The organism is Alteromonas sp. BMJM2, assembly GCF_027257845.1.
Taxonomy (GTDB): domain Bacteria; phylum Pseudomonadota; class Gammaproteobacteria; order Enterobacterales; family Alteromonadaceae; genus Alteromonas.
In genome coordinates this window covers 115,344-346,029 of the sequence record NZ_JAPVOT010000001.1, presented here as the reverse complement: position 1 = coordinate 346,029, position 230,686 = coordinate 115,344, and the positions used below count along the sequence as shown (strand labels likewise).

At 43.7% G+C, this 230,686-nt stretch carries 207 protein-coding genes, 4 tRNA genes, 1 other RNA gene and 1 pseudogene (2 of these 213 only partly in view); 62 read left to right on the top strand and 151 right to left on the bottom strand.

Annotation, left to right across the window (positions count from 1 at the left end; translation table 11 throughout):
• Both O9X84_RS01535 and O9X84_RS01530 read right to left on the bottom strand, forming a co-directional pair.
• A protein-coding gene (locus tag O9X84_RS01535) for a TonB-dependent receptor domain-containing protein (RefSeq protein WP_269517740.1) crosses the window boundary here: on the bottom strand, nucleotides 1-1,376 show its beginning. It extends 1,891 nt beyond the left edge of the window; only the first 1,376 of its 3,267 coding nucleotides appear in the window; it begins with the start codon at nucleotides 1,374-1,376; the stop codon falls past the left edge of the window.
• Between the two features lie 348 nt (nucleotides 1,377-1,724).
• Nucleotides 1,725-2,816, bottom strand: a complete 1,092-nt coding sequence (locus tag O9X84_RS01530; RefSeq protein WP_269517738.1) for a tryptophan 2,3-dioxygenase family protein — start codon at nucleotides 2,814-2,816, stop codon at nucleotides 1,725-1,727.
• Between the two features lie 237 nt (nucleotides 2,817-3,053).
• Between O9X84_RS01530 and O9X84_RS01525 the strand changes: the two are divergent.
• Nucleotides 3,054-3,323: pseudogene (locus tag O9X84_RS01525) on the top strand (late competence development ComFB family protein); the annotation flags it as partial.
• A gap of 168 nt (nucleotides 3,324-3,491) precedes the next feature.
• On the opposite strand, the gene ffs reads toward O9X84_RS01525, so the two are convergent.
• Nucleotides 3,492-3,588, bottom strand: an RNA gene (gene ffs / locus O9X84_RS01520) — signal recognition particle sRNA small type.
• An 83-nt stretch (nucleotides 3,589-3,671) separates the two neighbouring features.
• The gene (locus tag O9X84_RS01515; protein WP_269517737.1) at nucleotides 3,672-4,730 is read right to left on the bottom strand and encodes a Glu/Leu/Phe/Val dehydrogenase dimerization domain-containing protein; all 1,059 of its coding nucleotides are present in this window, start codon (nucleotides 4,728-4,730) and stop codon (nucleotides 3,672-3,674) included.
• Nucleotides 4,731-4,923: 193 nt separating this feature from the next.
• On the opposite strand from O9X84_RS01515, the gene O9X84_RS01510 reads away from it, so the two are divergent.
• On the top strand, nucleotides 4,924-5,391 hold the full coding sequence (locus O9X84_RS01510) for an Lrp/AsnC family transcriptional regulator (protein WP_032094572.1): 468 nt from the start codon (nucleotides 4,924-4,926) through the stop codon (nucleotides 5,389-5,391).
• 73 nt (nucleotides 5,392-5,464) lie between these two features.
• Here the strand turns inward: O9X84_RS01510 and maiA are convergent, their stop codons facing one another.
• The 7 genes from maiA to pspA all read right to left on the bottom strand — a co-directional run bounded on the left by maiA (nucleotide 5,465) and on the right by pspA (nucleotide 11,668).
• Nucleotides 5,465-6,118, bottom strand: coding sequence for a maleylacetoacetate isomerase (gene maiA, locus O9X84_RS01505; RefSeq protein ID WP_269517735.1), 654 nt, complete (start codon nucleotides 6,116-6,118; stop codon nucleotides 5,465-5,467).
• Nucleotides 6,119-6,162: 44 nt separating this feature from the next.
• Complete coding sequence (locus tag O9X84_RS01500; protein WP_269517734.1) at nucleotides 6,163-7,173, bottom strand: fumarylacetoacetate hydrolase family protein; 1,011 nt, start codon at nucleotides 7,171-7,173, stop codon at nucleotides 6,163-6,165.
• A 293-nt stretch (nucleotides 7,174-7,466) separates the two neighbouring features.
• On the bottom strand, nucleotides 7,467-9,023 hold the full coding sequence (gene tyrR, locus O9X84_RS01495; protein WP_269517733.1) for a transcriptional regulator TyrR: 1,557 nt from the start codon (nucleotides 9,021-9,023) through the stop codon (nucleotides 7,467-7,469).
• A gap of 218 nt (nucleotides 9,024-9,241) precedes the next feature.
• Complete coding sequence (gene phhA, locus O9X84_RS01490; RefSeq protein WP_269517732.1) at nucleotides 9,242-10,042, bottom strand: phenylalanine 4-monooxygenase; 801 nt, start codon at nucleotides 10,040-10,042, stop codon at nucleotides 9,242-9,244.
• Nucleotides 10,043-10,231: 189 nt separating this feature from the next.
• Nucleotides 10,232-10,681 (bottom strand): envelope stress response membrane protein PspC, encoded by a 450-nt coding sequence (gene pspC / locus O9X84_RS01485; RefSeq protein WP_269517731.1) that lies wholly within the window; start codon nucleotides 10,679-10,681, stop codon nucleotides 10,232-10,234.
• Complete coding sequence (gene pspB, locus O9X84_RS01480) at nucleotides 10,678-10,917, bottom strand: envelope stress response membrane protein PspB (RefSeq protein WP_269517730.1); 240 nt, start codon at nucleotides 10,915-10,917, stop codon at nucleotides 10,678-10,680. Before pspB ends, pspC begins: the two co-directional genes overlap by 4 nt.
• A 67-nt stretch (nucleotides 10,918-10,984) precedes the next feature.
• Entirely contained in the window at nucleotides 10,985-11,668 is a 684-nt protein-coding gene (gene pspA / locus O9X84_RS01475; RefSeq protein ID WP_269517729.1) for a phage shock protein PspA, read from the bottom strand.
• 227 nt (nucleotides 11,669-11,895) lie between these two features.
• Between pspA and pspF the strand changes: the two genes are divergently transcribed.
• The 6 genes from pspF to O9X84_RS01445 all read left to right on the top strand — a co-directional run bounded on the left by pspF (nucleotide 11,896) and on the right by O9X84_RS01445 (nucleotide 18,634).
• Entirely contained in the window at nucleotides 11,896-13,059 is a 1,164-nt protein-coding gene (gene pspF, locus O9X84_RS01470) for a phage shock protein operon transcriptional activator (protein WP_269517728.1), read from the top strand.
• 121 nt (nucleotides 13,060-13,180) lie between these two features.
• Entirely contained in the window at nucleotides 13,181-14,926 is a 1,746-nt protein-coding gene (locus O9X84_RS01465; RefSeq protein ID WP_269518001.1) for an ABC transporter substrate-binding protein, read from the top strand.
• Nucleotides 14,923-15,954 carry an ABC transporter permease gene (locus O9X84_RS01460; RefSeq protein WP_269517726.1) on the top strand — a complete coding sequence of 344 codons (1,032 nt, stop codon included), beginning with the start codon at nucleotides 14,923-14,925 and terminating at the stop codon, nucleotides 15,952-15,954. The genes O9X84_RS01465 and O9X84_RS01460 overlap by 4 nt, the downstream gene beginning before the upstream one ends.
• Nucleotides 15,941-16,834 (top strand): ABC transporter permease subunit, encoded by an 894-nt coding sequence (locus O9X84_RS01455; protein ID WP_269517725.1) that lies wholly within the window; start codon nucleotides 15,941-15,943, stop codon nucleotides 16,832-16,834. Before O9X84_RS01460 ends, O9X84_RS01455 begins: the two co-directional genes overlap by 14 nt.
• A 1-nt stretch (nucleotide 16,835) precedes the next feature.
• On the top strand, nucleotides 16,836-17,831 hold the full coding sequence (locus O9X84_RS01450; RefSeq protein WP_269517724.1) for a peptide ABC transporter ATP-binding protein: 996 nt from the start codon (nucleotides 16,836-16,838) through the stop codon (nucleotides 17,829-17,831).
• Nucleotides 17,828-18,634 carry an ATP-binding cassette domain-containing protein gene (locus O9X84_RS01445; protein ID WP_269517723.1) on the top strand — a complete coding sequence of 269 codons (807 nt, stop codon included), beginning with the start codon at nucleotides 17,828-17,830 and terminating at the stop codon, nucleotides 18,632-18,634. The genes O9X84_RS01450 and O9X84_RS01445 overlap by 4 nt, the downstream gene beginning before the upstream one ends.
• 123 nt (nucleotides 18,635-18,757) lie before the next feature.
• Here O9X84_RS01445 and O9X84_RS01440 read toward each other — a convergent pair whose 3' ends face one another.
• The 9 genes from O9X84_RS01440 to O9X84_RS01400 all read right to left on the bottom strand — a co-directional run bounded on the left by O9X84_RS01440 (nucleotide 18,758) and on the right by O9X84_RS01400 (nucleotide 26,646).
• Nucleotides 18,758-19,888 carry a sodium ion-translocating decarboxylase subunit beta gene (locus O9X84_RS01440; protein ID WP_269517722.1) on the bottom strand — a complete coding sequence of 377 codons (1,131 nt, stop codon included), beginning with the start codon at nucleotides 19,886-19,888 and terminating at the stop codon, nucleotides 18,758-18,760.
• Between the two features lie 3 nt (nucleotides 19,889-19,891).
• Entirely contained in the window at nucleotides 19,892-21,775 is a 1,884-nt protein-coding gene (gene oadA / locus O9X84_RS01435) for a sodium-extruding oxaloacetate decarboxylase subunit alpha (protein WP_269517719.1), read from the bottom strand.
• 15 nt (nucleotides 21,776-21,790) lie between these two features.
• The gene (locus tag O9X84_RS01430) at nucleotides 21,791-22,060 is read right to left on the bottom strand and encodes an OadG family protein (protein WP_269517718.1); all 270 of its coding nucleotides are present in this window, start codon (nucleotides 22,058-22,060) and stop codon (nucleotides 21,791-21,793) included.
• Between the two features lie 259 nt (nucleotides 22,061-22,319).
• Nucleotides 22,320-22,396 (bottom strand) — tRNA-Arg (locus O9X84_RS01425).
• Between the two features lie 53 nt (nucleotides 22,397-22,449).
• Nucleotides 22,450-22,526: transfer RNA gene (locus O9X84_RS01420), tRNA-Arg, on the bottom strand.
• 39 nt (nucleotides 22,527-22,565) lie between these two features.
• A tRNA-Ser gene (locus O9X84_RS01415) sits at nucleotides 22,566-22,655 on the bottom strand.
• A 256-nt stretch (nucleotides 22,656-22,911) separates the two neighbouring features.
• Complete coding sequence (gene csrA / locus O9X84_RS01410) at nucleotides 22,912-23,103, bottom strand: carbon storage regulator CsrA (protein WP_269517717.1); 192 nt, start codon at nucleotides 23,101-23,103, stop codon at nucleotides 22,912-22,914.
• 132 nt (nucleotides 23,104-23,235) lie between these two features.
• Nucleotides 23,236-25,833 carry an alanine--tRNA ligase gene (alaS, locus tag O9X84_RS01405; RefSeq protein WP_269517716.1) on the bottom strand — a complete coding sequence of 866 codons (2,598 nt, stop codon included), beginning with the start codon at nucleotides 25,831-25,833 and terminating at the stop codon, nucleotides 23,236-23,238.
• A gap of 363 nt (nucleotides 25,834-26,196) precedes the next feature.
• A complete protein-coding gene (locus tag O9X84_RS01400) occupies nucleotides 26,197-26,646 on the bottom strand; it encodes a regulatory protein RecX (protein WP_269517715.1) in 450 nt (149 codons plus the stop codon).
• A 190-nt stretch (nucleotides 26,647-26,836) separates the two neighbouring features.
• Between O9X84_RS01400 and O9X84_RS01395 the strand changes: the two genes are divergently transcribed.
• Complete coding sequence (locus tag O9X84_RS01395) at nucleotides 26,837-28,045, top strand: GNAT family N-acetyltransferase (RefSeq protein ID WP_269517713.1); 1,209 nt, start codon at nucleotides 26,837-26,839, stop codon at nucleotides 28,043-28,045.
• A gap of 19 nt (nucleotides 28,046-28,064) precedes the next feature.
• Entirely contained in the window at nucleotides 28,065-30,140 is a 2,076-nt protein-coding gene (locus O9X84_RS01390; protein ID WP_269517711.1) for a M13 family metallopeptidase, read from the top strand.
• Nucleotides 30,141-30,568: 428 nt separating this feature from the next.
• On the opposite strand, the gene O9X84_RS01385 is transcribed toward O9X84_RS01390, so the two are convergent.
• Both O9X84_RS01385 and O9X84_RS01380 read right to left on the bottom strand, forming a co-directional pair.
• Entirely contained in the window at nucleotides 30,569-32,206 is a 1,638-nt protein-coding gene (locus tag O9X84_RS01385) for a SulP family inorganic anion transporter (RefSeq protein WP_269517710.1), read from the bottom strand.
• Nucleotides 32,207-32,218: 12 nt separating this feature from the next.
• Nucleotides 32,219-32,881: a carbonic anhydrase gene (locus O9X84_RS01380; RefSeq protein WP_269517709.1), complete on the bottom strand. Its 663-nt coding sequence runs from the start codon at nucleotides 32,879-32,881 to the stop codon at nucleotides 32,219-32,221.
• A 166-nt stretch (nucleotides 32,882-33,047) separates the two neighbouring features.
• Here O9X84_RS01380 and O9X84_RS01375 point away from each other — a divergent pair, with 166 nt between their 5' ends.
• Both O9X84_RS01375 and O9X84_RS01370 read left to right on the top strand, forming a co-directional pair.
• Nucleotides 33,048-33,989: a hydrogen peroxide-inducible genes activator gene (locus tag O9X84_RS01375; RefSeq protein WP_269517708.1), complete on the top strand. Its 942-nt coding sequence runs from the start codon at nucleotides 33,048-33,050 to the stop codon at nucleotides 33,987-33,989.
• Nucleotides 33,990-34,099: 110 nt separating this feature from the next.
• Nucleotides 34,100-35,008, top strand: coding sequence for a LysR family transcriptional regulator (locus tag O9X84_RS01370; protein ID WP_269517707.1), 909 nt, complete (start codon nucleotides 34,100-34,102; stop codon nucleotides 35,006-35,008).
• A 67-nt stretch (nucleotides 35,009-35,075) separates the two neighbouring features.
• Here the strand turns inward: O9X84_RS01370 and ppnP are convergent, their stop codons facing one another.
• From ppnP to O9X84_RS01190, 36 genes are all read right to left on the bottom strand, one after another.
• Nucleotides 35,076-35,360: a pyrimidine/purine nucleoside phosphorylase gene (gene ppnP, locus O9X84_RS01365; protein ID WP_163105300.1), complete on the bottom strand. Its 285-nt coding sequence runs from the start codon at nucleotides 35,358-35,360 to the stop codon at nucleotides 35,076-35,078.
• A gap of 78 nt (nucleotides 35,361-35,438) precedes the next feature.
• Complete coding sequence (locus O9X84_RS01360; RefSeq protein ID WP_269517706.1) at nucleotides 35,439-36,023, bottom strand: DUF938 domain-containing protein; 585 nt, start codon at nucleotides 36,021-36,023, stop codon at nucleotides 35,439-35,441.
• 51 nt (nucleotides 36,024-36,074) lie between these two features.
• Nucleotides 36,075-38,699, bottom strand: coding sequence for a methionine synthase (gene metH, locus O9X84_RS01355; RefSeq protein ID WP_269517705.1), 2,625 nt, complete (start codon nucleotides 38,697-38,699; stop codon nucleotides 36,075-36,077).
• 9 nt (nucleotides 38,700-38,708) lie between these two features.
• Complete coding sequence (locus tag O9X84_RS01350) at nucleotides 38,709-39,776, bottom strand: homocysteine S-methyltransferase family protein (protein WP_269517704.1); 1,068 nt, start codon at nucleotides 39,774-39,776, stop codon at nucleotides 38,709-38,711.
• 3 nt (nucleotides 39,777-39,779) lie between these two features.
• Nucleotides 39,780-40,718 carry a homoserine O-acetyltransferase MetA gene (gene metA, locus O9X84_RS01345; protein WP_032094426.1) on the bottom strand — a complete coding sequence of 313 codons (939 nt, stop codon included), beginning with the start codon at nucleotides 40,716-40,718 and terminating at the stop codon, nucleotides 39,780-39,782.
• Nucleotides 40,719-40,936: 218 nt separating this feature from the next.
• Entirely contained in the window at nucleotides 40,937-41,371 is a 435-nt protein-coding gene (locus O9X84_RS01340; RefSeq protein WP_269517703.1) for a DUF2802 domain-containing protein, read from the bottom strand.
• A gap of 98 nt (nucleotides 41,372-41,469) precedes the next feature.
• Complete coding sequence (locus tag O9X84_RS01335; RefSeq protein WP_269517702.1) at nucleotides 41,470-41,961, bottom strand: chemotaxis protein CheW; 492 nt, start codon at nucleotides 41,959-41,961, stop codon at nucleotides 41,470-41,472.
• 16 nt (nucleotides 41,962-41,977) lie between these two features.
• The gene (locus O9X84_RS01330) at nucleotides 41,978-42,877 is read right to left on the bottom strand and encodes a chemotaxis protein CheW (RefSeq protein ID WP_269517701.1); all 900 of its coding nucleotides are present in this window, start codon (nucleotides 42,875-42,877) and stop codon (nucleotides 41,978-41,980) included.
• 6 nt (nucleotides 42,878-42,883) lie between these two features.
• Nucleotides 42,884-43,648, bottom strand: coding sequence for a ParA family protein (locus O9X84_RS01325; protein WP_269517699.1), 765 nt, complete (start codon nucleotides 43,646-43,648; stop codon nucleotides 42,884-42,886).
• A gap of 29 nt (nucleotides 43,649-43,677) precedes the next feature.
• Nucleotides 43,678-44,808 (bottom strand): protein-glutamate methylesterase/protein-glutamine glutaminase, encoded by a 1,131-nt coding sequence (locus O9X84_RS01320; protein ID WP_269517698.1) that lies wholly within the window; start codon nucleotides 44,806-44,808, stop codon nucleotides 43,678-43,680.
• A gap of 34 nt (nucleotides 44,809-44,842) precedes the next feature.
• Nucleotides 44,843-47,113, bottom strand: coding sequence for a chemotaxis protein CheA (locus tag O9X84_RS01315; RefSeq protein WP_269517697.1), 2,271 nt, complete (start codon nucleotides 47,111-47,113; stop codon nucleotides 44,843-44,845).
• Nucleotides 47,114-47,125: 12 nt separating this feature from the next.
• Nucleotides 47,126-47,881: a protein phosphatase CheZ gene (locus O9X84_RS01310; RefSeq protein ID WP_269517695.1), complete on the bottom strand. Its 756-nt coding sequence runs from the start codon at nucleotides 47,879-47,881 to the stop codon at nucleotides 47,126-47,128.
• Nucleotides 47,882-47,915: 34 nt separating this feature from the next.
• On the bottom strand, nucleotides 47,916-48,299 hold the full coding sequence (gene cheY, locus O9X84_RS01305) for a chemotaxis response regulator CheY (RefSeq protein WP_013785088.1): 384 nt from the start codon (nucleotides 48,297-48,299) through the stop codon (nucleotides 47,916-47,918).
• Nucleotides 48,300-48,334: 35 nt separating this feature from the next.
• Nucleotides 48,335-49,066, bottom strand: coding sequence for an RNA polymerase sigma factor FliA (locus tag O9X84_RS01300; RefSeq protein WP_269517694.1), 732 nt, complete (start codon nucleotides 49,064-49,066; stop codon nucleotides 48,335-48,337).
• Nucleotides 49,063-49,929: a MinD/ParA family protein gene (locus tag O9X84_RS01295; protein WP_269517692.1), complete on the bottom strand. Its 867-nt coding sequence runs from the start codon at nucleotides 49,927-49,929 to the stop codon at nucleotides 49,063-49,065. Before O9X84_RS01295 ends, O9X84_RS01300 begins: the two co-directional genes overlap by 4 nt.
• Nucleotides 49,930-49,934: 5 nt before the next feature.
• Nucleotides 49,935-51,362 carry a flagellar biosynthesis protein FlhF gene (flhF, locus tag O9X84_RS01290; protein ID WP_269517690.1) on the bottom strand — a complete coding sequence of 476 codons (1,428 nt, stop codon included), beginning with the start codon at nucleotides 51,360-51,362 and terminating at the stop codon, nucleotides 49,935-49,937.
• 29 nt (nucleotides 51,363-51,391) lie between these two features.
• Nucleotides 51,392-53,491 (bottom strand): flagellar biosynthesis protein FlhA, encoded by a 2,100-nt coding sequence (gene flhA, locus O9X84_RS01285; protein ID WP_269517689.1) that lies wholly within the window; start codon nucleotides 53,489-53,491, stop codon nucleotides 51,392-51,394.
• A gap of 103 nt (nucleotides 53,492-53,594) precedes the next feature.
• Entirely contained in the window at nucleotides 53,595-54,719 is a 1,125-nt protein-coding gene (gene flhB, locus O9X84_RS01280) for a flagellar biosynthesis protein FlhB (protein ID WP_269517688.1), read from the bottom strand.
• A gap of 35 nt (nucleotides 54,720-54,754) precedes the next feature.
• On the bottom strand, nucleotides 54,755-55,534 hold the full coding sequence (fliR, locus tag O9X84_RS01275) for a flagellar biosynthetic protein FliR (protein ID WP_269517687.1): 780 nt from the start codon (nucleotides 55,532-55,534) through the stop codon (nucleotides 54,755-54,757).
• Between the two features lie 112 nt (nucleotides 55,535-55,646).
• Complete coding sequence (fliQ, locus tag O9X84_RS01270) at nucleotides 55,647-55,916, bottom strand: flagellar biosynthesis protein FliQ (RefSeq protein WP_032094412.1); 270 nt, start codon at nucleotides 55,914-55,916, stop codon at nucleotides 55,647-55,649.
• 8 nt (nucleotides 55,917-55,924) lie between these two features.
• On the bottom strand, nucleotides 55,925-56,683 hold the full coding sequence (fliP, locus tag O9X84_RS01265) for a flagellar type III secretion system pore protein FliP (RefSeq protein WP_269517685.1): 759 nt from the start codon (nucleotides 56,681-56,683) through the stop codon (nucleotides 55,925-55,927).
• A gap of 4 nt (nucleotides 56,684-56,687) precedes the next feature.
• Nucleotides 56,688-57,107 carry a flagellar biosynthetic protein FliO gene (gene fliO, locus O9X84_RS01260; protein ID WP_269517684.1) on the bottom strand — a complete coding sequence of 140 codons (420 nt, stop codon included), beginning with the start codon at nucleotides 57,105-57,107 and terminating at the stop codon, nucleotides 56,688-56,690.
• A 28-nt stretch (nucleotides 57,108-57,135) separates the two neighbouring features.
• Nucleotides 57,136-57,543, bottom strand: a complete 408-nt coding sequence (fliN, locus tag O9X84_RS01255; RefSeq protein ID WP_269517683.1) for a flagellar motor switch protein FliN — start codon at nucleotides 57,541-57,543, stop codon at nucleotides 57,136-57,138.
• Between the two features lie 16 nt (nucleotides 57,544-57,559).
• Entirely contained in the window at nucleotides 57,560-58,621 is a 1,062-nt protein-coding gene (gene fliM, locus O9X84_RS01250) for a flagellar motor switch protein FliM (protein WP_269517682.1), read from the bottom strand.
• A gap of 39 nt (nucleotides 58,622-58,660) precedes the next feature.
• A complete protein-coding gene (gene fliL / locus O9X84_RS01245) occupies nucleotides 58,661-59,197 on the bottom strand; it encodes a flagellar basal body-associated protein FliL (protein WP_269517681.1) in 537 nt (178 codons plus the stop codon).
• A 183-nt stretch (nucleotides 59,198-59,380) separates the two neighbouring features.
• Nucleotides 59,381-61,573, bottom strand: a complete 2,193-nt coding sequence (locus O9X84_RS01240; RefSeq protein WP_269517679.1) for a flagellar hook-length control protein FliK — start codon at nucleotides 61,571-61,573, stop codon at nucleotides 59,381-59,383.
• A 497-nt stretch (nucleotides 61,574-62,070) separates the two neighbouring features.
• A complete protein-coding gene (gene fliJ, locus O9X84_RS01235) occupies nucleotides 62,071-62,517 on the bottom strand; it encodes a flagellar export protein FliJ (protein WP_032094405.1) in 447 nt (148 codons plus the stop codon).
• A complete protein-coding gene (fliI, locus tag O9X84_RS01230; RefSeq protein WP_269517678.1) occupies nucleotides 62,517-63,845 on the bottom strand; it encodes a flagellar protein export ATPase FliI in 1,329 nt (442 codons plus the stop codon). The genes fliJ and fliI overlap by 1 nt, the downstream gene beginning before the upstream one ends.
• The gene (gene fliH / locus O9X84_RS01225) at nucleotides 63,838-64,620 is read right to left on the bottom strand and encodes a flagellar assembly protein FliH (RefSeq protein ID WP_269517677.1); all 783 of its coding nucleotides are present in this window, start codon (nucleotides 64,618-64,620) and stop codon (nucleotides 63,838-63,840) included. The genes fliI and fliH overlap by 8 nt, the downstream gene beginning before the upstream one ends.
• Before the next feature lie 61 nt (nucleotides 64,621-64,681).
• Nucleotides 64,682-65,722 carry a flagellar motor switch protein FliG gene (fliG, locus tag O9X84_RS01220; RefSeq protein ID WP_032094402.1) on the bottom strand — a complete coding sequence of 347 codons (1,041 nt, stop codon included), beginning with the start codon at nucleotides 65,720-65,722 and terminating at the stop codon, nucleotides 64,682-64,684.
• A gap of 12 nt (nucleotides 65,723-65,734) precedes the next feature.
• Nucleotides 65,735-67,432 (bottom strand): flagellar basal-body MS-ring/collar protein FliF, encoded by a 1,698-nt coding sequence (gene fliF / locus O9X84_RS01215; RefSeq protein WP_269517676.1) that lies wholly within the window; start codon nucleotides 67,430-67,432, stop codon nucleotides 65,735-65,737.
• A 12-nt stretch (nucleotides 67,433-67,444) separates the two neighbouring features.
• Nucleotides 67,445-67,792, bottom strand: coding sequence for a flagellar hook-basal body complex protein FliE (fliE, locus tag O9X84_RS01210; RefSeq protein ID WP_269517675.1), 348 nt, complete (start codon nucleotides 67,790-67,792; stop codon nucleotides 67,445-67,447).
• A 269-nt stretch (nucleotides 67,793-68,061) separates the two neighbouring features.
• Nucleotides 68,062-69,405, bottom strand: a complete 1,344-nt coding sequence (locus O9X84_RS01205; protein ID WP_269517674.1) for a sigma-54-dependent transcriptional regulator — start codon at nucleotides 69,403-69,405, stop codon at nucleotides 68,062-68,064.
• A gap of 18 nt (nucleotides 69,406-69,423) precedes the next feature.
• Nucleotides 69,424-70,653, bottom strand: a complete 1,230-nt coding sequence (locus tag O9X84_RS01200) for a sensor histidine kinase (protein ID WP_269517673.1) — start codon at nucleotides 70,651-70,653, stop codon at nucleotides 69,424-69,426.
• A 136-nt stretch (nucleotides 70,654-70,789) separates the two neighbouring features.
• On the bottom strand, nucleotides 70,790-72,253 hold the full coding sequence (locus tag O9X84_RS01195; protein WP_269517671.1) for a sigma-54 dependent transcriptional regulator: 1,464 nt from the start codon (nucleotides 72,251-72,253) through the stop codon (nucleotides 70,790-70,792).
• A 182-nt stretch (nucleotides 72,254-72,435) separates the two neighbouring features.
• Complete coding sequence (locus tag O9X84_RS01190) at nucleotides 72,436-73,233, bottom strand: flagellin (protein ID WP_269517670.1); 798 nt, start codon at nucleotides 73,231-73,233, stop codon at nucleotides 72,436-72,438.
• 236 nt (nucleotides 73,234-73,469) lie between these two features.
• Between O9X84_RS01190 and O9X84_RS01185 the strand changes: the two genes are divergently transcribed.
• Nucleotides 73,470-74,510 (top strand): polysialyltransferase family glycosyltransferase, encoded by a 1,041-nt coding sequence (locus tag O9X84_RS01185; RefSeq protein WP_269517669.1) that lies wholly within the window; start codon nucleotides 73,470-73,472, stop codon nucleotides 74,508-74,510.
• Between the two features lie 49 nt (nucleotides 74,511-74,559).
• Here O9X84_RS01185 and O9X84_RS01180 read toward each other — a convergent pair whose 3' ends face one another.
• The 26 genes from O9X84_RS01180 to O9X84_RS01055 all read right to left on the bottom strand — a co-directional run bounded on the left by O9X84_RS01180 (nucleotide 74,560) and on the right by O9X84_RS01055 (nucleotide 102,372).
• Entirely contained in the window at nucleotides 74,560-75,369 is an 810-nt protein-coding gene (locus O9X84_RS01180; RefSeq protein WP_269517668.1) for a methyltransferase domain-containing protein, read from the bottom strand.
• Nucleotides 75,366-76,289: a hypothetical protein gene (locus O9X84_RS01175; RefSeq protein WP_269517667.1), complete on the bottom strand. Its 924-nt coding sequence runs from the start codon at nucleotides 76,287-76,289 to the stop codon at nucleotides 75,366-75,368. The genes O9X84_RS01180 and O9X84_RS01175 overlap by 4 nt, the downstream gene beginning before the upstream one ends.
• Entirely contained in the window at nucleotides 76,289-77,275 is a 987-nt protein-coding gene (locus O9X84_RS01170; protein WP_269517666.1) for an N-acetylneuraminate synthase family protein, read from the bottom strand. The genes O9X84_RS01175 and O9X84_RS01170 overlap by 1 nt, the downstream gene beginning before the upstream one ends.
• Nucleotides 77,272-78,339 (bottom strand): polysaccharide pyruvyl transferase family protein, encoded by a 1,068-nt coding sequence (locus tag O9X84_RS01165; RefSeq protein WP_269517665.1) that lies wholly within the window; start codon nucleotides 78,337-78,339, stop codon nucleotides 77,272-77,274. Before O9X84_RS01165 ends, O9X84_RS01170 begins: the two co-directional genes overlap by 4 nt.
• Complete coding sequence (locus O9X84_RS01160; RefSeq protein WP_269517664.1) at nucleotides 78,336-79,073, bottom strand: cytidylyltransferase domain-containing protein; 738 nt, start codon at nucleotides 79,071-79,073, stop codon at nucleotides 78,336-78,338. Before O9X84_RS01160 ends, O9X84_RS01165 begins: the two co-directional genes overlap by 4 nt.
• Nucleotides 79,074-79,234: 161 nt before the next feature.
• Nucleotides 79,235-80,140 (bottom strand): nucleoside-diphosphate sugar epimerase/dehydratase, encoded by a 906-nt coding sequence (locus O9X84_RS01155; protein WP_269517663.1) that lies wholly within the window; start codon nucleotides 80,138-80,140, stop codon nucleotides 79,235-79,237.
• A 22-nt stretch (nucleotides 80,141-80,162) separates the two neighbouring features.
• Nucleotides 80,163-81,251 carry an iron-containing alcohol dehydrogenase gene (locus O9X84_RS01150; RefSeq protein ID WP_269517662.1) on the bottom strand — a complete coding sequence of 363 codons (1,089 nt, stop codon included), beginning with the start codon at nucleotides 81,249-81,251 and terminating at the stop codon, nucleotides 80,163-80,165.
• 1 nt (nucleotide 81,252) lies between these two features.
• Nucleotides 81,253-82,404, bottom strand: coding sequence for a phosphonopyruvate decarboxylase (aepY, locus tag O9X84_RS01145; RefSeq protein WP_269517661.1), 1,152 nt, complete (start codon nucleotides 82,402-82,404; stop codon nucleotides 81,253-81,255).
• Between the two features lie 4 nt (nucleotides 82,405-82,408).
• Nucleotides 82,409-83,710 (bottom strand): phosphoenolpyruvate mutase, encoded by a 1,302-nt coding sequence (gene aepX / locus O9X84_RS01140; RefSeq protein ID WP_269517660.1) that lies wholly within the window; start codon nucleotides 83,708-83,710, stop codon nucleotides 82,409-82,411.
• 98 nt (nucleotides 83,711-83,808) lie between these two features.
• Nucleotides 83,809-87,351 carry a 6-hydroxymethylpterin diphosphokinase MptE-like protein gene (locus tag O9X84_RS01135; protein WP_269517659.1) on the bottom strand — a complete coding sequence of 1,181 codons (3,543 nt, stop codon included), beginning with the start codon at nucleotides 87,349-87,351 and terminating at the stop codon, nucleotides 83,809-83,811.
• 56 nt (nucleotides 87,352-87,407) lie between these two features.
• The gene (gene pseH / locus O9X84_RS01130; RefSeq protein ID WP_269517657.1) at nucleotides 87,408-87,941 is read right to left on the bottom strand and encodes a UDP-4-amino-4,6-dideoxy-N-acetyl-beta-L-altrosamine N-acetyltransferase; all 534 of its coding nucleotides are present in this window, start codon (nucleotides 87,939-87,941) and stop codon (nucleotides 87,408-87,410) included.
• Nucleotides 87,942-87,951: 10 nt separating this feature from the next.
• Nucleotides 87,952-89,307, bottom strand: a complete 1,356-nt coding sequence (locus O9X84_RS01125; protein ID WP_269517656.1) for a long-chain fatty acid--CoA ligase — start codon at nucleotides 89,305-89,307, stop codon at nucleotides 87,952-87,954.
• Nucleotides 89,307-90,017, bottom strand: coding sequence for an SDR family NAD(P)-dependent oxidoreductase (locus tag O9X84_RS01120; protein WP_269517655.1), 711 nt, complete (start codon nucleotides 90,015-90,017; stop codon nucleotides 89,307-89,309). Before O9X84_RS01120 ends, O9X84_RS01125 begins: the two co-directional genes overlap by 1 nt.
• Nucleotides 90,017-90,313, bottom strand: a complete 297-nt coding sequence (locus O9X84_RS01115) for a hypothetical protein (RefSeq protein ID WP_269517654.1) — start codon at nucleotides 90,311-90,313, stop codon at nucleotides 90,017-90,019. Before O9X84_RS01115 ends, O9X84_RS01120 begins: the two co-directional genes overlap by 1 nt.
• Nucleotides 90,300-91,364, bottom strand: a complete 1,065-nt coding sequence (pseG, locus tag O9X84_RS01110) for a UDP-2,4-diacetamido-2,4,6-trideoxy-beta-L-altropyranose hydrolase (RefSeq protein ID WP_269517653.1) — start codon at nucleotides 91,362-91,364, stop codon at nucleotides 90,300-90,302. The genes O9X84_RS01115 and pseG overlap by 14 nt, the downstream gene beginning before the upstream one ends.
• Nucleotides 91,364-92,407, bottom strand: coding sequence for a pseudaminic acid synthase (gene pseI / locus O9X84_RS01105; protein WP_269517652.1), 1,044 nt, complete (start codon nucleotides 92,405-92,407; stop codon nucleotides 91,364-91,366). Before pseI ends, pseG begins: the two co-directional genes overlap by 1 nt.
• Nucleotides 92,408-92,470: 63 nt before the next feature.
• The gene (pseF, locus tag O9X84_RS01100) at nucleotides 92,471-93,184 is read right to left on the bottom strand and encodes a pseudaminic acid cytidylyltransferase (protein ID WP_269517651.1); all 714 of its coding nucleotides are present in this window, start codon (nucleotides 93,182-93,184) and stop codon (nucleotides 92,471-92,473) included.
• The gene (pseC, locus tag O9X84_RS01095) at nucleotides 93,181-94,326 is read right to left on the bottom strand and encodes a UDP-4-amino-4,6-dideoxy-N-acetyl-beta-L-altrosamine transaminase (RefSeq protein ID WP_269517650.1); all 1,146 of its coding nucleotides are present in this window, start codon (nucleotides 94,324-94,326) and stop codon (nucleotides 93,181-93,183) included. Before pseC ends, pseF begins: the two co-directional genes overlap by 4 nt.
• Complete coding sequence (gene pseB, locus O9X84_RS01090; protein ID WP_269517649.1) at nucleotides 94,323-95,327, bottom strand: UDP-N-acetylglucosamine 4,6-dehydratase (inverting); 1,005 nt, start codon at nucleotides 95,325-95,327, stop codon at nucleotides 94,323-94,325. The genes pseC and pseB overlap by 4 nt, the downstream gene beginning before the upstream one ends.
• Nucleotides 95,328-95,434: 107 nt before the next feature.
• A complete protein-coding gene (locus O9X84_RS01085) occupies nucleotides 95,435-95,746 on the bottom strand; it encodes a hypothetical protein (protein ID WP_269517648.1) in 312 nt (103 codons plus the stop codon).
• On the bottom strand, nucleotides 95,743-96,171 hold the full coding sequence (gene fliS, locus O9X84_RS01080; protein ID WP_269517647.1) for a flagellar export chaperone FliS: 429 nt from the start codon (nucleotides 96,169-96,171) through the stop codon (nucleotides 95,743-95,745). The genes O9X84_RS01085 and fliS overlap by 4 nt, the downstream gene beginning before the upstream one ends.
• Nucleotides 96,172-96,195: 24 nt before the next feature.
• Nucleotides 96,196-97,626, bottom strand: a complete 1,431-nt coding sequence (fliD, locus tag O9X84_RS01075) for a flagellar filament capping protein FliD (RefSeq protein ID WP_269517646.1) — start codon at nucleotides 97,624-97,626, stop codon at nucleotides 96,196-96,198.
• Between the two features lie 12 nt (nucleotides 97,627-97,638).
• On the bottom strand, nucleotides 97,639-98,118 hold the full coding sequence (locus tag O9X84_RS01070; protein WP_269517645.1) for a flagellar protein FlaG: 480 nt from the start codon (nucleotides 98,116-98,118) through the stop codon (nucleotides 97,639-97,641).
• An 87-nt stretch (nucleotides 98,119-98,205) separates the two neighbouring features.
• Nucleotides 98,206-99,045 (bottom strand): flagellin N-terminal helical domain-containing protein, encoded by an 840-nt coding sequence (locus O9X84_RS01065; protein ID WP_269517644.1) that lies wholly within the window; start codon nucleotides 99,043-99,045, stop codon nucleotides 98,206-98,208.
• Between the two features lie 745 nt (nucleotides 99,046-99,790).
• Nucleotides 99,791-100,636: a flagellin N-terminal helical domain-containing protein gene (locus tag O9X84_RS01060; protein ID WP_269517643.1), complete on the bottom strand. Its 846-nt coding sequence runs from the start codon at nucleotides 100,634-100,636 to the stop codon at nucleotides 99,791-99,793.
• Nucleotides 100,637-101,520: 884 nt separating this feature from the next.
• Nucleotides 101,521-102,372 carry a flagellin N-terminal helical domain-containing protein gene (locus tag O9X84_RS01055; protein ID WP_269517642.1) on the bottom strand — a complete coding sequence of 284 codons (852 nt, stop codon included), beginning with the start codon at nucleotides 102,370-102,372 and terminating at the stop codon, nucleotides 101,521-101,523.
• A gap of 239 nt (nucleotides 102,373-102,611) precedes the next feature.
• On the opposite strand from O9X84_RS01055, the gene O9X84_RS01050 reads away from it, so the two are divergent.
• Nucleotides 102,612-103,571 (top strand): hypothetical protein, encoded by a 960-nt coding sequence (locus tag O9X84_RS01050; protein ID WP_269517640.1) that lies wholly within the window; start codon nucleotides 102,612-102,614, stop codon nucleotides 103,569-103,571.
• A 29-nt stretch (nucleotides 103,572-103,600) separates the two neighbouring features.
• Here the strand turns inward: O9X84_RS01050 and flgL are convergent, their stop codons facing one another.
• From flgL to O9X84_RS00985, 13 genes are all read right to left on the bottom strand, one after another.
• Nucleotides 103,601-104,824 (bottom strand): flagellar hook-associated protein FlgL, encoded by a 1,224-nt coding sequence (gene flgL, locus O9X84_RS01045; protein ID WP_269517639.1) that lies wholly within the window; start codon nucleotides 104,822-104,824, stop codon nucleotides 103,601-103,603.
• Between the two features lie 8 nt (nucleotides 104,825-104,832).
• Entirely contained in the window at nucleotides 104,833-106,920 is a 2,088-nt protein-coding gene (flgK, locus tag O9X84_RS01040) for a flagellar hook-associated protein FlgK (protein ID WP_269517638.1), read from the bottom strand.
• Nucleotides 106,921-106,934: 14 nt separating this feature from the next.
• The gene (flgJ, locus tag O9X84_RS01035; RefSeq protein WP_269517637.1) at nucleotides 106,935-107,891 is read right to left on the bottom strand and encodes a flagellar assembly peptidoglycan hydrolase FlgJ; all 957 of its coding nucleotides are present in this window, start codon (nucleotides 107,889-107,891) and stop codon (nucleotides 106,935-106,937) included.
• A 12-nt stretch (nucleotides 107,892-107,903) separates the two neighbouring features.
• Complete coding sequence (locus tag O9X84_RS01030; protein ID WP_269517636.1) at nucleotides 107,904-109,010, bottom strand: flagellar basal body P-ring protein FlgI; 1,107 nt, start codon at nucleotides 109,008-109,010, stop codon at nucleotides 107,904-107,906.
• A 15-nt stretch (nucleotides 109,011-109,025) separates the two neighbouring features.
• Complete coding sequence (gene flgH, locus O9X84_RS01025) at nucleotides 109,026-109,718, bottom strand: flagellar basal body L-ring protein FlgH (protein WP_269517635.1); 693 nt, start codon at nucleotides 109,716-109,718, stop codon at nucleotides 109,026-109,028.
• An 11-nt stretch (nucleotides 109,719-109,729) separates the two neighbouring features.
• Nucleotides 109,730-110,518, bottom strand: coding sequence for a flagellar basal-body rod protein FlgG (flgG, locus tag O9X84_RS01020; RefSeq protein ID WP_032094378.1), 789 nt, complete (start codon nucleotides 110,516-110,518; stop codon nucleotides 109,730-109,732).
• Nucleotides 110,519-110,617: 99 nt separating this feature from the next.
• Entirely contained in the window at nucleotides 110,618-111,361 is a 744-nt protein-coding gene (flgF, locus tag O9X84_RS01015; RefSeq protein WP_269517633.1) for a flagellar basal-body rod protein FlgF, read from the bottom strand.
• A gap of 195 nt (nucleotides 111,362-111,556) precedes the next feature.
• The gene (gene flgE / locus O9X84_RS01010) at nucleotides 111,557-112,942 is read right to left on the bottom strand and encodes a flagellar hook protein FlgE (RefSeq protein WP_269517632.1); all 1,386 of its coding nucleotides are present in this window, start codon (nucleotides 112,940-112,942) and stop codon (nucleotides 111,557-111,559) included.
• A gap of 14 nt (nucleotides 112,943-112,956) precedes the next feature.
• Complete coding sequence (locus O9X84_RS01005; protein WP_269517631.1) at nucleotides 112,957-113,643, bottom strand: flagellar hook assembly protein FlgD; 687 nt, start codon at nucleotides 113,641-113,643, stop codon at nucleotides 112,957-112,959.
• A gap of 31 nt (nucleotides 113,644-113,674) precedes the next feature.
• Nucleotides 113,675-114,097, bottom strand: a complete 423-nt coding sequence (gene flgC / locus O9X84_RS01000; RefSeq protein ID WP_269517630.1) for a flagellar basal body rod protein FlgC — start codon at nucleotides 114,095-114,097, stop codon at nucleotides 113,675-113,677.
• A 2-nt stretch (nucleotides 114,098-114,099) separates the two neighbouring features.
• A complete protein-coding gene (gene flgB, locus O9X84_RS00995) occupies nucleotides 114,100-114,531 on the bottom strand; it encodes a flagellar basal body rod protein FlgB (RefSeq protein WP_269517629.1) in 432 nt (143 codons plus the stop codon).
• Nucleotides 114,532-114,734: 203 nt separating this feature from the next.
• Nucleotides 114,735-115,565 carry a CheR family methyltransferase gene (locus tag O9X84_RS00990; RefSeq protein WP_269517627.1) on the bottom strand — a complete coding sequence of 277 codons (831 nt, stop codon included), beginning with the start codon at nucleotides 115,563-115,565 and terminating at the stop codon, nucleotides 114,735-114,737.
• A 15-nt stretch (nucleotides 115,566-115,580) separates the two neighbouring features.
• Nucleotides 115,581-116,510: a chemotaxis protein CheV gene (locus tag O9X84_RS00985; RefSeq protein WP_032094371.1), complete on the bottom strand. Its 930-nt coding sequence runs from the start codon at nucleotides 116,508-116,510 to the stop codon at nucleotides 115,581-115,583.
• A gap of 208 nt (nucleotides 116,511-116,718) precedes the next feature.
• On the opposite strand from O9X84_RS00985, the gene flgA reads away from it, so the two are divergent.
• From flgA to flgN, 3 genes are all read left to right on the top strand, one after another.
• Nucleotides 116,719-117,435, top strand: coding sequence for a flagellar basal body P-ring formation chaperone FlgA (gene flgA, locus O9X84_RS00980; RefSeq protein ID WP_269517626.1), 717 nt, complete (start codon nucleotides 116,719-116,721; stop codon nucleotides 117,433-117,435).
• 103 nt (nucleotides 117,436-117,538) lie between these two features.
• On the top strand, nucleotides 117,539-117,868 hold the full coding sequence (gene flgM / locus O9X84_RS00975) for a flagellar biosynthesis anti-sigma factor FlgM (RefSeq protein WP_269517625.1): 330 nt from the start codon (nucleotides 117,539-117,541) through the stop codon (nucleotides 117,866-117,868).
• A gap of 347 nt (nucleotides 117,869-118,215) precedes the next feature.
• Nucleotides 118,216-118,647, top strand: a complete 432-nt coding sequence (gene flgN, locus O9X84_RS00970; RefSeq protein ID WP_269517624.1) for a flagellar export chaperone FlgN — start codon at nucleotides 118,216-118,218, stop codon at nucleotides 118,645-118,647.
• A 100-nt stretch (nucleotides 118,648-118,747) separates the two neighbouring features.
• On the opposite strand, the gene O9X84_RS00965 is transcribed toward flgN, so the two are convergent.
• Nucleotides 118,748-119,182 carry an LPP20 family lipoprotein gene (locus O9X84_RS00965; protein ID WP_269518000.1) on the bottom strand — a complete coding sequence of 145 codons (435 nt, stop codon included), beginning with the start codon at nucleotides 119,180-119,182 and terminating at the stop codon, nucleotides 118,748-118,750.
• A gap of 496 nt (nucleotides 119,183-119,678) precedes the next feature.
• Here O9X84_RS00965 and O9X84_RS00960 point away from each other — a divergent pair, with 496 nt between their 5' ends.
• From O9X84_RS00960 to smrA, 3 genes are all read left to right on the top strand, one after another.
• Nucleotides 119,679-120,860 (top strand): flagellar assembly protein T N-terminal domain-containing protein, encoded by a 1,182-nt coding sequence (locus O9X84_RS00960; protein WP_269517623.1) that lies wholly within the window; start codon nucleotides 119,679-119,681, stop codon nucleotides 120,858-120,860.
• Nucleotides 120,861-120,938: 78 nt separating this feature from the next.
• Nucleotides 120,939-121,014 (top strand) — tRNA-Arg (locus O9X84_RS00955).
• Nucleotides 121,015-121,127: 113 nt separating this feature from the next.
• Nucleotides 121,128-121,715: a DNA endonuclease SmrA gene (smrA, locus tag O9X84_RS00950; RefSeq protein ID WP_269517622.1), complete on the top strand. Its 588-nt coding sequence runs from the start codon at nucleotides 121,128-121,130 to the stop codon at nucleotides 121,713-121,715.
• A 108-nt stretch (nucleotides 121,716-121,823) separates the two neighbouring features.
• Here the strand turns inward: smrA and O9X84_RS00945 are convergent, their stop codons facing one another.
• Nucleotides 121,824-121,964, bottom strand: coding sequence for a hypothetical protein (locus O9X84_RS00945; protein WP_200883139.1), 141 nt, complete (start codon nucleotides 121,962-121,964; stop codon nucleotides 121,824-121,826).
• A gap of 243 nt (nucleotides 121,965-122,207) precedes the next feature.
• Nucleotides 122,208-126,095: a phosphoribosylformylglycinamidine synthase gene (gene purL, locus O9X84_RS00940; RefSeq protein ID WP_269517620.1), complete on the bottom strand. Its 3,888-nt coding sequence runs from the start codon at nucleotides 126,093-126,095 to the stop codon at nucleotides 122,208-122,210.
• Nucleotides 126,096-126,269: 174 nt separating this feature from the next.
• Between purL and mltF the strand changes: the two genes are divergently transcribed.
• Nucleotides 126,270-127,652, top strand: a complete 1,383-nt coding sequence (gene mltF, locus O9X84_RS00935) for a membrane-bound lytic murein transglycosylase MltF (protein ID WP_269517619.1) — start codon at nucleotides 126,270-126,272, stop codon at nucleotides 127,650-127,652.
• A 502-nt stretch (nucleotides 127,653-128,154) separates the two neighbouring features.
• On the opposite strand, the gene tadA is transcribed toward mltF, so the two are convergent.
• Nucleotides 128,155-128,712, bottom strand: coding sequence for a tRNA adenosine(34) deaminase TadA (gene tadA / locus O9X84_RS00930; protein WP_269517618.1), 558 nt, complete (start codon nucleotides 128,710-128,712; stop codon nucleotides 128,155-128,157).
• Between the two features lie 341 nt (nucleotides 128,713-129,053).
• On the opposite strand from tadA, the gene O9X84_RS00925 reads away from it, so the two are divergent.
• Nucleotides 129,054-129,287, top strand: a complete 234-nt coding sequence (locus O9X84_RS00925) for a hypothetical protein (RefSeq protein WP_269517617.1) — start codon at nucleotides 129,054-129,056, stop codon at nucleotides 129,285-129,287.
• Between the two features lie 33 nt (nucleotides 129,288-129,320).
• On the opposite strand, the gene O9X84_RS00920 is transcribed toward O9X84_RS00925, so the two are convergent.
• Nucleotides 129,321-131,285 (bottom strand): cation:proton antiporter domain-containing protein, encoded by a 1,965-nt coding sequence (locus O9X84_RS00920; protein WP_269517616.1) that lies wholly within the window; start codon nucleotides 131,283-131,285, stop codon nucleotides 129,321-129,323.
• Nucleotides 131,286-131,640: 355 nt separating this feature from the next.
• On the opposite strand from O9X84_RS00920, the gene O9X84_RS00915 reads away from it, so the two are divergent.
• Entirely contained in the window at nucleotides 131,641-132,540 is a 900-nt protein-coding gene (locus tag O9X84_RS00915; protein ID WP_269517615.1) for a GGDEF domain-containing protein, read from the top strand.
• 115 nt (nucleotides 132,541-132,655) lie between these two features.
• On the opposite strand, the gene tilS is transcribed toward O9X84_RS00915, so the two are convergent.
• From tilS to rpsB, 17 genes are all read right to left on the bottom strand, one after another.
• The gene (tilS, locus tag O9X84_RS00910) at nucleotides 132,656-133,990 is read right to left on the bottom strand and encodes a tRNA lysidine(34) synthetase TilS (protein WP_269517614.1); all 1,335 of its coding nucleotides are present in this window, start codon (nucleotides 133,988-133,990) and stop codon (nucleotides 132,656-132,658) included.
• Between the two features lie 18 nt (nucleotides 133,991-134,008).
• Nucleotides 134,009-134,965, bottom strand: a complete 957-nt coding sequence (gene accA / locus O9X84_RS00905; protein ID WP_269517613.1) for an acetyl-CoA carboxylase carboxyl transferase subunit alpha — start codon at nucleotides 134,963-134,965, stop codon at nucleotides 134,009-134,011.
• A gap of 68 nt (nucleotides 134,966-135,033) precedes the next feature.
• On the bottom strand, nucleotides 135,034-138,498 hold the full coding sequence (dnaE, locus tag O9X84_RS00900; RefSeq protein ID WP_269517612.1) for a DNA polymerase III subunit alpha: 3,465 nt from the start codon (nucleotides 138,496-138,498) through the stop codon (nucleotides 135,034-135,036).
• Nucleotides 138,499-138,576: 78 nt separating this feature from the next.
• Nucleotides 138,577-139,152 (bottom strand): ribonuclease HII, encoded by a 576-nt coding sequence (gene rnhB / locus O9X84_RS00895; protein WP_269517611.1) that lies wholly within the window; start codon nucleotides 139,150-139,152, stop codon nucleotides 138,577-138,579.
• Nucleotides 139,145-140,293, bottom strand: coding sequence for a lipid-A-disaccharide synthase (gene lpxB, locus O9X84_RS00890; RefSeq protein ID WP_269517610.1), 1,149 nt, complete (start codon nucleotides 140,291-140,293; stop codon nucleotides 139,145-139,147). The genes rnhB and lpxB overlap by 8 nt, the downstream gene beginning before the upstream one ends.
• Nucleotides 140,294-140,295: 2 nt before the next feature.
• Nucleotides 140,296-141,066 carry an acyl-ACP--UDP-N-acetylglucosamine O-acyltransferase gene (gene lpxA / locus O9X84_RS00885; RefSeq protein WP_269517609.1) on the bottom strand — a complete coding sequence of 257 codons (771 nt, stop codon included), beginning with the start codon at nucleotides 141,064-141,066 and terminating at the stop codon, nucleotides 140,296-140,298.
• A 1-nt stretch (nucleotide 141,067) separates the two neighbouring features.
• Nucleotides 141,068-141,517, bottom strand: coding sequence for a 3-hydroxyacyl-ACP dehydratase FabZ (gene fabZ, locus O9X84_RS00880; RefSeq protein ID WP_163105216.1), 450 nt, complete (start codon nucleotides 141,515-141,517; stop codon nucleotides 141,068-141,070).
• Between the two features lie 171 nt (nucleotides 141,518-141,688).
• The gene (locus O9X84_RS00875; RefSeq protein ID WP_269517606.1) at nucleotides 141,689-142,204 is read right to left on the bottom strand and encodes an OmpH family outer membrane protein; all 516 of its coding nucleotides are present in this window, start codon (nucleotides 142,202-142,204) and stop codon (nucleotides 141,689-141,691) included.
• Between the two features lie 72 nt (nucleotides 142,205-142,276).
• Nucleotides 142,277-144,754: an outer membrane protein assembly factor BamA gene (bamA, locus tag O9X84_RS00870; protein ID WP_269517605.1), complete on the bottom strand. Its 2,478-nt coding sequence runs from the start codon at nucleotides 144,752-144,754 to the stop codon at nucleotides 142,277-142,279.
• A 58-nt stretch (nucleotides 144,755-144,812) separates the two neighbouring features.
• Nucleotides 144,813-146,165, bottom strand: a complete 1,353-nt coding sequence (gene rseP, locus O9X84_RS00865; protein ID WP_269517604.1) for a sigma E protease regulator RseP — start codon at nucleotides 146,163-146,165, stop codon at nucleotides 144,813-144,815.
• Entirely contained in the window at nucleotides 146,159-147,346 is a 1,188-nt protein-coding gene (gene ispC, locus O9X84_RS00860; RefSeq protein WP_269517603.1) for a 1-deoxy-D-xylulose-5-phosphate reductoisomerase, read from the bottom strand. Before ispC ends, rseP begins: the two co-directional genes overlap by 7 nt.
• Complete coding sequence (locus O9X84_RS00855) at nucleotides 147,346-148,209, bottom strand: phosphatidate cytidylyltransferase (RefSeq protein WP_269517602.1); 864 nt, start codon at nucleotides 148,207-148,209, stop codon at nucleotides 147,346-147,348. The genes ispC and O9X84_RS00855 overlap by 1 nt, the downstream gene beginning before the upstream one ends.
• Nucleotides 148,210-148,263: 54 nt before the next feature.
• Nucleotides 148,264-149,046, bottom strand: a complete 783-nt coding sequence (uppS, locus tag O9X84_RS00850) for a polyprenyl diphosphate synthase (protein WP_269517601.1) — start codon at nucleotides 149,044-149,046, stop codon at nucleotides 148,264-148,266.
• A 9-nt stretch (nucleotides 149,047-149,055) separates the two neighbouring features.
• Nucleotides 149,056-149,613: a ribosome recycling factor gene (gene frr / locus O9X84_RS00845; RefSeq protein ID WP_032094348.1), complete on the bottom strand. Its 558-nt coding sequence runs from the start codon at nucleotides 149,611-149,613 to the stop codon at nucleotides 149,056-149,058.
• A 21-nt stretch (nucleotides 149,614-149,634) separates the two neighbouring features.
• Nucleotides 149,635-150,375: a UMP kinase gene (gene pyrH / locus O9X84_RS00840; protein WP_269517599.1), complete on the bottom strand. Its 741-nt coding sequence runs from the start codon at nucleotides 150,373-150,375 to the stop codon at nucleotides 149,635-149,637.
• A 303-nt stretch (nucleotides 150,376-150,678) separates the two neighbouring features.
• Nucleotides 150,679-151,551 (bottom strand): translation elongation factor Ts, encoded by an 873-nt coding sequence (tsf, locus tag O9X84_RS00835; RefSeq protein ID WP_269517598.1) that lies wholly within the window; start codon nucleotides 151,549-151,551, stop codon nucleotides 150,679-150,681.
• Between the two features lie 113 nt (nucleotides 151,552-151,664).
• Nucleotides 151,665-152,396, bottom strand: a complete 732-nt coding sequence (gene rpsB / locus O9X84_RS00830; protein WP_032094345.1) for a 30S ribosomal protein S2 — start codon at nucleotides 152,394-152,396, stop codon at nucleotides 151,665-151,667.
• A gap of 366 nt (nucleotides 152,397-152,762) precedes the next feature.
• Between rpsB and map the strand changes: the two genes are divergently transcribed.
• From map to dapD, 3 genes are all read left to right on the top strand, one after another.
• Entirely contained in the window at nucleotides 152,763-153,557 is a 795-nt protein-coding gene (gene map / locus O9X84_RS00825; RefSeq protein ID WP_163105209.1) for a type I methionyl aminopeptidase, read from the top strand.
• Between the two features lie 328 nt (nucleotides 153,558-153,885).
• Nucleotides 153,886-156,537 (top strand): [protein-PII] uridylyltransferase, encoded by a 2,652-nt coding sequence (gene glnD, locus O9X84_RS00820; protein WP_269517596.1) that lies wholly within the window; start codon nucleotides 153,886-153,888, stop codon nucleotides 156,535-156,537.
• Complete coding sequence (gene dapD, locus O9X84_RS00815) at nucleotides 156,534-157,358, top strand: 2,3,4,5-tetrahydropyridine-2,6-dicarboxylate N-succinyltransferase (protein WP_269517595.1); 825 nt, start codon at nucleotides 156,534-156,536, stop codon at nucleotides 157,356-157,358. The genes glnD and dapD overlap by 4 nt, the downstream gene beginning before the upstream one ends.
• Before the next feature lie 154 nt (nucleotides 157,359-157,512).
• Here dapD and O9X84_RS00810 read toward each other — a convergent pair whose 3' ends face one another.
• From O9X84_RS00810 to O9X84_RS00800, 3 genes are all read right to left on the bottom strand, one after another.
• Entirely contained in the window at nucleotides 157,513-157,962 is a 450-nt protein-coding gene (locus tag O9X84_RS00810) for a flavodoxin domain-containing protein (protein ID WP_032094341.1), read from the bottom strand.
• Nucleotides 157,963-158,002: 40 nt separating this feature from the next.
• A complete protein-coding gene (locus tag O9X84_RS00805; protein WP_269517999.1) occupies nucleotides 158,003-158,761 on the bottom strand; it encodes a pseudouridine synthase in 759 nt (252 codons plus the stop codon).
• Nucleotides 158,762-158,866: 105 nt separating this feature from the next.
• Entirely contained in the window at nucleotides 158,867-159,208 is a 342-nt protein-coding gene (locus tag O9X84_RS00800) for a YqcC family protein (protein WP_269517594.1), read from the bottom strand.
• Nucleotides 159,209-159,549: 341 nt separating this feature from the next.
• On the opposite strand from O9X84_RS00800, the gene O9X84_RS00795 reads away from it, so the two are divergent.
• The 4 genes from O9X84_RS00795 (at nucleotide 159,550) to O9X84_RS00780 (ending at nucleotide 162,539) form a co-directional block, all read left to right on the top strand.
• Nucleotides 159,550-160,608 carry a DUF3549 family protein gene (locus tag O9X84_RS00795; RefSeq protein ID WP_269517593.1) on the top strand — a complete coding sequence of 353 codons (1,059 nt, stop codon included), beginning with the start codon at nucleotides 159,550-159,552 and terminating at the stop codon, nucleotides 160,606-160,608.
• 1 nt (nucleotide 160,609) lies between these two features.
• The gene (locus tag O9X84_RS00790) at nucleotides 160,610-160,912 is read left to right on the top strand and encodes a DUF3301 domain-containing protein (RefSeq protein ID WP_032094339.1); all 303 of its coding nucleotides are present in this window, start codon (nucleotides 160,610-160,612) and stop codon (nucleotides 160,910-160,912) included.
• Nucleotides 160,913-161,701: 789 nt separating this feature from the next.
• A complete protein-coding gene (locus O9X84_RS00785) occupies nucleotides 161,702-161,899 on the top strand; it encodes a hypothetical protein (protein ID WP_269517591.1) in 198 nt (65 codons plus the stop codon).
• Nucleotides 161,900-161,981: 82 nt separating this feature from the next.
• Nucleotides 161,982-162,539 (top strand): hypothetical protein, encoded by a 558-nt coding sequence (locus O9X84_RS00780; RefSeq protein WP_269517590.1) that lies wholly within the window; start codon nucleotides 161,982-161,984, stop codon nucleotides 162,537-162,539.
• A gap of 122 nt (nucleotides 162,540-162,661) precedes the next feature.
• On the opposite strand, the gene O9X84_RS00775 is transcribed toward O9X84_RS00780, so the two are convergent.
• Nucleotides 162,662-163,309, bottom strand: coding sequence for a GNAT family N-acetyltransferase (locus O9X84_RS00775; protein ID WP_269517589.1), 648 nt, complete (start codon nucleotides 163,307-163,309; stop codon nucleotides 162,662-162,664).
• A 165-nt stretch (nucleotides 163,310-163,474) separates the two neighbouring features.
• On the bottom strand, nucleotides 163,475-163,840 hold the full coding sequence (locus O9X84_RS00770; protein ID WP_032094329.1) for a DUF3192 domain-containing protein: 366 nt from the start codon (nucleotides 163,838-163,840) through the stop codon (nucleotides 163,475-163,477).
• 378 nt (nucleotides 163,841-164,218) lie between these two features.
• Here O9X84_RS00770 and O9X84_RS00765 point away from each other — a divergent pair, with 378 nt between their 5' ends.
• Nucleotides 164,219-164,512: a hypothetical protein gene (locus tag O9X84_RS00765; RefSeq protein WP_269517588.1), complete on the top strand. Its 294-nt coding sequence runs from the start codon at nucleotides 164,219-164,221 to the stop codon at nucleotides 164,510-164,512.
• Nucleotides 164,513-164,565: 53 nt separating this feature from the next.
• On the opposite strand, the gene syd is transcribed toward O9X84_RS00765, so the two are convergent.
• The gene (gene syd, locus O9X84_RS00760) at nucleotides 164,566-165,117 is read right to left on the bottom strand and encodes a SecY-interacting protein (RefSeq protein ID WP_269517587.1); all 552 of its coding nucleotides are present in this window, start codon (nucleotides 165,115-165,117) and stop codon (nucleotides 164,566-164,568) included.
• 96 nt (nucleotides 165,118-165,213) lie between these two features.
• On the opposite strand from syd, the gene queF reads away from it, so the two are divergent.
• The 7 genes from queF (at nucleotide 165,214) to O9X84_RS00725 (ending at nucleotide 173,342) form a co-directional block, all read left to right on the top strand.
• Nucleotides 165,214-166,095 (top strand): NADPH-dependent 7-cyano-7-deazaguanine reductase QueF, encoded by an 882-nt coding sequence (gene queF, locus O9X84_RS00755; RefSeq protein WP_269517586.1) that lies wholly within the window; start codon nucleotides 165,214-165,216, stop codon nucleotides 166,093-166,095.
• 55 nt (nucleotides 166,096-166,150) lie between these two features.
• The gene (locus O9X84_RS00750) at nucleotides 166,151-167,716 is read left to right on the top strand and encodes a GGDEF domain-containing protein (RefSeq protein ID WP_269517585.1); all 1,566 of its coding nucleotides are present in this window, start codon (nucleotides 166,151-166,153) and stop codon (nucleotides 167,714-167,716) included.
• 11 nt (nucleotides 167,717-167,727) lie between these two features.
• On the top strand, nucleotides 167,728-169,083 hold the full coding sequence (gene ppnN / locus O9X84_RS00745) for a nucleotide 5'-monophosphate nucleosidase PpnN (RefSeq protein WP_269517998.1): 1,356 nt from the start codon (nucleotides 167,728-167,730) through the stop codon (nucleotides 169,081-169,083).
• Nucleotides 169,084-169,439: 356 nt separating this feature from the next.
• The gene (locus O9X84_RS00740; RefSeq protein ID WP_269517584.1) at nucleotides 169,440-169,814 is read left to right on the top strand and encodes a DUF3192 domain-containing protein; all 375 of its coding nucleotides are present in this window, start codon (nucleotides 169,440-169,442) and stop codon (nucleotides 169,812-169,814) included.
• Between the two features lie 6 nt (nucleotides 169,815-169,820).
• Nucleotides 169,821-171,482, top strand: coding sequence for a histidine kinase (locus O9X84_RS00735; RefSeq protein ID WP_269517583.1), 1,662 nt, complete (start codon nucleotides 169,821-169,823; stop codon nucleotides 171,480-171,482).
• A 356-nt stretch (nucleotides 171,483-171,838) separates the two neighbouring features.
• Nucleotides 171,839-172,846, top strand: a complete 1,008-nt coding sequence (locus O9X84_RS00730; protein WP_163105195.1) for an isocitrate dehydrogenase — start codon at nucleotides 171,839-171,841, stop codon at nucleotides 172,844-172,846.
• Nucleotides 172,847-173,027: 181 nt separating this feature from the next.
• Nucleotides 173,028-173,342: a ComEA family DNA-binding protein gene (locus O9X84_RS00725; RefSeq protein ID WP_269517582.1), complete on the top strand. Its 315-nt coding sequence runs from the start codon at nucleotides 173,028-173,030 to the stop codon at nucleotides 173,340-173,342.
• Nucleotides 173,343-173,408: 66 nt separating this feature from the next.
• Here O9X84_RS00725 and galU read toward each other — a convergent pair whose 3' ends face one another.
• The 4 genes from galU to wecA all read right to left on the bottom strand — a co-directional run bounded on the left by galU (nucleotide 173,409) and on the right by wecA (nucleotide 177,538).
• Nucleotides 173,409-174,302, bottom strand: coding sequence for a UTP--glucose-1-phosphate uridylyltransferase GalU (gene galU, locus O9X84_RS00720; protein ID WP_269517580.1), 894 nt, complete (start codon nucleotides 174,300-174,302; stop codon nucleotides 173,409-173,411).
• A gap of 277 nt (nucleotides 174,303-174,579) precedes the next feature.
• On the bottom strand, nucleotides 174,580-175,434 hold the full coding sequence (locus O9X84_RS00715; protein WP_269517579.1) for a glycosyltransferase family 2 protein: 855 nt from the start codon (nucleotides 175,432-175,434) through the stop codon (nucleotides 174,580-174,582).
• The gene (locus O9X84_RS00710; RefSeq protein ID WP_269517577.1) at nucleotides 175,431-176,318 is read right to left on the bottom strand and encodes a glycosyltransferase; all 888 of its coding nucleotides are present in this window, start codon (nucleotides 176,316-176,318) and stop codon (nucleotides 175,431-175,433) included. Before O9X84_RS00710 ends, O9X84_RS00715 begins: the two co-directional genes overlap by 4 nt.
• A 158-nt stretch (nucleotides 176,319-176,476) precedes the next feature.
• Entirely contained in the window at nucleotides 176,477-177,538 is a 1,062-nt protein-coding gene (wecA, locus tag O9X84_RS00705; RefSeq protein ID WP_269517576.1) for a UDP-N-acetylglucosamine--undecaprenyl-phosphate N-acetylglucosaminephosphotransferase, read from the bottom strand.
• Nucleotides 177,539-178,295: 757 nt separating this feature from the next.
• Here wecA and O9X84_RS00700 point away from each other — a divergent pair.
• The 8 genes from O9X84_RS00700 (at nucleotide 178,296) to galE (ending at nucleotide 186,415) form a co-directional block, all read left to right on the top strand.
• On the top strand, nucleotides 178,296-178,700 hold the full coding sequence (locus tag O9X84_RS00700) for a hypothetical protein (RefSeq protein WP_269517575.1): 405 nt from the start codon (nucleotides 178,296-178,298) through the stop codon (nucleotides 178,698-178,700).
• 8 nt (nucleotides 178,701-178,708) lie between these two features.
• Nucleotides 178,709-180,538, top strand: a complete 1,830-nt coding sequence (locus O9X84_RS00695; protein WP_269517997.1) for a polysaccharide biosynthesis/export family protein — start codon at nucleotides 178,709-178,711, stop codon at nucleotides 180,536-180,538.
• Nucleotides 180,539-180,540: 2 nt separating this feature from the next.
• The gene (locus tag O9X84_RS00690) at nucleotides 180,541-181,320 is read left to right on the top strand and encodes an ABC transporter permease (RefSeq protein ID WP_269517574.1); all 780 of its coding nucleotides are present in this window, start codon (nucleotides 180,541-180,543) and stop codon (nucleotides 181,318-181,320) included.
• Nucleotides 181,317-181,991 carry an ABC transporter ATP-binding protein gene (locus tag O9X84_RS00685; protein WP_269517572.1) on the top strand — a complete coding sequence of 225 codons (675 nt, stop codon included), beginning with the start codon at nucleotides 181,317-181,319 and terminating at the stop codon, nucleotides 181,989-181,991. The genes O9X84_RS00690 and O9X84_RS00685 overlap by 4 nt, the downstream gene beginning before the upstream one ends.
• A gap of 10 nt (nucleotides 181,992-182,001) precedes the next feature.
• Complete coding sequence (locus tag O9X84_RS00680) at nucleotides 182,002-183,117, top strand: capsule biosynthesis protein (RefSeq protein ID WP_269517571.1); 1,116 nt, start codon at nucleotides 182,002-182,004, stop codon at nucleotides 183,115-183,117.
• Nucleotides 183,118-183,347: 230 nt separating this feature from the next.
• Nucleotides 183,348-184,868, top strand: coding sequence for a peptide MFS transporter (locus O9X84_RS00675; RefSeq protein WP_269517570.1), 1,521 nt, complete (start codon nucleotides 183,348-183,350; stop codon nucleotides 184,866-184,868).
• Between the two features lie 225 nt (nucleotides 184,869-185,093).
• Complete coding sequence (locus O9X84_RS00670; protein WP_032094319.1) at nucleotides 185,094-185,396, top strand: DUF6170 family protein; 303 nt, start codon at nucleotides 185,094-185,096, stop codon at nucleotides 185,394-185,396.
• Complete coding sequence (galE, locus tag O9X84_RS00665; RefSeq protein ID WP_269517569.1) at nucleotides 185,393-186,415, top strand: UDP-glucose 4-epimerase GalE; 1,023 nt, start codon at nucleotides 185,393-185,395, stop codon at nucleotides 186,413-186,415. Before O9X84_RS00670 ends, galE begins: the two co-directional genes overlap by 4 nt.
• Nucleotides 186,416-186,544: 129 nt before the next feature.
• On the opposite strand, the gene O9X84_RS00660 is transcribed toward galE, so the two are convergent.
• The 10 genes from O9X84_RS00660 to ccmA form a co-directional block, all read right to left on the bottom strand.
• Nucleotides 186,545-187,444, bottom strand: a complete 900-nt coding sequence (locus tag O9X84_RS00660; protein ID WP_269517568.1) for an MlaA family lipoprotein — start codon at nucleotides 187,442-187,444, stop codon at nucleotides 186,545-186,547.
• Nucleotides 187,445-187,446: 2 nt separating this feature from the next.
• Complete coding sequence (ccmI, locus tag O9X84_RS00655) at nucleotides 187,447-188,772, bottom strand: c-type cytochrome biogenesis protein CcmI (protein ID WP_269517567.1); 1,326 nt, start codon at nucleotides 188,770-188,772, stop codon at nucleotides 187,447-187,449.
• The gene (locus O9X84_RS00650; protein ID WP_269517995.1) at nucleotides 188,769-189,197 is read right to left on the bottom strand and encodes a cytochrome c-type biogenesis protein; all 429 of its coding nucleotides are present in this window, start codon (nucleotides 189,195-189,197) and stop codon (nucleotides 188,769-188,771) included. The genes ccmI and O9X84_RS00650 overlap by 4 nt, the downstream gene beginning before the upstream one ends.
• Nucleotides 189,198-189,262: 65 nt before the next feature.
• Nucleotides 189,263-189,925 (bottom strand): redoxin family protein, encoded by a 663-nt coding sequence (locus O9X84_RS00645; RefSeq protein WP_269517566.1) that lies wholly within the window; start codon nucleotides 189,923-189,925, stop codon nucleotides 189,263-189,265.
• The gene (locus O9X84_RS00640) at nucleotides 189,922-191,925 is read right to left on the bottom strand and encodes a heme lyase CcmF/NrfE family subunit (protein WP_269517565.1); all 2,004 of its coding nucleotides are present in this window, start codon (nucleotides 191,923-191,925) and stop codon (nucleotides 189,922-189,924) included. The genes O9X84_RS00645 and O9X84_RS00640 overlap by 4 nt, the downstream gene beginning before the upstream one ends.
• A gap of 3 nt (nucleotides 191,926-191,928) precedes the next feature.
• Nucleotides 191,929-192,531 carry a cytochrome c maturation protein CcmE gene (ccmE, locus tag O9X84_RS00635; protein WP_442864482.1) on the bottom strand — a complete coding sequence of 201 codons (603 nt, stop codon included), beginning with the start codon at nucleotides 192,529-192,531 and terminating at the stop codon, nucleotides 191,929-191,931.
• A 90-nt stretch (nucleotides 192,532-192,621) separates the two neighbouring features.
• On the bottom strand, nucleotides 192,622-192,819 hold the full coding sequence (ccmD, locus tag O9X84_RS00630) for a heme exporter protein CcmD (RefSeq protein WP_269517564.1): 198 nt from the start codon (nucleotides 192,817-192,819) through the stop codon (nucleotides 192,622-192,624).
• 1 nt (nucleotide 192,820) lies between these two features.
• Complete coding sequence (locus O9X84_RS00625) at nucleotides 192,821-193,573, bottom strand: heme ABC transporter permease (protein WP_032094312.1); 753 nt, start codon at nucleotides 193,571-193,573, stop codon at nucleotides 192,821-192,823.
• Nucleotides 193,573-194,238: a heme exporter protein CcmB gene (gene ccmB / locus O9X84_RS00620; RefSeq protein ID WP_269517562.1), complete on the bottom strand. Its 666-nt coding sequence runs from the start codon at nucleotides 194,236-194,238 to the stop codon at nucleotides 193,573-193,575. The genes O9X84_RS00625 and ccmB overlap by 1 nt, the downstream gene beginning before the upstream one ends.
• The gene (gene ccmA / locus O9X84_RS00615) at nucleotides 194,238-194,861 is read right to left on the bottom strand and encodes a cytochrome c biogenesis heme-transporting ATPase CcmA (RefSeq protein ID WP_269517561.1); all 624 of its coding nucleotides are present in this window, start codon (nucleotides 194,859-194,861) and stop codon (nucleotides 194,238-194,240) included. Before ccmA ends, ccmB begins: the two co-directional genes overlap by 1 nt.
• 338 nt (nucleotides 194,862-195,199) lie before the next feature.
• Here ccmA and O9X84_RS00610 point away from each other — a divergent pair, with 338 nt between their 5' ends.
• Both O9X84_RS00610 and O9X84_RS00605 read left to right on the top strand, forming a co-directional pair.
• Nucleotides 195,200-197,866: a flagellar hook-length control protein FliK gene (locus O9X84_RS00610; RefSeq protein ID WP_269517559.1), complete on the top strand. Its 2,667-nt coding sequence runs from the start codon at nucleotides 195,200-195,202 to the stop codon at nucleotides 197,864-197,866.
• A 115-nt stretch (nucleotides 197,867-197,981) separates the two neighbouring features.
• The gene (locus tag O9X84_RS00605) at nucleotides 197,982-198,305 is read left to right on the top strand and encodes an EscU/YscU/HrcU family type III secretion system export apparatus switch protein (RefSeq protein ID WP_269517558.1); all 324 of its coding nucleotides are present in this window, start codon (nucleotides 197,982-197,984) and stop codon (nucleotides 198,303-198,305) included.
• A 136-nt stretch (nucleotides 198,306-198,441) separates the two neighbouring features.
• On the opposite strand, the gene O9X84_RS00600 is transcribed toward O9X84_RS00605, so the two are convergent.
• From O9X84_RS00600 to O9X84_RS00565, 8 genes are all read right to left on the bottom strand, one after another.
• Complete coding sequence (locus tag O9X84_RS00600; protein ID WP_269517557.1) at nucleotides 198,442-199,662, bottom strand: ABC transporter permease; 1,221 nt, start codon at nucleotides 199,660-199,662, stop codon at nucleotides 198,442-198,444.
• Entirely contained in the window at nucleotides 199,646-200,452 is an 807-nt protein-coding gene (locus tag O9X84_RS00595; protein WP_269517556.1) for an ATP-binding cassette domain-containing protein, read from the bottom strand. The genes O9X84_RS00600 and O9X84_RS00595 overlap by 17 nt, the downstream gene beginning before the upstream one ends.
• Nucleotides 200,453-200,876: 424 nt before the next feature.
• Nucleotides 200,877-202,166 carry an HlyD family efflux transporter periplasmic adaptor subunit gene (locus O9X84_RS00590; protein ID WP_269517555.1) on the bottom strand — a complete coding sequence of 430 codons (1,290 nt, stop codon included), beginning with the start codon at nucleotides 202,164-202,166 and terminating at the stop codon, nucleotides 200,877-200,879.
• 1 nt (nucleotide 202,167) lies between these two features.
• Complete coding sequence (locus O9X84_RS00585) at nucleotides 202,168-204,351, bottom strand: peptidase domain-containing ABC transporter (protein WP_269517554.1); 2,184 nt, start codon at nucleotides 204,349-204,351, stop codon at nucleotides 202,168-202,170.
• A 54-nt stretch (nucleotides 204,352-204,405) separates the two neighbouring features.
• The gene (locus O9X84_RS00580) at nucleotides 204,406-205,173 is read right to left on the bottom strand and encodes an ABC transporter permease (RefSeq protein ID WP_269517553.1); all 768 of its coding nucleotides are present in this window, start codon (nucleotides 205,171-205,173) and stop codon (nucleotides 204,406-204,408) included.
• The gene (locus O9X84_RS00575) at nucleotides 205,157-206,104 is read right to left on the bottom strand and encodes an ATP-binding cassette domain-containing protein (RefSeq protein ID WP_269517552.1); all 948 of its coding nucleotides are present in this window, start codon (nucleotides 206,102-206,104) and stop codon (nucleotides 205,157-205,159) included. Before O9X84_RS00575 ends, O9X84_RS00580 begins: the two co-directional genes overlap by 17 nt.
• Nucleotides 206,105-206,147: 43 nt before the next feature.
• A complete protein-coding gene (locus O9X84_RS00570; protein WP_269517551.1) occupies nucleotides 206,148-208,934 on the bottom strand; it encodes a type 2 lanthipeptide synthetase LanM family protein in 2,787 nt (928 codons plus the stop codon).
• A 102-nt stretch (nucleotides 208,935-209,036) separates the two neighbouring features.
• The gene (locus O9X84_RS00565; protein WP_269517550.1) at nucleotides 209,037-209,240 is read right to left on the bottom strand and encodes a hypothetical protein; all 204 of its coding nucleotides are present in this window, start codon (nucleotides 209,238-209,240) and stop codon (nucleotides 209,037-209,039) included.
• Between the two features lie 284 nt (nucleotides 209,241-209,524).
• Between O9X84_RS00565 and O9X84_RS00560 the strand changes: the two genes are divergently transcribed.
• From O9X84_RS00560 to O9X84_RS00505, 12 genes are all read left to right on the top strand, one after another.
• Complete coding sequence (locus tag O9X84_RS00560; protein WP_269517549.1) at nucleotides 209,525-209,800, top strand: hypothetical protein; 276 nt, start codon at nucleotides 209,525-209,527, stop codon at nucleotides 209,798-209,800.
• The gene (locus tag O9X84_RS00555; protein WP_269517548.1) at nucleotides 209,797-211,308 is read left to right on the top strand and encodes a radical SAM family RiPP maturation amino acid epimerase; all 1,512 of its coding nucleotides are present in this window, start codon (nucleotides 209,797-209,799) and stop codon (nucleotides 211,306-211,308) included. Before O9X84_RS00560 ends, O9X84_RS00555 begins: the two co-directional genes overlap by 4 nt.
• A 2-nt stretch (nucleotides 211,309-211,310) precedes the next feature.
• On the top strand, nucleotides 211,311-212,600 hold the full coding sequence (locus O9X84_RS00550; RefSeq protein ID WP_269517547.1) for an MFS transporter: 1,290 nt from the start codon (nucleotides 211,311-211,313) through the stop codon (nucleotides 212,598-212,600).
• A complete protein-coding gene (locus O9X84_RS00545) occupies nucleotides 212,600-214,111 on the top strand; it encodes a hypothetical protein (protein WP_269517546.1) in 1,512 nt (503 codons plus the stop codon). The genes O9X84_RS00550 and O9X84_RS00545 overlap by 1 nt, the downstream gene beginning before the upstream one ends.
• 21 nt (nucleotides 214,112-214,132) lie before the next feature.
• Entirely contained in the window at nucleotides 214,133-214,303 is a 171-nt protein-coding gene (locus O9X84_RS00540) for a hypothetical protein (protein WP_269517545.1), read from the top strand.
• A 62-nt stretch (nucleotides 214,304-214,365) separates the two neighbouring features.
• Entirely contained in the window at nucleotides 214,366-215,160 is a 795-nt protein-coding gene (locus O9X84_RS00535) for a hypothetical protein (RefSeq protein ID WP_269517544.1), read from the top strand.
• A 15-nt stretch (nucleotides 215,161-215,175) separates the two neighbouring features.
• On the top strand, nucleotides 215,176-215,838 hold the full coding sequence (locus O9X84_RS00530; protein ID WP_269517543.1) for a hypothetical protein: 663 nt from the start codon (nucleotides 215,176-215,178) through the stop codon (nucleotides 215,836-215,838).
• Nucleotides 215,838-216,992, top strand: a complete 1,155-nt coding sequence (locus O9X84_RS00525) for an efflux RND transporter periplasmic adaptor subunit (RefSeq protein ID WP_269517542.1) — start codon at nucleotides 215,838-215,840, stop codon at nucleotides 216,990-216,992. The genes O9X84_RS00530 and O9X84_RS00525 overlap by 1 nt, the downstream gene beginning before the upstream one ends.
• Entirely contained in the window at nucleotides 216,985-217,674 is a 690-nt protein-coding gene (locus tag O9X84_RS00520) for an ABC transporter ATP-binding protein (RefSeq protein ID WP_269517540.1), read from the top strand. The genes O9X84_RS00525 and O9X84_RS00520 overlap by 8 nt, the downstream gene beginning before the upstream one ends.
• Nucleotides 217,661-218,857, top strand: a complete 1,197-nt coding sequence (locus tag O9X84_RS00515) for an ABC transporter permease (RefSeq protein ID WP_269517539.1) — start codon at nucleotides 217,661-217,663, stop codon at nucleotides 218,855-218,857. The genes O9X84_RS00520 and O9X84_RS00515 overlap by 14 nt, the downstream gene beginning before the upstream one ends.
• A 14-nt stretch (nucleotides 218,858-218,871) precedes the next feature.
• The gene (locus O9X84_RS00510) at nucleotides 218,872-220,233 is read left to right on the top strand and encodes a TldD/PmbA family protein (RefSeq protein ID WP_269517538.1); all 1,362 of its coding nucleotides are present in this window, start codon (nucleotides 218,872-218,874) and stop codon (nucleotides 220,231-220,233) included.
• On the top strand, nucleotides 220,230-221,549 hold the full coding sequence (locus O9X84_RS00505) for a metallopeptidase TldD-related protein (protein ID WP_269517536.1): 1,320 nt from the start codon (nucleotides 220,230-220,232) through the stop codon (nucleotides 221,547-221,549). Before O9X84_RS00510 ends, O9X84_RS00505 begins: the two co-directional genes overlap by 4 nt.
• Nucleotides 221,550-221,576: 27 nt before the next feature.
• Here the strand turns inward: O9X84_RS00505 and O9X84_RS00500 are convergent, their stop codons facing one another.
• From O9X84_RS00500 to O9X84_RS00485, 4 genes are all read right to left on the bottom strand, one after another.
• On the bottom strand, nucleotides 221,577-223,763 hold the full coding sequence (locus tag O9X84_RS00500) for a winged helix-turn-helix domain-containing protein (protein ID WP_269517534.1): 2,187 nt from the start codon (nucleotides 223,761-223,763) through the stop codon (nucleotides 221,577-221,579).
• A 153-nt stretch (nucleotides 223,764-223,916) separates the two neighbouring features.
• A complete protein-coding gene (locus O9X84_RS00495) occupies nucleotides 223,917-224,159 on the bottom strand; it encodes a hypothetical protein (protein WP_269517531.1) in 243 nt (80 codons plus the stop codon).
• Nucleotides 224,160-224,748: 589 nt separating this feature from the next.
• On the bottom strand, nucleotides 224,749-225,783 hold the full coding sequence (gene recA, locus O9X84_RS00490; RefSeq protein WP_269517530.1) for a recombinase RecA: 1,035 nt from the start codon (nucleotides 225,781-225,783) through the stop codon (nucleotides 224,749-224,751).
• A gap of 436 nt (nucleotides 225,784-226,219) precedes the next feature.
• On the bottom strand, nucleotides 226,220-226,759 hold the full coding sequence (locus tag O9X84_RS00485; protein WP_269517529.1) for a CinA family protein: 540 nt from the start codon (nucleotides 226,757-226,759) through the stop codon (nucleotides 226,220-226,222).
• A gap of 116 nt (nucleotides 226,760-226,875) precedes the next feature.
• Between O9X84_RS00485 and mutS the strand changes: the two genes are divergently transcribed.
• Both mutS and O9X84_RS00475 read left to right on the top strand, forming a co-directional pair.
• Nucleotides 226,876-229,455, top strand: coding sequence for a DNA mismatch repair protein MutS (gene mutS / locus O9X84_RS00480; RefSeq protein WP_269517993.1), 2,580 nt, complete (start codon nucleotides 226,876-226,878; stop codon nucleotides 229,453-229,455).
• A 192-nt stretch (nucleotides 229,456-229,647) separates the two neighbouring features.
• Nucleotides 229,648-230,686 carry the 5' portion of a CTP synthase gene (locus O9X84_RS00475; protein ID WP_269517528.1) on the top strand. The gene runs 593 nt beyond the window's last position, so the window shows 1,039 of its 1,632 coding nt (coding positions 1-1,039); the start codon lies at nucleotides 229,648-229,650; the stop codon falls past the right edge of the window.

Sequence of the window (230,686 nt, the reverse complement as noted above, 5' to 3'; positions counted from 1 at the left end):
CCACCAAGACTTACTAAGTCATTATTGAAGCGATGAACAGAAAAGTTATCAGCTTCATAGCCAGAGTTCAGTATTGTTGAACGTGCTTGCTCTGATAAGAATGGATTGTTGATATTAATGTTGAGCGCAGCAGATGTTCCGCCAAAGAAGCCTGTTTGAAAACCACCTTGGTTTACCAACTCACTTCCTTTTGTATTCGCGTACATGAAATCATTTTTGATTCTTAGATTGTCGGCAAGATCATAGTTAAATGACGCATAAGTATTCATTCGAGAGGTTGGTGAACGGATCTGTGCTACACTGTCAAAGAAATCTAAACCACAAATACCGTCTCCGCCCTGAGTAATTAGGCTTCGAGCCTGTCTTGAACCAGGTTGGCATTGTCTAATATCGCCATTTTGCGCAAACTCATAGAAGCTACCATCAGGCATTGCTCCAGAACCAAATGCAGGTAAAAAACCTGCGCCAGCAGGCGTAATTGAGCCAAACTCAGAGAATAATTGGAGGTTTAGTTCGTTGTATACCAACTGTACAGATCTCGTATCTTCTGCGTCAACTGTACCATCGCCATTGAAATCGTCCGGAAGACCATCTCCGTCAAGATCCAAAAACTCATTTTGTGCATTGTCAAAACCTGGATTGTTGTTACACAAAAAGTCTTGGTCACATAAAAGTAAACCATTGTTACGCGTATATTCAATACCAAAAGTAATGTTACCGCGGCCGTCATCAAAGTTACCGCCCCCTAGAGCGCTTATCTGAAAAGTTCTGGCGTTACCATCTTCATTTCCATCGTACTGTGCGGTAACTTCAAAGCCTTCATAATCGTCTTTTAAAATTACGTTTACCGTACCTGCTATAGCATCGGCACCATATGTAGCAGCACCGGTAAGCGGAACAACTTCAATTCTCTCAATAAGTGCAACAGGTATCGCATTGATATCTACCTGAGAACCACCCTGAGAAGCAGACTGAGAACTTACAAAACGTTTACCATTAACAAGCGTAAGCGTTCGTGAAGTTCCCAAATCGAACAAGTTTGCTTGGTTTTGACCGGCATTTTCTGCGTCCTGTGCACCTGCAGGCGTCAGTGAACCACCAAACAATGGTGATGCATTCAGTAGATCAGCTGCGTTTGTAAAACCGCGGACATCTAAATCTTGTTCACCAAATGAGAAAACTGGCGCACTCTCGCTAAGCTCTACACGGCGTATACGAGAACCCGTGACTGTTATTTTTTCAACTGCTTCGTCAGCTGATGTGTCGCTATTTGTGGCTTCTTGTGCCATGGCAAGATTGCTTGCAGATACTGCGAGTGCAGATCCGAATACGCAAGCTAACTTGACCGATGTAGCCAACTTAGAATTTTTAAACATGTAAGTCTCCCTGGACCTAGTATTTTTATTTGTGTATTTTTTATTTCGTTTTTACGAACTTTTTATGAAAGGGCTTTGCCCTTATTCCTACTTAATACAAAAAAAGGTCGGGGGTCAATACATGCAGTTACAAGTGTATGCTGAAAAGTTCAATTTATTTTTTAACAAAGTCAGAAAACGTAAAGCCTAGAGTGCACAAACGGCAGTCATTACATTTTTTTCAGAGTGCTGTATAGTTTTAATGCAATGCACATTTTTCGCACAGCCAATTTTTAACTTCTCGAACTTTGACGACATGTTTTGTTACATTTGCGTCAATTTCACTTTATTTTGCAGATACTCTTTTATTTACTCACTTAAATAAAAACCGAGTTTACGTTTGATGGCAACAGGTAACTCTGGCAACGCATCTTTAGGCAAAAGAAAGGTCGCCATGTTGAAGAAATCGAGGAAAATGCGATTTGATTCGGTTGTCCGTTTTAGGTAGTGATGTCCCGACGAACCACCTGTTCCAATTTTTGTGCCGAGCATTCGCTGTACCATCATGGCATGACGATAACGCCAGATAGTTAATTGCTCATCAATTTCAGTCAGTGCAGTGATAAGTTGAAATGGAAGATTAAAAACGGGCTCTTCTGAATACTGCTTTATAAATAGTGCAGACAATAACGCCTCGTGACTCAACCTAAACTTATCTTCTTTGCGAAGCGCTTCAAATTTTGTGTGATCAAAAAGCGCATCAAAGTTTTCTTTAGTCGACTGCCAGTCTTTTAACTCTTGGCGCTTATCTGTTGTCGAGAGCGTATCGTTGGTTGATATCGTCTCGTGGTCGTCGCTTAGCATTTCATCTGTGGCTTGTTTGTAATAGTGCCAAAAGTCAAAGTCATCCGTTTTTAGCAGGGGCATTCTCGATAGCCATTTATCTACAAGGTCAAATAAACTTGGCTTCGCTTCTAAGCCTTCTAATAATGCTCTGTCATCGTCGCTTAATCGGCTATAAAAACTTTGCTTATCAAAATCTACCCGAAACTCACGCTTTAACCCCAGCGATATTTCTAAGCGCTTAAATTGGATGCTTTGGAAGCCAGACGCAGGTACAAGATAATCCCTGAATGAAAGAAACTGCTGTGGGGTCATGGTTTCCATTACAGCAATCTGATCATTCATTAATCGCTGTATGGTAATGACCCGCTGAAGGCGGTGGACAACTTGAGTAAGCTGTTGGTCTTTAACTACCTTTTGATTGAAGGTATCTATGGTCGCGTTTAATTCATGCAGTATTTGTTTAAACCACAGTTCGTAAACTTGGTGCACTATAATGAACAGCATCTCTTCATGGGCCGCACCTGAATATTTCGCACTTTGGAGTTTTTGTGCGCCAAGAATTTTATCCAGCTGCAAATAGTCACCGTAGTAGCAGGGTTCGATATTCTTTTTCATCGTGTTCTTCTCTGTCATTGCTTTATTTTAGTTATTTTGCGTGTTTTTGCGTGCTTTTGAGATGGTTAAAGGTTTGAGATTCAGTCTCACCTACTCGACTTATATAGAATACAGGCTATACCTTTATAGTGACAGAGCACTCTCTATTAGTTAGTGTTGTGCGTATAAAATACTGTCCAATATTTAAAAAAAGTATCGCCGTAACCGTCGATACTCAATGTGTTTGAGGTAAGTAAAATGAAACTCGATGATGATATTCATAACTATTACGAGCATTTGGTTTTAGAGCGAATTGCGAAGCTTGGCCTTGATAAGACCAAAACAGCGGATTATTTGGCCGACTTATGCTGCTTAGCGTTAAACCAAGTACCGCCGCGATATATTCGCTTTGAAGTAGACATGGCATTTTATCTACCCCAAAGTGAACGTAGACAAATGGAAATGAACGTAGAATATGCAATCAGCAAGGCGCTGCGTTTCTTGAACGACGCTGAGAAGAATGAAAAGCCACACGCCCCAGAAACTATAGAAACTGAAGCGATGAAAACGGAAATCGACACTACGGGAGACTTAAAAGACGATTGATTTAGTTTTCGAGCAGTAGTCGAAAAAGAGGCGGTCGAGAAACACAAATTAAGACAAAAAATAAGGATATTGGAAGAGACTTGGGTGGCGGGCCTCCAGCCACATCCCGGCACATGAGTCGTCTGCTGCGGCTGCTCCCTTCCAGGCCTGACCGAGTTCACAGAGTATCATTGCGGGAGGACCAAAAGCCCACCATAGAAAAACGCAATTAGTAAGTAGCTTGCGCCCTCCTCATTGCGGGGCGCATTATGACTATTTGATTGCTAAGTTTCAAGCCTTATTAGAAAATCTCTCTTCAGCTATCACATTAGCAACGCGGTTAGTCGCTTTGTTTTCCTTTTCTGCTCGCTCATATATTTCTTTAAGCGTGTCGCCGATTTGCTCAATGTGAGCACGCAGTGCTTCATTTGAGCTCGATGCCATGCGCTGATGGAAGATGTCGATAACGCCACCAGCATTAATAACGTAGTCAGGTGCGTAAAGAATGCCACGCTTGCTGAGCAACTCACCCATTTCTTCTCGAGCAAGCTGGTTATTTGCCGCGCCCGCAATGACTTTTGCTTTTATATCTGGCAGCGTTTGATCGTTAATTGCAGCACCTAAAGCACACGGTGCGAGCACGTCTACGTCTAAACTTAGGATATCTTCTGGCGCTACCACGGTTGCGCCAAATTCTTTTTGTGCTTTTTCTATGCCTTCAGGAAAGATATCTGCAATATAAAGCTTTGCGCCCTGCTCATGTAAATGTTTCGCCAGTCTGTAGCCAACATGACCCATGCCTTGAATAGCAACTGAAACACCATCTAGGCTGCGCTTTAATCCAAACTCAACAGATGCCTTTAAGCCAACGTATACGCCATAGGCTGTAGAAGGGGCTGGGTTGCCGTTTGGTACTTCACCTGCGTAGTGATATTTCGCGCTCACACCAGCTATATAGTCAGACTCTTCAGCCATTGTTTGTAAGTCAGTTACGGCAATACCAGAGTCTTCAGCAGTGAAATACTTACCGCCTAGAGAATCGACAAATCTCCCCATTGCCTTCATCATTTCTGGTGTTTTTGCTTTTCTAGGATCGCCAATAATAACTGACTTGCCGCCGCCTAATTCTAAATTGGCAAGCGCTGCTTTGTATGTCATCCCCTTTGATAATCGAAGCACATCCGTAAGTGCTTCACTACTATTAACGTATGGCCACATGCGGCAACCACCGAGTGCAGGTCCAAGGTTGGTATTGTGTACTGCAATAATGGCACTAAGGCCCGCTTTTTCGTCGTGATAAAAAGCCACGTGCTCGTGATTATCAAATTCTGAATGATCGAAGACTGACATACGTTCCCTATTTTTATTTGCTGTTTAATCCGACTAGTCTAGCTGAATACGCTGAGGACAAGCGTTGCGAGTTTGTCATGTGGTGTTTACAAACCGAAACGGAAAAGAAATGAACACTATTTTACTAGGACAGCTATCCTATAATTTTTTTTACTATATAATGATCATCATAAAAACGATGGACATAACTTTTATGAAATTAGATAAGTTTGACCGTGAAATTTTACGTGTCCTACAGCAAGATGCTACCGTCTCTATGGCTGATTTAAGCCAGCAAGTCGGGCTCTCTCATACCCCCTGCTGGCGACGTGTGAAGCGAATGGAAGCAGACGGCATTATCCTAGGAAAAGTGACTTTGCTAAACAGCAAGAAACTTAACCTTGGTGTATCTGTTTTTATCTATGTCACGCTTAAGAATCACGACGGTGACTCGCTGACCGATTTTGAAACGGCAGTGCAGAACATTGATGAAATCGTGGAGTGTCATACAACGAGTGGCGAGAAGGATTATTTGCTTAAAGTCATTGTAGAAAGTATCGAAGAATATGAGTTTTTATTAAAAACAAAGCTGACACACTTACCGTTAGTTGATCACCTCAGTTCTACATTTGCACTTAAGCAAGTGAAAAACACCACAGAACTTCCTATCAAGCGTCAGTAGATACAAAAAGGGGCAGTAAAAACCGCCCCTTTTTAGCTCTAAATCAAACCCGAAGCTTCTTCTATACTAAACGCTAACTAGCGTCGATTTGATTTTCTGGCTTAGCCTTTTCAAAAGCTTCAAGGGCATTGCAGTTGTCCGCTATTTTGCTTATCAGAGGATATTGGTCCATATCAATATTAAAGCGCTTCGCATTGTAAACTTGAGGCACTAAACATATGTCGGCCATGGTTACGTCAAAATCAAAGCAATACCTACCTGACTGAGTTTGCAGTCGTTTTTCAATAGCATCGAATCCCAATGTTATCCAGTGCGCCGCCCACACAGAAACATCATCTTGGCTGGCATTAAACGTACCTTTTAATGCATTTAACACACGAAGGTTTCCCACAGGCTGAATGTCACAAGCAATATCCTGTGCGAGCGCCCTTACTCGCGCACGCTCTGTTTTATGCTCTGGAATTAAACGAAAGTCGCTCTCATAGCGCTCATCGAGATACTCTATGATGGCTAACGATTGATTCAAGATAATGTCTTCGTCTTCATCCACAAACGTGGGAACAAGATGAGCCGGGTTTAAGCGAGCGTAATCCATACTGTGCTGTTCGCCGCCATTGGCCACTAAATGAACCGGCACATATTCGTAGTCTACACCTTTTAAATTGAGCGCTATACGCACGCGATAAGTAGCAGTAGAACGCCAGTAACCGTAAAGTTTAATACTCATCTTATTGTTTCCTACAGCTATTAAAGATTGGTGGATTTACATATTTAGCGCAACGGCTTAACTTGCTGCTCGATAGCTCCAAAAATACTGACGCCATTTTCATCAAGCATTTCCATACGAATACGGTCGCCAAACTGCATAAATGGCGTGGTCGGTTTGCCGTCTCGTATTGTCTCGATCATTCTCACCTCAGCAATACAGGAATAACCTACACCACCTTCGCTGATTGCTGAACCGTGTTCGGTGCCTTGCTTATTCGACACCGTCCCCGAACCTATGATGGCGCCTGCACCTAAGTTACGGCTTTTAGCTGCGTGGGCAACAAGCTGACCAAAATCAAACGTCATATCTTGTCCAGCTTCAGGCTTACCGAAAAGCTCACCGTTGTAGGTTGAACGCAGTGGTAAGTGCACTTTATTATCTCGCCATGCATCACCTAACTCATCAGGCGTAACTGCTACTGGCGAAAAACTGGAGGCCGGTTTAGATTGAAAAAAGCCAAACCCTTTGGCTAACTCACCGGGTATTAACCCGCGAAGGGAAACGTCATTCACCAGCATGATTAAGCGAATGCGTTCAGCGCCTTGCTCTGGTGTGCATGCCATAGGCACGTCGTCGGTAACTACCGCAACTTCGCCTTCAAAATCTATTCCCCAGTCATCGCTTGGCAAAATGATATCGTCGTTTGGGCCAATGAAATCGTCAGAGCCACCTTGGTACATCAGTGGATCGGTCCAGAAACTCTCCGGTATCTCAGCACCCCGTGCTTTTCTTACTAGCTCAACATGATTCACATAAGCACTGCCGTCTGCCCATTGAAACGCTCTAGGTAACGGAGACTCGCAGCGTCCTGCATCAAACTGAACACTGTCGCCGTCATTATCATTTAATTGCTCGTATCTGCTCTGTAGCTGAGGAGCTACTTCCTGCCAGTTATCGAGAGCATATTGCATTGTTGGGGCAATCTCTAAAACGTCACAAGCTCTAGTCAAATCTCGTGATACCAACATTAGCAGCCCATCGCGGGTTTCATTTTTATATGTAGCAAGCTTCATTATTTTTTCCTCGATAAACACTTTCTCGATAAACACTATATCGATGACGACTATGTAGAGTAGGTATATTGACCTTTTAAAATATAAAGCGACGGTCAACATTTTTAATATGATTATAGTTATGCCATTACATGCAGGGAAAAGAGAAGTGTGCATAGGCACAAGTTTTAAAACACTGTAAGAAAGGGTGTACGGGAAAAGACGGGAAATTACTGGCAAACGCTTACCAATGCTAGCTACAAGCGGGTTGTAAACTTATCACAACACGCTTGTAGCAGTGTTTAACAAGTGATTTATAGCTTTACTGTCGCTTTGTTAATGCCATATTCACGAAGCTTGTTGGCAATGGCGGTGTGACTGAGCCCCAGCTTTTTAGCTAGCTGTCTAGTACTTGGATAGAATGGGTAAAGTCGTTTAAGTAAGTCTTTCTCAAATTTTTTCACCTCTTCATCGAGTGTCCCCTCAAAATTTTCATCAATGTAGGTGACACTCGGTGCACAGCTTGGAAGCTGGATATCTTCTTTGGTTATTTCTTTGCCATCGAGCAAGGAAAGCGCGCGATAGAGCGCATTTTGCAGCTGTCTCACATTGCCAGGCCAGGGATACTGCTGCAGAAAGTCGACACAGGATTTACTTAACTTGGCAGGCCTGCGACCGAGCTTGGAGCTATGCTGCAAGATAAAAGACTCTGCCAGCGGTACGATGTCTTGACGACGGTCTTTCAACGATGGCATCACTAAGCTCAAAACGTTCAATCGATAATAAAGTTCTTTTCTAAAGCGCCCTTCTTCTACCAGTTGGCCTAAGTCGCGGCAGGTAGTACAAATAAAGCGCACATCTACAGAGACAGGCTCTACATCCCCGACTCGTCTAAACTCACCATCCTCAAGTACTCTCAGTAGCTTTGCCTGCAGTTGCGACGACATGTCAGCAATTTCATCAAGCAGTAAGGTGCCGCCTTTTGCTTGCTCGAGCAAGCCCACTTTGCCGCTAGACTGGTTGTAGGTTCCTGCGGCACACCCGAAAAGCTCGGTTTCGGCCACACTATCGGGTAGCGAGGCACAGTTTAAGGCTAAAAATGCCCCTTCACTGCGGCGACTTGATTGGTGGCAGGCTCGTGCGATCATTTCTTTGCCTGTGCCGGTTTCACCAAATATAAGGATAGGTGCGTCTAAGTCCGCCACTCTTTTGGCTTCGTGTACCGCACGTTTCATAAAAGATGACTCTGTGACAAAACGGTCGAAACTGTCTGTAGGCGATTGGTGAAATGCAGTAAACTGCTGGCCAAGACGCATTTCGGATTTTAAAATCACCACCGCGCCTGCCATAATACTTTTCTTTTCTCCGTCCGCTACCGTTATAGGCAGCATGTCGGCTAAGTAATCTTGCTGTATAAACTTCACCTTTGACGACTGCGGGCCTGGACTTTTTCCATCCATCCACTTTGTAAAGTTGAACCCTTTTACAACCTCGGCAATCTCCATTCCATTGATCTCACTTGAAGGAAGCTCTAAGCCAGCGCTGACGGCTTCATTACTAAGCAAAATATTGCCTTTGGCATCAACAGAGAAAACTGGGTCTGGCAATGTGCGTAATATTGCTGAAAGCTGATTTTTTTCTCTTTCCCCTGGCATAAAAAGCGTTGTTTTTACGTCGTCTATACCTTCTATTCGACGAATTTGAGGCATGAGATGCTGGAAGTCTTCAAATTCAATATTAGGAAAATTGAGGAAAATTTTGCCTACTGGGTCTATTTCAATTCCACGCAGGTCTATTTCTTTATTCACGAGAATATCCAGAACGTCTTGGGCGATACCGAGGCGGTCCTGACAGCTGATTTCTAAGCGCATAAGGTATGTATTTTGTTGTAAAGATTTATGTACAAGATATCACACTTTTACAAAAAAATAACAAGATAATTGCTACTAAAGATTAAAAAGCTGTGAATATTGTAACTAATGAGATACAGCGCAAAGCACACAAAAAAGGAGACTGTGCAGTCTCCTTAACGTCGGTGCTTCTTTTCTAGTTGTTTTTCTTTTTCATTTCAACGGGAATGTTCGCAAAACTAGCCCGCTTTCTTCTCTTTTGGCTCGAACAAGGGTGCAAACAATCCTAAAGATTTAGCCTTTTCCACCAAAGCCATAATATCCATCTCAGCTAGTTCAAACAAATGATCAAACTCAGGCAAGATGTAATAGAGTGGCTGCATAATATCAATGCGATAAGGAGTTCTTAACGCATCAATAGCGGTTAAAGGCTTTCTTACTGGTATATCGCTATCTAGTGAGTAGATAGTTTCACCGGGTGATGAAAGAATTCCACCGCCGTAAATCTTCAGTTCGTTTTTGGCTTTCACTAAGCCAAACTCAACGGTAAACCAATAAAGACGGGCTAAATAAATTCTATCTTCTTTACTGGCCGCTAACCCCAATTTTCCGTAAGTATGAGTGAAATGCGCAAACGCAGGGTTAGTCAGTAGTGGGCAATGCCCGAATACTTCGTGAAAAATATCCGGCTCTTGTAGGTAGTCAAACTCTTCGCGTGAGCGTATAAACGTCGCTACGGGAAACTGCTTGTTTGCTAGCAGACGAAAGAACTCACCAAATGGAATGAGTGCGGGAACTTCAGCAGTTTGCCAACCAGTTTTCTCCATTAGTACACGGTTGATATCGGGTAACTGAGGAATACAGTTTTCGCTTAAGTTAAGCAATCTCAAACCCTCGATGTATTCATCACACGCGCGTTCTTTCACCAAGGGTATTTGTCTTGAATAAAGCTCTGACCAAATCTGGTTTTCTTCTTGCGACCACGCTATGTGACCACTCCCGTCTGATTCTCGCGATGCATATTGAGTTGTTTTTGGCATAACTTCTAAAACCAATGAGTTGCTAAATACGTTATCTGTAGTCTAACTAAAAACCGCTTTTCAAGAACCTTTTGCCTCTATTGAGCCACCTAAATCACTGTAATATTTTTTTTACATAAAACCTTAACCTGCTGATAAAACGAAAAAACCACCTTTGAAGGTGGTTTTCAATCTATGCTAAATGAGTATCTACAGTCGACTAATTTCTTTGTTCAGTTGATATTCTTTAGACGTTACATAGGTTTCCATTTTGCGTAATCGATTCTCTGTTTTTTCAAATCGATTTCTAATATCATGAAACGCTTGCTTAGGGGGCTCGCCTGCCTGCCACACCTTGGTCTTCACCTCCACCTTAGCTTCTTTTACCTGTCCACTATTCGGGTTTGTCCAGCCCTTACCTCGTGAAAAAGCTTGTGGATTAGGGCGTGCGTTATCCAAATGCTTTGGCTTTTTGTCTAAAATAAACCAAGCCGCAATGTAGGCTACAAAAATAAAAGGTCCAGCAAGAAGGAAGAAACCAGTGACAACTAAAATTCTCACTAACCACGTTTCTAAGCCGAAGTACTCTGCAACACCTGAACAAACACCCGCTATTTTTCCCTTTTCTGGATTGCGGTAGAGCTGTTTACCATTTCTCATGCTCTATTCCTCCACTCAGGAGCCTCGCTATCAAGAATCGCTTCTAGAGTCTCAATACGCTCGCTCATCTTTTCCGCTTTATCGGCTAACGAGCTCAATGCAGCGTACTCTTCAGCACTTAATCCCTGGTTGACTTGTTTCTTGCTGCGATAGTGCAAAATTAACCATATGGGTGCTACAAAAATTGTGAAAACCACTAGTGGCATTACAATAATCGCGATCATGCCTTCTTCCATCTCGAATTCTCCAACAAACTCTGATCAGTCTGCTCCGCATAAAGTCGGAGCAGCTCGTTACTTTTTATTATTCAGATTTTTCAGTATCTTTCTTGGCGTTTTGCATTTTTGCTTTCAACGCTGCCAATTCGTCGTCTACTTTATCACCCGCTTCTAACTCTGCGAATTCATCCTGTAGCGACTTCTGAGCCAGGTCATAAGATTCTACCTGTGACTCTAGGTCATCAATCTTGCGCTCGTATTGCTCAAAGCGACCCATAGCATTATCCATTTTGGAACTGTCCAACGTCTTCTTAACTTCAAGACGAGAGCTAGCCGTTTTCTGACGCATAATGATGGTCTTCTGGCGACTTTTAGCATCCGCGAGCTTATCTTGAAGTTGCCCAATTTCATCCTGAAGTTTACTAATCTGAGCATCAACAATCGCCAGTTCTTTAGTTAATGTCTCCGCTGCTTCTGCAGATTTTTTCTTCTCCTGCAGTGCTGCTCTGGCCAGGTCCTCACGATCTTTGCTTAAGGCAAGTTCTGCTTTTGACTGCCAGTCGGCGGCGTCACTCTCATATTTTCCTATTTGGCTTGCAATATCTTTTTTGTTAGCAAGAGTCTTAGCTGATGCAGAACGCACCTCAACTAAGGTGTCTTCCATTTCCTGAATGATAAGACGAACCATTTTTTCAGGATCTTCAGCCTTATCTAATAATGAGTTTATGTTTGAGTTCACAATATCTGTAAAACGCGAAAAGATACCCATAATAATTACCTCTTAATGAAAATCTGGTGGTCATGTATTCTTGTGGAACTATGACTGACATTTTAAAAAATTTTGTATAGAAGAGTATTCAATTTGCTTGCCAACCTGCAAGAACTCGTAAGCACCTAAATATAAAAGCATTTTTTTAATTCAAATAATGCTCGTTTCTCAATTTTTTTTGTTCTACACTATTTATTAGTCGAAATGACTAACAATTGAGAGATTTAATGAGCCGATATCGCCAACAAGACAATCTGCTAGGCCAAGCAAATAGCTTTTTAGAAGTTTTAGAACAAATTTCACAAATTGCGCCGTTAGACAAACCCGTGTTGGTCATTGGCGAACGCGGGACAGGTAAAGAACTTATTGCTGCTCGCCTGCATTTTCTTTCAAAGCGCTGGGACCAGAATTACGTCAAGCTCAATTGTGCGGCGCTGAATGAAAGCCTTTTGGAAAGTGAACTATTTGGTTACGAAGCAGGCGCATTTACCGGTGCAGCGAAGCGTCGCGAAGGGCGTTTTGAAGTGGCTCATAACGGGACTCTTTTTCTTGATGAACTTGCTAACACATCAGGGCTAATTCAAGAGAAGCTGCTTCGCGTAGTGGAATACGGCGAATTTGAACGTGTTGGGGGCAGTAAGTCAGTTAAGACTGATGTTCGCCTTATCGCAGCGACAAATGAAGACCTCCCGGCTCTTGCTGATGCCGGCGAGTTTAGAGCAGACTTACTCGACCGCCTTGCCTTTGATGTTATTACTATTCCCCCTCTTCGCGAAAGAAGAGAAGACATCATGATGCTAGCTGAAAACTTTGCAATTAATATGGCTCGCGAGCTAGAAATGGAGCTTTTCAGCGGATTTACTGAAAAAGCGAAGCGCACGCTGCTTGAATATGAGTGGCCAGGCAATATTCGTGAACTTAAAAATGTGGTTGAGCGCGCTGTATACAGAACGAACAATCCCCACCTGCCGGTACATGAGATTGTACTCGATCCCTTTGAGTCGGCGTTTAGGCCAAAAAATAGAATTCGAACCCAAGATAGAGTTTCAACGCCTGATAAAGCTACAACGCACGGTAAAACCTCTAGCTATAGCGCAGCAAATGACATTGGGAACTCAGAAACATTGCCACCAAACATAGGTAGTGCCGTTGATGATATCTCTTCGCAAGCGCTATCAGCAAGGGTGGATTCTATTGCCATTGACTATCCTATCGACTTAAAAGAGCGTTCACAGGAGTTTGAAATTGATATCATCAAGCAGGCGTTATCAGATAGTCAGTTTAATCAGAAAAAGACAGCAGAAAAACTCAGCCTAACGTATCATCAGCTAAGGGGTTACTTGAAGAAGTACAACCTGTTAGATTCATCTGCGCAAGACTTAGAAGCGTAGGCCTTTAAGCATAGGTTGGCGGCATAACGCAATTCGAATGATACTTAAAGCTATATGCGCAAACCTCGAATCGTAAACACTGAATCGCAGAGACTGGGGCGTGAAAATTGAGGCAACAAAAATGATGAGCAGTGTTATCAAGCGCCTTGCGGTTTGCGCTAGCACAGCACTACTTGTGGTGTCTTGTGCAAAGCAAAACAAACAACCCTTTTACAACACTGGAGTAGTGTATTGTTCTGAGAGTAATCCGGTTACTTTCAACCCCCAACTTGATACCTCAAGTACAACTTCAGACGCGACTTCCCATCAACTTTACGACAGATTACTCGACTTCGACCCCGACTCTGGCCGAATAGTACCAAGCTTAGCAAGCAGTTGGTTGGTCTCAGACGATGGATTAACTTATGTATTTCAACTGCGAAGAGGCGTCGCGTTTCACACCACACAATTTTTCACGCCAACCCGTAACTTTAATGCCAACGATGTCATTTTCAGTATTAATCGGTGGAGACTTGATTCTCATCCTTTTCACAATGTTTCAAGCGGAAGCTACCCCTATTTTGAAAGCTTAGGTTTAGCAGACAATATTGCAGACGTAACGCGGGTAAATGGCTATCGTATTGAAATTACACTTAAGCGGCGAGACAGTTCGTTTCTTGCCAACTTAGCGACCGACTTTGCCGTTATATTATCTGAAGAGTATGCCGAGCAACTCTTTGAGCAAGGAAATCCCAGCCAAATAGATCAACTGCCTGTTGGAACTGGTCCTTACCGATTTGAAAGCTTTCGCAAAGATAGCTACATCAAATACCTTCATCATGAGGATTACTGGCGCGCTTTTGAAGGACAAGCGCTTGAGGAAAGTAGTGATGACAGTGATAACATTTTGGCTAGCGAACAGGGGGCTGCTGACAGCGCAGACGTTAAAGTGGAGACAGGTAAAAAGGCCTCAGGCTCCTCAGACGCAAGTGTAAAACAACTCATTTTTGATATTACCCCCCGCAGTTCACTGCGCCTCGCGAAGCTAATGACCGGTGAATGTGATGCAACGGCCTTCCCTGCACAAACAGAGCTTGAAGTAATAAGGAATAGAGAAGATCTTACCTTAGCAGAGAAGCCCGGTTTGAATATTGGGTTTTGGGCCTTCAACACCCAGCGGCCCCCTTTTGATAACCCTAACGTAAGGCGGGCACTCGCTTTTGCTATCGACAAGAATACGTTACTAGAGGCAGTGTATTTCGACAGTGCATCTAGAGCAAAGAGCCTTTTACCTGCGGCCAGTTGGGCATATCAAAATGATGCAGACGATACCGCGTATAACCCTGTACTCGCGAGAAGCCTGCTGGCAGAAGCCGGTATTGAGCCGGGATTTTCAATGACCATATGGGCTATGCCGGTTGAACGTGCCTACAACCCCAATGCGATAAAGATGGCAGAACTCATCCAGCGTTATTTACGAGAAGTGGGTGTTGAAGCCAATATAGTCACATATGACTGGAAAACATTTAGACGTCACCTGCAAGAGGGTCTACATGATTCGGTGTTGATAGGTTGGTCTGCGGATAACGGCGACCCCGATAACTTTTATCGCCCTCTACTTAGCTGCGGCGCCATTCCATCGGGTACCAACAGAGCAATGTGGTGCAATGAGGATTATGATAGGCTTATCGACGCAGCATTGAAAACAGAAGATCTTGATAAACGACGAGCTATTTATCATCAAGTGAACCGACTTATGTACGAAAGACTTCCGCTGGTGCCAATTGCCCATGCTTATCGCTATCAAGCCTATAGAAATGAAGTGAAAGGAATGACCATTAATCCCTTTGGCGGCGTCCGTTTTGGTGGAGTTGAAAAAGTACTGTGATTCGGATATTAGCACGCTACAGCATTCTTTTTGTCCTAACTCTATTAGTGTTAGCCGTCATGTCATTTTCCTTGGCCTATCTGTTTCCGGGGGATGTATTAGAAAACCTGACTGGCATTGTGCCCGCCAATGACGCTCAGCGAATGGCATTAGAACGCCAGTTTCGTCTTGATCAGTCTTATATTGTGCAATTTTTTTATTACCTCACAAACCTGTTTGCGGGAGATTGGGGATATAGCTTCACCTCAGGAATTGAGTTGCGAGATGAAATTGGTGTAGCACTACCCGCTACCATTGAGCTAGCCACTTATTCAATGGTGGTTGCTTTGGTTATCGGGATCCCATTGGGTTATTACTCGGGAATGCGCTGCTATTCAACCTCTGACTATATTATTAACACGAGCAGTATCACTACCTACTCTTTCCCTGTATTTTGGCTAGCGCTGTTGCTTATTCTTGTGTTCAGTCTGCAACTAGACAAAGCCCCTCTTTCTGGTCGAGTAAGCCTGTTGTTTAATGTTGAGCCTGTGAGTGGATTTATACTGCTGGATATATTGCTGTCTGACATGCAAAACAAAAGCCTGGCGTTCAAAGATGCGCTCTCTCATTTAACCCTTCCCACCATTGCCATTGGTGCAGTCTCAACGGCTTCTATGGTAAGAATAACGAGACGCTCTGTTATCGATGCTAGGCACCAGCCTTATATCGCTGCAGCAGTTTCTCGCGGGTTGTCTGGGTGGCAAATTTTCTTTCGGCACATTTTAAGAAACGCCCTGCTTCCCATACTGCCATTGATGGCTATTCAGATAACAACCCTTATTACCAACACAATGATTGTAGAGACACTATTCTCGTGGCCAGGGATTGGCAATTGGTTAATTCAGGCTATTTATCAGCGGGATTATCCTGCGCTGAGAGTAGGCATGCTGGCGGTATCAACACTGGTTATTACGCTAACCATCACTGTTGATATGTTTAATCGACTCATAGATCCAAGTAGAGAGAAGTACGAGCATGCCGCAATATAGTTTGTACGAAGAAGAGTTTCATCCCTCACCATGGCACCGAACATGGCGTGCGTTTAAAGCAAGTCATATTGCAATGGCAGGTGCTGTGCTGCTGTGCGTATTTGTAGTGTTTGCTTTGTTTGCTCCTTTTTTAACGCCATACGGCGCTAATGAGCAAAATATCGATGGCCTGTTAGTACCACCGAGCTGGATGGGTAATGGTTCAATTTCTCATTTATTTGGTACCGACTCTTTAGGTAGAGACCTTTTTACTCGCGTTATCTATGGTTGCAGGGTTACCCTAGGCTCTGCGTTTATTACCGTGGTATTGGCCATGCTGGTTGGCGTAAGCCTCGGCGCTTTTGCGGGCATGCTTCGGGGCGTTCGTTCAAGTATTGCCAATCACCTGCCAGACGCACTAATGGCCATTCCAACGTTGCTTATCGCCATTATTATTGTGGCTATTTTTGGCACCGGGCTCGTCAACAGTATGTGGGCGATTACCCTCGCGCTCATTCCTCAGTTCGTCCACCACACCCGCAGTTTGGTGCGCAGTGAAATGAAGAAAGACTATATTGTTGCTTCGAAGCTTGATGGGGCAAATAAATGGCAATTATTTACTTACTCCATTTTACCCAACATGACTGAAATGCTGGTTGTTCAAGGCACAATTGCCCTTTCTATCGCTGTTATTGATATTTCTGCACTGGGATTTTTAAACCTCGGTGCACAATCCCCGCTGCCAGAGTTAGGTGCCATTTTATCAGACGGGCTAGATGTTACTTACTTGGCGCCCTGGAACGTTGCACTTCCCGGCATGGCCATTTTCTTTTTGGTACTTTCAATTAACGTCGTTGGTGACGGGCTGCGTTCGGCCTTGAGAAAAAGGGTGAATCACTAAAATGCCAATGCTAGATATAAAAAACCTGACGCTAGAAATGCATAGCAGTGAAGGTACCATTAAGGCATTAGACAAAGTTAATTTGACTGTGAGCAGTGGAGAAATTCGCGCTCTAGTTGGCGAGTCTGGTTCAGGTAAGAGTTTAATCGTATCAGCGATATGCGGTGCTCTGCCCTCCGAGTGGTCACTTACTGCAGATAGAATGAGCTGGAACGGAGAAAATCTACTCGGTATGTCTTCACAACAACGACGTGAAGTCATGCGGCGAGAGATTGCAGTAGTATTTCAAGATCCGCAAACCAGCTTAGATCCTTCAGCCACTCTGGGTGAGCAGCTTGAAGAGAGTATTCCTAGTGAGTTTGTACAAGGGCGCTGGTTTTGGCAACGTGCTCAACAACGCAAAAAAATTGCTATCAGCACGGTTCATAAAGTGGGTATTAAACACCATAAGCACTACCTGAGTGCTTACCCTCACCAAATTCCTAGTGATATTGGTCAAAAATTTATGATTGCCATGGCGCTGGTTTCACAGCCAACGCTACTTATTGCTGATGATCCTACCCGCGGTATGGAACCCACAACAAAAACACAAATTTTGAAGCTTTTTACGCGTTTGAATCAAACCCGCTCTCTGTCTATCTTGTTTGTGAGTCATGACCTTCTCGCTATTGCTAGTATGTCGCACACGATGACGGTGCTATATGCGGGGCAGACGGTGGAATCAGGAAAGATGAAGCATATCAAGAAGCGGCCGCTACACCCTTATACAAAGGCACTTTTAGACAGTGCCCCAAGCTTTAGAAAAGATTTATCCCCGAAGTCTCATTTACCCACTATTGCTGGATCAATTCCTACGTTGCAGCATTTACCCATTGGCTGTCGATTAGGTCCGCGATGCCCACGAGCCCAGCGTGCTTGCGTACAAACGCCAGCAGTACGCCGCATCCACGATCACAGCTACAGTTGCCACTACCCTTTGCATATGGAAAAACTATGACCGACGTCATGCAGGTTAAGCAGCTTAAGTTTATACATAATGAAAAAAAACGCTGGTTGAAACGTCCAGAAGTTTTCGAATTAGGCCCTGTAGACCTCACCGTGAAACGTGGAGAAACCGTTGCAATAATCGGTGAAAATCGCTCTGGTAAATCATTGTTAGCTAAGTTACTTGTTGGGGCCGTTCGTGCTGACGAGGGCGAAATTGAAATTAATGAGCACAAGTATTTAGCCAAATACAAATCGAAAGACGGTCAGCGAAAGCGAACCCATGACATTCGAATGATTTTGCAGCACAGCAATGAAACCATGAACCCTTCGGTACCGGTAGGTCGCATCCTCGACGAACCTTTGCGATTGAATACCACACTGGAATCTGACGAGCGTAGGAAGATTATCGAAGATACCCTAGTGAAAGTAGGATTGTTAAGAGAGCATTTTTATTTTTATCGCAATATGCTCTCAGACGGTCAACAGCAGCGTATTGCTCTTGCTCGCGCAATCATGCTTAAACCGAAAGTATTGGTAGCAGACGAGCCTTTTGCCGCTCTTGATCCCTCTATTCGCTCGCAAACTGTCAATCTCATTTTAGAGTTACAACAAGAGCTTGGGTTGGCCTTTATTTTTATCAGCCACAATCTAGGAATTGTCCGCCATATTGCAGATAAAGTGATTGTAATGGAGCGAGGTCAAATTGTTGAAGAAGGTAAGACAGAAACTATATTTCGCTGGCCCCAACACACTCGCACCAAAAAACTGGTCACGGCCTACCATTCTCTTGTGCCCCAGCAAACTATTCGTTGAAACATCTGCCAGCTATCTTTTACTGGTTCTAGTGTGTGTTGCCCTTTGCTGCCAATTTTGCAGCCTAGATCAACACACCCGGGTTACTCATTCCTCGTTACCAAACTCTCGTTAACCTGCTTTTTAACCTACGAGAGCAAGCAAAATACCGGCGGCTACTGCTGAGCCCAACACGCCAGCCACATTCGGCCCCATAGCATGCATAAGTAAGAAATTATGTGGATTGGCTTCTAAACCTACTTTATTCACTACTCGCGCTGCCATTGGCACAGCAGAAACACCAGCGGCGCCAATTAACGGGTTAATCGCACCACCGCTTAATCGACTCATTAATTTTGCCATAAGTACACCAGTTGCCGTACCAATAGCAAACGCAATCGCACCTAGCCCTAGAATGCCGAGTGTTTCTACGGTAAGAAACGCCTCTGCCGATAGCTTTGAGCCAACAGCCAGACCAAGAAAGATGGTAACCGTATTGATAAGTTCATTCTGTGCAGTATTGCTTAGCCGGTCTACAACACCACATTCTTTCATTAAGTTACCAAAACAAAACATGCCCACAAGAGGAGTTGCCGCAGGTAAAAACAGAATCGTTAGAAACAATACCGCGAGCGGAAAAATTATCTTTTCCCTTTTTGACACAAAGCGCAATTGCCCCATTTTAATCTCTCGCTCAGCCTTGGTAGTTAGCGCTTTCATAATAGGGGGTTGAATAATGGGCACTAGCGCCATATACGAGTAAGCCGCTACTGCGATAGCACCTAGCAAGTCTGGTGCTAAACGGGAGGCAAGGAATATTGCGGTAGGCCCATCTGCACCCCCTATGATGGCAATCGCACTGGCGTCTTTTAAAGTGAATTCGAAACCTGGCAGCAAATTTAAAGCGATGGCACCAAAGAGCGTAGCGAAAATGCCAAATTGAGCTGCCGCGCCCAGTAATAGCATTCTTGGATTAGCGATAAGCGCACTAAAATCGGTCATGGCCCCAACCCCCATGAAAATAAGGAGTGGGAACACACCGGTATCAATACCGATTTTATAAATATAGTGCAGCAGCCCCCCTGCTTCTGAGAAGCCCGCTATAGGAATATTGGTGAGGAGCGCGCCAAATCCAATGGGTAACAGCAAAAGAGGCTCAAATTTCTTAACGATGGCTAAATAGAGCAACCCAAAGCCCACCAACATCATAATAAGTTGGCCAACCTCAAAATGGGCAAGTGCGGTACTATCCCAAAGCAGTAGTAACTTATCCATGTATTACCCCAACGAAATAAGTGATTGTCCGCTGCTAACAGCGTCGCCATCGCTAACGAGAATATCGCTAACTGTGCCTGTATAGGCAGAGCGTATTTCCGTTTCCATTTTCATGGCTTCTAAAATAATCACCACATCCCCTTCGGCAACGCTATCACCATTGCGCACCAAAACCTTAAAAATGTTACCGGCCAATGGCGCATCGATAATTTGCGCAGCGCTTGCTTGAGGTGCTGATGCAGCTTGATTTGACGCTTGGGCTTGATTTGCAGGCTTAGCAGCACTGGCTGCAGTATTGCCGTTCACCTCAGAAACTTGTTTTAATGCGCCTGAAGGAGCTACCTCTACGTGATAAAGCTTTCCATCAACGTTAACGTCATACGCGGCTGCATTTGCTTGTTCAGACGTCACCTGCTGGGTTTGGCCTTCTTGGGCAGCATTTTTAGTAGAAGATGAGTTCTTGGTATTGCTCTTAGTACTGCCCTTTGAATTCTCATCGAGCGTCGGCGCAGCCTCAAATGCATCAGGGTTCCCTCGATTGGTAAGAAACTTAAGACCAATTTGAGGAAAGAGTGCATAGGTCAACACGTCATCAATTTTGCTTTCACACAGAGCAATGCTCTTTTTGTCCGCGAGTTCATCTAATTCTTTTTCAAGTTTAGTGAGTTCAGGTGAAATGTTATCAGCAGGGCGACATGTTATTGGCTCTGCTCCGTCTAGCACCCGCGCTTGTAACTCGCTGTTCACCGGCGCTGCAGTTGCACCATATTCACCTTTTAAAACTCCGGCGGTTTCTTTAGTAATACTTTTGTAACGCTCTCCCGTGAGTACGTTTAATACAGATTGGGTGCCCACTATTTGAGACGTTGGTGTTACTAACGGTATGTAACCGAGGTCTTCACGAACCCGCGGAATTTCTTTTAATACTTCTTCAAATTTGTCTTCTGCACCTTGTTCTTTTAGCTGGCTTTCCATGTTGGTCAGCATACCACCAGGAACCTGAGCAAGAAGGATGCGCGCATCCACACCTTTCAAGCTGCCTTCAAACTGACTGTATTTTTTTCTGACTTCGCGAAAGTAACTGGCGATCTCTTCTAAATGTGGAAGTGATATTCCCGTATCTCGCTGAGTACCCTCAACAATAGATACCATTGTCTCAGTGGCCGTATGACCATATGTCATGCTCATTGACGAAATGGCGGTGTCCAGCATATCAATACCTGCATCAATAGCCTTTTGATAAGTGGCCGTGCTTAACCCTGTTGTTGCATGACACTGCATTGCAATAGGCACGTTAACTGTCTCTTTAAGCCCTGCGATCAATGCCTCGCACTCGTACGGTTTAAGCAGTCCCGCCATATCTTTAATGCAAATTGAGTGGACGCCAAGATCTTCTAACTGCTTTGCCATCTCAAGCCAAGTATCTAATCCATGTACCGGACTCACCGTATATGAAATGGTCCCCTGCGCGTGGGCTCCGCTATCAATGGTAGCTTTAATGGCTGTTTTTAAATTGCGAATATCGTTCATCGCATCGAATATTCTAAATACGTCCACACCGCTTTCGTGAGCCCTTTCGACAAACCGCGTCACTACATCATCGGCGTAGTGACGATATCCGAGTAAATTCTGTCCGCGTAACAACATTTGCTGCCGCGTATTTGGCATCGCTTTTTTTAGTTTTCTTATGCGCTCCCAGGGATCTTCCCCTAAGTAACGGATACAGGCATCAAAAGTCGCCCCTCCCCAAGACTCTACAGACCAAAACCCAGCGCTATCTAATTTTTCAGCTATTGGCAGCATATCTTCTATTCGCATTCGTGTGGCGAGTAAAGATTGATGTGCATCACGTAAAACAAGCTCGGTCAGAGCAAGTGGCTTTGTCATGGTAGTTCCTTGAGGCTATATATTTTTGTTAGATTGACGGTGAGTATGAACAGCAGCGGAGATGGCGGCGATGATATTGCCATCAATACCTGGCTGCGCTGAATGCTTGGGTCTACTGGTAGAAACTGACTCTGAGTCAACCTCGCCGGGGAATGCTTTACAAAAGCGCGCAATAAGATGGATCCCTAAAATAAGTAAACCAAGAAAGGAAAATACAAACAGCATACCTATTAGCATAAGTGAAGCCGCTTCCATTAGCAGGCTAGTAACTGAATCGGTGTTCATGTGAACTCGCTTTAATAAAATCTAAGATAAACAATTATCATGGGGTTTATAAAAACTCAACTACGCATTGTGATAAATGCCATAAAGATGAAAACTGTCGGTTTTTGATTGTGATTTTAGCAAGTGCAGAGGTGCACAATTTTTAAAAGAGAATATTTAAAAAGAGTGTATTAGTGCACGCCATGTAGAAATGGGGAAGCTTGGGTCATTTTGAGGCAGACATAAAAAAACCCACCTCAATGAGGTGGGCTTTCTTATATGGCGCGTGTGGAAGGATTCGAACCTCCGACCGCCTGGTTCGTAGCCAGGTACTCTATCCAGCTGAGCTACACACGCGTAAACTGTTTTACTTTCGACTTTTACATCAAAAGGTGACGCTTCAAAATAAGTGGCGCGTGTGGAAGGATTCGAACCTCCGACCGCCTGGTTCGTAGCCAGGTACTCTATCCAGCTGAGCTACACACGCGCAATAAACTTTTTGTCGACCGCCACTATCAACGAATAATGGCGGAGAGGGAGGGATTCGAACCCTCGGTACGAATTAACGTACGGTTCCTTAGCAGGGAACTGGTTTCAGCCACTCACCCACCTCTCCTTGAGTGCGGGATGCATTTTACGGATTCATTGGCCTGAGTCAAACCTTTTTTAGGAAGAAAGTGTTCGTCCGCTGTCATTTTAAACGATTCGTTTAAAAAACGCGTTAATTGTATACCAATCACACGCCCCTCGCCTACTGTTACCTCGTCAATCAATCATTGCCGGCAGATTTTGGGCTAATACATCTTTTTAAAAATACAGAAACAAAAAAGGCCGGCGTGCGCCGACCTTTCACAGTAAAGCTATATTAGCATTTATTCTTCAGAGCCTGGCTGACCGCCTTTTTCTGCCTGAATACGCATGTATATTTCTTCACGGTGCACAGAAACTTCTTTTGGTGCATTAACACCTATTCGTACCTGATTCCCTTTGACGCCTAGTACAGTAACAGTAACATCGTCACCAACCATAAGCGTTTCACCAACTCGACGAGTCAAAATAAGCATTCGCTTGCTCCTGTTCCTTTATATTTACCGTTTCCATTAAAATTTGCTAACTCGCTGGCACGACCCAGCGAAAGCACAGTGATTCCCTGTTTCTGTGTCACTTCAAAAACTCACTGTTATATGCACTGATCATTATAGCTTATCTTGTAACCAAGCGTTAACCGAATCTAACGCTTGGTTAAGATTTTCAGGTTTGTCGCCACCTGCCTGCGCCATATCAGGCCTACCGCCACCTTTGCCACCAACTTGCGAGGCGATGAAATTCACCAACTCGCCGGCTTTTACTTGACTAGTAAGGTTTTTAGTAACACCAACAATAAGGTTAACTTTTGAATCGTTTGCTACACCTAATACTACGATGCCTTCGCCAATTCGGTTCTTTATGTCATCCATCATTGAACGCAATGACTTAGCTTCCACACCTTCTAAATTGGCGACCAACACTTTAACGCCATTTATCTCTACCGTATTACTAAGCATATCAGCACCTTGCTGACTTGCCAGTTTTTGTTTGGCCGCAGTGAGTGCTTTTTCTAACTCTTTAGTATGATTTTGTAATGTTGCTACCCTATCCACCACGTTTGCGCTGTCTGTTTTCAACATTGCCGATAGCGACGCAAGCGTAGCCTGCTGGTTTTGCATTACACTTAAAGCCTCTTCGCCTGTCACTGCTTCTAAACGACGTACGCCAGATGCAATACCTGCCTCACTGGTAATCTTCAGCAAACCGATATCACCGGTTCTCGTTACGTGAGTACCGCCACAAAGCTCTACAGAAAACGGCCCCATCTTTACAACGCGCACTTTTTCGTCGTATTTTTCGCCGAACAACGCCATTGCGCCTGACGCTTTTGCGTCCTCAAGCTCCATTAGCTCTGTAGATAGGACATGGTTTTCTCTGATTTGTTCATTGACTCGACGCTCTACTTGCGCAATTTGCTGTGGCGTCACGGCTTCAAAGTGAGAGAAGTCAAAGCGCAAGCGAGGAGCCTCAACCAAAGAGCCCTTTTGCGTGACATGCTCGCCCAGTATCTCCCGAAGCGCGGCGTGTAATAAGTGAGTCGCACTGTGGTTCTTTTTAATTGCCTCTCGGTTGGCAACATCAATAGATGCAGTGGCTGTATCACCTTTTTTCACTGTACCTTTAGCAACCCCTCTATGAGCAAATGCTTTACCCATCTTTTGAGTGTCTGATACAACGAATTCACCGCCTGCTACGCTTAGTATGCCTTTATCACCAGATTGACCACCGCTTTCCGCATAAAACGGCGTGCTGTCTAGCACCACAACACCTTCTTGACCATCTTCTAAAGTGGCGACGAATTCATTGTTCGCAATTAGCTCAACAACCGTTGCACTGCCGTCAACGTCGGTGTAGCCAGTAAAGGCGGTTTCCTGTTCAACCACCAACCTACTATTGTAGTCGGTACCAAAATTACTCGCTTGTTGCGCCCTTGCTCGTTGCTGCTGCATGGCAGACTCAAAGCCTTCCTCGTCAATTTTAAGCTCGTGCTCTCTTGCTACGTCGTTAGTCAAGTCAACAGGGAATCCGTAGGTGTCGTAAAGCTTGAACACAACATCGCCGGGGATAGTGTCGCCTTCTAGTGATTCTAGCGTCTCGTTAAGCATGGCCATTCCGCGGGCAAGTGTCTTACTAAACTGCTCTTCTTCCACGCGAAGTACTTTTTCTACTACTGGCTTTTGGTCAACGAGCTCTGGGTACGCTTCGCCCATTTCAGTAGCCAATGAGGCTACCAGTTTGTAGAAAAAGATATCATCAGCACCAAGCTTATAGCCATGGCGAACGGCACGGCGGATAATACGGCGAAGTACATAGCCGCGACCTTCGTTAGACGGCATAACACCATCACAGATTAAGAAGCTGCACGAACGAATATGGTCGGCAATCACTCGCAACGATTTATTCTCTAAATCATCGGTACCGACAATTGACGCCGCTGACTTAATAAGATTTTGAAATAAATCGATTTCGTAGTTGCTGTGCACGTTTTGTAAAATGGCAGAAATACGCTCAAGTCCCATACCGGTATCGATAGAGGGTGCAGGTAGAGGCTCCATGCTGCCATCAGCCTGCTTGTTGTACTGCATGAATACTAGGTTCCATATTTCAATGAAACGATCGCCGTCTTCCTCTGGCGTGCCAGGAGGACCGCCCCAGATATGTGCACCATGATCATAAAATATTTCAGAACATGGACCGCAAGGCCCTGTATCACCCATAGACCAGAAGTTATCAGAGGTACTTATGCGAATGATTTTCTCTTTAGGAACGCCAATGTGATTTTCCCAAATATCAAAGGCTTCATCATCTTCAGAGTAAACAGTCACCAATAGCTTCTCTGAAGGAAGGCCCACTTCTTTGGTTAAAAAGTTCCAGGCAAATTCAATCGCTTCTTTTTTAAAGTAATCGCCAAAGCTGAAGTTACCCAACATTTCAAAGAATGTGTGGTGACGAGCGGTGTAACCTACGTTTTCTAAATCGTTGTGTTTACCACCGGCGCGTACACAGCGCTGAGAAGACACTGCACGAGAATAACTGCGCTTATCTGCGCCTAACAAGGTGTCTTTAAATTGATTCATGCCTGCATTAGTAAAAAGAAGCGTTGGATCATCTGCAGGTACCAGTGACGAGCTAGCGACGGCGTGATGGCCATGACTTTTGAAATAATCTTTGAACTTGTTGCGTAAGTCAGCAGTTGATATTGTCATTGAAAACCTAACTTCCTTTATACATTAATGAGACGGTGCGAAGCCCTTACTCGAAATTTTTGCTTTAGCCACTCACAATTCCATAACCCAACATAACCCAACAATTTCATAGCAAGGAAAAGTGCGTAAACAACAAAGTGAAAAGTCGAGTAAAATAGTGAACCAAGAGATATCCGCGTCGCGTGGCGTTATGCTCGCACAATTTTGCGAAACAATAGCACGAATAGTGGTTTTCTGTTAAGCCTAAGGGAGCTATGTAGTAGGCAATTTTTTACTAAACATCACCGAAACTGTAGCTAAAATAAAATTGTAGGTACATTTACTCGTTACTTACAGCATAATATCTCGTTGCTTACCGCATAGTCACTCGTTGCTTACCGCATAGTCTATATGCTCTTGGTAAAACCCTCGGTATTGTAAAAAGCGCTTTTGTTTTTGACGCAGGGTGAAGTCTGTCTCAAAGAATTCGCCAAACTTTTTCACTTTTGCCGTTTTGGCGCTTTCAAACCAATCTGCTTCAATTTCCTCAAACGCCTCTCGAACATATCCTTCATCAACACCGTATTGTTGCAGGTCTAGCTTTATCACTCTTGGGCCCTTACCTTTCAAATACAGCGCCCTTGCCCTGCTTTGAGCAAATCGCTCGTCACTTTGAATATCGGCTTCACGAAAGGCATCTAGAATTGGTAAGAACGCTTCGTTCTCAATGCCTTTTTGCGTAAGTTTACGCACTATCTCACTGTAGCTATGCTCTCGTCGTGCCAGCATGCGGGTAATCGCGTCGATAATGATCTTTCGGTCAAACTCTGACATTTTGTGACCCTACTTGTTACTGTTTTCCGTAATTATTCAAATATTAAAATTACGGCATGGGTGATGTGGTTTGATTAGGTCCCGTTGACTTAGTGTGAAACAGTATTTTATTTCGTAATACTGACGACAGTCTAGCCTTAAAAAAAAGGAGAGTCGCATTACTAGCGCTTGATGTACTTTAAATGAATTTATGAATGAACAAGTAATAATACACGACAGCATAGCGAGTATCTCTAAAGCGCACTGGAATTCTCTCGCTGAGAGTGCAGGGCCGTTTCTCCAATTTGAATTTTTGCATGCATTGGAAGCGTCAAAGTGTTGTGGTGAAGAATCGGGATGGCGCCCGTTTCATGTAACGGTAGAGCAAGATGGCCATATTGTTATGGCGATACCTGGCTACCTTAAAACACACAGCTATGGCGAGTACGTGTTCGACCACGCATGGGCAAATGCTTATCATCAACACGGTATAGACTATTACCCAAAATGGATAAGTGCCGTACCTTTCACTCCGGTAACAGGCAAACGGTTACTAATAAAAGAAGGTTTAGCGTGCTCCCCTGCTCTATTAGCGCGAATTGCAGATACCTTAAGAGCGCAGTGCAAATCGAAATACGAAGAGCATATCTCGTCACTACACTGGTTATTCGTTTCAGACGGCGAAAACAACTTTCTAACTAAAGAACACCATTATTTAACTCGCCATAGCGTGCAATTTCAGTGGCATAACTATGGCTACACGCACTTTGATGATTTTTTGAACACCCTCACATCAAGAAAGCGTAAATCAATAAGTAAAACGCGAAAAAAGCTGGTTGAAAACGGTATCCAATTTTCACACTACATCGGAAGCGACATTACCCCAGAGAGACTTGCCTTTTTCATAAAGTGCTATCAATCTACCTACTTAAAGCGCAGTGGCCACCTTGGCTACCTCAATACCGCCTTTTTTGAAACGCTTGTGTCGACTATGAGTGAACGCCTGCTTATTGTTACAGCAGTTGAGCACGGAAATCCGGTGGCTAGCGCTTTATTTTTTCACGACGAATCTGGCCTTTATGGACGTTATTGGGGAGCACTCAAAGATATCGATAGCCTGCACTTTGCATGCTGTTATTTTGAAGGTATCGAATTTGCGATAAATAATAAGCTCTCTCACTTCAATCCAGGCACCCAAGGTGAACATAAAATATTGCGAGGGTTTGAGCCTATTTATTGTCAATCAAAACATCAATTGTTTGAGCCAGCTTTCCACGATGCTGTCGCAAATTTTTTACAGCAAGAAAACGAACATATCGCCCACTATTTTAATCAGGCACAGAATGCTTTACCTTTTAATCAGGAATTTGTGCCTACTTTAAAAACGAAAAGTGTCATTCATCCTAACGACGACACATAAAACTAAAATGAGAAAACATATGAAATATACACTTCTTGCCGTAGCGATTGCGGCATCACTTGGCCTAACCGGTTGCTCTCAACCAGAGCAAGTTAAAGAACAAATGAGCAAAGCAGAGCCGGCTGAAGCAAAAGCCGAGGCGGAACTGGGCTCATTTGGTGTTGATCTTTCTGCACGAAATGAAGCGGTTAAGCCAGGTGACGATTTCTTTATGTATGCCAGTGGCACTTGGTATGACAACTACGAACTTCCTGCTGATAAAACGCGCTATGGCGCATTTACTGGCTTAGCTGAACGCAGCGAAGAACAGGTAAAAAGCATTATCGATGGCCTCACAGAAAAGGAAACGCTGAACGCTGATGAAAAGTTAGTGAGAGATTTCTACGTCGCCTTTATGGACACAGAGACCATCAATGAAAAAGGCCTATCTCCTATTAGTGATGTTCTAAGCGACATTGATAGTATAGAAAGCACAAAAGACCTCACCGCAGCCTTCGGTAAAAGCTGGCTATACGGTTACAGTACGCCTATTGGTGGCGGGATGTGGTACAACCGTCTTGACCCCAATGAATACCAGTTAAGCGTAGGTGTTGGTGGTATTGGTCTTCCCGATCGCGACTACTACCTAAGCGACAGTGAGCGCTTTGTAAAAATTCGTGAGGCCTATGTAGCCCACATAGAAGAAATGCTTACACTAGCCGGCGTTGAAGACGCGGGCACAAAAGCAGCGAATATTATGGCACTAGAAACTCAGCTAGCTGAAGTTCAGTGGCCTCGTGAAAAACGTCGTAATCGTGACCTAACCCTAAACCAAATTAAGCGCAGCAAGCTATCTGATGCATACCCTGGTTTCGATTGGGATGTCTATTTCGCACAGTCAGGTTATAAGGTACCAGAGCTCAATATTTCTCAGCCTCAGCCTGTGAAAGATGTGATCAAATTGATAAACCAAGTTGACTTAAACGACTGGAAATCTTATTTGAAATATCACACGATTTCTAACAATGCTGACATGCTTGCAGAAGATGTGTACATGGCCAATTTCGACTTTTACGGTCGTACGCTTAACGGTCAACAAGAGCCGCGCCCTCGTTGGAAGCGTGCGTTAAGTCAAATGTCTGGTACGCAATCGCTTGGTTTTGCCATTGGCAAGATTTACGTAGATGAGTATTTTCCTGAAAGCTCTAAAACACAAATGGCTGAGCTAGTTGAAAACTTACGTGCTGCATTAAGCGAGCGTATAGATACCCTTGATTGGATGGGAGAAGAAACCAAGGTTAATGCCAAAGAAAAGCTAATGGCATTTCGTCCCAAAATTGGTTACCCAGATGAGTGGCAGTCGTTTGATGGCGTAACTATTAGTGACAACGACCTTATTGGTAATGTTCGCAATTTACGTGAATTCTTCCATGCTGAATCGGTAGAGCGTGAGCTTGAGAAAACCGATCGTGAGCGTTGGGGTATGACACCACAGCGAGTCAATGCTTACTACAACAGCTCGTTCAACGAAATTGTTTTCCCTGCGGCAATTCTTCAACCACCATTTTTCGACCCAAATGCAGATGCAGCGGTTAACTACGGTGCCATTGGTGCTGTTATCGGTCATGAAATGGGACACGGTTTTGATGACCAAGGCTCAAAATCTGATGCTATGGGTATCCAAACGAACTGGTGGACAGACGAAGATCGCGCGGCGTTCGAAGAAAAAGCAGATGCTCTTGCAGCTCAATACAGCAAGTACGAGCCCATCGAAGGCAACTTTGTAAACGGTCGTAACAGTTTGGGTGAAAATATTGGTGATGTAGGCGGTCTTGCCATGGCCTATCACGCTTACAAACTTAGCCTTAACGGTGAAGAAGCACCGGTAATCGATGGTCTTACAGGTGACCAACGTTTCTTCCTTGCTTGGGCTCAAGTTTGGAAAGAAAAGCGTACTGAACAAAGCATGCTAAACCAGCTTCGTGCCGGTACGCATGCACCAGGCCGCTTCCGTGCACAGGCACCTCGTAACCATGATGCATGGTATGAAGCGTTCGACGTTAAACCGGGTGACGCGCTATATCTAGCGCCAGATGAGCGTGTACGTATTTGGTAATGACCAATAAGTGTTAGCCGATTATTTTATTAATCGGCCTGTTACTCACTAACGATTTATTGAAACAAAGGCACTGTGCACTAGTACGGTGCCTTTTTTATTGCCCAAGCAGCCTTCTATACTGCCTATTACCAACTGGCTCTTTACTGCAACCAGCCTCGCTATAACTAGCCCTTCCACCGTATTTGTTCTAGAAAAACGAAAAATATAGACGACTAAAGTTTGTCCGCATTTTTGGTGTTAATGTTATTTTTGGTGCTCGCGCTGATGTCGGCGTTAGCATGTAATTTGACATTAGTGCTACTGGTATCGTTAATTTTCGTTATCGCTCGCATCGTTATTGAGGCTAATGTTTACGTTTTGAAAAGGCACAAAAAAGCCCCCGGTTCTTTACGAAGCGGAGGCTTTTAACCGGTGTAATCTAATTACTACGACTGAGCGGCAGCTTGCAGCGATGGTTTGCTATCGTCACTCCCGCCTACTTTCTTTTTTGCGTATAAAAGCGCATCGTGTAGCGTCTCAAAATTAGGGATGCCAGGGTGAGCTTCATTAACACCCTCAAGTACTTTGTTAAGCTTTTCGTTAGCACCACAAATTATCAACTGTCTTCCTGCCGCTAGTGCGTCTGATGTTACTGTATCAACCGCCATTGCGGCAGACACGTCCATCAAAGGAACCCGCGAGAAGTCGAGTATAGTAAACTTACTGCCCGGCTGAACACGCTCGCGAACACGGTGTCCTAAATCGGCTGCCGCACCAAAGCTCAATGGACCACCAAAACTGAAGATAGACACTTTGTCTTTGAGTTCTTCAAGCAATCCATTTTCTTTCGGGTCGTTAAGATCCTGCGGTATCTTTTGCAGCTCTTCAATTTGCAACTGTGCGACTTGTCTAACATACGCTAAAGCTCCAAGTACAACACCTACGCCAACAGCGGTAATAAGGTCTACAAACACCGTCAGTGACAATACGAGAATCATTAAAGCAAAGTCCCACCGCGGACCTTTATGCCCACGCTTTAAGTAACCCCAGTCGATAATATCCAGACCAACTTTAACGAGTATACCAGCTAGCACAGCATGTGGAATTTGAGCCGCAAGAGGGCTTAAACCTAAAACGATGCCAAGTAATACCAACGCATGCACCATACCAGACACGTTGTACTTACCGCCGCTTCGGATATTTACCACAGTACGCATGGTTGCACCTGCACCGGCAATACCGCCAATTAGACCAGCGAATGTATTACCGATACCCTGACCGATAAGCTCTTTATTGCTGTCGTGACGAGTACGCGTCATGTTATCTGCAACAAGCGAAGTCAAAAGACTATCGATAGCACCTAACAATGCAAGAACAAATGCAGCTTCAATCACTAGCCATATTTTGCTTTGGTCAAATACAGGCAATTGTAGGCTAGGCAAGCCAGTTGGAATATCACCTAATACTGGTACGCTTAGCGCGAGACTTACTAATGTTCCGATAATAAGCGCAGCGAGTGCACCAGGTACATACTTACCTAAAGACGCAGGCCATTTGTACGCTGCGATTAAGGTACCAAGACCCAATGCAAGAGTTGAAAAGTTGATATCAGCCAACGCTGTTGGGAGATACGAAAGCGCACCGATGGTACCACCTGGAGGTTCATGACCTAGTAAACGGCCGATTTGCAAAATAATAATGATGGCACCGATCCCAGACATAAAGCCCGAAATTACTGGATAAGGAACAAGCCTTATATATTGCCCAACCCCAAACAAGCCAAACGCTATTTGGAATACACCGGCTAGCATTACCGCAGTAAATATTAGGCTAGCATCGCCAGAAAGACTGGCAAACAAGCCAGCAAGTACCACCACCATTGGTCCAGTAGGACCTGAAATTTGAGCTGGTGTGCCGCCAAAAAGAGCAGCGAAAAAACCAACAGCTATTGCACCATACAGGCCAGCCATAGGTCCAAGACCTGAGGCTACACCAAGCGCTAATGCAAGAGGCAATGCAACGATACCAGCGGTTAAACCACCAGTGAGATCACCTCTTAAATTTGAAAAATTTATTTTTACCACAAATGTTCCCTCTTATTCAGCCGCTTTCGCACGTTTGAATCGCGCTTCAGCCTCTGTCTGGTCCATAGTAACAAAGTCGCCAGCTTCGCTGCTGTAACACAACATGTCGCCGCTACCGATATTGTAAACCCAGCCGTGAAGCTCTACTTGTCCAGTCGCAATTTTAGCTGCCACTGCAGGATGAGTGCGAAGGTGCTGTATTTGTTGTAATACGTTTTCTTTTGTCACCGCTTCTAAATCGTCAATAGACAGTTTGTCGTGACCACAACGTTCTTTAACAACGTCGGTCGCTGCACGGCAATGCCCTAACCACTCTTTTACGTGCGGTAATGAATCTAGACCTTCAGGGCTGATTGCCCCTTTCATTGCACCACAATCTGTATGACCGCATATAACAATGTGAGAAACGCCTAGCGCAGCTACCGCAAATTCAATAGACGCAGTCATACCGCCGGTTTGATTGCTATGTGGAGGAACAATATTGCCCGCATTACGACAAATGAAAAGCTCGCCCGGATCGGTTTGGGTAACTAGGTTCGGGTCAATACGAGAATCTGAGCACGTGATGAAGAGAACTTCTGGGTTTTGCCCATTCGCTAATTTTTGAAAGGTTGCTTTTTTATTTGGATAAACTTCTTTTTGAAACTTCGCAACACCTGAAAAGACGTGTTCCATAGAATACTCCCGGTTATTTTTAATAGTTATAACAATGTTAATACTCTAGTGTCACTTGATAGATTAATAGTTTAATATACTACCTCGTGATAACCAAAAACTATCAAGCGAGTTATTTGTTAGATGGATTGCCCATTAATTATAGCCAAAAGTAGGAGTTTTAATTATGCAGTTAGGTGGTAAAGCCCCCTCGTTTAACCAGATTCGCTACTTTGTGGCCGTTGCAAAATACCTCAATTTTCGACAGGCAGCAGGGGCACTTGGCATTAGCCAACCCACGCTGACTAGCCAGATAAATGCGTTAGAAGACACACTTAATTTAACGCTGTTAGAACGCTCCCGTACTGGCACTCTGCTTTCGCCACAAGGAAAGGCGCTTTTAGCAAGTGCAGAGGAGGTATTGCAGTCTACTCAACGCTTCTCGGAAATGGCCCGCGATCTCTCAAAAGGGGAAGTAATAACCTATCGGCTGGGTATTCCTCCAACACTTGGCCCTTATTTATTGCCTTTTGTTTTACCCGATTTGCACAGACTAAAGCCGGGACTGCGATTTTACGTAAGAGAAGCGTCACCCGATGACTTGCAGCACGGATTATTAAGAGGTGAGTACGACATTATCCTTTCTCCCCTTTCAAGTGATAACTCACAGCTTATTACCTCGCCGCTGTTTAAAGAACCGCTTAAGTTTGTTACTCCGTCTGACCATTTTCTATCGGGTAAATCATTTGTGCACCCTGAGGATATCAGCGGTGAAAAAATACTTACGTTAGAAGATAAGCATCATTTTCACCATCAAGTGCAAAGAATATGCGAAGACATAGGTGCAGACTTACAGCGAGACTATGAAGGCACTAGCCTTGATACATTAAGACAAATGGTGGTTATGGGTATGGGTGTTGCCTTTTTACCCGGTCTTTATATTCATTCTGAATTACACAAACCTGAAGCTTTACACGTGTGTGAAATTGCTGACATGCCTATTGAACGCCAACATTCTCTTGCGTGGCGTAATACCTCACCTAGTAGAAAGACCTTCCGTGAAATGTCTATTATAATTAGGCGTATTATTGAGCAGCGGCTGGCTGATGCTGTCACCATGTGTGATTAGGCTTGGTGAGTGAAAAGATGCTCGTTATTTAAATAGGGTTATTGAATTAGCGCTGTTAACACATCTATTGATGTTATATTGACTACACACTCACTAGCGCTTTTATACACATGATTGATAGACAACACCTGCGTATTGTCCACGCAATACACCAGCATGGCACGATGACACAAGCCGCGAAATCCTTGTACTTAACCCAGTCGGCTTTAAGTCATGCTATGAAAAAGCTTGAACACGAATTTGATGTTCCGCTGTGGCAAAAAAAAGGCAGGCGTTTGTTTTTAACTCAGGCAGGTGAAAGTTTACTTGGCCTTGCACAGCGTATATTACCTCAGTTTGAACATACAGAAGCGCAACTTCGTCGATTTGCCGAGGGCAAGCAAGGCACACTGCGCATTGGAATGGAATGTTACCCCTGCTTTGAATGGCTATTGAAAATAGTCGCTCCCTTTCTAAAACGCTTTCCTGATGTAGACGTAGACGTACGACGTGCCTTTTCTTTTGGTGGCCTACAAGCGCTGCATGGTTATGACATTGATGTACTCATTACTCCCGATCCCCTGCACTTAGACGCGATTACTTACACACCTGTGTTTAGCTACGAACAGGTTCTCGTTATGCACAGTACACACGACTTAGCGTCGAAGGCATTTATAGCGCCTCGGGATCTCGCTCAAGAGACGCTCATTTCTTACCCAGTAGAAAACAGTAGATTGGACATATTCTCTCAATTTTTAACACCGGCCAATGCATCAGTTAAAAGCCACAAAACTATAGAGACCACTGAGATTATTCTGCAAATGGTAGCAGCAGGAAGAGGGGTAACTGCGCTGCCTAAATGGCTTATAGATGAGTCGAAAGAAAGTGAATTGCTGTGCTGTCGTCCCCTTGGCCAAGAAGGGCTAACAAAAACCCTGTTCGTGGGGCATAGAAAGCGTACTGACACGCTGGGTTTTATTGATAGTTTTGTAGAGATGGCAATGGCGCAAGGATTAAAAACAAACAGCCCGCAGCAATAAATGCGGGCTGTTGAAGCGAAGGCGCTGTTGAGAATCAAGGCGCCTTGGCCTTATAGGTATTGACTAACTAGCTGTAAAAGCAAAGATAAGCCGTCGGCGATGATACTTTTACGTCAAATGATACGTTGGCATCTACGTTGAATTCAGTGCCAGTAGGAAACGATTGCCACTCATCGCTACCAGGTAATTTTACGGTAAGCTCACCTTCAACAACTTTCATTAGCTCTTTCTTTGAAGTATCGAAAGTATACTCACCTACAGACATCACACCCGATGTACAGGGGCCATTTGCTGAATCAAATGCGATTGAGGTGACTTTGTTGTCGAAGTAGTGGTTAACTGAAAATGACATAGTATTCCTTGATAGTTTTTTAGAAAATTGGTTTTAAGCAAAGACGGTTGCAACACAGAAGTTCCACACCGCTTTTTATTACTCTTTCGTCCACACTAACATAAGATTGTTAGCAGGCATCGTTATCATTTCTTTCAATGTGAGTCGTTTCGCCCATGCTTTGAGTTCATCAACATCTCTATAACCGCCATATCCCCGCTCGACTAACGATTGGTGAAATTCAGCATTACTTTGAGATGAGAAAACCCCTGATTGTGTGAACGGACCATACTGGCAAAATGTACCGCCTTTAGGTAATTTCTGAGATACTAATTCCATGAGCAGTTTCGCCTCATGCTTTTGCATAATATGGGCAGTATTGGCGGAAAATATTCCATCAAAGGGCAAAGCAGGAAACGGATCTACACCCACCTTGAGTTCGACTGGCTGAATAAGATTGGATAGTGAAGACTCACTTACCCAAGCGTTTATTCCGTCGTGGTACTCGTATTGATCGCTCGTATGCCACATCAAATGAGGCAAATGAGCAGCAAGGTAGGATGCGTGCTGCCCGGTTCCGCTGCCAATTTCAAGCACCTGTTGAGTATCAGCGAACGCCCTTTTTAGAATATCTAAAATTGGGCGTTTGTTATTCTCACAGGCTTGGCTAAATGGTTTTTCCATTACTGTTATAACTTCCATCTTACAGATAATTTCGCCAAGGGACAGATTGACCTAATCACTCAGATTAGGCCCAAGCCATTTCTCGGCTTCTTCAAGTGTCCAGTTTTTGCGCTTGGCGTAATCCTCAACTTGGTCAGGTTGAATTTTAGCCACCGCAAAATATTTTGCCTCTGGGTGAGCAAAGTACCATCCCGATACAGACGCGCCAGGCCACATTGCATAACTTTCAGTAAGCGTCATGCCGGTGTGCTCCTTTGCAGATAACAAATCCCAAATGAGCTGTTTCTCAGTATGCTCCGGACACGCCGCATAACCTGGCGCAGGTCGAATACCTTGGTACTTCTCCCTAATGAGTTCTTCATTGCTTAAGGTTTCATGAGGGGCATAACCCCAATATGTTAGTCGTACCTGCTGGTGAAGGTATTCAGCAAACGCTTCAGCTAAGCGATCGGCAACGGCTTTTACCATAATGCCATTGTAGTCATCACCGGCCTTAATATATGCATTGGCAAGGGTGTCCTCACCTATGCCCCCAGTGACGGCAAACGCGCCGATATAATCTGCAATACCGCTTTGCTTTTCAGCCACAAAATCGGCAAGGCAGTAGTTGGCAAATTTATCTTTTTGGGTTTGCTGACGCAGATGATGTGCAACTCCTTTTACCGAAGTGCGGCTCTCATCAGAATAGATTTCGATATCGTCACCCACCCTATTTGCCGGAAATAACCCTATCACGCCTTTTGCTTCAAGTGAGCTATCAGCAATAATTTTATCTAACATGGCGTTGGCATCAGCAAACAATGACGTTGCTTCTTCACCAACCACGTCATCATTAAGAATTCGTGGATATTTCCCTGCTAATGACCACGTTAAAAAGAAAGGCGTCCAGTCAATATAATCCCGTAATGTAGCCAAATCTGCGGTGATAGGCGTGACACCGAGCTGCGCTGGCTTAACAGGAGGCACATCAAAATTGACTTTGCAGCCATTAGCTCGCGCAGCCTCAAGTGTAACGGGCTTACTGCGGGGCTTTTTACGAGCATGCTGCTCTCGTACCGTATCATATTCTTTGGCTAATTCTTTTGCGTATATATCCCGCGAACCTTTGTTCAGCAATTTCTGACACACACCTACTGCGCGGCTAGCATTAGGTACATAGGCCACAGCTGAATGATAGTTTTGCTCTATCTTAACGGCGGTATGGGCTTTCGATGTTGTTGCACCACCAATAAGCAGTGGCATATCGAAACCTTGGCGCTCCATTTCTTTAGCCACGTACACCATTTCATCTAGCGACGGCGTAATGAGACCAGAAAGACCAATCATATCTACATTTTCTTCTTTCGCTTTTTGTAGAATGTTTGCCGCGGGCACCATCACCCCCATATCAATAACTTCAAAGTTATTACACTGAAGCACTACGCCAACAATATTTTTACCGATATCGTGTACATCACCTTTAACGGTGGCCAGCAGTATCTTACCATTGCTCTTATTATCGTCAGACTTTTCAGCTTCTATGTATGGCTGTAGATGAGCGACCGCTTTTTTCATTACTCGGGCAGATTTGACCACCTGAGGTAAAAACATCTTACCCTCGCCGAATAAATCCCCGACCACATTCATCCCATCCATCAATGGACCTTCAATAACATGTAGCGGACGCTCAGCCTCTAAACGCGCCTCTTCGGTATCATCAATGATATAATCGGTAATCCCTTTTATCAGAGCATGCTCTAAGCGTTTACTTACACTTTGCTCTCGCCAAGTAAGGTCTTCTTTAGCCGCAGCCTTACCATCGCCTTGGAATTGTGGCGCGATATCGAGTAGCCGCTCAGTACCATCGCTGCGCCTGTTTAATATGACGTCTTCTACCGCCTCACGAAGCGCCTTGGGAATTTCATCGTACACCTCAAGCTGACCGGCATTAACGATGGCCATGTCCATACCCGCTCGAATAGCGTGGAAAAGAAAAACCGAATGCATAGCTTCGCGAACCGGGTTATTGCCACGAAACGAAAATGAAATATTCGAAAGGCCACCGGAAATGTGCGCATAGGGGCACGTTTTGCGGATAACCCGTGTTGCCTCTATAAAGTCAACCGCGTAGTTATCATGCTCTTCAATGCCGGTTGCGACAGCAAAAATGTTCGGGTCAAAAATAATATCTTCGGGAGGAAATCCAACTTGCTCAGTGAGTACTTTGTAGCTTCGTTGACAGATTTCAACTTTGCGCTTTTGGGTGTCTGCTTGGCCTTTTTCATCAAACGCCATAACAACCGTAGCGGCGCCATATCGTTTGATTTTTTTCGCTTGCGCAATGAAAAGCGCCTCACCCTCTTTAAGGCTTATGGAGTTAACAATGGCTTTGCCCTGTACGCATTTAAGCCCAGCTTCGATGACGTCCCATTTCGAAGAGTCAATCATGATAGGTACGCGGCTAATGTCCGGCTCAGACGCAATAAGGTTTAGAAACGTCACCATTGCCTGCTGTGAATCGAGCATCGCCTCATCCATGTTGATATCGATGATTTGCGCACCGTTCTCAACTTGCTGACGAGCAACGTCGAGCGCCGCTTCGTAGTCACCTTCCAATATGAGTCGTTTGAAACGTGCTGATCCGGTTACATTGGTTCGTTCACCAATATTAATAAATGTAGAAAAATCTGCGCTCACATTGCCCTCCTAGTGTACAAATGGCTCTAGGCCTGACAGACGCATTTTAGGTTCAAATGCTGGTAGTTGACGAGGCTTAATGCCAGCAACGGCATTAGCTATATCACTAATATGCTCTGGGGTACTTCCGCAGCAGCCTCCCACTATATTGACTAAGCCAGATTCCGCCCACTCTTTGATATGTTCAGCCATTTCTGGCCCTTCCATATCGTATTCACCAAACTCATTAGGTAGCCCGGCATTGGGGTGTGCGGAAATTAAACACTCAGAGATAGTGGCAACTTCATCCACATACTGACGCAAAAGATCAGGGCCTAGTGCGCAATTTAGCCCAAACGAAAACGGGTTAATATGACGCATAGAGTAATAAAACGCTTCGGCAGTTTGACCTGAAAGTGTGCGTCCCGATGCATCGGTGATGGTCCCCGATACCATAACAGGCAAGATTTTACCCATTTTTTCAAAGGTTTGCTCTACAGCAAAGGCCGCCGCTTTGGCATTTAGCGTATCGAAAATGGTTTCAAGCATAATGAGGTCAGCACCACCTTCAATCAGTGCTTCGGTAGACTCGCTGTACGCGTTAACTAATTCGTCAAAGGTGACGTTTCGTTTGCCCGGGTCATTTACATCTGGGGATATTGAAGCGGTGCGGTTGGTAGGCCCAAGCACGCCGGCAACGTAACGTGGCTTGTCCGGTGTTTTTAGACTGTATTGTTGCGCAGCTTTTTTAGCCAGTTTTGCAGCTGCCACGTTAATATCACGAGATATGGCTTCCATGTCGTAGTCGGCCATGGCGATGGTGGTAGCATTAAACGTATTTGTCTCGATTATGTCAGCACCTGCCTCCAAGTAATCGCAATGGATTTGGTAGATAAGATCGGGCTGAGTTAATACAAGAAGGTCGTTGTTCCCCTGAACATCGCAATGCCAATCGGCAAATTGGTCACCGCGATAGTCATCTTCTTCTAGCTTATGGCGTTGAATCATGGTGCCCATGGCGCCATCAAGAATTAAAATTCTTTCTTTTGCGGCACTGGCTAAACTAGCTCGTGCTTTCGAATCTAAATCGTTACTCACGCGTTACCTCTTTGGCTGTGGTTTTTCAGCTAACTGACTTAAATCGTACGGCGTTGTTTGATAAACGTAATAGTTAAGCCAATTTGTAAACAATAGACTTCCATGGGAGCGCCATTGAACTAAAGGCGGTTTAGTTGGATCATTGTCAGTGAAATAATTGTTCGGCACCGCTGGGTGTTGACCAGCTTGCACGTCACGCAGATATTCGTCTTTTAGCGTGTCGGGGTCGTACTCGGGGTGTCCGGTAACAAACACCATCCGTTTGTCTTCTGATGCGACAATATAAGCTCCCACCTCTTCTGATTCAGCCACCACATTAAGACCTTCTACACTGTTATAGAGTGAGGTATCTATGTGACCGTAACGAGAGTGTGGTGCTGCGAAGGGAGAGTCAAATCCACGCAGTAATTCGTTGTTAGGATCGTTGACATTGTGCTGGTAAACGCCTGAAAATTTTTCGTTTCGAAGCTCCCGCGTCACGCCGTAGAAATGATACATTGCCGCGTGAGCAGCCCAGCATAAATAGAGGGTTGAGTTAACGTGGCGCTGGGCCCACTCCAAAATAGTTTTCATATTTTCCCAATACTTCACCTCTTCATAATCGAGTAATGCAAGAGGGGCACCCGTGACAATCAGCCCGTCATACTTTTTATTCGCTACGCTTGAAAACTCGTGATAAAAGGCATCCATATGAGACTGTGGTGTATTTTTTGGTGCTTGGTTATCGATGCGAATAAAGTCCACATTGATTTGCAATGGCGTATTAGACAGCAATCTCAGCAACTGCACTTCTGTCTCTATCTTATTGGGCATTAAATTAAGAATACCCACTTCAAGAGGACGAATTTCCTGACTCGCCGCTCTATCCATATCCATAGTGAATATGTTTTCACCTAACAAGACATTCTGGGCAGGTAGTTGCACAGGGATACGGATTGGCATAAATAACTCCAGTCGAAAAAAACGATATCTGTATTGTGGCGAATACTGTGAATATGTCAACATCTTTACGTCTAGACGTCTAAACACAAAGTTAGAAAGGAATCGGATGAGCGCCAGATAAGAGTAAGAAAGATTAGAAATTAAATAAGCGACATTGGCGAGTCACGCACCATCAAGACGAACGAAAAGAAATACTGAAAGGTAGCAGCAATAAAGAATTAGCTGCCCGACTTGTGCACCATAACTAGCATCTCGGCTTCGGCACGAGGAATATCGCAGGTTTCAATGATCTCCTCAATCGTCGCGCCTTGTTTGACTAAATCCGCAGCCCGCTGATAAAGCTTCAACGATGGATCTTGAAATTTTAGCTCTCGAAGCTGATTTTCAACGTCTTGTTGCTTTTCATCAATACGCTGTAAATGCTTACTAATCACAACGCTTCTAGCCTGAATTTCAGATTGCTGGTTGTTAGCATCATTAACCTGAACGGCCATGTTCGACAGCTCTGTTGAGACCCTGACGGTAAGGTTTTCTAACAATTCAGTTGTTTTGCGAAGTTTTGTAAAAAGCACTATAACGACGATAATAAGTAAAAAACTAATTACCGCGAGTATGCATTCAACCAGTGACAGAGCAGCAAGCTGCAAGTCCATATGCGACACACCTAAATGAGACAGGGATACAAGGGCGCTGACGGCACACGTGCCATCAACTCTACTTTCACTACATAGTACTTACTAAAGCCTACTCACTAAATACTACTTAGCTCGTCCCACTCTTCATCGCTTAGCAACTTGTTCAAATCGACTAAGATAAGAAGCTCGCCATCGCGATTGCTTACGCCTTGTATAAACTTAGCACTTTCTTCAGTACCTACGTTAGGCGCGCTGTCAATTTCAGAAGACTTCAGATACACCACTTCAGCAACACTATCTACGAGTATGCCTACTACTTGTTCATCCGACTCTATGATAACAATACGCGTATTGTCGGTAACTTCGGTAGGAGGTAAGCCAAAGCGTGCTCTCGTATCGATAACGGTAACAACGTTACCGCGCAGATTTATTATTCCTAATACATAGTCAGGCGCACCTGGCACCGGCGCTATTTCGGTGTAACGTAATACTTCTTGTACCTGCATTACGTTTATACCGTATGTCTCATCGCCTAAGCGATATGTCACCCACTGAAGGACTTCATCGTTGCTGTCAGTGCCGCTATTTTTCATCTTTTCGTCGCTCATGAACCTGGCTCCCGTACTATGGCGTCTGGTCGTTGCTGCCTAAGCCTTTGTTAAGCATAGATATTAATTCTTCAACGTCAATTAATGCACACATCTTTTCTTTAACCATCCCCGCTAACCAAGGACGTTTACCCGTGGATCCGCGCCATTTGACATCATCTTTAGTTAAATTAACGGTGTTAACGAGCTTTTCGCTAGCTAACCCCCATTCGCTTTCTCCTAGCATTATCAAATATCGATAGTTAAGAGATTCAGCGAGTTCTTCGGTATATTTTTCTGGCATTACCCACTTTGCAGAGTCTACTACACTTAGTTTAGACTCTCTGTGCAACATTACCCCCATAAACCAATCAGGTTTTCCAAAAAGTGGTGAAATTTTATCTATTTGGTGTATTCCACCGAGCGTAGTTAATGGCACGGCAAGGGTTAACCCGGCCACTTCAAAAAATAACGCCTGAAAACGAAAGTCTAGACTATCTTGTAAAGCAACCTTAGTTTTTGCTGAAATTGTCTCTTCATCGCCACTGGTCTCAGCAGCCGCAGAGTCTCTAATTTTCAATTCATCTGACGATATAACACTCGGTGTTTCAACCAAAGATTTTACAACGTCTTCGTGCTCCGCCAACTGTCGGTTATCTTTGACGCTACTGCATTCGCCTAAGCCGCTTTGCTTAGTAATACCATGCTCAACTGCATCGTGTTGAGACTTTAGTGTAACAGCTTCGATTACATCGTTATCTTGAGGCAGCGGCACAGTATCTTTTACTAACCGTTCCTCAGCAATGTGATGAGAAGCTTGCTCGAGCAGTTTCGCTGCTCGAGCGGTTGCGTCATCGACCTCTACAGGCTCTTTAAGCAAACCATCTAAATAGGCTTCCATCACGTCTTCACGTGCAAACGGAGACTGCTTACTCATCGCTTTCTATTTCCCTAACACTTCAAGCAGTTTACCGTAGGCTGCGACACCTCGTGTTTTTGGGTAGGCCGCTGAAATAGGCAATTGCACCAAGCTTGCATCTCTAAAATGCGTATCAACTGGAATAACGCCTTCCCAAACACGCTCACCGTAATCGCTCATTAAGCGCTTACGCGATTCAAGCGCCGCGTTTGTTCTTTTATCGAACATGGTTGGAATAATACAGGTGTCAAAACTTTTGCCCAATGAGCGCCCCATTATTTCCATTGTACGAATCATTCTATCTAAACCTTTTAACGCCAGGTATTCGGTTTGAGTCGGCACGATAACCTTGTCACACGCTGCCAGTGCATTCACCATCAACACACCCAACACAGGAGGGCAGTCGATAATGGCCACCTCAAATTCGTTGTCGACTTTTGCTAGCGCTTTTTTAAGCACTAAGCCCATGCCCTGTTCACTCCCCATGGTTCTATCAAGGGTAGCGAGTGCCATTGTTGCCGGTAGTACATAGAGATTATCTATTTTGGTTGGGCACAGGCAATCTAAAACGTTATCGGCAGTTAAACTGGCAGACTTAATAAAAATGTCGTAAACCGAATGACTTAGCGCTTCAGCATCGATGCCAAAATAGTAACTTAACGATGAGTGAGGGTCGGTATCAATGAGTAGCACGCGCTTACCTTGCTGCGCGAGCAAACCGCCTAGGCTCACGGTGGTAGTAGTCTTACCTACCCCACCTTTTTGATTTGCTACTGTCCATACCTTCACGACATAAAATCCACTACCCGATTAACACACTAAAGCATTTCGGTGAGAATGCAGTTACTCATATCATCAACATTAATATTCTGCGTCGATATATTTGCCACGGCAACCGCTTGAGGCATACCGTAAACCACGCAAGAGTCTTGGTCCTGGGCCCAAATTGTAGCGCCTTTTTCTTTTAACTTTCTACAACCTTCGCGACCATCGGCTCCCATTCCAGTGAGAATTATTCCTAAAACATCACCGGAAAACGCTCGCTCCAGCGAACTAAAGGTAAGATCAACACTTGGCTTGTAATTGACTTTGTCTGCACTGCTAGCATCGACAATAGCAATCTTCCTTTGCCCGCCCACAGTCTCGATCAGCATCTGCCTACCGCCTGGTGCCAAGTAGGCATGACCGGGCATTAACGTGTCCCCGTGCTCAGCTTCTTTCACGCTTATTTTACAGTTAGCATCTAACCGCTGGGCAAAAGCAGTAGTGAAAGTACCGGGCATATGCTGAACTAAAATGATTGGGTACGGAAAATCTGAAGGTAAAGGCATTAGCACTTTTTGTAACGCTACCGGGCCCCCCGTTGAAGCACCAATGGCAAGGCATTTATAGCGTTTGCCCGTTGCTTTAACAGAAGATACCGTGGGCTGCTTAGCCCCGTCTTTGTGACCAGAAAGCAAACTTGACGTTTTAAAAAACGCTTGTTTAGGTGCGTTAGGTGGTAATCTTCGGGTTTCCTCCGACCTAAACGTGGGTCTTTTCAGCCCTATACCTCTGCGCGCAATCAAACGAACTTTGGTGCACAGTAGTCTCGTCGCATCTTTTCTATCTTGCGCTATATCTTCAAATTTTTTCGGTAGAAAATCGAGTGCCCCTGCCTCTAATGCATCTAACGTAGCCTGTGCCCCATGATGGGTGAGTGATGAAAACATCAAAATAGGGATGGGCTTGGTTTCCATAATGGCTTTAACCGCCGAAATACCGTCCATAACGGGCATTTCAACATCCATCGTAATGACATCCGGAGATAGCTCTTTAATTTTATCAAGGGCATCTCTTCCGTTTCTAGCTTCTCCTACAACCTCTAACTCTCTATCCTCGTCGAGAATTTCTTTCACTCGACGACGATAGAACGTTGAGTCGTCCACGACCAGGACTTTAAAGACCATGGATTACTTTTCCTATTGTTTGTAAGCCAGCTTATTATGGCTTACGAGCATACCGCTTCAGAAGGCTTGGAATATCTAAAATCAACGCAATACCACCGTCAGAGGTTATTGTTGCGCCTGCCATTCCGGGAGTGCCCTGTAAAAGCGCATCCAAGGGCTTGATCACCACTTCTTCTTGCCCTATTAATGCATCGACCACAAAACCAACTTGTCGGGTACCCACTTGCACCACGACCACATGTCCCTTCTCTCTCTCTATAGACTTAGGCCCTCTTATTAGCCAGTCGCCTAGGAAAAATAACGGTATGGCTTTAGAGCGAACTATCATTGTTAACTGTCCATCAACCGTATTGGTTTTTTTGATGTCCATGTTAATTATTTCACTGACAGAGCCTAGAGGTAATGCGAAAGTTTGCTTACCAATGATAATCATCAGTGTCGGCAGAATAGCTAGGGTAAGTGGAACTTTTATCTCTAACCGAGTGCCCTTACCAAGCTGAGAATCAATATTCACCGTGCCGTTTAGCTGATTTATCTTGGTTTTCACTACGTCCATGCCAACACCACGACCAGAAATATCGCTAATTTCTGTTTTCGTAGAGAAGCCTGGTGCAAAGATAAGATTGAATGCTTCAACGTCTGACATTCGCGCTGCAGCGTCGGCGTCTAGTACGCCGCGACTGATAGCAATTTCTTTTAATTTCTCAGGGTCCATGCCCTTACCATCATCTTCGATGGTCAGTAAAATGTGGTCGCCTTCTTGCGATGCAGACAGCGTAACCGTTCCCATTCTTGGCTTGCCAGATGCTGCTCGGTCATCTGGCATTTCAACACCGTGATCAACGGAGTTTCTTACTAAGTGAACCAATGGATCGGCAAGTGCTTCCACCAAGTTTTTATCTAAATCTGTTTCTTCGCCTTCAAGCTCCAGGGTAATCTCTTTTTTGAGGCTTCGCGCTAGGTCACGTACAACTCTCGGGAAACGGCCGAATACTTTCTTAATAGGCTGCATCCGAGTTTTCATTACCGCGCCCTGTAGGTCACCGGTAACCACATCTAAATTAGCTATCGCCTTAGACATGCTCTCATCATTGGTGTTTATACCAAGACTTATTAATCTATTGCGAACGAGTACCAGTTCGCCCACCATATTCATGATTTGATCTAAGCGTTTAGTATCAACACGAACGGTGGTTTCAGCTGGCGGCGAGCTGGGCGCAGCTTTTTTCTCGTCTTTCTTGCCTGTATCTTTACTGGCTGACGCTACAGGTGCTGCCTTATTGGCCGCTGGGGGCTTATTGCTAGGCGTTGTCGCAGCAGGTGTAGCTTTAGCCGCTGCTGGGACAGACTGCTTTGCTTTTTGAATAGCTTCAGTCGCCGCTTTATCAACGTTAGGCTCTGGTGCTTTGGTCGCTGAGGCGCTTTGAACGGTTGGACCTTGCCCTGAACCGTGAAGTTGGTCTAGCAACGCTTCAAATTCATCATCAGTAATTTCTTCATCACCGGAGGGGGCAGCTGCTTGTGCAGCAGGCTTAATGGGTGCAGCACTTTCTTCTGCAGCGCTGAACTTGCCCTTACCATGAAGGTCATCAAGAAGCGCTTCGAACTCATCGTCAGTAATATCATCGCCATTGCCCGACGAAGCATTAACGCTAGACGAAGTTGGAGCTTTCACTTCGCTTTTAGTGTCGGTAGGAGGATTAGCTGGCGCAGATTGTCCAGGAGCAGAGGACCCGTGAAGTTCATCGAGTAATGCCTCGAATTCATCTTCACTGATTTCATCAATATCGCCACTAGAGCTTGCCGGTGCAGGTGCTTCGTCTACAAAGTCGAATTCAAGTTCGGGTTCAGAGGTAATTTCGGGTTGCGCACTTGAGGCTGTTTCATCAACGTCGAAAATATTTTCGTCAGGCGACTCTGGTTTGCTCAACTTGTGCAAGGTATCTACAAGTTTGGCGTCGGCAGGTTCTAATGGTTCTTGGGATTTTACCCTTTCAAACATATCTACCACTACGTCGGTAGCCTGTAAAATAATATCCATTAGTTCCGGCGTAAGCGTACGCTGGCCGTTTCGCATGACGTCAAAAACGTTTTCTGCGCCATGACAAATTTCTACTAACTCGGTAAGCGATAAAAAACCCGCCCCGCCTTTAACAGTATGATATCCGCGAAAAATTGCGTTAAGCAAATTCGCATCTTCAGGATTGTTCTCAAGATCAACGAGCTGTTCTTGTAATTGTTCAAGTATCTCTCCAGCTTCAACTAGAAAGTCCTGTAGTATTTCCTCGTCAACATCAAACGACATGCGCCCGCTCCCCTAAAAACCTAAGCTCGACAGAAGATCATCAACATCATCTTGGCCCGATACAACATCATCACGCGTTTCTGCGTCAAGAATCGGCCCCTCTGCTTTAACACCTTCAGCCTTATCGGCCTCAGGGCTCAATGGTTTAGCTTGTTCTGAACCATCTCGCTCGCCAAACATGGTAAGCATGTTGACTAAGCTCTCTTCAACTTCTTTTACTAAGTCGATAACGCGGCGGATAACCTGACCTGTTAGGTCTTGGTAACCTTGCGCCATTAATACTTCAGTTAGCAATTGTGTCAGTTTAGCTGACTGCGAAGCACCATCTTCTAACAATTCGTCTAAGTCTTTACATAAAACCTTGAATTCACCCACTTCAATCTGGCGAGTCATGAGCTTTTTCCACTCAGGCATCACTCTGTCTATGCGAGAAGCTAGCAGTTCAGCTATAGGCATACTCGCCTCTACTGCATCCATGGTAGTGTTAGCTGCTTTCTCAGTTTCTTCAATAACGTAAGTTAGGCGAGTTTGCGCATCGGGAATATCATCTGTCGCTAAATTCTTTATGCGATCGTCTATTTGAAAATTGTTTAGCGCGTCGTGAAGTTGGCGCGTTAGCTTTCCCACCTCAGCGAAAAGCTCTACATTTTCTTTCATTGACGCGGCTTCAAATAGCGCATTTGCCGATGCATTATCACCAGCTTCAAGATAAACAACGAGTTGCCTAGCTTCTTCTAGTGAAAATGGAACGTTTGTTTTCGTTGTCATCCAGTAAACCTCGTTTCTCTGGTGAGCGTCTGGATCAACCTAAACGTTCGAATATTTTATCTAGCTTTTCTTTCAATGTAGCTGCAGTAAATGGCTTAACTACATAGCCATTTACGCCTGCTTGCGCAGCGGCAACGATTTGCTCTTTTTTCGCTTCAGCCGTTACCATTAGTACCGGCAAGTGCTTCAGTTTGTCATCGGCACGAATTGCTCTAAGCAAATCGATGCCCTGCATGCCTGGCATGTTCCAGTCAGTTACAACGAAATCGAAATCACCCTGCTGTAGCATAGGTAACGCCGTGTTTCCGTCGTCCGCTTCCTGGATGTTTGCGAAACCCAAATCTTTTAATAGGTTTTTAATGATACGTCTCATGGTAGAAAAATCATCGACCACGAGAATCTTCATGCTCTTATCCAAAATAGCCTCCAGTGAGGGGTTAATTGTTTTAATTTCTATTCTTCGTCAGCCTGCCACGACTTCATTCGAGATTTGAGTTTTAACATGGCCTGACTGTGAATTTGACTCACTCTCGATTCACTTACATCAAGAACTTCACCGATTTCTCTTAGGTTCAATTCTTCATCATAGTACAAAGAAAGCACGATCGCTTCTCGCTCTGGTAAAGTGGTGATTGCTTGCGCAAGTGACTTTTGAAATGCCCCTTGCATGAGGTCTTCAAGGGGTGCGTCACTACCTCGGCTCTGCTCAGTAGTAATAACGTCCTCTGAAACACCTAAATCTTCAATCCCGACTAATTTGCCTGCATTTACCTCATTGAGCATTTGATGATAATCCTGCAAGCTTACGTTTAGCTTAGCAGCAATATCAACATCTCTTGCATCTCTTCCTGTTTCGCTCTCTACACGTGAGATGGCGTCTGTAATTGCACGTCCGTTTCTATGCACAGAACGGGGCGTCCAGTCGCCTTTGCGAATTTCGTCTAACATAGCACCGCGAATGCGAATACCCGCGAAGGTTTCAAAGCTTGCGCCTTTCGAACCGTCAAAGTTTCGAGCGGCCTCTAGTAGTCCAATCATTCCAGACTGAATTAAGTCGTCAACTAGCACACTGGCAGGAAGTCTCGCCATCAAATGATGTGCTATGCGCTTCACCAGAGGCGCGTGTCGCTCTACTAGTTGCGACTTATCAGTTTGTTGTTGATAAGCTGCCGCCTTACTATTCAACGCTGATTCCCTACTGCTTTTTCTGCAATTAATTGTTCAATGAAAAACTCTAAATGACCACCTGGCTGAGCCGGTATTGGCCATGATGCCGCTCTATTTGCTAGCTGACTTATCGCAACAGCAGCAGGTGAGCCTGGATAGGCATCGACTATAGCAGTTTGCTTTCTTACTGCGCGACGAATATTCTCATCAAACGGAATTGTTGCAACTAATTCTAGCGCAACATCTAAGAAGCGCCCTGTCACTTTACTTAGTTTACTAAAAAGTTCTTGGCCTTCACGTACGTCCCGAACCATGTTCGCAACTATTTTAAAGCGAAACACGCCGTGTTCTCGATTAAGTAATTTTATCAGCGCATAAGCATCGGTAAGTGATGTAGGCTCGTCGCACACTACAACCATAATGTCTTGAGAAGCTTTTGCAAAACTAAGCACCATGTCGGAAATACCCGCTGCAGTATCGACGAGCAACACATCAATGGGCGAACGAAGCTCACTAAAAGCGCGTATTAGACCCGCATGCTGAGTTGGTGAAAGCTCTGCCATCGACTGGGTTCCCGATGTTGCTGGCGCAATTTTAATACCGTGGGGACCAGTAACGAGTACATCGTCTAACGTGCACTCACCAGACAAAACATGAGATAAATTCTTTTCAACGCGAAGGCCCAACATCACATCTACGTTTGCCAGCCCTAAATCGGCGTCTAGAACCATCACACGTTTACCTTGCTTAGCCATAGCGATTGCCGTGTTAAGCGTAATGTTTGTTTTACCTACGCCACCTTTGCCTCCGGTGACGGCGATAACCTTGATTAACCGTGATTGCTTCATTTTTCTTAAGCTACTCGCTTGGTCGTCAATCATAATAACTATGCTGTTTTAATATCGCTGTTGCTACTAGTATGATCCAAACCATATTTTTTATAAAGCTTTGCAGCAGCGGAAACTAAAGATTTCGCTTCTGCAATCTTAATGTCTTCAGGTACTTTCTGACCGTCGGTGACATAGCTAACCGGTAACTGATACTCGACTGCCGCACTGAGCACCTCTCCTAAAGAATAGCACTCATCTAACTTAGTGAAAATACAACCACTTAACTCGATGTCGTCATAAGCTTTGATTATTCGCTGTAATGCAGGATATTGTGTATTAGCCTGCGCGACCAAATATTTTTTCACTACGGGCATCTGACCATTGTCGAAATGCTTTATTTGCTTAATTAATCGACTATCTCGTTGACTAAATCCAGCCGTATCAATCAATACTAGTCGTTTATGGCGAAGTTGGAACAATAAATCTGAAAGTTCTTCACTTGATTGCGCTTTTCTCACCGTACAACCAATTATTTTACCGTAAGTTGCCAACTGCTCGTACGCGGCAATACGATAAGTATCGATGGTAATCATTGCCACTGAATCTGCACCATACTTTTGCGCATACCGAGCGGCTAATTTTGCCACTGTGGTTGTTTTACCCGTCCCGGTAGGACCGACTAATGCAACAGCACCTTGCGCAGTAAGTATATCGTTACCTGTCACATTTAATCGATTAGCCAATAGGTTAAGAAGATAAACCCATGCATCTCTTTCGTTGTAATGTGCTGGCGTATAACTAATAAGCTGCTTAGATAGTGATTTACTCAGGCCCATATCGATTAAACGCGTTATCAGGTACTGATGAACGGGTTTTTGACGGGTTTGCTTTGCCTCCATCAAATCGGCCACTTGATGCTGAAGCACATCTCGCAACGACGCTAGTTCTTCTTTTATCTGTGCTAACTCACCCGACTGCGCGGCTGGAGCTTCTTCAATGCTAGACGCTTGATGAGAGGGAAAGGTTTCGCTGTGTGTATGATACTCTTTCGGGCCCGTACGTCTGTCAACGGGTTGCTGTGCTTCGACTTCGTCAATGAATGCGTCAGAGAAATTAAGATGGGATGCAATATCATTGGCATGTTGCGCATTTGCAGACGTCGGTTGCGTGACACCTGCTGAAGCGCCTTGCGCCGCGCCATGTTGCTTTTCTAGCAACGCCTTTAGGCTGTCTGGACCATCATCGCCAATGATCTCACTAAGACTCGGTGTAGGATTTTGCTTAGAAGACACTTGTGCCGAAGAAGCACCGGAAGGTTTGTTAATATTTAGCTTAACTTCTGGCTCTTTGTCATACGCTGCAACGAGTTCGATGCCATCAGCCACTTTGCGATTTGACATGATAACCGCATCGCTACCTAATTCAGCCTTTACTTGGCTTAACGCCTCGCGCATATCTTTGCCAAAAAATCGTCTTATTTTCATTGCAATCTCTCCACTCACCCAGCGTCAGATTATTGACCGACCGAACTGACTATTTTTATCTGCTTGTCATCGGGTACTTCTTGATAAGAAAGCACATGTAACCCAACAACAGAATACTTAAGGAAGCGTGATAGCACCGGTCTTAGCATTCCTGAAGTAAGAAGCACCGCGGGCTCTCCTTCAAGTTCTTGCTGCTGACTGGCCTGTTGCAGTGATTTTTGCAACTTATCTGCCAAGCCTGGTTCAATACCAGCGCCATCTTCGCCACCTGCTTGAAGTGACTGGTGCAACATCTGTTCCAACTCTGGCGCCAAGGTTATGACAGGTATCTCTTTAGAACCTTGGGTAATTTCTTGAACTATTAGGCGCTTAAGGGCAATTCGCACCGCCGATACCAACACATCTGGGTCTTGGCTGCGGGTTCCATATTCACTTAACGTTTGAACGATAGTTCGCATGTCACGAATTGGCACACCTTCAAACAATAGCGTTTGCAGTATCTTTACTACCGTACTAAGGGGGAGTATGTCAGGCACTAACCCCTCGACCAGTTTAGGATGCTGCTTTGCTAACATATCGAGAAGCTGCTGCGCCTCTTCATGGCCTAAGAGCTGATAAGCATTATTAGTCAGCAGCTGACTGAGGTGAGTCGCCACTACCGTTGCAGCGTCTACTACGGTGTAGCCAAGTGTTTGTGCGTGCTCTCGCTTGTTCGGTTTAATCCATACCGCATCAAGACCGAAGGCAGGATCTTTTGTTGCCCTTCCCTCCAACTTACCGAATACTTGCCCTGGGTTAATTGCTAGCTCTTCATCATGGCTTATTACTGAATCGCCAATGGTAACGCCAAGCATGGCAATGGTGTATGTATTTGGCTCTAAGTCAAGGTTATCGCGAATATGAACTGGGGGAATGAGAAAACCTAACTCTTGAGACAGCTTTTTACGTACCCCTTTAATACGAGTCAATAGCTCGCCCCCTTGGGACTTATCAACTAATGGTATTAGGCGATAACCCACTTCAAGACCGATTGTGTCTACTTGCTGCACATCGTCCCACCCAAGCTCTTTCACCTCTGGCGCAACAGACTCGTCTCTTGAAAGTGTGTCTGGCACTTGTGGTTCTGCAGCTTTCTTCTTGGCATTTTGGGTTTGAAAATAAGCAACACCTGCAATAAGAAAAGAAAAACCTAGAAATGCAACGTGGGGCATTCCAGGAATGATGCCCATAACAAACAACACGCCTGCCGCGATATACAGCGCTTGGTTGTTACCTAGCTGCCCGCGAATCTCTTTACCCATTTCTTGAGACTCATTTTCACGAGTTACGATGATTGCTGTGGCGACTGACAACAGCAGTGAAGGTATTTGAGCAACTAACCCATCACCGATGGTTAGCAGTGTATATATTTCAATAGCATTGCCAAATGACAAGTCGTATTGAATCATGCCAATAAACAGGCCTCCGACGATGTTGATCAGCATAATAAACAGGCCCGCTACTGCATCGCCTTTAACAAACTTTGACGCACCGTCCATAGAACCGTAAAAATCTGCTTCTGCGGTTATTTCTTCACGGCGCTCCCGGGCTTGGTCTTGGTCGATATATCCTGCGTTTAAATCGGCGTCTATGGCCATTTGTTTTCCAGGCATTGCATCAAGGGTAAAGCGAGCGTTTACCTCAGAGATTCGACCCGCACCGGCGGTAACTACTTTAAAATTGATAATCAGTAAGATAGCAAATACCACGATACCCACCGCGTAGTTACCACCAATAACCACTGCACCAAAGGCTTCAATAACCTTACCCGCTGCGTCGCCGCCTTCATGGCCGTACAACAACACAACCCGCGTGGAAGCTACGTTCAAAGCGAGGCGCAGTACAGTAGCGATAAGCAATACAAGTGGAAAAATACCGAAATCGACAGGCTTCTTCGTTAAAACCGCCACTAAGATAATGACCAGAGACAGCGCAATATTGAAGCTGAACAGCACGTCTAATAAAAAGGGGGGCATGGGTAGAATAACCATGCCCATAATGGCAAGCAAAACTACCGGGGCACCTAAGCCACTGGTGAAGTTTTGCAACTGATTCTTATCGAACCGCGGAAGATAGCCGGATAACTGCATCGTTGGATGTCTCTCTATCAGAAAATTGACGCTTAACGTTAATCTGATAGAGATATAACAACTAACGTGCCAGCTTTGGGTTTTTTATAAAATAAAAGATGCTCTAGCGACGATATTCTGGAGGTATGGGTAAGTCTCGTTTTAAAGGCTTAGGACGCTTGCCCTTTCCAGCTCTATGCGCTTTTAGTTGGTAGACGTGTGCCAGTACCTGAGCCACGGCCATAAACAATGCGTTGGGCACTTCTTCGTCAACTTCTGTAGAGTAAAAAATGGCGCGGGCAAGCATGGGAGAAGGTATGAGCGGCACATCATTGGCCGTGGCGATTTTTCGTATGTGCATGGCAAGCTCATCAGCCCCTTTAGCAATAACAACGGGAGCTCGGTTGCCATTATCGTCATATTTTATCGCCACAGAAAAATGGGTGGGGTTAGTGACGACCACGTCAGCATTGGGGACTTCTTGCATCATTCGTTTGGAGGCTGCCTGATATTGTAAACGGCGTATACGCCCTTTCACCATAGGGTCGCCTTCTGCGTTTTTGCGCTCGTCTTTAACTTCTTGCTTGGTCATTTTCATCTCTTTATTGTGCTTATACATTTGATAAGGCACGTCAATAAGTGCAATCGGGATCATGCCGCACACAAGAAGTAAAAATGCCCATTTCAGCATATCAAGGGCGTGAAAAATGTTGCCAGGATAAAGCTCCATATCCAGGTGCAGTGCTTCATCTTGAAAAAAAAGCAGTGCGGCAATTGCCATACCGATTATGGTAATGACCTTGGCGATTGATTTAAGTAATTCCACCAAGCCATTAGTGCCGAACATACGCTTGAAGCCTTGAATAGGACTAATTTTGGAAGCTTTTGGTTTTGCACCGTCCCAGGTAAAGTTGTATCCACCTAAGGCTATTGAACCATAGATACCGGCAATCATGGCCACAACCATATACAAAAGCACAGGTCCGCTGATAGTAGTAAATGCGTCTCCCCAAGCAGCCAGCATGTGAGTGGTGTCGTAGGTTTCATCGCGGGATAATATAAACATGCGGCGCGTAAGTTTAAATACCGATTCAGCAATCCAGCCACCCACAAACAAAAACATGACGGCACTGATAATAAGCACCAGCGTGGTGGACAACTCACGAGATCGCGCAATCTGCCCTTTTTTTCGGGAATCTTCGAGTTTTTTCCCCGTGGGGTCTTCTGTTTTTTCTGCTGAATCTGCCATTTACTTTCTCAAATCAACATAGTGATCTTTGGTTTTTAAGAACATATTCGCAACAACTCGCACATATATTGCTGAGCTCGCATCCACTGTGTCTCAAAATGCGCCGTAAAGTTGCCAAGGGTTATCCAGATGATAAGTAAGCCCATCATTTGCGCGATAGAAAAACCAATACTAAAAATATTTAACTGAGGGGCGGCTTTGGTCATAACACCAAACGCCAAATTCACTACCAACAACGAAACAATGGGTGCCAACGACAATGTAATAGCAGACACAAACATCCAACCGCCCCAATGAGCTATGCCTTTAAACTGCTCTCCCGTCCACCATGCTTCACCGATTGGGAATGCTTCAAAGCTCATTACAATCATTTGAATCATGGATAAATGACCGTCTAACGTCCAAAACAACAAGGTCGCTAAAATTAGGTAAAACTGTCCAACCGCGGGTACATTAATGCCATTGACAGGATCTACGATAGATGCAAAGCCTAAACCTGTCTGCATGGCGATAATCTGACCGGCTAATACGAAAGTGTTCAACACCATCATTGAAATAAAACCAATGGCAATACCTATAAGCAGCTGCTGCACAATAATCAAAAAAGTACCAGCACTGACCAAGTTTTCCACTGGAGAAGGGGGCACCATAGGCATGATGATCAACGCAAGCAAAATACCAAGTAGTGCCCTAACCTGTGGGGGGATAGATTTAGCGCTTAAACCAATCATTGCGATAAACATTCCGCTTATGCGCATAAACGGCAACATTAAATCGGCTAAGAATTGGTTTATCGTAGCTAGCTCTACTACCACTAGACCCTCCTAGACCTGATACTGCTCATTTTTTACCCCACATGCTTTTTTACCCAACGAGCCACACTTCCCGCTCCCTTGTGACCCACACCCTTTGTTGTCCAAAGCTCTCTTAGCCAACCACTTGGGGGATCATTTCAACCATATGAAAGGTGAAATCCATTAGCTGTTGAACAAGCCAATTTCCACCCCAGCTCAACGCGAGAAGCGTAATTAACAAACGAGGTAAAAAGCTCATGGTTTGCTCGTTAATAGAGGTCGCCGCTTGAAATACAGCAACAACCAAACCTACAATAAGGCTAGGTACGATAACCGCAGACACAAGCATGATAACCATGAACATGGCTTCTCTGAGTATTTCAACAAAGACTTCTGGTGACATAAGTCCTCCTAGACGCCCATACCAAAGCTAGTGGCTAAGGTACCAAAAATAAGATTCCAACCATCAACCAAAACAAACAGCATCAATTTGAATGGCAGGGACACTATCATCGGCGAAAGCATCATCATCCCCATGGCCATAAGAATAGAGGCTACTACTAAGTCGATGATCAAAAACGGAATAAACAGCATAAAACCAATCTGAAAAGCAGTTTTTAGCTCACTGGTGACAAATGCGGGTATGAGTATAGTAAGGGGTACCTCGTTAGTATCAGCGTACTTGTCTTCGTCACCAGCGATACGCACGAAGGTTTCTAAGTCTTTCACTCGGGTTTGCGAAAGCATAAATGCCCGCATAGGCCCTTTCGCTTGCTCTACCGCATCGAGGCTAGTCATTTCCTCATTCAAATATGGCTGAAGCGCTCGTTCGTTTATCTCCTCAAATACGGGAGCCATAATAAACATGGATAAAAATAAGCTTACCCCGATGAGAATTTGATTAGAGGGTGACTGCTGTAAACCAATGGCCTGGCGCAAAATGGATAACACTACAATAATGCGTGTGAAAGACGTCATCATCATGATAAATGCAGGAATAAGACTGAGCGCTGTCATAATAAACAGTGCTTGCAGGGTCATCGAGTAGTCTTGAGAGCCATCTTCATTGGTAACCACAGTAACCGCCGATATGCCCTGCTGTGCATACACAGGTTCAGCAAACAATGCTAACGACACCAAAGCTATACATAGAAACGCTAAATTACGCATTTTTTTAGTTATCCTTTTGCTTAGTATCGGCCTGCGGATTCAGTTTCCCCGCCATTGCAGCCACCAGCTTTTGCTTGAAGGCATCTTGGTTTGTTGCTGGCTTACCTTTCACCGGCACCTCTAAGTTTTTATCCAGTTTACTTAGGTGGGAAATATTGTGACTAGTCACACCAATAAGATGCTGCTCGTCACCCACCTGTATCACCATTATTTTTTCTTTAGTGCCCGCTACCATGCTTGCCACCACCTTCATGTGGTTGTTGCCCATGGTAGTGACATTAAACCGACGCATAATGTAAGCAAGCGCAAAAATAACGCCAATAACAACCAGCAACGAAAAGAAAATTGACAGTACAGATGTGGGATTGGTGATTGACTGAGTGGTTTGCGCGCTGGCAACTTGGCTAATAAAAAGGGGCAGCATTGCGCAACCCCTTACTATGTAAGAAGTTTTATCTAAGCTTCTTGATTCTCTCAATTTGACTAATAACATCCGTTAATCGAATACCGAATTTGTCGTTAACTACTACTACTTCACCATGAGCAATCAACGTGCCATTTACTAATACATCTAGTGGCTCACCGGCTACGCGATCCAGTTCTACCACAGACCCCTGGTTCAACTGTAGCAGATTTCGAATACTAATTTGACTACGGCCTACTTCCATGGAAATAGTAACCGGAATATCTAAAATAGTATCTAGCTTCTTTTTCTCTTCCTGAGTAATAGGCGCATCATCGGTTAATTCATCTAACTCGGCAACCTGAACGTCTTCGTTCTCGCCGTCTTCTTGATCAGCTTCTGCATCAGCCTGCTCAGCCATGGCTGCAGCCCAATCGTCCATACCGTCTTCACTCATGGGAACTCCCCTTACCTTACAGGTCTTCTTCGAGTACTTGTAGCTCGGCATCATTATCAATAATGCGCCCGCCACGGGTTAATAATTGCAGCTCAGACTTCACAGAAGTCGGTCTTGCGATTTTCTCTACAATTTTTAAAGCTAAGTTGTCTCTTGAGCGTCCAAGTTTAGCTCTAAATGTGGGTAAATCTTCGATGAGTACCGTGATAGTTTCAGGCATTTCAACGGGAATAATATCGCCCGGCTTAAACTCCATCACGTCTCTTAGGGGCACATCTACATCAAGCATGTGCGTGGTTAACGCCACTTTGACATCCATAATTTCATCGCGAAGCGCTTTGCTCCAGCGAAGATCCGTATCTTCTTTGTCACTTTGTACACCCGCATCGAGCAACTCTCGAATAGGCTCTAGCATCGAGTATGGCAATGATACGTGGAAATCACCACCGCCACCGTCAAGCTCTATATGGAAAGAGCTTATCACCACCACTTCAGTGGGGCTCACAATGTTGGCCATAGCAGGGTTAACTTCTGAATCTAAATATTCAAAAGAAACGTCCATTACCGGCGCCCATGCCTCTTTATAATCTTCAAATATTATTTTAAGCAGCATTTGAATGATACGACGCTCAGTAGGCGTAAACTCCCTACCCTCAATTTTTGCATGGTAGCGTCCGTCTCCACCAAAGAAGTTATCAACCAGTATAAATACAAGTCGCGCTTCCATAGTAATGAGGCCAGTACCTTTTAAAGGGCGAAACCGCACCATATTCAAACTGGTTGGAACAAATAAGGTGTGAATGTATTCGCCGAACTTAATCATTTGAATACCGTTGATAGACACTTCAGCAGAACGTCGCATCATGTTGAAGAGGCTCACTCGCATATGGCGAGCGAAACGCTCATTGACAATCTCTAGGGTTGGCATGCGCCCACGAACAATGCGATCCTGCGAGGAAAAGTCATATTCGAGCGTCGAAGCGCCAGATTCAGCATCGCTGCCAACCTCTTCTTCTTCTACGTCATCAACGCCGTGTAATAAAGCGTCAATCTCATCTTGTGATAGTAAATCGCTCACAGTGTTCTACCCGTTATCGTATGCACAATATGCAAACTGCTACTGCATCACAAAGCCAGTGAATAACACTCGCTCCACTACGTTGCTACCTATATCGTTTTCTTCCAGTGCTTTTTTCACTTCGCTAACAGCCTGTTCACGAAGTTCTATTTTGCCCGCTTCAGTGACTAAATCTTCAGCATTTGACATACTAAAGGTTTGTAACAGAGTACCTTCAATTAAAGGGATATGTGTTTTTACAAGTTCTTCGTTGTCAGAGCCGCGGACTAAAAGTTGCACTTTTATTTGCACTAGGCGATCACGTCCACCACCAGGCACGTTAAACACAAAGGGTCTTGGCATGGCCACATAAAGTGCCGTTCCAATTTCTGCACTGCCACCTTGTGTGGCTGGCGCTGCAGCTGCTGCGGCCTCTGTTTCAGGGAGTTGCTCTGCTGCAGGTTCATCACTGCCTGCAAAAAGGAAAAAGTAAGCACCCGCCGCTCCGCCAATGACGACGACAGCAATAATGATGATAAGCATCAATTTACTTTTCTTTTCGCCGCCTTCTTCTACCTGTAACTCTTCATCTGCCATGGAAATCTCTTCTATATCTTATTAAGTACCACAAAGCCTGTATTATCAGACTTCAGGTAAAAATCGCAATGCTGCCTTAGTCAAAATTTGCAGATATTTGCTGATATACACTGTTTGAGCGCAACTGCTCGGTGAAAAACCAGCATAAAACTTACTTTGCTGAAAAAGCTCTAGCCAAAAAAGCTAAGCGTAATAATCAATACCGCCTTTTGCTTCTCTTGTTACCGCTTGTTCAATCACTCGAGTGTCGTCACCAAACTCAGCGTCATTATTTCCACGCTGTGCCTGACCACTTCCACTTTGACCTGCAAGTTGCTGACCACTTTCACCGTTTTGTGAGTTATCTTTTCTTACTTGAGCATCGCCAAGCTCAATACCTTGATCTGATAGCATGTCTCTAAGTTTTGGCATCGTGTCGGCAAGGGCGTCTTTAGCTTGTTGAGATTGCACGATAAAGCTTACGCTAGCCGCATCGCCCTGCACGTTGACACGCACCTGCATGCTGCCTAGCTCTGGCGGATCTAGACGAATCTCTGCCATCGTATTTCTGGCGTTAACCATCCAGCGAATTTTCTCATTCAGCTGCTGCTGCCCTTCTGGCTTATGAATATTAACGGCCTTATCAAAACCTTCAAACTGCTGTTGAAGTTTAGAGGACTCTGAACGTATCTGGCTATTCTCATTAATCGTTGTATCAACTTGCGCTAACTGATTCTGCACGATTTGATGGATACTGCTTTGGGCGTTGTTCATTAACTGCATAAACTGCCCTGCTTGAGCATCGACTCTCGAATTCAGAGCGGCTGATACATCGCTGCTAAGTGCAGCATCTTTTGCAGCGTCGGCAACTATTGCTGATAAGTCGATACCAGGCTGATGCCCCTGCTCAACCTGCTTTTGGAATTCGTTAATGCCCGCAATAATATTTGTTTTCACTGCCTGTTGCTGCTGACTATTTGGCACAAGAGCAACCATTCGTTCGGCAAAGGCTTCTGTCGCTTTTTGCGCCGTTTCAGGCGGTAATTTATTAATTGCCATTAAAAGAGACTCATCGCTTAAGGTAGCCGCCTCTAAGTTCGCCACAGAGTTGTCTCCATCTTTATTGGGGGCAGACGCAGCACTCGGTAAATTAGCACTTTCTCCATTAACCACAGCAGCGGATGCCGCTATTTTGGTAGAAGCCTCTTGCTGAACAGCAGTAAGTAAATTCTGCTCGGCTTCTAAATCTGAAGTAGTTTGAGCTGGCACATCTACATCTAAAACATCCGCGTCAGTTAACTCTTCATGCAACCTATCTATATTGCTGCCAATTTGCACAGTGGCAGTTTCACCTGCATTATCTATAGATAGCGCATTGCTTAGCCTGTCATTAGTTACGGTTGAAAGTGCATCTTGAGCTAAACTGAGTATAAACGCTTCTTGTGCTCTCTCTTCACTCCTAGCATCTTCTGAAATAGCGTTTACTAAATTAGCGCCGCCTAAATTGCCCCCCTCTTGCCCCTCTGAAGACTCTGAAGACTCTGAAGACTCTGAGCCTGTTAGCACTGCAAGCAACTCACTCAATGTATCTGTGCTTTCGTTCTCTGTAGCGTCTTTCGCATCAGTATTTTCGATTTGTTTATTAAGCAAATGACTTAGCGCAGTTAATTTATCAGCTAAGGTTTGATTAGAGGCTACATCGTTCTCTTTCATAGACTGTAACTGAGACATTAATTCAGAAACTGCATCAATAACGCCGTTACTGTCGTCTAGCCCCTCGGCATTCATAGCCTGAGTGCTGTTGCTAGTACTACCAATCCCTTCATCGCTGCCAACTTGCGTGCTGCTGTCGCTAGCAGTCTGTCCAAATCCATTTTTAGTGATGCCTTCAACGAGTGCTATCCAATCCGGTTCTGGAGCAGGCTCACCAGTGACGGGCTCTGACAACACTTTCTTGCCATCAGGGCCAATAATGATTTGTTTATCTATCACCGGCCCGATGACTAAAGACTCTTCCTTATCAATCGATAAACCTTTCTGCTCTTGAACTATCGAAATGCCTTCATTGCTAGGTGATAAGGAGTCAGTGCCGTCGGAAGTACCCAGTTTTTTGTGCGAGGGGCTTTGCGAAAGTGGATGAGTAGAATTGCTCGGCTCATCGTCATTTTTAGGTAAATTAGTGTGTACAGGTGGGCTTCCCTTTTCCAAATTAGCGGAGTTGCCATTTAATACGAAGTCACGACCAGCATTTTTTGCCTCTTGGTAAAGTCTATTAAAGGCGTCGCTATTTTGTCCCTGAGCATGACTGTCTAGGCCTGACCCCACCGCTTTTGCTGTGGAAGATGCCGAGAAGGGCAATGCGGCAATGTCTGTTTTATTTGCGGCAACTTGTTGCATGATTTTCTACCGTCCTACACGTTCACCGGCAAAGCCAGTAATCTAAAAAGTTATATCGTTGTATGTACGCAAATAAAAATGTAACTACATGTAAGTTAAACCCTTTAACAACATCCTTTTTTATAAAGGTATTTTTAAACCTACGATTTGCATTAACAACGGTGTAAAGGCCTAATGGTCTTTCTTGCTTTCTTCGCCATGATTAGCGATACCCAATAACAGAAAAAGCAATAAACGTTCCAAACGATGCGCTTTGTTACTATTTGTTTTTCAATGGAGCTAATAACTTCGCTTAGCCTTGCTTCGTATTCTTAAAATCCGTGGACTATTAATAGACTTAGCAAAGGCCGCGCCAATAGATTTTTAGCGTCAGCACAAAAAAATAAACAAAGGAATTATTCCACTTGAGATATAAAGCTGAAGGCCACGGGGTTGAGAGCCGATTTGGTAAGTCATTAGGATTGAAATTGGATTAGCAAGGTTTGCGGGAATATAGATTAAAACACGGAACGCTTTGAGCGAATAAATCGCTGCGTGGCAAACTCATCCATCATGGCCTGCTCGGCCTTCGCCTCTTTTTGCTCTTTTGCTATTCGCTTTTTATCAAGTAAAAGCGTGACCGCTTTTACCTTCTGCTGCTGTTTAAGCCACATTTGCTTGCGTTGGTCTGCGGCCACTTTTGCTTGGCCAATAATGTGCATTTGTTGTTCGCATGCTTTGTCGAGCTTGCCCACAAATGACAGATGCTGTTGGTAGTAAGTGGCAGTGACACCAGACTGTCCGGTTTGTTGTATACCCTTAATATAATCGACGCGATATTGCTCTAAACTAGATAGCTTTTGCTTTTGCTGATTCACATTAAGCTGTGCCTGCTGATAAAACCGCGCCTCTCGCTGCTCTTTTTCCTTTTCAAACTCAGCCAACCGCTCTAATTGTTTCGACATTATCCTAACCCTTTCGCGAGTGCTGCCATACCTTCTAGGCTTTCGTCATAAGCTAATACTTGATTCATGCCCTGCTGCAAAAAAGCGTTAATGGCAGGTTCTGCCCTAATGGCTAAGTCAATACGAGGGTCAGACCCTTTCGCATATGCACCAATTGAGATGAGATCTTGATTTTGTTTGTATTGAGAATAAACCTGACGAATGCGTCTGGCCATTAATTGATGCTCTTCACTCACAACTTGCGGCATCACTCGACTAATGGACGCTTCAATATCAATGGCGGGATAATGCCCACTGTCTGCCAATGAACGAGATAGCACTACGTGGCCATCAAGTATAGCTCTTGCGGCATCTGCTACTGGGTCTTGTAAATCATCACCTTCTGTTAACACTGTATAAAACGCAGTGATTGATCCCTGCTTTTCACTCCCGTTGCCGGCTCGCTCTACCAATGCTGGCAACCGCGCAAACACGGAAGGTGGATAGCCTCTTGTTGCCGGCGGCTCTCCCACGGCTAATGCTATTTCACGCTGCGCCATGGCATAACGCGTGAGGGAATCGATTAAAAGCAGCACTTTCATTCCCTTGTCGCGAAAATACTCTGCTATTGTTACTGCGGTTTCACAGCCTTTTAGTCGCATTAGCGGTGATGTATCCGCTGGTGCAGCGACTACTACTGCGCGCTGACGCTCTTCTTCGGTGAGAATATCATGAATAAATTCTTTCACTTCTCGTCCACGCTCTCCCACTAGGCCAACGACCACAACGTCCGCTTCGCAGCCTCTTGTCATCATTCCTAACAGCACACTTTTACCCACGCCACTGCCGGCGAATAAGCCCATGCGCTGTCCAACCCCTACCGTATTTAGCGCATTGATAGCGCGAACGCCTACATCCATGGCAGCATTAATAGGTCGTCTTATAAGCGGGTTCATTGGAGGACGCGTGGTGGGAGCACGATGCTCAGCTTCAATTTCACCAAGGCCATCGAGCGGCTGACCGTTACCATCAACTACCCTGCCTAATAATCCCATTCCCACGGGTAAACCACCCTGTCGATTCAAAGGCATCACTCTACTACCGGGAACAATGCCTCTAACCGCTTCGGTAGGCATTAAATACGTAATGTCATCGCCAAACCCTACTACTTCGGCTTCAATTTCACCTTCTATAGTTTGCACTAAACACTGGCTTCCGACGGGAAGTTGACACCCTACTGCTTCAAGCGTTAATCCAATACCCCGAACAAGCTTACCCGCCGCAACGATTGGTACCGATGCCACCTGCTTGGTCAGTGATTCAAAGTGATTGTGCCAAGGACTAGTCATCGTTCAAACCTTGGTTTAATAGAAAGCGATCAATCACTTCTCGACAGCGTCGTTCAACAGAAACATCCACTGCGTTTTGCGTTGTCACGATGTCGCATCCCCCTCGCTCCATGTTTGGCGCGGCGATTAAATTCCACCCTTTTTTCTCCACTTCCTCTTCAGAAAAATGCTCGTTCACAATAGTGATATCGTCAGGGTGTAAATGTATTTGGTATTCGTTTTGATTGATGGGCAACGCTTTTATGCCCTCGCTAAGAGCCTGTACAATCACGTTTTTGTTCGTATTAATTTCAGTTTTAATGACCGCTTTGGCTAGGGTAACTGCCAGCTTCACTAGCTGGTCGCGGGTCTCATCATTCGCTTGGGAGAGTGGATCATGTAACTTATCAACAAGCATCTGCCATTGCTCAGTCTGCGTCGCTATTTTAGACTGCCCCTCTTCTAGGCCTTGGGCCAACCCTTCTGCGTGGCCTTTTTCACGGCCTTCTTGAAGTCCTTCTTCTAGCCCTTGGGCTTTTCCTTCTTCATAGCCGGCAGCCTTTCCATCGCTCATCCCCTCATCAAATGCTGCTTGACGAATAGCCTCAATTTCATCCGCAGTTGGCGGAGCAATTTCTTCTACTTCTTCTGGGGGCTCATACTTCCAGTCTGAGCGACGATTTAAGGCATTAGTTGTGCCGTCATTTTTTTTCGCACTGGCATCTTCGACAAATGGCAGGTCCCATTTTTTAGCATCGCTTGCTTCGCTTTCACTAAAGCCTTTGTTCGTAGACATCATTTTTCCCAGTATTTGAAGGCAACAGTATTTGAAGGCAAATCAGTATTGAAAGGCACTACTACAAGAACTCTTCGCCGCCACCGCCGCCAAGCATAATTTCGCCAGAGTCAGAAAGTCGACGGGCCACTGAAAGAATCTCTTTCTGCGCCACTTCAACTTCAGAGATACGCACCGGACCGAGCGCCTCAAGGTCATCGTTAAGCATTTCCGCCGCACGTTTTGACATGTTGCGCATGATCTTATCTTTCAACTCTTCATCTGCACCTTTAATTGATTTAAGTAGAGCGTCTTGCTGCACTTCGCGAAGAATAGCCTGAATACCTTTGTCATCAACATCGATTAAATTGTCGAAAACGAACATCAAGTCTTGAATTTGCTGACTCATTTCTTCGTCTTGCTCGCGTATTGCATCCATTAGCTGCCCTTCAATGGAGGTATCTAGGTAGTTCATGATATTGGCAGCAGACTTCAAACCGCCCATTTTCGCAGCTTGTGTTCCGGCCTGACCCGCGAACTGTTTCTCCATAATCTCATTAAGCTCTTGTAAGGCTGCAGGCTGTACTTCTTCAAGATTAGCAATACGCATAAGGAGGTCTAACCGCACTTTCTCTGGGAACTGAGCCAAAATCTCTGCACTTTGTTCCGGCTCTAAATAAGACAGCACAATAGTTTGTATTTGCGGGTGCTCATTTCGAATAATGCTGGCCACCTGCTTGGAGTCCATCCACTTAAGTGAATCGAGGCCTTTCGCACCGCTTCCCATGAGTATTTGATCAATAAGATTGGCGGCTTTGTCTTCGCCAAGGGCCGCAGTAAGTGCTCGCTTAACAAAGTCTTGACTCTGAAACCCGATGGTACTGTAGTTTTGAATCTCTTCAATGAAATGCTTGTGCACCGCCGTGATTTTGGTTTGTGTCATATCATCGACTTTCGCCATCTCACTGCCGAGCTTTTGTACCTGCTTTGGCTCTAAGTGCTTAAGTATTTGCGCGGCATCTTCTTCAGACAAGCTCAAAAGCAATATTGCTGCCTTTTCAACGCCTTCTAATTTACTGACGTCGTAGGACTGGTCTTCAACGTTGGCAAGTTCTTCGGCCATAATATTTTCTCACTACTCGTCTTGCATCAACCAGCCCTTCACAACTTGGGCTGATAATTCAGGTTCGTTCGCAACTAGGGCACGTACGGCTTTTAATACATCTTCGTCTTTGTGTAGATCAGGCAGCATAAGCGAGCCATCTGCGGCAAAGCCAACTTGCCCCTCGTCGAAATCTGTCGACAGCATGCTAATGGTATCGTCGCCTAAATCTAAACCTTCGTCAGCATCGAAGTCATCAACCTCTTTCGTTTCATCTGGGTTGATCAAGCGACGTAACATTGGGCGGATAACAAAGATGATCAGTACTATTATAACCAATCCACCAATAATGAGCTTAATAATAGGAAGAAGTTCTGGATCCTTCCACAGTGGGATATCCTCAACTTCACCCGTATCCATGCGCATGAAAGGTACACTCACCACTTCAAGAGAGTCTCCCCGCGTAACGTCAAAACCTACACCACCTTGTAGTAATCGACGAATGTTGAGTATTTCTTCTTGTTTGCGAGGTGACGGTGTCATTGTGCCATCTTCGCCCGCCACTTGGGTATAATCTACCGCCACAGACACACTTAATCTGCGGATAACGCCAGATTGCTTTTTAGTGTGGCTGATTGTGGTATCGAGTTCATAGTTACGTGTTGACTCTTTTGCGGTGCGTCCAGGCACGGTTTGTTGACTTGCTGTACCAGTGGCATTTTCAGGAATATTAGAATCGAGTGGTGGCTGATTAGAAAGCGCGCCAGGAATGCCGCCTACACCGCCGCCAACGCTGTTTTCTTCCATAATCATTTCGCTTCGTACTGCGGGTAAATCTGGATTGTAGCTACGCTGAGTTTGCTCCATCGCGGTAAAATCCATCGATACGTCTGCTTGGGCAGTATAATTACCGATGCCCAATACTGGGATAAGTATGGCATCAATTTTTTCTAAATATTCTTGCTCGCGCTGACGTTCAATTTCATATTCTTTTCTAGCCCGTGCACTTAATGAATCTTGTGAGCCAGAGTTGAGTAGCCGTCCATTGCTGTCGGTGACTGTTACTTTTGATGGGTCGAGGTTTTGTACTGCTGATGCAACAATATCCACCACTGCATCAACTTCTTCGCCAGTGATAACTGAGCCTCGCTTAGCGGTTAGTACTACCGTAGCGGACGCTTTTTTCTCTCTTCGCGCAAATACATTTTCTTTAGGCATAGCCAGCAAAACACGTACTTTTTGAATACTCGACATATCCTGAATGGTTGATGCAATCTGCTGCTCGCGAGCATGCTTAAGACGCTCCATTTCAACCCGCTGACTAACACCAAACCCCATATCTTGCATGATGATGTCTGTACCGGTCTCAGTAGGGTTATTTAGACCTTGTCGCGTCATACCTAGCCGGATGGTTTGAAACTCATCGGTTCTTACGTATACCGTGTTGCCCTCAAGCTTATAATCAATTTGGTTGGCGTCCATGTAATCAAGGGTTTCAATTAACTCTTGAGTTTCCATTTTGGCTAGCGGCCGATAATCTGCCTCTTGCGACCACATGAAAATGAAGATAGCGATTGCCACGCAGATGACTAATACAACGACTAACGCCACTTGACGCATCATGTCGGCGCTGCCTAGGGTGTCCATAAAGCCTGATTTGTTTTCCGGCTCGCCATCCATTCCATTCCCTTGATCTGGGATAGATAAATTTGTGCCTGTTGCCTCAGCCATAACCTACTCCACCTACACCGGCATGTTCATGATTGTTTTATATGCTTCAAGTACTTTATTGCGTACCTGAACCGTTGCCTCGAACGCAATGCCTGAGGTTTCTTTCGCAAGCATGACTTCAGCAAGGCTCAAGTTTGGATCGCCCATTTCAAAGCGTTGCTGCATAGTTTTGGATTCTAACTGCATATCATTAACGCCATCGACAGCGTGTTTAAGCATTGTGGAGAAATCACTTGCAGATGTGTTTATCTCATTGCTAGGTTGCAGCCCATTTGAGGGTTGTAGCTCGTTAACTGGAAGACGAGTTTGCCCAATCATACTTTGCATTTCTTGGTACAAGCTGTTGGCTTTAACGTCCATAACCACTCCTAAGAATCAATGAATTGCGACGATTGTCGGTCACATATTTATTATATAAGGGAGGATTTGCAAAGGGCTTGCCAAGTTTTCAACCCAATTTAAAGCAATAAAAATCAGACACTTAAAACAATTAAACTTAAGAAGCCAAAATAATGACGTAGTGTGGAGAAGAGTTTTGACTAATGGCAACAAAAAACCGCCACCAAAAATGTCATTAATGGCGACGGTATTTTTTGTTAGTCTTTTTTGTCAAAAAGTCCTGAGTAACGCTAGGCTGGTACTTCGATACCATCGTCGCGCATACGTGCCAACTTATAGCGAAGGGTACGAGGGCTTATACCAAGCTTTTCAGCCACGTCTTTGCGTTTTCCATTACACGACGCCAATGTATCCAAAATAATTTGGTGTTCTTGATACCGCAGCTCTGAGCCTAGGTGACTGTCTTCATTTGTTTCTGATGAGATAGGCGTATCCGCAGTAAGAGATACACTTTCATCTATCATTAAATCGCTAGAATCTATCTCACCGTTTTCACATAAAATAAGCGCTCGCTGTACCACGTTTTCAAGCTCTCGTACATTTCCCGGCCACTGATATTGAGATAGTTTACTGCGCCCTGCCGCACTCAGCCTAATGTTGCCCAACCCTTGCTGGCTTGCGTGGCGGGTAATAAGATGTTCGGCCAAAGGCACTATGTCACCTGGGCGCTCTGATAGTGGACGCCACTCAATAGGGAAAACATTTAATCGGTAGTATAAATCTTCTCTGAATTCGCCGTTATCAACCGCCTTACGTAAGTCTCGGTTACTCGTGGCAATAACTCTCACATTCAATTTTACTGTTTTTCGACCACCCAACCTTTCCACTTCACGCTCTTGCAAAACCCGTAAAAGCTTGGCTTGTAGCGCTAAGTCCATCTCGGTAATTTCATCGAGTAGCAAGGTCCCCTCTTGAGCTTGCTCAAATTTACCAGGGCAGGCTTGAACCGCGCCGGTAAATGCCCCTTTTTCATAGCCAAATAAAGTGGCCTCGAGCATATTTTCTGGAATAGCGGCGCAATTAATTGCCACAAATGGCGCTTCACTGCGGTTAGATTGGTCGTGAATGTAGCGAGAAATAACTTCTTTACCCGAACCACTTGGTCCTAGCACCATCACAGTCGCTTCAGATTTTGCCACTTTTCGAGAAAGCTCAAGTAGCTTAATACTCGATGGATCGGCAACGATAGGCGTTCGCGACTCTATTTTTTGCGCTGGTGCATATCGACCTACCAGGTTTAACAGCACCTCTGGTGCAAATGGCTTTGATAAGTAGTCAGTGGCGCCATCTCGCATGGCTTGGACTGCATCATCAATGGTCGCATAGGCTGTCATCAACAGCACCGGCATGCTTGGATATTTTGCTTTAATGTTTTTTAGCAGCGTGAGCCCACTCATTTCACCCATTTGAATATCACTTACCACCAAATCTATCTTTTTAGCAGACAGAATCATAAGAGCAGACTCAGCGCAATCAGCATCAATCACGTCATAGTCACCAAGCAGTAAGGTGTCAAACAGTGCTTCGCGTAAACCTGCGTCATCTTCAACAATCAAAATAGTAGTTTTAGACATTGATATTCTCCTCTGAATTTACGCGACGTTAGTCAGCATGTTGTGGGTTTTACACGGCAAGCTAACACTGAAACATGCGCCACCACTTTCTGCATCACCGACATTTAACACACCGTCATGTGCATTGATAACCGACTTAACGACCGCTAATCCCAGACCTGTGCCATGAGTTTTAGTGGTGAAGAAGGGTTCGAATATTTTTGATTTGATGGCGTTTGGCACGCCAGTGCCACTATCTGTGACTTCAATTATCAAAGAACCTTTATCTAGCTTTGCTTCTACGATTATCTCGAAGCCCTTAGGGGTTACCTGACTGGCGTTATGTATAAGGTTGAGTAACGCACCTTGCAGCGCCGTTAAGTTACCAGTAATTGACGCTGTGCTGTCAAAACCTTTGAATACCAACGTTTGTTGCTCCTGCGACGTCATCGCGTGGGCATTTGACTCTAAGGCCGTAAACAGTTCTGGCAGTGTAATTTCACTTACCACCTGCTGCTCACCTGACTTTGCAAACAACAGCATGTCGTTGACCTGGCTCTCTAGCTCTTTAAGACGGTCAGTTAGCTTATAGGCAAACTGTTGCGAGGCATTTTCGGGCAAATTTTTGCGAGTTAGGTTAGATGCATACAGTACCGCCGCTGATAACGGCGTTCGTATCTGATGCGCTAACGAGGCAACCATTTTTCCTAACGAGGATAGCCGCTGCATGTGACTTACCCGAGCCTGAAGCTCTCTCGTTTCAGTTAAGTCAGTGATGACAATAAGTTGGCCTGGTTCATTATCAAGAGGTGTTATTGACAGCTTAACTCTGCGTCCATCAACGAGTGATACTTCATGGCCGTCATCGGCTCTTGGCTTAAAGGAGCGGGTGATGATACGTCGCCAAATTTCTTCTTCAAGAGGCTCGCCGAGTAGATTTTTGGCTTGGTCGTTAGCCTGGCGCACAATGCCCTTGCCATCAAGAACGATAACACCTGCGGGCATGACTTGAAGAAGATGCTCTAGGCGGCTTGCTTGAAGTCTAAGCGAATTCACTTCTTCAGAGGATGGGGCTGTATTAGCTGCAGCCTTCTGCGCTTTTTCGTCGTCTTTTGCGTCTTCAAAACGATGTTCTGACTTAAACTCGTCTCTTACAGGAAAGTTGACCTCTGTGAAAGAGATGGCTGGACTATCTTCGCTTTTCGAACCATTAAAAACAAAGCGTGAAGCAGCGTATTCGGAATTTGTTTGTGAGCCGTCGTAAGCCATATAACCCTCGTCAAATTGCAGACGTTAACGAAATATGGCTTAACTAAAGCAGAAGACGTGCCAGTTTTACTTTTACAATACTTTCAAAGACTTAGCACGAAATTTTGATAACAACAATGACGTCAAATACCTGACGTTAGGCATCCTCAGTACGTTGGATATCGTATTTACGCATTTTCTCCACTAACGTGGTTCTGCGCATTCCTAACTTATCTGCGGCTCTAGCCACTACCCATTCTTGACATTCTAGCGCTTGGCGAATGAGTTTTACTTCAAGCTCTGACAGATATTCTTTAAGATTAACCCCCTCTTCCGGCAACGTAGAAGAAATAAAGTTGTCTTGGGTAGTCTCTGTAGCCTCTTCTTGGTCTTCGAGTTGCTCCCGCGCAGCAGATTCCGCAAATAAGGTATTAAATGCTTCGCGTTCGAGTATTTCTTCAGGGTAATCTGGCTCATAGGCAACAGCATCACCATGCTGGTACTTTTCGGGGAGATCGCTTATATCCACAATGTGGCCAGGGTAAAGAATGGTAAGTCGCTCTACTAAGTTGGAGAGCTCTCGAACATTACCTGCCCACTCATGCTCCATAAGCGATGAAATTGCTCGTTCGGTAAAACGAACCCCATCAACACCGTCGACTTTTATACGGCTGTTGATCTCTTGCAGCAATAGTGGGATATCGTCTTTTCGTTGGCGCAAGGCGGGGCTATCAATTGGAAACACGTTGAGCCGATAATATAAGTCTTCACGAAATTTATCCTGGCTTATCATCGTCTCTAAATCACGGTGCGTAGCGGCCACAATGCGAACATCGCATTTTAAGGGCTTGGTTCCGCCTACTCGTTCAAATGTTTTCTCTTGCAGTACACGAAGCAACTTTACCTGCATTTGAAGGGGCATATCGCCTATTTCATCGAGAAACAAGGTACCGCCTTCTGCGAGTTCAAAACGACCTTTTCTGGCACTAATCGCTCCGGTGAAAGCGCCTTTCTCATGCCCAAAGAGTTCACTTTCTAAAAGTTCTCCTGGAATAGCACCGCAGTTCACAGGAATAAACGGGCCGTCTTTACGTTCAGAGAAAAAATGTACATTTCGAGCAACGACTTCTTTACCCGTGCCTGACTCACCGAGTATGAGTACCGTGGCATCGGTAGGAGCCACCTGCTCAACTAAGCGCCGTACAATTTGAATTTGCTCGCTCTTGCCCACCAGACTTCGGAAAAGCCGTGTTTTCGTACCTGCGGATTTCGATAAGTTAGGCTTTCGTCGCGCGTACTCTTGGCAGCGATGAATGGCTTGGGTTAATACTGGGTAGGTCAGTGGCGTGCTGATAACGCTAACCATATTACAATTAACGTTGGCTTCACCTTCATTGTGTACTAGTGCAACAAAAGGGATGTGGGGAAACTTTGCGACCAACTTGTTTACTGTAGCAGCTGATGTGTAATCGATAAGTACAGCATCGGCGCCGGCAGAAGACAGGTACGAATCACAATCATCAAACCCTCGCGACAAACACGGTTCGCCCATGAAAGTGACTATCGTTTCTAAGTTTTGAATGAGTTCCTGATTATCACTAACCAGCAATATGTCCTTCATCTATTCCCCAATGACGCTCGGTTATTATTTATAGTGTAGCGCATAAGCAAAGTGTAACTGTAAAAGTTAACTCTGCAACCGATGTTTGCGGAAATATAGCAATAAAAAAAGCAGGTTACCCTGCTTCTTTCGGTTAATTTGTAGAAATTAGAACCAATAGGTTAATTTAAATACAGAATTGATTAATTAAGCAATGCCAATACCTGGCCTTGCTGCTGATTAGCCTGTGCCTGTACGGAAAGTGCGGCTTGTGATTGAACATCGTTAGACGCACGCTGCGAAGACGCTTGTGCAAAATCAAGATCTTGGATCCTGCTGCGGGCCTCAGCCGTGTTTACATTAGATTGTGTTAGTGTTCTCGCTGCACTCTCAAAACGATTTTGCGTTGCACCGAGATCGCCTCTAGCGCCACCAATTATTTCAAGCGCGGAATCGGCAGCAGATAATGCATCATTTACGCTCGTTCCCGAAGTAATATCGATGCTGAGTACACCACTTAGTTGCGCAGCAATGTCTTGAGTCTGCACGCTGATGGATTGTTCAGAGCTTGCACCTGCCTGAAAATTTAACGAACCGTTATCGGATAACAAAGGCTTACCAGCAAAATTTGTCTGCTCAATGGTTTGTGAGATGTTTTCTTGAAGCTGAGTAATTTCAGACTGAATAGAGCGGCGATCGCCTGCGCTTAAAATGCCATTGCCTGACTGAATAGTAAGCTCGCGAATTCTGTCGACGTCGGAATTAATGCTGCCTAATCCGCCCTCTGCTACTTGCGCCACTGAAATACCGTCATACACATTATTGACGGCTTGACGATTACCTTCAACTTCGGAGGTTAAACGGTCGATGATTTGTTGTGCAGACGCGTCATCCAGCGCATTATTAACCTTTTTGCCAGAGGCGAGTTTCTCGAAAAGATTGTTTTGCTTTTCTTGTACTTGACCTAGTAATGATGAAACGCCGTCATTATTGATTTGCATAGCTTACCGCCTCCTGAATATTGACGCAGCCAATTTAAAACTTTTACTAATAATAGTATAGCATGATTGCTGTTTTTTTCTACACCACAAACTGTAGACGCAGGTATAGTAATTAATACGTTTAAAAACTAGAATAACAATGAGTAGAACACTAAGTACCTGCAATTATTGGTAATAATTTCTAATTCGTCGTCCAAACACTAATGCATAAGCAATAATCACTGGAATGTTAATTGATGGGTAAATCTGCACTATTTCTCGTTCAAACACCACTGCACGTAATCAATGCCCTAGAAGCTATTAAACAATTTGAGATAGCAGAAATTACGTTTTTCATCGTAACGAGTAACCGAAACGAAAAGTGGCGTCTTATGATGGAGAGAATACTCCCTCTTAACGCAAAAAAAATTTACTGCATTAGAGATGACTTCGACATTGAAAAAGGAACTAACGCGTATGCGCAGCATATTCCCTTTCTAAAGGCGCAAAATTTTGAACTTGTTTTTTTTGCAGATGCTCGCCTATACATTTTTGTCGACATTGTTAATTCTTTGCGCATCGAATCAACGTTTCTCATGGATGATGGTACAGGCACCTTGCTTGCCGTCCATAGTTTAATGGAAAACGGTATCTATTTTGACATGTCAGTGAGTAAATCTGTGATACGCCAGAACGAAATAGAGCAAGTGAAAAGGAAACATAACTTGTGGAAGTTAGCACCCATCAAGTATAACCTTTTCACCGTTTTCGACTATCTAAGCTGCGACTATTTCAATGTTGTGAATAATAAGATGACTCGATTGTGTTATTCACACGATGAAACAGACAAAGACAAAGTGCTATTTATTGGTCAACCGTTTGTGAAAATAAAACATATGACAGATGAAGATTATCTAAGATGCTTGCTCAATGTGAAATCATTTTACGATGGCAAAGAAGTGACGTATTTACCGCACCCAAGGGAGGATTCTGCATTTCTGAATAAGCTGACATCGATGGAGGGTTTTAACATAGTAGATACAATAGACACTGCGGAAAACTATGTTACTAGCATACCTAACCCACCACACACCATCTGTGGCTTTTTATCGACCTCCTTATGGAATATTGCGAAGTTTCAGAAAGGATTAAACGTTGCATCTTTCAAAATACCAGAAGCACTTTTCAACCCTGAACTAAAAGTCAAAAAAACAAGGAGCAGCTATGTCACTGACCTTGCCTTTCTCAACATTATTTATCAATATTACTCGAAAAGAATGCAGGTTTACTCGTTGTAAAATGTGAACCTATTTTTTGATTTCTTGAGAGTGAAACCCCATTACGCGATTAAAACCGCTTATAAAGCCTAGTCATCATCGACCCCCAATAAGCGTGTTTTTGTCCTGGTTTGTCATGTTGAATAACGGCTAACCAGTTACTGTCATCACTATCAGAGCGATAGACTGATTCTTTGTAAAGGTCAACGTGGTCAGCCAACGTGAAGCCAAGCTCTGCGAATAGCTGATCTACAAGAGCTGAAGAAAAATGCTGGAAGTGACTTGGGTAATGATGTTGCACCCACTTTTCGCGATAAACATTTGCAAGTGTTGAGCTCGAATCAGGCGTGGCCGTTATAAAAAAGTACCCATCATCTGCTACCAATGAGGTAAGCTCTTTAAGCAACGTTCTAAAATCTAAAACGTGCTCTAGTACGCCGCGTAAAACAACCAACTGCATTTCGCCCTTTTCCGCACTTTCGATAGGAAGTCGATAACCTTTTTGCGCCAGAGTTTCTCTTGCGCCGGGTGATAAGTCATCCCCAAAAGCAACATCTGTGTTGATACCACCATGCTCGACCAACGCATCCAAAAAATATCCGCCAGACGCCCCATAATCGAAAACAGGCCCTTTCAGCGGTCTATTAGTTTGTCGTTTTATCCAGTCAATCTCTTGGATATAAGAAATTGCCCTTGCTTTATTTTTAGTTTCAGATGCTTGATGATTTTGTTCGTGGTAATTTGCATAATGCGCATCTATTTCTTCTGTAGAAGGAGCCGGTACAGTGCAAATATAAAGACAGTCGTTACAACGATAGTATTTTCCGGTCCATACTTTTAAATCTGTTCCATTGCAAAATCGGCATTCTTTCATTGTCATTTTCTCATTATATTATTAACTAGTGATAACCAAAAAGATTCACTCAGTCGCGCGTTCAACACTGACCCTGCCCTTGACATCCCACGCCACAAAACAGTGTCTTGAATAATCTTTTCAACACCGTTGACTATTTCAGATATTGAGTTCAAATTTGTAGGTAAGGCGCAACCGTGATCGTGCAAAAAGCGGTATGCGTCGCTAAATTGTTCTCTACGCCTAATAACAGTAGGCATTCCCATTAACGCGAGTTCAACGGCGCTCAAGCCACCTTGACAAATTACAGTATGGCAATGCTTCATCGATGCATATGGAAATGGCTGATGCTCTGTCCCCAATAATTTTCGCTTTAAAAATGCGTCAAGAGAAACCTTCTGCATTGACGATGTAGGATACATAAATGCTTCAAACCCTCTACGCTCAATTGCATTCACTATTTCAGGCGCGACGCCATCAGCATCTCCACCACCCATACACACTCCCACAATTTTGCTTTCCAGTACTCGCTCGGCGTCTAATACCGAGCCAGCACAGGGGTTATTACACAGCATCGCAGATAAATCTGTTATAAAGTGAGATTGTGTCGGCATACCGTTTAGAGCTGGAGCTACAACGAGATCTACAACATCATTCACATCGGATATGTATGAAAGCGAGATTTTACTAGGCGCTTTAATAAAACGATCTGACTCGTACTTAAGTGACAAACCATCAAGAAACGCGATATCCGCATCGACTAATTCCTTAAGAGCAAATTCCTCGGCGAGTATCGTTGAATCCCAAGGCTCACGATTAACTACCTTCACCGTTACTGCAATGTATGGAGACAGCAGAGTTTTTAATATATGTGCACGTGCCACATGCCCCCATCCTACTTGTTTTCCAATTTCAGCGACAATAAGGGCATTCACACTAGTGTTCATTAGATATCAGACTTTTTAATTGGTGTCCCTGCAACCGCTTCATTCAGCAGCTTTCTACCTAGCACTTTCTCTAATCCTTCTAAAGCGAAGTCTCTCTCAGGACGCAAGAAGACAATATCTTCCTTTGTTATAATGTGCCCCTTTGGTAAATCAGTATTGAAATACAGACCTCTTCTTGCACGCTTTGCCGTATATAGTTCAGCGTCTGTTGGCTCTGAACGCACTCCCTCGAGTGCCGCTTTAGTTTGCTTAACCATTTTACAAAAAGTCTGCAGCTGTTCACCATCGAGAGAGTGTTTTACATCTAGCCCGCCATTAGCTGGAGACAAAGAGAAATGCTTTTCTATCCATTCAACCCCCATAGAAGCAGCGAGAACCGCGGCCCCATATCCTTCAGAATGATCAGAGAACCCGATAGGGACGTTATAACGTGATTTAAGGAAAGGTATACTGCCAAGCATGGAGTTTTCTAGATCATGCGGATACTCTGCAACGCAATGCATTAATACGATATTTGACGTATGTTTTAGTAACTGCTCTACAGACTGGTCAATTTGCTCAATCGTTGACATGCCGGTAGAAATGATAACAGGGAAACCGCTTTTCCCGGCGGCTGCCAGTAATTCATTATAGTTATTATCGCCACTCGCTATTTTGATAAAAGGCGGGTTGGTTTCTAATAACTCGTCTAATGACGCCAAATCAAATGGTGTAGATGTAACGCATCGGTAACCGGCTTTTTGAGAAGCCCTCTCTGCAATTGCCTTATATTGATCATGGGGAACTCGAGAATGATGCCTCAGCCACCGAACATCATCAATGTTATAGGTACCATATTCATACTCACCAGGCGCATACAGCGTCTCATCTTTAATTAACTGGAACTTTACGTAATCAGCGCCAGCATCCAAGGCAATTTTGGTGTTTTCCCACAAAAGTGGCACGGACCCGAAATGGTTCATCGCTGCTTCTGCAATTATTTTCATTTTACGGGCCTCAATTTGTCTAGGAAACGGTTTATACCTTTAACCTGAATGTCGTGTAACTCATCCCAGCGAGGAGGTATTGACACTGAATCCGGCATATTTTCAATGTGATTCTTCAAATCATCTTTAATCGAATCGCGACGCTCAATAATATTGAGATCGCATTTTTCCATATCTAACGTTTTTATGAGACTTTCTGAACGCTCATCATAAGAGAGGTTCAACGTTGGCCTTCCTAGCGACCACAGCGGTAAACTGGTGTGCACCCTAAACGAAACCGCAAGCTCTACATTATTGAGAATATTGAAATACTCGTAAACGTCACTGGTATATAAAATTTCTTTACCAAAAGACATCGCGTACTCAATATCTCGCTGGTCGTTACATAGTACCTTTACTTTTTCATTGGAGCGCGATTCCATCAACTCAATACACTGCTCTGATAAGTGGTGAATTTTCATCTTTTGTGAAAGAGGAATATTCATTTGTTCTGGATTACGCACCGCTAAAAGGGGGAATCGATTCTCGTCCTGTTCTCCTTTTGAAAACTCGGTATTCGCTAAGTCAGAAATGTAGACGGAGGGGCATCCTCCCACCAAATGGTCGGGATGGCGCATTAAAGATTCGATATGATTGTATGTTGCTTGATCTCTTGAAAGCACAACATCTGCGTGCTCTAGCAACGTAACCAACTCATTATCGTTGATAGCATCAGTGCGTCTGACGTAAGAAAGATCCGGGCCGTAAATATGGCCGTATGAGGACGAATAAACTAGCATCGGCTTCCTCAACGCCCTCAGCGCCCCCTTATCAAATTCAATCTCGCCATTCTCGAACAGATTACCGCCACCTATAATGACACCCGACGCAGTCTGGTTTATGTCGTAAATGGTCTTTTTTGTTAAGCCAGACTTCGCTCCGAAACCAGCAGCGGGGATAGTTATAAAATTAACCCCTCCATTACAATGACGCTCAACAATTCGTCTCACTGCTTGTTGAATGAGAAAGTTGCCAATGTTGAAGCCGTGCCCGAAAGGGCATATATGATAAATATTATATCTCATAATTTTTGTCGTTCTTTGTAAGCGTAAGTGATTCGCTCGATGCTTCCAATCTCCGTGCTAACAAAAGCCCGCTTGTTCCAAAGCGAATTGAAAAAATCGGCGTCATAGTCGTAGTCGATAGTAAGACGAACAGTTGATTGAAAAGAGCTTATGCCTAAATCATTAGCCTCAACACTATATATATCCGATTCATCTAGCCTATCTTTAATGTGGGTAATATTTTCACTCTCATCTTGTGTAAATCGTGTTTCTTTCAAGTTGTTCAGCCAGCTAGAGCGAAACATTTCAAGTGAAATACCGTAAGGAAAAGTTCTATTCACTAAATTCGTTACAAGTGGTGTAGAACTATTAATTTTATTCTTAATATCAGCAACATGCTTTATTAGCGGGAATAATATCAGAGGGCTGTCAGCATTCAAGCGCCATAACCATACATTCTGTTTGCTGCTGGCAATTTCGCACAGCCGGACAAGAGGCTGTAAATCTCCTCGATGTACCTCAATATTGTTCAACTCTCCCAACTTTCCCACTTCATCGTCTTGCTTTCGGTGGGAGGTCGCTAGAATAGGAGGGGCGATACAGTCTATCTCACTAGCAAGAATATGAACTTGTTCACACAAGTGCTGCACAATGGAGCGCCCGCTATAAATGGGCGCAAGCACTTTACCAGGAAGCCTTGTAGAGTCTGCTCGAGCGAGAATAACCGGTACAATTTTCATATTTAAACGTTTCACTGTCCTAATCTATGTTTGATATTGCGCAAAGAAGTGCAAACTAAATCGTTCAAAACACTAAACACTTTTCTTTTTCCCATCGCACAATAATGAAAGTATCGACTGGTTTTGAAATTTCTTTCGTTTTTTATTTGCTGCTTTACAACTAACTAGGAAAGGAATCACTCAACGCGCAATCCAGCTTCAATAAAATCATCAAACTCGACATGCTGAGTATTGGCGTAATCTGAAAACGTTATATTTTGCTTAGGTTTATGCCAATCTTCGCCGTATACAAATTCTAAGTAAGCTTCAGGAAGAGCTGGCACTTGAACAATTGAGCGCTGCCAAGCAATCGTCTCTACTTCACGAAAATGATGCTCTGGAGCAAACCACATGCCAAGACTAGGTAAATGAACAGACTTGCCATCGTCAAATTCTCTTACGCTAAAAGTAGTTTTAAAAATTGAGAGGGCATTATTCGGATCGGTAAAGATAAGAACAAGGCCCATTCCTTTGCCATTTTTATCCCGAGTTTTCTCTAACGTCCAGCTTACGCCACTTCTATCTTCAAGAATGAAAGTTTCGATAACACCAATGGTATCGTCAAAATATCCTTCAGGAATCGACATATCAATATCATCATCCCATTCAATAATATCGCCATCGCGAACTATGCCAAGCAAAGTACCAAAATCTAACACTAAGGGGACATTTCGAGCTGTGGCAATATCAGAAAGACCACAAATGATGGCGCGACCAAAAGCACGGGATTGCTTGTCGTAAAAAGGCGGCTTTTGTTTTTTTAATTGATGCTTAGGCGGGATCTTAATCTTATAAGATGGAACATTTAGTTCCGTTAGAAGCTGTTGCTCTACTTCTGTCGCCCACTGGGTTGTGATAACAATCTCGCTATAGTCAAAAAGATTCAGTTCATCGGGACTGCATACCACAACACCCTCAATAACCTGCCCTTTCTTTTTACCGTCGTTGTCTATTATTCCAACAAACTCCCTGTTATCAGCGCAATTTATTATAAATGCTCTCGCACTTGCACCAGCACCAAACAGCAATGTTTTCGTTTTCATAGCGTTTACCTTCGTTAAGTGCTTATTTCATACTTTCTTCAATGACAGATTTAACTAAATCAGGTGTGACTGAAGTAATAAAATTACCTGCTCTTGATGGATCTAAGTCTTGATCTACGGCATCAAGCAACTCAGAAACTGCCGCATACTTAGCCACCTTGTCATTAAGCTGAAGTGATTTAAGCAACGTTAACAGTGTATCGACCTGTTCTTGAGTGAGCTTTAATCTCTCTGCCCCAACTCTTTTTATTAACGCTGCTAATGTAAAGCTACATGCCAGTCCATGTGGCACGTTAAAAGACAACGTAATAGGGTATGAAAGCGCGTGAGCCAATGCAGTTTTCGTTTCTGAAATAGCTAACCCTGCTAAAAACGCCGCATTTTGAAGTGCTGATCTAGCCTTTAAATTTGTTGGTTCATCGAGAGTGACAAGGAGATGATCACTTATGAGTGTGATGGCCTGTTGAGCGTAACAAATAGAACGCGCGTTTCGCTTCACATTCCACAGTGACTCAATGGCATGGGAAAGCGCATCAAGGGCGGTTACCATTGTGTCAAAGTAAGGAAGCGCTACGGTGAGTTGTGGATGCAAAATAATATGTGAAGCCTGTACATTCACTACAGAATATTTTTTTCCGTTTACTGAATCCCATACCGTGGCAAAAGGGGTTATCTCAGCACCCGTTCCGGATGTTGTCGGAATAGTAGTGAGTGCGATGCTCTGCAAACGCTCAATAGGCTGTTCTAACAATTGATGCACAGATACCCTTTTATTATCTAGCATCCCGCATAATACTTTGCCTGTATCCATCACGCTGCCACCACCGAAAGCGATAATGTGAGATATGTTTGATTCAGCAAATCGCTTATAAAGCGAATCTATATAAACAAGCTCAGGATTTGGTGTTACATCATCAATAACATGAATTTCATTACACGTTATGTAACCCGTGATTTCATCAACATATCCGCGTTTTGTAAACCCGTTACTGGTTATAAGAAGCACGTTGTCGCTAGAATGGATAAGCTCGTTTATCGAGGGCAAATAGTCGTCTGAAACAACTAGTTTCGTTTTTATGTTCTCTGGTAGGTCACTGAGCACAGATTGCATATTAATCTCTAAGCGCATGGCGCATAAAGGCCTGTTTATTTTCAGCAGGTGTTGAAGTGGGTCTCCCTAAATCTGCTCTTGCTCCTTTTCTTATTTTCACTTCTAGTAAAGCCGGACTGCTCAAATTCGCGCTAGCGCTTGATATTTCCAGCCATCGTTCACGCAATGTATGCTCGTCGCTGCAAACAAAGTATTGGCTATATCCGCTGCCTATGGCAATGCGCTCTATATCGATTGCCCCTCCCACGGTTGGCTGTCCTCCTACAGAGTCATGACACTCGTTGTTAAGTACGATGTGTATGAAATTGGTTAAGCCACTACTTCCCGCGATTGCCATCGCCCCCATGTGCATAAGCATTGAACCATCGCCATCGAGTGCAACCACAAGTCTATCCGGATTTACTTTTGCAACTCCCATCGCTATGGACGAAGTATGCCCCATTCCACCAACCGTCAAAAAATCAGTATTTTTTTCATTTCGCGCTTTGCGTATTTCGAACACCTCGCGAGAGGTCTTGCCAGTTGTACTCACAATGAGGGCATCTGCAGAGATAAGTGGTAACAATACTTGTAACGCTTGCTCTCTGTTCATCGGATAGCTTTCTCTTTGCACAGTAGAATGCGACGAAGTTGGATCTTTATAAGAGTCAAACGTATTTTTTCTGACGAGCACCGCAACAGGACGACACTCCTGAGCCATTTGGGCTAGTACACCCGGCAGAGACTGGTGTAGATTAGAATGTCCGTCGATAATGACATAGGGAATGCCCAGCACATCAAGTTGCTGCTCAGTCACCTGGCCTTGCTTGACATGCTGGGGCTCGTCTTTTACCCCAGGCTCTCCACGCCATCCAATAACAAGGAGCATGGGAATGCTATACACAGCGGTGTCTGCGAGGGATGTCAACGGGTTTACCACATTACCCAGCCCAGAATTTTGCATATAAACAACAGCAGGCGAATTTGACCCAAGATAATGGCCAGTGGCTAGCCCCACTGCATTACCTTCATTCGCAGTAATGAGATGAGCTTCTTTCGAAAACGTCGCATCGATGTAGGTACATAAATTTTTGAGCAACGAATCGGGTACACCATAGTAATGGGTCAAACCAAATGATAGAAGCACATCACAAAAATCTTTAGGCGATATCATAACTTTACTTTCCGCCAGGTATCAGTTCAAGAATTTGCTTAATTGGCATCATTTGGTTATCAACCTCCGCACTTCGTCCATTGCGCAATATTGACTCAGCCGTGTTGCACATTGCTGGATAAGCACTGCGTAATAACTGATTGGCGTAAATGACCACATTAACACCGCGTGCTTCTAACTCAGATTCGTACACCGAATTATAGCTAGAAGGAACGGCGACTAAGGTCTTCTTGTTGTCAAACTGAGCATAGCGATCACAAAATGCAAAAATCTCATCAGTTGTCTTTTCTCTGCTGTGGATCATGATGCCATCTGCACCCGCGTCTAAAAATGCTTTAGCACGCTCAATGGCGTCATCGACTCCCTTACCTAATATAAGGCTCTCGATACGCGCTATTATCATGAAGTCATTGGTGGCTTGTGCTTTTTTTCCTTCAGCAATTTTGTTGCTGAAGTTTTCGATAGAATCCTGAGTTTGTGCAACATCGGTTCCAAACAGAGAATTTTTCTTTAACCCTGTTTTATCTTCAATAATAACTGCTGATACACCAAGGCGTTCAAGGGTTTTTACGGTAAACGTAAAATGCTCTGTTTTGCCGCCGGTATCCGCATCATAAATGATAGGTTTAGTCGTCACTTCTAGCACTTCATTGAGTGTGCTCATTCGGGAAGACACGTCTACAGCTTCAATATCGGGTTTACCTTTTGCCGTTGAGTCGGTCAGGCTGCTTGCCCACATCCCATCGAACTCTTTTGCACCTGATTCTGTCTCTACACGCGTATTTTCAATAATTAAGCCAGACAGCGCATTATGAATATCGAGGAAGCGTACCAATGGTTTTGCCGAAAGAAGCCGTTTTAAAGACTTGAGACGAATCTCTGGTGTAGTTCCCACTTCTTTCATCGCTTGGTGTAGTTTTGTAGAAGAAATACCTTGCGTGTAGGGCACTTCTACAAGCTCACCGCCCCACTGTGCTAGACAATCAACAACCCGTTGACGGGTTTTCTTTTGCACACCGGTTTTCCAATCATCCCCATGCACAACATAATCGGGCTTTAGCGATTCAAGGTTAGGCACATAGTCTAAGGTCGTTTGAGGAATAACCTTGTCGACACCCTTGATGTTCTCGATAACTTCTCTTCGCTGCTCAAACTCCATGAACGGTACACGCTTATAGCTGGCGATAGCTTCATCAGTAAGCAACCCTACCGTTACACTGCCAAGTTTTGCAGCGCTTTTTAAAACATTGAGGTGCCCTGGATGAACAAGATCGGCGCTCATCCCTACGTATACACTTTTTGTCATAGTAAATTTTTCCAAAAACTTTATTTTGATAATTATCGAGTAGCCAAAATACTATCGGCACAAACTTGAAAACGTTGAGTTTTACTCTGTGAGCATTGTTATGAATTTATTGCCGCGCCCTCTTGGTCGGTGAGTTCTTTGAGGAGTGACTTCACTCTTGCGTCGTTAGCCTCTTCTAGCAATAGTGATGATAATTGAACGTTCCCACTCATTATTTTGCCCCGATTTCCTATGTTATCGCACGCAAGCTGAAGTAGAGCATTTCCTTTTTTGGGAACAGCAATATATTTAGGATATTCGATATAATGGTTAATCCACGAGAGTGACGCTAGTAAAGGTTCGAGATAGCGCTCTTTTTGTTCTGATGAGCTATTTGCAAATTCATATTTAGGGAGAAACAAGAACACGTCATCTACATTACATAAAAAGGCCGGCAAGAAGCTTTGTTTACTATGATGAACGAAGGGCACATCTCCTGATTCAAACGCAGAAAACTGATAAGAGGGTGCTCTATACCATAGATAAAAGCTTGTTCTTGAGAACGTTTTATATTGCAAACTCAGTAATTCAGCATCTAGGAGGCCATAGGTGCCCAACAGCCGAAGGTTCTTTGGTTCACTATTAGTAATATCACTGAGCAACTCATCAGAATTTGCGTTAAAAACCACCTGACAGTGGTACTTCGAAGGAGTTGATGGCTGAGTTGATACTACTGAGTATTGTTCAATAAACCGCGTTATAAGCTTATCTTCTGGGTTAACTGACACCTCAAACGTCCGAGAGGTGGAGTGCAATAATCGTTTAATAAAGACTGACTCTCGTAGATAGACACAAGAACTTGTCGTATCAAAATCAGAAACATTGTCAAAATAGGCCGATGAAATTAGGTTAAGGGTGTCTATCCACTCTTTTTGCGCTTTTTCAATAGTGCTTAAATCACGAGTGGTTGAAACCAGCTTGCTGAATAATGCATTAGCGTAATTCACAGTGCCGTAAAGTAAAAAGAACAATAACGACTGTTTTCGCTGATAAGAGTCGAAAAGCATTTCTTTTTGGGTATTGATGAATTCATCCACCTGCTCAATCGATGTAAATACCTTTTTTGCGTTTTCGATAAAGACTGATAATTCCTTTTTCAATGCTTCTTTGCAGAACCTTTGCTCAAATACTTCTCGATAACTTACTTGTTTATCAGAAACATAGAAAGCATGCTCTTTTATAGCTTGTAACGCGTCATCTCGCTGCTGAGATGATGAAGGAATGAGCACCATTTCTGGTGACAAAGGTGACGTACCGACAATTTTGGCACCGTCACTGCAGTTAAAACACGATAACCTGTTAGAAGCCAACGACTGTTCGATAATAGCCTTAGACAATTTAAATTCGTATTTGGTAAATACTGTTTTTCTAAAATTCCCAGGCACTACTAGCGACGTATTATTCGTCCCTTCATAGTCATACACCTCTTTTCCGTTTATATAGTAAGAGGAATTTTGAGAGTGATGTTTTTCCTTGCTATAAAAACCAAGGTCTACACCAAACAAATAAACTTGCTGCATTCCTAGTTTTGAAATGAGGTTTATGGCTAAATTCGACACGGTAGGAAAAGCAAACTGTAACTCTTCATAGTTTTTTCTGCCTAACACCTCTAATGCCGAAACTGTTGACGACTCACCGTCTTTAAAAGCAATGTAAACTTCTTTAAACAGATTACATGTATCAGGGTGAATGCCATTTACCGAAATTAAGCTTATTTGTTTCAAGTAATCAAAGTCATCAACTCTGCTGCACCAATCATAAGTCGCTCGATTTTGCTCTATTTCCGCATGAAAGTCCGGTGTAATTTTATACTTATGAAGCGCTGACAGTGCTGTACCACAAGAAATGATAATTGCTTTATCTCGCCACTCTTTAATAGCGTCAATTGCTGTGTCTAGCGAAGGGCCGTTACCTATCACAAAAACCGGTACTTCTTTGTCTTCAAAACTCAAATATTGTGCGGGAGACTTTCTTAAAAAAGGCGTACTTCTGCTCAGCATCTCCGTGGTTTGCGCGATTCCAAAGAAAGCGTGATCGAAGTATTCCCCCATAGAGATTACCACCTGCAGCTGCTCTCTTAGCTGGGCTAATGCAGAAACTAATACGGAGTTATAGTAACTTTGATAGAAGTAGGTATTGGCCAAAATGTAGGGGCCAATAGAGTAAAACTGACTAAGTAAATCTTTGAAAAGGTTTGTGCCATCATCGCCAATATTTATGTACAAACGCCCTTCTTGTTCATCTATGTCGGCCAGTATTTCATCCCACTTGATGGCAAACAGTGAGCCGTGAAAAAAGTCTTTATTTGGTTCACAAATAAACAGCTTTTCGACATGGTGTTGTTTAAAGAGTCTTTCAATTTGATAACCAACGCCGACACCAAATAAAATTAATGATTTGATTGTCTCAGGTAGTCCCCCCTCTTCCTGCTCTACGTCTTTGAGTAAACTCTCTGTTTTACTGACGAACTGATAGTGAAGGTATTTTTTGAGTTTTCTTCCGTTGTATCCAAGTATTAGTCCGTCTTTATTGGGCTGTTCACTGAAATTATCAAAGTTAAGAATACACTCTTGGCTTGGTGATTCACCGTACCAAGGTACCAGAGACTGCTTATGTAAAATGTTTATCTCGCCATTATCGCCTTCAACAGGCAGCCAAATTTGAGGCTCATAATCTGCAAATGTTTTGTAAATGTCAGGGAAGTATTTCTTAAATGCCTGCAGGTTCTTCGTTCGTTGCTCTTGCGCTTGCTCACCTGGAGATTGATAAGCGTCTATATTTAACGACTGGGTCCAAAGTGGAATAAACTCCGATGGCGTTGAGGGTGTTTTAAAAGACAGCGCGCCCCGTTTTATTTGCAGCCAGTCAGATTGAGAGCAAGCCTGTTCAATCGAGTTGAAAACAGGGGTATTATAATGCTTGTACACATAGAAACGACTAAATCCAAAGTGCTGATGTAGCTCATCTATATCTGCAATTAAATGACTTCCATCCTTACCAAGCTGAAAAAAAAGTCGAGTTCCTTTCTCTTGGGCCTTAGTTAACGCTTCGTCCCACTGGTTGCAATAAGCCGAACACTTGAAATATTGCATCTCTGGCTCATAAACCACCAGATTCTCAATGTGATAATGCTTAAGGAGTTCGACAATGTGTAGCCCTATGCCTATTCCAAGGACAACCATCGTTTCAATCTTTGCTGGCAAGGCGTCTCGTTTTGAGTAGCCACTATCAGCGCAAACTTTAGCAAGCTGGTCACTGCAATCATCTTCATTTGCAACCTTAGCAACTGAATCCATGGAAACTGAAATAGCATGCTTGGTAAAATTTAAATACTGCGACTTAATTTCTTTCTCTGGCTCGAGCCCATAAAATGTGCGACCCACACCGTAATCTACAATATTAAATTGACCGTGTTTGTTACAAAATATAGAGATGTTGTCGTTTCTAATCGTTTGTATTTGATCGACTATTGAAGGTATGTGTGCCCGAAATGCCAACAAATTCTTTTTAAACTGACTATCGATAGACGCGGCAGTTGCTTGTTCGACACGCGTCTGTTGTTCTTCATTTTTATCGATATGCAATCGAATGTTCTTAAGCATTTGCGACCTAAATCCTTTGTTTGACGTTGACCTAAATAAAACTACCTGTGCATTTTTTAACCAAACTCAGCAGAAAAAGACGCGAACCGCTTTTTCTTTTGCCAATGTTCTTTGTGCAATTCGAATAGATGTAAGTCGAGCCAGTTACCATTCTTATTAATGTGCGATTGATAAACCCCCACATCTCTATAGCCATGTAATCGGTGTAACTTCATTACCTTTTCGTTGTTACTCATTACCTCTGCAACAATCTTACGTAATGAAGTATGAGTGAATACATAATTATAGAAATAAGGGGGGATCAATCCGCCCAAGTACTTATATTGGTCTTCGCCTATATAAAATCCCCAGCTACAGCGAGCATGAGTCCAACTAATCTCGCACTGATTCAGTACGCCAATTGGCACATCTTTGTATTCAATGATCCAATACACTGTAGTCGCATCGTCCTGCATTTTTTCAAACCATGCTTGCTGAAGTTCGATGTTGTTTTCAACATCGGTTAACATGACCTTGTTTACATCATCGCTTGTCCGCCACTTCAATACCAAAGGAAGATGATCGTAGGTCATTGGTTTAAATTTAAACACCAGCTATACCTCAAAGAGAGCGCTGTTTTTTGAATCGTGAACTAAATTGTTCACTGTGATCAAAATGAAACTTAACGGGTACCTGATACCCTTCCAGGTGCTTTTTACAGAACTTTTTCATTTCTATTTTTAGCGTCTTTTTATCTTGGCCTTCTGTACTCTCAGATAGCCTAATTTTGCACGCTATAACATTGCCTAATAAGGCATTTGACATGCCATAAACTTCGGCCTCTGAAACAAAATCAAGCTGTAACAAAACACTCTCAACCTCTGCAGGATACACTTTCTGCCCACCTACATTGATTATTTCCGACTTTCTGCCGAGTACCTTGATGTAGTCACCTTTGACTTCCACTTCATCACCAGTGTGGAACCAGCCGTCTTCTGTGTATGGACTTGGTGCATTCATATAACCTAGCATGCCAGAAAGTGCTTTAACTTCTAAAATATTGTCTTCGGTAATTCGCGTCTCAAAGCCTTCCCCGCCAACCTTCATCCAAAGCGACGATGAAGACTCAGATTTTGAACGAAGAATACCAATCTCGGACAGACCATAAGTCTGTAGTAATTTAATCTTTGGAAAATGTGAATTAAATCGAGTAAGAACCGACTCAGGCATCGGCTCAGTGCCATAGGTAACCGTTTTGAGTGAGCTGATGTCGTGCCGCTTATACGCTTCACTAATCAGCATTAGGTTTATAAACGTTGGAGAAGTAGGAAGAAGTTCAACGTTGAACTTTTCGACGGTCGCTAATACGGTATCCGGTTGGCGATCTGAAACTGTTATAACACAGCCGCCGTTTGACAGTGTATAAAGCAGTGTATTGACACCGCCAATATGGTCGTAGAGTAAAAATGTAATTGCGCGCAATGCGTGACGCTTTACTTTAAACTTCTCTAAAAGTTTAGCTACATCGTGTACAGCGGCCTTGCTCTTACCGGTTGAGCCTGAAGAAAAGAGGATAAGCCCAGGAATATTCATACTACGAAGCGTTGCAATATGTTCATGAGTTGCTTGTGTCTTTAGGTGCGTCATTTTATAGCTATCGTCGGGCTTGATTGAAATGACTAATTCAACTTCTGATGTGTCTATAAATTCAGCTTTCTTGTGAGCTACTGAGGCGGTGATAGGCACTACAATAGCTGCATTTTCAACGAGCGCTAATAATAACGCAATAGAGCTTGGGGAGTAGTCGGCTTCAACCATCACCACTGTGCCTGGTTGAATATTTGTTTCTTTAAGTATCTGTTGCCATGAGAATACTTTTTCTTTTAGCCAGCCATAGCTAAATATAGTGTTGTTCCAAACAATTGCGTCTTGCTTCTTGTGGGTTTCAAAAACGTCTAAAAAGAAATCGATAAACATTACGCCCCTCCTAGGTACAGCACTTGCCCCGTTACGAATTGACTCTGAGGCTGCATGTAGAAATCTATGATATTTGAAACGTCTGCCATCTCGCCGTACCGCTTGATACTCTGTCTTTCCAATAGCTTTTCTAGTTTTTCCGCGGGTACATTTTTTATAAGGTCGGTAAGAATAGGAGTTGGGCCTAGCGCATTCACTGTCACTCCAAAATCAGCAAATTCCTTGGCTAAAATCTGAGTAAGAGTTTCTACGGCAGACTTTGAAGCAGCATAAATAGCCTCGCCCTCGAGGGCGAAGGGTACAGCCACCGTGGAAAAGTTTATGATTCGCCCGAAGTGACGCTTTCTCATGAGCTTTACAGCCTCACGACAAAATAGGAAGCTGGCAAATACATTAGTGCTAAATATTTTTTCAACCGTAGACAATGGGGTAAGCATTGCGTGGTTCATCGCCGCAATCCCAGCATTGTTTATCAACACATCAAGCCGTTTATATGACTTTCTTATTTGGGAAAATAACGACTTCACTGCTTTTTCGTCTGTAACGTCAAGACAGAAGTGAGTGTACTGTTTATGTGTAATTGACGACGGTGAACGACTGCACCCAATAACAATATAGCCTTTATCAAGGTAATACTGTGTTAAGTAAAGCCCGATACCTCGACTCGCTCCGGTGATAAGCACTATTTGTGGGGGGCTGATTTCATTCATTATTGGCTGTTAACTTCGTCGGCTACATAACTGGCGAGTGTGGAGACAGTTCTAAACGGGCTGTTTTTTTGTGATAACGCTTTTTCATTGGCAATGACAAGCTCAACCTCAAACTCATCCTCTAGCGCTTCTTCAACTGAAAGCAGTACATTGACTAAGTCTACAGAATCAAGTGGACTAGACTCCCCATAAAGTGCGGTGTCTTCTTGCTTAATCACCGCTTTATTGTCAGATGATGCATTGAGTTCATCAATGGCTGAATAAATTAGTTCAATAACTTGCTCATAAGTGATCATTACATCTATTTCCAGATTCATCTTTTAATTTCATCAGTGCGTCAAAAATATTATCGGCACCATTAGATTTCGCTTGAGTGTGATTGACTTGTTGCATGTTAACTAGTGTCTCTGGGCTGTTCCACAAATTAGTCACTTTTGATACTAGAGACGTTAAGTCAAATTGCTTCAGTATATTGTAATAACATGCTCTCCCCTCCTCGCTACTTTGCTTAGAAGCTTGATACTGATTTTCAGCAACAATTAACAGCAAAGCTGGTGTGCATAAGGCTTGCAGTTCGTATTGCGTAGAGCCACCAGCAGAAATTACTAACCGTGACCGAAGAAACACTTCGGCGACGTTTTGCACGTTGTGTAGGTGGTGAATAAATGGTGATTTACTAGCAAATTCGTCTAGTACTCTCAAATGCGTATACGCACTTCCCGTGATCACATTTATAGAGATATGTGTTAGCGCTTGGGCAAGCGCATTGACTATAACAAGAGATAGGTTTTGAGTATCAGCACCGCCTAATATTATGGTGAGTTCATCTCTACCATTCAAAGACATCGCTTTTTTACTTTGCGCATCACTGAGCACAAACTCTTTTCTCAAAATTCTGAAATGTGATCCAAGACAGTAGGTCGCGCTAGGCTCCGTATCTTTGTAATTAAGTGACGGTGCGTGTCCGTTAGGATTGACAATACAATGCGCAAATAATGGGCCCACATCATTGTTATCATCTATTGCCACTATGAGTGTCTCTTTCAAAGAAAGAAATAAGTCTTTGCGATATTCAAAGGTAAACTGATAACCGTCCAACACTAGAAAGTCCACTTTATAGTCTTGACAGAAATTTTTTACGTGTTTTGTATTATGTTGAAAGTCCTCAACTAGAATTATCTCTCCCACCCAATCTTTGCGTTTTAAGGCCTGTTGCTGAGTAGCCTCTGTTACTAAAAACGAAATTTTATCAAACCTACCTTGACCATGCTGCGCAAGGGCAAGACATCGCATTAGGTGACCTAGTCCAATGACTTCATTACCGTCAACTCGAAAAGCAATATGCATCAATCCACGTCACTCTCGAATATAGCATCTCCGGGTTGAAGTGGGCGACGTGCGACAGACGATAAGACTTGGCGATAATATTTAGGCGCTAAGCCTATAGAAGGCCTTACTACCTGTGTATTATCACGACTAAAAGCTTCGCCCTGAGATATCGCTTTCGTCGCAAAAATTGATCGTCTGTAATATTTTGACTTTTCTTCGACATCAGTACCGCCGTAAGTAATTTCCCCAAGCGCTTTGTGAGCGATTGCAACACTATCTGTCAACAGCTTAAATTCGTCAGGCTCTAACGAAAAAGCGGCATCGACACCACCAGCACTTCGGTCTAAAACAAAATGCTTCTCTATAACACAGGCGCCCAAGGCTACCGATGCTATCGCTGCGCCAACACCCAACGTATGATCAGAAAGTCCTACTAAACAGTCGAACTTTTGCGACATGTCAGTTAGCGTGAGTAAGTTTGTATTTTCTGGCGTGGCGGGGTATGTACTGGTGCACTTCAACAGTAGAAGCTCTCCAGCTCCTGCATTTTTGGCTGCATCTAAAGCCTCGCGTATCTCTTGCTCTGTTGCCATCCCTGTAGACAAAATCATGGGCTTACCCGTTTTAGCCACTTTTTCAATAAGAGGAATATCTGTTAGTTCAAAAGACGCGATTTTATAGGCAGGTACATTTAAGTCTTCTAAAAAATCAACCGCAGATTCGTCAAAAGGAGAACTAAAAGCGATGAGCCCAAGCTCATTGGCGTAATCAAATAACGGCTTGTGCCATTCATAGGGCGTACTTGCCTGGCGATAGAGTTCATGCAGGTGGCGGCCGTACCACAATGAGTCTTTTTCCATTATACGAAAGTTATCTGAATCGATGTTGAGCGTCATCGAATCCGCAGTATAAGTTTGCAACTTAATGGCATCGACACCTGCAGAGGCTGCTGCTTCAATCATCTTTTTTGCGAGTGAGAAGTCTTGTGAATGATTACCAGATAGCTCGGCTATAATAAAGGGGCGATGATGCGGCGAAATGTGTCTATCAGCAATTTTCATAAGCGTTGTTTTTTCGTGAGGTTGTTAAATGATCAGCACGTCGAGCCGTGTGCTACGGGAGAATTATTTCAATGCATTTTCGCTGTCTTGCTGTACATATGATTTGTACATTAACTCTGCCCGCATCCAGTCTTCAATAGTATCAATGTCTTGCACCAAATGTCTCGGTAAAATGACTGGCGTACTCGCATGGGAAAACATTGATTTATTTCCCTCTAGATAGGCGCTTGAGCGTCCCCAATAGAACTGTCCCGCATCGTGATAAGCCTCAACGAGATCCTGCGAGCGCTTTTTAATATGTTCTGGAAAAAGCACTTCCACCCCTAGTTCGGTCACCGCTATAGCCCTTTGTATAGGAAAAGCAAAGCTCGTGGCAGAAAATGAAAATGATTTCTGGGGGCTGTTTTTTAGAATAGACAACCCCTCTCGCAAATAAGTTGGTTGCAAAAATGGTGCTGTTGCGTAAATACAGCAACTGTATTCAAACTCGAAGCCTAGTGACTGCATTGTTTTTATAGCGTGTCGTGTTACCGCCGTTGTACCAGTATAATCGTCGGACAACTCAGCAGGGCGCATAAAAGGAACATCTGCACCGTAATATTTTGCTACAGCAGCAATTCTCTCGCAGTCTGTACTAACGATTACATGGTCAAAGCACTTCGAACGTCTAGCAGCTTCTATCGAGTAGGCAATGAGGGGTTTACCAGCAAACTCACGGATATTTTTATTCACGATGCGCTTACTACCGCCCCGTGCTGGGATAATAGCTATATTCAACGTAGTGCCTCAGACAGCTGCTTAACTACCTTATCTTGGTCCTCAAACGATAACGTTGGATATAATGGCAATGTAATTGCGTTTGCATAGTATTCCTCCGCATTAGGATACATACCAAGCTCAAATCCAAGGGACCTATAGTAGGGATGGTAGTGTATAGGAATATAGTGCACATTAACGCCTACCCCACCAGCTCTCAGTGCATTAAACACTTTTTTGCGATCATGGGTTTGCAATTCAATTGTGTAAAGATGCCAAGAGCTTGATTCATCCATCAAAGGCAGGGTAATAGGCAGCTCTGCTAATAATTCGTTGTATCGCTTTGCGAGAGTAACTCGAGCTGCTACAAAATTATCTAACTGCAATAACTGAGAACGTCCAAGCGCAGCATGAATATCGCTTAAGCGATAATTAAAACCTAGCTCAAGTTGTGCATAAAACCAGGGGTCATCCACATGTTCGTTGTCGAAAAGGCTTACGTCGCGAGTTATACCATGAGTGGCTAAGCGGCGAAGCTTTGACGCTACATCAGCATTATTGGTAAGCACCATACCGCCTTCTGCACTGGTAATCGATTTTACCGGATGAAAACTTAAAACAGAAAGAGATGAGTAAGCACACATACCCACTTTATGTCCTTCAGCATCCCTCGCACCGAGAGCGTGTGCTGCATCTTCAATAATTTTTATATTATACTGCGACGTCAATTGAGCAATTGATTTCATATCACAACTGCTGCCTGAGAAGTGAACGACAACGAGCACCTTTGGAATACGTTGTGTTTTGTTTGCTTCAATGAGTTTTTGTTCTAGTCTTTGCAAACAAATATTTCTTGTTGCTGGATCGATATCAACAAAGTCGACATCTGCGTCGCAGTAACGAGCACAATTAGCAGACGCAACAAATGAGTTTGGAACAGTCCATACAATGTCGTTTTTTGATACATCTAGCGCCATACAAGCAATGTGCAATCCTGACGTCCCACTATTGCACGCCACTGCATAGTCAGCACCGGTATAATCACAAACGGCTTGTTCGAATAGCGGAACTTGCTCACCTTGAGTGAGAAAGCCTCCATTAAGCACCTTTGTTACAGCATCAATATCGCTGGGAAAGATTTTGTGCTTTCCGTAGGGGATCATGAGGTGGCCTTATCAAGATTCCTTAATTCGTCAACGCTCAAAAATTCAGAGTTTGTTCCTGAGTGATACTCAAATTTACTTTCAGCTGCGACACCGCTCTCACCCAATTTATTATTAAAATAATCTAGGGTTTTATCAAAAAAGGTAATGGCTGGAGCGATGACGTAATGGTCGCTGAACTCAATGGTATGGTGAGCCATCTCTTCAGGCACCATGATTTCGTGTAGCTTTTCGCCTGGGCGAATGCCAATAACGTTAAACTCTTTTTTGCCACTCATAGCTTCAACGAGATCTATAATACGAACGGAAGGGATCTTAGGAACAAACACTTCCCCGCCTTGCATCCGAGAAAAACTCTTAACAACAAATTTTACGCCTTCATCAAGGGTTATCCAAAAGCGGGTCATTTCAGGGTGAGTAACCGGTAAGGATTCACAGTTTTCTTGCAGAAGCTTTCGGTAATACGGTACCACGGAACCTCTTGAACCTACCACATTCCCATAGCGAACCACTGAAAAACGCGGGCCTGTTGCACCGGATATATTGTTAGCAGCCACAAAAAGTTTATCTGATGCTAATTTTGTAGCTCCGTATAAATTAACAGGGTTTGCAGCCTTGTCGGTAGACAATGCAATTACCCGAGAAACATCGTTGGCAATAGATGCATCAATCACGTTTTGCGCACCATATATGTTGGTCTTGATACATTCATTGGGATTATATTCAGCAGCGGGGACTTGTTTTAACGCTGCAGCGTGAACCACATAATCCACCCCTTTCATAGCGGTAATAAGACGTTCTTTATCTCGAACATCACCAATAAAGTAGCGCATACATGACTGCGAGAAAATTTGTTGCATCTCAAATTGCTTGAGCTCATCCCTCGAGTAGATGATTATTTTCTTTGGCTTGTAGTTGTCGAGTAGATATTTAACAAACTGGTTGCCAAAAGACCCCGTTCCACCAGTTATTAAAATGGATTTATTTTGAAAGTCTGTCATTACGAGGTTCTCATTTTCTATTATTTTTTTAGATGTAACTAACAGGGGTGCACATGAAACCCTAACTCTCCGTTAAAGACGTTAATTTCATTGAGAAAGGGCTCTAATCATTTGTACTTTTCCGCAGCAGATTTACTTCGGACAAAATGAGTAACCTCGTCCTTAGCGTCCTCTAACATCTTTCGTACTATATCTTTAAGGCTATTATTAACATCTAGTTCACGGATTGCAAACTCACGCTTATCTTGAGCGTCAAGGTTCTCAAGGTATGCTGTTATAAAAACGTCTCTGTCGATGATGAGTTGTTGAAGTTCTGAAAAGCGAGAGTCTGAAGCGCTATCCAACGTCGCTGCAATTTTTTTATTGATCTCTCGCAGCGAGATTGGCGTTTCGGGATGATTTAATTCTTCTATTTTCACACAGCTTGTCTGTTTTGACGCTGGGTCTCGTAAGCTTCCTGCTTTGCTTCTTCAGGAATTTGAACCCACGCGTCTCTTATCGGTGTTAACAGGCTAGACACTTCATCCAAAATCTTCAAGTCGTTCTTAACGTGGGCATTACCTAGTTGTTCAACCATGTAGTTATACAGGGAGAATAAATTACTAGCCACATCACCGCCTAGTTCAAGATCAAGTGTATCGCGCAGGTGCATGATAATAGCGCTTGCCTTTGAAATATAGTCAGCTTTCTCGATAAGCTCTTTTCTTTCCATGGCTCCTTTTGCATATGCAATACGGTCTAAAGCGCCTTGTAGCAGCATTAACGTAAGCTTGTGCGGATCTGCCTCTGAGACATCCTGCTTCAGGTTGCCTTTACGATAAGCGTTAATACCTTTGAGTGACATAAAACCTCCAATAAAATTTGCGGCTTACAGCGAAGCTAGCAGGGCCGAACCCGTTTGATTTAGACGCGCTACTGTTTGGTCGAGATTCAGATACTTATCTCTGAGAGTCTGCTCAAAACTAAGCATACGCAGTTCTAAGGTTTCACGCTGATCGAAAATTTCATCTCTATTATCTTTCGCAGCACGCTCTCTGAGACTGACCAAACCACTGAAAGAAGTATATTCCTTTGCGAATTCAAACATTCGCGTGGCGATACCTTCGTCTTTGTCAGTAAACAGCTTCGCTATTTCGTCGAAGTTATCCTCGAGCGCATCCTCTAAACGGTCTTCTCCAGAACCCAATCCAAAATCAGTTGTACCAACTTCAAGTTTACCGTCACTATCAACTTCTATGCCAACCTGAAACAGGTTGCCTAACGCAGAGCCCGCTACACTGCCACTAACGATTGACGCAAGGCCAGATTGAATTCCACGAAGCAGTGAATCACCGGCAAGTGCTCCATCATCTTCAAGTTCTGATTCGCCATAGCGTGTTAGAGTGCCTATTTCATCAATCAACGCGTTATAGTTATCAACAAAATCACGGATCTTCTTATCTAATCCTTCTTTATCAAAACCAATATTCAATTTAGTCGTCAAGAAATCGCCAACCGAATCTTTGGGAGACACCTCGTTGACATCAAAAGACACGTTTTGAATAGTATTTTCGAACTTATTCGACGTACTTTGGACTTCAATACCGTCTATATAGGCAATCGCATTTTTTGCGCTCTCAATATTCGCTGCGCTAATGTTCGCCGCCCCGCCAGTTGTGGACAGTCGGTCCAGCTCTGAAACGCCGGTATCATTGGTAATTACGAGATCGTTCCCCTCACCAGTTTCAGAAGAGGAGAATACGAGACGAGGACCTGCGCCAGTACCAGTATCAATAATGTTAGCGGTTACGCCAAAGTTATCGTCAGCACCATTAATTTTTTCACGAAGAGCAGTTAATGACATACCAGCAGTGACATCTACAGTGAAGCTCTCGGCTCCACCCACATCAAATGAAAGTGAACCTGTGCCCGACGTGAGTACCGGATCGCTACTTGATGTAAATGCGCCTGCATCGGTGGTAATACGACTACCGGCAGCAAGTTGCTCTACCGATATCTCGTAGCTACCTCTAAGGGCTGAGTTGGATGCTTCGGCAGATAAGACATCGTTATCTTCAGAAGGATTGGTTATAGTTGGCTCTCGGCCGTTAATACCGTTATCACTTCGAAGGTCATCTACCGTGTCTTTAAAATCGGAAAGCTTCGATTTAATTTGACCGAGGCCAGAAATTTCAGCCTCAATTTGCTCTTCCTTCGCATTTAAACGGTCTTCTTTCGGTTTGCGTTCTGCGGTTATAAGCTGCTGTACAAGATCGTCAAGGGCTAAGCCCGATCCTACACCTAGAGACTGAATTGTCATTGTATTACCTCATTAAACCTGGTTGTTGATAAACACTCCCACACTATTCCCAACATCCTGTTGTAGCTCTTGGATACGCTCGGCAAGTTCTAGCACCTCTTCGGAAGGAATTTGCCGTATTACGTCTCCAGATTGAGAATCTTTCACCGTAACTATTGAACGATTGGTTTCTTCGTCGATAGAAAACGCTAAATCCCGATTCTGAACTTTTAGGAATGACTCGACTTTTGATATTGCATCATCAAGCTGCTTATCATTCTCCGTGCTTCTTACATTATCGGCCTGTAATCCAGATGCTTGAGACAAATCTTTATTCGTCTCAATAGAAAAAGTGTCACGAGTTTGCAGTGTTCTTAACGCATCATTATTTTGCTGATTAAACTCTTTACTTTCACTACCAGTAGACTCTTTTCTAACATCAGTATCCGCCCGAATAGGTGTCACATTTGGCGATGCAAAAGCTTGACCACCTTGGGTATTTTGAATTTCCACGTAATACCTCCTGACCTAAACCAGAAAAACGGGTGTCACACTGTATGTAAGCACCCGTCACACTAACTATAGCTACTTTTTAATTACTTATCCAAGTAGTGAGAGTGCTGTTTGCGGACGCTGATTTGCCTGACTAAGAATTGAAACCGATGCCTGCTGGACTATCTGATTTCTAGTTAGTTCGGCGGTTTCAGCTGCAAAGTCTGTATCGCGTATCTGCGAACGGGCCGAAGCCAAGTTTTCGCTAATATTGCTTAAATTACGAATTGTCGACTGAAAACGATTTTGAAGCGCACCTAAGTCTGCGCGAACCGCTCCGATACCGGAAATTGCACCATCAATGTCTGCAAGCAACGCTGAAGCGCCCGTAGCTGTGGAAACATCGTTGGTCGTGATCCCTAGTCCAGTTGCACTGAAACCACTGATGGAACCAAGATTCCCCCTAGATAAATTCACTGAAATCGTTTGACCTGCATTGGCGCCAACCAGGAAACTCGCTGAGAAATTTCCGTCAAGCAAGTTTACGTTACCAAATTGAGTATCAGTCGCGATACGCGAAATTTCAGTACGTAGCGCAGATACTTCTTTTTGAAGTGCCTTACGGTCTGAAGAACTATTGATTCCGTTTTGCGATTGAACAGCTAGTGTTCGAATACGCTGCAAACTTGTTGTCACCTCACCAAGAGCACCTTCAGCGGTCTGCGATAAAGAAATTGCGTCGTTCGCATTTCTTACCGCTTGGTTGAGCCCCTGAACTTGCGATGTAAGACGGTCAGAGATTTGAAGACCTGCCGCATCATCAGCCGCACTGTTTATACGAAATCCCGATGACAGTCTTTCGAACGATGTGTTTAAACGGTCACTTACGTCAAAAAGCTGACGTTGTGCATTTAACGACGACACGTTAGTATTTACAAATAAAGACATTAGAATACCTCCTAGAGATTCGGTGTGCTAACAAGTACACTCAAATCCTTCCAGTTCAAATTAGCCGGGTCACTACGCCTGCCAACCTCTCTTGTAAAAGTAAAGTAAATTACCCCTCAACAATAGGTATCGGCCAAGGCTTTAGGTTCTTTAGCCTTTTTTTTATTTTTTTTTCAAATTATTGCCAAGCAGAACATATAGTATTGATTACATTGAATTTTACGTTTTGAAAAAATACGTAAATAGATCTTTCAAGCTCAGTGACTAGCTAAACATGTTGTCAAAGACGATAAGATCAATTTATGTGAGGCGATATCAGCAAGAAATCAGACAAGACAAGGCGCTAACTTGGCAACAGCAGTTTAGAGCGTATGATTAACGTGACGCTTCACTGCTATCAAAAAAAATAATTGGGAATTCGAAATTAAGTTGGCATCAAAGATGCTTTAGTATTAGTGGATTTCAGCGTTGCTCTACTGAGATCTGAAATTGGTGGGATGTTTCGGCGATTATAAAAAAAGGCCGAGACATAATATCTCGGCCAATTTGCTCACGTTAGGAGATTGAGCAAAATTAGTTTCTGTCGGCTGGCAGGGTTTAGTAGGACAAACTGGCCTCTCAACCAACACTTCTACACTCTCAGTCCTGTTAGTCGGCGCTTTCTTAAAGGTGCGACCTCTCGGTCGCATTCCTTTCTAGGGGATGGCCTCTCAACTCCTTCCCAGACTTACGCCTAATTTAAAAATTAACCTAGCAGTGATAATGCGGCCTGTGGACGCTGATTAGCCTGCGATAGGATGGTGGTACTTGCCTGCTGTAATATCTGATTACGGGTTAGTTCTGCCGTCTCTGTGGCAAAATCCGTGTCTTTGATGCGAGATCTTGCCGCCGACACATTTTCAGAGATATTACTTAGATTACGAATGGTTGATTGAAATCTGTTTTGCAGTGCACCTAAATCAGCTCTAATTCCACCAATAGCCGATATTGCACTATCTACCGATGCTAAAAGACCTGAAGCATTTGATTCTGTCAACACATCGTCAGCGGTGATACCTAAACCTGTTGCACTAAACCCATTTACGCCTGCTCGGGTTAATGCCTGACTAGATAAGTTTACCGAGATAGTTTGACCGGCATTCGCCCCCACTAAGAATCGGGCAGAAAAGCTTCCTGTCAGTACGTCTACCCCAGCAAACTGAGTCGTTGTCGCAATACGCGAAATTTCAGTACGTAATGCAGACACTTCTTTTTGCAGTGCTAGGCGGTCAGCTGAGCTGTTTATGCCATTTTGTGATTGGATTGCAAGCGTACGAATACGTTGTAACGCTGTCGTAGTCTCCGCCATCGCACCTTCAGCTGTCTGTGCTAGTGAAATACCGTCATTCGCGTTTCTAACAGCTTGGTTTAAGCCTTGAATCTGCGATGTCATTCTATCGGTAATTTGCAAGCCCGCAGCATCATCCGCGGCGCTGTTTATGCGAAATCCTGATGACAAGCGTTCAAACGCGGTATCTAGATTGTTTCCGGTGTTAAATAATTGACGTTGTGCATTTAATGATGACACGTTGGTATTTACAAATAGACTCATGGGGTCTCTCCTAACAGTTTCGAGTGATTGCGCTATTGGTTTTATTATTTGCGCGTTGTATTAAATTATTGGCACAGAGCGTGCTTGACCTAAGTTGTCAGATTTATCTGACGCTTCATCAGCACACTACTGTTGAAGTTTGCTAAACGGAGAAGTTATCTTCTCTTTGCTGGCTGGTGAGATTGATGTTCCAGACCTCAAACCTCTCACTACCTCCTGGCTTCATTCTCGCCTGTCAGCAGCTCCAACCCTCTAGCAAACCTTCCTATTTATCGACATTAAAAGGCAATTACTTTAGAAGTTTTTAAATTGCACTTTTTACATCTCAACAGGTTGATTTTCCTAACCTTTAATTCAACCTACAATATATACATTACGTACATATGACCTTTCTCAGTGCCCTACTATTGTTGTTATTAGCACCTGGGAAGTAAAAACGCTCTTTATCTCCCCTTTGTAATAGTTATCGTCCTATTATCGATTTTCCTTTAGTCTTTTTTTTACGCTGAGACAAAAAAATTAAAAAGTTAAAAAAAGTCATTAATTTTCAGAATGATAAATTAGGACAAAGAACTCTAAATTGTATGAAAAAACACAAAAACTATAAGTTTTGGACAGAATAAAACCATGTGATAGCAAGTCTATTTACAAAATTTGAGCTTATTTTTTGTAACGCCGGCTTAAGATAAACAACCAACTAAAAAATGAGTTGAGTTTCTTGGAGAAAAGTCAGTGAGAAAGATGTATTAGGTAAATGTGTTTAAACGCTAGATATAAAAAAGCCAGCAAACTGAACGACATTCAATTGCTGGCCCTTTAGATAGATAACAAGCACTGGGTCACTACCCCCTGGCTTCATCCTCGCCATAGATGGCTTAGAAAGTTTATCCTAGAAGCTGTAATGCTGCCTGTGGACGCTGATTAGCCTGAGACAATACAGTCGTACTAGCCTGCTGCAGTATCTGATTACGGGTTAGATTAGCGGTTTCAGTCGCAAAATCAGTGTCTTTTATTTGTGAACGTGCAGCAGAAACATTTTCAGAGATATTGCTTAGGTTACGAATAGTAGACTGGAAACGGTTTTGAAGCGCACCTAAATCTGCACGCAATCCACCAACAGCAGAAATTGCAGTGTCTAATTTCGCAAGTATTCCAGACGCATTACCAGTAGTAAGAACATCAACATTGGCACCTGTGATACCCAAACCACTTGCACCAAAACCAGTTACACCAGCACGGGTAAGCGATGGGCTAGATAGGTTTACAGAAATAGTCTGGCCGGCATTGGCCCCCACCAAGAAACTCGCAGAAAAATCACCAGATAGGATATTTACACCGGCGAACTGTGTCGTAGTTGAAATTCGCGAAATTTCGGTACGCAAAGCAGACACTTCTTTTTGAAGTGCAACTCGGTCTGCAGAGCTGTTAATTCCATTTTGCGATTGCACTGCTAGCGTACGAATACGCTGAAGCGCGGTGGTGGTTTCTGATAGCGCACCCTCAGCAGTCTGCGATAGTGAGATCGCATCGTTTGCATTTCGAACGGCTTGGTTAAGACCTTGAACTTGTGATGTCATTCGATCTGAAATCTGAAGGCCTGCAGCATCATCAGCAGCGCTGTTGATGCGAAAACCTGAAGACAAACGCTCAAATGACGTATTCAAAGAATTGCTAACATCGAATAACTGACGTTGTGCATTCAATGATGATACATTGGTATTGACGAACATAGACATAAAGTCTCTCCTACACTCTCAGTCCAGCGTGGGCTGGCTGTCGGGTTTTCCGACGTTTTGTTTTAGTAGTCATCAACACCTGAGGGGTAATTGATGAACTGGCTCTCTCAGAAACTGTATCGACTAAATGTAACTTCCCTTTAGAAAAAATTACGATTATTGCCGATTGGCGGTAACATATTGCCGCTTATTACTTGATTTGAGCGCCGTAACTATCAGATTTTCCAAGGAGATTTTTAGTGCTGGATAAATTGAAAATACTTGAGGTCACTCGGATCTCAGCGCCTGCACCTCATGCTGCGTTTACTGATTTATGCGCAGACCCATTTGATCATTCAGATTCATCGCTATTTTGCACCTACCGCGAGGCTGACACCCATGTCAGCCCAAACGGAAGAATTGTTGTTATTCATATAGATAAAGGTACTTTGCTGCCACTGCACTCAACGACACTGGAAATATCAGGCACAGATCTCAGAGATCCAAAATTTTTATTTGATGACCAACGCCTTATTATCACTGCCTATGCCAAGACAGTATTAGGTGACGGAAGTCTTTCACGTCATATGGTAAGTTTTAGCTCGGACACAGGATTATCGTGGTCTGAAGCCCATCATTTTGGTGACGACGCCTGGTGGATTTGGAATTGTGATTGGTTTAGAAAAACGGCATACGGGTTTGCCTATAATCGCAAAGCGCAATCTATAAGCTTGTATAGAGGCAATCCTTTAAACTCAATGACATGCTATCAAGACAATGTATTTGGACTTGAAAAATCAGACAAGGGTTACCCCAATGAAAGTGCGCTTCTCTTTGACGAACAGGGTAATGCGAGTGTTTTTTTACGCAGAGATGCCGACACCTACAGCGCTCAATTTGGATACGCAAATCCCCCTTACTCAAACTGGGACTGGCATGATTTAGAAATATACATCGGCGGACCAGCGGCAGTTACGCTAAAAGATGGGAATTTTGTTCTGGCAGGCAGACACATTGAGTGGGAGGAGGATATTTTCAGTACTAAACTATGGCATTTTGATGTTAAATCAAAAAAGCTCACTGAGCTTATTACTCTTCCAAGTGGCGGAGATACCAGTTATCCAGGCTTAGTACTCGATAACGATATTCTTTACGTATCCTATTATTCAAGTCATTGTGATGAAGAAGCACGGGTTTACCTCGCTAAATTGAGCATGTAAATACGCGCTAATAACCAGTTCAAAATATATTAGATAAAGTTAAATAACGACAAGTTGGTTATTTTAGGAAATGTAGCAAGGGCGGCATTTAATGCTGTCTCTTGTTGAGCAAATTTAGTCGACGCTTCTGCGTAGTCTACATCTTGAATGGATGAACGCGCGGCTTTAGCAGCAATCTCCATATCCAGATTAGTTTCATACGATGATTCTGCAATGTTCAGTCGACTGCCTATGGACGCCCGTTCTAGAGAAATTCGCTCTAAGCCGTTATCTAGCCCTACCAATGCATCGGCAATAGACTCTTGCAGTGCGCCGTTATCAATGGTGCTGTCTAGCAAAATCTCTTGAATCTCATGAATTGCCTGAGCCATACTTTTCTTTTCTGGCGTATCCAGAGAGAAATCTATACTGTCGCCGGCAACGGCAGTGGCCTCAAATTGCATGCCTTTTATGGTAAAAGGTTGGCCCGATGTAAAGCCTACCGTATCCACTACTGCGCCCGTACCTTGATTAACAAGTTCGGCTTGTCCACCGGCTAAGAAATTCACCCGATAGTTATTATTAGCTGCGTTCACAGGGTCGAAGTTTTTATCGAAAAACGTATCGAATGTTCCCTGCTCTTTTACTGTCGCGCTTTCTAAATTGCCTACAGCACTTCCCGTCACTGAAAATTTAAAACGAGACAGCACGTTTTCAAATACATCATAGCCATTGCTGGTTGACTGAATTTTTGAGCTATTTGAAAGCTGGATAAAACTCACACCGGCATCACCGGCAAAGGAAACGGCATTACCTGTAGATGCAGGATTAAAGGAAAACGCCTGATTAGCTGACTGATAACCTGCATAAAGATAATTGCCGTCGGCATCTTGCGTGTTCATTAAATCTAAAACTTCTAATTTTATCTGTTCTAGCTCTGCACCAATGGCCCGTTTATCGGGGTCGGCTAAGATTCCGTTGCCTGATTGGACAACGAGAGTTCTAGCACGGTTGATAGAATTGGTGATATTCGTCAGTACTGCTTCTTGCTGTTCTAAAGACCCTGTTACTAAATCGTTGTTGCGCTGAAATTGGGTAAGCTCGTCAACTTCTTCGGTTAAACGCAGTACCTTTGCTGCGCCAACGGGATCGTCACTTGGCGCAATAATTCGCTTACCTGAAGCAAGTTGCTCTTGCGTCTTAGATAGCTCGGTCTGATTGTTCATTATTGAACGAACGTTTTGATCGTAAATTTGATTTGTAGTTATGCGCATTTTTTTAACTACCTCGCGGACTGTAGAATGGTGTTAAACAGCTCTTGTGCGGTGGTAAGAATACGAGCCGCCGCGGCGTAACTTTGCTGATACTTAATCAAGTTGGCAGCCTCTTCATCCAAACTCACTCCCGAGACAGACTGAAACCAGTTTTCTGATTGCACCTGCATAGCTTCAGCAGACGCCAACGACACTTTGGCCATTGCAGCATCTTCACCGATGCGACCTACCATTGAGGCATAGGCATCTTGAAATGTACGAGGTGTATTTGTGGCTTCACTGCTCACTTGAACTAAATTCTCATTTTGTAATGCCGCAAGATTAAGCGCATTGCTGTTATCGTTAAAACCGTCGGTATTATAGGCGAGTGAAAAGCTATCACCGGCTCTTGGAACGCCGTCTAAACTTATATCGTAGCCTGGGTAATCAGTTAAACCGCTTAATCCTGCTGGCCATGTACCGCTATTTTTTGCCTGTTCAATCAGGTTGTTTAAATCGGTGGTCCCGGTAACGCTTGCCATAACGGCTCCGGTTCCATCAACAACATCAAACGTGTCTGGGGCAGTGAATACAATTTGAGCGGGTGCTCCTGTATCAATACCACCGGCACCATCAAAGGCAGAGCGGTCAATACCTGCACCCACCGTAGTATTAGATACGCCTACATTCACCACACTCGCATCACCTAAGTTTGTACTGTCGGCTTGACCGCGAACGGGTGTTGCAAAAGCCAAATCTTCTGGTCGCATTGTGCTGAAATCAATTTTTGACGCTATCGTTTTTGTAGGCTGTATAAGAAATTCGTTGCCTACCGTGTAGCTAGACGTTCCCGCAAAATCCACTTCAATTCCACCTGGCAGTTCGTTAAAGCCAGAGGAAACAGGAAAGTTTGAAAACACGATGTCGTTACCAGAGCCATCTTTCTTTGGTGTTCCGTCTGCATTTAAAAACGTTATTTCCAGCTCACTAGGTGCTCCACCGGAAACCGCAGTTACTTCAATTTTGTAATCAGCATCTGTTAGTTCTGCGCCCATACCTTCGGTAACTTGCGCTGTGACTACGTAATCACCATTAGTGTCTGCGTATGCTAGGCCGCGAAATGAGGGGATATCGAAAATATTGCTTCCAAGCTGGCCGTCTAGGTCCATACCTAGCTTATTCTGCTCGTTCATAGCGTCTGCAAAAGCAATAGACAGCTGACCAACGTCTCGCATTGTAGGCCCAAGCACTTCGTTTCGGTAGCCGAATAGTCCGCCAAGTGCACCGCCTAAATCACTTTCCTGAATTCGCAGTGATGCGTCGCCTTTGGTTTGCGAACCAAAGTTAGTTTGCAGAATTAACTGCTTTAACGACAGGTCAGCATCGGTGTTAACTTCAAATAAGTTAAACGCGCCGTTTTCCAACACCAAAGATTCACCAGAGGTTAAGTTAATGGTAACCGCACCGTTTTGTGTCTGACTTTCCTTAACATTGATACCCATAATTGACGATAACTCATCAACCGCTTTGTCTCTCTCGTTGAGCAGTGCTGATGGCTGATCGGCTGTGCTGTTTCCATTAGCGATAACGATATTTCGGTTTAAATCACCGATATTGCCAATAAGGGTGTTTGCGCGATTAATCAAAGAGGTAAACTCTAAGTTAAGCTCTTCCTCTTTTTCAATCATGTAGTCAGAAAGGGTTCTCATACGCTGAAACAAGGACTCTGACTTGCCAAGTACCTGCTCTCGAGACGCCAAGTTTGTTGGGTCGTCAGCAGCAGTCTGTAGCGCAGAAAAGTATTCGCTCATTCCTTTTGAAATGGAATTTGCATCGCCTGCGAGCAAATTATCGATAGCCGTGGTTTTTGACGAAAATGCCTCAAGCTCTCCAACCGAGGTGATATCACGTCGAAGTTGATTTTGCGCAAACACGTTGATAATTCTTTCCGTATTGCCAATTTCAACACCAAACACTTGGCTGTTATTCAGCTCTGTGCGCTCGCGTACGTATCCAGGCGTATTTACATTGGCAATGTTGTTACTGGTTGTTTGTAACAACTTTCCACTGGCATTAACGCCACTGGTTGCAAGAGAAAATAAGTCAACTGAACTCATGGTGTATGCCTCCCCTATCTCTGTGGTATCAACGCATTAAGTCTATCGCTGTTGTAAACAGACATGATCTTATCGGCGTAGTGTGGGTCGGTTGCATAACCTGCGTTCTGCAATGCTTGGGTATACTCTGTGGCATTACCTGCAGCTTTCACTGCGTCACTGTAACGCGGCTGCGTAGCAATAAATCGTCCATAGTCATCCATTGCATCTTCAATAGAGCTGTATGCTCTAAACGCTGCTTTTTGTTTCTGTGGAACCAATCCGTTAAACTCAAGCGTATCAACAACCGCCTGCTCTCCTTTCCACTGACTATTGGCTTTTATTCCAAATAGGTTGTGAGAGCTTTTACCGTCGGCTGAGTGAATAACAAATTTTCCCCAACCGGTTTCAACGGCGGCTTGTGACACAATCGCTTTTGCATCCATACCATATTTTTCAGCTATTTTTTCAGCGTGAGGCATCAGTGACTCAACAAATTGCTCAGGGCTATCGAACATCGCGTCCTTATGAGCACTTTTGCTGCCCATAGAGTGCGAGGATAACGCAACGTCTTGCGCCTGAGATATAGACTGAGCGCGGTGTTGATTAAGCGAAGATAAATTGCCGTCGCTACGTATAACGCTAGCTGGCGTGTAACTTTCTTCGGTTTGGCCAAGCTGCTTCACAATCACATCGGCAAGACCCATCCCACCGCCAGCGGTCAAATCCGTGGCTAGCTGTTGGTCGTGCATATCGCGATAAAATTTTACCTGCTGTGAATTAAACGGGCTGTCTTCGTCGGCTAATGCATCTTGAGCTTTACGCATAGACTTAAGCATCATCTGTACAAAAATCGCTTCGAACTGCTCTGCTGCTTCTTGCAATACGGTTTCATCGCCCGACGCTATGGCCTCGCGCATTGTGTTGATGCTGCCCATATCGTGAACGTTGCGCGCCATATCAAGCTGGCCTTTCGTACTGAGTGCGTCCATTACCGTAAGCCCCTAAATAATAACCAGTTCGCCGCGTAACGCGCCGGCCTGCCTTAGTGCCTCAAGGATTGCCATTAAATCGCCCGGTGCTGCGCCCACTTCGTTTACCGCCCGCACTAGTTGGTCAAGGGTTACGCCAGGCTCAAACTTGAACATTCGGCTGTCGGCTAAGTCGACGTCAATGATAGACTGGGTTGTTACAACCGTGTCGCCATCTGCAAAGGCATTAGGCTGAGCAACTTGCTGGTTCTCTGAAATGGTAACGGTAAGCCCACCATGTGTTATCGCGGCAGGAAGAAGACGTACCTCGCTACCGATGACAATAGTGCCGGTTCTGCTGTTAATAACCACACGAGCAGGAGCCTCGGCAGGCGTAAATTCAAAGTTTTCTAATGTGGCGAGAAAGCCTACACGCTGTCCTGCATCTCGAGGTGCCGATACTCGAACAGAGGCAGCATCAATGGGTGTAGCAATGACATAGCCATTTTCTGGTTGCGCACCCAAGCGTTCATTAATGGTATCTGCCAGCGATTTCGCTGTAGTAAAATCAGGATAGTGAAGGTTAAGCGTTAACGAATCACCGTTTGCAAAACCACTTGGCACTTCTCTTTCCACCATGGCGCCGTTTGGAATACGTCCTACCGTAGGTGTGTTAACCACAATTCGCGAGCCATCGCCACCTTCAGCACCAAAACCACTGACCACTAAGCTGCCTTGGGCCACAGCATATACTTCGCCGTTTACCCCACGAAGAAAGGTTTGTAGTAGAGAACCGCCTTGAAGGCTTTTCGCTTCACCCACCGACGATACGGTGACATCAATTGTTTGACCGGGCTTGCTAAATGCAGGAAGTTCGGCATGTACTGCAACGGCTGCAACGTTGCGAACGTTAGGTCGCACGTCGGCACCTAAGCGGATACCAAAATTGGCGAGCATGGTTCTAAAGCTTTGTTCAGTAAACGGGTTCTGCTCGCCTGTTCCGGGTAGACCAACCACTAGCCCATAACCTATCAATTGGTTAGAACGCACACCTTGAATAGATGCTACGTCTTTGATCCTTTGAGCATTGGCTGCGCCTGAAAGGCATAGTGTAAGCAATAAACATATTAAAACACGCATAGTAAACCCCGTCATTTATAGCGGCCACCAAGTAGAAGAGAAGAACTTACCTAGCCATCCCTTCTCTTGTGCATTAGCAAATGATCCAGTACCACTATATTGAATGCGCGCGTTTGCAATACGCGTAGATTCAACCTGATTGTCTGGGTCGATATCGAGCGGTCTAACTATTCCAGTTAACCGAATATATTCATCGCCGTGGTTTAAGGTCATCCACTTCTCACCTCGCACCACAAGATTACTGTTTGGCAACACATCCACAACGGTGACAGAGATACTTCCCTGGAGGCTGTTTGTTTGGTTAGCCGCAGCATCACCGCTAAAATCGTTTGAGCCATCAATGCCAAGCTGTATGGATTCACGACCTATATTTACCGCGTTACCACCTAACCCAATAATAGGGTCAAGCTCGGCAGAGGTTTCCCTTGATGTAGTCGTGTTTGCAGACTTAGTTGCCGCCGTATTTTCACTTAGCGTAACGGTGATGATGTCACCCACTTGACGCGCAGTAACATCAGAATAAAGGCTTCTTGCTAAATGACCGCGAAATAGTGAACCGTCTTCAATGATCGTTTCTCTGGGATAATCAGGAATAATTGGCGCATAAAAAGGATCGTTTGCCTGTACCGGTGTATCAGGCGTGCTCTCGCACCCTGTGACTACTGATAAAGCAACTAGCGCAGTAAGGAAATAACCGAAACGATACATAGTAAACACTCCTACAGCTGCTGAATGACTTGACCCAGCATTTGGTCAACTGATGAGATAACTTTGGAGTTCATTTCGTAAAGTCTCTGACTTTCAATCAAATTAACGAGCTCTTCCGTTACGTTAACGTTCGATGTTTCCAGCGCGCCCTGCGCTAACATTCCTAGGCCCTGAAGACCTGGAACACCTCGGTTAGGGAATCCGCTAGACACCGTTTCTGAATACAAATTCTGACCAATTGGCTGCAGGCCTGTTGGGTTAACGAAGTCGGCAATATTAATTTGACCAAGCTGCTGAGGCTGAGCCTGCCCTCTGATACTCACGCTTACTTGCCCATCTTGAGAGATGGTTATTTGCTGTGCATCAGGTGGTATGGTTATCTGAGGCTGAAGTAAATAACCAGCGCCAGAGGTCACAATTTGACCTTGATCATTTAAACTAAACTGACCATTTCTGCTGTAGGCGGTAGTGCCGTCAGGCTGTAAAATCTCGAAGTAGCCGCGCCCTTGGATAGACAAATCAAGCGCGTTATCAGTGGTTAGCAGATTGCCTTGTGTATGAGCTTTTTGTGTAGACACAACCTTTGAACCAGAGCCAAGCATAAGACCTGACGGCAGCTCAGTGTCAGCAGACGATCTGCCGCCTGGCTGATTGATATTTTGATAAAGCAAATCTTCAAATACGGCACGGTCTTTTTTAAAACCTACCGTAGAGGCATTCGCTAAGTTATTAGAAACCACTGCCACGTCAGTTTGAGCTGCATCTAATCCGGTTTTACTAATCCACAATGCTGGATGCATGTTAACCTCCAAACAACACGACAATACGTATTGCTTTTAAAGAAAAATATTAAAGAAAAATATTAAAGAAAAATATTAAACAAAAATTGAAAACTGCTATTACAAAATTCTTAGCATCATATTGCCGCGGGTATCGAGTTCTTCCGCTTGCTTCATGACTTTTACCTGTAGCTCGTAATGACGCTGAAGGCTTATCATATCTACCATTTCTTCAACGGCATTCACGTTAGAGCCTTCAAGCATACCCGACGTCACTTTTACGTTAGCTGATGGGTCTGCCACCGAGCGGTCTTTCATATGAAATAAACCATCTGTGCCTCGCTCCATATCCGAATAGTTCGGGCTAACTAGCTTTAACCTGCCAACCGTTTCTATTACATTAGCCGGAGCACCAACCTGTCTCATCGACAGCGTTCCGTCTGCAGCGATAGTCAGATTATCGAGAGGCACTGGCAAAAAAAGCGGACCGTTATCCCCAAGAACCGCGCGGCCGTTGATGTCTGTCAAAATTCCGTCGCTACTTAATTTAAAGTTTCCGTTCCGTGAGTAGGCCTCTTGACCGTCGTCGCCTTGGACAGCAAACCAGCCGTCACCTTGGATGGCGACATCTAAATCTCGGTCTGTTTTAATCATTGGACCAGATTCATAATTATTAGACGGGCTCTCAGTCATTGAAAAAACACGGGTAGGCAAACCTTCGCCGTAGGCCGGCATTGCTCGTGCTTGCTCTAGCTGAGCTCTAAATCCTGTCGTTTGGGCGTTGGCCAAGTTATTCGAGCGAATACCTGTCGCCATAAGGTCTTGAGACGCACCACTTGCCGCAATGTAGAGAAGTTTATCCATGACTGACTTTTGACTCTGTTTAAACCATATACAAAGATTGCAAAGGTAGTGCCAGAATGGTGGGAGTTCGAGCTATGATGTTGACTAGCGTAGAGATATAGATCTAACAATCTGATTTTTAGCAATAAAAAGCCGCAGACTGTATCTGCGGCTTTAATTTTACGAGCTTTATTTTTCCACGCTAAGCTATTTCGCTTATCGGATATTCAAGATAGTCTGGTTAAGCGAATTATTCACCTCCAGTGCACGAGAGTTGGCCTGGAAATTACGCTGGGCGATGATCATGTCAATCAATTCAGTGGTTAGGTTAACGTTGGCTTGCTCTAGCGATGATGAGTTTATCTCACCGTAGGTTCCGGTTGTTGCCTCGCCGGCAAGAGCCTCGCCTGAAAGAATACTTTCTTTCCACTGAGTACCACTTTCCTGTGTTAGCCCTTGCTCATTAGAAAACCTAACTAGCGCAACACGGACAATAGGCTCAGACGTACCGTTTGAGAAAGTCGCTCTTACCAGTCCATCTGGACCGATATCAATGCCGGTCAAACGGCCCACTGGCAAGCCATCTTGCTCTAGTGACGTTACCTCAAATGCAGAGGCAAACTGAGTGGGTTCATTTGGCGTTGCATTGTTAACATCTAGATTAAAATCGATGCTGATTTGTTGAGTTGGATCAGAACCATTTGCAAGAATAGTAGCGCCTAGCGCCTCGGTTTGCATCTTAAAATCTAACGTGGGGAGACCATCTGGTGTCTCCATTCCATTAAAATCACCACCTTGTGAAAACAGTAGTTTTGATGCCGTGACCGCATTCCCCGTATTTCCACCAACCGAGTTCACTGCGGTAGCAGGGTCAGTATCAGCACCGGTGGAATCCGTCATGTCAACCAGGGTATCGTCAATAGCGGTGGCCACATACCACTCGTTGTCGGCAGTAGGCGCGCTATCTTTGATAAAATAATACGTCATTACATGACTATCACCCAGTGAGTCATAAACAGTCACAGACGTTGCTGCGTTGTAAGTCAATGGGTCTTCTGGGTCAAAATCTTGAGGATCTAAACCTACATCCCCCGCAGGTAGGTTCATTCGAAGATCGACCTCAGAGGTTTGTTGGGGTGAGCCTGATGAATCAGGAATTCGAACTGGCTCTGTAGTACTTAACGCAACCGACGCACTGGTTCCATCGTTGTTAACGGGGAAACCTAGGAGGTTGTCACCATTACTGTTTACTACGAAATTATCATTATCCAGCTTAAACTGGCCTGCCCGAGTAAATGAAAAATCGCGCGACGTAATCTCAGGTACTGTAGCAAAAAAGCCGTTGCCCGTTATCGCAAGATCCAGTGATGTATTGGTAAACTGAAGACTACCTTGTGAAAACTGCTGAGCAACTTCCTGAGTAAGTACACCATCACCTACTTTGGTTTTACCACCGGCAAGTAATGACGCAGCGTACACGTCACCAAACTCTGCCCGTGACTCTTTAAAGCCAACGGTGTTGACGTTTGCAATGTTATTGGCGGTTACATCCAAATCTTTTTGCGCGGCTGATACACCGCTCAGTGCAATATTAAAAGACATTTTTAATTCTCCTACTAACTGCCGATTTGAATGACGTCGTCAAGATTAATACTGACATCACCATCCAAATTCAAAATGACACCTTGACCGCTTCCAGCCAAGCTTACGCTACCTACATGACGATTGACCGCTGTGTTCAGCTGCACACCCTCGCCGTTTAATTCGCCCGTGGCGCTTATTACATATTCACCGGCACGCATGAGATTGCCTTGCTGATCCTTCCCATCCCACTCAAACTGAATGTTGCCTGCAGTTTGCGTGCCTGCATCGATTGTCTTGATAACCTCACCAAACTGATTCTCAATACTTATCGTCATATTCTGAACGGTGCCTTCATTAACAACGACGCCAGAAATTCCTTCGCCGTCGCTGCCTTTGTAGCCTACGTTGCCTTGAACAAGTACGTTCTGTCCGATGAGACTCGATGCTTGAAGCGCCTGATTCGATGTCATCGACGATGCAAATGACTCAAATTTTTCGTTTAGCTGTGAAATACCATCAGCCATGGTAAACGACGTCATTTGAGCGACCATCTGGTCGTTGTCTACTGGCTTTGTCGGATCCTGATTCGCAAGCTGCTCTGTCAGCATCGAGAAGAAATCTTCTTGAGAAAGCTGCTGCTCGGTACCGTCTGCTATTTTTACCTTTTCCTCTTGCCAGTAGAGGTCGGTATTTAGGCCGGTGTTATTAATTGTGTTCACTGGTTTGTCCTCACATTAACCCAACCGCGCATTATTGCCCTTGCCCCAATTGCAATACTCGGCGGAAAATACGCTTCGTGGTGTCAGCCACTTGAACGTTTGTTTCGTATGCTTTCGATGCCGACATCATGTTCGCCATTTCTTCGACAATATTCACGTTTGGCTTGTATATATAGCCTTCAGCGTCAGCCATAGGATTGTTGGGCGAGTACTCAACTTGTAGCGGAGCGTCGCTTTCTACGATCCCTTTAACCTGAACGCCTACACCTTTCGATTGATTGTTCATTGCATCTTGTAATGCGGATGCAAAAACGGGATGGCGTGCACGATAGGTCTCTTCGTAGCTGCTGCTCACTGAATTTGCATTTGCAATATTACTAGCCGTGGTGTTAAGGCGAACATTTTCCGCCTCCATGCCCGTGCTCGATATCTGCATAACATTAAATAAACCCATTGCTACTGCCCTCCAGGACCTATTGCTTTTTTCATGCCTTTAATCTTTCCGTTTAAGAATTGCAAACTCGCTTGGTAGCGTAGTCCGTTATCTAGGAAGCGATTTCTTTCAGACTGAACTTCAACAGTATTCCCATCCCCTGTATCAGGCTGAGTAGGTATACGGTATTGCATGTCAAAATTTGCCGCGACTGACGAAGGATTGCCGCTTAGGTGGCGTTCGTTGGTGCGAACTAAATTACCGTTGCTTTTATGTTGACCTTGAACACCTTCATTAATGGCTGACTGCATGGCTTTGTTGAAGTTGATGTCTTTTGCTTTGTAACCAGGGGTGTTTGCGTTAGCTAGATTGCCAGAGATAACTTCCATCCGTTCAGTGCGGATCTTTAGCGCGGACTCATGAAACCCGACTAACTTATCTAAATTGATCGCCATTTGTTATGACCCCTAACTTTTCACTACTTTCTGATGCAAGTTGTCCCATCAGAAAGTTATTCATTATCTTCTAGTGAAATAGTTAGCAAGGCGAGTGCCAGTTTGAATTTTGACGTTTGATATTTTGCAGAATTGAAGGAGCGAGTAATGAAAAAGTCTTTAAAATTCAGCTTTCAAACTGCCCCACTTTTTTTGATACTACTTTATCGTTTTTGGTAATAAAGGCCAGGTTGGCATTTAACCATAGAGTAAGTGTCGCTGGCTGAACTGATCGATTCAGAAGCGCCAAGGAAAAGAACGCCATTTGGCTGCAGTTGACCGGCAATTTGTTGCAGTATCCGCTGTTTTACGTCGGCAGAGAAGTAGATGAGTACGTTGCGGCAAAACACGATATCAAACCGGCCAAGCGCAGCGTAGCTCGACAATAAGTTAAAACTTTTAAATGTAACCATACGACGAACTTCTGGCTTTATCTGCATTCGTCCCATTTCGTGCTGCTGAAAAAACGTTTGTCTGCGCTGTGGAGAAAGCCCTCGTGCAAGAGATAGTTCATCGTAAACACCCAACTCACATTTAGATAGCATTTCAGATGACAAATCCGTCGCCACAATATCAACACCTCCTCTCAAGATGCCTGGACGTTGTCGCTGAAACTCTAAAATTGCCATTGCTATTGAGTAGGGTTCTTGACCTGAGGAACAAGCCGCACTCCAAATTTTGATATTCCTGTTGGTTTTGGCCAAATTAGGCAGTAATTCTTTTACAAGAAGATCAAAGGGGTAGTTATCGCGAAACCACAGGGTTTCATTTGTCGTCATGGCATCGATCACGCTTTGCAGTAATCCGCGATCGTGACCGCGCACAACCACGTTGATCAATTCATCCGCAGAGCTATAGCTGTATTTGTACAACAAAGACGCCAATCGACTTCGTACTAAATACTGCTTGTTTTCGCCAAGCACTATTCCACACTGCTTTTCTAAAAACTGCCTAAACTTTAGGTAGCCCTCTGGCGAAACCTCTTTATTAATCAATCCCTTGGTGCTCCGTTATTCGCATTCAGTCATTAACCATTTTTGCACTGCGGTGGCTAATTCGTCAGGGTGGAATTTTGCGATAAAGTCATCGGCGCCCACCTTCTGAACCATAGCCTGATTGAATACGCCACTTAACGAGGTATGAAGGACAACATGAAGCTTTTGCAGTTCAGGCGTATTTTTTATTTCTGCAGTTAACGTATAGCCATCCATTTCAGGCATTTCAATATCAGAGACTAAAACACCCACTCGCTTCGTGATATCGCCATACTCTTCGGCAATTTCTTTTAAACGCTTAAGCGCCTCAAGACCATTTTTGGCGAGCTCAATCTCAAGACCTAATGAAGTCAGCGCCTTTTTAACCTGATTTCTTGCAACGGTGGAATCATCCGCAATAAAGATAATTTTGTTTTCTTGCCCTTCGGTAGTTAGCCCTTCAGCGACTTCTGAGCTGACTTCCGCATTCAGTGGAGAAATTTCGTTAAGTATTTTTTCAACATCGAGGATTTCAATGAGTTCGTTCTCGACTTCAGTTACTGCAGTGAGATAACTTGCGCGCCCGGTCCCCTGAGGGGGCGGCATTATAGCGTCCCAATTGGTATTAATGATGCGCTCTACTGCTCCCACTAAGAAACCTTGAACCGAACGGTTGTATTCTGCAATGACGATAAAGGCGTTCGAGAGGTCTTCTATCTTCCTCCCTTTCGTCGCCATGCTTAAATCGATAACTGATATGGTCTGCCCACGTATGTGCGCAATTCCGCGTACCAAAGGATTTAGCTTGGGCATGGAGGTTAACGGAGGGCACTGAAGCACTTCGCGAACTTTAAACACGTTTATGCCAAAGCGCTGACGTCCGTTTAGCCTGAATAGTAATAATTCTAAACGATTCTGCCCCACAAGCTGCGTGCGCTGGTTAACTGAATCTAAAATCCCCGACATAAGTCACCTCTAGGTAATTCTGGGCATGAACATTGCGTTATCTAATAAGATAGACAATATCACGTGGTTTTTGCAGGTTAAACGACAGAAAAATGACAGTATAGCCTTAAACTCTCAAAAGCAACTGCCAAAACTCACTGTGATACTAACCGCGCATCTTGTTACTAAGCATAGCCAATAACTCACGAACTGAACACGAAATGTCACAATGAAAAAATTGAATAACAGAATACAACAGAAAACATTGACCGCCATTGCGCTTATCATGTCGAGTGTAGTGTCATTCTCAAGTATTGCGAAAGATAATTTACACCGTGTTGTAGAAAATGGCGCTAAAGACTACCTAGTATCACAACTTGCTGATAATACGGCGGATACTAACATCGCCGTCGACATTGTGAAAATAGACGATAGGATAAATATTCCGGAATGCCCCGAAGGCTTTCAATATCATACATCCGAAGAGTCCCTCAGACAGTCTTACGTTTCAGTGCGAGTGAGCTGTCAAAATAATGATTGGTATTTATTCACTAGTGGTCAGGTATCACGGACAAAAGATATTGTGGTGACCTATGGCGCCGTTAGCCCAGGCACAGTGTTGACATCATCCAATTTGAAGATGGCGAGTGTAGACATTAAACGCCTTCGGTATACAACATTTACCAACATTGAAACGCTAGTTGGCGCACGTATGAAACGCCGAGCCACGAATGGGCAGGCTATCCAAGCAAATATGCTCTGTTTTGTATGCAAGGGCGATCGTATTACTATCTCTGCCGAGGTAGGCAAAATGAAAGTAAAAACCGCCGGTATAGCGCAACAAGATGGCGTGGTAGGCGATAATATTCAGGTACTCAATGCGAGCTCAAAAAAGACCGTTATAGCCAGAGTCGCCAGCGTAGAGAAAGTCGTGATACAATTATGATAATGGCGCAGGAAAACTATCCTTTTTACGTTAATTGGGGCTAAAGAAAATGTATCAGCCGCCGATAACGTATAGAGAGGTAAAAAGGTAGTGAGGAACTATTATGGCTATTAATAACATAAACAATGGGTTACCCAAAAACCCCGTTGACAATGGTAAGGTTTCACAACAAAACCAGACCCAACAAGCTCAACAGCAAGCGAACGCGAAAACCGCCACTGCGGCGCCAGCACCTCGCCAAGATTCTGTTTCGTTAACGCAATCTGCTCAGCAGCTCAATCAAGTTCAGAAGAAAGGGACTGAGGCGCCAGTTAATCAGGAAAAAGTCGATCGTTTGAAAAAAGCAATTCAAAGCGGTGATTATCAAATCAATGCTGAAGTACTTGCGAGTAAGATTGCAAAAGCTGAGTCAGAGATTTTCGGAACGAAGTAGTGATGGCGGAAGGTATTAATACTCAGTAGTGAGGGTATTATGGACGTTCCAATCTTTGCTTCGTTGTTGTTAAAGTCGAAGACTCCCTTCTTAAAGTTAATGGCTTAATGTTAACTACTATGTCTTTAGTCTTGTTGTTAAGGGCATCAACTTCCCCATAAACAACTTTAATTTCGCGCTTAAGGCTTTTGCCAACCTCCGAGGGCGAGGTTAAATGGCTAACTTGAAAGCCACCATCTAAAAGCGTACATTATTAAATCAAAAGTGAACTGTGCAAATTAAGGCTATAATAAAAGCAATTAATGCGTAGTTTTCGGATAAATCGAACGAACCAAAAGAGTAATACATTGACGAATCAGCATGCGAACTTAACATCGGTATTAAAGGAACAAGTAGATAAGCTGACGGCACTTTCTCGGCTGTTAGAAAGAGAACTTCACCTTATTAGTTCACGCGATGCCGAAGCGTTGATGACCTTGCTTGACGATAAAACGCAGCTTCTCGAAGAAATTCAGACGTTGGATGACTCAGCAGAATCGATGTTTGTGAACGGCCAGTCCTACAGCGAAGAAGACGACGCCCTAACTGATAAGGCGAAAACGTTGCTAGATGACTGTAAGTATCGAACGCAAGTAAACCAAAAAGCCGTTGAACAAGGACAGCTTCGTCTAACCCACCTGCGTAATCTCATGATGGAAGTACGTGCGAAAGAATCGCTTACGTATGACAAAAAAGGAAAGCCAAAAGGCGGTACCCTTGGTTCAGGTGTCAGCGCATAGGGTTATTCAACGCTATTGTTAACATTGATTGAGTTTTAAAATCGGCTACCTTACAAACTTCTGTATAAACAGTCCAATATACGAAGTTAACTATTCCTACCTAGTAATATTTAACATCTTTAACTCGTCGTGGCTTAGCCGTAGTCAAATAAATGTCGTACACACGTTTCATATCCAATGAAAGCTCTGTGACATAAGTGTCTTCGCCTACAGGATAGGTTTTCACAATCTTAGCTCCTCTGATAACACCATCAACCGAAGCCCGTAAAGACTCACTATCGACAACGAGACTGGATAATGACTGGCTGCCTTCAATTCGCTGACCGTAAACTTGTTCTGCTAGTTCTCTATAGGCCTCTAACTTTGATGCTTTCATCGCCATTAATCGTTTTACGTTAGCATTGCTACCCTGCTGTGATTCAATTGGGGCGTAGCCTATGGCGGTAAGAACAGGATACGAATCAGGCTCAACCGTTTCCCACTCAACATGTTTATCAATAACACCACAGCTAAAGAGCGTCATTAAGCTACACATGACTAAAGCAGTTTTCACACTAAAAACACTTGTTGGAATACCCATTACGTATTTTCCTATTTCTACTATAGCGCATAGCCGTTAGCTGAATTACTCACACTGCCATCGTCTATTTTACGGTGAGTGTTTCGCTTATATGCACGATAATCTTGTCAATGTTTGGATCTTGTCTGTTGTTCTGCAAGGCTTATGCCTGATCCGCAATGCTTGTGTCTAGTTCACACTGTCTATGCTTAGCACGATATTGCGAGTCGCTTATTATTCAGTTGTGCCGCGCTATTTTGTTACGCCTCGCTATTTCGTTACGAAACCTTATATCCTTCCCTCACTTGGCATTGTTTTAGCATAGCAATAAAGGCTTATAGCGTTATTACTAAAAACGTAGCGTCATTTTTTATGTAAAGAGTTTTGTGTACAAGATTGAGTCGTTCGGGCTGTCGCTACAAAGCCGTCGTAATTAACCAGTGCATAATTTACAAAAATTCGTGAGGTCCATATGCAAAGTAAAAAGATAAAAGGCCATGCCATTTCAGTTAAAGTATATGTGGCACTGGTTTGCCTTATCGCCTTTTTGGGCGGGCAATGCCATGCCATGTGGTATGAAGCCAAAGGACAAGCGATTATCTTAAATGGTGATAAAGAAACGGCCAAACGTGAGGCTATTGAAGAGGCCCTCAAACAAGCAATGCTTTTCTCTGGCGCATCGATTAACAGTGTTCAACAACTTACCAATGGTTTGCTCGAAAACGAAGAAATGACTATTCGTAGTACGGGCGAAGTTGAGCAGTTAGAGATTATTGACGAAAGTTACAATGGCGAAGTTTTTACGGTAAGTATCAGAGCCGATATTTTTCCCGCTTCCCAACAATGTGCCGCGATATCTGATATCAAACGTTTTGCAACCACCCACTTCCTTATTCCAAATAGACGACAGCTAACCGAGGGCAATATCAGGCATTTAGATGAAGCGGTGACTAAACGCTTTGCTGACTTAATGGCCAACACGACTGATACACTTCGCTTGACGTACATCGCACCGCATACGGCAAAATTTAAAAGCGAATTTACCGAACAAAACGTGCGCTCTTTATCACAAAGAGGAAACTCTCAATTTGTCATAGTGGGCACTATTGACGATTTGAGTATTAAAAGAAAAGCAGCCTCGGTATTTACTCCGTGGGCCGATGATAGCGTTGACAGATACTTTGGAATGACTCTTCATGTTTTTGACGGCATCAATGGAGGCAAACTCTTTACCAAGTCTTACAGCACACATGCCCAGTGGACATTTGACCGATTTGCTCAAATCGATGAGTTTTCAAATTACTTTTGGCACTCTACCTATGGTCAAGAGGCGCAAAAGCTAATGATAGATGCTATTCAAGACCTCAAAGAAGCAACAGCCTGTCAACCGGTAACAGGGCGAGTCGTTAATGTGGCAGGCGACATTATTTCTATCTCTTTAGGCCGGGACAACGGATTGCAAGACAGTGATGAGCTTGTGCTTTATCAGGCAAAAGAAGTCATGGATAATAAGGGAAAGAAATACCTTCAATACTCGCTGTACCCTGGTGTTTTCGTTGTAGAGAATACATTTGCGAACTCTTCCACTATCGTTCACAAATATTCAGGACTCGTTGCGAATATCCAAGAAAATGACTTTGTGGTAAAAAAATAAAGGCACAAAAAGCGGTCGAACAATTATCCTAAATCCAGGGTTCCGTATTTGGCTTTTGTGGGTATAATCATAAACGACGTCCCCATAGTTTAACTGGATAAAACAAGAGCCTCCTAAGCTTTAGATCTGCGTTCGAGTCGCGGTGGGGACGCCAGTGAAATTTACAACTTAATCCCCATATCCTTATTTAGTGTACAAATCACTTGTCGTTGTTAAAGCCATCAAGTAACTTGCCATTTAAACAAGTTGTAACCTCAGGGAGCACTAATGAGCCATTTCGAACACGATGAATTGGATTCTTTTTTTGCTGAGATGCAAGACGTAAAACCCATTATCTCTGACGATAAAGCACAGCTGCACGACCCAGCAGCAGCCTTAGCAGAAAAGCAGAAACGCGCTTCCCTGCAAGCCTCCATTCGAAATAAATTAAAAAATCCATTGAGTATGGAAGGTGTGAAACCTGTGCCGCCCGATGACTTTATACAATTTCAGCAGCCAGGTATTCAAGATGGTGTATTTAAAAAGCTAAGGCTAGGAAAGTATCCGCTAGAGGTAGTGATATCTTTGGCGGGAAAAACCCTCGATGAAAGCAGAGATTTACTGTATCAGAACGTGCTTTCAGGGCATGAAAAAGGCGTAAGAGCATTTTTGATCAAGCATGGGACTGGTGAAAACTCTAAGCCTTTTCCGGCTTTAAAGAAAAGTTACGTTAATCATTGGTTGCGCGAACTTGAGGAAGTCATTGCGTTTCATACCGCGCAGCCTATGCATGGCGGATTTGGCGCTACCTATGTGTTATTAAAGAAACATCCTCAACAAAAATTGATAAACAGAGAAAAAAATAGGAAAGGATAAGTACCGCTCAAACTTAGGGGGAGATGCTCATAGAAAAATAGCATCGCCCAAAATGATTAAAGCCCGTAATAAACGTATTTATTACGGGCTTTATTATTTTCTTTCAGACTACTTAACTGAAGATTGCACACTTAGCGTTGTTGGAGCGTCTGCAGATTTTGCAGAAGTACTAAATACGGCGGTAATAAACATCAAAACCACAGCGATGGCGACTCCAGTCAAGCCAAACCCTTTTGAGGAACGATTCATTGTTCGTCTCTTATTATTTAAACTAGTATTGTTACCAATAACTAGTGCAACCCAATTCAACTCCTGTAACCAAATTGCAATCCGTGCAGCACTACAATAGATCAGCGACACCCCAATAACAAGGGGCAAAAGCAAAATATTGACGCTAAGCCAATGGTTTGACACAAAAAGTGCCCTTGTTCAATAAATCAGCAGCTATATTGGCCAAAATCAGCCAACATAACACGCTGATATCATATATTGCTAACCAACAAACTTACGTGCGTTTCTGAAAATACGCATCCATGCCCCATCCTCTTCCCAGTCATCAGGACACCAAGAGTTGGCTACAGCTCTAAATACACGCTCGGGGTGCGGCATCATAATGGTGCTACGCCCATCAGCAGAAGTTAGTCCTGTGATCCCTTGTGGAGAACCGTTAGGGTTTGCTGGATATTGCATGGTTGGGTTACCAAAATTATCCACGTATCGCAATGCCACGTGCTCATTTGCTTTTGCTAACGCTTCAGCACTGGCAAACTCTGCTTGCCCTTCACCGTGGGAAACCGCAATTGGCATACGCGAACCGGCCATGCCATCGAGAAGCACAGATTTGGATTTCATCACTTCAACCATAGCAACACGTGCTTCAAAACGCGCAGATTGGTTTGTCACAAAGTGAGGCCAGTGATCGGTACCTGGAATGAGTGACTTCAAGTTAGACAACATTTGACAACCGTTACATACACCTAAGCTAAAGGTATCGTCGCGAGAAAAGAACTTCTCAAATTGATCTCTCGCCATGCTATTAAAGAGTATTGACTTCGCCCAGCCTTCACCTGCTCCTAAAACGTCACCGTAAGAAAAGCCGCCACATGCGGCAAGGCCCGCAAAGGTGTCTAGTGGACTTCGACCTGAAAGAATATCACTCATGTGAACATCTACCGCATCAAAGCCTGCACGCGTAAATGCCGCTGCCATTTCAAGATGGGAGTTAACCCCCTGCTCTCGTAATATAGCGACCTTTGGCTTAGCGCCAGTGGCAATGTAAGGTGCCGCTATATCATCGTTTACATCATAAGATAAGTTAGCGTGTAGGCCTGGGTCTGTAGCGTCTTGCTTTGCCATGTGCTCTTGTTCTGCACACGTGGGGTTATCGCGCAGCTTTTGCATCTCAAACGTTGTGGTTGCCCATGTAGTTCTCATCGACACTCTGCTGTCAGCTAATACCGCAACACCGTCGCGCTGAAACTCAATCATATCGGTAGTATTAACCGAGCCGATGTCATAAGTGATGTCGGCTAAGCCGTGCTCTGCAAGAATAGCATTTACCGCCTCGCTGTCACGCTCTAGCACCTGCACAACACCGCCTAACTCTTCGTTAAATAACACTGATAAATCATTACCGGTGAGTTTATCTAACGCTATTGTTACACCGGTTTTACCAGCGAAAGCCATTTCCGCAACGGTAGTGAATAAACCGCCATCGGAACGGTCGTGATACGCTTGAACCAGCCCCTTTTCCAAAAGCGCCTGAATTGCGTTGAAAAAGCCTTTTAGTCTCGCGGCTGAAACCACATCTGCTGGGCTATCGCCGAGTTGCTCATACACTTGCGCTAGGCAGCTTGCACCTAAGCGATTGTTGCCCTCACCAAGGTCAATGAGCAATAACTTACTGTCGCCTTTGTCAGTTCTTAACTGGGGCGTTACGGTTTTACGAATATCTTTTACCGCACCAAACGCAGTAATAACTAAAGAAAGTGGTGATGTGACTGATTTCTCCTCGCCATCGTCCTGCCATGCCGTTTTCATCGACATGGAGTCTTTACCCACTGGAATAGTTAATCCCAATTCAGGGCAAAGCTCTTCACCAACAGCTTTAACCGCTTCATACAAACCTGCATCTTCACCTGGGTGACCGGCAGCTGTCATCCAGTTCGCAGACAATTTAATGCGTTTAATATCACCGATGTAAGAGGCCGCAATATTAGTAAGAGCTTCACCTACTGCAAGTCGTGCAGAAGCCCCATGAGATAGTAAGGCGACTGGCGTGCGCTCTCCCATTGCCATTGATTCGCCGTGATAGGTGTCAAAGGCACTGGCCGTAACCGCGACGTCAGCAACGGGAACTTGCCACGGACCCACCATTTGGTCGCGATTGACTAACCCTGTTACAGAACGATCGCCAATAGTGATAAGGAACGTTTTCTCTGCGACGGTGGGCAGAGACAAAACGCGCTCTGCAGCTTCACTCAAACTTATTCCTCTGTCATCAAATGCAGGGGAGTTTGCCACTTTCGAGGTTACATCACGATGCATTTTAGGTGGTTTACCTAGTAAAACATCCAGTGGCATATCAATAGGTTTGTTATCGAATTGGCTGTCATTGAGGTTGAGGTGCTCTTCCACCGTTGCTTCACCTACTACCGCATAGGGAGCTCGTTCACGGGCGCAAATTGCTTCGAATACTGGCATATTTTGCGGTGCCACTGACATGACATAGCGTTCTTGTGACTCGTTACACCACAACTCTAATGGCGTCATGCCCGGCTCGTCTGACAATACTTTTCTTAGCTCAAAGTTACCACCGCGACCACCATCGCTGACTAACTCGGGTAGCGCATTAGACAAGCCACCCGCACCCACATCGTGGATAAACTGAATAGGGTTATTTTCACCAAGCTGCCAACATGCATCGATCACTTCCTGACAGCGACGCTCCATTTCTGGATTCTCTCGTTGTACAGAGGCAAAATCTAAATCTTCGTTTGACTGGCCTGATGCCATTGATGAGGCTGCACCGCCACCAAGGCCGATATTCATCGCTGGCCCACCAAGTACAATTAGCTTGGCACCCACCGTAATTTCACCTTTCTCAATTTGGTCACGGCGAATATTACCCAGCCCACCGGCGAGCATAATAGGCTTGTGATAGCCTCTTACTTCAACACCGTTAAAGCTGTTTACTTCTTGTTCGTAAGTACGGAAGTAACCCAACAGATTAGGACGACCAAATTCATTGTTAAACGCAGCGCCACCTAACGGGCCTTCTGTCATAATATCAAGTGCGCTAACAATTCGCTGCGGCTTACCGTATTCACTTTCCCACGGCTGCTCTGAACCTGGAATGCGAAGGTTAGACACCGTAAAGCCAACAAGCCCTGCTTTTGGCTTAGAGCCTCGGCCTGTTGCGCCTTCATCGCGAATTTCACCACCAGAGCCTGTAGCAGCACCAGGAAAAGGCGAAATAGCTGTTGGATGATTGTGTGTTTCAACCTTCATCAGAATATCAATATCTTCGTGATGATATTCATACTGATGAGACTGAGGATTTGGGAAGAAACGTCCGGCTTGCCACCCTTCCATTACCGCTGCGTTATCTTTATAGGCAGAGAACACGCTGTCAGGCAGCAATTCGAAGGTATTTTTGATCATTTTGAAAAGTGACTTTTCCTGATCTTTTCCGTCGATAGTCCAGCTGGCATTAAAAATTTTATGACGGCAGTGCTCAGAGTTTGCTTGTGCAAACATATAGAGCTCTACATCCGTTGGGTTTCTGCCTAACGTCGTAAAGCTGTCAAATAGGTAATCAATTTCATCATCAGCAAGCGCTAAGCCTAAAGACACGTTTGCGTTTACAAGTGCATCTTTTCCGTCTTCTAACATCTGTACAGAAGTAAAGCTTTTCGCCTCTGCCTGTGCAAAAAGCACCGCCGCATCATCAGTATTGGTAAACACCGATTCTGTCATTCTATCGTGTAAGAAACTAGCAACTAGGGCAAAATCGTCATCACTTAAGCGGGTATCGGTATCAATGTAAAACGCGCAACCTCGCTCAATACGGTTAATAGTATCAAGACTACAGTTATGAGCGATATCGGTGGCTTTTGAGGACCAAGGTGAGATAGTACCTGGACGAGGAGTGATAAGAAAAAGTGTTCCAGAAGGCGACTGTGTTTGCCTAGCAGGCCCGTAAGTGAGCAGTTTTTCTAAGATTTCTATTTGCTGATTGGATAAGTCACCTTGAGAATCTACTAGGTGAATATATTCGCTATAAAGGTTATTCACCTTAACGCCGGATTGACCCAGCTTTGCAATCAGTTTAGTTTGGTTGAACTCTGATAGTGCGGGAGCGCCTCGAAGGACCAACATAGTGCTTTACCTGGTTGTTTTGAAACAACGACCATCAATGCGACGCGTTGCCTCTTAAATTGATGAGTAATTCGGCGCGGATTATAGAGCAATTATGCTCATTTGGTAACCTCAATACGACCTTACGTGACATTTTTTTGAAATTTTTTAACTAACACAAATAAGAAAAGCGCTATGCAGTTACAACGCTATAAAAAGCAATTTCGACTTTACGCACTACTGATACTTTCAGCTGTTACCATTGCCTGCACGGTGCCCTCTGTACCGACGGCATTATCGCAGTTACTCGAAAGAGATTCTATCAAGGTTGGAACCGTATATGGCGCCGGCACCTTCTACAATGGTGCCAGCGGGCCACAGGGATTTGAGTACGAACTTTTGGCCGGCTTCGCTGATTATCTCGGGGTAACGCTCGATTTGTACCCGTTTTATAGTTATGAAGTTATGTTGCAGCAGCTAGAAGAAGGAAACCTCGACATTGTTGCAACCGGCGATGCCGTCACATCAAATTTGCAACAGCGTTTTGCCTATGGACCTGCATATCAATTCGTGGATCAGCAGTTAGTATTTAAAGCCGGCACAACTAGGCCTCGTAATTTACAAGCGTTATCTTCACCTATCATTGCTGTATCGGGAAGTAGTCAAGTATTCGTGCTCAATGAGCTTCTTGGCCAATCGTCTTCACAAATACCGTCATCTAAGGTTGTCACCACCGAGGATTCTGATTCAGAGGAGTTGCTGCAGCAGGTCGCATCAGGAGAAATTAGTTTTACTGTGGCCGACAGCAATCGGCTAGCCTTGCAGCGCAGGCGCTATCCTAGCTTGGCTGTGGCAAAAACCTTGAATACCGAAATGCCAATGGCGTGGGCTTTGCCGCTAAACCAAGATGACTCGGTGAAAGCGGCAATTATTGAATATTTTGGAACGGTACATCAATCAGGCTGGTTTACCGTTTTGGAAGACAAGTATTTCGGCCATATTCGTCAGTTTGATTATGTTGACAGCCGTGCATTTAAGAAGGCGGCAGAATCTACCCTTAAACAATACCAACCCTTGTTCAAAAGGTATTCAGGCGACTTAGACTGGCGACTGCTGGCGGCCATGAGCTATCAAGAGAGTCACTGGGAACCTAATGCCGTATCTCGCACGGGTGTTAGAGGACTGATGATGCTCACTCTTGATACTGCAAGTGACTGGGATGTAAGTGATCGCGTTGACCCCGAACAAAGCATTCGCGGCGGCTCTCGTTATTTTGCTAGCTTACTGAGTCGTATACCCGCGCGAATTGGTAACCCTGACCGAGTATGGATGGCCATGGCTGCGTACAATATAGGAATGGGGCATTTGGAGGATGCAAGGGTGTTAACCGAGCGTCAGGGTGGTAACCCTGACTTATGGGTAGATGTAAAACGCAGATTGCCCCAACTTAGGCAGAAAAAATACTATCGAACTACTCGCTATGGCTATGCCCGCGGTGATGAAGCAATGCAGTATGTTGAAAATATCCGGCGCTACTATGACAGTCTGGTGTGGCTCGATGAACAAAATAAAATATAATACCAATAGTCTGCCTAAATAATTACCCACTCAGAAGTCGCTGGCTATTGAAATATGTCATTTAAGTGTCATCTCTATAACGTAATTTTAGAAGCATAAGCCTAATTCAATTAGATACCATCGAGGTGCCTGTGAATTTGGTGTTATCTAGCTTCCCAACATCGTTTGAATAGGGAGTGTATATGAAAAAAAATAGATTTATGAGAAGAGGAATTACATTGAGAAATAACAACAGACGCAGACTGTTAATAAAGAAAAGTCATCAAAAAGTATTACATCGCAGAAGGCTTTATGTCACCAATGACATGTTCACCCAATTGACCAGAAGCTATGATTAGCTTGCTCTGTGGTGAACTTGTTGTGACTCCGAGCCTTTCTTACTGCACCTGCTTTTGACGGTTATTGTTTTCGACGGCTCTTGATTCTGACGACCTAGGGTTTGCACTACTTCTGGTCCTAATTGCTTCAGATTTCAGCTATTTCACCTTTGAACTGCCTTGGTTTATATTTCCTTCGTTTCTTGGCTCTCGCATTGCTGTGCGCGCTTTGCTTTTTTTGCTGCTTTAATCTCTTTTCTGCGCTTTTGGAAAAATGACGAAATTTTGTTTGCACATTCATCGGCTAACACACCAGACACGATTTCAGATTGATGATTTAGCACAGGGTGCTGCAGCAAATTCATCACCGAACCAGCAGCGCCTGTTTTTGCATCCCAAGCCCCAAAAACTACACGCTTCACTCTGGCATGGACCAACATGCCCGCGCACATCGAGCATGGCTCTAAAGTAACGTAAAGCGTTGCATCTATCAGGCGATAGTTTTGCACATGTTTAGCAGCCTGAGTCACCGCATGCACCTCCGCGTGCGCGGTGGGGTTGTGATCTTGTATCGGCGTGTTCCACCCCTCACCTATCACTTCGCCCTTAGCCACCACGCACGCACCTACAGGTACTTCGCCAATGGCTTCAGCTTTGTCAGCAAGTAGCAATGCGTGCTTCATCCACTTTATGTCTTGCTCGCTGGTCTCTGAACAAGAAGAAGTCGTATTGTCAGGGGTCATTTCACGGCATACCTTGTATTGACCATTTCAGTGATTCATTCGTCAATATCACTAAATTGGTTAGTGATTTTCGTCATATCATGCGCGGAAACTCCCGCCCCAAAAACCTAAACCATTGTTAAAATTAAACTTTTAACCTCTGGCAGCAATCTTGCTCTTATCTTACTATTATCTTGCTAGAATATTTTTACACAAATAATTTCTATGTAGATAAAAAGAGTTTATGTAAATTAACTTTAAACGATACATTTTAAGTAAATACGCTGCGTAAATCAGCCAGACAAGACAAATTTATTGTAATCGACTACACTTTTTTAACGCTATTTGAGAGGGATGCCACTATGAATTTAACTGCTATTGCTATTGTTGCTATTTGTGCATGGGCGCTGGTCAGTATTATCGACAGCGCGAAAGATAAGAGCAAGAAAAAACTTAACGGCAAGGAATTCGATGCATACAAATCGGAAATTGCTGAATTAAAAGAGCGTATTTCGGTATTAGAGAAAATTGTTACCGACGAAAAATACGACCTCAAAAAGCAGTTTGCTGATTTAGAAAAAGATCGCGTAGCCTAACTGAGCATTAGCATCAATAAGGTTTTAAGAGGGCTAGTTGCCCTCTAATAGTTTGCGCTCTGCCCGCTCCACTCTTCGCGGTTTTCCTGCAATGATAAGCACATCGTGGGCTTGAAGTATGGCATTATCGTCTGGCTCTTTCACTTCGTTACCCTCTCGACGTAGTCCCTTCACTTTTACCCGCATGCGGGCGAAATCAATATCGTTTAAGGGTTTACCCACAAATGCAGCGCCTTCGCTAAGCACAACGGCATGGATAAACTCCAACTTATCCTCTGTGCCGTAACTTATCTCAGTGGTTTCACCTGGGTAGAAACCATGCATGTGATCGTAACGGCCTTTTCGCTCTGCTCTTACCCGCTTCAATATTCTCGACATAGGTACACCAGCGTAATGCAACACCTGAGAGACTAGCATTAGGCTTCCCTCCTGCAGTTCAGGCACAACTTGGTTTGCTCCAGCAGAGTAAAGACTTTCTAATTGATAGTCTCGTTTCGTTCTCACCATTACGTCTGTAGAGGAAATGGTTCGGGCCTGGGTAATAACTTGTTTGGCTTTATCTACTTGATCGAAGGTCACTAACACCAAGGTGGCCTTTTCAATCGCAGTACTTATCAGAATATCTTTCTGACTGGCGTCTCCAAAAACTACTGGCTCTCCTGCATTGCGACTCTCCTGTACTCGTACAGGGTCCATATCTATGGCGACAAACTTTATCCCTTCCATTTTCAGCATACGTGCCACCGACTGCCCGACCCGACCGAAACCGCAAATAATGACATGATTAGTCAGGCTATCGTGGCGTACACTCGTTTCCTCATCGGTGAGGGTTAAATCACTTTTCACAATACGCTTTGCAATTAGCACACTGTTACTCATTAACCACGGGGTTAACGCCATGCTAATGACCCCCATACTGATAATGAGTGACGATTGTTGCGTTGAAAGTACACCATGGGTAGTGGCTAGCGCGGCAATAACGAAGCTAAACTCTCCTATTTGGCAAAGTTTCACGCCAGCCGACCATCCGTCAATGGGGTCGGTTTTAACCAGCATCGATGCAAGCCTCACCAGTATCACCTTCACCAGCATAAGGGCAAAGACACCGAAAACGATTTCAAATAGATTGCTCCACAACACGCTTAAATCTAGCTGCATGCCAACGGTAACAAAAAACAATCCCATCAAAATGTCTCTAAAGGGGCGAATATCTGCCTCTAGCTGATATTTATACTGGCTTTCTCCCAACATCATTCCGGCTAGAAAAGCCCCTAGCGCCATTGAAAGACCAAAATAGTAGGTTAATCCACCGGCCAATAAAGCGATTAAGATAGTGGTAAGAACGAACAGTTCATCGGTTCTCGTTCTGGCGACCTCTCTAAATACCCATGGGAGTACCCACTTACCAACAGACATAAGAAAGGCGATAACGAACACACCTTTAAGTAATGCCTCACCTAGTGCCAAGCCAATACTTACTTCACCTGTTTGTGCTAGCAAGGGAATGGCAATAAGAAAAGGGACAACGGCTAAGTCTTGGAAAAGCAGAATACTGATTGCTAGCTGAGTGCGGCGATTGTTTAAGATCCCCATTTCAGTGGCTTGCTTTATTACAATAGCTGTCGAGCTTAGTGCGAGGGTTCCGCCCACAATGATCGAAGCACTTAATGGCAACCCTAAAAAGTATGGAACGCTTGTGAAGACTGCGGTGGTGATTAACATCTGCCCCAAGCCAACCCCAAAAACTAATGAGCGCATTGCAAGCAATTTAGGTAATGAAAATTCAAGCCCTAGAGAGAACAGTAAAAATACAATGCCCACTTCGGCCAGCAGATGCATCTGCTCTGGGTGAGCAAATACCGATAATATTTGTGGGCCAGCAAGAATGCCTGCAAAGAGGTAGGCAAGAATAGGTGGTAAGTGCGCTCGCTTAAATAAAGCAACCGCACACACCGATATAAACATTAAAACCACTATGTTTAAAAAACCAGCTCCCACTTTACCTCCGTTACTTCTTTTAAATATTCAGTGATGCTACGTCACAGCTCCCACTGAATTGGCAGGCCACTGAGTTGGCAGGGCCGCCTAGTAAGAAACCCCAATGCGTCAAAAAAGAATTGGCACTTAGTTTGCAACGTTCTTAATCAATAGCGTGTTAGCGTGCACGTGTTACATCTGCCGAGAGCATTCGCCGATGTATTCGACGAATGCTCTCGGCAGATGTAACAGCCCCGATGCACGCCAACATTTAAGATAAATATTGCCGTCCTTGCCCATGCTTGGCGTCAGTATACGCACCAGTGTCAGTGATTTGACACACAACCGATGCAACATATTGCGAAAAGGGTACGCCGTGGAATTTTCAACGTCAGTATACGATAGCACACACCATAGCAGTTTTTATCCGAGAGAGTCACAGGCTCACGGTCTTTCTGTGAGTGAACTGACTGTATTCATCAATCGACTACTTTCTACACTTGAGCTTGAAGAGTTGGGTACACTTTATTTCCAACAGCTGAACGCTCTTTTGCCAGTGACAGGTTTGAGCTTGACGGATTTTGACCCCCGCTGGGTATACGGCAATGCAAAAATTTCGTCAACCCTGATTGATTTGCCTCTGCAAGGCTCTGCATCGAAAGGTGGAGAACAAGCGCACGCTTACTATTACATTAGTTCACCTCTTTCGCTGTCGCAACGTGAGATACTTTTTCAACTTCATGATTTATTTGGTAAACAAGTAAAACATGCCGTATCGCATTCACGCATGAAGAGTATGGCCACAAAAGATGGCTTAACTGAGCTGGGTAATCGTATTGCCTTTGAACAAGCTATGATCCGTCAGCGTAGCTGGGCACAGCGCCGAGATGAACCATTTTCATTGTTGGTTTTAGACTTAGATAACTTTAAGCAGGTTAATGACACGTTTGGGCACAGTGAGGGAGACCGTGTGTTGGCACACGTGGCTTCGCGTTTAGTGAACGTACTGCGCAATGAAGATGAGCCCTTTAGGTATGGTGGCGATGAGTTTTGCTGCATTTTAGACTGTCAAACCGAGCAGCAGCTTTCATGTGCCGCTGAGCGAATAAAGGCCAGTATCGGTAGTTCCGATTACTTGGTGAATTTAGGCATTTCATGTAGCCTAGGCGGCGCACTCTATCGCTTAGGTGATACGACGCACAGCATGTTCGACCGAGCTGATAGTGCGCTGTACAAAGTAAAAAGTTCAGGGAAAGATGATTATCAAGCAGCATAATCACTGTTGCCTGCATGCTTAATTAGGGTTTTGATTAGGACTCTGTCTTATTTACGACTCTGAGCCAATGGCGAATCTGCTCTTTTTATAACTAAAACGCGGCAAACTCTTGCCGCTAATTCTCTAAGCAGTGCTCGATACGTATATCTACCTTTACGCTGCTGTCTTCACGTCTTAAATAAAGGCACTCCCTATTGGCAATGACTGCTACCGGAGTATCGCCAATAAAAATTACCGGTACGCCCTGTCGCTCCCAACGAGGTACGCGCCATACCTTAAACCAATTTTTTAACTCTTTTGACACCCCAGCTTGCTCAGGTTTAACCTTAAGCCGTCGCATATCAGTTTTAAGACAAATCGCCTCGTCACTGTTTTCAAGAGACACGGTGAGGCTCATATTCAACCACTCTAGGCAAGTCGTCTCGTGATTGTTGAGTGCTAGCGTTGCCGGAATATCTTCTGTTGGCTTTACCACCCAGTAAATATCGCCATTAGAGCGCGCAACTTTACCCCACTTAAACGACATTTCCGGTGTAGCGTCTTGTTTAGCACCTAGCATGGAAAGCAGTTCATCTAACTGCGCTTTTGACGGCGCTAGTTGCCCTTGCTGGGTAAACCACAATCGAATCACTGCTTTTTGCCAGGGTATCGACAGTGTTGACAGAGCATCGCCATTTATACGAACCGGTGATAACTGGCAGTCATTTAAGAATTGATTGGCAGTATCATTGATTAAATGAGACTGCTCTGCGCATAGCAACGCACTGCGGCTTACCGTTTTGGCTAATTCAGGCCAGCGCGCAACTAAGTCAGGAATAATATCATTTCGCAAAAAGTTTCTATCGAAACTGGTTTCAAAATTCGACTCGTCTTCAACCCAGCTCAATGCCTCACACTGAGCAAAACTGACGATATCCTCCTTTTTGAGGCTCAACATAGGCCGCAAAACCAAGGTGCTCCCTCGCCACTGAGACTCAGCCATACCGGCAAGTCCTTGCGGCCCGGCTCCACGTTTTAACTGCAGCAGTACTGTCTCTAATTGGTCTTCTGAATGCTGCCCAAGAAGCAGTACGCCTCCTATTTGCTCGCAAGCACTTAGTAGGGCGTGATAACGCGCCTTTCTTGCCTCCGCTTCAATACTTTTACGTGAGCTTGTATCAACGACAACCCGCTGCTGGTGATATACGACATCATTTATTCTGCATTGTAAGTCGCAATGCTTTGACCACGCGTCGGCATTATCACTTAGCCCGTGATGAATATGCACTGCATGAAGCTCGCAGTGATATTGGTCGCGATATAATAAGGCTAATTGTAAGAGTACTGATGAGTCCACCCCGCCGCTAAAAGCAACGACAAGAGAGGAATGTAAAGGAAGGTTAGCATCGTTGAGACCAGCAGCAATTGAGTTAATTACCTGCTGGCCTATTTCAGTTGTTGTGGGGGGCACGCACTATCCGTTTGTTAATTAGCAGTAGCCAAACGACATAAGCCGCTGATAACGCTCTTCAAGAAGTTTGTCTTTGTCTAACTCTTTGAGTTGACTCAACTGCTGTTTCAATACCGCTTTCAAATTGGCAGCCATACTCTTGTGATCTCGGTGAGCACCGCCCAAAGGTTCTTCAACAATACTGTTGATCAGCCCAAGCTCTTTAATTTGCGGGGCGCTGACACCCATTGCTTCTGCGGCTAGTGGCGCTTTTTCCGCGCTTTTCCACAAAATAGAAGCACACCCTTCAGGTGAGATAACAGAGTAGGTTGAATATTGAAGCATATTCACTCTATCGCCCACGCCAATGGCTAATGCGCCACCTGAGCCCCCTTCACCGATAACAGTACAAATGATGGGCACAGTGAGCTCTGCCATTTCAAAGAGATTCTTTGCAATGGCTTCGCTTTGTCCACGCTCTTCAGCACCTACGCCAGGGTATGCACCTGGGGTATCAATAAAGGTAATGATAGGTAAATTAAAACGCTCTGCCATTTTCATTAAACGTAGCGCTTTGCGGTACCCTTCTGGCTTCGGCATACCAAAATTGCGTCTCACTTTTTCATTAGTATCGCGGCCTTTCTGGTGCCCAATAACCATAATTGGCTGACCGTCTAACATGGCCGGCCCACCTACGATGGCTTTGTCATCAGCAAACGCTCTATCCCCTGCTAACTCGTCGAATTCAGTGAAAATACGCGGAATATAGTCCAGCGTATATGGACGCATTGGGTGGCGAGCTAGTTGAGAAACTTGCCATGCACCAAGGTCTGAAAAGATTTTTTTCGTTAAATCCGCGCTTTTGCCTCGTAATTTATTAATCTCTTCTTCAATACCTACATCGAACTCACCGCCTTGATTAACCAGTCTTAGCTCTTCTATTTTTGCTTCTAATTCGGCTATGGGTTGCTCAAAGTCCAAAAACTGTATGCTCATTTTATGTCCTATTCTATCTACGCTCGTCAATACAAACGCGAGATGTCCAATCTATCGAACTCTACCTTCTAATGGTAGAGAATTGAAACGGCTTTTTCTCCCAAACATTGTTTGAGATCGTGCAAGAGTTGATCCTCTGGGGTTACATACCACTTAACACCACACGCTAACGTTGCTTCGGCGTCGGGGTGCGAAACCTCTATTTGAACAGGACAACTACCGCCATTGAATGCCTGCAGAATAGATTGCATCTGACTCATTTTCTTCGTTTCAAGCGACTGGGTATCAACTTTCAACGCCAGCGCTTTCGCATTTTTCTCTCGTGCCTGAACAATGTCCATTACATCACGGGCGGTGATTGTATTGCCCCCAGAGAAATCATCAAAGCTGACCTGTCCCTTTATGAGCAATATTTTATCGGTTTCTAGCACACTTTCGAACTGTTCATAGGTATCGGGGAAAAAACGTACATCCATTCTGGCACTCTTATCATCCAGTGTCACTATTGCCCAGCGACGTCCTCGTTTGTTCGTCATTACCCTTACACCAAGTACAAGACCTACCGCACTCGACATTTGATCTTTATTCGTTGGTTTTAAATCCACAAGACGACCATCGGTATAATAGCGAAGTTCATCGGCGTATTGATTGATGGGGTGCCCGGTTAAATATAAACCTAAGGTGTCTTTTTCACCTTCTAGCCATACTTTTTCAGGCCATTCGGGAACGTCGGCAAAGGCCTGCTCTACTTCATCGGGCTCAGTGGTCAGTAGTCCAAACATATCGGACTGTCCAAATGACTCAGCTTTCGCGTGCTGACCTGCCGCGGCGAGTGCCTCTGGCAGCGTAGCCATTAGTGTAGCTCGATGTGGACCTAAATTATCCATAGCGCCAGCTAATACCAACTTCTCTAGCACCCGCTTATTGACTCGCTTGGTGTCGATTTTTGCGCAAAACTCGAAAAGATCTTTAAATTCACCGTGAGTATCTCGGGCTTCAATGATGGCCTCAATTGGGCCCTCACCAACCCCTTTTATAGAGCCAATGCCATAGACAATGCGCCCTTTACTATCAACGGTGAATTTATATTTACCGGCGTTTAAGTCTGGGGGCAGGATCTCAATGCCCATGCGCTCGCATTCGTCTACCAGGGTAACAATTTTATCGGTGTTATCCATATCCGCAGACATTACCGCGGCCATAAATTCAGCAGGATAATGTACTTTTAGCCACAGCGTTTGGTATGACACCAATGCATACGCCGCAGAGTGTGATTTGTTAAAACCATAACCTGCAAACTTTTCCACCAAGTCGAAGATTTTCATGGCCAAATCAGGGTCAATGTTATTACCCTTAGCCCCTTCAGCAAACGCGCCGCGCTGCTTAGCCATCTCCTCTGGCTTTTTCTTACCCATTGCACGACGCAGTAAGTCGGCGCCACCAAGTGAGTAGCCCGCCATCTCTTGGGCAATCTGCATAACCTGTTCTTGGTACAAGATAATACCGTAGGTAGGTTCTAGAATAACTTCTAAGCACTCGTGCTGATAATCTTTATCCGGATAGGAAATCGCTTCCCTACCGTGCTTACGGTCGATAAAGTTATCTACCATGCCCGACTGCAGTGGACCTGGGCGAAATAATGCCACCAATGCAATGATATCTTCGAAGCTGTCGGGTCTAAGACGCTTGATTAGCTCTTTCATACCCCGAGATTCGAGCTGGAAAACCGCGGTAGTTTCAGCATTTTGAAGCGTGCGAAAGCTTTTGGCATCTGCAAGAGGAATAGCAGAAATGTCTATATCGATATTTTTGCCTTCTTTGACCATATCAATAGCCCACTGAATGATGGTCAGCGTTCTCAGTCCCAAGAAGTCAAACTTAACCAGTCCCGCGGTTTCAACATCGTTTTTATCAAACTGGGTGACTGGGTTATTCCCTTCGTCATCACAGTACAATGGTGAAAAGTCGGTAATAGTGGTGGGCGCAATAACCACACCACCGGCGTGTTTTCCTGCGTTACGGGTAACACCTTCCAAAATACGCGCCATATCAATGAGGTCTTTTACCTCTTCGTCTTGCTCGTATACTTGAGGAAGCTGCGGTTCTGCTTTGAATGCTTTTTCAAGAGTCATTCCTGGGTCTGGCGGGATAAGCTTTGAAATTCTATCTACGAAGCCGTATGGATGTCCTAGTACCCTTCCCACATCACGTACAACGGCCTTCGCTGCCATCGTACCAAAGGTAATAATTTGCGATACCGCTTGGCGACCGTAAAGCTCGGCAACGTGATCGATAACCTCATCCCGTCTATCCATGCAGAAGTCCACGTCAAAATCGGGCATAGATACACGTTCAGGGTTCAAAAATCGCTCGAAAAGTAAATCGAATTCAAGGGGGTCGAGATCAGTAATTTTTAACGCATAAGCCACTAATGAACCCGCACCTGAACCACGCCCAGGCCCAACGGGTATACCGTTATCTTTACTCCATTGGATGAATTCCATCACGATAAGGAAGTAACCCGGGAATCCCATTTGATTGATAACTTCGAGCTCTATTCGAAGTCGGTCATCGTATTCTGGGCGTTTTTCCTTGCGTTCATTTTCATCTGGAAATAAAAACTCAAGCCTGTCTTCAAGGCCTTCCTCTGATACTTTGACCAAAAAGTCTTCGGTGGTCATGCCACCCGTAGGAAACTGAGGTAAGAAGTACTCATTTAAACGAACGGTAACATTGCATCGCTTCGCTATTTCAACGGTGTTTTCTATGGCTTCTGGAATATCGCTGAACAAGTCTACCATTTCTTCGGCAGTTCGCAGGTACTGCTGCTCGCTGTAGCGCTTTGGGCGACGGGTGTCGTCAAGGGTATACCCATCGTGAATACACACGCGAATTTCATGGGCTTCGAAGCCTTCTCTATCAATAAAGCAAACTTCGTTGGTCGCTACCACGGGTAAGTCTTGCTGATGAGCAAATTCTACTGCACGGTGAAGGTAGTCTTCTTCTCCCACCCGTCCAGTGCGAACAAGCTCTAAGTAAAAGCGGTCTTTAAAATTAGTTTTATAAAACTCGATTGAAGCATCGAGAATTTTCGTATTATTTTTGGTTAGCCCCACGCCAACATCGCCGTGTAAACCACCAGAAAGCACGATAAGCCCTTCACTGTGCTCAGCAAGCCAAGACTGGTCGATAACCGCGCGATGAGCTAGGTGACCTCTTAAATAGGCTTTGGATATAAGCACGGTCATGTTCTTATATCCCTCATTGTTCATCGCTAATAGGGTTAGCCTGAACGGTTCGTCGCCAAATACCTCATTCGTTACCCAAAAGTCAGTGCCAATGATGGGCTTGATACCCTTCGAATGCGCTTCAGAATAGAACTTCACTAGGCCGCACATATTCATCTGGTCGGTGATAGCAACAGCAGGCATTTCAAGCTCAGCTACTTTACTCAAAATGGGCTTAACCTTGTTAAGCCCATCCATCATTGAATAATCACTGTGGACCCGTAAATGAATAAATGGCGAAGACATGATGTTATTTCTCTTTTTTAATTTTTGCGAGGCATCTTGCGCTAGCAGCATTGTTAATTACTGTGCGTTAGCAGTTTTTTAATTATTATTTGTTAGCAACGCCTTTACCGGCTTAAAACTTTTGCGATAGCAATCTAGCACACCAAACTCGGCCAGTGCCGCAAAATGTGCTTTAGTAGGATAACCTTTGTGACTTGCAAAGTTGTATTGAGGAAAAGCCTCGTGTAGAGCCAACATATCATTGTCACGCTCGACTTTTGCAATAATCGACGCCGCGGATATTTCTTGATGTAGGCTATCACCTTTCACAACCGCTTGTGATGGGTAATTCCATGCAGGCAACCGATTGCCATCAACGCGCACAAAATCAGGTGTAACGGGAAGTCCTTCCACAGCTCGCACCATCGCTAACATGGTTGCGTGCAGTATATTTAACTTGTCGATTTCAGCTGGATTAGCACGACCTATATTCCAATACAGTGCCTTCTCTCGAATTTCTTGAGCTAATACAATGCGTTTTTTTTCGCTGAGCTTTTTTGAATCGTTTAGCCCTTCAATAGGGTTTGACGGGTCTAAGATAACGGCAGCGGTTACCACATCACCAACGAGAGGTCCGCGACCTACTTCATCTACACCGGCTATTAATTTATCCAAGTAACTCCTCCACTACCGCTCTTGCAGCTGTTTTATCAGCGTCACATTTTAGCGTATGGTGGAGTTCGGTGAAACGGGAAATAAGTGCAGAATTGTCACTTTCAAAGAAACCTAATAATTGATTGCTCATATTCTCAGCGTTTACGTCCTCTTGAAGTAATTCTGGAACAATTGCATCGTTAGCAAGTAAGTTAGGTAGCGCAAAATACGGCGCTTTGTAAATGCGCTGCATAATTTTGTAGGTAAGCGGAGCCAGTTTATACGCAACAACCATGGGCCGCTTACACAGCATGGCTTCTAAGGTTGCTGTGCCAGAGGCCAAGAGTATGACATCACTGGCAATCATGGCATCACGGGCAGTACCTGTCGTGATGTGGATAGGGAGTCGCGCTTGAGCATTGTCAGCCTGCGCTAAAAACGCTTTAATTTGTTCTAAGCGATGTTCATTAGCAGCAGGGATAACAAACTGGATATCAGAGCGCTTTTTGTGGATAGCTACCATAGTGTCCAAGAAAACGGGCAGTAAGGTATCCACTTCACCTCGACGAGAGCCTGGCAACACCGCCAAAACAGGCTTGTCAGCAGCAAGGTCTAAGGTAGTTCTGGCTAGAGACTGATCCGGCACTAAAGCGATAGTATCCGCCATAGTGTGACCCACAAACGTATAGGGCACCTGGTATTTATCGTATACCTTTTGCTCAAATGGAAACAAACCCAATACACGGCTCGCTGCATTCGCGATTTTGTGAATACGCTTCTCTCGCCATGCCCACACGGTTGGACTGACATAGTGAAGGGTTTTTATACCCCGCTGTTTAAGCGTCTTTTCCACACGCAAATTAAAATCGGGGGCGTCTATACCTATAAATATGTCTGGGGGGTTCTGTTCAAAGTGGGCGAGCAGCTCCTTTTTAACTTTTAGGATGGCAGGAAGATGGGACAATACTTCGACAAGGCCCATTACCGACAACGTTTCCATGTCAAATAATGTATTAAAACCTTGGGCCTGCATATTAGGGCCACCAATACCCTCTATAACTGCATCGGGGTATTGGCGCTTTAGTTCAGCGACCACTCCAGCGGCTAGTACATCACCGGAAGGCTCTCCGGCAACCATGCCAATTCGTAATGGCGTTTTCATGACTATCGGATTATGCCCCGCTCAGCATGGCGAAGAAACTCTACCATGCGCGCTACACCATCGTGATCGTTAGCGGGTGCTTCTAGCGCGTCGATGGCCTCTTCAATAGTATTGCCAGCACGATAAATGACTTTGTATGCGCGCTTTATCGCAAGTACTTCGTCTTTATCGAAGCCTCTGCGCTTAAGGCCTTCCGAATTAATGCCTTGAGGAATATTTTTGTGACCGCTCACCATAACAAACGGCGGGACGTCTCTTAAAATAATGCCACCAGCACCTAAAAAGGCATGAGCGCCTATTTTACAAAATTGGTGAATACCCACTGCACCACCAACAATAACAAAATCATCGATGTGAACATGGCCTGCAATAGCACAGTTATTAGCAACAATGATGTCGTCGCCGAGCACGCAGTCGTGGGCAATGTGGGCGTTAACCATAAACAAGCCGCGAGAGCCGATAATGGTTACGCCTTCGTCTTGCACGGTACCGCGATGAACGGTAACACCTTCACGAAATTCGTTGTCGTCGCCAATGATGAGTTCGGTGGGCTCACCTGCATACTTCTTATCTTGGCAGTCTTCGCCAATAGATGAAAACTGAAAGAACTTGTTATTTTTGCCTATTCGCGTTGTACCACGAACAACTACGTGTGACTTCAAGATGCAACCATCGCCAATAGTTACATTATCGTCGACCACACAAAATGGACCAATAGTGACATTTTCACCAATGGTAGCGCTCTCTGAAATTACCGCAGTAGGATGGATCACGTTATGCTATCTCTCTCATCGCACACATAAATTCTGCACTGCATACTAAATCGCCGTCGACGGTTGCAGTACCTTTAAATTTCCAGATCCCTCTTCGTTCTTTCACTAACGCCACATCAAAGTCTAACTTATCACCAGGCACTACCGGGCGCTTGAAGCGGGCGTTATCAATTCCTGCATACAAGTATAGACTGTCATTTTTGCCCATGGTTTTAAAACCAAGTACACCTGCCGCCTGCGCCATCGCTTCAAGAATAAGCACGCCTGGAAAAATTGGCTGGCCTGGAAAATGACCGGTAAAACACGGTTCGTTAATCGTTATATTTTTATACGCTTTGATTGACTCACCAAGAACGTAATCGGTGACGCGATCGACTAACAGAAAAGGATAACGATGTGGCAATAATGCCATTATTTCCTGTATTTCGATGGTATTAAGTGAATTGGTCAAGAACTTTCTCCTGTAATCAAGCATGACCTAGCAACTGATTTATGGTCAAACTCGCCGTAAAACTAAATTCGGCGGCAACCATACGCTGTTAAACGCAAAAAACAAATCAGACCAACACCTTTCGGTTGTTGGTCTGATAAATTGTTGCACACTACCAGCCTTGGCAATGTTTTAGTTAGCTTTGCTAACCTGTTCTAAAACTTTCTCAGATAGGTCGTGGTCTTCTTTAGCGAAGGCAACCGCACCAGCGTTAAGCACAAGGTCATAACCTTGTTTCGCCGCTACTGTATCAATTGCTTGTTTTATAAGACCTAGCAGCTTGTTACGCTCTTCGTTACTGCGACGCTGAATGTTTTGCTGAAGAGGCTGGCCTTTTTGAGACAACTCTTCACGAACAGATAAGATCTTTTGTTCTAGTTCTTTTTTCTCTGAGTCGCTCATTGTTGCTGCATCGCGCTGAAGGCGTTCTGCGTAGAACTGACCGTCACGTTGAAGCTGATTAACTTCTTCAATTTGATCTTTAAACTCTAATTGAATTGCGTTTTGCAACTCTGCAGCCTGAGGCATAGCTTGGAAAATACCTTGCACGTCTACCACGGCCATTTTCTGCTCTGCCATTACTGACGTACTAACTAGTGCACTACTTAGCATTGCACCTGCAACGATATGTTTAACCAACTGTTTCAAAGGGAACTCCTTTTTGTATCTTCTTGTTTGGGACACACGAAGTGCGAGCCCGCTTTTCTAATTAAAAACTATCTAAAAAGTTTGACCAATGTTGAAAGTGAAGAATCTCGCATCATCACCGTCACGCTCTTGGATCATTCTAGAGAAGCTGAATACCATTGGTCCCATGGGTGAAACCCACTGAACCGATAGGCCTGCCGAACTACGATACAGAGTCCAGTCTGAATAGTCCAATAGCTCACCGCGCTGTTGCGGGTTAACATTTAACTGTCTGAATCGTTCGTAATCAAATTCAGTATCCCATACGTTACCCACATCCACAAACAAACTTGTTCTTACCGAGTTGTCCATGTCAGCTTCAACAAACGGTGTTGGAACGATAAGCTCAATACCGCCGAGAGCCATTGCATTCCCACCTAAACTTTGTCTAGACCACGAAATAACAGCATCAGCTGGATCCGTTGGAAAAGCTTCGCCGTCTGGACCAATTATATTACCAGGTGACGATACCAGTAAACCTCTAGGACCAACGGTGTTATTTTCAAACCCTCGTAGTGAGTCTGCACCACCCGCGGTAAAGTTTTCTGTAAACGGAAGAATTTGTTCATTGCCGTTTATGTCGCCATAGCCGTTTCCGTACCCTAAGCGAACTCGAGCTAGGAAAGACCAACGATTATTACGCGACAGTGGAAAATACCACTTACCATCAAATACAGATTTAAAATATGTTACATCAGAGTTAGGCGTTGTAGCACTAAACGAGGCGCGTTGCGATGAACCTGCCGTTGGGAACAAGCCACGGTTTAGGGTAACTCTGCTCCAACTCACACTCGCAAGGTAGCTGTCATATTTTACCGCTGCATCAGGATCGTTTCCGTCTGGGAACTGATTGTAGAAGCGTTCTGTCTGCTCGTAGAAACCACGGTTAAATAATTCTACATTGCTATAGGTTAGACCAAAGTTAATACGATTAACTTCATTTATCGGGTAACCAATGTTGGCGCCAACAGACCAGCGCTTCGAGTTATACTGGATAACGTTAAAGTCTGAACCATCAAATTCGCTGTAACCAATACTTCCACCTAAACTGATACCGTCGATAGTGAAGTAAGGGTCGTTATAGGTTATTTGCGCTGATTTCTGATAAGAAACCGTACTTAGGTTAAGTCCTACTCGCTTACCGGTACCTAGGAAGTTATCCTGCTGTATACCCGCTTGCAGACTCAACTTCGTTCTGTCGCCATAACCAATACCTGCGTTAAATGAGCCAGAAGGCTGCTCTTTAACGTTGAAGTTAACGTCTACTTTATCTTCCGAGCCAGGAATTCGCACTGTTTCAAATTCTACATTTTCCATGTAGGTAAGACGAGATAGCTGGCTTTTTGACACCTCGAGCTGGCTATTTGACAACCACGTGCCTTCCATCTGACTGACGTTTTGACGCAGTACGTCATCGGCGGTAACTACGTTTCCGTTAAATTTAATTCGGTTAACGTAGATGCGCTTGCCCGGGTCGACAGACAATGTCAGTTTCACCGTTTTGTCTTCATCGTTAATATCAGGCACGGTAGTTACCGTTGGATAGGCATAGCCAAATCGGCCAAGATATTTGCTGATGAATTCTTCTGTGTAAGTCACTTCACCTTGGTTATAAAGCTCACCAGGTGTTAACGGCAGTACACGTTCAATATATTCTTCGTGTCCGAGAACATCACCCACAAGCTCTACTTCTGAAATGGTGTATTGCTCACCTTCAGACACGTTCATGGCCACGTAGATACCGCTTTTTTCTGGTGTCATAGACACCTGCGTTGAATCTACATTGAAGCGCAGGTAACCACGGTCGAGGTAGTGGTTGCGCAACGATTCCATATCGCCTTGCAGCGTTTGCTGCTGATAACGGGTTTCAGATAAGAAATCCCACCAGGGGGTGTCGTATTGAAGTTCAAACGACTCCATCAACTCCTCATCTGAAAACAGCTCGTTTCCAACAATGTTAATTTGTTCTATTTCCGCTGCGTCCCCTTCTTCGAAAAGAAGTTTAAGATCCACACGATTACGCGGTAGAGGCGTAACAATGGCGGTAACATCAGCGTTATATTTACCGATACTGTAGAAGAAATCCTTAAGACCATTCTCAATAGAGGTTAATACGGTTTTGTCTAGGGGTTCACCAATCCTTACGCCATTTCCATCTAAGCTTTCTTGCAGCTGCTCATCTTTGATGTCGTCATTGTCTTCAAAAATGATATTACTGATGGTTGGACGCTCAGACACGCGCACAACGAGTGTGTTGCCATCCCTCAATATCTCAACGTTTTCAAAGTGAGTTGAAGAATATAACGAACGGATAAGCTGAGTTACACGGAATGTATTTAGCTCATCACCTACTTGCACAGGCAAGTAAGTTAACGCCGCACCAAGTGCTACACGTTGTAAACCTTCAACACGAATGTCTTGTACTACGAATTCACTGTTTTGCGCCGCAGCATTGGCAAAGCTAGCACTGGAAAGAATAACTCCGGCTGCTACTAACTGTTTTAACTTCATCTATTTTTCTTTTCCTGGCCGCGTTTCATATTTGCTGTTTTGTACTTCCTGATATTCATCAGGTTATGCGAGCAATATCGTTAAAAATAGCGATACCCATAATCATAAACAGAAGCACGCCACCTATTCGGTAACCCCATTCTTGCACCGCTTCGGGCACAGGCTTGCCAGTGATCCATTCAACGATGAAAAACATCAAATGACCACCATCAAGCATGGGCAGGGGTAATAAATTTATAATGCCTAAATTTACGCTTATTAAGGCTAAAAAACTCAAGAAGTATGCAAGCCCATAACCAGCGCTTGTACCTGCCCCTTGAGCAATTGAGATAGGCCCGCTCAAATTTTTAACTGACACATCGCCAGTGAGTAATTTGCCTATCATTTCGACACTGAGTGTCATTAAGCGCCATGTTTTATCTAGCGCTGTCCCAATAGCCTCTATAATGCCATATTGATGCGTAAACACATACCCCTGTGGCCAAGACTCAAACGTTGGGCTCACGCCAAGATACCCACTTTGCCCTTGTGGTGTATCACGGCGCGCTATCGTGGCACGAAGCATCTGTTGCTGTCCATCCCGTTCAATAGCAAGAGATATAACCTCTCCAGGACTTTCAACAACTTCATCAACTAACGCATTCCACGATGCAAGCTTATTACCATTAAGTGCAACGATTTTATCACCAGGCAAAAGCCCCGCTTCCTTCGCTGCACTATCATCGCCTACAAAACCAACGGTTAAAGTTGGATTTGGGCGAAATGGCGTCAATCCTAAGCTGCTTAAAGGAGACTCGATATCTGGGTCAAAGTTCCAAGTATCCAATGTAAATGTGAGTTCTTTTTCAGTGTTTGATGAATTTCTAACCGTCACTAGGGTATTGTCACCGCCAATATTTGACACTAACTCTAAGTTAACGGCTTCCCAGTCTGGCGTGTTTCGCCCATCAATATTGATAATTTCATCGCCAGGTTGCACACCTGCCACGTAGGCAATACTGTCAGGCTCTACCGCTTTAACTACTGGCTTAACCGTCTCTAGACCTACTATGTACATTAGCCAGAGCGCAAAAAACGCAAATATAAAATTAACGCCTGGGCCCGCAGCAATTATCGCCATACGTTGCAATACGGTTTTGTTGTTAAAGGCTTTATTCTCGAGTTCAGGTGGGATATCGTCAATTCGTCCATCAAGCATTCGCACGTATCCGCCAAGTGGGATCATGGCAATCACATATTCTGTACCTGACTTACTCAACTTGCGCCAAATCGGCTTGCCAAAGCCTATGGAAAAACGCTCTACCTGCACTCCACATTTTCGCGCCACATAAAAGTGACCCCATTCGTGAACGGCAACAAGAATACCGAGAGCAAGAATGAATGCACCTAGACTCCAAAAAAATGCTAGCACTGAAATTTACCTCGAATTAATTCGTTCGCTTTGGTTCTAGCCAATGCGTCTTGCTCCAATATCTGCTGAATAGACGTCATATCCACCATAGACAGCGCATTGAGTGTCGCCTCGTTGACTTTTGCAATATCACAAAAAGCAATTTGCCCCTCTAGGAAGTGCGCTACTGCAACTTCATTGGCAGCATTTAAGCTGGTCGTTGCACACTGCCCCTCTTGACAAGCGTCTATTGCCAACTTCAAATTTGGATATCGTTCAAAGCACGGCGTGTGGAAGCTGAAGTCGGCTAAGCTTTTGAAATCTAGCGGCTTGACGCCAGCGTCAATTCGCTGGGGATGTGCTAAGCCATAAGCAATGGGCGTGCGCATATCCGGATTCCCCATTTGGGCAATAACCGAACCATCAACGTACTGCACCATTGAGTGAATAATGCTTTGCGGGTGAATTACAACATCAATATCGCTGGCATTGACACCGAATAGCCAGCATACCTCAATAAACTCAAGCCCCTTATTCATCATGGTGGCTGAATCGATAGTAATCTTTCTGCCCATGGACCAATTAGGGTGAGTTGCAGCCTCATCGATAGTAATGCTACCAAAGGAGTCTAACGCTCTCTCTCTAAACGGTCCGCCAGAGCCAGTAAGCAATATTTTTGCAATACCGGAGCCCGCTAAATCGCCGTAAGTATAATCATGGGGTAGGCATTGGAAAATAGCGTTGTGTTCACTATCAATAGGCAGAATTTGCGCGCCGCTTTTATTCGCCGCATCGATAAAGAGCGCACCGGACATAACCAATGCTTCTTTATTGGCAAGCAATACGCGCTTTCCCGCTTTTACTGCGGCCATGGTGGGCAACAAACCTGCAGCACCAACAATTGCCGCCATCACAGCATCTACTTCTGGCGCGCTTGAAACATCTTCTAAGGCCTGCTGGCCGCATAGAACTTCTGCTTCAACATTATGTAGCTTAGCTAGATGTAAAGCATCGTCGTAATTTGCAGGGTCAGCAATGACCACGTAACGGGGCGAGCATTTATTCGCCTGCTCCATAAGCAAAGATAACTGCGTGTTGCCGGTGATAGCAAAAATGCGATATTTGTCTGGGTGGCGGTTGATAACATCAAGTGTATTGCAACCAATGGAGCCTGTGGCCCCTAATACCGTTACCGTCTCCATTACGCCATCCAAGTAACATAGCAAAACGCGAAAACAGGAAACGCAGCCGTTAAGCTGTCAATGCGGTCTAAGACTCCACCATGCCCGGGTAAAATCTTGCCACTGTCTTTAATGCCTGCACAACGCTTTAGCATGCTCTCGTTAAGATCGCCTAACGCTGATACTGCCACCGTAATTCCGCCGATTGCAAGATGAAGCCAGATACGCGACGGTTCAACTTGGTAATGCAGTGCGGCAAAGGCGATAATAGCAAACGACGCAGCAATACCACCTAATAAGCCTTCTAAGCTTTTACCCGGTGATACATTAGGACGCAGCTTATGGCGGCCAAACTTAACGCCCACAAAAAACGCGCCAATGTCAGCGGCCCATACAATACCCAATACATAAAAGATAAGTGAGGCGCCATAGAAAGGGTCTACATCATGCAAACTTGTACGAAGCGCGATAACCGCAACCCATGTAGGAATAAGAGTAAGTAAACCAAATACCGTTCGCACCACCCTGCTGTCGCGCCAAAATTTAGAATACTTTGGATAGGCAAGCACCATTGCCAATGACGCAAGCCACCATACAACGGCTACGCTGAGAATACCGGTATATAGGCCGTGTAGCTGGCCTTGGTACCAGATTACACTGGCATCAACAATAAACGAAAGCGCAATACAAATAGTGAATGCACCTGCCATAAACAGCAGTTTTTTAGGTCTTTCACAGACACCCGCCATGGCTGCCCACTCGTAAGCGCCGATACCTACAACGCCAGCTATAGCAATCTCAAACCAGAATATTGGTAAGAATAGAATGGCATACAGTGCAAGTGGCGCAAGAATTAATGCGGTTATTATTCGTTGTTTTAGCATAATTTGCCCTTGGCTTTCATATTCAGGACGAGTCCGATAATCGCCTGAGTAAACCTAATCATCGGAAACGATAACCTGCTCACCGGTGAGACCGAAACGACGTTGACGTACATTAAAATCGTCTACCGCGAGCTGAAATACATCTTCGTTGAAGTCTGGCCACAGTACATCGGTGAAATAAAGCTCAGCGTAAGCGCATTGCCATAACAGGAAATTACTTATGCGGTGCTCGCCACCAGTTCTGATGAGGAGGTCTAATTCGGGTAGGTTTGCAGTAGAGGTATGTGCAGTAAACATCGCTTCGTCGATATCGCTTGCGTGTAATTTACCCTCTTTCACTTGATTAGCTAATTGCTGAGCAGCATTAACGATATCCCAACGCCCGCCGTAGTTTGCTGCAATGTTAAGCACTAGGTCGGCATTGTCTTTGGTCATCTCTTCGGCTTTGCGAATTTTGTCTACCAACTTTGTGTCAAAGGCACTTAAATCGCCAATGACTTGAAGCCGAACGCCGTTTTTGTGAAGTCGCTTTGCCTCATTGTTAAGTACGAGGTTAAACAACTCCATCAACACGCTCACTTCCTCTTCTGGTCGCTTCCAGTTTTCGCTGGAAAAGGCAAACAGTGTGAGTGATTCAATGGCGTTTTGCCTAGCAAACCGCACTACAGAACGAACAGACTCAACACCTGCTTTGTGACCAAAAGTACGAATCTTCCCTTTCTTTTGCGCCCATCGACCGTTGCCATCCATAATGATAGCCACGTGTTTAGGGCCAGCAACTGGTGCTGGCCCTATTACGTTAGTCTTTTTGGCTGCGTTTAAACGCTTTCCAATCATGATACTAACTTATACTTCCATGAGTTCTTTTTCTTTGTCAGCAAGCATGCTGTCAACTTTCTTAATAATCTCATTAGTGATTGTCTGAATGTTCTCTTCAGCAGCGCGACTTTCGTCTTCACTAATTTCTTTTTCTTTTAGTAAATCTTTGATGTCGCCATTCGCATCACGACGAATGTTTCGAATAGCAACACGTCCGCCTTCCGCTTCGTTGCGCACTACGCGGATAAGATCTTTTCTTCGCTCTTCCGTTAATGGTGGAAGAGGAATACGAATAGAACCCCCCGCACTCATTGGGTTTAACCCCAAATCAGACTGCATGATTGCTTTTTCAACGGCTTGGATAGCTGATTTATCAAAAACCGTTAGCGCTAGCGTGCGGCTATCTTCGGCAATGACGTTTGCAACCTGCTTCAGCGGTGTATCTACGCCATAGTATGGCACCATGATACCGTCAAGCAGACTTGGGTGTGCACGCCCTGTGCGTATCTTGCTAAACTGGCCTTTCAGGGCAACAACACTTTTTTCCATGCGCTCTTGCGCATCTAATTCAATTTCATCAATCACGATTATATGTCCTATGTTTCTTTATTTATCATTGCCAGCGTGGCTGATTATCGTGCCTTCTTTTTCGCCCATCACTACGCGTTTAAGACAACCAGGCTTATTCATATTGAAAACGCGAATTGGGAGGCTGTGGTCACGTGCTAGGGTAAATGCTGACAAATCCATTACTTTTAGTTCCTTGTCCAATACCTCATTATAACTGAGTTGCTCGTACAAGGTAGCGTCTGGATTCTTAACCGGGTCGTCGCTGTAAACACCGTCAACTTTTGTTGCTTTCAACACGGCGTCAGCTTCAATCTCGATGCCACGTAAACACGCCGCAGAGTCTGTTGTGAAAAACGGATTGCCTGTACCAGCTGAGAAGATAACGACTCTACCCGATTTTAGCAGACTAATAGCCTCGGCCCAGTTGTAAGCATCACATACGCCATTCAATGGAATAGCTGACATCATACGTGCGTTAACAAATGCTCTATGCAACGCGTCACGCATCGCCAAGCCATTCATTACTGTAGCTAGCATACCCATGTGGTCGCCAACAACACGATTCATACCTGCCTTCGCTAAACCTTCGCCGCGAAATAAGTTACCGCCACCAATTACAAGACCCACTTGAACGCCTAGTTCAACCAACTCTTTAATTTCTTGTGCCATTCTATCAAGCACTTTAGGGTCTATACCAAACCCTTCTTCACCCATAAGGGCTTCACCGCTTAATTTTAATAGAATGCGTCGATATGCTGATTTTGGTGTGATACTCATTATTCGATATGTCCTCGTAAACCCGGTTTGTGCTATACATTTTAACGACATGCAGTTGCATGAAAAAATATAGAACAAACCGCTTTAGCTCATTTTGAGATGTTTATGCATTTGCATAAGTGGTTTTGTTGCATGCTTCTTCTGCATACTACTTGCCATTACCACTGCGCTTATCATCACAGCGACAACTCACACTATCGCGAAACCGCAGTAATAGAAAGAGATTCGGCTATAAAAAAGCACCTCTAAAGAGGTGCTTTTAGTTTATCTGACATTCACTGAATGCAAAAGAAAAACGCTCAATTATTTCTTGGCCGCTTCCATTTGCGCAGCTACTTCTGCTGCGAAATCTTCAGTTTTCTTCTCGATGCCTTCACCTACTTCGAAACGTACGAAGTTGATAACATCAGCGTTGTTGTTCTTTAGAAGTTCAGCAACGGTGATAGATGGGTCTTTAACGAAAGGTTGGCCAGTAAGACTCACTTCACCAGTGAACTTCTTCATGCGACCAGCAACCATTTTCTCAGCGATGTCAGCTGGCTTACCAGACTGCATTGCGATATCGATTTGGATTTCTTTCTCTTTCTCAACAACTTCAGCCGGAACATTTTCAGGCTTAACGTACTGCGGGCTTGCAGCTGCAACGTGCATACACACGTCTTTAGCTAGCTCTTCGCTGCCGCTAGTAAGAATAGAGATAACACCGATACGACCACCGTGAACGTAACCACCAAGCGTGTCACCTTCGACGTTGATTACGCGGCGTGGAGAAATGTTTTCACCAATTTTCGCTACAAGCGTGTCACGAGCGTCGCTAACTTTAACGCCGTTCATTTCTGCGTCGTTAAGCGCTTCGATGTCATTAATGTTGTTCGCAGATGCTACTTCTAGTAAGTCGTTACCGAACTTAAGGAAGCTTTCATCACGTGCTACGAAGTCAGTTTCGCAGTTAAGCTCAAGCATAGTCGCACGACCACCTTCAACTTTAGTAAGGATTACACCTTCAGCTGCGATACGGCCTGCTTTTTTAGCTGCCTTTGCTTGACCTGATTTACGCATGTTCTCGATGGCTAGTTCAATGTCGCCATCCGTCTCAACCAGCGCTTTTTTACAATCCAGCATACCTGCGCCTGTACGTTCGCGCAGTTCTTTAACTAGTGCTGCAGTCACTGCCATTTTTCAATTCCTCAGCAATAAATATAAATTCGTTAGGTAAAAGGGGCGACTCGCCCCTCTCATTACGTTTCGCAGTATGTCACCACCTTTTACAAGGCAGCGAGCAGTCAGAATTACTCTGCCGCTTCTACGAAATCGTCTTGCTCAGCTTGTACTTCAAGGTTGCTTTCGCGACCTGAGTTAATAGCGTCTGCAGCAGCGTCCAAGTAAAGTTGGATAGCACGGATAGCATCGTCGTTACCAGGAATGATGTAATCAACACCATCTGGGTTAGAGTTAGTATCTACAACACCAACAACAGGGATACCAAGGTTACGTGCTTCTGTAACTGCAATGTGCTCGTGGTCTGCATCTACAACAAAGATCGCGTCTGGAAGACCGCCCATGTTTTTGATACCACCAAGGCTGTTTTCAAGCTTATCCATTTCACGCTGAAGCATTAATGCTTCTTTTTTGGTTAGCTTTTCAAACGTACCGTCTTGGCTCTTTTGCTCAAGCTCTTTCAAACGCTTGATTGATTGACGAACTGTTTTCCAGTTAGTCAACATACCACCTAACCAACGCTTGTTTACGTAGAACTGGTCGCATTTTACTGCCGCATCTTTGATTGCATCGCCAGCGGCACGTTTTGTACCAACGAAAAGGATTTTACCTTTCTTTGACGAAACACCTGAGATGTAGTTCAACGCGTTGTTGAAAAGTGGAACTGTTTTTTCAAGGTTGATGATATGAACTTTATTACGAGCACCAAAGATGTAAGGTTTCATCTTTGGGTTCCAGTAACGAGTTTGGTGACCGAAATGCACACCGGCTTTCAGCATGTCACGCATAGAAACATTAGCCATTTTATTTTCCTCTTGGGGTTAGGCCTCCATATACCCCTTGTATCGATCCTTGCCAACGCGAGTTAGCTTGGACACCCCGATAACAAGTGTCGGTATATGTGTGTTTTAATAAAAGAATATACCCTCTAACGTGCGGCTTTTTTCACAAAGAAAAATAGGCTTTCCGTCAGGGCGCGCGCTTTATACCATAACCACAGTTCACTCTCAAGTTTTGAGCCCATATTCAGGGGCATTTCCTCTCTTCAATTTTTCTTTCTTCTTTCTTTAAACCGTCTCTTTGTGCTCTTGCTTATCCAAAAGCGGTCTTATTGGTGATATACTGCGTAGAATATTGTCATTAACTAAACACGACTATTGAGAGGCGTTGTGGCAGCAATTATCAAATCCCCTGATGAAATCGAAAAAATGCGCGTGGCTGGAAAACTAGCGGCAGACGTATTAACCATGATCACTCCCCATGTAAAAAAAGGAGTAACGACGGATGAACTCAATACGCTATGTCATGAGTACATCGTCAATGAGCAGCAGGCTATTCCTGCTCCGTTGAATTACGGGCAACCGCCTTTTCCAAAGTCAGTATGTACCTCGGTTAATCACTGTATTTGTCACGGCATACCTTCGGACAAAAAACTGAAAGACGGCGATATTATTAATATCGACGTTACCGTTATTAAAGACGGCTATCACGGCGATACATCAAAAATGTTTGTCGTGGGTAAGCCTACTATTCTCGCGGAGCGTTTAATTCGCGTAACGCAAGAGTCACTGTACAAAGCAATTGAACAAGTTAAACCTGGTATGCGTTTAGGTGATATTGGTCATATATGCCAAACTCATGCAGAGGCGCATAACTATTCAATTGTCAGAGAATATTGTGGACACGGCATTGGTTCGAGCTTCCATGAAGAACCTCAGATTGTGCACTATGGCAAACCCGGAACGGGTGAAGAGCTTGTGCCGGGTATGTGTTTTACCATTGAACCTATGGTAAATGCAGGTAAACGCTATTCAAAAGTTCTTCCGGACCAATGGACCGTAGTCACGAAAGACAGAAGTTTGAGTGCCCAGTGGGAACATACTTTATTAGTCACTGAAGATGGCGTTGAGGTTTTAACGCTTCGTGACGAAGAAACGCTTCCACGAACTATTTCTCACAGTTAACCTCCTATATTAAAAAAAACGCTGGCCTTTTAGCCGGCGTTTTTTTTACATGAAACGTTTTCATTTGCGGCGACTTTGCCAACATCGTAAAGGGCGTTTTATTAATCCTTAATGAGGATGATAACCCAATGGTTTCTCAAGAACTGTAGTGATAGTCAATTGAAGATTCCATTCATATAGCATGGCCTTGCTTTCAAATTGACCGCTATATCATTTTTCCATAAATATTCACAATTTAACCTAATATATGCATTTATCGCGGGTGCGAATTAATCGTAATTCATGATAAAGTCACGGTCGTATGTAAGAAGTCCGAAAAAGGTGCACTTTGACGCTCCAATCACTTATTCAAGATATCGATACTATAGGCGCTGTTGATGACATTCCTTCAATAAAAGCCTGTGTAGAAAAAAGTTACGAGTGGATAACTCAGTCTTTCGATAGTACTCCAGTCAACCAGTTAGTCACTGGGCGAGCACATTTTGTTGACGCACTTCTTTGCCATCTTTGGAAATTATTCGGCTTAGATGCTGTTAACGACCTGTCGCTTTGCGCTGTTGGTGGCTATGGCCGCGGTCATCTTCAACCTCATTCAGATATCGACTTGCTTATTGTAAGTAAAAAGAAGCTCAGTGCTGATGCTCAAGAGAAAGTAGGTCTCTTCATCACCTTACTGTGGGATATCAAGCTTGATGTAGGGCAGTCGGTAAGAACCTTAAAAGAAACGGTCAAGCTTGCAAAAGACGATATCACTATAGCCACTAACCTTGTGGAAAGTCGCTTGCTGATTGGCAGTGAACAAACGTTTGAAAAACTCTGGGAAGAAGCAAACGGCAGACACTCGTGGAGCAGCAAAGCTTTTTTCTCTGCAAAATACGATGAGCAAAAAAGACGTCACGCAAAATTCAATGGTACCGCTTATAACCTTGAACCGAATATTAAAGAAAATCCTGGTTGTTTACGTGATATCCAGTCTATTGGTTGGGTAGCAAAAAAGCACTTTAAAGAATATGACGGCTGGAATTTAGTGGGTCACGGTTACTTTACCGAACAAGAGCACAGTGAGCTAATAGCCTGTCGGATGCACCTTTGGAAGATGCGCTGTGCCCTTCACTTAGTTGCTCAGCGAAGCGAAAACCGCCTTCTGTTTGATTACCAGCCTGATGTGGCTGAAATGATGGGGTATGGAGAAGAAGGCAAGTCGTCTGTTGAAAAGATGATGCGCGATTTTTTCCGTACAGTGGCAAGAGTGACCGAGCTCAATCAGATGCTGCTCCAGCGCTTTAAGTACGATATGTTGAATCAAAGTGTTCAGCACAGCGCCATTATCAATGAAGACTTTGAATTGCTCGACTCCATGATATCGCCGCGTCACGAGCGCGTGTTTTCAACACCTGAAGCTATTCTCGACTTTCTAAATCTGGTCACTAATACCCCCGAAGTAAAAGGCCTCAGTACCATATGTATTCGGCAGCTACGCAATGCCCATAGAGAGTTTGAAAGTGCTTACTACGTAGAGCGGCCTGCATGTCGTGAAAAATTCATGCTGTTAATGAAGCAACCTGATTTCTTCAACTTCGGCTGGGACATTATGCATCAATATGGCATTATCCAAGCCTATCTGCCTGAATGGGATACCATTGTGGGCATGATGCAGTTCGATTTGTTTCACGCTTATACCGTTGATGAGCACACACACAGGCTCGTTAAACAAGTCAATTATTTCTTCTCCAAAGAAAACAAAGATTTCCCTCGTTGCGGACGCATTTGTCGCAACCTCGATAAGCCAGAGGTACTCTACATAGCCGCCATCTTCCACGATATTGCTAAAGGGAGAAATGGCGATCATTCCAAACTTGGCGCAAAAGACGTCGCCACGTTTTGCGAGCTTCATAATGTGCCTTCTGATGATGCTGAAATGATAGCGTGGTTAGTAGAGAATCACTTATTGATGTCTGTTGTAGCTCAACGACGTGACATCTACGATCCGGATGTGATCAGTGAGTTTGCAGGGGCTATTCGAAGCCATAATCATTTAAACTTGCTTTATACGCTAACCCTTGCAGATATTCGGGCTACCAATGACAATTTGTGGAACGACTGGAAAGCGTCATTACTCAGAGAGCTGTACTTGATGACGCAAAAAGCATTGGATAATGGCTTGCAGTGTCAGGTAACCCTTAATGAACGTGTTGCAACCCATAAACATCAAGCACGACAAATATTGCAAGAGCGCGCCGTTGATCCGGTGTCTGTTGATGCGCTGTGGGCGCGATTAGACGACGATTACTTTGTGCGCTTTAAACCCACTCAAGTTGCGTGGCACACGGAAGAGATCATCACGGCACAAAGTGACTGGCTAACACCAGAAAACGAAGCTTTACTTGTTCGAGCAAATGACAACAGCGCCAAAGGTGGCACTGAGCTGTTTGTCTATGGCAAAGACAGAAAAGCTCTGTTTGCGCAGGTTGCATCGGTACTTGATAGCAGAAACTGTTCAATTCACGATGCTCACGTTACAGTAACTCGTGACGGCTACGTATTCGATAGTATGATAATTCTGGAGAATGATGGTACTCGCCTTTCATCTGATTCTCGCATTTCGTCGCTAGAAAAGGCAGTATCGACACAACTTGAAAAGCCTGGGCGTTCTCACGAAAACAAGCGGAAACTCCCTCGTCAAATGCGACAATTGGACGTACCCACCAAGGTCCGCTTTTTCAACTTACACGACGAAGCCACTCTGGTTGAGCTTGAAGCACTAGACGCACCTGGTATTTTGGCTAAAATTGGCCACGCGTTTGTCGACACCAATATGACATTAAAACTTGCTAAGATAGCGACCATTGGCGAACGCGCCGAAGACATTTTCATCGTCAGCAACGAGGCTGGCACCGCATTAACCCAAGAACAACAAGTCGGCTTGAAAAAGCAGATCTTGTTTAAACTCGACCAACTTGAAGATATTACAATACCATGAATGAATTGAAATCCATTATTGAAGACGCCTTCGAAAACCGCGATGCTATCAGTCCTAATGAAGCACCAGATGACGTAAGAAATGCTGTTGCTGAAGCTATCTCATTACTGAATAGCGGCAAAGCTCGAGTAGCAGAGAAAATCGCTGGGGAATGGGTAGTTCACCAGTGGTTGAAGAAAGCAGTGTTACTTTTCTTCCGTTTGCATAACAACGAAATGATTGACGGTGCCGAAAGCAAATACTTTGATAAAGTGCCTCTTAAGTATACCAACTACACCAATGAGCAATTCGTTGCTGACGGTGCACGTATTGTGCCACCAGCAGCAGTTCGTACTGGTACGTTTGTGGGTAAAAATGCGGTGGTAATGCCATCTTACGTCAACATTGGTGCATTCGTGGACGAAGGCACTATGGTAGATACGTGGGCAACTGTTGGTTCATGTGCACAGATTGGTAAAAATGTTCACCTTTCTGGTGGCGTAGGCATTGGCGGTGTTCTAGAGCCATTGCAAGCAAACCCAACCATCATCGAAGACAACTGCTTCATCGGAGCTCGCTCTGAAATTGTTGAGGGCGTTATTGTTGAAGAAGGTGCGGTAATTTCCATGGGTGTATATATTGGCCAGAGCACGCGTATATACGACCGTGAAACTGGGGAAATTCACTACGGCCGAGTTCCAGCAGGTTCGGTAGTGGTTTCAGGAAACCTGCCAAGTGCTGACGGCAAATATAGCCTTTACGCTGCTATTATCGTGAAAAAAGTAGACGCGAAAACCCGTGCAAAAGTTGGCATTAATGCACTTTTACGCGGCGTTGAATAACGCATCTGGTTTTTACTAAAGCAGAGCTGGTGCTAAAGCAGAGCTAGTGCTAAAACGAAGCTAAGAATATCGAGCTACAAATAAAAATGGCGCTAACCAGTTAGCGCCATTTTTTATTTTTACGACCTTGCGTTTGTTAAAGGCCCATCGAATTTTATGCGATTAGCTTGTCTTTAATACTGTTCACCCAATCGATTACGTCTTTTTCTGGTTCCAACGTCTCCATTGCATCTACTTCTAAAAGTTCTGCCGCTGGTGTTCCCTGAAGCTCTACCAATAAAGCCTGGAACTGTTTACCTGCACCACAAAAACTCTCACCATAGCTACTGTCACCTAATGCAGCTACTGCAAAGGGCTTGTCTTTTAGCAGTGGTGAATCGTCTTTTAAGTCTGAAAATACGAACTCTAAATTAGGCGGGATATCCCCTTGCCCAGTAGTAGACGTAATAACAAGTATTGCATCCGCATCAGTAAAATCTTCAACTGACGGATCGCTCTCTAGCTCACAATCAACACCCTGCTCGGCCAAATTCTCTTCTACCTGCTCGGCCACATGCTGAGCATTTCCATATACTGTGCCCGCAATTATCTTCAAAGTACCCATTACTACCCCTGCTATTTATTTTCTACGATGTCGTAAGCTTTTACGAAGGAACAACGCGAAAGTTTTCTAAATGGCGAACAAATGACGCCATTTCTTGATGAAGTTCTGATGATATTGTCATCCATCTACCCGATGCAGGATGATGAAATCCCATTGACGTACAGTTTAAGGCCAAATTATTAAAACTAAAGTGCGATTTAGCGAATTTATTCTGCTTTCCGTCGCCATGCGTGGTATCGCCAATAATCGGGTGACGAATATGAACTAAATGTCGACGAAGTTGATGCTTCCGGCCCGTACTTGGCGTTAGTTTTACTAGCGAATAACGAGCACTCTGATATTTTCCTACCGGCTCGGGCACTTCATAGCGTGCCAAAGATTCGTAGGTGGTGGTTGCCATTTGCGCAGGTTGCTGCGGGCGCTTGTGTTTATCAGCAATTTTATCGTACTTGTACTTCAGCGCATAATCGATAAGCCCAGCGTTATGAACAAACCCTCTAACAACGGCATGGTAGGTTTTATGCACTTGTTTTTGCATCATTTGCTGACCAAGCTGCGCCGCCATGTGCCCATCGAAGGCAAATAACAGCACGCCGGATGTTGGCCGGTCTAATCGATGAGCAGGAAATACGCGTTTACCGAGCTGATCTCTTAAAGTTTGGACAGCAAAAACGGTTTCATGTTTATCTATTGGGCTTCGATGAACCAAAAGACCAGGAGGCTTTTCTATAGCAACAATATCCTCATCTTGATACAAAACCTTCAAAGGACCGGCCAGTGACCTTGGCTGCTCAACCATGTGCTTCGATGAGGGCTTATCGACTGCTTCACTGTTCATTGCAAGAGCGCCATTTGGACTTAAATTCGCGGATGATTCCGTGTGCTAGTTTGTATAGTCGTCTCATTAGTTAAAATTCGCTTTGCTGGAGAGCCCATCAATCGTTTTAAGCTGGTCGAGAATAGCCGAAGGGGCTGAGGTAAAATACTGCTCAGCGGCCGGTGTGATGCTCATATTTGGTATGGGCATTTGAGCACTGAGGATATGTCTCATTTTAGGAATAAAGATATAAGCTAACCAGCTTTCAAATTCCATGGTGTCTAAAGCAAATGGTACTTGGCTGCGCAACGCCGCTTCAGAAGGCATAGCTTCAGTAGGATTAGTAATCGGCCACAGCCCTTCATTGTCCATCAACAAAACGAGTGTCTCTATTGCTGAGGCCATATCTTGATAGATCTGATTTACCATTAACTCACTACCAACGAATGCTCAAAAATGTATCGCGAAATTATATCAGGCTAATCAGAACCCTGTCACTGCTGTATTCGTCACTGTGTGCATGTTTGAGTGTGTATTATCTGTGATAAACTAATAGCATTAGAGGCTTCTAGGCTCGTATTGGCGATACATGTTCGAGAAACACACATAGAAAAGCGACGCTGGCCCGGCACACTTGTGTGAAATCTTGTTCTTTTCAGCGTAATGGAAATGTGTATTTAGAAAACTTGCATTTAGAAAAAGTGCATTCAGGCACACAATGATGAGCAGAAAGCTCACGTGGATAAATTTGTAGTATTTAGGATGTTTTGATGAGCGCAGACACAATTAATTCAATCAGTGAATTCTTATTACACGCTGGTACTGAGTACAAGGTATTCGATATTGGTCGCAGATTAACAATCATTGATAATCAATCATTCTTAGATATTGAAAGTGGCAATGCCTACGCTCCCCTCCCGCGCCAACAGCACGCATGGTTTGGTATTGTTTTTTGGAACAAGCAAAGCTCGAGTGAACATTATATTTGGTTTGTGAAGCTACCTATTGATGAACAAGGCTTGGTAGTCACAGCTGCCCGTAATCATTTTCTTGATATTATTGTCGATGCGTTGGGTCAGTCCATAATAGAGGATACTGAAAAAGCACAGACACTGCCTGATAACCCCTATTCGTTTGTTCCCAATCAAGCGTTGCTGGCTCAGTTTAATGCGCTAGTGAAACACACATTATCGCAGCCGCTTAGTGATGAGGCCAAACAAGTTGAGGCTTACATTCAAGCGCCACAGTTAGTGGATTGGCAGCAGCTGTCTATGCAAAGTGTGGCAGATTTTGCATTTTCTCTACCTACCCACAGTCATCAAAATAGGTTAGAAGAAGCGTTTGTAAACAATGTAAGTTTGTATTCTGACGTATTTTTGAATACGTTTATGGAAATGCTCGAGTACGCACCTCTGTCAAAAACTGTCGAGACGTTCGTGTTACAACGCTTTTTTCAAAAAGCGCAGTACGATGATATTAACCTCGCTGCACTGCGTTCGCTTTCAAGCAATGAGTTTGATCAGCAGCTTCACTGTGAACTCAAGAGTATTTTAAATAAAGACATTTCCACGCGACTTGACGTGCTAAGCGTTATAGCCGCTCGTCACTATGAGCAAATGGACAATGATTTATTAACCTTGTTTTTAACACAAGCAGCGAAGGCGGATAAAAGTGAAGGCCATGCAGGTGCTTTATTTTCTGGGTTCTTCTCTGACTTAGTTCAAGTTGTGAAGTTGCGCCGTCAAGTACTTACCCTTTTACGATCACCCGACCGTCCGGCCGTGTTGGCCAAAGCCTTTAATCAACTTTTTGCACAAACGGGGAAGTAGTATGACACTTTTAGAGCTTTCACTATGGTTGGCAATTGGCTTTATCAGTTATCAATTTTGGCGAATAAGAGGCATATCAGAAAGCACTAATACCTACTTAAAACAGTACTGTGATAAACACCAACTTCAATTGTTGAGTGTTGCGCGAGCTAAAACGCGCCTCTCGTTTAAATTCGGAAAGCCCGATTGGAATAGTGTGTTTATGTTTGAATTTTCAAGCAATGGTGAAGATAGATACAGCGGAGAGGTAGAGTTAGTAGGAAGCCGCGTCATACGCACCGAAGTTCCACCGCATCGCGTTTAATAAAAAAGGGGGAAGTCATGAGACTTCCCCCTTTTTCGTAATTTTGAGCATCCCTCTCTGCGATCCTTTGCGACTAAAATCTTCCCGATCAGAATCCGTCTTCGCCCCTTTCCATCTTATCTCACAATACCCTTTGTGAGCTACCCGTCCGTGCGTAGGTCCCTTTCCATTGTTCCTTTCTTTACTGCAAATCCATTCTGCAGTATTCCTCATCCTGAGGCTGTCCGTGTCAGACTCCGCTGACCTTCCTTATCCATTGTTTTATAGTCCTTTTGACTACACATCCTGCTGTAGCCCGCTCATTCCTTAAGCGCTCCTTGTAAATAGCATCCTTGTTCTACATCCTTGTTCTACAACCTTGTACAATCGTCCCTGACTCATCCTTTCTAGCAATGCAGAAGAAGCATCCTGTTCTCTGCCCACGTCCAATTGTGAATCCTTTTTGCGAGATGTCCCTATCCTTCATCCCTTAAGCACGTCCTGTAATTAGCATCCTTGTCTTGTCCATTTCCTTTTTCTCACTCCATGTGAGAATCTCATCCTTAAGTTGTCCTAGGTCATCCTTGCAAATCATCCTGACTCATCGTGTTTCCCTGTGACGTGTTAAATAATATAATCTTTAAATATTATCGCTATACGAAATTACAAAGTTTTAAGAAGTGATCTTCTTCAACTTTTGTCTAAAAAAAGAAAAACCTATATAAATCAGAGCCTTTATACTTTAGTCTATGAAAATTCCACTTGAAAAAAGGCGGAAAACTCACAGATTTTGTAGGAGATATCTCACACTTGGCTGAGCAATTAATGAGGTGGGTGGATGGCGTTCAGAAATTCGAAATAGATAATTCGTTCGAATATTTCAATATGGTTATTGATAGAAACACAACACACCATCAATTATCTACCACCAACTACTTGCCACCTACTACTCAACACCAGCAATTTAACGCTATGACAATGGGCTATGCTTTACATATCAATTACTGACTAACGCCACGTTCTACTTTGCTAATGCGAATTAACACTCTATTGTAGTCTTAGTATAAGGTTTATTCCTGAGAGGGAACGTATGGCAACTCACTTCGTTTTTACAAGAAAACAGCGCTCTTCCGCGCTACTGCTTGTTTTTAATGCTGGCGTGGCATTTGTTTTATACCAAGCTGCACATCGATATCTTCCAAACTTAACAAGCGATAGCACTGCACTGAATGAACTTTTTTATGTGCTAGATATCGCCATCTGGTTTATTGAAGCTACTTTGCTTGGGTTGGCATTATGGTTTTGGTGTGAAAATAAAGAGATTAGAGTTTGCGTGTCATCCACCAATCTGTCGTACTTCGACCCTACCTTCAGTGATATCAGTTGGCAGGTTAATATTGATGACATCACTGAGTTAAAGCAAATCAGTGACACAAGGCAACATATTTCTAATTTCATTGTGTTGAAAAGTGGAGAGAAGAAGCAACTTATGTATGGCAATTATCGCGGCTTCAATCGACACGCTTTTTTCGAAGCACTTGCAGCTGCCAATCCAAATATCATTCTTCCAGATAAACCATATCACTATAAAATACAAAGACCTGAATGGGCTAAGCGCATTAGAAAGAAATTCGGATTAGACGACTAACGTTCGACGCATTAATCTTTTTTTATTGCCTTACGTTGCTCACTGCCAACTGTATTGGTAGTGCCCCATTGCTCTTCTGATACTGCATTATTGATATTTGAAGATTGGAAAATTTACCGCAGCTACTTAGCCCTGAACATCACCGAGCCATTAACATGGGATAAGGATAAATTACCAACAACGCTGTATTTGTCGTCACCAAAGAAGGATTTATGCTTATCTATGGTAACGAATACAGCAACACCTGCACTTTTAGCGTCATCTTCAACCACACTGTCGATGGCGCCGAGTAAAATATGCCCTAAACCGTGTTCTTGATAATCTGGATGAACGGCAATAAAACTGAGCATGTGAAAATTTTCCGCTGGAACAAGGGTTCGTACTTTTTCTTCCTTTTCCAGCATTTGCTTTGTTCCAAAAAGTCCGGCGGTAAGCAACATGCGAAGTCGCCAGTGCCAATATCGCCCCGCACCAAATGCCGCATCAGGCGCAGTAAGGCATGCTACTGCAATTAAACGTTCTGCATCAAACAGCCCTATCATAGGCTGCTCTGCAACCCAAAATGCATTAAGTTCTTCTCGGATAGCTGAGCGTAAACGGCTGTCATAGCCTTCTTTTTCTGCTTGAAAAATGTCCAAGAAAAGAGGGTCGTCCACATAGGCGTTATAAAGGATAGATGCCGCGATTTTTAAATCATCAACGCCAAGATAAATGGCTTTTACCGTATCGGCTGATGGAGCAAGAACAGCCTCATTTGATTCGATATCCATGAGTGGGCCTCCGTGTAGGCTTATATCTAAGTTCGCGTCTGAAAGAATGACCACTGAAGATACGATTCACGCAAATTCAAATAGGTATAGCTCATACGCTGTAGCACTGATTAATGATTAGACTACGCGAAAACCCAGCAACTGTTAACTTTTTATTAACATTTTTTAATGCATAAGGCTGTAGGCGCTGTCTCCCCAACCCGCAAGGTTACCATTTCTAAATACCAGTGGTGTACATTCGTCCTTTGTCGTTACACCATCACCCATCGTTTTTTGAGTACGGTAATAAAGCACACGGTAGGTACCGTCGGCTTTTTCAAAAAGTTCATTGAAGTCAGCGACTCCCATCTTTCTCAATACCGTTTCATAGCCAACACCAACCTCAAGATTAGCGATGTGTTTACGATTATTGAACTCTCTGTCTTCCCAATCTGAACCGTAGTGGCTATCAGAGCCGCCTCCCACCGAAACGACACAGCCAGAAAGTAACAATGATGATGCGACAGCGACAGAAAGAATGAGTGTTTTCATGTATATTCCTTGTTTATTATTGATTTATTTAGGGCGCGATGCTGACGAGATATGCCATTTGTTGGCAAACATTGCAGAGCACAAACTTAGCAAGTAACAATCAAAAATAGCGCCAGAACGTAAGCAGCTGTTTTTATTGAACTTACTAAAAATTGAAAATATTTTAAACCTCAACATTTAGCGAATAAGATAACTTTTTAGTCTTTTTAACACGCTATGAAACTCAACTGACGTTTGGCTCAATACGTCTTGCAGTACTTCTTGAAGAGAATATGAAGGCTGATAAACAATACGATAACTAACGATCATTCAAACTTTAAGATTTTTCAAACCAAAAGATGTACTTACACTACACACTAGGGTAATAGCAAAGAAACTATGAATAACACCATCAACCAATTGATCATTATCTGCCAAAAAATGCATGAAGAAGGCAAGACTCCAAGTGTGGGAATGCTTCGTTCAAAAGCGCCATTCAAAGTGTCGGTTACCGAGGCGATAGATGCAATTAAACGTTTTAATGCGAGTACACCGACAATCCAAGCCAAACAATTTCAACACGATAACCAGTCGGACAATGACGCTTTAAGCTTGGCGAGTCGTGTAGATGCCCTCGAACGAGAAGTAGAAACACTGAAAACTGCGCTGGCTGCTCTTCAACGCGGTCAATAATAAGTTGCGCGACCGAGTACGGCAGCCTATTCCTCAACGTTGTTGAATAAGCGTTAACGACTTACAGAACTTGGTGTAAGCGTAGAAAGAAAGTCAGCTAATGATGGTGCCAATATTTCCTTTGGCTCCATTCCCACCTGCTCCAGAGCCACTTCGCCTGTTTCGTTGACGACGGTTAATATAAAATCTTCTTCATCTGTAAGACCAAAAAATAACGTTGGCGCCTGCTCTAGCCGTTGCTTCATAAGCAAGTGGCCTATAAGATTTTGCTGTAGTCGCTCAAAATCTTCTCCATTCCATACCTGAAGCAGTTCGCATTCTCCCTGAGGGGCTTTTGCTATTAGGTTGTTGCTGAAATAGCGTGTGAAGTACTCGCAATAGTCACTATTTAATGTCAGTTTTAGGGCCGAGCCCACATTCTCAAAGGACAATGATTGCGTTTGTCTAACAGGCTGCCAAGGCACTATTTCCCCCTGCTTACCCTCATTGTTATAACACGGGGAGGGCCATTCTTTGTCAAAAGGAATAGACAGAACACCTTCACTGGTGTTCTCGACATAAGATGAAACAAAATTATCCAGTTGTTCACAAATAGACAGAGCCATTATTTAATTACCTTCGTATTTTTGAGTTACACTATACGTTAAACATGCCAAGTCAACGTTTGGCGATGATATACCGATTAATGCATTAGGGTTCTTATGTCGACAGACAACAAACGAGAAAAAATTACTATTTCTGCACCAGACGACTTGTCGTTAGGTAAACAAGTAGAATACGAGTATGAATACAATCCAGCGCTCCTTCAAGGGGTGCCTCGCAGTCTAAGCAGAGACACGCTGACTTTTAAATCAAAAAATTTTTCCTCTGATGCGCTTCCCTTTGAAGGTATCGATACGTGGACGGGCTATGAATTGTCCTGGCTCAATATGAAGGGTAAACCTCAGGTCGCAATTCTTGAATGCATGGTACCAATTACCTCTGAAAACCTGATTGAGTCTAAGTCGTTTAAGCTTTATCTAAATAGCTTCAATCAAACCCGTTTTAAAAGCAGCGACGATGTAAAAACGGTGCTCAAAAAAGATTTGTCTGCCTGCGCGGGTAAAGATGTTGAAGTTAACCTGATTTTACCAAGTGAATTTGAAACACTACAATTCAGAGAGTTCCAAGGTACATTGCTCGATGAACTTGATATTGAGATTGATAATTATGAGCCCGACACTCGGTATCTTGGTTTGGCATCATCAGATAAAGGTAATGAAGTGAGTGAAACACTTGTTTCGCATTTACTGAAATCTAACTGCCTTATTACCAGCCAGCCAGATTGGGCAAGTATTCAAATTAAATATACGGGCGAGCCAATCGACCACGAAGGCTTGTTGCGATATTTAATTAGCTTTAGACAACACAATGAATTTCACGAACAGTGTGTGGAACGCATATACACCGATATCTTAAATCACTGTAAGCCAACAAAACTGACGGTGTGCGCTCGATATACGCGCAGAGGTGGACTCGATATCAATCCGTTTCGTACCAATTTTGAAGCACCTTACCCAAACCATCGTCAAGCTCGACAATAGCCCCTTGCTGAGCTTACAAATGTGATGTGTCCATAAACAACAAAAGATGAGCAACATGGAAGATAAACAGCTGCAAGCGTACAAAAAAAACAATGCGCTATTGTGTCAATTCATCATAAAACTCTCATCTTTTTACGAGGGTTTTTCAGACAAGGTTGATGGTGAACTGAAAACCCTGCGTGGACACCTATCCGGCACGCCCAATTTCAGTCTAGCTACAGTCAGCATCAATAAACTGAATGCGTCGCTCCAACATCAGGACATTACCCTTCGCAAGTATAGCCTTGAGACCGTGTCATCTATTGAAGAGGCAATGAAGCAACTGCAGAAGATAATCTTTGAAGATGAAGAGCTTCGCAGCCTAGCTACTCAAGAACTTATTAAGCTCAATCAGCCTGTGGCAGATATATTCAGCATTTACAGGCTTTACTCGAGAGCATTACAGCTTCATCGGGTTGCCCTTGGCAAGCACGTTAAAGGCGTGTTATCGGAGGAGCCCGCCCCAAAAGAAACCGCAAAGTCAACACCACGACAAGCAGCCAATGATGACCTAGAGCGAGGAAGTGCTCATTTTTATCGCTCAATTTTTATAGAGCTAAATCAGCTTGTAAGTTCATACACAGAAAAAAAACCCAACGATATACAGCTCTTGGATATCAAAAAGCGACTTGATCAAGGTATGGCTCACGAGCAGTTGCTAGAAAGCTGCGTCGTAGTACTTCGCATGATAGTGCAAGACGCTATGACAGAAGCGAGTTTAACCGGCAAAGTCATTCAAGGGCTGCATACGTCACTGGGTAAAATTGGCGAAGACGTAAATAAAAGTATAGATGGAAGTAAAGCACAGTTTGAACAACGTACTGCCAGTAATGCTGAGCTGAAAACTTACATCGACAGTATTGAAGAAGCAGTTTCTACCACTGACTCCTTTGACGCCCTAAAAACGCAAACGCAGTCGTGTATCAAAGCACTATCAAAAACGCTGACAGATACCCAGTCAAGCGACAGCGAAAGCCAAACAGCGCTCATTTCGTTATTGTCGTCAATGCAGGACAGAATCAATAAGCTTCAGCAACAGACTGATTCTTACAAGCGAAAAATTGCTGAACAAGTCATGCAAAGTAAAACAGATGCACTGACCCGCCTGCCTAATCGTCAGGCCTACAATGAACAGTTAGCAATAGCGTATCAGCAATTTCAATCATCAAAAAAACCACTTTCTATCGCCCTTATCGACATTGATTTCTTTAAGTCGATTAACGACAAGTTTGGTCACTCCGCTGGTGATAAGACGCTACAGCTTGTTAGCCGAGCATTTAAGCGGCACATGACTGACGATCAATTTCTTGCGCGCTGGGGCGGTGAGGAGTTTGTGGTGCTTCTGCCAGATACGAATGAAAAACAACTACGAGAAAAATTAGAGGCTATAAGAAAAGATCTAGAAAGTATGCAGCTCAAGTTTAAGCAAGAAAGAGTAATCATTACCGTATCGCTGGGAGGTACGTCATTTACCTCAACAGATACGATTGATTTAGCTTTTGAGCGTGCAGACAAATACCTTTATCAAGCTAAACGAAATGGCCGAAATCAAGTCGTTACTGACATCGACGCCCAAAAATAGGAAGTAATGTGATTAAAAAAGTACAGCTAAACCCCATGGGTTGGATGAGCCAACTGTCACAAGCTGAAGTTGCGCGTTTGCAGGATGCTTCCGATAGCGAACTATTTACCATGTTTAGGAATTGCTCTCTTGCCGTATTAAATAGCGGAGTAGATGAGGATAATTTTGAAGCCTTATTTGCCCCCTATGAAAGTTTCGATATAAGACTTGTTCGCCGTGAGCGCGGTGTAAAAATTGAGTTGATTAATCCTCCCGAAGTCGCCTTTGTGGACGACCGCCTGGTAAGAGGCGTTCATGAGCATTTATTCGCCGTTCTACGAGATTTACTGTACATGGGCGATAAGTATGATGTTTTGCATCAGCACGCACCAGCAGACGGCGCTCAAATTACTGACATGGTATTCGATATGCTTCGCCATGCTAAAGCCTTAGAGGGTAACGACGGCGTTAATACCATTGTATGCTGGGGCGGCCACTCCATTAATCAAACTGAATACAAATATACAAAAGAAGTGGGTTACCAGCTTGGTCTACGAGACATGAATATTTGTACTGGCTGTGGGCCGGGTGCAATGAAAGGGCCGATGAAAGGTGCAGCAATAGGTCATGCTAAGCAAAGACAAAAATCCGGTCGGTACGTAGGCATATCCGAGCCTAGTATTATTGCCGCTGAGCCACCTAATGCGATTGTTAATGAGCTCATCATAATGCCTGACATTGAAAAGCGTCTAGAGGCGTTTGTGCGTTTGGCACACGGCATTATCATATTCCCAGGTGGTGTAGGCACGGCTGAGGAGCTGCTGTATCTTCTTGGTATTCTAATGAATGAAAGAAATGACCAACAGCCTTTCCCTGTCATTCTAACCGGCCCTGCAGGCAGTGAAGAATATTTTGAGGCAGTAGATACTTTTATTGCAGAGACCTTGGGTAAAGAAGCACAGAAGAAATACCAAATTATAGTGAACGACCCGGAAGAAGTAGCACGTTCATTATGCAAAGGGCTAGAAAAAGTGAAAAAATATCGCGGTGCGATGGGAGATGCATTCAGCTTTAATTGGTCGCTTAAGATAGAACGGGACTTTCAACAGCCATTTATTCCAACCCATGAGAGTATGGCAGGGCTTCAGCTTGACCATAATCAAAGCCGAAGTGATTTAGCATCGAATTTGAGAAAGGCGTTTTCAGGTATCGTTGCCGGTAATGTAAAAGCAGAGGGGATCAAACAGATAAAAGAAAACGGGCCTTTTGAGATTACTGGCGATAAAGCGTTAATGAAACATGTGGATGTACTGCTAGAGTCATTTGTAAAACAGCATCGAATGAAGCTTCCTGGCAGCGCTTACGAGCCCTGCTATTTGGTAAAGTGAGTTAATAAAGTGAGTTGATAAAGTGACTTGGTAAAATAATTTCATGAGGTAAATTATAGTAATTGCAGCGCTTTGGAAATAAGCGTTGTGTTTGCATTTGCTACTACCCTTGATTGCTTTTCTTTTTATTCTTAATTAAAGCCTGACATAAACACTTACTATAATCGCTTATTATTCGTATACAATTTACGGTAGACTTGAAATATTACAAAGAGCAGGGCAAGGGCGACTAGGTTGAGTGCGTTTTAAGTCTGTGCTTTTATGCGCGCATACTCGCATTATTCGGCCGAAATGCGCTACCGCGAAAGCTCTCATACTTGTCTATTACATTAATTTAAACACGAGAAGTAACGGTTATGAACACCAAAGTTATTCGACTCATCCTTGCTGGCGTAGGACTTTACGCATTATTTGTTTTTATGGTGATTGCGTTTTATCCGGATAAGCCTGAGAACATGGACTGGAAGGATCGAGAAGAATACAACCGCGTTCAAATTACCAAGCTTAAATTAGGCAGCACGCGAGAAGAGGTGCTTGCACTACTCGGCTCACCAGATTTGACCGAAGCGAAACGCCAAGGGGTTAACGCTATTCAAGTTATGTTCTTTCGAACGCAGCATGTCCGCGCCGATGGCTTAACAACCCAAGACGAATGCACGCCGTTACTGTTTGAAAATGACAAACTCATTGCCTGGGGAGATGGTGCCTACTCTAGCTATCAGGAGAGTTAGCCGCGGATGGCATCAGCCGATATTCAGTCGACGTTTTCGCAGTTACTCGCTGCACCAAGCCCCTTTGAAAGCGTTGACAAAAAAGTTAATACTTGGCTACAAAAAGCCAAGTTAGCTATCACACTCGTTAACGAGGTGCCTGCCGCAGCGTTAGCATTGAACACAACGAAAAACGCACTTCCACCACAGTTAACCCACATACTTTTATTGACGGTATTTGGTAAGCTCAACCATTTTAACGATCATTATCTTCAGCATATCGTTGCGGCAACCTTGGCCCTCTATCATCTTGCTGGTTATGACAATGATGAAAAAGCCAACGCCGAGCTTTTAGGTGAGGTAGGCCCATATGATGAACAGAGTGATAAGAAATTAGTTTATGAATTTTTAAGCGCAAAAGGTTTGTCATCTTGGCTAGAAATTTTGCGTCTCAAGCGGGTTGTATTTTCTGCTAAAAACGCTCGTGCCCTTTCCAGCGCTAAAGTCAACCGAGCGCAAAGACTTTGTTTACTTTCTAAAATTATAAGTCGCTCAGCGCCGGACAAAAGACAAAGTACCTTTACTCAATGTGTTCGCTTAATACCTGTACACCATCACTTTTTATTGTCCTCGCTGCCCCTTCTTTTTGAGCGCGCCATGCCTGGTGAAAAGGTTTATGCCAGTGGATTTCCAGCAACTATAGTAGATATACAGCAAAGCCATAGTTTTGCCGCACTTGCACATAATATTGACCGAGAGAGTGGCTGGGTGCCCTCTGCATCAGTGCGCACACCAATACGCCAGTATATTGAGCTTGATGAATTTATCGCGCTTTTTGAAGACACTCGAGCCGCTCGAATAGTTAAGGGCGGGCAGCCTTTTTTTCCAACAACATATAATATTCAACGCCCCCCTTCAGCACTTTTACATATTATCGATGAGTTGCAAAAACGCGACATCGATATTTCAATTCTTTGCGAAAAAATAGAGCATGCTCCCACGTTTAATCATTTTTTGATCAGCACGGCGAGCCAAGATAATCGTCTACAACTGCCAGTAAAGAATATAAAGCAGGCTGTCCTTACCTACGGTACCGAGCGCGTGGGCGATATGCTAGTTCAATTTGCTTTAATGGAGCGATTAACACAACATGAGTTTCCTCTTCTCGACACCTGCAAACAATTCACGCTGGTTGCAAGCGCGTTTGCCAGTCACATTGCGTCGCTAACAAAGACCAAGTTTACAGCCCAATCTGCTGCGCTTACTATGACCTTTGCTTGCTCACCGCTTTTCACACTGCCGGGCTTGAAAGTAACAAACACCTTGCCCATCCGGTCAAACCCTCACTTTTCTATCAACAACACGTTTAAAATAGTATCGCCATCGCCTTGGCTTTCTATTGCAGGTGAACTGGCTGGGAACTGGCACCAAAGCGCCACGTGGCGTGCTGTGCTCCACCAGTGTAATAAAGCAAATGACGCTGTGCCCACATCATTAAGAAAAGAGCACGCGGTAATATCTTTGGGTTTTTATTTAGCCAAAGCGTATTTATTAACCACAATTGGTAAAGATTTGAGCAACACCAAAGAAGCAAAGTTGTGGATGTCTGTGCTTTCCTTGTCTTCTAAAGACCTCGCACACATTGTAAATGAACAAAGAAACCTACTGGTATGCCCACTACCCCGTTAGTTTATTTTATTTTGTTGAAACTGTTGTCAAGGTAGCCTATTTGACTTTTTGGCCTTTGCTATGGTTTTTATCTGGTTTATGAAGTTATCGGACTTCTTTTTGAATGATAGAGCGCTTTTCGGCGTTTACTGAATTTAAGAGTTCTACTCGTTTCCAATTTATATTTACGAATGGCTATAACTTATGCCTTCTATCGTATAAAATACGCGAACTTTTGCACTGCGACATTTTAATATCCCCTACTTTTTCAAGTTTATAATAAGCAGGCAAGCAATGGCGTGTTGTGCTCGCAAAATAAAGCGGTGCATATAGAACCTAACGACTAAGACAATAGAATCACTAGAGGATCTCCCATCATGACTCAGCAACATATTACAGTCATTCGCGGTGACGGCATTGGCCCGGATATCATCGATGCAACCACAAAAATTTTGGATAAAGTTGGCTGTAACTTCGCCTACGATTATGCCGACGCAGGACTCGTTGCTCTAGAAGAACATGGCGAATTGTTACCACAAGAGACTCTCGACCTCATTGCAAAAAACAAAGTAGCACTTAAAGGCCCTCTTACGACTCCAGTAGGAGAAGGATTCACGTCTATCAACGTGAGCCTTCGCAAGCAGTTTAAACTGTACGCAAACCTTCGCCCAGTGATCTCCTTTAAAGGCACAAAAGCGCGCTATGAAGACATCGATATCATCACTGTGCGCGAAAATACTCAAGGTATGTACTCTGGTCTTGGCCAAGTAGTGTCTGAAGATGGCAACGAAGCTGAAGCCATGAGTAAGATTACACGTGACGGCGCAGAGAAGATTGTGACCTTTGCTTACGAACTTGCTCGCCGCGAAGGCAGAAAGAAAGTGACTGCAGTTCACAAAGCAAATATCTTAAAATCAACGTCGGGACTATTTCTTAAAGTAGCCCGTGAAGTTGGTGAGCGCTATCCAGACATCGAATCAGCAGAAATGATTGTCGATAACTGCTGTATGCAGTTAGTTATGAATCCACATCAGTTTGATGTCATTGTTACGACAAACTTATTCGGTGACATTCTATCTGACTTATGTGCAGGCCTCGTGGGCGGCTTAGGTATGGCTCCTGGCGCAAACATAGGCGAAGACTGTGCTATTTTTGAAGCAGTGCACGGCTCTGCTCCTGATATTGCAGGTAAAAACCTTGCTAACCCAACTTCAGTAATTTTAGCCGCAGCGCAAATGCTAGAATATTTGAACATGAGCGACAAAGCAGAAAAAATTCGCTCAGCGCTCAAAGACGTTATTGAGAGCGGCGACCGCACCACACGCGACCTTGGTGGCGAAGCGGGTACGCTTGAGTTCACCGACGCACTGATTGAACGTCTGTAAGCAATACAGTAAAAAATAGCGGGCAATGTCCGCTATTTTTTCTCTACTCATTCTTCACTTATACCAGTTAGCGTAGGTAATTACTTTAAAACCTGTACGAAAACTGGACTAGCCTAATCCGATTAATCTCGTACCATCCTTGTTGTACAAATGGTGTACACCGTTAAAACAAGGAACGATGATGAAAAAAACTATCACAGGATTAGTATTACTCACCGCACTATCTCTAGGGATGCCTGCAGCTTATTCGCAAAGCATGGATACGAGCAGAAACGGGGATAACGTTAGCCAGTCGGTCTCCAATAAGCTTGATTTAAACTTGGCATCACTCGCCGAATTACAGACGCTGCCGGGTGTTGGAGTGTCCAAAGCCAAAGCGATTATTGACTACCGAGAACAGGTTGGGCCCTTTTTAGAAGTCGCGCAATTGACTGAAGTGAAGGGAATTGGTAGCAAGATGCTATCGAAGATTCAAAGCTTGGTAAAAGTTAAGTAAATAAACACCTGAAATAAAAAATGCGCCGCAAAAAAGGCGCATTTTTTCATTATATTAAGTCTTCTACTAGGCTTTGACGGTAGCTAAAAACTCTTTAAACTCTTCCCCTAAAGTCGGGTGGCGTAGTGCGTATTCAACATTTGCCTTCATATAACCAAGTTTACTACCACAATCATGGCTCTTTCCTTTCATGTAATAGGCATCTACTTGCTCTAGCTTCATTAGCGCATCGATAGCATCAGTAAGCTGAACTTCTCCACCAGCTCCTGGAGGCGTGAACTCTAGTAGGTCCCAGATTTTCTCTGAGAGTACATAACGGCCCACAACGGCTAAATCAGATGGTGCTTCGTCAAGCGGCGGCTTCTCTACCATTTTGTGTATTTTTGCTGACTCACCTTGAGAAATAGACGCGCCATCTAGGTCTGCAATACCGAATTTAGAGATATCTTCCTGCGCAACCTGCTCAACCATAACTTGGCTAACGCGGCTTGTATTAAACTTAGCCACCATATCGGCAAGGTTGTCTTTCTTAGGGTTACTCGCAGCATCGTCAATGATGACGTCAGGTAACACAACTGCAAACGGCGCATCGCCAATAAGGGGACGAGCGCAAAGTACCGCGTGACCTAGGCCATTCGCAACACCTTGACGAATTTGCATGATAGTTACATCTTTAGGACAGATAGACTGTACTTCTTCGAGCAGCTGACGTTTCACACGCGCTTCTAGCGTAGCCTCTAGTTCAAAAGATGTGTCGAAGTGGTTTTCAATGCTATTTTTACTTGCATGGGTAACGAGAATAATCTCTTTGATACCTGCTGCAACACACTCGCTCACTACATACTGAATTAGAGGCTTATCAACAACTGGAAGCATTTCCTTCGGTATTGCTTTCGTGGCAGGTAGCATCCGTGTTCCTAACCCTGCTACTGGAATTACTGCCTTTTTTACCTGACTCATAGTCTATATCCTTTTGATTCAAATTCTTCGACGGTCTCTTTGCACAACCCTTATTAGGGCTAGTACTTTGGGTAAGCACGCCAGCTTGTGCAATGAGATGCAATCGATGTTCCAACTAACACATTTTGAGCATAAAGAATGATTCAATGCCCAAATTATAAATCTTTTCGTTTTTTTAGCACCAAAGTTGTGACAGTATGATATCTCACGCACCAATATGGTGAAAGAAAAGTTCTTTCTTTTCCATCACAGTTCTCGGTTTTACTGAGCGTTGTCTCTACTTCAAAGGGCCGTAAATCTTTTTGATACCATCTCTAAGCCCCTTACGCATAAACTGACCTCGCTCTTGTCCATTTTCAAAAACGAAACGATTCACAATGTAACGCAGTGGTATTGCGAAAAGATGACGACATTTCCAATAAATGGGGACATAGCGTCGGCGACTTAAAATAAGCACATTTCTCAACTGGTAGTACAGCCTTACAGGCGTTCCCTGTTTAAAGGTTATACCTAACAGGCTGATCCTATCGTCGCCTTGCCTGTGTGGCATGCTGACTAATTGAGATTGATAAACCTTTAACCCCAAACGCTTTGCGCGCCAACACCACTCATGATCGACGCCGTCTATGAATAGTGCAGACTCTTTCTCACCCACCTTATCAAATGCCTGTTTAGAAATAAGCATACCGGACGCTATTATCTGCTTAACTTCTCTTAGTCCTAACGATATCTGCTTACCTTTTTGAATCACTCCTTCCTGCACTGCGTTACTAAATTGGCAGTGAATAGATGGGCCTATAGCAGCAACAGGACTTACTTTTTCAAGCGCTATAAGCTGTTGATACAGCGAGGTCGCAATGGTAGGTGAGAAGCTACTGTCTTGGTCTAAGAGAAAACAATAGTGGATTGATTGAGAAAATAGCGCGCGTAAACCGATATTTTGCGCCTCTGCAATGCCTAGGTTTGACGGATAGTGGGAATAGATACAGTTGCTAGCTAAGTCTAACTGAGTAGGATGAGGGGAGTTATCGACGATGGCTATCTGCCAGTCATCAGCAGCAAATTCATCAATCAGACGATTTACATGCTCCACGTCAGGGTTGTAAAGAATAACGACAATGCCAATACTCAATGCTTACCAAACCTTTCAAGTAGGTGCCTATCTAATTTATAGGCCAACTTCACTAACTTGCCGGGCATCAGACGTAATGCCAACACACCAAAGGCATAGGCCACGTTATACAGTGAATACTGTTTTAATTTTATGATGGCGTATATTCGTGCTTTGAACTCGTTTAGGGATTTACTGAGACCTCGGCGTTTATAAAAGTTATTCACGCGACGAAATTTTAACAAGCGATCTTTTAAATTTCTGAAGACGTACCCTTCAGACGCGAGCTTTATCCAGAAAAAATAGTCTTGAGTATTCATCAAACTACTGTCGTATCGATGGCCGTCTCTGAATACGTTATACCGAATAATAACCGTTGGATGATTAAGCGCGCAGCGACGGGGCAATATTCTTGCGATTTGCTTATGAGAAGCAGGCATTACCCGAGCTCCCACCTTTATGCCGTCTTCGTTAACCTCAGTTAAACCCGTACCTAATACCGCTATATAGCCGTGTCTTCTCATATAAGACACTTGACGGGAAAGACGATTAGGCTCAGATATATCGTCTGCATCCATTCGCACAAAAAATTGAGGTTCAAAAGTAAGGCCGAATTCTGCAGCTGAATTCATGCTGCTCGCAAGACCCACATTATCTGAATTTTGTGTAACAACTATTCTACCATCCTGCTTTGACGCATCTAACACCGTATCCAGAATTGCCTTAGGTACCGCACCGTCTACAACAATGACAAACAAAAAATCGTGATAATCTTGCGTGGTAATACTGCTCATAGCTTCTTTTAGCCACACTACATTGTCCGCATGATAAACGGCCATAGCGACGATAGTTTCTACACGTTTTTTTTGATTATTATTGCAAAGAATAGAGAATTGATTATTCAAATAGATTACCGATTGTGACGAGTGCAAACAAAGAGAGACATAATTAGTGCGCTTCTTTACAATATCTTACAGAGAAATGCTGCTGGCATCTACGCATTTTAGTTCTGCACATTTTACCTATGCTTCATAATTGCAAGTAGTTGAGGATTTCTTGAGAGCTAGGCTGTCACGCGCTTTATAAATCGCAAAACATTCCAGATATTTTGAATAACGAAACTGTAAACCACAAGCAGTGCCATAAATCCCCAGAACATGATAGCTTCTGAGACGCGATAGACTTCACCCAGTATTCCAACTGCACAGAAACACGCGCCTAACGCTAAAATGGCAATAAGGGATTTTCTGCTGCTGAGACCCGCACGCATGAAAATATTGTGAAGATGCTGTCTGTCTGGTCGCAACATGGATTGCCCTTTTCTAGCACGGCGATACATGATGGCAGCCATATCCATTAAAGGGAGACCTATAAGCCAAACAGCAGTAATAGGTCTAAATGCGGCTCCTTCTCCTTGAGTATGATCAACCAATAACCAGACAATGGTGAGACCCACAAACATACTGCCAGAGTCACCCATAAAAATTTTGTTGCCCTTAAAGCCTTTCCAGCTGAGGTTAAATGCTAAAAACGGGACAATTGCAGCAACTATTATCAAAGGCTCCATGATAGCAACGCCATTGCCAGTTGCGATAAGAAAGCCAACTAACGTCAGTAGAATGACTAAACTCATTCCAGCAGCTAGCCCGTCGATACCATCAATCATATTAAATGCATTGATAACCCCGACAACACACACGATGGTGAAGAAATAGCCGCCAATACCAAGGAAAACTTCCTCAGTCCCTACAATACTGCCTAAAGACGTAATGTAGTTTTGCGCGCTCCACGCCATAATTGAAGCGACGCCAAACTGGCACATAAGTCGTCCTTTTGCACTTAGGTCGAATTTATCATCTAACATGCCCAGCAACACAACAAAGGCAGACGCAGTAAAGAAAAGTGGGTTATTTTTCATCCACACGTCGGTTGCAACACTTGCAACCAACACGGCCATAAAAATAGCAACGCCGCCCGTTAAAGGCACTATTCCGGCATGACGCTTTCTTGCCGTAGGTTGATCAACCAAGCCAAACTGATGCGCAAGCGGAGTCATTACCACTAACAATATTAGCGCAACAAAGAATGCAGTGAAAAGCGGCACGAACTGCAGATGAGCTAGCATAAAAAGCACAATTCCTGGTAACCCCTATCGATTGACAAAAACACGACGGGAGTAGTATTTATTTTTGGTAAGTATTTCAACCTAAGTTCCATGTATAACTACAAAATTTTCCATAACCACAACAGAAGTAAACTGACCTTTCTGTTCCATCACTGTGCATAACACTTTTTTGTAATGATATAAAACATTTGCTCAACTAACCACCCTAGCTGGTAAAAAAGTCTTCATATACCATGCTTGCTTAATTTTCTTTTCACGCTACACCCAACATTCATGAAAACTCATTTTTTTGTCTTTATAGGGTCTGCGATGTTTACCCTCATACTAAGCTTTACATTATTGACCTTGAGAGGTTAAACGTTGAGGCGCAAAAAGTGTCACGGATTTGCGCCATTTATTACATTAATTCACTACGAATTTCGAAAAACTCTTTCGGCGGTAACTACTTCCACTTTACCGCCTAGATGTTATTTCAAACTATTTATGATGGAGAGTTTCCAACGCGCAACTCTTCCCTAATAACACTGGTGATAAGCAATTAACGTGCAAGATTTACACAAAATTGATTTTTTTGTAAAGGCAGAACGACTACCGCGAGACACACTTTTTTATTTAAGCGAGCATCTTAATACCCACAGGGCTTTAGAGCGCCATACAACATTCGCTTATTGAGTTCTATATTGCATCTATCACAATCACGCATTTAATAAATCTTGTGTTATCCTATCGCCAAATTGCTACACGGATATGAAAGCGAATGTTTAAACACATCACCTATTTTTTCTCTGCTGTCACAGTAGTGATGGGCGTAACAGGTTGCACTAATACCCCCACGGTTACAGAAGCAGACATACCATTGGTTCACTCTTCTCTGGCTTATTCGCTAAATAGAACCAGTGCTTTAACTGTTAATATTCCTAAAGCTAATACGCTTTTTAATACAAAGGACTTGATTCCGATAACCTTCAATGGTGCTCGTTATCTTTCTAAAGAGCGTTATATTTCAGCCACTGGCAATAAGTGCATTAGATTTGTTTTAAGCGATAATAGCCCAGTCACAGTGTCTAGCACTACCCGTGGCAAACTCACATCATGCGAACGAGATGGTGTGTGGGTTTTGATTAGCCCACTTGTCGGAACGACTAACATGGAAGGTGTTTAATTAAGATGATGGCTCAAAACGTGATTAAGTTTAAACAATCGTTAGCGGTTGTATTACCGCTTCTCATTACATTTTTAATTTTTAGTACTAACGCAAATAGTCAAAGCGCCGAACAGATAGAACAGCTAAGACAGCGAGCCCAGCAAACGAACAGTTCGTCAGCGGGAGCATCGGCAGTATCTCCGCTGAATATTCCAAGCCAAAGAACGCTACCTGGGGCAACGCAATCAGGCGGCGCTGTAGGGCAGTTCTCGACCCAACCTAGAAATGGCGTATCTTTACCGGGTGAGCCCACCATAGATACCGTATTTCCTTTACAAACAGCGATGGAAAACCCGCCTTTTGCGGCCAATCTATTTATTGGCGGGTTTGAGTCAGAACGCACTTCTGGAATGAATGACAATTACCTTGTAGCGCCAGGAGACAAAATTTCAATATGGTTGTGGGGCGCAGTCAACTTTTCAGATGTGGTCACTGTCGACAATCAAGGAAATATTTTCATTCCGAATATTGGTCCCATTCGTGTAGCCAATACGCCAGCGGGAACGGTTAATCAGACGGTGACGGGTAAAATCCGACAGGTCTATACCAATGATGTAAACGTGTATGTGAACCTTCTTACAACTACTCCAGTTTCAGTTTACGTTTCTGGACCAGTGTTACGGCCGGGTCAATACGCTGGCCTTGCTTCTGATAGTGTACTCTATTTTTTAAAAAGAGCGGGCGGTGTAGACTTTCAGCGTGGCAGCTTTAGACAGATTGATGTGATACGCAACAATAAAGTGGTAGCAAGTGCAGACCTTTATGCTTTTTTCAGAAACGGGAAGCTTCCTTCACTATCGTTTAAAGACGGCGATACTATTTTAGTTCACCCTATTGGAAATACTATTACTGTTGAGACCGGAGCGCGAAACAGCTTCACATTTGAATTTCTAAATGAAGAACTAAACGGTGAAGCTGTCAACTATTTTGCCCGCCCGGGAGAGTTTGCCTCTCACGCTTCAGTAGCAGGCGTAAGGGGTGATAAACAATACGCCAGATATTTGAGTATCAATGAGTTTGCAGCACTGGAATTGCGAGCAGGCGATACAGTAGAGTATGTTGCCGATAACGAGCCGCAGATATACCGCATCAACGTTGCTGGCGCATTTTCAGGCGCCTCACAAGTTATGGTCGACAAAGGCACTCGCTTACTTGATGTGTTAGACCATATTGAGGCTGACACCGCCTTATCAGACACTCAAAATATCTTTTTATTAAGAGAAAGCGTGGCTATAAAGCAAAAAGAAATAATAGAGGAAGGCTTAAAGCGCCTTGAACGCAGCATGTATACTGCGCCAATTAGCTCTACAGGCGAAGGTGCAATCCGCGCTCAAGAAGCGCAACTCGTGGCTGATTTTATTGCTCGCGCAAGACAAGTCGATCCTCAAGGAAGAGTTGTAGTGTCAGAAAACGGCGACATAGCGAATATACTTCTTGAACCGAACGACACTATTGTCATTCCAGAAATTACTGATCTGGTTCATGTGGGTGGTGAAGTGCTACTGCCTCAATCTATCGTGTTTAACCCTGAAGCGACTACCGAGGATTATGTAGCGTGGGCAGGCGGATTTACGCAAAGAGCCGAAGACGAACGCATTTTGATTGTGCGTAAGAATGGTAACGTTACCTTCGCAAGTATCGAAGACGGTTTTTTGTCTGATGATGAGAGCAAACTAGAACCAGGCGATCAAATCATTGTACTACCTGCTATCGATACTAAAGTGCTTCAGGCGGTGAAAGATATTACACAACTTGTTTTCCAAGTTGCTGTTGCTGCCAACGTAGCGACAAGATAACGATGGTGACGTTTAAAGAACAACTCTATGCATGGAGAGGCGTAGTCTTTGCGCTTTTCCTTCGCGAGTTGCAAAGTAAGTTTAACGATAAATTTGGATTGGGCTGGGCCTTTTTAGAGCCTTTTGCATTTATTTTTGCATTGTCTTACCTTCGGGGTCTTATCAGTGGTGGTGAAATTCACTCTGTTCCATTATTTATCTTTATGATGATAGGCATGGTCGGACTGCAGTCTCTTACAACGTGCTTACAGTCAGTATCAACCTCGGTGCGACGAAACAAACCCCTTTATGCATTTAGACAAGTGCAGCCAATATCTGCCATTATCACTGCTGGGTTCTTAGAGTTCTCTGTAAAAGTGGTTGTTGTTATGCTCTTAGCCTTGGCACTTTTTCTAATGGGAGAAACATTCGTAATTCATGACCCATTACTTTTGATTTTTTTGTTTCTACTTTTATGGGTATTTTCAATCTCGATTGGCCTTATGTTTGCCATTGCAGCAGCATTTGTACCTGAAGTGGACAAAATCAAGTCGATGCTTACACGGCCGCTTATGTTTATCTCCTGTGTATTCTTCAGTTTGCAAGACTTACCAGAAGAGTTTTGGCCGTATCTAACGTGGAATCCACTAGTGCATTTTAATGAACTAGCACGTTATGCCTGCTTTGAGTCTTATGGGCATAGGGGGGTATCGCTTACTTTTGCTATAGCCGTTACTGTTGTATTTTTGTTTCTAAGCCTTTCGATGTATCAAGTCACATGGAAAAGGGTGCTGTCTAGATGATAAAGATAGAAAACTTAACCAAAAGCTACCCCAGTAAAATGGGGCCACAATATATTTTCAAAAATTTAAACTTCGACTTTCCAAGCGAAGACAATGTGGCCATTTTAGGGAAGAACGGGGCGGGTAAATCTACGCTATTTCGCATGCTTGCTAAAAGTGAATACCCAGACAGAGGCCGCGTTGTCACTAATAAAGCCATGTCTTGGCCTGTTGCGCTTGCAACTGGTGTTCACCCACAAATGACAGGGCGAGAAAATACGCGCTTTGTGGGCAGGATTAACAATGTTCCCTCGCTGCCAGAGTACGAGGAAAAGGTGCAGGAGTTTGCCGAATTAGGCAAACGCTTCGACCTTCCCGTTCGAACTTACTCTTCAGGGATGCGCGCCAAACTGGTGTTTGCATGCTGTATGAATATTGATTTTGATATCTATCTTATCGATGAAGCGACTTCGGTTGGCGACCCACTCTTTCGTAAAAAAGCGCGGCTTTCACTTAAAGAAAAAAGTAAACAGGCCGGCGTGATTATGGTGAGCCATGAATTAGATCAAATCCGAGAGTTTTGTACTTCAGCTGTCATCATTGATGATGGAAAGCTCACATATTATCAAGATCTTGAAGAAGGCATCGACGTGTATACGCAGGATGCGGACAATAAGAAATCACTTAAATAGGTTTAACACCGTGGAAAAATCTCTTACACAGCTAAACACTCTTCTTAAACAGAATAAAACCGCACTTCTTATTCTGCCATGGCTGCTTTATGCCTTTTATCTTATCGTTTGGGCAGCGCCTCAGTATGAAAGTCAAAGTCAGTTAATTGTAAAATCTAGTGATGGTGGCAGCAGTTTCGACCCATCGTCTCTTCTTATGGCTGCTGGCGTATCTGGCGGGAGCGGTAATGAAAGCTCTTTGGTAGAAGCCTATATTCAGTCTGCCGATATGATTAAGTATCTAGACAGCACTATTCAATTGCGTGAGCACTACACCTCTGATGAAGCAGACATGTTTAGCGGTCTATCCTCAGAGCATAAACAAGAAGATTTTTATCAATTTTATCTAGATCACGTTGATGTGAGTGTTGATTCTACGTCTTCGGTAATTACATTACGTACACGGGCCTTTAACGCTGAGTATGCACAAGTGATCAACCAGGCTATCGTAGAGAAAGCTGAGCAATTTATTAATACTATCAATAATAACTTAGCCAAGTCTAAACTGGTATTTGCTAAAGGTGAGCACGAAATTGTGGAGCAAAAGCTTCAAAATGCTAAAACAGAGATTCTGGGCTTTCAGTCAAAATACAATGTTTTAGATCCCACAGCCGAAGGCGCTGCGTTTCAACAGATAGCCTTTTCTCTTGAAGCGACACTTGCGCAGAAAAAAGCTGAGCTGAGCACTATGGCCACAATGATGTCGAACATGGCCCCAGAGATCATCAATATAAAGCGAGAAATTAGTGCACTTCAAAAAGAAGTAGAAAAACAGAAAGAAAAAATCAGCACTACCGAAGGCCAAGGGCAAAGCCTTTCTGTGAGTGAATTGATGGCACAATACAGCAATTTGCAAGTTCAGCTGCAGCTGGCCATTCAGGCGTATTCATCATCTTTAATCACACTTGAAAACGCTCGGGTTGAAGCTTATCAAAAACTACAGCATCTGGTGACAGTGGAATCATCCACCCTACCCGATGACAATTCCTACCCCACTATTTTGTATAATCTCGTTCTTTTCGGCGTAGCGCTACTTTTGCTGTACGGCATTGCACGCATCATAGTAGCAACAATTCGAGAGCTGTAATTTTCACGTAGAATTAAGGTAAATGTCACCCGGCTGCAGTTGTTCAGTGCTCAGCATTGTTCAATACTTGGTCGGTTGACACTTGGCTTTCGAAGTTTGCACGCGAAATCTTGTGTCTTATCGCCACCTCTAGTATAAGAAGTTATCCGTATTCGGACCATTATCAAAGAGCCGACCAATATAGAGCTCTACAATAACAACCATAAGCAATGTGGAATTAAAAAATAATTATGAAACCATCTATCGATACAAGCTTTTTCGGTCATCCAGGGGGCCTAAGAACGCTTTTCTTCACTGAAATGTGGGAACGCATGAGTTATTACGGTATGCGCGCCCTGCTCGTACTTTTTATGACAGCAAGCCTTCAAACCCAAGGACTTGGATTAACCGTAGCGACAGCGGGTGCAATTTATGGCTTATACACCGGTGCCGTTTACTTTCTTGGCTTACCCGGTGGTTGGTTAGCTGACAGACTTATCGGCGGTAAACAAGCGGTATGGTACGGCGGCCTTATTATCTTTGCAGGGCACGTAGTACTTGCTATTGATTTGCAGAACCTATTCTTCGTTGGTCTAATTTTAGTGGCATCAGGAACTGGGTTACTCAAACCTAATATTTCTGCCATGGTCGGTCAGCAGTACGGGGAAGACGACGGTCGCCGTGACAGTGGCTATGCCCTTTATTACATGGGTATCAATATTGGCTCTTTGATTGCGTACTTAGTCACCGGCTACCTTCAAGAAAACTGGGGCTGGCACTACGCCTTTGGCGCCGCTGCCGTGGGTATGGCAATTGGCCTAATTCAATACTATTTCTCTAGCCGTACGCTTTCAGCGGAATCGGTAGCCCCGGCAAATGCTTACCAAGGCGTAGCCAGAAAGCGAGCGTGGACAGGTGTACTTGTGGTTGTTGCGGCAGCTATTGCCGTCATCATCATGGCCCACATGGGTAGCATTGTTATCGAACCTATCGCGCTTGCACAAAAAGTGGCTATCTTTTTTACTGCTATTTTCTTTTTATATTTCGGCTTTATTTACTTCAAAGGCGACTTATCAGAAAACGAAAAGAGACGCATGTGGGCGCTGTTCTTAGTATGTGTAGCCTCGGCATGTTTTTGGTCTGGTTTTGAACAAGCAGGCTCTTCACTTAATTTGTTTGCTCAGAATTATACCGACCGTGTGTTAAGTGATGGTTCCTTCCTTACCTCTTGGTTTGGTATGTCTGCTATACCTACGGTGTGGTTCCAGCTGTCAAACTCACTGTTTATCATCATACTATCGCCGTTTTTTGCCGCGCTTTGGATAAATCTTGCAAAGCGTATGATCGACCCGTCTTATACCATCAAATGTGCCGTCGGTATTATCATTATGGCGTCAGGCTTCTTGGTCATGTTTATGGCATCACAATATGCCGCACAAGGCCTAAAAGTAGCGCCTATGTGGTTGGTAACAACATACTTCCTACATACAGTGGGCGAGCTATGCTTAAGCCCTGTGGCACTAAGTGCGGTCAGTAAGCTGTCGCCTAAACGTTTTGCTGGACAGATGATGGGTGTATTCGTATTGACCTATTCAATTGGTAACATCATTGCCGGTCTTCTTTCTGGTAATTTCGACCCGGAAAATGTAAAAGAAATGCCTAATCTTTATCTACAAATAGCCTTATTCAGCATTGCAGTAGGTATTGTGATTGCCCTTCTTAGCGTTAAATCACGCTTCTGGGAAAAAGCTGGGATCCAAAATAAAACGTAAAAGTTGACTATATTTTTCTAGGTTAAAACAGTTTTATTTTTACGCTGTTTTAACTAGTAGAATATTGACCTACAATAACCGCCGTTATAGTTATATTTCGGCGGTTTTTTATTGGGCGCGAACTGCTAAGGGCGTGTTGATCTTTGCTTTACATTTAGTCCAAAACTTGTACAGCAAAGGTGAACACGTCCTAATTATAAGTAAGTTTTTTATTGAGAGTGAATGATGACGTTTTATTTTTCTACACGTAATATCCCTGCGCTACAAGGTTTACCCTTAGCCGAGCGAGCTCGTTTGCTTGACCAAGCATCAAAGCGGCTTTCCGTACCAGAAAAAACGCTACTGAATGTCTTAAAGCTTCTCGTTATTGTGCCTGTTTTTGCTTTTATTCTTCAAACGGCCACAAATTGGACATCGCTACTGTGGGCATTTGTGGTATTTTTACTTTATCCGTTGGTGATAAAGCCTATCCAATACTCCATATGTGCTAAATACATAGCCCAACCATCAAGCAAGGAAAATGAATGAAAACCATCTTAGTTACTGGTGGTGCGGGTTACATCGGTAGCCACACCGTTCTACAGCTTCTCGAACAAGGCTACGGCGTTGTTGTACTCGATAACCTATGCAATGCCAGTCCTGACTCGTTAAGACGGGTTGAAGGCCTTACTGGGAAGTCAGTTACTTTTGTACAAGGTGATATCCGAGATACCGCCGTATTAGATGATATTTTTAGTGAGCACAGCATTTTTGCCGTTATTCACTTCGCCGGACTTAAAGCGGTGGGTGAATCGGTGGCTAAGCCGTTATCTTATTACGAAAATAATGTGTACGGCACGCTAACGCTATGTAAGGCAATGCAAAAACACAATGTGAAGAACATTGTGTTTAGCTCATCAGCCACTGTATACGGTGACCCTGCATCTCTTCCTCTTAGTGAATATATGTCTACAGGTCACCCAACGAACCCTTACGGCATGTCAAAACTCATGGTCGAGCACATGCTTAGCGACCTTTATGGGTCAGACAGCGAGTGGAACATTGTGTTGCTGCGGTATTTTAATCCAGTAGGTGCACATAAGTCTGGCCAAATTGGTGAAGATCCTAACGGGATCCCAAACAATCTGATGCCATACATATCTCAAGTTGCCACAGGGAAACTTCAGCAGCTTAGCGTATTTGGCGATGACTACGACACCGTTGACGGTACGGGTGTTAGAGATTACATACACGTTGTCGATTTAGCGAATGGCCACTTGAAAGCGCTAGACAGACTCAATCTTAATATGGGATTAGATAAGTATAATCTCGGCACGGGTCAGGGTTATTCTGTGTTAGAAATGATAGCAGCATTTGAAAAAGGCTCTGGCAAAAAAGTGCCTTACAAGGTTGCACCGAGACGAAGTGGCGATGTTGCCGCCTGTTATGCTGACCCTACAAAAGCGGCCCAAGAATTAAATTGGAATGCAGATAAAGGATTAGAAGACATGTGTGCCGACACATGGAATTGGCAGTCGCAGAACCCAACGGGTTATCCAAAAGATTAACCCTCGGTTAGACACATTTAAATGCAAAAAAACCATGCGCTACGCATGGTTTTTTTATTTGTCTCGAGCTTGTAGCGTTGCTAAAAGTACGCTTTTACTACCTATGCGCTCAAGGGCTTTGAATGCCCTTTAATTATCTATACTATCACTTTCTTCTGACGCTTTAGCTTTATCAGCTTTCTCGTTATCTTCGCTTTGCTCTTCTTCGTATTCGTAATCATTAAAGCTTGACTCTTCTAGCATAGCTTCAAAGTCAGCGAAATCATCTAACTGCTTTTCATCAATAGCCTTATTACCGCTTTTACCATCGGTAACCCGAAAGGCTAGGTTTTCGAAATAGGCGTTTTTGATAAACGCATAATCGTCCACTGACTGTTCTAGCTGCGCTTCTTGCGCCATTACCTGAGCACGAGTTTCAAGTAGAGACACCACGTAGCGAGCGATGAAAAAATTGCTGGCAATAACCGCCATGGGGTATACCGTGCCATCAACAAATTGACCTGTGAAACTTCGAGGATCGTTTGGTCCCAACACCGGTAGCATCATAAAGGGCCCTGTATCAACACCCCACACGCCCAACGTTTCGCCAAACTCCTCGTCCTTACGAGATATACCAATATTCTCAGCAACATCGATAGTACCAAGTAAACCCACGGTAGAGTTCAATAGGAAACGGGCTAAGCTGTCTAAACCATCATCCACCTTGCCTTGGAACACATTGTTCATAAAGTTAGCCGGCTCTTGTAAGTTCCGTGAGGCGTTTAACAACCCAGTTCTTGCAAACTGAGGCATCACTGTCACGTAACCAACGGTCAGAGGGCGCACAAAATAAGCATCAAGTACTTCCCAGTTAAAATCCCACATTAAACGGTTCACGGGTTCAAGTGGGTCTCTTGGGTCTGATGAATCCACCTGTGTGGTGTTTGTTGAAACCTCTGAAGTTTGTTGAGATGCGTTATTTGTTGCACATCCACCTAACAGGCTGCTTATGACTAAAGCGCCAGCGACCAGTTGCCTGGTTATATCCATTACTACAATTCCTTATTTATGATGACAGTTAACTCCGGCATTTGCCCTTGTTTAACCTGCGCTGAAGTACTGCCCTGCCACTCGCCTGATGAAATAGAAACATCGCCATCTTTAGAAAGCCTTGCCGTGATGGTGATGTCAGAAAGTGAGCCTAAAGTGTATTGCGGCATCATTGCGTTTTTATTGCTAAGGGTCACCACCGCAGGCATAGCACCAATAGGCATTTTTACTACCGCGGCAGGCATTCTATTTTCTGATAGAGCATCTTGTGCAAATACAATGAGAAAGCCTTCTTTTGGCGCTTTTGCCTTTGCCTCATCAGACAATTCAACATTGATAGTAAAGCCAGTTTTCACTTTTGATGGCTCTGATAACGCAGTGTCTGACATATTGCTTGATTCACCTGATGCCAACATGTTGCCGTCAGTGCCACCATCAGCGCTGCCAGTTAGTTGCGCCATATCACTAGCTCGCCCCTCAAGCTCAGCGATACGAACCGTTAGACGCTGCTGCATATCACTGCCATTGGGAAGCTTGTCCTTCACTTGGGCATAATAACGTTTAGTCTGCGCTAAATCACCTACTTGTGCAGATACCACGGCCATCATTAAAGCAAGATTGTCGTTATCTGGAGCCTCAACTAACAAGCCGTTTAATATACCCTGTGCCCTTTGAAGGTTATTCACATCACCGGTGGTCATCAACGCCTGCGCAAGCGTAATTTTGTGACCACTGTTGGCAGGAGCCAAAACGGTAGCTCTATCGATAGCCTCTATCGCCTGCACCTCTTGCCCTATACTTAGCATCAAACGACCTAAATACATCCATCCAGTATCGTCACTAGGATCGTCGCGAAGACGCTGGCGAATAGCGAGGGCTAAATCAGCAATATCCTGTTGAGTTAGGCTATTCGCATTGCCGTTCGCAAGTTGCTGACTCAATTGAGGCAACGCAGCAATTGCATCCGTTGAGCGCTTAACTTGGCTCATTTGATTCACTTGAGAGTAAACCACGGCGCCGCAAATGAGCGCAATTAGCCCACCTACAATCAGCACAAGAGGCGCGGTGCCGGTTTTCTTTGCTGTAAAAGCACTTTCGTCAACAAGGGCAATTTTTAACTCGTCCACCGCTTGGCGTTTGTCTATTTCGCTAATTAGCCCTTCTTTTACTTCGCGCTCCAACTCTACCAGGCGCTGTCTAATAATTTGCGTATTGCTCAGGCTATCTCTTTTTGCATGATTTTTATAGCGTAAAAACGGAAATGCGATAATTAAAAGAACGAGGGTAATAAGCCCAGAAACAATTAAATAAAACTCAGACCAACTCATTCTTTATCTTGCTCCAACATTGCATCGGCTTTGGCTAATTTTGCTGCCATGTCCTCAGGCGGTGAGGCTGACTTACGTCTAACGATAAATAGTAATGCGATAAAAACAAACAACACCGGCACAGCCCATAGCCACATGGTCGCGATTGTCACCGGTGGCTGATAGTGAACAAAGTCCCCGTACCGCGTCTTCATATAATCAATAACTTGTGCTTCAGTTTTGCCCTGTTTAAGAAGGGTATATACCTTGCGGCGCATGTCATGAGCAATCATAGCGTCACTATCCGCTATATTTTGATTCTGACACATAGGGCAGCGCAGTTCCGCAGTCAACGTTAAAAACGCCGCCCGTTGCTCTGGTGTTTCAAATGAAAAGTTGTCCTCTGCTGCATAAAGGGTACTAGCAAAGGCCAGCGCGATTATCATCAAAGCGCTTGATATAAAGTGTCTTAACCTCAAGACAATGAGCAACGACGTTATACACTGGCGCATTACTCTACCTCCGCGCTAATAGTATTAGCGTTTGCGTTGGTACTAGTACTTGTCTTATCACTATTACTATCAAACTTGCCTGTCGATGCATCTGCCACTAACCGATTGTACAGTGGGCCTACTTTGTTTTTCCAAACCCGCTCATTAATGTCACCAATATGATGCATCCGGATAACGCCCTGGGCATCAATAACAAAATGCTCTGGTGCGCCCGTAACGCCCAAATCTAGAGATGTATCGCGGTACACATCAAAAATATTAAACGCATATGGATTGCCGTATCGGCTCAACATGGATGTCACTTCTTGTTGCACTCTATTGAGAGTCTTAGTGCCAAAATCTGGATCTAAATCTTGGTCAAAATAGAGACCGACAATATGAACGCCTTTTTCATTTTTCAGCTCAGTCAAATAAGGCATTTCAACCGCGCACGTCACGCACCATACGCCCCACACATTTAATAGCGTCACCTGTCCTTTTAAACTTTCTGGGGTATAGGTTATGTCTGGTTGCATGAGATCTGGCAGTGAGAACGCTGGCAGTACTTTATCCTTCACCTGAGAATCTAGCTCTCGCGGGTCTGAAAACAGCCCTTTGAACAAAAAAACAACCAGCAGTAAAAATAATACCAGTGGAATGACGACTAAACGCGCATTCTTCATATTGCATTCCCTTCAGGTTTATCTGTCGCGCTTCTACTCAATACCGCTTTGACTTTCTTCACTTTCGCAATTCGGTAGCGCTTGTCACTAATTGACAGTACGCCGCCCAGCGCCATTACTACGGCACCAGCCCATAGCCATATAACAAACGGTTTAATGTATATCCGTATTGCCCAAGCCCCATTATCTAATGGCTCGCCCATGGCGATAAACACATCTCGTGTAACTGTAGAGTGAATTGCAGCCTCGGTCATCGGCATACGCTGAACGGTGTAAAGACGCTTTTCGGGCTCAAGCCTAACGACCTTCTCGCCGTTTTTATACACATCGAAAACGCCAGCATCGGCATTATAATTTGGTCCGTCGGCGCGCTTTACATCGGTAAAAGTAAAGTCATAACCACCTAGACTCACTGTCTCGCCAACATCCATACGAATATCACGCTCAAGCTCATAATTAGACACTAGAGTGATACCAATAATTGAAATAGCAAAACCAACATGACCAAGCACCATACCCCAGTGGCTAGGCGTCAGTTTTTTCAGCGACGTCAGTGTGCTCATGTCACTGGGCATTGAGGATACCCGCTGAATAACTTCTTGCACAGTCATCACCAAAATCCAAAAGACCAGTACCATACCAAGCACACCCATGTAGCTTGGCGTGTCGTAGGCGAAGTTCACAAGTATTCCTGCACTTAGCGCAATGCCCAGCGCTATAAGCAACTGTTTTTTAAGCTCGCTGGCTTTTTGATGCTTCCAACGGGTAAGCGGCCCAAGGCCAAGAATAAGCACAAAAGGAACGATAAGCAGCGTAAACATCTGATTGAAAAACGGTGCGCCCACAGAAATACTGCCCAACCCCAACTCTTTATGCACAAGTGGAAATAGAGTCCCTAGCAACACCACTAGCGTTGCAGCACAGAGGAAAACGTTGTTTCCCATCAATAACACTTCACGAGAGAAAGCTTGATACCTGCCCGGGCTTTTCAGTGACGCAGCACGCATTGCGTAGAGCAGTAAACCAAAACCACTGAGCACAATAAGAATACCGAGAATAAATAAACCTCGGGTGGGATCGCTTGCAAAGGAATGCACAGATACAATAACGCCAGAGCGAACCAAAAAGGTACCAAGTAAACTCATACTAAATGCAGCAATGGCCAATAAAACGGTCCAAGACTTAAAGGCTTTGCGCTTTTCAGTTACTGCTAAGGAGTGCATTAATGCAGTACCTACTAGCCATGGCATGAAGGACGCATTTTCTACTGGATCCCAGAACCACCAGCCGCCCCAGCCAAGCTCGTAGTAAGCCCACCAGCTACCCAGTGCAATACCAACGGTGAGAAATGCCCATGCAGCAATTACCCAAGGACGAGACCAACGAGCCCACGTAGAGTCGAGTTGTCCTGAAATTAGCGCTGAAATTGCGAATGCAAACGCCACAGAAAAACCCACATATCCCATATACAGCATAGGAGGATGGATAATCATGCCAAAATCTTGCAGAAGCGGATTGAGATCTCGCCCATCAACAGGAAAGAACGGCAGCATGCTGTTGAACGGGTTTGACGTTAGCAGCATAAACAAATAGAAACCGATACCGATCATTCCCAGCACCGATAGGACTCGAGCGACCATAGCAAGGGGGATCCCTCGGCTAAATATGGCCACTGCAACAGTCCATAGCGACAGCATTAATACCCACAATAAAAACGAGCCTTCATGACCACCCCATACTGCGGTGATTTTATAGTAGATAGGCAGTTTGCTGTTCGAGTGTTGGGCAACGTATTCAACGCTAAAGTCATCGGTGACAAAAGCATATGTAAGGCACACGTAAGCAATTAGTGTAAAAATAAATAGGCCAATCGCTAACGGCTTCGCCGTTGCCATCAAGGTTTCATGTTGACGGTGGGCGCCCCAAAGCGGATATACCGCCAACAAAATGGATAGCACTAACGCCAGTGTAAGCGCTATATTACCAATTTCAGGTATCATAACTTACTGCCCCTCATTCATGCTCGTGGTTGAATCTGCCTTTGAGGGCTTATTGCCCGATACACCGCTTTCGTAAGTGCTGTTCTTATAAGAGCTAGCGTCATAGGATTTGTCGTTATAAGAGTTGGCGTCTGAAGAACCGTAACCGGATTTATTTTCCGGCTTAACGTGTTTTATACCCTTCATTTTTTCTGCCAATTCAGGCGGCATATACTCTTCGTCGTGTTTTGCCAGTACTTCCTGCGCATTTATCTGTCTTGAGTCTGTTAATACGCCCGTTGCCACTATGCCCTGACCCTCGCGAAATAAATCCGGTAAAATACCGGTAAAAGTCACCGTGACAGCAGGGCCTGTATCTACAAGGTCGAAGCTCACCGCTAAACTATTAGGGTCGCGGCTTACCGTTCCAGGCACCACCATTCCGCCTATCCGCAAACGCTGTCCAACCTGTGGCTTTAGTCCATTTTTACCCTCAATGATTTCGCTTGGCGTATAAAATAAATCAATGCTGTCGTTTAATGCATAGAGCATCAGTCCAATTGCACTAGCAACTAGAAGGCCGATTAAAGCCACTACAGTTAAACGCTGCTTTCGTCTTGGGTTCATGCAACTATCTCACTTCGATATTTGGAAAATTGAAAAATGTGTCTTGTTGATAGCACGCCTTATACAGTGCGCTAGTTTTAAGCGCCCAATTTAAACGCTCTGCTGGGCACGCTTAACTCGGGCTCTTCGCTCTTGTTCTTTTAGCGTTGTAGACAGCAGCGTTTTTTGTTTTACATAACTTTGTATTGCTATGATGGCCATGCTGCCAAACGTGACAAAAAACGATATCCATACGTAAAAGGCATACCCGCCCATCGCAAAAAAGTCTGTCAACGATTCAAATTGCATACTACTGAGCCCCTTTTACCTGTTTTTTCGCAAGCGCTTGCACCCAAGGACGATGCATTTCTCGCAGCACAATTTCATTGCGTAAGCGAACTGTGGTTACTGCACCAATAAAAAATGCAAAACCAAGTAGGTTAATTAGTAGTGGCCACAGCATTTCAGGTGCTATCGAAGGGTTGTCAAATTTGCTAATTGTGGCGCCTTGATGAAGGGTGTTCCACCACTCAACTGAGTAATGAATAATGGGAATATTCACTACCCCTACTAGCGCCATAACCCCTGCGGCTTTGCCAGCTTGCTGTTTATCTTCAAACGCACCGTAAAGCGCTATAACACCAAAATATAAAAACAACAGAATAAGCTCTGAGGTCAACCGCGCGTCCCAAACCCACCACGCACCCCACATGGGCTTACCCCATGCAGCACCGGTGAACAAGGCAATAAATGTCATTACAGCGCCAACAGGCGCCATGGCAATCATGCTCATGTAAGCCGTGCGCCACTGCCATACCATACCGACGAGTGCAGCTACTGCCATGGCTACGTAAGTACCCATAGACAATATGGCGCTTGGCACGTGAATATAAATAATACGAAATGAATCACCCTGTTGATAATCCTGTGGCGCAAACGCAAGACCCCATAGTGTGCCAACAAACAAAGCAACACCGGCGCCTGCCCAAAGCCAAGGCTGTAACGTTACGCAAAGCTGATAAGCTCGCTCTGTTTTTGCATAGGGATGTAACCACTTCCACATTAGTTCTGACTCACTCTTAAAGAATACGCTATCGCAAAAGGTGCTATTGCTAGTGCCAGCAACAGCATGGCCGCGATAATAGCAAGTTGCGGATAATAAGGTAATTGAAGTGCGGCAGAATCCACAGCTGATGTGGCAAAAATGAGTAACGGAATAAAAACAGGGATTAGCAGTAATGCTAACAACACACCACCTTTCTGTAACCCTACCGTTAACCCTACTGCAATTGCACCAATTAACGACAGTAGCGGCGTACCTAGAAGCAACGTTGCTAATAGCGCCACGTACATATCAAACGTTAAATTTAAAAACATGGCTAATAGCGGTGACAGCACTAGCATGGGAATAAAACTCACCAGCCAATGCACGCACACCTTCACAGCACTAATCCCTGCAAGAGACATACCTGAGAGCACGTATTGCTCCATGGTGCCGTCTTGAAAATCGTCTCGAAACATTCGCTCCATGGCCATCAATGATGACAGGATTGCCGCAATCCACAGCACCCCAGGACCAATGCGTTGCAAGGTGTCAGGAGACGGGCTTACACCAAGAGGAAACATGGTAACAACCATCAGCAAAAACATAAGCGGTTGGAGTAGTTCAGCCTTCTGTTTAAATGCAATGTGAACGTCTCGCTTAAAAACTCCCTGATACAGCGACATTAAAACCGATACTCCAAATCAAATACGCTGTGCTCGCCTGCAGCTTCAGACAGCGGCTGATGAGAGGTAGTAATGACAACGCCACCACGCTCAACATGAGATTTCATTCGCCCTTCGAGCAACGCTATGCCTTTAACATCTAATGCGGTAAAAGGCTCATCGAGGATCCATACGTCAGCGGGTTTTAACCACAAACGGGCAAGGGCTACTCTTCGCTGCTGACCCGCCGACAAGAACCGTACTGGTACGTCTTCAAGACCGACTAGCCCTATACGCATCAATGCATCGAAAAGTTGGCTCTCTTCGCATTTCACTTGATGTTGCGCGAGCCAAAACCTTAAGTTGTCCAGTGCAGATAAACTGCCGTTGGTCCCGCTTTTGTGACCTAGGTATAACAACGTCGACAAATACGATAACGAAGAATCTGCAATATCTTCTCCGTTAAACAATACGGTGCCAGATTCAGGCGTGCTTAGCCCGGTAAGAATTCGAAGTAAGCTGGTTTTACCCGCTCCGTTAGGCCCACGGACATACAGAAGCTCACCGGCATTGACCGCCAATGAAACATTTTCGAATAAGACCCTGTCTCTTTTTACGCATGTCAGTTCACACGCTTTTAGCACTACGACGTCTACCTTCTGTACGAATTACTAACTCTAAAAATTGGCGCTAGTTTATCACAGGATGGCATTTTCGCAGTCGCGAATATCAATTAAATATGATTTACTTCAACAGTTTTCTTGTCTTTTTTATTTACGATTTATTGTTTCCATCCCACGCTATCTACTACATTAACTGGGTTGTTCATATGCCTTTCAAAAAATGAGTTAGTTAGCGAATTAATCGGTGAGCCAATAACTGGTTTAATAGGCGGCTTTTTACCTGCTTTACTATAATAATCGATTGTGCCTTTATTAATTACTCAGCTAAGGAAAAACATGCCAAGGCCGATACCAATCACATGACGTCGCAACTTTCCAATATTCTCGCGAGTGTACTGAAAACAACAGCACAATCTACAGGGCAATCCGGCGCTGCGAGCGCTGCTGGAAGTCAAAACACCAGTCCGGTCTCCGCTGGTACAGGCTCGGCACCTACTCAACAAGGCGCTATGAATCAATCCCGGAGCAACCCGCTATCACGGGCGGTAGCAATTGATAACGCCGCTAAGGTAGTTGTTGCTCGGCTTCCAGATAATGTTTTGGCCCTAAGCACTCCCCAGTTAAAAGCGAATTTACGTGTCCCCGATACTGTTGCTCGCCAAGGAATACAGCAGCCTCAACTCATATCCCTCGGCTCTCGGGCAAGTGGCTCTGGGACAAGTGGCTCTGGGACAAGTGCTTTGGGAGTAAATAGCTCTGGAGCGACGGTTTCTGGAATAAACAGCACAGTACACGCTGCATTGACGTCTGTAGAGGTGATATCACAGAGCACAAGTATTCCTTTGGATAAGCAAGGTCAACTGTTTAAAGCAATCGCAGAAGCTTTAAAGAACGCTGAAGGAGCCGCCGTATCGCTTAGGGCACAAATACATTCTGTTACCAGTAAAGAAGTAACCCTTGGTATAGAGGGGGGTAAATCACTTCATTTGCCCTTGGCGCAATTAGACGCTAAGTCAATGGCATCTCTTCAAAACCTTATTGGCAAAGGCGTTTCCATCAGCCTTAACAGGACGCTAAGTGGGAATATTGCGCTAACCCTACACACTAGTTTAAATACTATTGCCAACGAGTTAACGGGCAAGAGCTCTGCACAGCAGCGCACAAACTTAGACTCCCTATCACTAGGAAATATAAGTGCAAAAGCTCAATACCAACTTATTGAGCAGGCACTTAAACAAGGCGGTGTGGCGATATCTCAAGAGCGCGGTGCTCCTTCAGCGTTAAAGCAGCTTCTCCCTGGTTCGGCGTCGCTCTCTATCTCAAGTTTTGGCAACAACACCTTAAAAGCCGTAAGTCTACTTTCCTTAAATACAAAGGACGCAGCAAGCGCTACACTAAGCGTTCACACTACAAAAAATAGCGTGCTAACCACATTTTCACTACCGGCTTCAGCTTCACTTTTAGCCAAGGACATATTGCCTGTATTGAGCAAAGGACAGCTGCGTAATGTAGATGTTAAAAGCCTGCCGATATCTCAACTTACTGGCATTGAAATATTAAAAGCTGGAAAAGGAGCAAGTTCACGGCTAGCACCTAATGCGTCATTACATAGCTCTCATAGTGTTAATAATGCTCACAGTGCCAGTATTAAAACTGCACCTGAGTCCCTTAGCGGCAGTGATGTACATAACGCCATTCGCTCACTCTCCCGTGTTTTATTAAATCAAACTGGCAGCACCGCTAGTGCCCTTACAGCCCTAGTGTCCATTGTAGAGAATAGACCGAACACTAGCGCTCCTGGGCAAGTACAAGGTAATTCCATAGCTCAACAAGATACGTCATCTGCACTGTCCAAATTAATACAGCAACTAAAAAGCATAGATGTTCGCTCGGCGTCGCCTTCGGCGCTAAACAAGCCACAGCTTGAAACAACTCAGGGATTGCCTGCACAAAAGGCACCTTCTACTCAGGTTGCAAATGCGGTGGAAAACGCAGCGAACACCCAATCGACCAAAGAAGCAAACGCAACAAAGCCCTCGCTGGGGGCAATTGCTCAAATGATAAAATCTGAAGCAAAAAGCGCTTCGGTGGAGCTGTTTAATAATCTATTGCAGCAACTTTCAAATAACACCAGTAAGCAGCAAATAAGTGCTAGTGAACGAAACGCGCTAGCCAAAGAAATGACAAGTGCTTTAGCCGAGTCTGACGTGAAATCTACTGACAGCACAGGAAAGGACAAAGAGGTTAAAGACGTTAATTTAAAGGCCGGTACGTCAGGGTCTGACTCGTCATTGCCTCAGCGTATTCAAACGCTGCTAAACAGCCCAGCACTTTTGGCAACGCCATCAACGCTGACCTCTCCCGTTGCGGTATCGAGTTTTGTACAAGGACTTGTTGCACTTGTTCAACTCGCATTAGCGGGAAGAGCCCTGCAGCGACAGCCCAGCCTGAAGTCGCAAATAGATGCACCTGACTCTATTATCTCCAAAACCTTAGCAAGCGTGGGAAGTAACACTCAGCCAAGCAGGGTTAGCCAAGATGTAAACCAGTTAGATGGCCGTCAGCAGCTGTTAGCTCAATTAAAAACGTTACTTGCCAATCATCAGCAAAGCAAAGTGACTCAAGCAGATACACGTATTCAAGGTCAAGATGCCTTTTATTACGTGCTGCCCACGTTGTCTCAACACAGCGCGCCACCGGAACTGCTTATCTATCGCGAAAATCACAAACAGCGGCAACAGCAAGAAAATAGCGAGCAGCGGGGTCTATGGAACGTCACTATGAAATTGGATATCGGCGATACGGGGCAGGTGCTTGCCAAATCAAAAATAGATAAAGAGTCAATAACACTCGACTTGTATGCGTCTAATGACGTTATTCTGGCAAGAATTGCAGATACACTGCCGTATTTAACCAAACGGTTAGAAGGGCTGGGTCTTCATGTTGAAAATTCGAGTTTTCAACGCGGCCATATACCGGACACACTCAATAGCCGTCCTCATCATATTTTTGAGACCAAAGTGTGAATCGTGATTTGAATGCTTTTTTTGATAGTTTTTCTTATTAGCGTTCCCCTTGGAAACGCTCTGTTGAGTCTCCCTTTTTCAAAAGAAGCGTAAAAATGGTAAATGAGTTATTGCGATGAGTTCAGATAAGCAAAACAAGGCTAAACGTGCCATAGGCCTCAAGTACGAAGGAGGCGACAGGAAAAATACGCCCAAAGTGGTGGCAAAGGGTTATGGCGACCTCGCCGAAGCCATCATCGCTATGGCAGAAGAAACAGGAATACTTATTCATGAAGACCCTTATTTAAGTGAAGTACTTGCCACACTTGATGTAGGCCAGGATATCCCAGAGTCATTGTATTTTGTTATCGCCGAGCTGCTCGCCTACTCGTATGTTCTGCAAGGGAAGATCCCGCCGGGCTGGGAAGGTATCATCAAACGAATCGATTTTGAGGTATGACACGCTTCCTTTGTATTAGCCAAATATCCGGCCTTCGAAAATATTCCACGGCATAAAAAAACGCCCCGTGTTGCTGGTAGGATTAACCACCTTCCAACCACACGGGGCGCTCACACTGATACCTGTTGTCCATTGGCTATCTAAATAGTACTTTTTCTTTGTTGAACCAATGAATGCAAAACATGATAAGGCCTATTGCGATAACGGCCGTGGAAGTGAAAATACCGAACAGCGCAAAGTAATCCATAGTGCCCTTAAACAGTTCCTTCATCGCGAGAGCTACATTCGTTAACGGGACCCACACCCACGCCCCTTTCAGTTCTACACCAGGCATCATGGCAATCAGCACAGGGAAGATAACTACCATGATTAGCGAGCCCATATAGCTTTGCGCTTCTTTAAATGAGCGCGCATAGATAGACAGGGAAAGCAAAATAGCGGCAAATACTGCCACCACAGGCACCAACATAAGAAATATAAGTACAAAATCTACAATACCAATCATGGACATCACTTCAACGACAAATTCGATGGCCATGCCTTGCGATAAGACTATTCCCCACAGAGCCATAGATGATACGGTGATGAGGGCAGTAATGATCCCCGCAGCGCTTACCGTAAAGAATTTACCCAGTACAAGTTTGTATCTGTCCATTGGTGAGATAAGTAATGTTTCTAGTGTACCTCTTTCTTTTTCCCCTGCCCCCAAATCAGCGGCCGGTGCCATTGCACCTTGTAAGCACAGTATGAAAATGAAATACGGAAGGAAGCCGCCAATACGCTCTCCCCACACTTCTCTATCGTCGGCAATATTTTGCTTTTCAATTGAAATGGGTTTTAGCAGCGCCTCCTGCTGAGATTCATTTAAACCTAACTGCGTAAATGCAGAAAGCTGGTATTCATCCATATATACATCGATAATTTCAGCTACCCGTCCATACACCTTATTAAGCCCAGCGTCATTAAGATAAAGCTCAATTTTGTGCTGCCCAGATGTCAAAATATCAGGGTTAAAGGTTTCAGGTATTACTAGCACGAAGTCTAAGGTTTCGTTTTTAATCAGCGTTGCGTAGCCTTCTTTGTCGGTAGCTGTGTCAGTATCAGCGCCGTCAATAGCGACTTGCTCAAACTTATCAGAAGCCTGACTGAACGACTCAACAATATCTGGCGCATAAACTTCACCAACAATGGCATATTTTAAAATTTCGTTTTCTGCCTTTTCAGCGGCATTACTCATAAAGAAAATGCCCACACCAAAGATTGCGGGGAACAGTAATAGCGGTAACAAGATCATAAAGATAATGGTTTTTCTATCCCGCAATAACTCTTTAAATTCCTTCTTAAAGATTAACCACATTGCTCTTCTCCTGTGATTCTGTTTCTAGTGTTTTAAGGAAACTCTTGTGCATTTGGCCATCAGAAAGTGCGCTGAACGCCGCTAGTGAGTCATTGAATACCGTTTCACCTTGATTGATGACGGTTACTTTGTCACACAGCGTTTGCACTTCATCTAGATGGTGGGTAGAGAAAATAACTGGCGTGCCTTTATCTTTTAATCGCTGGATAAATTCCATTACGGTGCTGGTAGCCATAATATCTAAACCCGTGGTGGGCTCATCAAGCACAACAAGTGAAGGCTCGTGAATAACCGCTCTCGCTATTGATACTTTCTGCTTCATCCCAGATGAAAAATTTTCGGCTCGTCGCTCTAAGAAACTCTGCATATCAAGTAAGTCTGCCATTTCTTCAATACGAGCATTAATCGTACTTTTCGATAATCCATGCAGTTCGCCGAAGTAACTGATATTTTCTCTACCAGTAAGTCGACCATACAAACCTGTGGAGCTTGATAAAAAGCCTATCTTTTTACGTGCAACATTAGGATTCGCCAAAATGTCTTGGCCATCTATTAACACGCTGCCGCTATCTGGACGAAGTGCCGTTGACAACATGCGAAGCGTTGTCGTTTTACCCGCTCCATTGGGTCCAAGCAAACCAAGAACCTCTCCACTTTGACATGTAAAAGACACATCCCTAACAGACTGAAAATAACGCCCCTTTAAACGCGGATCTTTTTTCTCTTGTTCGCTAAGCTTTTTCGGGTTCTCGACCTCAAAGCGTTTAGCGAGACCTGAAATTTCAATCATCTCCATTCCCTCTTTAAGTAACTGACTTATTATTTGTTTTATATATCGTCTGCTAATAGCCATATGACACTGATGTAGAGTCCAGCACATATAACATCAGTCTTTATACGTTAGCTTTTATTACAGCATCGCTACTTTTCTATATTTAAACAAGATCCAATCAACGAAAAAGTGTTAGTGAGTGTGTGGTAGCATCACGGACCTATTAAGCAATATACCGAATATTCTGCTGGGTCGTTCTATTGAATCTCCTGAAATAGAGAGGCAGATTAATCGAAAAGTTGAAGACTATTCAGTTTGTGAGGTCTGTGACATTTAAAGGGGAGGGGGTTGGGAAGAGGCAGCAAAGCAGTCCTTTATGATACTCCCACCTAATCGGCTTTTGCAAACTTATTGGCGCATGAATGAAAAACTGAGGAAGCGATCACGTCTCCTCAAAAGCGTAAATCACCTTATCGAAAAAACGCTCTACTAACCTTCTATCCTGAGTGATGATACGCGCAGCCCCTACCATTTTAGGCGAATAAGGTAGGGCTTGATGGTAACTGGTTATTAAGTTTTCAGGTAAGGTAACATCAACAGCGTAGCCTTTCTTTCCTGGAACATTTGATATCCGTGATACGGTACCAAACACTTTACCAAATTCGAGTGATGGATAGCTGGCAAGTTCAATACTTACACGCTGATCATGCTTGATTTTTCCTGCTCCCAAGTGATCAACATACAGTTTACCTATCATCTCAGTGGTATCGCTATAGACTACTAATGCGACATCACCTCGCTGAATCTGCTGATTTGAACTCCAATAATTCGCAAATGAAACTTTTCCAGCAATGGGAGCTACAACAAGATAATCTCTCTTCCAAGCCGTTATTTCACTCTCCAATCCAAGAAGAGCCTGCTCGATGTTGAAAAGGAAGGTGCGTTTTTGCTCTTCTAGTTTAATCGAGGTTTGAAGGGTGTCACTGCTAATTTCCTCTTGTTTCACTCTATTGAGTTCCAATTGAATATTAAGGTCGTCCAGTGACAGATTTCTATCAAGAAAGCGGTTTTCTAGAGATACTAAACTTGATTGCGCAATCACCCCTCTATCAATCAGCTCCTTATTTCGATTGTAGTTATTCTTCTCTATACTGAGTTTTCGGAGCTGTGTTTTTTTTTTGCTTTGTAGTTGTTCGTGCAGTGAGATATACCGCTTTAATAGGGTTTTGTTACTGATTATTTGGTTTTCAAGTGACCTTGACTGAATGAAAAGCATGTACTGATTAACGGCATTAAAGAGATTTTTGACCGACGGCTGTAGTTGACCAAAAGCCGTTCGACCTGTTGTATATTCGCTGAAGCGTTCAATACTATTATCAGAAAAACTGGCCCTTAGCTTCACTAACGCGCTTTCAAGGCGTAAAACGTCTTGCAAATTAACATCACTGTCTAGCAACAACAAAGGCGTCCCTTTGTCTACTAGTTGCTCATCAACAACAAACATACTAACGATTCTCGCATCAACACGTGATAGCAGCTCTACAGGCGGTTTTTTAGAAGTCAATATGATCGGGGCATCTATGGTATCTGGGTATTTTATAAACCAGGTCAGAACTAAAAGAATAGAAAACACGGAAAAGAGCAGTGCAGTACCACTTTTTACGATCCAAGAAGGCGCTCGCCCTACTATATCTTCAACTGGATCTGACTCAAAAATATCAGATTCTGCCATGTCACTCTCCCAATTCTAATTGGTTTCTAACGAGATTGAAGTAATAGCCTTTTTTATCAGTTAACTGCAAATGATTTCCCCGCTCAACTATCTTGCCTTTGTCCAGCACAAGAATCTGGTCCGCATTTTTGACCGTGCTAAGTCTATGTGCGATCACAACGACCGTTTTTCCCGAAAAGAATGTTTCGAGATTAGCGTGGATCGCCTTTTCATTGTTGGCATCTAAAGCTGAAGTTGCTTCATCAAAAAAGAGATATTCTGGGTTTTTGTATACGGCTCGAGCAATGAGAATCCTTTGCTTTTGTCCTCCACTCAATCCTAGGCCTTCTTGTCCAATCTTGGTTTGGATACCTTGAGGAAACCTATCTACCTCTTCAAGAATATTCGCTGTTGCCAATGCTTGATATAAACGTTCCGCATCAATCTGCTCAATCCCCATAGCCACATTTTTAGCAACGGTATCATCAAAAATATAGCCGTCTTGCATTACGACACCGCATTTACTTCGCCACGTATCAGGACAGAGTATGCGTAAGTCATTGTTCGCAACGGTCATCTTGCCGCTATTCAAATTATAGAATTTTAGCATCAACTTCAGTAAGGTAGTTTTACCGCTACCACTAGTGCCAACAATAGCTGTGGTTTTTTTAAAAGGAATTTCACATGTTAGATGGTCTAAGGTATACCCCTCATCATGGATTGAATATTTAAAGCATGCATCGTGCAATGTGATTTGCCCCGGGGGAATGAGGTTGCATATTGCCTCTCCAATTTCTTCTTTCTCATCTTTGAGGTTTTGTAATTCACTGAGTCTTTCCATACTAATCTTGGCATCTTGAGCCTGCCTCACAAACTGCAAAAACTGTTCAATGGGTGCATTCATTTGACCTAAAATATAGATTACTGCCATCATCATTCCCAGTGTCATGTCACCATCTATAACAGCGCTAGCGGCGAAAAATGTGATGAGAATATTTTTTCCTTCATTCAAAAATTGCGTACCGGCTTGCTGGTATTGTTCAAGGGCTAATGCCTTCACACGAACCTTGAACAAACGCCCCTGAATGCGCTCCCAAGCCCATCGAAATCTGGAATCACTTTGATTCATCTTGATTTCAGGCATACCATTTACCAATTGCACTACTGCATTCTGATTAGCTGACATTTGCGCGAACTGTTGATTATCCAATGCTCTTCGTCGTTTTAAAAAAAGTGTGACCCAAATAATCGAAATCACGCTGCCAATGAAGAAAATAGCAAAGATAGTGGTGTTATAAGTCATCATAATCGCACTGAAGACAATCAAATTAATCATTGAAAAAACAAGAGTGATAGAATGAGAGGTTAGAAATTCCTCAATTTTATTATGATCAGAAATACGTTGAAGAATATCCCCAAGGTTCCTTGAGCTAAAATAAGAAAGGGGAAGGCGCATTAGCTTCATCAGAAACTCTGAGATTACGGCGATATTCACTCTGGTCCCCATATGTACCAAAATCCACCCTCTTATAAACTCATTCGCAAGCTTGCTGACAAACAATATTACTTGAGCAACAAGTACGGCATACACAAAGTTTATGTCGTTGTTTCCTATACCGTGATCAACAAGTGCTTGCGTCAAAAACGGAACTATAAGGTTCAGCATAGAGCCCAATACCGCGCCAATCCCAAGTTGTACCATAAAATTTTTGAAACGAAACAAATGGCTCAGAAGCTGGCTCAAACCATTGTTTGTTTGAGTGCTATCATCTGCTTCTTGATAGAACTTATCTGTAGGTTCTAAAAATAAAGCAATCCCTGTATCTTCATTTCCAGTCCACTCTCTTTTAAATTGACTAGCGGTCAACTTTATCTTAGCTCCAGCAGGATCGGCTATATACACATAGCCATTTTTAATTTTATAAACAACGACAAAATGGTTCCCTTGCCAGTGTACGATGCACGGGAGCAGTGTTTCTTGCATAAAATGCGCTACCGTCATTCTTACTGGCAACGTTTTCAGTCCCACTTTTTCTGCAGCATTATTAATGCCTAAGAAAGTAACACCCTGCTGCCCTTTGTCACACAGTCTTCTCATTTTTTCCAAAGAAAAGTGTTTTCCGAAGTGATGGCAAATCATCATTAGACATGTCGCACCGCAATCCATAAGATCCAGTTGGCGATAGAGTTTGAAACTAACTGACATAACCTTTCCCGTAATACCGAAAAATTAAGCAAGTATTGGAGGCGATGTAATGTATCATCCTGCTCGTTTACCCTGAGATATAAATTTCAGACTGAAAACAAACAGTACAATCGCAATGAAGAGACTTAACCAAACCGCTTTTTCCTGCAGCGCTACAGACGTTGACATACTTGCCATCAACATATAACTCCATGGAAAGTAAACCCAATATTCAGAACTGCCTATTTGTACAATTCCCATAGTGGCAACCACACCGACTGCTAAAGCGCCAATCATGCTATTGAGCCGCCAACTGATGAAGTGCTGAATCACTAAGATAGGTAAACTTGCAATGACAATTTTTGGAATAGCAACAAGTAGTGTGTAGCCGTAACTAACATCAAAAAGCGCTCCAAACAAATACATAATTAAGGTAGCCAATAAACCAAAAAACCAGAGCGCGAACGTAGAAACGATGACGAATAACAAAGACAAAAAAAGTTTCGATACGTAGAAGATAGTTAGGTTTACAGGAAGCGCTAACATGAGTCGCCAAGTATGGTTCTTATGCTCGTTGCCATTAATAGCGCCTGTAATTAGGGCCACTAACAAAGGCATCATAAAATAACACCACAAGGCATTTACATTAGCCCACCAACTAGTCCATTGATTCGAGTTATAAAGGCTTAGGTCGGCAGATTTTAGGGCTAATCCCAATGAAAATATGATAACCAAAAAGGGCAAGGCTACTACCATCATCAGTACCGGCGAGCGTTTAACTTTGAGTGCTTCTACACAAAGAATTGTTGTTATATCACTCGATAGTTCAAAGACTGTTTTCATTGGCAAACCACTGTTCTAGCGTTAATTTTTGATAATAAGATTGATATAATTCAAAACCACTTCTTATCAGTAGGGCATGTAAGTTAGCTTGTTGTTGGTGGCGTATATTGTTGACGTTAAGACAGCGCTCGTTGACAACACTACAATTAAAGCCATGTGCTAAAAGTAGCTCCCAAGCCCTGTTGGCTGTCGATACTTCCAACACCATATTGACCTGTTGTGACTTCTTCCAAGAGGGCATGTCAGTACAAATTTGAATTTTTCCGTCTTTCAAAACCGCAAAATCAGAGGCCATTTTCTCGACTTCATCAAGATTGTGACTGGAAAAAAAAACGGTAGTATTGGTCATGTCTGGAAGATCTGACAATAACCTTCGAATATCTCGAATACCGTGTGGATCGAGTCCATTGGTAGGTTCATCAAGAATGAGCAATGTTGGACTACCCAATAAAGCGTGTGCAATCGCCAGTCTTTGCTTCATACCCAATGAAAAATGCGATATGAGATCTTTTTCGCCTTCGGTTAGCGAAACAATATCTAATACATGAGCAATTTCTGATTTAGGAAGCCTCTTTATCTTACAGCCTATGGAAAGGAACTCCCTTGCGGTAAGGTTTGGATAGATGCTAGGTGACTCAATTAGCGCACCTAAGTTTTTTAATACTTTGTAATCAGGTGCTTGTTGAGATCTTTTAGCAAAATGGTTCTTTGGGCGAAAAAGTTTTTTTCCACAAATTACGACTGAACCTTGGTCTGGCGCCGCTAAACCTGTAAGGATCTTTATTGTGGTCGATTTTCCTTCACCATTGTTCCCAAGAAAGGCAAAAACACTGCCAGTTGGTACCGCAAGGTCGACCTCCTTTAGGACGCGACGCCCCAAAAACGACTTGCGGATACCATTGAGCTCTAATGCATAATCGTTATTCATCATGATTGTTTATCCCTCGCTTCTCATGCGTTTCAAATATTGACAATTACTTAACACAAGCTAGCAAAGAAGGAACTTTCTCATTGAATAATACCCTCAAACACTGATACCCAATACCGGTTACCCCTATCATCAAACCAAAGGAATCAACATTTTTGTCACCTAAATCCCAACCAAATTGCTCTATTTTTTGTAGTACTGCTTCTGTCCTGTTCTCTAATACGTTTAAGTAATCTTCGCCAAAATAGTGGTAACTTCCAATAAGCAACTCTAAATTTCCAAATGCACCAAAAATTAAGGTGTCATTACCTTCGAACCCTTTTTTTAACGTCGTATTGACGGCTGTCGCATGCTCATGCACGCACTCATCGTCGCTAACACCGGCTTGCAACAAAGCTAGTCTTGACAAACCAATGCCTGGTGCACCATGCGACCATGCCACTGAAGAAAATGGTTTGCCTTCACATTGCTCGATAACGAAGTCTCGACAATCTTGCCAATTTTGCTGATCAGGTAGAAATAAAGAGCGTTCATAATCGATGCAACGTTGTGCGGCATGTCGGTATTTTTGATTGTTTGTTACTTGGAATAGTTTAGCAAATGCCATAGCAAAGCCAGACGCGCCATGCGCCATTCCGGTGAGTGGAACCGCACTACTGATCCGCCAGCAATACCCTTGATAATCTTGCTGTCGCTCCGTCAAAAGGTGTTCAGCACATTGCTCGGCCAAACGTAGCGTTTTCTTAGAACCACTGTATAAATAGTTGTTTGCGCACGCTAGCATCAGGCCTGCAGCTCCCTTTATAAGCCCTAGACGCTTATCCTCGCTAATAAGCGCATCAAAGTTTACGTCTTCAATGATAAGCTCGATTTTATCAAGGAAATGTCTTTTACCTGTGATCCTGTTGAGCATAGTAAAAGTGTGGATAATGGCGCCCCAACCATAATATAGACCTATCGTATTTAACTTTTGTAAGCTTGACTCCAACTTGGAAACAAAAAGGCGATATGCTTTCATCGCAATTTCACTATGCCTAGGACTATTCATATGTTTTCCAAAACAAGTAAGAAACAGTATCTCGCAGGGCATTCCAGCGTAAAGATCTAATCCGGCAGGAGCAAAACTAAGCGTCGAATTGTCCAATGAAGAAGAGCGAACCACCATCCAACTCGCAACTTTTTCGTCTTCATGAAGATGCGCTTCAATATAGTCTGCGACCTTTTGAGCCTGTCTTATTAAACGGCTCTCAAAATCAGCGTCTCGTTTTTGTCCACAATCATTTACATATGACGGCTTTTCTCGTAAGAGGTTTTCATTGAGTTTTAATGCAGTGTCTATTATCCACAGTTGATAACTCAAATCGTTTTTACTCAAACGTTCTAGCTTACGTTGAACAGTATCGAAGCCTGAGTGTTCAAAAAATGCTTTTATTTTTCGAGAGTCGCCAAGCCAAAGATCTTTACTGTTAGCTTTTGTTGTAAATAATGGGACGTCCATTTTCCGTAAATCGGCAATTTCGTCTTTAATCGTTTTTTTGAAAATGGTATTGTCTTGAAGTGAAATAGACAAACCGTTGAAATGTTCGAACTCCACTTCTTGTGACGTCATTACCGCCGGGTGGTCTGACTCCGTCAGTAAATAGGAGTAACATGCAGTGAAACGGAGTAGAACCCTGATATTGTCATTTTTAAACTCTGAAACATAACGTTTAAACGCACACTGGTTTTCAAGCACTTTTTCATAGAGGTGTTTAAAGCCACTTTTGAAAACCGTAACTTGGTCAATATCTAATGATACCTTTACGCCATTGAGCTTCGGTATATTTTGAGCACCATCAAGTTTGCCTTTTCTTCTTATAAATTCATATTCACCCGAGCCATCAGGTACAAGAACCATGGCATTAAAAATCCCTTCTGTCCCCTCAACGTCTGTCATGCCACTGATGTCAGGCATCACGCTTTCGTTCAGATGTACTTCGGTAGGTAATATCCCTGTCATTAATACAGAGTCTTCTTTCACCTCGCTAATATTGGGAATTTCAGGATGAAAAAAAGACTCCAAATCGATCAATACCGGATGGTCACCGCATGCAATTAGGTTTTCATAATGAAAGTCTGTGCCGTTTAGCATATACAAAATGCAGGTATACGCACCTAGCCTCTCATAAAACTTTGTGATCTGTTCTTGGTTTTCGCAACTTTTATAAGCCACATACTCCACCCAGCCATAGTCTTTTTGATCAATACAGACAGGCAAAATTAAATCAGTGTTGGCAAATGTATTAACTTGCTGAATAAGCTGCGCAAAGTGTTTATCAATAGACAGTGATCTGGGCTTATAAACGACGCTTTGCCCATCAGAAAGTTTCAGTATAGCAACACTCTTGCCTCCTCTGTGGGCATCTCCCATGGCGTAACGAATATCGACAATATCGGGAGCTACAGTCACATTGAGTATGTCGCTAGCAATACTCTCTCTATCGATATGGTATCGCTCAATTATATTGACAGTCTGTTCTAACCAATGTTGGCATAGTATAGCAATACGCTGTTTTAAAACTGGATAAAGTTTAAAAAAAAAGTGCTTCACCTCAGGTTCTTTTTGAAACGATTCCGTGAACTCGTCAAATGAAATATGTTCTTTAACACTCTGAAAATGAGTAATTAGCGTTTTTTGGGATTGGTTGAAAAGAGTAAAATTAAGATGGCATATTGCCTTTTCCATCAGCGAGTTAGAGCACGCAATACCCTTTTCGTATAAGTGTTCACACAACCTCTGTCTACACGTTTGGACTTCCTCTCCAAAGAAAAATGCTAATTTTTTTAGTTCCATACTGTATCTCTTGAAGTGGTGTCTACACCATGTGCGGAGGTGCGATAGTGAATAATGAAAGAGCGGAGCGACTAAACTGCAGTCGCTCTTACTCACTCGTTTTTATATAAGGCGGCTAAACGGGTTGCAGCTCTGGCCGCCGTTACATTCTCCGCTGATAGTACATATCCAACCTGAAGAATTGATGTTATCCATTTTGCCACCACTCAGTTGACGTAATGTGTCTTTATCAACAGATACTTTATCTAATGAGTGTTCAGATTTGCTTTGATTACTTTTCAAAATTTCAGCTACATTTTTCATCATTGTTCCCTATTTAGTTTAGAACAGGTTTGTTCTTGATGCGTTTGTTTTACGCCTTAGTAACGTTATTCGACTTTTAAATACAATCAAGTAAGCAACTGAAAAAATAAGAATTTCCTAAAAAACCAACCAAGACCTAATGACTTCCTAATGTTTTTTTAAATCTCTAATAAAATCCTAATTTAATCACCAAACATTTTTTCAAATTTCATCTATACCAATAATAGCACTTGTTACATCTACAGCGTTATGCAAGGCGTTCAATCAATAATGAAAAGGAAAAAACTATGCTTAAACTATCTAAAATTAGAAACGTTAAAATGGAAAATTTTGTTTTTTGTGCGTTAACGGTAGCAATGGCTTCAATAGGTGCATTGGCTCATGTCGAACGTAACAATAGCAATCAAACTTTTTCTGAATCAAAAAACGAAACCATTGCTGATGGGATTGGTATTTGCCCATACTTTCCTTTTTGTGAACCGGGACCTAATACCGAACCAAAGCCACAACCAAAACCAACAAAAAAGTCAGATAATGGCAAAAGCTCCAGGAGTGCAGCATGAAAGAGTCATTGATTGTGCGGCTTGAAAAAGAGCTTGCTGTTATTGAAAAAGCATTCAATGACAATAAGTTTAGAGCAGAATTATTAGAGAGGCCGGAGACGTATTTTCCTGAAGGCAAATCGATCTTGTCTGCATTGAAAATGTTTACCGAAATCTTTGCTGCTGATCCTCAATTAAGAACGAGAATCGCAACAGATACTGTGAGTGCCATAGAAGGCCTGCCTATTGCTGAGTATGTTAATTCAGCGGCGGAGTTCGCACCGCTATGGCAGGAGAGAGCCGACAACGTTGCGCAGATAGACTTTGAAAGGCACATCAACAGGCCACTTCTCGATGCCTATAACCAGTACAATACGATTCGCCTAAATTATTTAGATGGCACAAAGAATGATAGCTATGAGCAATGTAACAACAACTATAGGTTATGGTGTGAAGTAGAAAAAGCACGGTCCAAGTTCGAATTGGGTGTTCACGACAGCAAGGTAGTCCATGCGCCATTTGCAATTGAGTTGAATCAAGGCTGCTCAGTAGGCTGCTGGTTTTGTGGTGTTTCAGCAGAAAAGCTCACAGAGAAGTCTATTTACGACCGCTTTGAAAAGGAGTGGAAAGGCATTTGCAGCGCACTAAACAGATATTTTGGCGACAACTGCAGAAAAGGATTCCTTTACTGGGCAACAGAGCCGATGGATTCCACTGACTATGAAAAGTTTCAATCTGATTTTATAGCTGAAACAGGGTACATCCCGCAAGTGACTACAGCAGTAGGCCATAAACATGTAGATCGTATAAAACGCATTTTGCGAGAGCCCAATGCAAAATTGGCCACCATACACCGATTTTCATGCTTATCCGTCGCGCAACTTAAACGAGTCCACAGAGAATTTAACTCCGTAGAGCTTCTGTTTACTGAATGTATTCCTCAAAACAAAGAGTCCATCTTTTCTAAAGCCAATGCTGGCAAAGCAAGAAACAGCGAATTTATCGCATACAAACTCGGAGATGTTTCGGAAGAAGTTCAAAGAAAAATCATGAGCAAGGTGAGTCCAAGCATAGCTTGTGTTTCAGGTTTCTTGATCAATATTACAACCAAAAATATTAAGCTTATATCCCCCTGCCCAGCGACGAATGAATGGCCAAATGGATATCGAATCTACGCAGATGTCTCTTATACCGATGTCATCGACTTCGAAACCAAGCTCAAAGATATGGTCAATGCTAGGCTGGCGCAAGAAAAGGCCCTCTCATTTATTGACGGCATTAATGTCAGCAATTTAGACAACGGTTTTTGTATCTCTTCGTTATACGGAGAGCTTAAATTCGAACACCATCAACACAGAGATACCCTGCACGAACTTGTTCGCTGCATCCAGCAAGAAACATTCTCTCCCCATCAACTGATTGAACATTTGTCCGGAGACTATAACGTCACAGCGCAACAAGCCAGTGATTTACTGCAAGTAGTATCGAGCAAAGGCGTTATTGAACATATCCGCGAACGTGGAGCGTAACAATGCAATATTTTAAGATACTCCTATTCGGATTAGCACTGTCAAACATTGGTTCTTCTGTAACTAGCTTTAGTATATCGCTATGGGTTATGAAACAGACACAGTCATCTTTTGATTTCTCACTAGTAATGCTAGCGGCCGGGCTTCCAGTGCTTTTAACGGCACCTGTGCTGGGCGCAATTTCTGATAAATTTAAAAAGTTGTCGCTGATGATGCTATGTCAAACTATCTGTATTTGCTCAGCATTAGTATTGCTTGCCCTATTTTTTTTAGGGCTGGTAAACATGGCACTGCTCGTCATCGTCACGGTTGTAATGGGAATTGCTTCAGCATTGAGTGGTTTGGCTTTTGTGTCACTTATTCCGCTTCTCGTTGGAACCAGCAAACTTCATACAGCACAGGCATTCCGTGCAAGCTTAGGCTCCATAATCAGTCTAATTACTCCGGTTATCGGTGGTATTTTACTCTATCAACTCAATCTCGGTGTAATTTTACTTTTAGACGCTATAAGCTATTTATTTGCGCTTGCTAGCATTCAAATCGTACGTATCGAGAAACAAGAGCAGTCACCAGCATCATCCTCAGCGTTACTAAATATAATGGGGCTAAAAGCGTTTATCGCAGAATTGTCTGCTCTTCCAGTCATTAAGCGAATTTTTGTCAAATCAATCATGGTTAATTTTGTAAGCAGCTCATTGCTTGTTGTTATTCCATTTTATTTTCTATCTAGCTTTCCCTATAGCCAGGCTATCGCTTTAATGGTGGCGGGCTCAATTGGTGCATTAGTCGGCAGTATTTTGATTTCCAAATTTGCTAGTGACATAAATAAAATACCCACCTATACGAATACCGTTTTACTTGTGATGGCCGCGGCATACGCACTAATCGCTATACCTAACGTAATAAATGTATTTATCGGTATGGTCGTTCTGAGCGCTAGTTTTAGTCTTTTCAATGGCATGGTTACCGTATCAATACAAGTAAACACTAACGTCGAGAACCGTGGACGAATGTTTGCCTATCTTGGCATGGCTGCCCAATCAGCCAGTCTTCTCGCATTGCCAGTATATGGCTTATTAATGGATCAAAGTGGTTTCGTGTCACCAAACATAAACTCCTTGAGTGGATTTAAAGCGCTTTCAGAATCAGGTCCTTTGTTGTCTGCGTCCTATGCATCTATCGCCTCTGTAATTCTGATAGCAGCAGGCATCGCCACATTCGCTATATGGGTGGTATTCAGACTAAAAACACCTGCTATTAGCATTCACTCTCTCCCACAGGGAGAAAAATAATGATAATACAGAACGGTAAGTTTGAGCCAAAAATAGCTAAACACAAGTTTCTGACGAGGGTGACTCAGACAGGCGAATATTACAGGTTAGCTCATGTAAAAAGGTTCATTGAGGTCTTTAATGCCGATGAAAAACTGAGGGAACGCCTTTTAAGCGGGTTAGACATAAGCTGCCAATTACTTGAATACCAAGTAAAGATAGATCCACAAGACATTCGCCCACTATGGGACCCAAATGCCCCAGTATCTAAAGGCGCTGAAAATGTATTATGCCAACAGTATTTAGAATTTGAGGCGTCCCTGTTGCAACAGACCAAAACAAAGAAAACAGCTTTCTGTGAACCTTACAATGTTTGGTTACAGCGACAGAAAAGCCGTTGCGAAATAGAGTTAGGTGATCACAATAGTATGATTGCCCACGCTCCGCTTGCTATCGAATTAAGCAGTGGTTGTACTGTAGGCTGTTGGTTCTGCGGTGTTACTGCAAAAAAATTCCAAGGCAATACGCCAGTGGACCCGCAACAGCTTTCTTTATTTAGACATGTCAGCAAAGTCTGCCATCAATTGTTTGGCAATACTCTATCTTCGTCTTGTCTGTATTACGCCACAGAACCTCTAGACCACCCCTTTTACGAAGATTTTGCCGCTATTTTCTATGAGGAGACTGGTTTTCAACCGCAAGTAACCACTGCAGTAGCGGATATAGATTTATCGCGAACAGAAGCACTTATCATGAATCTTTCAATAGAATCATTTCCTAGTCTTCGGTTTTCCGTCCTGAGCATTCGCTCGTTAAAGAAAATATACCAACACTTTTCTGCTGAGAAAACGCTGTTCTGTCAGTTAGTACCTCAGATGAAAGGAGCGACACTAGTAAAAGCGAATGCTGGCAAAGCACTGGATGCAGATAGAAAACTGCATAAAGACAATAGCGGCAAGGTCATTTATTTACAAAGTGAAAGCGGCCAAAAAAGGCGAATTACCGCAGCACCAACCATTGCCTGCATTTCAGGGCTAAAGATAAACCTTTTTCACAAAACAATTTCACTAGTCACAAGTTGCAGAGCCTCTAAAAACTGCCCCAACGGCTACAAAACATTGTATGAGACACAATTTAACACCGCCGATGACTTTGACGTCAAAATAAACCACATTGTTGGCTTACTCAAAATCACTAACGACAACTCATCACTGGTATATCGACTTAATCCTATATTTCATTGTTCGCCACGAGAGCATGGCTTTATAGTCTCTTCGCCTAGTGGTAAGCAACTGTCTATTCAAAATCCGAAAATAGGGAAACTGCTTAGAAGATTAGGCGAGCTATTTTCAAGTAAAACAGATTTTACGTCACTCCAGTTACACCAACATTCGGTGGAGTTAAAAGTGACGCAAACCCAAATCACTGAAGTGCTGAAGTACATTTACCAACTTGGAATTATCCAAGAACACTCTCTACATTTCAGCGATATAACACCCTACTGTTCTGACCAACAAGTAGGTAATACATAATTAACATTAAAGGAAAAAAACATGGAAAATCAAGAAAATCCATCATTCTTAGACGAAATGAACGTATCAATGACAAACACAACGGAAGAACAAGCTGATGAATCGGGTATTGCTTGTGCTGTTGTATGTTGCTGTGCTATCGCCACAATCTGTATAGGCGGCTGCCTGCTTACAGAACGGGCCCTCGTATAACAGCGAAAGTCAGGGGAGTTTTTTAGCTACCCTGACTTTTTGTATTGCCAAGGAGTGAAAATATGACAAATGCAGCGGCTAATGTAACCAAACATGTCCGTCACGATGTAAAGGCCACAATCTACGCGTTAATCAATCCTCTCAAGGCGTTTCGCGATGAATTAAGTTCAATTTCTATCATGACGCCTATTTTTTTCATCGTGCTGGTCGCTTTTTTTTCAGCACAGCTCCAGTTGAGTAAAATAGACTGGGAGTCAGCGGCGGTGGAACAGTTTTATTCTGTCCCGGGGGAAACCGCTCCACCTTTTAAGGCTGACCGTTTATCCTATGCATTGGAAGCTGACAAGCAAGACATACTCGCGCTTAAGTCAGAGCTTGAAGCGCAGGCGAGGTGGTCGCCGCTGATGGCAGCAGCCATTATGCCAATTCAGATGCTTGTGCTATCTGCACTCTTTTTCTTTATTATTAGAATGACAGGAAAACAGGTAGCATTTTTAAAGGTTAGTAAGCTTTTACTATCTGCTTATATTTGGCCATTGTTAAGCCTTTCGTTCGTATTCTATTTTACTTATCGCGATGTTGAATTACTTACACTGTCGCAAATGAAACTTGCATCAGTCACTAGTATTGTAAGCTATATGAGTAATTTATCTGAAGTTTGGTCGACCGTATTATCCTCTATCGATCTCGTGAATCTCTGGTTAGTCTCTCTCACTTACATCGCCTTAACTCGCGGACTCAATTTGTCTCAAAAATTCAGTGCAATAATGTTACTAGGGCTTTGGGTTGGCTATATAACATTGAAATACTTGGTTTATGTCATGATTGTCGCAGATTGTATTGCATGTAATGTATAAAAGGATGATACAAGTATGTCTCATTTTTACGAAGAATTTTTAGGTACGCAAGGTAATATCAAATTACTAGGTACTTTGCTTGCACTGCTAATAATTCTGTTCTTTGCAAGAGATACTTTTCTTGTTTCGAATACCGACTACCTTGCTCAAGTTGAGTTCGATCTAGCTCAAAGTGGCTATGACCTTTCGCAGAGAAAAAAGCAGATAATTGCTGAACGCGCTGAAAGCCTCTCCTTTCTAGGCCCTATCGTCAACCTCTTTGTTGTTCCGCTTGTTCTCGTCGTTCTCGCAGGTGCAGTCAACGGATGCGTGTCGCTCACTAAAGAAAGAGAGAAAACAGGTATTACGCTACAACATATTTTGAGTATCATTTGCATGGTTGCTATACCTTTTTTAGCCCTTGATTTGGTATTACTGCTTGCCAAAAACTTGGGTCACCCTGCGGCACCGGAACATCAACTTTTATTTGGTATTCACGACATTACTGTCATTTCAAATCTCCTCCAAACTGCAGGGTTAATGCATGTAGTGTCCAAGTTAAACCTTCTCTTACTTGGTTTTTTAATTGTGCTAGCGGTTTATCTCGTTAAACGGATAAATTGGTTTGCCTCATTGCCTGTAATTATAGTGGTAACCTTCTATCTTTTTTATGTCTTCATGCCAGAAGGGGGAATGTAATGACGCTTAAAAATAAATTGATCACTGCTACTATCTCGCTCTTGATAGTAGCAATGGCCTACTCGGCTAATACGAGCCGAAGCGGTCATACAGAGGTTACTTCGGTCGTTCAACCGCAATTGCGCTTCATCAGCGAAGAGGTTGAGTTTAGTGGCAAGCTTGTATCAAAAAACGAATCGCATATTACAGCACCTCGAACTGGTTTGATTGAATCGATAAATGTAGTCGAATCGCAGCACGTAGAGGCTGGTGATATTTTGGGTATTATTGAAGATGACGACTTACAATTTGAACTTCAAAAAATGACCGCTAAATTAGAAATACTTAAACTTCGCCGTCAAAAATCGTTACTTGAAATAGAACATTCGAAGAAGAGACATGCCCAAAATCTCAAGCTGTATAGTACTAAGGTTATCTCAGAGGATAAACTAGACCAACAGTTACTTAATCTTGAACGACAAATCATAGACAAACGCCAGCTTGAATTTGAAATCGAAGAACTGAAGGTTGCGAAACATCAGATTATTCACAATATCGACAAATCGATTATACGCTCCCCAATTTCAGGCATTGTTACTAAAGTAAAAGTGTCTAGTGGTGAGTCTGTTTTACCCAGCTCTTCCAATATGCCGGGCTCAGTACTCTTTGTTATAAACGGCAAATTGAGTCTGATGGTAGTGGGTGAGTTGGCGGAAATAGACTTATTTAAGGTCTACCCAGGCCAAAATGCGCTTATCTCTTTCCCCGCTTTCACTGGTATAGAGTTAGAGGGAAAGATCGTGAAACTATTACCTCCCGAGCAGGTATCGGAAGTGATGGATTTATCTTCACAGTTTCCAGTACACGTTCAGCTCAAAAATACCAGTCAACGACTTATCAATGGTATGACTGCTCACGTAAGGATTAACACTTCAGGAGAGGGGGAGCGTATCACTCTCCCAATATCCTCGGTTCAACCAAACGGCATTGATGATTATCTAGTTGTGGTGCAGGAAAAAGACGGCACGTTACGTACACAAAAAGTAAAGGTAGGCGCTGTAGGACACGACTACCTAGAAATCACTGAAGGATTAAATGGCAGTGAAAATATTGTTCTTAATCCATATCAACAGGTTGACCACACTTATTTACATCGCGGACTAGACGATGTGTGAGCTAATTGTAAAGACAACTAAACTCAATAAATGCTACTCCAACACTAGTGAGAAAGTTATTGCGCTAGAAAATATAGATCTCAATATTTTCAAAGGCGATATGGTGTCGTTGATAGGCCCTTCTGGTAGCGGGAAGTCAACATTATTAAACGTTTTGGGCTGCATGGACTCGTTCGAAGAGGGTAGTTACTTTCTCGGTGGTTTGGACGTCACCAACACGACTGCAGACGAACAGGCATTAATAAGGTTGAATAAAATAGGGTTTGTCTTTCAAAGCTTTCAGCTAATCAACACAATTTCCATTTTAGAAAATGTTGGATTGTCATTGATGTATGCAGGAATTCATCCTGATGAGCGGAAAGAGCGGGCTAAAAACGCACTATCTCTCGTCGGACTTCACCAGATAGAAGACCGAATGCCTAAACAATTGTCAGGCGGCCAACAACAAAGGGTGGCAATTGCAAGAGCTATCGTGAAGAACCCACTCATTTTGTTAGCCGATGAGCCTACTGGAAATCTTGATTCAAAAACGAGGGACGATATATTCGACATATTTGAAAACCTCAATGAAATGGGGGTCACGATCATTATGGCCACTCACGATAGAGAATTATGCGATCGTGCAGGCGTTCAAATCTCCCTAAAGGATGGAAGGAAGGTAAATCAAAATGCGATGGCTTGATTTGATATTGAACGCTAGTACTGCGTTAAGGGCTAATCGGTTTAGGTCAGTATTAGCCGCAACGGGCATTTCTATTGGTGTAGCAGGTGTTGTGTGCGTAGTGGTACTAATGCTGAGCCTAAGTGGCAACGTATCAAGAAGTTTTGAAAAGCTGGGCAGTCAGTATATTAAGGTTTTTCCCTTTCGACCTGACGGAAGTCTAGTACAACCTGAATTATCCATTAAAGATGCCAGCGTGCTAAAGCAAGCTAACAAAAGCATACACAAAATATCGGCTGTGGCCTCTAGTGAAGTCCGTTTAGTTACTGATCGTTATGACGAAATCACACCAATCAAGGGAGTTATGCACGATTATTTTTTAATCAAGAACTTAGCGCTGCACATGGGAAGACCTTTTCATAAAATAGAAGAATTAAGAAGTTCGAAAGTGGCTGTTGTTGGAGGTAAGCTTTATGGAGCACTTCATAACTGTTACAACCTGGCGTTATGCAGGGTCAAGATAAATGGCCATGCGTTTAGGGTAGTAGGTGTTTTTGAGTCCGTAGGAAATCATCCCCTCGACAAACAGTTTGATGACACTATCTTTATTCCCTTTAGTACCTTCGAAAACTTTGTTCCTTTACGCAGCAGCCTAGAATTAGAGATGCTCGTTATTCCCTCGGCAAATGTCAACCTCACGAAACAACAAATTGCTGAGAAATTAAACCAAATGCGTCGTATAGATAGACCTGAAAATGGGTTTCTTCTGCTGGTACAACAACAATTACTTGATAGCACTAAAGCCATTATGAATAACATCATTCTCGTCTCAGCACTTGTTTCCATGATAGCTCTACTTGTTGGCGGAATTGGTATTATGAATATTATGCTGGTTTCTGTGACTGAGCGACGCCAAGAGATTGCAATTAGAATGGCAAACGGTGCATTGAAAAGTGACATTCAAAACCAGTTTCTTCTAGAAGCTATTGGTATTTGTTTAGTTGGAGGAATGATTGGGGGCGCTATAGGTATTTTATTTAGTTTATTTATTAGCGCCTTTTTGCCGGAATTAGGGCAGATCGATCTTAATTATTGGGTGCCTTTAGCAGTGCTATCAATAAGCAGTGTAATTGGTGTTATCTTCGGCACTTACCCAGCAAAAAAAGCCGCTGAATTAGAACCATGTGAGAGCATGCGTAGTTGAAAAAGGAAAATCGAATGGATATTTCGTTAGATATGGATCTCGTGGAGCAAAGTAAAAAAAGACTTCTCAACCCCTACGATTACTTTGATATTTATTCACAGAGTTTAAAAACTACCATGCTTGAATATCATAATAAGCAACTTAATCAATTTATTATTCAGGAAAGCTCAGGAATTGGTGTCTATCGCTCATGCGAAGATACCGAGCATTACAGTTTTGTTGAAGAGATTGGAGCAGATGCCTTAAATAAACTATGCCGGCAAGAAGGAATTCCATCAGGCAAAAAAAGTGTAGTTAACCGCAGCATCTTCTATGACCGGCCCCTTTCTCTTGACTTCACCGTTATAGGGCAAAGTATTGTTGACTACGTGACAAACCGTATCGAAATACGGATAAAAAGCAAGGTTCACACAACCTTTCAAATTCAGTTTGTTACTAATCATCGACATATAGCTAACAGTGCTAGCAGGGAACACCAACTTTGTGATTCGACCATTGTTGTGAAAATTTACGCTTTGTCAACTGAACAGCATGCCTCTTTAGTCCAGTGTAACTTGTTACTCGATCAACGATGGAACATGACAAAGATTATTCAGCGATGCGACGTGGCAGTACGAAAGCTCATCGCAATGATGCATTGTCAAGTGCAAGGAAGAGAGCTATCTACAGGACGTTACGATATTATTCTTTCTGGCGCTGACGCAGGAATTATGATTCACGAAGTACTAGGGCACCCTCTAGAACTGGACTCGGTTAGAGGCGGGCGTGGTATATTTTCAGACGCAATTGGAAAAAAGATTAGTTCATCGGAGTGCACTATTATCGATGATGGTAATCAGCATATACCTGGTGTAAACCAAGCGTTTGATGATGAACTTACACCGTCGCAAAAAACAATATTAGTCAATCAAGGTGTGGTACGTGGTTACCTATCATGTCGAAAAACCGCTAATAAAACGTCTTACCCTTTAACAGGTAACGGACGAAGGGAGTCATTTAGACATTCTCCTATACCGCGTATGACAACAACCTACCTAGCGCAAGGGCCTCATAACAAAAATGCTTTGATCAGTGAACTAAAAACCGGCCTCATATGCCGCTCTTTCTATTCCGGCAAGGTGAATATTATAGATGGAAGTTTCATCTTTTATCCCGCGGAAGCTTATTGGGTAAAAAATGGAAAAATACAACACCCATTAAAAAATGTTGCTATCCATGGAAATGCCTTAGATTTACTCAATAAAATTGATGGTGTAGGCAACGACTTGACGTTCAGTAAAGAGCATTGGCTATGCTCAAAAGGCCAGCACGTTCAGGTCGGTATTGGGAGTCCAACGGTGCTCATCAGGGGCTTATCAGTAGGCGTAAAACTATGAGCAACTTACTAAAAGACCATGACGTACTTTATGAATGGCTCGAAATGACACAAGCTGTTGGTGCAGACTCAGTAGAGATTCAATATATGCTAGAAGACACTGAAGAGATTACGCATCGCTGTGATGAAAAACTTTCAGTGCATCGCCAAAGTACCTCCAAAACCGTAATTTCTCTTATCAAGGATTTTAAAAAAGCATGCATCATTACAAGTAACCCAACAGAAGCAAAGCTCCAAGATGCACTGAAAAATGTAAGCACTTCCTTTAATAGTTTACGTCACGACGATGCCTACGTCATCACACAAAAATCGCAGTGCAGTCGCACTCAAACAATGAGTTCTTTTTACGATATCAATGGTCTAAAAAGTTTTAATACTCCTCGCAAAATACACATGGCGAAAGCTACCATCGAGTTACTCCGGGAGCAAGACTGTACTCCGCTCTCATGCAGTGTAAAGTCCTCTGATGCGAGTTTTCTTTACTTAAACAGTAATGATGTAAAAGTTCAGCAAAATCAATCTCTATTCCAATCATCTGTTGCTGCGACCAGTAACAATAATTGTGGGCAAACTATTCAAGAAACAACAACGACTAAGAGTAATAAAGTGAACAAGTTATTCACATCAAGGATATTGTCTGAAATCACTTTAAAAAACTTAGCACGGCGCAAAGTCGTAGCGAACAAAAAAACAGGTGCGTTACCCGTCATTTTTACCAAGCAAAGTATGGCGATGTTTTGGAAGTATATACTTATGGCCATTCAGGGGCATAATATTTTGGGGGGAATGTCGTTTCTTTCAAAAAGCCTGGGGCAAAAAATTGCGGCAAGTCATATTTCGCTATCGGAAAGACCTCAGTTACCTGAGGGTATTAACCACAGATTTCACGATGATGAAGGCGTTTATATTGAAGAAAAAAGCATCGTCGATAAGGGAACATTAACGTCGCTGTTATTGAATAATTATTCTGCTCGTAAATTAGGGCTTCGGAGTACGGGAAATGCAAACAGTTATACAAATATAAAAGTAATGTCAGGAATAAACGACTTTGATCACCTTGTAACGACTATGGGCACTGGATATATTATCACCCGCTTGTCTTGGGATGGCGTTAACCTTAACAGTGGTAATATAACTTCAAAAGCCAGAGGATACCTAATAGAAAGTGGAAGGCTAGTAGGGGCAGTAGATAATTTAGTCATATCCGGAAATTTTAATACCTTACTTCACAATATCGCAGAACAATCAAATCGATTGACTAATAACGAACGGATTGTTTGTCCAGATGCATTAATAGAAGGCCTGCATATAAACTAGAAAATAAAGTATCCAATGATAAATGTATTAATGAACAATGGGGGTTAACTCATATATAGCAGTCTCACCTCCTTTGTTGTCAACATAAAAGCCCCCAAGCTTACCAACGGTAAGCCCTTGCAAAATTCCGCCTTCTAGATCGTAAATAAATTTTGCGTTGCCATTTGTATCATAAGTTGTAAGAGAGTCTGAATTAGAAACATAAAGGATACCTCGGTACACGTCGAAATCGAAAAACGTTGATTCTCTATGCTTCATAAATGGCATTTGAGTTGACTCACTATTAGAAGCCAGTATTTTCTCTAAGCCCGTTGAACTAGACCAGATATAGTAAGTGTTATCTGCGCAATCTGCCCGTACTCGTTCTGCAAATCTTTTGACAATCGTGCGCTTTTCGTTTTTCACATCAAAACGATAAATATGGCGACTACCTTGATCCAAGGCGGAATAATAGAGTTCATTCGCAGAACATTTCCACTCTGAACTCTCCGGTAATCTAATGTTTGGTGCGATCAAAATGGTTTCATGACTAATGAGATCTTCTACGATCAGATCCCCTTTTAAGATATATGAGAGCTTTGTGGCGTCACTGGAAAGACGTGGTTTTCGCACAATTGTTTCACGTTGGAATGAGGTAAGTTGTGAATAAATACCATTTTCTAACATCCACACTTGGGATACGCCCGAGCGGTCTGAGACAAACAATACAATATCATTTTCATTATCTGCGTAAGCATCATAATCATCGAAACTCGATTCAATGATTGGCGTCTCACCAACTTTGATTTTTTCATGCTCAAATGACAATTTGTGAACGTCATAGTTTGCGTAATTCCCAGAAACTACAAAAAAGCTCTCCCCTTTTGCAGGGCTTAGCATAATGGGGTTAACTAGATCTACGGTAGACACACGATAGCTTTCCGTTTCGAGATCGTATTCAATAAATTCTTTATCGTCGTTGAAATAAAAAATTGAGCGGCTATCTTTACTCCATAATGCTGCCAGCTTAATTGAGTTAAAAACATCTACAAGAGTTCTATTACCTGTCTCAAGGTCAATAAGCTTCAGTTCAAATTGGTTAACACTTAAGCTGCGATACACCAGTATTGCACTGTTATCTGGCGACAATGAATGACTGTAATCCCCACCATAATTGCCCGAAGGCGTTGTCACGTTAGATTCCATATTAGTTAATAGGTTGCGTCTTCTAATATAAAGCTTCGCCTGATTGCTGTCTAAGTAGGAATAGTAAAGCCAAATTCCATCGTTGCTTAATGATATCGGACTAATACTTGGAAGACTTCCGCACTCTGCAATTTTAGTTGGTTTATTGAGTGTCATGTCCTCATTGAAATAAGCCTGAATTATAGAACACGCATTTGACTCATTTTTTAAATAGAAGACACTTTTACCATCTAATGACCAGATAGGAGACATAATATCCTCGTAATCTTGTGCGGTAAAAGTGCGCTCTTGATTAGTTAACAGATTTTTTATTTTTAATGCCCAAGGCCCACTGATAGACCTAGCATGGGAATAAGCAAGGTAATTACCATCAGGAGATAGCGCTGGATTGAACTCCAAACCTACATTATGCGTTATCGTTTTATAAGAAAACTCCGCTTCTTTATCTTCGTTGCTAACCAAGAGAAAACTTCCTACAGCAACTAAAGAAACGAATAGAAGAACCTGTACCCCTAATTTGTACCAATTTTTGGTAACTACTATGCCTTGACTTTTTGAAATTAGTGATTCTGGATTTCCTGCAGACAAGGCACTGTGTCTCAAAACATTATCGAGAAGTACTTCCTCAACATGGCCGGTATGCTGATTACTCGATTCTTCGGCAGTGACAGAAGGATTAACCTCCGCCTCAAATGCACTCGGGTTTACCTCTGCTTTACAAAGCTCTATACCGCTAATAAGTACGTAGCCGCGATTGTGGACGGTGCGAATATATTTTGGCTCCCTTGCTGAATCATTGAGTATCTTTCTAAGTTCAGAAATTTTTGCTGCGATATTATTGTCTGATGTATATCGTCCTCCCCAAACTGTTTCGATTAATTCATCTTTTGTGACAAGTTCCCCGGGCCGCTTTATCAAGCAACGTAAAATATCGTTGTGTTTATCCTCTATGACTACTTCTTTATCTCCCAAAACCAAACTTTTGGTATATGGTGAGAACGTAAAACTTCCTAGTCTATAAATTTCCATACATTAACTCTTACTTGTAAGATCATTCAGAGTACAAAATCTTATGTGAGTGTTAGTGTACTCAAACTTGACAGTGCCTACACATTAATCTTCGATTTAATTCGTATACAGAACACTAAGAAATTAAACGTCTTTTTTATTTGGTACTTAGTTTTAGCTCTCAATCGCCAAATAAAAGCCAATCAAACCAGAGACAAGCATTGTCACACAAATAATTGCGAAAAATATCGCTACACCCGAAAAGTGGGCAAGATTTAAAGTCCAGCCAGGTATTGCGTTCGGTTTTGGTACCCAAATTCGACTATCTTTCTTACTAAAATAAATTCCAAAGACAGTGGACTCCGACCAATTATTCTTATCTTTCCATTCTCTTTTATTGATATCTTCTTGCTGCATTGCTTTTCCTTGAATTAACATTTCATTTTTCAGCACTCACTGCAACTTTTACCGCAAACGTCGAACCTTAAGTTAGTTAAAAGATAATGCAATAAGACAACTCCATTAACAAGGCCATTCAACTTTGCAATCATGTACCACTCGATGTGAGTTTACAGGTTTATTTTTCAAACGGTTTTTAGACCTTACCGAGTCGCAGAGCTCATAAATTAAAATCAGCGCATTTTTCAATACCGGAGAAAACCACTAATGTAACCGCATTTAAACAAAAAAAGGCTAAGCGTACGTTATCGAGAAAATATAGGGGTACTTACGCCAGAATGGAGATTGACAAACCGTGTCACGCTATCGAGGGTATCTATCTGGTCAGAAGGTAGGATGTGTCATTGAAACGGACTGTTAGGCGTATAAAAAATCCGATATCAATGTCTGATATCGGATTCGAATCACTCAACATAACGTAAAGTTTACCAGTGCGACGCGCTACATAACTGGCATTAAACTAAAAATATGCTTTTTAGTTTACTACGCCAGTTTATATGCGCACCATTTTTTCATGCGTATCACAGTTTGCGGCTATAATTTGAGCCTATGATTCTTCGCTAACGTCTTCGCTTCTATCTTCAACGATTTTACTTGGAAGCAACATTTCTCTTAGCTTAGCTTCTATCTCGTCCGATACAGCAGGGTTATTCTTTAAAAACAACATGCTGTTCGCTTTACCCTGACCGATACGGTCTGTGTTGTAGCTATACCATGCACCGGCTTTATCAATTAATTTGTGCTTAACACCTAAGTCAATTAACTCGCCGTGCTTAGAAATACCTTCACCATAGCGAATAATAAATTCAGCTTGCTTGAAAGGAGGCGCGATTTTGTTCTTAACGACTTTAACGCGAGTTTCGTTACCAACAACCTCATCGCCTTCTTTTACCGAACCAATTCTTCTGATGTCTAAGCGTACAGACGCGTAAAACTTCAGTGCGTTACCACCTGTAGTAGTTTCAGGGCTTCCGAACATCACACCAATTTTCATACGAATTTGGTTGATGAAAATCATCATTGTATTCGAACGCTTCAAATTACCCGTAATTTTACGCATACTTTGAGACATCATTCTCGCGGCAAGACCTACGTGTGAATCACCGATATCGCCTTCAATCTCGGCACGCGGTGTTAACGCTGCTACGGAGTCGACAACAATAACGTCAACAGCGCCAGAGCGTGTTAACATGTCACAAATTTCAAGCGCTTGCTCACCAGTATCAGGTTGCGATACTAATAATTCGTTAATGTTAACGCCAAGTTTTTCCGCGTAAATAGGGTCTAGCGCGTGTTCCGCATCTACGAACGCACAAGTCTTGCCTTGACGCTGCGCTTCAGCAATGACTTCAAGGGTTAAGGTTGTTTTACCTGATGACTCTGGACCGTAAATTTCAACAATTCGGCCAAGTGGTAAACCACCCGCACCAAGAGCAATGTCTAGCCCAAGGGATCCTGTAGAAATAGTTTCCACATCCATTGTCTTGTTTTCGCCCAACTTCATAATTGAGCCTTTCCCAAATTGTTTTTCAATTTGAGAAAGCGCTGCATCTAACGCTTTACTTCTATTTTGATCTGTCATCTTAACTATGCCTATGCTTATCTTTTGCGCGTCACATTGCGTTTATTATCAACAAGAGTTGGAACATGAATGTGAGTAAAAATGAAAATATAAGGATGTTTTATTACTTTCCTTATATTTTAACTTTCAAAACATCTTACAGCTTATGATTTTCGCTTTGCTTACTACTTGTTTGCGCTGTTATTCGTTTACTTTGTTGTTGATTTGCTCAGCTGCCCAGCTATTTATCTGCCAGCAGCTTATCTATCTCAGGCTGCCTTGAGTTCGTCCATAAATACTAAACCACTGCGACAACATCGTTCGTCATTATTACAACGCTAGAACGACAAACCTCATCTACACCCTAACAATTTCTGCATGCATTCTATACTGTACAAGCATACAGTTTCAACCAGTGTTTTAATTATTTTTTTCAACTCGGCCTAAGATATGTTGTTTAACTAGTACTAAGCATTTTCAGCACATAATTAATTGCAAAGGCTACCGCTTCACCACGTACTACATCCCTGTTGCCACTAAACACCTGCTTGACTTGAAAAGCACCATCACCACAAATGAAACCAAACCACACAGTGCCTACAGGTTTGCTGTCAGTACCGCCACCAGGCCCAGCAATACCGCTAACCGTAACCACCACGTTTGCTCCACATCGCTTTTGCACACCAAGCGCCATTTCAGTCACCGTCTGCTGCGATACCGCCCCGTGTACTTCAAGGGTTTCAGTATTTACGAACAGTTCCTGCATTTTAGCCTTATTAGAATAAGTTACCCAAGACTGATTAAACCAATCTGAACTGCCTGCAACGCTGGTAAACGCAAAAGCAATGCCGCCGCCGGTGCATGATTCAGCAGTCGATACTGTCCACCCCTTTTTACGCAACACGTCACCAATCGCCATTACTTGGGTATTTAATGCGCTATCGAGCATTAGGGGTATGGCGTTTGGTTTAGAAACCGTTGAAAATGGTGTGGTCATATCAATCTACCGTCAGTGCTTTTTGTTGCACAGAGTTTATCATTTATTTGCTACCATACGCACTAACACCATAAACATATCTATCGAGGCCGTTTTTTTTGGAATCACATACTCCTATGATGCGCCAGTACCTTACGATTAAGGCGCAGCATCCGAATATTCTCTTGTTCTATCGCATGGGCGATTTTTACGAATTGTTTTTTGATGATGCCAAAAAAGCTGCAGACCTTCTCGATATATCATTGACGGCTAGAGGCAAGTCTGGCGGCGATCCCATTCCTATGGCTGGCGTACCTTATCACGCGGTAGAAAGTTACCTTTCCCGATTAGTTAAAATGGGTGAATCGGTGGCAATTTGTGAACAGGTAGGCGACCCCGCTACGAGTAAAGGTCCCGTAGAACGCCAAGTTCAGCGTATTGTCACACCCGGTACTGTCACCGACGAAGCGCTTTTAGAAGAACGACGAGATAATATATTAGCCGCAGTGTGTGGCCACACAATGCATTATGGTTTAGCCACGTTGGATGTGACTAGCGGACGATTTGTGGTGTTTGAATGCGATAATGATGAGAACTTGCTCGCCGAGATTCAACGAGTCAACCCTGCTGAATTGCTCTACCCAGAGGGATTTGAGCAAGTATCGCTAATAGAAAACAGAAAGGGGTTACGACGTCGTCCTGAGTGGGAGTTTGACATTGATACCGCAGATGAGCAGCTGAATCTGCAGTTTGAGACCAAGACCCTTGATGGTTTTGGCCTTAAAGGCATAACTAAAGGGTTAGGTGCTGCGGGCTGTGTGCTGCAATATGTAAAAGACACCCAGCGAACTGCCCTACCCCATATCAGGCAAATACAAACCGAACAGCAAGACAGCCGCGTTCAGTTAGACGCAGCGACAAGACGTAATTTAGAACTCACTCATAACTTATCTGGCGGTCAAGAAAACACGCTTTTCAGTGTGATGGACACCACCACAACGGCGATGGGAAGCCGTATGTTGCAACGTGTTATTCACTCACCGTTAACCGACCAACATGAGCTACAAAGTCGATTAGACGCCGTTGATGCCTTTATTGACGATAACCCTGACGATATTCGCAGCGCCCTAAAACACATTGGCGACATTGAACGTATTATGGCGCGCTTAGCCCTTCGCTCTGCGCGACCTCGTGATTTTGCGAGGCTGAAAAACGCATTTAACGCATTGCCTGATTTACACGACGCATTATCGCGCTTTGAAACTGGCCAAATAAAGCAAATCAGTGAAACCATTGGCACTTATCCCGAGCTGCAGACACTGCTTAATCACGCCATTATTGATAACCCGCCGGTTATTATCCGAGAAGGCGGCGTCATAGCACCTGGCTACAACGAAGAATTAGACGAATTACGTGCGCTCTCTCAGGGGGCTACTGACTATCTTGACGCAATGGAGCGTCGAGAAAAAGAACGTACTGGTATTTCTACCCTTAAGGTGGGATATAACCGAGTACATGGCTTTTTTATTGAAATTAGCCGCGCCAATAGTGCAAATGCACCCGCAGAATATATCCGTCGCCAAACGCTCAAAAATACCGAACGCTTTATTACTCCTGAATTAAAAGAGCACGAGGACAAGGTACTTAGTAGCCAAGGGGCGGCGCTTGCGCTAGAGAAAAAACTGTACGAAGCACTATTTGATGAATTTACGCCTTACTTAAATAACCTGATAGACAGTGCCGCTGCGCTAGCAAAGCTTGATGTGCTGTGTTGTTTCGCCGAACGGGCAATTGCCCTTGATTGGCATAGGCCGAAGCTCAGTAACGAGTGTGCACTTACTTACCAAGACGGCCGACACCCTGTCGTAGAGAATGTAATGAAAGCACCTTTCATTGCTAATCCGCTTCAGCTAGATAGCTCACGGCGCATGCTGATAATCACTGGTCCTAACATGGGGGGTAAATCTACGTACATGCGTCAAACGGCTCTCATTGCTCTGCTCGCATGTGTGGGTAGTTTTGTGCCGGCACAACATGCTCACATTGGTAAACTAGACCGTATCTTCACCCGCATTGGTGCGTCTGATGATCTCGCTTCTGGCCGCTCCACCTTTATGGTAGAAATGACAGAAACCGCTAACATTCTCAATAACGCCACGGAAAACTCATTGGTGTTAATGGATGAAATAGGCCGTGGAACCAGTACTTACGACGGGCTCTCACTGGCGTGGGCATGCGCAAGTTACCTTGCCAAGCAGCTGAATGCCTATACCCTTTTTGCGACTCATTATTTCGAGCTTACCGAGCTGCCAGATACACAGCAAGGTGTCGTCAATGTGCATTTAGATGCTGTTGAGTTTGAAGATACCATTCGCTTTATGCATACGGTTTCAGAAGGTGCAGCAAGCAAAAGTTTCGGGCTGCAGGTGGCGCAATTAGCCGGAGTACCAAAAATCGTTATTCAAGCCGCACGCCAAAAGCTCGCCGCGCTCGAATCTTCTCATATTATGACACAAGGAGAAGAGAGTGCGCCTGATAAGGCAGCAAGCACCCCAAAAGCTACATCAAAGGCAAAGCCAAAAGGCCAAGCAGAACTGCTGTTTCCAGATAAACCTAACCCTGCTGTCGATGCCCTTGCGAACATATCTCCTGATGAGCTCTCTCCACGGCAAGCTCTCGACCTTATTTACACCTTAAAGCGCTTAAGTCAGTCTTAGCCGCTAGGCCAAGTTTAGGTCACAATTGGCCTGAATTTGGTGTAAATCTGGCGTAAATTTGCACATCATGTAGGCAAATAGATTGTCTGTTTACATGGTTTTGCGTATACTATCGCCCCGTCCAAAGTGTAGATGGTTTCTTTCTGAAATCGGCCTATATTTACCATACAACCCTAACGTTCTAGGTTTCGCATGACACATTATATTTTCGTCACTGGTGGTGTAGTTTCATCGCTTGGAAAAGGTATTGCAGCAGCATCATTAGCAGCAATTCTTGAAGCACGCGGTCTCACCGTTACCATGTTAAAACTCGACCCTTATATCAACGTCGACCCGGGCACAATGAGCCCTATACAGCATGGTGAAGTATTTGTTACCGATGACGGTGCAGAGACAGACCTTGATCTTGGCCACTACGAGCGCTTTATTCGCACCCGTATGACAAAACGCAACAACTTCACCACAGGCCGTGTTTACGAAGAAGTACTCAAACGCGAGCGTCGCGGCGATTACTTAGGAGCCACAATTCAGGTCATTCCACACATTACCAACGAAATTAAACGTCGCGTAATTGAAGGTGCTGAAGGTCACGAAGTTGCCATTGTAGAAGTGGGCGGAACCGTAGGTGATATTGAGTCACAACCTTTCTTAGAAGCCATTCGCCAACTAGGCACTGAAGTAGGCCGTGAACGTGCTATGTACATGCACCTTACGCTAGTGCCATATATGCCAGCATCCGGTGAAGTGAAAACGAAGCCAACCCAGCATTCAGTTAAAGAGTTGCGCTCAATTGGTATTCAACCCGATATTCTTGTGTGTCGTTCTGTAGGTGCTCTACCTACCAGTGAGCGCTCTAAAATCGCGCTTTTCACTAACGTCGCAGACAAAGCGGTTATCTCATTAAAAGATGTAGATAGCATTTATCGCATTCCAGCTGCACTTAAAGCGCAAGGAATGGACCAGCTTGTTGTGGATCGCTTTGGATTTGATTGCCCGGAAGCCGACCTCGTCGAGTGGGAGCAAGTACTTTACGCTGAATCAAATCCCACCGCCGAAGTTAACATTGGCATGATTGGTAAGTATGTTGAATTACCAGATGCGTATAAATCCGTTAACGAAGCATTAAAGCATGCTGGTCTTAAAAACAGACTGACAGTTAACATTCATCATATCGACTCTCAAGATGTTGAGAGTAAAGGCACGCAAATCCTAGAAAAGCTAGACGCTATCT

Excerpts from the sequence above, each read along its gene's own strand:
- O9X84_RS01530 (WP_269517738.1), bottom strand. The coding sequence starts at position 2,816 with ATGAAAAAGAATATCGAACCCTGCTACTACGGTGACTATTTGCAGCTG.
- O9X84_RS01515 (WP_269517737.1), bottom strand. The coding sequence starts at position 4,730 with ATGTCAGTCTTCGATCATTCAGAATTTGATAATCACGAGCACGTGGCT.
- O9X84_RS01510 (WP_032094572.1), top strand. The coding sequence starts at position 4,924 with ATGAAATTAGATAAGTTTGACCGTGAAATTTTACGTGTCCTACAGCAA.
- maiA (WP_269517735.1), bottom strand. The coding sequence starts at position 6,118 with ATGAGTATTAAACTTTACGGTTACTGGCGTTCTACTGCTACTTATCGC.
- O9X84_RS01500 (WP_269517734.1), bottom strand. The coding sequence starts at position 7,173 with ATGAAGCTTGCTACATATAAAAATGAAACCCGCGATGGGCTGCTAATG.
- tyrR (WP_269517733.1), bottom strand. The coding sequence starts at position 9,023 with ATGCGCTTAGAAATCAGCTGTCAGGACCGCCTCGGTATCGCCCAAGAC.
- phhA (WP_269517732.1), bottom strand. The coding sequence starts at position 10,042 with ATGCCAAAAACAACTCAATATGCATCGCGAGAATCAGACGGGAGTGGT.
- pspC (WP_269517731.1), bottom strand. The coding sequence starts at position 10,681 with ATGAGAAATGGTAAACAGCTCTACCGCAATCCAGAAAAGGGAAAAATA.
- pspB (WP_269517730.1), bottom strand. The coding sequence starts at position 10,917 with ATGGAAGAAGGCATGATCGCGATTATTGTAATGCCACTAGTGGTTTTC.
- pspA (WP_269517729.1), bottom strand. The coding sequence starts at position 11,668 with ATGGGTATCTTTTCGCGTTTTACAGATATTGTGAACTCAAACATAAAC.
- pspF (WP_269517728.1), top strand. The coding sequence starts at position 11,896 with ATGAGCCGATATCGCCAACAAGACAATCTGCTAGGCCAAGCAAATAGC.
- O9X84_RS01465 (WP_269518001.1), top strand. The coding sequence starts at position 13,181 with ATGATGAGCAGTGTTATCAAGCGCCTTGCGGTTTGCGCTAGCACAGCA.
- O9X84_RS01455 (WP_269517725.1), top strand. The coding sequence starts at position 15,941 with ATGCCGCAATATAGTTTGTACGAAGAAGAGTTTCATCCCTCACCATGG.
- O9X84_RS01450 (WP_269517724.1), top strand. The coding sequence starts at position 16,836 with ATGCCAATGCTAGATATAAAAAACCTGACGCTAGAAATGCATAGCAGT.
- O9X84_RS01445 (WP_269517723.1), top strand. The coding sequence starts at position 17,828 with ATGACCGACGTCATGCAGGTTAAGCAGCTTAAGTTTATACATAATGAA.
- O9X84_RS01440 (WP_269517722.1), bottom strand. The coding sequence starts at position 19,888 with ATGGATAAGTTACTACTGCTTTGGGATAGTACCGCACTTGCCCATTTT.
- oadA (WP_269517719.1), bottom strand. The coding sequence starts at position 21,775 with ATGACAAAGCCACTTGCTCTGACCGAGCTTGTTTTACGTGATGCACAT.
- O9X84_RS01430 (WP_269517718.1), bottom strand. The coding sequence starts at position 22,060 with ATGAACACCGATTCAGTTACTAGCCTGCTAATGGAAGCGGCTTCACTT.
- csrA (WP_269517717.1), bottom strand. The coding sequence starts at position 23,103 with ATGCTTATTTTGACTCGTCGAGTTGGTGAAACGCTTATGGTTGGTGAC.
- alaS (WP_269517716.1), bottom strand. The coding sequence starts at position 25,833 with ATGACAATATCAACTGCTGACTTACGCAACAAGTTCAAAGATTATTTC.
- O9X84_RS01400 (WP_269517715.1), bottom strand. The coding sequence starts at position 26,646 with ATGTCAGAGTTTGACCGAAAGATCATTATCGACGCGATTACCCGCATG.
- O9X84_RS01395 (WP_269517713.1), top strand. The coding sequence starts at position 26,837 with ATGAATGAACAAGTAATAATACACGACAGCATAGCGAGTATCTCTAAA.
- O9X84_RS01390 (WP_269517711.1), top strand. The coding sequence starts at position 28,065 with ATGAAATATACACTTCTTGCCGTAGCGATTGCGGCATCACTTGGCCTA.
- O9X84_RS01380 (WP_269517709.1), bottom strand. The coding sequence starts at position 32,881 with ATGGAACACGTCTTTTCAGGTGTTGCGAAGTTTCAAAAAGAAGTTTAT.
- O9X84_RS01375 (WP_269517708.1), top strand. The coding sequence starts at position 33,048 with ATGCAGTTAGGTGGTAAAGCCCCCTCGTTTAACCAGATTCGCTACTTT.
- O9X84_RS01370 (WP_269517707.1), top strand. The coding sequence starts at position 34,100 with ATGATTGATAGACAACACCTGCGTATTGTCCACGCAATACACCAGCAT.
- ppnP (WP_163105300.1), bottom strand. The coding sequence starts at position 35,360 with ATGTCATTTTCAGTTAACCACTACTTCGACAACAAAGTCACCTCAATC.
- O9X84_RS01360 (WP_269517706.1), bottom strand. The coding sequence starts at position 36,023 with ATGGAAAAACCATTTAGCCAAGCCTGTGAGAATAACAAACGCCCAATT.
- metA (WP_032094426.1), bottom strand. The coding sequence starts at position 40,718 with ATGCCAATCCGTATCCCTGTGCAACTACCTGCCCAGAATGTCTTGTTA.
- O9X84_RS01340 (WP_269517703.1), bottom strand. The coding sequence starts at position 41,371 with ATGGACTTGCAGCTTGCTGCTCTGTCACTGGTTGAATGCATACTCGCG.
- O9X84_RS01335 (WP_269517702.1), bottom strand. The coding sequence starts at position 41,961 with ATGAGCGACGAAAAGATGAAAAATAGCGGCACTGACAGCAACGATGAA.
- O9X84_RS01330 (WP_269517701.1), bottom strand. The coding sequence starts at position 42,877 with ATGAGTAAGCAGTCTCCGTTTGCACGTGAAGACGTGATGGAAGCCTAT.
- O9X84_RS01320 (WP_269517698.1), bottom strand. The coding sequence starts at position 44,808 with ATGGTCTTTAAAGTCCTGGTCGTGGACGACTCAACGTTCTATCGTCGT.
- O9X84_RS01315 (WP_269517697.1), bottom strand. The coding sequence starts at position 47,113 with ATGTCGTTTGATGTTGACGAGGAAATACTACAGGACTTTCTAGTTGAA.
- O9X84_RS01310 (WP_269517695.1), bottom strand. The coding sequence starts at position 47,881 with ATGACAACGAAAACAAACGTTCCATTTTCACTAGAAGAAGCTAGGCAA.
- O9X84_RS01295 (WP_269517692.1), bottom strand. The coding sequence starts at position 49,929 with ATGATTGACGACCAAGCGAGTAGCTTAAGAAAAATGAAGCAATCACGG.
- flhF (WP_269517690.1), bottom strand. The coding sequence starts at position 51,362 with ATGAAAATAAGACGATTTTTTGGCAAAGATATGCGCGAGGCGTTAAGC.
- flhA (WP_269517689.1), bottom strand. The coding sequence starts at position 53,491 with ATGCAGTTATCCGGCTATCTTCCGCGGTTCGATAAGAATCAGTTGCAA.
- flhB (WP_269517688.1), bottom strand. The coding sequence starts at position 54,719 with ATGGCAGATTCAGCAGAAAAAACAGAAGACCCCACGGGGAAAAAACTC.
- fliQ (WP_032094412.1), bottom strand. The coding sequence starts at position 55,916 with ATGTCACCAGAAGTCTTTGTTGAAATACTCAGAGAAGCCATGTTCATG.
- fliP (WP_269517685.1), bottom strand. The coding sequence starts at position 56,683 with ATGCGTAATTTAGCGTTTCTATGTATAGCTTTGGTGTCGTTAGCATTG.
- fliO (WP_269517684.1), bottom strand. The coding sequence starts at position 57,107 with ATGCTGCCCCTTTTTATTAGCCAAGTTGCCAGCGCGCAAACCACTCAG.
- fliN (WP_269517683.1), bottom strand. The coding sequence starts at position 57,543 with ATGAGTGAAGACGGTATGGACGATTGGGCTGCAGCCATGGCTGAGCAG.
- fliL (WP_269517681.1), bottom strand. The coding sequence starts at position 59,197 with ATGGCAGATGAAGAGTTACAGGTAGAAGAAGGCGGCGAAAAGAAAAGT.
- O9X84_RS01240 (WP_269517679.1), bottom strand. The coding sequence starts at position 61,573 with ATGCAACAAGTTGCCGCAAATAAAACAGACATTGCCGCATTGCCCTTC.
- fliJ (WP_032094405.1), bottom strand. The coding sequence starts at position 62,517 with ATGTCGAAACAATTAGAGCGGTTGGCTGAGTTTGAAAAGGAAAAAGAG.
- fliI (WP_269517678.1), bottom strand. The coding sequence starts at position 63,845 with ATGACTAGTCCTTGGCACAATCACTTTGAATCACTGACCAAGCAGGTG.
- fliH (WP_269517677.1), bottom strand. The coding sequence starts at position 64,620 with ATGTCTACGAACAAAGGCTTTAGTGAAAGCGAAGCAAGCGATGCTAAA.
- fliG (WP_032094402.1), bottom strand. The coding sequence starts at position 65,722 with ATGGCCGAAGAACTTGCCAACGTTGAAGACCAGTCCTACGACGTCAGT.
- fliF (WP_269517676.1), bottom strand. The coding sequence starts at position 67,432 with ATGGCTGAGGCAACAGGCACAAATTTATCTATCCCAGATCAAGGGAAT.
- fliE (WP_269517675.1), bottom strand. The coding sequence starts at position 67,792 with ATGGACGTTAAAGCCAACAGCTTGTACCAAGAAATGCAAAGTATGATT.
- O9X84_RS01205 (WP_269517674.1), bottom strand. The coding sequence starts at position 69,405 with ATGTCTAAAACTACTATTTTGATTGTTGAAGATGACGCAGGTTTACGC.
- O9X84_RS01200 (WP_269517673.1), bottom strand. The coding sequence starts at position 70,653 with ATGGCTTACGACGGCTCACAAACAAATTCCGAATACGCTGCTTCACGC.
- O9X84_RS01195 (WP_269517671.1), bottom strand. The coding sequence starts at position 72,253 with ATGAAGGACATATTGCTGGTTAGTGATAATCAGGAACTCATTCAAAAC.
- O9X84_RS01190 (WP_269517670.1), bottom strand. The coding sequence starts at position 73,233 with ATGCAAATCAATAATGACGGCGTTTCATCATTACTAGGTCAAGTACAA.
- O9X84_RS01185 (WP_269517669.1), top strand. The coding sequence starts at position 73,470 with ATGGGTAAATCTGCACTATTTCTCGTTCAAACACCACTGCACGTAATC.
- O9X84_RS01180 (WP_269517668.1), bottom strand. The coding sequence starts at position 75,369 with ATGACAATGAAAGAATGCCGATTTTGCAATGGAACAGATTTAAAAGTA.
- O9X84_RS01175 (WP_269517667.1), bottom strand. The coding sequence starts at position 76,289 with ATGAACACTAGTGTGAATGCCCTTATTGTCGCTGAAATTGGAAAACAA.
- O9X84_RS01170 (WP_269517666.1), bottom strand. The coding sequence starts at position 77,275 with ATGAAAATAATTGCAGAAGCAGCGATGAACCATTTCGGGTCCGTGCCA.
- O9X84_RS01165 (WP_269517665.1), bottom strand. The coding sequence starts at position 78,339 with ATGAGATATAATATTTATCATATATGCCCTTTCGGGCACGGCTTCAAC.
- O9X84_RS01155 (WP_269517663.1), bottom strand. The coding sequence starts at position 80,140 with ATGAAAACGAAAACATTGCTGTTTGGTGCTGGTGCAAGTGCGAGAGCA.
- O9X84_RS01150 (WP_269517662.1), bottom strand. The coding sequence starts at position 81,251 with ATGCAATCTGTGCTCAGTGACCTACCAGAGAACATAAAAACGAAACTA.
- aepY (WP_269517661.1), bottom strand. The coding sequence starts at position 82,404 with ATGATATCGCCTAAAGATTTTTGTGATGTGCTTCTATCATTTGGTTTG.
- aepX (WP_269517660.1), bottom strand. The coding sequence starts at position 83,710 with ATGACAAAAAGTGTATACGTAGGGATGAGCGCCGATCTTGTTCATCCA.
- O9X84_RS01135 (WP_269517659.1), bottom strand. The coding sequence starts at position 87,351 with ATGCTTAAGAACATTCGATTGCATATCGATAAAAATGAAGAACAACAG.
- O9X84_RS01125 (WP_269517656.1), bottom strand. The coding sequence starts at position 89,307 with ATGTTTATCGATTTCTTTTTAGACGTTTTTGAAACCCACAAGAAGCAA.
- O9X84_RS01120 (WP_269517655.1), bottom strand. The coding sequence starts at position 90,017 with ATGAATGAAATCAGCCCCCCACAAATAGTGCTTATCACCGGAGCGAGT.
- O9X84_RS01115 (WP_269517654.1), bottom strand. The coding sequence starts at position 90,313 with ATGATCACTTATGAGCAAGTTATTGAACTAATTTATTCAGCCATTGAT.
- pseG (WP_269517653.1), bottom strand. The coding sequence starts at position 91,364 with ATGCATATTGCTTTTCGAGTTGACGGTAATGAAGTCATTGGACTAGGT.
- pseI (WP_269517652.1), bottom strand. The coding sequence starts at position 92,407 with ATGAAAATTGCTGATAGACACATTTCGCCGCATCATCGCCCCTTTATT.
- pseC (WP_269517650.1), bottom strand. The coding sequence starts at position 94,326 with ATGATCCCCTACGGAAAGCACAAAATCTTTCCCAGCGATATTGATGCT.
- pseB (WP_269517649.1), bottom strand. The coding sequence starts at position 95,327 with ATGACAGACTTTCAAAATAAATCCATTTTAATAACTGGTGGAACGGGG.
- fliS (WP_269517647.1), bottom strand. The coding sequence starts at position 96,171 with ATGTCACTCAAAGGTATTAACGCTTATCGTAAAGGCAACCTGAAGCAG.
- fliD (WP_269517646.1), bottom strand. The coding sequence starts at position 97,626 with ATGACAATTCAGTCTCTAGGTGTAGGATCGGGCTTAGCCCTTGACGAT.
- O9X84_RS01065 (WP_269517644.1), bottom strand. The coding sequence starts at position 99,045 with ATGTCTTTATTTGTAAATACTAACGTGTCGTCGTTAAATGCACAACGT.
- O9X84_RS01060 (WP_269517643.1), bottom strand. The coding sequence starts at position 100,636 with ATGAGTCTATTTGTAAATACCAACGTGTCATCATTAAATGCACAACGT.
- O9X84_RS01055 (WP_269517642.1), bottom strand. The coding sequence starts at position 102,372 with ATGTCTATGTTCGTCAATACCAATGTATCATCATTGAATGCACAACGT.
- flgL (WP_269517639.1), bottom strand. The coding sequence starts at position 104,824 with ATGCGCATAACTACAAATCAAATTTACGATCAAAACGTTCGTTCAATA.
- flgK (WP_269517638.1), bottom strand. The coding sequence starts at position 106,920 with ATGAGTTCAGTTGACTTATTTTCTCTTGCAACCAGTGGCGTTAATGCC.
- flgJ (WP_269517637.1), bottom strand. The coding sequence starts at position 107,891 with ATGGACGCACTCAGTACGAAAGGCCAGCTTGATATGGCGCGCAACGTT.
- O9X84_RS01030 (WP_269517636.1), bottom strand. The coding sequence starts at position 109,010 with ATGCGTGTTTTAATATGTTTATTGCTTACACTATGCCTTTCAGGCGCA.
- flgH (WP_269517635.1), bottom strand. The coding sequence starts at position 109,718 with ATGTATCGTTTCGGTTATTTCCTTACTGCGCTAGTTGCTTTATCAGTA.
- flgG (WP_032094378.1), bottom strand. The coding sequence starts at position 110,518 with ATGCATCCAGCATTGTGGATTAGTAAAACCGGATTAGATGCAGCTCAA.
- flgF (WP_269517633.1), bottom strand. The coding sequence starts at position 111,361 with ATGGATAAACTTCTCTACATTGCGGCAAGTGGTGCGTCTCAAGACCTT.
- flgE (WP_269517632.1), bottom strand. The coding sequence starts at position 112,942 with ATGTCTTTTAATATTGCACTGAGCGGTGTATCAGCCGCGCAAAAAGAT.
- flgC (WP_269517630.1), bottom strand. The coding sequence starts at position 114,097 with ATGGGTTTATTTAATGTTATGCAGATATCGAGCACGGGCATGGAGGCG.
- flgB (WP_269517629.1), bottom strand. The coding sequence starts at position 114,531 with ATGGCGATCAATTTAGATAAGTTAGTCGGGTTTCATGAGTCCGCGCTA.
- O9X84_RS00985 (WP_032094371.1), bottom strand. The coding sequence starts at position 116,510 with ATGTCGGGGATTTTAGATTCAGTTAACCAGCGCACGCAGCTTGTGGGG.
- flgA (WP_269517626.1), top strand. The coding sequence starts at position 116,719 with ATGAAAAAATTGAATAACAGAATACAACAGAAAACATTGACCGCCATT.
- flgM (WP_269517625.1), top strand. The coding sequence starts at position 117,539 with ATGGCTATTAATAACATAAACAATGGGTTACCCAAAAACCCCGTTGAC.
- O9X84_RS00965 (WP_269518000.1), bottom strand. The coding sequence starts at position 119,182 with ATGTGTAGCTTAATGACGCTCTTTAGCTGTGGTGTTATTGATAAACAT.
- O9X84_RS00960 (WP_269517623.1), top strand. The coding sequence starts at position 119,679 with ATGCAAAGTAAAAAGATAAAAGGCCATGCCATTTCAGTTAAAGTATAT.
- smrA (WP_269517622.1), top strand. The coding sequence starts at position 121,128 with ATGAGCCATTTCGAACACGATGAATTGGATTCTTTTTTTGCTGAGATG.
- O9X84_RS00945 (WP_200883139.1), bottom strand. The coding sequence starts at position 121,964 with ATGAATCGTTCCTCAAAAGGGTTTGGCTTGACTGGAGTCGCCATCGCT.
- purL (WP_269517620.1), bottom strand. The coding sequence starts at position 126,095 with ATGTTGGTCCTTCGAGGCGCTCCCGCACTATCAGAGTTCAACCAAACT.
- mltF (WP_269517619.1), top strand. The coding sequence starts at position 126,270 with ATGCAGTTACAACGCTATAAAAAGCAATTTCGACTTTACGCACTACTG.
- tadA (WP_269517618.1), bottom strand. The coding sequence starts at position 128,712 with ATGACCCCTGACAATACGACTTCTTCTTGTTCAGAGACCAGCGAGCAA.
- O9X84_RS00925 (WP_269517617.1), top strand. The coding sequence starts at position 129,054 with ATGAATTTAACTGCTATTGCTATTGTTGCTATTTGTGCATGGGCGCTG.
- accA (WP_269517613.1), bottom strand. The coding sequence starts at position 134,965 with ATGAGCATACAGTTTTTGGACTTTGAGCAACCCATAGCCGAATTAGAA.
- dnaE (WP_269517612.1), bottom strand. The coding sequence starts at position 138,498 with ATGTCTTCGCCATTTATTCATTTACGGGTCCACAGTGATTATTCAATG.
- lpxB (WP_269517610.1), bottom strand. The coding sequence starts at position 140,293 with ATGAAAACGCCATTACGAATTGGCATGGTTGCCGGAGAGCCTTCCGGT.
- bamA (WP_269517605.1), bottom strand. The coding sequence starts at position 144,754 with ATGAAGTTAAAACAGTTAGTAGCAGCCGGAGTTATTCTTTCCAGTGCT.
- ispC (WP_269517603.1), bottom strand. The coding sequence starts at position 147,346 with ATGGAGACGGTAACGGTATTAGGGGCCACAGGCTCCATTGGTTGCAAT.
- O9X84_RS00855 (WP_269517602.1), bottom strand. The coding sequence starts at position 148,209 with ATGCTAAAACAACGAATAATAACCGCATTAATTCTTGCGCCACTTGCA.
- uppS (WP_269517601.1), bottom strand. The coding sequence starts at position 149,046 with ATGATTGGAAAGCGTTTAAACGCAGCCAAAAAGACTAACGTAATAGGG.
- pyrH (WP_269517599.1), bottom strand. The coding sequence starts at position 150,375 with ATGAGTATCACACCAAAATCAGCATATCGACGCATTCTATTAAAATTA.
- tsf (WP_269517598.1), bottom strand. The coding sequence starts at position 151,551 with ATGGCAGTGACTGCAGCACTAGTTAAAGAACTGCGCGAACGTACAGGC.
- rpsB (WP_032094345.1), bottom strand. The coding sequence starts at position 152,396 with ATGGCTAATGTTTCTATGCGTGACATGCTGAAAGCCGGTGTGCATTTC.
- dapD (WP_269517595.1), top strand. The coding sequence starts at position 156,534 with ATGAATGAATTGAAATCCATTATTGAAGACGCCTTCGAAAACCGCGAT.
- O9X84_RS00810 (WP_032094341.1), bottom strand. The coding sequence starts at position 157,962 with ATGGGTACTTTGAAGATAATTGCGGGCACAGTATATGGAAATGCTCAG.
- O9X84_RS00805 (WP_269517999.1), bottom strand. The coding sequence starts at position 158,761 with ATGGTTGAGCAGCCAAGGTCACTGGCCGGTCCTTTGAAGGTTTTGTAT.
- O9X84_RS00800 (WP_269517594.1), bottom strand. The coding sequence starts at position 159,208 with ATGGTAAATCAGATCTATCAAGATATGGCCTCAGCAATAGAGACACTC.
- O9X84_RS00795 (WP_269517593.1), top strand. The coding sequence starts at position 159,550 with ATGAGCGCAGACACAATTAATTCAATCAGTGAATTCTTATTACACGCT.
- O9X84_RS00790 (WP_032094339.1), top strand. The coding sequence starts at position 160,610 with ATGACACTTTTAGAGCTTTCACTATGGTTGGCAATTGGCTTTATCAGT.
- O9X84_RS00780 (WP_269517590.1), top strand. The coding sequence starts at position 161,982 with ATGGCAACTCACTTCGTTTTTACAAGAAAACAGCGCTCTTCCGCGCTA.
- O9X84_RS00775 (WP_269517589.1), bottom strand. The coding sequence starts at position 163,309 with ATGGATATCGAATCAAATGAGGCTGTTCTTGCTCCATCAGCCGATACG.
- O9X84_RS00770 (WP_032094329.1), bottom strand. The coding sequence starts at position 163,840 with ATGAAAACACTCATTCTTTCTGTCGCTGTCGCATCATCATTGTTACTT.
- O9X84_RS00765 (WP_269517588.1), top strand. The coding sequence starts at position 164,219 with ATGAATAACACCATCAACCAATTGATCATTATCTGCCAAAAAATGCAT.
- syd (WP_269517587.1), bottom strand. The coding sequence starts at position 165,117 with ATGGCTCTGTCTATTTGTGAACAACTGGATAATTTTGTTTCATCTTAT.
- queF (WP_269517586.1), top strand. The coding sequence starts at position 165,214 with ATGTCGACAGACAACAAACGAGAAAAAATTACTATTTCTGCACCAGAC.
- O9X84_RS00750 (WP_269517585.1), top strand. The coding sequence starts at position 166,151 with ATGGAAGATAAACAGCTGCAAGCGTACAAAAAAAACAATGCGCTATTG.
- O9X84_RS00740 (WP_269517584.1), top strand. The coding sequence starts at position 169,440 with ATGAACACCAAAGTTATTCGACTCATCCTTGCTGGCGTAGGACTTTAC.
- O9X84_RS00735 (WP_269517583.1), top strand. The coding sequence starts at position 169,821 with ATGGCATCAGCCGATATTCAGTCGACGTTTTCGCAGTTACTCGCTGCA.
- O9X84_RS00730 (WP_163105195.1), top strand. The coding sequence starts at position 171,839 with ATGACTCAGCAACATATTACAGTCATTCGCGGTGACGGCATTGGCCCG.
- O9X84_RS00725 (WP_269517582.1), top strand. The coding sequence starts at position 173,028 with ATGAAAAAAACTATCACAGGATTAGTATTACTCACCGCACTATCTCTA.
- galU (WP_269517580.1), bottom strand. The coding sequence starts at position 174,302 with ATGAGTCAGGTAAAAAAGGCAGTAATTCCAGTAGCAGGGTTAGGAACA.
- wecA (WP_269517576.1), bottom strand. The coding sequence starts at position 177,538 with ATGCTAGCTCATCTGCAGTTCGTGCCGCTTTTCACTGCATTCTTTGTT.
- O9X84_RS00700 (WP_269517575.1), top strand. The coding sequence starts at position 178,296 with ATGTTTAAACACATCACCTATTTTTTCTCTGCTGTCACAGTAGTGATG.
- O9X84_RS00695 (WP_269517997.1), top strand. The coding sequence starts at position 178,709 with ATGGCTCAAAACGTGATTAAGTTTAAACAATCGTTAGCGGTTGTATTA.
- O9X84_RS00690 (WP_269517574.1), top strand. The coding sequence starts at position 180,541 with ATGGTGACGTTTAAAGAACAACTCTATGCATGGAGAGGCGTAGTCTTT.
- O9X84_RS00685 (WP_269517572.1), top strand. The coding sequence starts at position 181,317 with ATGATAAAGATAGAAAACTTAACCAAAAGCTACCCCAGTAAAATGGGG.
- O9X84_RS00675 (WP_269517570.1), top strand. The coding sequence starts at position 183,348 with ATGAAACCATCTATCGATACAAGCTTTTTCGGTCATCCAGGGGGCCTA.
- O9X84_RS00670 (WP_032094319.1), top strand. The coding sequence starts at position 185,094 with ATGACGTTTTATTTTTCTACACGTAATATCCCTGCGCTACAAGGTTTA.
- galE (WP_269517569.1), top strand. The coding sequence starts at position 185,393 with ATGAAAACCATCTTAGTTACTGGTGGTGCGGGTTACATCGGTAGCCAC.
- O9X84_RS00660 (WP_269517568.1), bottom strand. The coding sequence starts at position 187,444 with ATGGATATAACCAGGCAACTGGTCGCTGGCGCTTTAGTCATAAGCAGC.
- ccmI (WP_269517567.1), bottom strand. The coding sequence starts at position 188,772 with ATGAGTTGGTCTGAGTTTTATTTAATTGTTTCTGGGCTTATTACCCTC.
- O9X84_RS00650 (WP_269517995.1), bottom strand. The coding sequence starts at position 189,197 with ATGATAATCGCGCTGGCCTTTGCTAGTACCCTTTATGCAGCAGAGGAC.
- O9X84_RS00645 (WP_269517566.1), bottom strand. The coding sequence starts at position 189,925 with ATGAAGAATGCGCGTTTAGTCGTCATTCCACTGGTATTATTTTTACTG.
- O9X84_RS00640 (WP_269517565.1), bottom strand. The coding sequence starts at position 191,925 with ATGATACCTGAAATTGGTAATATAGCGCTTACACTGGCGTTAGTGCTA.
- ccmE (WP_442864482.1), bottom strand. The coding sequence starts at position 192,531 with ATGAACCCAAGACGAAAGCAGCGTTTAACTGTAGTGGCTTTAATCGGC.
- ccmD (WP_269517564.1), bottom strand. The coding sequence starts at position 192,819 with ATGCAATTTGAATCGTTGACAGACTTTTTTGCGATGGGCGGGTATGCC.
- O9X84_RS00625 (WP_032094312.1), bottom strand. The coding sequence starts at position 193,573 with ATGTGGAAGTGGTTACATCCCTATGCAAAAACAGAGCGAGCTTATCAG.
- ccmB (WP_269517562.1), bottom strand. The coding sequence starts at position 194,238 with ATGTCGCTGTATCAGGGAGTTTTTAAGCGAGACGTTCACATTGCATTT.
- O9X84_RS00610 (WP_269517559.1), top strand. The coding sequence starts at position 195,200 with ATGACGTCGCAACTTTCCAATATTCTCGCGAGTGTACTGAAAACAACA.
- O9X84_RS00605 (WP_269517558.1), top strand. The coding sequence starts at position 197,982 with ATGAGTTCAGATAAGCAAAACAAGGCTAAACGTGCCATAGGCCTCAAG.
- O9X84_RS00600 (WP_269517557.1), bottom strand. The coding sequence starts at position 199,662 with ATGTGGTTAATCTTTAAGAAGGAATTTAAAGAGTTATTGCGGGATAGA.
- O9X84_RS00595 (WP_269517556.1), bottom strand. The coding sequence starts at position 200,452 with ATGATTGAAATTTCAGGTCTCGCTAAACGCTTTGAGGTCGAGAACCCG.
- O9X84_RS00590 (WP_269517555.1), bottom strand. The coding sequence starts at position 202,166 with ATGGCAGAATCTGATATTTTTGAGTCAGATCCAGTTGAAGATATAGTA.
- O9X84_RS00585 (WP_269517554.1), bottom strand. The coding sequence starts at position 204,351 with ATGTCAGTTAGTTTCAAACTCTATCGCCAACTGGATCTTATGGATTGC.
- O9X84_RS00580 (WP_269517553.1), bottom strand. The coding sequence starts at position 205,173 with ATGAAAACAGTCTTTGAACTATCGAGTGATATAACAACAATTCTTTGT.
- O9X84_RS00575 (WP_269517552.1), bottom strand. The coding sequence starts at position 206,104 with ATGATGAATAACGATTATGCATTAGAGCTCAATGGTATCCGCAAGTCG.
- O9X84_RS00570 (WP_269517551.1), bottom strand. The coding sequence starts at position 208,934 with ATGGAACTAAAAAAATTAGCATTTTTCTTTGGAGAGGAAGTCCAAACG.
- O9X84_RS00565 (WP_269517550.1), bottom strand. The coding sequence starts at position 209,240 with ATGATGAAAAATGTAGCTGAAATTTTGAAAAGTAATCAAAGCAAATCT.
- O9X84_RS00560 (WP_269517549.1), top strand. The coding sequence starts at position 209,525 with ATGCTTAAACTATCTAAAATTAGAAACGTTAAAATGGAAAATTTTGTT.
- O9X84_RS00555 (WP_269517548.1), top strand. The coding sequence starts at position 209,797 with ATGAAAGAGTCATTGATTGTGCGGCTTGAAAAAGAGCTTGCTGTTATT.
- O9X84_RS00550 (WP_269517547.1), top strand. The coding sequence starts at position 211,311 with ATGCAATATTTTAAGATACTCCTATTCGGATTAGCACTGTCAAACATT.
- O9X84_RS00545 (WP_269517546.1), top strand. The coding sequence starts at position 212,600 with ATGATAATACAGAACGGTAAGTTTGAGCCAAAAATAGCTAAACACAAG.
- O9X84_RS00540 (WP_269517545.1), top strand. The coding sequence starts at position 214,133 with ATGGAAAATCAAGAAAATCCATCATTCTTAGACGAAATGAACGTATCA.
- O9X84_RS00535 (WP_269517544.1), top strand. The coding sequence starts at position 214,366 with ATGACAAATGCAGCGGCTAATGTAACCAAACATGTCCGTCACGATGTA.
- O9X84_RS00530 (WP_269517543.1), top strand. The coding sequence starts at position 215,176 with ATGTCTCATTTTTACGAAGAATTTTTAGGTACGCAAGGTAATATCAAA.
- O9X84_RS00525 (WP_269517542.1), top strand. The coding sequence starts at position 215,838 with ATGACGCTTAAAAATAAATTGATCACTGCTACTATCTCGCTCTTGATA.
- O9X84_RS00520 (WP_269517540.1), top strand. The coding sequence starts at position 216,985 with ATGTGTGAGCTAATTGTAAAGACAACTAAACTCAATAAATGCTACTCC.
- O9X84_RS00515 (WP_269517539.1), top strand. The coding sequence starts at position 217,661 with ATGCGATGGCTTGATTTGATATTGAACGCTAGTACTGCGTTAAGGGCT.
- O9X84_RS00510 (WP_269517538.1), top strand. The coding sequence starts at position 218,872 with ATGGATATTTCGTTAGATATGGATCTCGTGGAGCAAAGTAAAAAAAGA.
- O9X84_RS00505 (WP_269517536.1), top strand. The coding sequence starts at position 220,230 with ATGAGCAACTTACTAAAAGACCATGACGTACTTTATGAATGGCTCGAA.
- O9X84_RS00500 (WP_269517534.1), bottom strand. The coding sequence starts at position 223,763 with ATGGAAATTTATAGACTAGGAAGTTTTACGTTCTCACCATATACCAAA.
- O9X84_RS00495 (WP_269517531.1), bottom strand. The coding sequence starts at position 224,159 with ATGCAGCAAGAAGATATCAATAAAAGAGAATGGAAAGATAAGAATAAT.
- recA (WP_269517530.1), bottom strand. The coding sequence starts at position 225,783 with ATGACAGATCAAAATAGAAGTAAAGCGTTAGATGCAGCGCTTTCTCAA.
- O9X84_RS00485 (WP_269517529.1), bottom strand. The coding sequence starts at position 226,759 with ATGACCACACCATTTTCAACGGTTTCTAAACCAAACGCCATACCCCTA.
- mutS (WP_269517993.1), top strand. The coding sequence starts at position 226,876 with ATGATGCGCCAGTACCTTACGATTAAGGCGCAGCATCCGAATATTCTC.